207 protein-coding genes, 5 tRNA genes, 8 pseudogenes and 1 riboswitch (2 of these 221 cut by a window edge) are annotated in these 227,009 nt (G+C 62.7%); of the genes and pseudogenes, 137 read left to right on the top strand and 83 right to left on the bottom strand.

Annotation, left to right across the window (positions count from 1 at the left end; all coding sequences use genetic code 11):
• Positions 1–411 carry the 5' end (the start) of a fumarate hydratase gene (locus tag KI242_RS24540; protein ID WP_011063055.1) on the bottom strand. It extends 1,113 nt beyond the left edge of the window, so 411 of the gene's 1,524 nt are visible here — the first part of the coding sequence; the start codon lies at positions 409–411; the stop codon falls past the left edge of the window.
• A gap of 337 nt (positions 412–748) precedes the next feature.
• On the opposite strand from KI242_RS24540, the gene KI242_RS24535 reads away from it, so the two are divergent.
• From KI242_RS24535 to KI242_RS24525, 3 genes and pseudogenes are all read left to right on the top strand, one after another.
• The gene (locus KI242_RS24535) at positions 749–1,855 is read left to right on the top strand and encodes a diguanylate cyclase (protein ID WP_041752521.1); all 1,107 of its coding nucleotides are present in this window, start codon (positions 749–751) and stop codon (positions 1,853–1,855) included.
• Entirely contained in the window at positions 1,848–2,786 is a 939-nt protein-coding gene (locus tag KI242_RS24530; protein WP_011063053.1) for an iron-sulfur-binding ferredoxin reductase, read from the top strand. The genes KI242_RS24535 and KI242_RS24530 overlap by 8 nt, the downstream gene beginning before the upstream one ends.
• A 28-nt stretch (positions 2,787–2,814) precedes the next feature.
• Positions 2,815–3,563: pseudogene (locus KI242_RS24525) on the top strand (enoyl-CoA hydratase-related protein).
• Positions 3,564–3,646: 83 nt separating this feature from the next.
• Here KI242_RS24525 and pyk read toward each other — a convergent pair.
• On the bottom strand, positions 3,647–5,098 hold the full coding sequence (pyk, locus tag KI242_RS24520) for a pyruvate kinase (RefSeq protein ID WP_011063051.1): 1,452 nt from the start codon (positions 5,096–5,098) through the stop codon (positions 3,647–3,649).
• Between the two features lie 157 nt (positions 5,099–5,255).
• On the opposite strand from pyk, the gene KI242_RS24515 reads away from it, so the two are divergent.
• Both KI242_RS24515 and KI242_RS24510 read left to right on the top strand, forming a co-directional pair.
• Positions 5,256–5,630, top strand: coding sequence for a hypothetical protein (locus KI242_RS24515; protein ID WP_011063050.1), 375 nt, complete (start codon positions 5,256–5,258; stop codon positions 5,628–5,630).
• 219 nt (positions 5,631–5,849) lie between these two features.
• The gene (locus KI242_RS24510; protein ID WP_011063049.1) at positions 5,850–6,209 is read left to right on the top strand and encodes a PilZ domain-containing protein; all 360 of its coding nucleotides are present in this window, start codon (positions 5,850–5,852) and stop codon (positions 6,207–6,209) included.
• A gap of 15 nt (positions 6,210–6,224) precedes the next feature.
• On the opposite strand, the gene KI242_RS24505 is transcribed toward KI242_RS24510, so the two are convergent.
• The 6 genes from KI242_RS24505 to KI242_RS24480 are packed head-to-tail and all read right to left on the bottom strand — an operon-like array spanning position 6,225 to position 12,985.
• A complete protein-coding gene (locus KI242_RS24505) occupies positions 6,225–7,556 on the bottom strand; it encodes a DUF58 domain-containing protein (protein WP_011063048.1) in 1,332 nt (443 codons plus the stop codon).
• A gap of 13 nt (positions 7,557–7,569) precedes the next feature.
• On the bottom strand, positions 7,570–8,595 hold the full coding sequence (locus tag KI242_RS24500) for a MoxR family ATPase (RefSeq protein WP_015636785.1): 1,026 nt from the start codon (positions 8,593–8,595) through the stop codon (positions 7,570–7,572).
• Positions 8,592–9,755: a DUF4350 domain-containing protein gene (locus KI242_RS24495; protein WP_212805622.1), complete on the bottom strand. Its 1,164-nt coding sequence runs from the start codon at positions 9,753–9,755 to the stop codon at positions 8,592–8,594. The genes KI242_RS24500 and KI242_RS24495 overlap by 4 nt, the downstream gene beginning before the upstream one ends.
• Complete coding sequence (locus tag KI242_RS24490) at positions 9,752–11,302, bottom strand: DUF4129 domain-containing protein (protein WP_212805621.1); 1,551 nt, start codon at positions 11,300–11,302, stop codon at positions 9,752–9,754. The genes KI242_RS24495 and KI242_RS24490 overlap by 4 nt, the downstream gene beginning before the upstream one ends.
• Positions 11,289–12,269 carry a stage II sporulation protein M gene (locus tag KI242_RS24485; protein WP_015636782.1) on the bottom strand — a complete coding sequence of 327 codons (981 nt, stop codon included), beginning with the start codon at positions 12,267–12,269 and terminating at the stop codon, positions 11,289–11,291. The genes KI242_RS24490 and KI242_RS24485 overlap by 14 nt, the downstream gene beginning before the upstream one ends.
• Entirely contained in the window at positions 12,266–12,985 is a 720-nt protein-coding gene (locus tag KI242_RS24480; RefSeq protein WP_212805620.1) for an RDD family protein, read from the bottom strand. The genes KI242_RS24485 and KI242_RS24480 overlap by 4 nt, the downstream gene beginning before the upstream one ends.
• 182 nt (positions 12,986–13,167) lie before the next feature.
• On the opposite strand from KI242_RS24480, the gene sbcB reads away from it, so the two are divergent.
• Complete coding sequence (gene sbcB, locus KI242_RS24475) at positions 13,168–14,595, top strand: exodeoxyribonuclease I (RefSeq protein WP_212805619.1); 1,428 nt, start codon at positions 13,168–13,170, stop codon at positions 14,593–14,595.
• 104 nt (positions 14,596–14,699) lie between these two features.
• On the opposite strand, the gene mvaT is transcribed toward sbcB, so the two are convergent.
• The gene (gene mvaT, locus KI242_RS24470; protein ID WP_011063041.1) at positions 14,700–15,074 is read right to left on the bottom strand and encodes a histone-like nucleoid-structuring protein MvaT; all 375 of its coding nucleotides are present in this window, start codon (positions 15,072–15,074) and stop codon (positions 14,700–14,702) included.
• Between the two features lie 345 nt (positions 15,075–15,419).
• On the opposite strand from mvaT, the gene purU reads away from it, so the two are divergent.
• Together purU and KI242_RS24460 are read left to right on the top strand one after the other, a co-directional pair.
• Entirely contained in the window at positions 15,420–16,268 is an 849-nt protein-coding gene (gene purU / locus KI242_RS24465; protein ID WP_011063040.1) for a formyltetrahydrofolate deformylase, read from the top strand.
• Between the two features lie 68 nt (positions 16,269–16,336).
• On the top strand, positions 16,337–16,519 hold the full coding sequence (locus tag KI242_RS24460) for a hypothetical protein (RefSeq protein WP_011063039.1): 183 nt from the start codon (positions 16,337–16,339) through the stop codon (positions 16,517–16,519).
• A 40-nt stretch (positions 16,520–16,559) separates the two neighbouring features.
• On the opposite strand, the gene KI242_RS24455 is transcribed toward KI242_RS24460, so the two are convergent.
• Complete coding sequence (locus tag KI242_RS24455; RefSeq protein WP_015636779.1) at positions 16,560–18,449, bottom strand: methyl-accepting chemotaxis protein; 1,890 nt, start codon at positions 18,447–18,449, stop codon at positions 16,560–16,562.
• A gap of 193 nt (positions 18,450–18,642) precedes the next feature.
• On the opposite strand from KI242_RS24455, the gene KI242_RS24450 reads away from it, so the two are divergent.
• Positions 18,643–20,130 (top strand): helicase HerA-like domain-containing protein, encoded by a 1,488-nt coding sequence (locus KI242_RS24450; RefSeq protein ID WP_212805618.1) that lies wholly within the window; start codon positions 18,643–18,645, stop codon positions 20,128–20,130.
• A gap of 14 nt (positions 20,131–20,144) precedes the next feature.
• Here the strand turns inward: KI242_RS24450 and KI242_RS24445 are convergent, their stop codons facing one another.
• Positions 20,145–20,600: a DciA family protein gene (locus KI242_RS24445; protein WP_011063036.1), complete on the bottom strand. Its 456-nt coding sequence runs from the start codon at positions 20,598–20,600 to the stop codon at positions 20,145–20,147.
• 322 nt (positions 20,601–20,922) lie between these two features.
• Here KI242_RS24445 and secA point away from each other — a divergent pair, with 322 nt between their 5' ends.
• The 3 genes from secA to KI242_RS24430 all read left to right on the top strand — a co-directional run bounded on the left by secA (position 20,923) and on the right by KI242_RS24430 (position 26,062).
• A complete protein-coding gene (secA, locus tag KI242_RS24440; protein ID WP_011063035.1) occupies positions 20,923–23,664 on the top strand; it encodes a preprotein translocase subunit SecA in 2,742 nt (913 codons plus the stop codon).
• A 120-nt stretch (positions 23,665–23,784) separates the two neighbouring features.
• Positions 23,785–25,002, top strand: coding sequence for a bifunctional glutamate N-acetyltransferase/amino-acid acetyltransferase ArgJ (gene argJ, locus KI242_RS24435; protein ID WP_015636776.1), 1,218 nt, complete (start codon positions 23,785–23,787; stop codon positions 25,000–25,002).
• A 115-nt stretch (positions 25,003–25,117) separates the two neighbouring features.
• Entirely contained in the window at positions 25,118–26,062 is a 945-nt protein-coding gene (locus tag KI242_RS24430; protein WP_125062107.1) for a Nudix family hydrolase, read from the top strand.
• A 101-nt stretch (positions 26,063–26,163) separates the two neighbouring features.
• Here KI242_RS24430 and KI242_RS24425 read toward each other — a convergent pair whose 3' ends face one another.
• From KI242_RS24425 to KI242_RS24415, 3 genes are read right to left on the bottom strand one after another with little or no spacing between them, the layout of a single operon-like run.
• Positions 26,164–26,739 (bottom strand): cob(I)yrinic acid a,c-diamide adenosyltransferase, encoded by a 576-nt coding sequence (locus KI242_RS24425; RefSeq protein ID WP_183000015.1) that lies wholly within the window; start codon positions 26,737–26,739, stop codon positions 26,164–26,166.
• Positions 26,740–26,741: 2 nt separating this feature from the next.
• Positions 26,742–28,778 (bottom strand): HAMP domain-containing sensor histidine kinase, encoded by a 2,037-nt coding sequence (locus KI242_RS24420; RefSeq protein ID WP_015636773.1) that lies wholly within the window; start codon positions 28,776–28,778, stop codon positions 26,742–26,744.
• A 45-nt stretch (positions 28,779–28,823) separates the two neighbouring features.
• Complete coding sequence (locus tag KI242_RS24415; protein ID WP_015636772.1) at positions 28,824–29,741, bottom strand: putative 2-dehydropantoate 2-reductase; 918 nt, start codon at positions 29,739–29,741, stop codon at positions 28,824–28,826.
• A 143-nt stretch (positions 29,742–29,884) separates the two neighbouring features.
• Here KI242_RS24415 and KI242_RS24410 point away from each other — a divergent pair, with 143 nt between their 5' ends.
• Both KI242_RS24410 and KI242_RS24405 read left to right on the top strand, forming a co-directional pair.
• Positions 29,885–30,370, top strand: a complete 486-nt coding sequence (locus KI242_RS24410; RefSeq protein WP_011063029.1) for a YajQ family cyclic di-GMP-binding protein — start codon at positions 29,885–29,887, stop codon at positions 30,368–30,370.
• A gap of 136 nt (positions 30,371–30,506) precedes the next feature.
• Positions 30,507–31,349 carry a mechanosensitive ion channel family protein gene (locus KI242_RS24405; RefSeq protein ID WP_011063028.1) on the top strand — a complete coding sequence of 281 codons (843 nt, stop codon included), beginning with the start codon at positions 30,507–30,509 and terminating at the stop codon, positions 31,347–31,349.
• Between the two features lie 275 nt (positions 31,350–31,624).
• Here KI242_RS24405 and KI242_RS24400 read toward each other — a convergent pair whose 3' ends face one another.
• Positions 31,625–32,965, bottom strand: coding sequence for an OprD family porin (locus KI242_RS24400; protein ID WP_015636771.1), 1,341 nt, complete (start codon positions 32,963–32,965; stop codon positions 31,625–31,627).
• 930 nt (positions 32,966–33,895) lie between these two features.
• On the opposite strand from KI242_RS24400, the gene KI242_RS24395 reads away from it, so the two are divergent.
• Entirely contained in the window at positions 33,896–34,321 is a 426-nt protein-coding gene (locus KI242_RS24395) for an HIT domain-containing protein (protein WP_011063026.1), read from the top strand.
• A 3-nt stretch (positions 34,322–34,324) separates the two neighbouring features.
• On the top strand, positions 34,325–34,531 hold the full coding sequence (locus tag KI242_RS24390) for a SlyX family protein (protein WP_011063025.1): 207 nt from the start codon (positions 34,325–34,327) through the stop codon (positions 34,529–34,531).
• Between the two features lie 59 nt (positions 34,532–34,590).
• On the opposite strand, the gene KI242_RS32030 is transcribed toward KI242_RS24390, so the two are convergent.
• Complete coding sequence (locus KI242_RS32030; RefSeq protein ID WP_011063024.1) at positions 34,591–35,196, bottom strand: cold-shock protein; 606 nt, start codon at positions 35,194–35,196, stop codon at positions 34,591–34,593.
• A 464-nt stretch (positions 35,197–35,660) separates the two neighbouring features.
• Between KI242_RS32030 and KI242_RS24380 the strand changes: the two are divergent.
• From KI242_RS24380 to nadA, 31 genes and pseudogenes are all read left to right on the top strand, one after another.
• Positions 35,661–36,133 (top strand): annotated as a pseudogene (locus KI242_RS24380) (Dps family protein).
• Between the two features lie 251 nt (positions 36,134–36,384).
• A complete protein-coding gene (locus KI242_RS24375) occupies positions 36,385–36,606 on the top strand; it encodes a zinc ribbon domain-containing protein (protein WP_010457489.1) in 222 nt (73 codons plus the stop codon).
• Positions 36,607–36,701: 95 nt separating this feature from the next.
• The gene (aspS, locus tag KI242_RS24370) at positions 36,702–38,477 is read left to right on the top strand and encodes an aspartate--tRNA ligase (RefSeq protein WP_011063022.1); all 1,776 of its coding nucleotides are present in this window, start codon (positions 36,702–36,704) and stop codon (positions 38,475–38,477) included.
• A 112-nt stretch (positions 38,478–38,589) separates the two neighbouring features.
• The gene (locus KI242_RS24365; protein ID WP_011063021.1) at positions 38,590–39,336 is read left to right on the top strand and encodes a YebC/PmpR family DNA-binding transcriptional regulator; all 747 of its coding nucleotides are present in this window, start codon (positions 38,590–38,592) and stop codon (positions 39,334–39,336) included.
• A 129-nt stretch (positions 39,337–39,465) separates the two neighbouring features.
• Positions 39,466–39,989, top strand: a pseudogene (gene ruvC / locus KI242_RS24360) (crossover junction endodeoxyribonuclease RuvC).
• A 114-nt stretch (positions 39,990–40,103) separates the two neighbouring features.
• Complete coding sequence (gene ruvA / locus KI242_RS24355; RefSeq protein ID WP_011063019.1) at positions 40,104–40,712, top strand: Holliday junction branch migration protein RuvA; 609 nt, start codon at positions 40,104–40,106, stop codon at positions 40,710–40,712.
• Positions 40,713–41,771 (top strand): Holliday junction branch migration DNA helicase RuvB, encoded by a 1,059-nt coding sequence (gene ruvB / locus KI242_RS24350; protein ID WP_011063018.1) that lies wholly within the window; start codon positions 40,713–40,715, stop codon positions 41,769–41,771.
• A gap of 138 nt (positions 41,772–41,909) precedes the next feature.
• The gene (gene ybgC / locus KI242_RS24345) at positions 41,910–42,377 is read left to right on the top strand and encodes a tol-pal system-associated acyl-CoA thioesterase (protein WP_011063017.1); all 468 of its coding nucleotides are present in this window, start codon (positions 41,910–41,912) and stop codon (positions 42,375–42,377) included.
• Positions 42,367–43,062: a protein TolQ gene (gene tolQ / locus KI242_RS24340; protein ID WP_011063016.1), complete on the top strand. Its 696-nt coding sequence runs from the start codon at positions 42,367–42,369 to the stop codon at positions 43,060–43,062. Before ybgC ends, tolQ begins: the two co-directional genes overlap by 11 nt.
• Before the next feature lie 13 nt (positions 43,063–43,075).
• Positions 43,076–43,528, top strand: coding sequence for a protein TolR (tolR, locus tag KI242_RS24335; RefSeq protein WP_011063015.1), 453 nt, complete (start codon positions 43,076–43,078; stop codon positions 43,526–43,528).
• Entirely contained in the window at positions 43,528–44,589 is a 1,062-nt protein-coding gene (gene tolA / locus KI242_RS24330) for a cell envelope integrity protein TolA (RefSeq protein ID WP_011063014.1), read from the top strand. The genes tolR and tolA overlap by 1 nt, the downstream gene beginning before the upstream one ends.
• 17 nt (positions 44,590–44,606) lie before the next feature.
• Positions 44,607–45,887 carry a Tol-Pal system beta propeller repeat protein TolB gene (gene tolB / locus KI242_RS24325; RefSeq protein ID WP_015636767.1) on the top strand — a complete coding sequence of 427 codons (1,281 nt, stop codon included), beginning with the start codon at positions 44,607–44,609 and terminating at the stop codon, positions 45,885–45,887.
• Positions 45,888–45,940: 53 nt separating this feature from the next.
• On the top strand, positions 45,941–46,438 hold the full coding sequence (pal, locus tag KI242_RS24320; RefSeq protein WP_003227510.1) for a peptidoglycan-associated lipoprotein Pal: 498 nt from the start codon (positions 45,941–45,943) through the stop codon (positions 46,436–46,438).
• A gap of 6 nt (positions 46,439–46,444) precedes the next feature.
• Positions 46,445–47,257, top strand: a complete 813-nt coding sequence (gene ybgF / locus KI242_RS24315; RefSeq protein WP_011063012.1) for a tol-pal system protein YbgF — start codon at positions 46,445–46,447, stop codon at positions 47,255–47,257.
• 166 nt (positions 47,258–47,423) lie between these two features.
• Positions 47,424–48,071: a 7-carboxy-7-deazaguanine synthase QueE gene (gene queE / locus KI242_RS24310; protein WP_011063011.1), complete on the top strand. Its 648-nt coding sequence runs from the start codon at positions 47,424–47,426 to the stop codon at positions 48,069–48,071.
• A 1-nt stretch (position 48,072) separates the two neighbouring features.
• On the top strand, positions 48,073–48,774 hold the full coding sequence (gene queC, locus KI242_RS24305) for a 7-cyano-7-deazaguanine synthase QueC (RefSeq protein ID WP_011063010.1): 702 nt from the start codon (positions 48,073–48,075) through the stop codon (positions 48,772–48,774).
• Positions 48,775–48,837: 63 nt separating this feature from the next.
• Positions 48,838–48,913: transfer RNA gene (locus KI242_RS24300), tRNA-Lys, on the top strand.
• Positions 48,914–49,362: 449 nt separating this feature from the next.
• Positions 49,363–50,594: pseudogene (locus tag KI242_RS24295) on the top strand (aspartate aminotransferase family protein).
• 21 nt (positions 50,595–50,615) lie between these two features.
• Complete coding sequence (locus KI242_RS24285) at positions 50,616–53,489, top strand: AMP-binding protein (protein WP_212805615.1); 2,874 nt, start codon at positions 50,616–50,618, stop codon at positions 53,487–53,489.
• Positions 53,490–53,499: 10 nt separating this feature from the next.
• Positions 53,500–54,435, top strand: a complete 936-nt coding sequence (locus KI242_RS24280) for a DMT family transporter (protein ID WP_053159884.1) — start codon at positions 53,500–53,502, stop codon at positions 54,433–54,435.
• Positions 54,436–54,903, top strand: a complete 468-nt coding sequence (locus KI242_RS24275; RefSeq protein ID WP_019094547.1) for a GNAT family N-acetyltransferase — start codon at positions 54,436–54,438, stop codon at positions 54,901–54,903.
• Between the two features lie 113 nt (positions 54,904–55,016).
• Positions 55,017–56,225 carry a Coenzyme F420 hydrogenase/dehydrogenase, beta subunit C-terminal domain gene (locus KI242_RS24270; protein ID WP_011062905.1) on the top strand — a complete coding sequence of 403 codons (1,209 nt, stop codon included), beginning with the start codon at positions 55,017–55,019 and terminating at the stop codon, positions 56,223–56,225.
• Positions 56,222–57,565, top strand: coding sequence for a 3-phosphoshikimate 1-carboxyvinyltransferase AroA (locus KI242_RS24265; RefSeq protein WP_015636761.1), 1,344 nt, complete (start codon positions 56,222–56,224; stop codon positions 57,563–57,565). Before KI242_RS24270 ends, KI242_RS24265 begins: the two co-directional genes overlap by 4 nt.
• Positions 57,565–58,575: a zinc-binding alcohol dehydrogenase gene (locus KI242_RS24260; RefSeq protein ID WP_152686392.1), complete on the top strand. Its 1,011-nt coding sequence runs from the start codon at positions 57,565–57,567 to the stop codon at positions 58,573–58,575. The genes KI242_RS24265 and KI242_RS24260 overlap by 1 nt, the downstream gene beginning before the upstream one ends.
• A gap of 4 nt (positions 58,576–58,579) precedes the next feature.
• Complete coding sequence (locus tag KI242_RS24255) at positions 58,580–61,645, top strand: non-ribosomal peptide synthetase (protein ID WP_174395641.1); 3,066 nt, start codon at positions 58,580–58,582, stop codon at positions 61,643–61,645.
• On the top strand, positions 61,642–62,277 hold the full coding sequence (locus tag KI242_RS24250; protein WP_015636758.1) for a thioesterase domain-containing protein: 636 nt from the start codon (positions 61,642–61,644) through the stop codon (positions 62,275–62,277). The genes KI242_RS24255 and KI242_RS24250 overlap by 4 nt, the downstream gene beginning before the upstream one ends.
• Before the next feature lie 99 nt (positions 62,278–62,376).
• On the top strand, positions 62,377–63,144 hold the full coding sequence (locus tag KI242_RS24245) for a hypothetical protein (RefSeq protein WP_103289389.1): 768 nt from the start codon (positions 62,377–62,379) through the stop codon (positions 63,142–63,144).
• Positions 63,145–63,172: 28 nt separating this feature from the next.
• Positions 63,173–63,607, top strand: coding sequence for a hypothetical protein (locus tag KI242_RS24240; RefSeq protein ID WP_041119609.1), 435 nt, complete (start codon positions 63,173–63,175; stop codon positions 63,605–63,607).
• 110 nt (positions 63,608–63,717) lie between these two features.
• On the top strand, positions 63,718–64,383 hold the full coding sequence (locus KI242_RS24235; RefSeq protein WP_077934671.1) for a response regulator: 666 nt from the start codon (positions 63,718–63,720) through the stop codon (positions 64,381–64,383).
• Positions 64,359–65,729, top strand: coding sequence for an ATP-binding protein (locus KI242_RS24230; protein ID WP_077934670.1), 1,371 nt, complete (start codon positions 64,359–64,361; stop codon positions 65,727–65,729). Before KI242_RS24235 ends, KI242_RS24230 begins: the two co-directional genes overlap by 25 nt.
• A gap of 173 nt (positions 65,730–65,902) precedes the next feature.
• Entirely contained in the window at positions 65,903–66,961 is a 1,059-nt protein-coding gene (gene nadA / locus KI242_RS24225) for a quinolinate synthase NadA (RefSeq protein WP_077934669.1), read from the top strand.
• Positions 66,962–67,026: 65 nt separating this feature from the next.
• On the opposite strand, the gene KI242_RS24220 is transcribed toward nadA, so the two are convergent.
• The 12 genes from KI242_RS24220 to arcD (KI242_RS24165) form a co-directional block, all read right to left on the bottom strand.
• Positions 67,027–67,515 (bottom strand): RDD family protein, encoded by a 489-nt coding sequence (locus tag KI242_RS24220; protein WP_077934668.1) that lies wholly within the window; start codon positions 67,513–67,515, stop codon positions 67,027–67,029.
• Between the two features lie 96 nt (positions 67,516–67,611).
• Positions 67,612–67,824, bottom strand: coding sequence for a cold-shock protein (locus tag KI242_RS24215; RefSeq protein ID WP_007977299.1), 213 nt, complete (start codon positions 67,822–67,824; stop codon positions 67,612–67,614).
• A 392-nt stretch (positions 67,825–68,216) separates the two neighbouring features.
• On the bottom strand, positions 68,217–69,341 hold the full coding sequence (gene gcvT, locus KI242_RS24210; RefSeq protein ID WP_019094558.1) for a glycine cleavage system aminomethyltransferase GcvT: 1,125 nt from the start codon (positions 69,339–69,341) through the stop codon (positions 68,217–68,219).
• Positions 69,342–69,382: 41 nt separating this feature from the next.
• Positions 69,383–70,759 (bottom strand): L-serine ammonia-lyase, encoded by a 1,377-nt coding sequence (locus KI242_RS24205; protein ID WP_065365373.1) that lies wholly within the window; start codon positions 70,757–70,759, stop codon positions 69,383–69,385.
• 178 nt (positions 70,760–70,937) lie between these two features.
• On the bottom strand, positions 70,938–73,793 hold the full coding sequence (gene gcvP / locus KI242_RS24200) for an aminomethyl-transferring glycine dehydrogenase (protein WP_015636751.1): 2,856 nt from the start codon (positions 73,791–73,793) through the stop codon (positions 70,938–70,940).
• Positions 73,794–73,802: 9 nt separating this feature from the next.
• Complete coding sequence (gcvH, locus tag KI242_RS24195; RefSeq protein ID WP_011062894.1) at positions 73,803–74,186, bottom strand: glycine cleavage system protein GcvH; 384 nt, start codon at positions 74,184–74,186, stop codon at positions 73,803–73,805.
• A gap of 313 nt (positions 74,187–74,499) precedes the next feature.
• Positions 74,500–76,008: a sigma-54-dependent transcriptional regulator gene (locus KI242_RS24190; protein WP_011062893.1), complete on the bottom strand. Its 1,509-nt coding sequence runs from the start codon at positions 76,006–76,008 to the stop codon at positions 74,500–74,502.
• A 174-nt stretch (positions 76,009–76,182) separates the two neighbouring features.
• Positions 76,183–76,542, bottom strand: coding sequence for a DUF5064 family protein (locus KI242_RS24185; protein WP_041119603.1), 360 nt, complete (start codon positions 76,540–76,542; stop codon positions 76,183–76,185).
• 72 nt (positions 76,543–76,614) lie between these two features.
• Positions 76,615–77,544: a carbamate kinase gene (gene arcC / locus KI242_RS24180; protein WP_011062891.1), complete on the bottom strand. Its 930-nt coding sequence runs from the start codon at positions 77,542–77,544 to the stop codon at positions 76,615–76,617.
• Positions 77,545–77,606: 62 nt separating this feature from the next.
• Positions 77,607–78,617 (bottom strand): ornithine carbamoyltransferase, encoded by a 1,011-nt coding sequence (locus KI242_RS24175; protein WP_025126828.1) that lies wholly within the window; start codon positions 78,615–78,617, stop codon positions 77,607–77,609.
• An 84-nt stretch (positions 78,618–78,701) separates the two neighbouring features.
• A complete protein-coding gene (gene arcA, locus KI242_RS24170) occupies positions 78,702–79,958 on the bottom strand; it encodes an arginine deiminase (RefSeq protein ID WP_011062889.1) in 1,257 nt (418 codons plus the stop codon).
• A 45-nt stretch (positions 79,959–80,003) separates the two neighbouring features.
• Positions 80,004–81,431: an arginine-ornithine antiporter gene (gene arcD, locus KI242_RS24165; protein WP_011062888.1), complete on the bottom strand. Its 1,428-nt coding sequence runs from the start codon at positions 81,429–81,431 to the stop codon at positions 80,004–80,006.
• A gap of 453 nt (positions 81,432–81,884) precedes the next feature.
• On the opposite strand from arcD (KI242_RS24165), the gene arcD (KI242_RS24160) reads away from it, so the two are divergent.
• Positions 81,885–83,312 (top strand): arginine-ornithine antiporter, encoded by a 1,428-nt coding sequence (gene arcD / locus KI242_RS24160; RefSeq protein ID WP_011062887.1) that lies wholly within the window; start codon positions 81,885–81,887, stop codon positions 83,310–83,312.
• Positions 83,309–84,178 carry a DNA-3-methyladenine glycosylase gene (locus KI242_RS24155; protein ID WP_015636748.1) on the top strand — a complete coding sequence of 290 codons (870 nt, stop codon included), beginning with the start codon at positions 83,309–83,311 and terminating at the stop codon, positions 84,176–84,178. Before arcD (KI242_RS24160) ends, KI242_RS24155 begins: the two co-directional genes overlap by 4 nt.
• A gap of 44 nt (positions 84,179–84,222) precedes the next feature.
• Here the strand turns inward: KI242_RS24155 and KI242_RS24150 are convergent, their stop codons facing one another.
• The 9 genes from KI242_RS24150 to gap all read right to left on the bottom strand — a co-directional run bounded on the left by KI242_RS24150 (position 84,223) and on the right by gap (position 95,147).
• Positions 84,223–85,578, bottom strand: a complete 1,356-nt coding sequence (locus KI242_RS24150; RefSeq protein WP_077934666.1) for a CoA transferase — start codon at positions 85,576–85,578, stop codon at positions 84,223–84,225.
• Positions 85,579–85,676: 98 nt separating this feature from the next.
• Positions 85,677–87,821, bottom strand: a complete 2,145-nt coding sequence (locus KI242_RS24145; protein WP_212805614.1) for a methyl-accepting chemotaxis protein — start codon at positions 87,819–87,821, stop codon at positions 85,677–85,679.
• A 187-nt stretch (positions 87,822–88,008) separates the two neighbouring features.
• Positions 88,009–88,410: a YbaN family protein gene (locus tag KI242_RS24140; RefSeq protein WP_053153419.1), complete on the bottom strand. Its 402-nt coding sequence runs from the start codon at positions 88,408–88,410 to the stop codon at positions 88,009–88,011.
• Positions 88,411–88,527: 117 nt separating this feature from the next.
• Positions 88,528–89,136, bottom strand: coding sequence for a biliverdin-producing heme oxygenase (locus KI242_RS24135; protein ID WP_011062882.1), 609 nt, complete (start codon positions 89,134–89,136; stop codon positions 88,528–88,530).
• A 112-nt stretch (positions 89,137–89,248) separates the two neighbouring features.
• Entirely contained in the window at positions 89,249–91,867 is a 2,619-nt protein-coding gene (locus KI242_RS24130) for a TonB-dependent receptor (protein ID WP_053153416.1), read from the bottom strand.
• Between the two features lie 121 nt (positions 91,868–91,988).
• Complete coding sequence (locus KI242_RS24125; RefSeq protein ID WP_011062880.1) at positions 91,989–92,957, bottom strand: FecR domain-containing protein; 969 nt, start codon at positions 92,955–92,957, stop codon at positions 91,989–91,991.
• A gap of 113 nt (positions 92,958–93,070) precedes the next feature.
• Entirely contained in the window at positions 93,071–93,589 is a 519-nt protein-coding gene (locus KI242_RS24120; RefSeq protein WP_011062879.1) for an RNA polymerase sigma factor, read from the bottom strand.
• 73 nt (positions 93,590–93,662) lie between these two features.
• Positions 93,663–94,127: a methylglyoxal synthase gene (locus KI242_RS24115; RefSeq protein ID WP_011062878.1), complete on the bottom strand. Its 465-nt coding sequence runs from the start codon at positions 94,125–94,127 to the stop codon at positions 93,663–93,665.
• Between the two features lie 15 nt (positions 94,128–94,142).
• Complete coding sequence (gene gap, locus KI242_RS24110; protein ID WP_011062877.1) at positions 94,143–95,147, bottom strand: type I glyceraldehyde-3-phosphate dehydrogenase; 1,005 nt, start codon at positions 95,145–95,147, stop codon at positions 94,143–94,145.
• Positions 95,148–95,370: 223 nt separating this feature from the next.
• On the opposite strand from gap, the gene edd reads away from it, so the two are divergent.
• The 11 genes from edd to KI242_RS24055 all read left to right on the top strand — a co-directional run bounded on the left by edd (position 95,371) and on the right by KI242_RS24055 (position 108,753).
• Positions 95,371–97,197, top strand: coding sequence for a phosphogluconate dehydratase (gene edd, locus KI242_RS24105; protein WP_011062876.1), 1,827 nt, complete (start codon positions 95,371–95,373; stop codon positions 97,195–97,197).
• A complete protein-coding gene (locus KI242_RS24100) occupies positions 97,194–98,150 on the top strand; it encodes a glucokinase (RefSeq protein ID WP_011062875.1) in 957 nt (318 codons plus the stop codon). The genes edd and KI242_RS24100 overlap by 4 nt, the downstream gene beginning before the upstream one ends.
• Before the next feature lie 69 nt (positions 98,151–98,219).
• Positions 98,220–98,951: a response regulator transcription factor gene (locus KI242_RS24095; RefSeq protein ID WP_015636744.1), complete on the top strand. Its 732-nt coding sequence runs from the start codon at positions 98,220–98,222 to the stop codon at positions 98,949–98,951.
• The gene (locus KI242_RS24090; RefSeq protein ID WP_019094564.1) at positions 98,941–100,410 is read left to right on the top strand and encodes an ATP-binding protein; all 1,470 of its coding nucleotides are present in this window, start codon (positions 98,941–98,943) and stop codon (positions 100,408–100,410) included. The genes KI242_RS24095 and KI242_RS24090 overlap by 11 nt, the downstream gene beginning before the upstream one ends.
• Before the next feature lie 222 nt (positions 100,411–100,632).
• Positions 100,633–101,892 (top strand): AGE family epimerase/isomerase, encoded by a 1,260-nt coding sequence (locus KI242_RS24085; RefSeq protein ID WP_053159864.1) that lies wholly within the window; start codon positions 100,633–100,635, stop codon positions 101,890–101,892.
• Positions 101,893–102,008: 116 nt separating this feature from the next.
• A complete protein-coding gene (locus KI242_RS24080) occupies positions 102,009–103,301 on the top strand; it encodes an ABC transporter substrate-binding protein (protein WP_011062871.1) in 1,293 nt (430 codons plus the stop codon).
• A gap of 120 nt (positions 103,302–103,421) precedes the next feature.
• Positions 103,422–104,330 carry a sugar ABC transporter permease gene (locus tag KI242_RS24075; protein ID WP_011062870.1) on the top strand — a complete coding sequence of 303 codons (909 nt, stop codon included), beginning with the start codon at positions 103,422–103,424 and terminating at the stop codon, positions 104,328–104,330.
• Positions 104,323–105,168, top strand: coding sequence for a carbohydrate ABC transporter permease (locus KI242_RS24070; RefSeq protein WP_011062869.1), 846 nt, complete (start codon positions 104,323–104,325; stop codon positions 105,166–105,168). Before KI242_RS24075 ends, KI242_RS24070 begins: the two co-directional genes overlap by 8 nt.
• A gap of 3 nt (positions 105,169–105,171) precedes the next feature.
• Positions 105,172–106,332: an ABC transporter ATP-binding protein gene (locus tag KI242_RS24065; protein ID WP_015636741.1), complete on the top strand. Its 1,161-nt coding sequence runs from the start codon at positions 105,172–105,174 to the stop codon at positions 106,330–106,332.
• 88 nt (positions 106,333–106,420) lie between these two features.
• Positions 106,421–107,770, top strand: coding sequence for a carbohydrate porin (locus tag KI242_RS24060; protein ID WP_011062867.1), 1,350 nt, complete (start codon positions 106,421–106,423; stop codon positions 107,768–107,770).
• 128 nt (positions 107,771–107,898) lie between these two features.
• On the top strand, positions 107,899–108,753 hold the full coding sequence (locus KI242_RS24055; protein ID WP_212805613.1) for a D-hexose-6-phosphate mutarotase: 855 nt from the start codon (positions 107,899–107,901) through the stop codon (positions 108,751–108,753).
• Between the two features lie 15 nt (positions 108,754–108,768).
• Here KI242_RS24055 and KI242_RS24050 read toward each other — a convergent pair whose 3' ends face one another.
• Entirely contained in the window at positions 108,769–109,629 is an 861-nt protein-coding gene (locus tag KI242_RS24050) for a MurR/RpiR family transcriptional regulator (RefSeq protein ID WP_169892262.1), read from the bottom strand.
• 312 nt (positions 109,630–109,941) lie between these two features.
• Between KI242_RS24050 and zwf the strand changes: the two genes are divergently transcribed.
• From zwf to KI242_RS24035, 3 genes are read left to right on the top strand one after another with little or no spacing between them, the layout of a single operon-like run.
• Positions 109,942–111,411: a glucose-6-phosphate dehydrogenase gene (gene zwf, locus KI242_RS24045; RefSeq protein ID WP_015636738.1), complete on the top strand. Its 1,470-nt coding sequence runs from the start codon at positions 109,942–109,944 to the stop codon at positions 111,409–111,411.
• Positions 111,398–112,111 carry a 6-phosphogluconolactonase gene (gene pgl, locus KI242_RS24040; protein WP_019094569.1) on the top strand — a complete coding sequence of 238 codons (714 nt, stop codon included), beginning with the start codon at positions 111,398–111,400 and terminating at the stop codon, positions 112,109–112,111. The genes zwf and pgl overlap by 14 nt, the downstream gene beginning before the upstream one ends.
• 17 nt (positions 112,112–112,128) lie before the next feature.
• A complete protein-coding gene (locus KI242_RS24035) occupies positions 112,129–112,794 on the top strand; it encodes a bifunctional 4-hydroxy-2-oxoglutarate aldolase/2-dehydro-3-deoxy-phosphogluconate aldolase (RefSeq protein ID WP_015636736.1) in 666 nt (221 codons plus the stop codon).
• Between the two features lie 113 nt (positions 112,795–112,907).
• Here the strand turns inward: KI242_RS24035 and KI242_RS24030 are convergent, their stop codons facing one another.
• Together KI242_RS24030 and KI242_RS24025 are read right to left on the bottom strand one after the other, a co-directional pair.
• Positions 112,908–114,098, bottom strand: coding sequence for an aminotransferase class V-fold PLP-dependent enzyme (locus tag KI242_RS24030; protein WP_015636735.1), 1,191 nt, complete (start codon positions 114,096–114,098; stop codon positions 112,908–112,910).
• A 13-nt stretch (positions 114,099–114,111) separates the two neighbouring features.
• Complete coding sequence (locus KI242_RS24025; RefSeq protein WP_015636734.1) at positions 114,112–114,348, bottom strand: DUF3820 family protein; 237 nt, start codon at positions 114,346–114,348, stop codon at positions 114,112–114,114.
• Between the two features lie 232 nt (positions 114,349–114,580).
• Between KI242_RS24025 and KI242_RS24020 the strand changes: the two genes are divergently transcribed.
• The 4 genes from KI242_RS24020 to KI242_RS24005 all read left to right on the top strand — a co-directional run bounded on the left by KI242_RS24020 (position 114,581) and on the right by KI242_RS24005 (position 118,264).
• Positions 114,581–115,048, top strand: a complete 468-nt coding sequence (locus KI242_RS24020; RefSeq protein ID WP_011062859.1) for a PA2169 family four-helix-bundle protein — start codon at positions 114,581–114,583, stop codon at positions 115,046–115,048.
• Positions 115,049–115,205: 157 nt separating this feature from the next.
• Positions 115,206–117,194, top strand: a complete 1,989-nt coding sequence (locus tag KI242_RS24015; protein ID WP_212805612.1) for an FUSC family protein — start codon at positions 115,206–115,208, stop codon at positions 117,192–117,194.
• Positions 117,181–117,387 carry a DUF1656 domain-containing protein gene (locus KI242_RS24010; protein WP_011062857.1) on the top strand — a complete coding sequence of 69 codons (207 nt, stop codon included), beginning with the start codon at positions 117,181–117,183 and terminating at the stop codon, positions 117,385–117,387. The genes KI242_RS24015 and KI242_RS24010 overlap by 14 nt, the downstream gene beginning before the upstream one ends.
• A 10-nt stretch (positions 117,388–117,397) precedes the next feature.
• A complete protein-coding gene (locus KI242_RS24005; protein ID WP_011062856.1) occupies positions 117,398–118,264 on the top strand; it encodes an HlyD family secretion protein in 867 nt (288 codons plus the stop codon).
• Between the two features lie 67 nt (positions 118,265–118,331).
• Here KI242_RS24005 and KI242_RS24000 read toward each other — a convergent pair whose 3' ends face one another.
• Positions 118,332–118,802: a MaoC family dehydratase gene (locus KI242_RS24000; protein WP_019094572.1), complete on the bottom strand. Its 471-nt coding sequence runs from the start codon at positions 118,800–118,802 to the stop codon at positions 118,332–118,334.
• Between the two features lie 49 nt (positions 118,803–118,851).
• On the bottom strand, positions 118,852–119,796 hold the full coding sequence (locus KI242_RS23995) for an alpha/beta hydrolase (RefSeq protein ID WP_123431341.1): 945 nt from the start codon (positions 119,794–119,796) through the stop codon (positions 118,852–118,854).
• Positions 119,797–120,010: 214 nt separating this feature from the next.
• On the opposite strand from KI242_RS23995, the gene fadD2 reads away from it, so the two are divergent.
• Together fadD2 and fadD1 are read left to right on the top strand one after the other, a co-directional pair.
• Positions 120,011–121,699, top strand: a complete 1,689-nt coding sequence (gene fadD2 / locus KI242_RS23990) for a long-chain-fatty-acid--CoA ligase FadD2 (protein ID WP_011062853.1) — start codon at positions 120,011–120,013, stop codon at positions 121,697–121,699.
• Between the two features lie 340 nt (positions 121,700–122,039).
• A complete protein-coding gene (gene fadD1, locus KI242_RS23985) occupies positions 122,040–123,731 on the top strand; it encodes a long-chain-fatty-acid--CoA ligase FadD1 (protein WP_011062852.1) in 1,692 nt (563 codons plus the stop codon).
• Between the two features lie 61 nt (positions 123,732–123,792).
• On the opposite strand, the gene KI242_RS23980 is transcribed toward fadD1, so the two are convergent.
• Positions 123,793–124,170, bottom strand: a complete 378-nt coding sequence (locus KI242_RS23980) for a hypothetical protein (RefSeq protein ID WP_015636730.1) — start codon at positions 124,168–124,170, stop codon at positions 123,793–123,795.
• Positions 124,171–124,380: 210 nt separating this feature from the next.
• On the opposite strand from KI242_RS23980, the gene KI242_RS23975 reads away from it, so the two are divergent.
• The 3 genes from KI242_RS23975 (at position 124,381) to def (ending at position 126,245) form a co-directional block, all read left to right on the top strand.
• The gene (locus KI242_RS23975; RefSeq protein WP_011062850.1) at positions 124,381–124,572 is read left to right on the top strand and encodes a CsbD family protein; all 192 of its coding nucleotides are present in this window, start codon (positions 124,381–124,383) and stop codon (positions 124,570–124,572) included.
• Positions 124,573–124,758: 186 nt separating this feature from the next.
• Positions 124,759–125,709 (top strand): YihY/virulence factor BrkB family protein, encoded by a 951-nt coding sequence (locus tag KI242_RS23970; protein ID WP_011062849.1) that lies wholly within the window; start codon positions 124,759–124,761, stop codon positions 125,707–125,709.
• Positions 125,706–126,245 carry a peptide deformylase gene (gene def, locus KI242_RS23965; RefSeq protein ID WP_011062848.1) on the top strand — a complete coding sequence of 180 codons (540 nt, stop codon included), beginning with the start codon at positions 125,706–125,708 and terminating at the stop codon, positions 126,243–126,245. Before KI242_RS23970 ends, def begins: the two co-directional genes overlap by 4 nt.
• An 18-nt stretch (positions 126,246–126,263) precedes the next feature.
• On the opposite strand, the gene KI242_RS23960 is transcribed toward def, so the two are convergent.
• Positions 126,264–126,689, bottom strand: a complete 426-nt coding sequence (locus tag KI242_RS23960; protein ID WP_053159856.1) for a GNAT family N-acetyltransferase — start codon at positions 126,687–126,689, stop codon at positions 126,264–126,266.
• A 265-nt stretch (positions 126,690–126,954) separates the two neighbouring features.
• A complete protein-coding gene (gene gstA / locus KI242_RS23955; RefSeq protein ID WP_011062846.1) occupies positions 126,955–127,557 on the bottom strand; it encodes a glutathione transferase GstA in 603 nt (200 codons plus the stop codon).
• 98 nt (positions 127,558–127,655) lie between these two features.
• On the opposite strand from gstA, the gene KI242_RS23950 reads away from it, so the two are divergent.
• Complete coding sequence (locus KI242_RS23950) at positions 127,656–128,516, top strand: LysR family transcriptional regulator (RefSeq protein WP_041774414.1); 861 nt, start codon at positions 127,656–127,658, stop codon at positions 128,514–128,516.
• A 537-nt stretch (positions 128,517–129,053) separates the two neighbouring features.
• Entirely contained in the window at positions 129,054–130,373 is a 1,320-nt protein-coding gene (locus tag KI242_RS32025) for a PAS domain-containing methyl-accepting chemotaxis protein (RefSeq protein WP_015636723.1), read from the top strand.
• A gap of 60 nt (positions 130,374–130,433) precedes the next feature.
• Here the strand turns inward: KI242_RS32025 and KI242_RS23940 are convergent, their stop codons facing one another.
• The 5 genes from KI242_RS23940 to KI242_RS23920 form a co-directional block, all read right to left on the bottom strand.
• Positions 130,434–130,943 carry a hypothetical protein gene (locus KI242_RS23940; protein WP_011062843.1) on the bottom strand — a complete coding sequence of 170 codons (510 nt, stop codon included), beginning with the start codon at positions 130,941–130,943 and terminating at the stop codon, positions 130,434–130,436.
• A gap of 160 nt (positions 130,944–131,103) precedes the next feature.
• Complete coding sequence (locus KI242_RS23935) at positions 131,104–132,519, bottom strand: MFS transporter (RefSeq protein ID WP_019093580.1); 1,416 nt, start codon at positions 132,517–132,519, stop codon at positions 131,104–131,106.
• 169 nt (positions 132,520–132,688) lie between these two features.
• Positions 132,689–133,432, bottom strand: coding sequence for an NAD(P)-dependent oxidoreductase (locus tag KI242_RS23930; RefSeq protein WP_015636722.1), 744 nt, complete (start codon positions 133,430–133,432; stop codon positions 132,689–132,691).
• Positions 133,433–133,469: 37 nt separating this feature from the next.
• Positions 133,470–134,102, bottom strand: a complete 633-nt coding sequence (locus KI242_RS23925; RefSeq protein WP_077934653.1) for a glutathione S-transferase — start codon at positions 134,100–134,102, stop codon at positions 133,470–133,472.
• Positions 134,103–134,192: 90 nt separating this feature from the next.
• Entirely contained in the window at positions 134,193–134,624 is a 432-nt protein-coding gene (locus KI242_RS23920; RefSeq protein ID WP_015636721.1) for a PACE efflux transporter, read from the bottom strand.
• A 123-nt stretch (positions 134,625–134,747) separates the two neighbouring features.
• On the opposite strand from KI242_RS23920, the gene KI242_RS23915 reads away from it, so the two are divergent.
• The gene (locus KI242_RS23915; protein WP_212805611.1) at positions 134,748–135,662 is read left to right on the top strand and encodes a LysR family transcriptional regulator; all 915 of its coding nucleotides are present in this window, start codon (positions 134,748–134,750) and stop codon (positions 135,660–135,662) included.
• Positions 135,663–135,666: 4 nt separating this feature from the next.
• Here the strand turns inward: KI242_RS23915 and KI242_RS23910 are convergent, their stop codons facing one another.
• Complete coding sequence (locus KI242_RS23910; RefSeq protein ID WP_041119577.1) at positions 135,667–136,596, bottom strand: LysR family transcriptional regulator; 930 nt, start codon at positions 136,594–136,596, stop codon at positions 135,667–135,669.
• Between the two features lie 66 nt (positions 136,597–136,662).
• Between KI242_RS23910 and KI242_RS23905 the strand changes: the two genes are divergently transcribed.
• A complete protein-coding gene (locus tag KI242_RS23905; protein ID WP_011062836.1) occupies positions 136,663–137,283 on the top strand; it encodes a LysE family transporter in 621 nt (206 codons plus the stop codon).
• Between the two features lie 6 nt (positions 137,284–137,289).
• Here KI242_RS23905 and KI242_RS23900 read toward each other — a convergent pair whose 3' ends face one another.
• The gene (locus KI242_RS23900; RefSeq protein ID WP_011062835.1) at positions 137,290–138,321 is read right to left on the bottom strand and encodes a LacI family DNA-binding transcriptional regulator; all 1,032 of its coding nucleotides are present in this window, start codon (positions 138,319–138,321) and stop codon (positions 137,290–137,292) included.
• Positions 138,322–138,536: 215 nt separating this feature from the next.
• On the opposite strand from KI242_RS23900, the gene KI242_RS23895 reads away from it, so the two are divergent.
• Positions 138,537–139,070, top strand: a complete 534-nt coding sequence (locus KI242_RS23895) for a gluconokinase (protein ID WP_011062834.1) — start codon at positions 138,537–138,539, stop codon at positions 139,068–139,070.
• An 84-nt stretch (positions 139,071–139,154) separates the two neighbouring features.
• Positions 139,155–140,507, top strand: coding sequence for a GntP family permease (locus KI242_RS23890; RefSeq protein WP_011062833.1), 1,353 nt, complete (start codon positions 139,155–139,157; stop codon positions 140,505–140,507).
• Between the two features lie 96 nt (positions 140,508–140,603).
• On the opposite strand, the gene alaC is transcribed toward KI242_RS23890, so the two are convergent.
• Entirely contained in the window at positions 140,604–141,815 is a 1,212-nt protein-coding gene (gene alaC / locus KI242_RS23885) for an alanine transaminase (RefSeq protein ID WP_011062832.1), read from the bottom strand.
• Positions 141,816–142,094: 279 nt separating this feature from the next.
• Here alaC and KI242_RS23880 point away from each other — a divergent pair, with 279 nt between their 5' ends.
• From KI242_RS23880 to KI242_RS23840, 9 genes are all read left to right on the top strand, one after another.
• Complete coding sequence (locus KI242_RS23880; protein WP_011062831.1) at positions 142,095–142,757, top strand: LysE family translocator; 663 nt, start codon at positions 142,095–142,097, stop codon at positions 142,755–142,757.
• Positions 142,758–142,826: 69 nt separating this feature from the next.
• Entirely contained in the window at positions 142,827–143,315 is a 489-nt protein-coding gene (locus KI242_RS23875; RefSeq protein WP_011062830.1) for a GyrI-like domain-containing protein, read from the top strand.
• 257 nt (positions 143,316–143,572) lie between these two features.
• Positions 143,573–143,671 (top strand): K(+)-transporting ATPase subunit F, encoded by a 99-nt coding sequence (gene kdpF / locus KI242_RS23870; protein ID WP_019093583.1) that lies wholly within the window; start codon positions 143,573–143,575, stop codon positions 143,669–143,671.
• Positions 143,655–143,825 (top strand): hypothetical protein, encoded by a 171-nt coding sequence (locus KI242_RS23865; RefSeq protein WP_011062828.1) that lies wholly within the window; start codon positions 143,655–143,657, stop codon positions 143,823–143,825. The genes kdpF and KI242_RS23865 overlap by 17 nt, the downstream gene beginning before the upstream one ends.
• Before the next feature lie 13 nt (positions 143,826–143,838).
• Positions 143,839–145,545, top strand: a complete 1,707-nt coding sequence (kdpA, locus tag KI242_RS23860; RefSeq protein ID WP_212805610.1) for a potassium-transporting ATPase subunit KdpA — start codon at positions 143,839–143,841, stop codon at positions 145,543–145,545.
• A 9-nt stretch (positions 145,546–145,554) separates the two neighbouring features.
• The gene (gene kdpC / locus KI242_RS23855) at positions 145,555–146,238 is read left to right on the top strand and encodes a potassium-transporting ATPase subunit KdpC (protein ID WP_015636717.1); all 684 of its coding nucleotides are present in this window, start codon (positions 145,555–145,557) and stop codon (positions 146,236–146,238) included.
• A 12-nt stretch (positions 146,239–146,250) separates the two neighbouring features.
• Positions 146,251–148,323, top strand: coding sequence for a potassium-transporting ATPase subunit KdpB (kdpB, locus tag KI242_RS23850; protein WP_011062825.1), 2,073 nt, complete (start codon positions 146,251–146,253; stop codon positions 148,321–148,323).
• Positions 148,324–148,401: 78 nt separating this feature from the next.
• Positions 148,402–151,074, top strand: coding sequence for a sensor histidine kinase KdpD (locus KI242_RS23845; protein ID WP_019093585.1), 2,673 nt, complete (start codon positions 148,402–148,404; stop codon positions 151,072–151,074).
• Positions 151,071–151,763, top strand: a complete 693-nt coding sequence (locus KI242_RS23840) for a response regulator (protein WP_011062823.1) — start codon at positions 151,071–151,073, stop codon at positions 151,761–151,763. The genes KI242_RS23845 and KI242_RS23840 overlap by 4 nt, the downstream gene beginning before the upstream one ends.
• Here the strand turns inward: KI242_RS23840 and KI242_RS23835 are convergent.
• Positions 151,742–151,882, bottom strand: a complete 141-nt coding sequence (locus KI242_RS23835; protein ID WP_015636715.1) for a hypothetical protein — start codon at positions 151,880–151,882, stop codon at positions 151,742–151,744. The two genes, KI242_RS23840 and KI242_RS23835, sit on opposite strands and share 22 nt — an antisense overlap.
• Positions 151,883–152,093: 211 nt before the next feature.
• Between KI242_RS23835 and KI242_RS23830 the strand changes: the two genes are divergently transcribed.
• A complete protein-coding gene (locus KI242_RS23830) occupies positions 152,094–152,591 on the top strand; it encodes an N-acetyltransferase (protein ID WP_072450738.1) in 498 nt (165 codons plus the stop codon).
• Positions 152,592–152,625: 34 nt separating this feature from the next.
• Here KI242_RS23830 and KI242_RS23825 read toward each other — a convergent pair whose 3' ends face one another.
• On the bottom strand, positions 152,626–153,111 hold the full coding sequence (locus KI242_RS23825; protein WP_011062821.1) for a GNAT family N-acetyltransferase: 486 nt from the start codon (positions 153,109–153,111) through the stop codon (positions 152,626–152,628).
• 182 nt (positions 153,112–153,293) lie between these two features.
• Here KI242_RS23825 and KI242_RS23820 point away from each other — a divergent pair, with 182 nt between their 5' ends.
• The 4 genes from KI242_RS23820 (at position 153,294) to KI242_RS23805 (ending at position 155,905) form a co-directional block, all read left to right on the top strand.
• Positions 153,294–153,728, top strand: coding sequence for an SgcJ/EcaC family oxidoreductase (locus KI242_RS23820; RefSeq protein WP_015636712.1), 435 nt, complete (start codon positions 153,294–153,296; stop codon positions 153,726–153,728).
• Between the two features lie 67 nt (positions 153,729–153,795).
• Positions 153,796–154,140, top strand: coding sequence for a YciI family protein (locus KI242_RS23815; protein ID WP_011062819.1), 345 nt, complete (start codon positions 153,796–153,798; stop codon positions 154,138–154,140).
• 26 nt (positions 154,141–154,166) lie between these two features.
• The gene (locus KI242_RS23810) at positions 154,167–154,658 is read left to right on the top strand and encodes an SRPBCC family protein (RefSeq protein WP_011062818.1); all 492 of its coding nucleotides are present in this window, start codon (positions 154,167–154,169) and stop codon (positions 154,656–154,658) included.
• Entirely contained in the window at positions 154,658–155,905 is a 1,248-nt protein-coding gene (locus KI242_RS23805) for an RNA polymerase sigma factor (protein ID WP_011062817.1), read from the top strand. Before KI242_RS23810 ends, KI242_RS23805 begins: the two co-directional genes overlap by 1 nt.
• 52 nt (positions 155,906–155,957) lie before the next feature.
• Here the strand turns inward: KI242_RS23805 and KI242_RS23800 are convergent, their stop codons facing one another.
• Complete coding sequence (locus KI242_RS23800) at positions 155,958–156,683, bottom strand: SDR family oxidoreductase (protein ID WP_015636711.1); 726 nt, start codon at positions 156,681–156,683, stop codon at positions 155,958–155,960.
• 111 nt (positions 156,684–156,794) lie between these two features.
• Between KI242_RS23800 and KI242_RS23795 the strand changes: the two genes are divergently transcribed.
• The gene (locus KI242_RS23795; RefSeq protein WP_212805609.1) at positions 156,795–157,619 is read left to right on the top strand and encodes a LysR family transcriptional regulator; all 825 of its coding nucleotides are present in this window, start codon (positions 156,795–156,797) and stop codon (positions 157,617–157,619) included.
• Positions 157,620–157,641: 22 nt separating this feature from the next.
• On the opposite strand, the gene KI242_RS23790 is transcribed toward KI242_RS23795, so the two are convergent.
• Positions 157,642–158,496 carry a LysR family transcriptional regulator gene (locus KI242_RS23790; RefSeq protein WP_015636709.1) on the bottom strand — a complete coding sequence of 285 codons (855 nt, stop codon included), beginning with the start codon at positions 158,494–158,496 and terminating at the stop codon, positions 157,642–157,644.
• Between the two features lie 88 nt (positions 158,497–158,584).
• On the opposite strand from KI242_RS23790, the gene KI242_RS23785 reads away from it, so the two are divergent.
• The gene (locus KI242_RS23785; protein ID WP_011062813.1) at positions 158,585–159,019 is read left to right on the top strand and encodes a multidrug/biocide efflux PACE transporter; all 435 of its coding nucleotides are present in this window, start codon (positions 158,585–158,587) and stop codon (positions 159,017–159,019) included.
• 7 nt (positions 159,020–159,026) lie between these two features.
• Here the strand turns inward: KI242_RS23785 and KI242_RS23780 are convergent, their stop codons facing one another.
• Positions 159,027–159,674, bottom strand: a complete 648-nt coding sequence (locus KI242_RS23780) for a TetR/AcrR family transcriptional regulator (RefSeq protein ID WP_072450736.1) — start codon at positions 159,672–159,674, stop codon at positions 159,027–159,029.
• A 151-nt stretch (positions 159,675–159,825) separates the two neighbouring features.
• Between KI242_RS23780 and KI242_RS23775 the strand changes: the two genes are divergently transcribed.
• The 4 genes from KI242_RS23775 to KI242_RS23760 are packed head-to-tail and all read left to right on the top strand — an operon-like array spanning position 159,826 to position 163,313.
• Entirely contained in the window at positions 159,826–160,434 is a 609-nt protein-coding gene (locus tag KI242_RS23775; RefSeq protein ID WP_015636707.1) for a paraquat-inducible protein A, read from the top strand.
• A complete protein-coding gene (locus tag KI242_RS23770; protein ID WP_011062811.1) occupies positions 160,434–161,048 on the top strand; it encodes a paraquat-inducible protein A in 615 nt (204 codons plus the stop codon). The genes KI242_RS23775 and KI242_RS23770 overlap by 1 nt, the downstream gene beginning before the upstream one ends.
• Positions 161,041–162,732, top strand: a complete 1,692-nt coding sequence (locus tag KI242_RS23765) for an MlaD family protein (RefSeq protein WP_212805608.1) — start codon at positions 161,041–161,043, stop codon at positions 162,730–162,732. The genes KI242_RS23770 and KI242_RS23765 overlap by 8 nt, the downstream gene beginning before the upstream one ends.
• On the top strand, positions 162,729–163,313 hold the full coding sequence (locus tag KI242_RS23760; protein WP_019093594.1) for a PqiC family protein: 585 nt from the start codon (positions 162,729–162,731) through the stop codon (positions 163,311–163,313). Before KI242_RS23765 ends, KI242_RS23760 begins: the two co-directional genes overlap by 4 nt.
• A 60-nt stretch (positions 163,314–163,373) precedes the next feature.
• Here the strand turns inward: KI242_RS23760 and KI242_RS23755 are convergent, their stop codons facing one another.
• Positions 163,374–164,291 carry a LysR family transcriptional regulator gene (locus KI242_RS23755; protein WP_011062808.1) on the bottom strand — a complete coding sequence of 306 codons (918 nt, stop codon included), beginning with the start codon at positions 164,289–164,291 and terminating at the stop codon, positions 163,374–163,376.
• A gap of 199 nt (positions 164,292–164,490) precedes the next feature.
• Between KI242_RS23755 and KI242_RS23750 the strand changes: the two genes are divergently transcribed.
• The 5 genes from KI242_RS23750 (at position 164,491) to KI242_RS23730 (ending at position 168,811) form a co-directional block, all read left to right on the top strand.
• On the top strand, positions 164,491–165,249 hold the full coding sequence (locus KI242_RS23750) for a 5-oxoprolinase subunit PxpA (RefSeq protein ID WP_015636704.1): 759 nt from the start codon (positions 164,491–164,493) through the stop codon (positions 165,247–165,249).
• A gap of 95 nt (positions 165,250–165,344) precedes the next feature.
• Positions 165,345–165,587: an acetyl-CoA carboxylase gene (locus KI242_RS23745; RefSeq protein WP_212805607.1), complete on the top strand. Its 243-nt coding sequence runs from the start codon at positions 165,345–165,347 to the stop codon at positions 165,585–165,587.
• Positions 165,588–165,597: 10 nt separating this feature from the next.
• Positions 165,598–166,971, top strand: a complete 1,374-nt coding sequence (locus KI242_RS23740) for an acetyl-CoA carboxylase biotin carboxylase subunit (protein WP_212805606.1) — start codon at positions 165,598–165,600, stop codon at positions 166,969–166,971.
• Complete coding sequence (locus tag KI242_RS23735; RefSeq protein WP_053159833.1) at positions 166,968–167,840, top strand: allophanate hydrolase subunit 1; 873 nt, start codon at positions 166,968–166,970, stop codon at positions 167,838–167,840. Before KI242_RS23740 ends, KI242_RS23735 begins: the two co-directional genes overlap by 4 nt.
• A complete protein-coding gene (locus tag KI242_RS23730) occupies positions 167,837–168,811 on the top strand; it encodes a biotin-dependent carboxyltransferase family protein (protein ID WP_015636701.1) in 975 nt (324 codons plus the stop codon). Before KI242_RS23735 ends, KI242_RS23730 begins: the two co-directional genes overlap by 4 nt.
• Positions 168,812–168,945: 134 nt before the next feature.
• Here KI242_RS23730 and KI242_RS23725 read toward each other — a convergent pair whose 3' ends face one another.
• A complete protein-coding gene (locus KI242_RS23725; protein WP_015636700.1) occupies positions 168,946–170,556 on the bottom strand; it encodes an inorganic phosphate transporter in 1,611 nt (536 codons plus the stop codon).
• A gap of 241 nt (positions 170,557–170,797) precedes the next feature.
• A complete protein-coding gene (locus tag KI242_RS23720) occupies positions 170,798–171,820 on the bottom strand; it encodes a transporter (protein WP_011062801.1) in 1,023 nt (340 codons plus the stop codon).
• A gap of 273 nt (positions 171,821–172,093) precedes the next feature.
• Here KI242_RS23720 and KI242_RS23715 point away from each other — a divergent pair, with 273 nt between their 5' ends.
• A complete protein-coding gene (locus KI242_RS23715) occupies positions 172,094–173,719 on the top strand; it encodes a methyl-accepting chemotaxis protein (RefSeq protein ID WP_011062800.1) in 1,626 nt (541 codons plus the stop codon).
• Positions 173,720–173,829: 110 nt separating this feature from the next.
• Positions 173,830–174,273, top strand: a complete 444-nt coding sequence (locus tag KI242_RS23710) for a hypothetical protein (RefSeq protein WP_053159831.1) — start codon at positions 173,830–173,832, stop codon at positions 174,271–174,273.
• A gap of 70 nt (positions 174,274–174,343) precedes the next feature.
• On the opposite strand, the gene KI242_RS23705 is transcribed toward KI242_RS23710, so the two are convergent.
• Complete coding sequence (locus KI242_RS23705) at positions 174,344–174,661, bottom strand: PepSY domain-containing protein (RefSeq protein ID WP_011062798.1); 318 nt, start codon at positions 174,659–174,661, stop codon at positions 174,344–174,346.
• A gap of 155 nt (positions 174,662–174,816) precedes the next feature.
• Here KI242_RS23705 and KI242_RS23700 point away from each other — a divergent pair, with 155 nt between their 5' ends.
• Complete coding sequence (locus KI242_RS23700; RefSeq protein WP_019096096.1) at positions 174,817–175,728, top strand: sterol desaturase family protein; 912 nt, start codon at positions 174,817–174,819, stop codon at positions 175,726–175,728.
• Here the strand turns inward: KI242_RS23700 and KI242_RS23695 are convergent.
• Positions 175,706–176,386 (bottom strand): helix-turn-helix domain-containing protein, encoded by a 681-nt coding sequence (locus KI242_RS23695; protein ID WP_212805605.1) that lies wholly within the window; start codon positions 176,384–176,386, stop codon positions 175,706–175,708. The two genes, KI242_RS23700 and KI242_RS23695, sit on opposite strands and share 23 nt — an antisense overlap.
• Positions 176,387–177,514, bottom strand: coding sequence for a glycerophosphodiester phosphodiesterase (locus tag KI242_RS23690; RefSeq protein ID WP_019093601.1), 1,128 nt, complete (start codon positions 177,512–177,514; stop codon positions 176,387–176,389).
• Positions 177,515–177,761: 247 nt separating this feature from the next.
• On the opposite strand from KI242_RS23690, the gene KI242_RS23685 reads away from it, so the two are divergent.
• Entirely contained in the window at positions 177,762–178,097 is a 336-nt protein-coding gene (locus KI242_RS23685; protein ID WP_011062794.1) for a DUF2025 family protein, read from the top strand.
• A gap of 55 nt (positions 178,098–178,152) precedes the next feature.
• On the opposite strand, the gene KI242_RS23680 is transcribed toward KI242_RS23685, so the two are convergent.
• Both KI242_RS23680 and KI242_RS23675 read right to left on the bottom strand, forming a co-directional pair.
• Entirely contained in the window at positions 178,153–178,476 is a 324-nt protein-coding gene (locus KI242_RS23680; RefSeq protein WP_011062793.1) for an antibiotic biosynthesis monooxygenase, read from the bottom strand.
• Entirely contained in the window at positions 178,473–179,192 is a 720-nt protein-coding gene (locus KI242_RS23675) for a CTP synthase (RefSeq protein WP_210671387.1), read from the bottom strand. The genes KI242_RS23680 and KI242_RS23675 overlap by 4 nt, the downstream gene beginning before the upstream one ends.
• A gap of 88 nt (positions 179,193–179,280) precedes the next feature.
• Here KI242_RS23675 and KI242_RS23670 point away from each other — a divergent pair, with 88 nt between their 5' ends.
• Entirely contained in the window at positions 179,281–180,159 is an 879-nt protein-coding gene (locus KI242_RS23670; RefSeq protein WP_244868153.1) for a LysR family transcriptional regulator, read from the top strand.
• A gap of 5 nt (positions 180,160–180,164) precedes the next feature.
• Here KI242_RS23670 and KI242_RS23665 read toward each other — a convergent pair whose 3' ends face one another.
• The 4 genes and pseudogenes from KI242_RS23665 to KI242_RS23650 form a co-directional block, all read right to left on the bottom strand.
• The gene (locus KI242_RS23665; RefSeq protein ID WP_019093603.1) at positions 180,165–180,704 is read right to left on the bottom strand and encodes a DUF1003 domain-containing protein; all 540 of its coding nucleotides are present in this window, start codon (positions 180,702–180,704) and stop codon (positions 180,165–180,167) included.
• Between the two features lie 89 nt (positions 180,705–180,793).
• On the bottom strand, positions 180,794–182,113 hold the full coding sequence (locus KI242_RS23660; RefSeq protein WP_212805603.1) for a PAS domain-containing methyl-accepting chemotaxis protein: 1,320 nt from the start codon (positions 182,111–182,113) through the stop codon (positions 180,794–180,796).
• Between the two features lie 357 nt (positions 182,114–182,470).
• Positions 182,471–183,540, bottom strand: a pseudogene (locus KI242_RS23655) (diguanylate cyclase).
• 183 nt (positions 183,541–183,723) lie between these two features.
• Positions 183,724–184,332, bottom strand: coding sequence for a TetR/AcrR family transcriptional regulator (locus tag KI242_RS23650; protein WP_011062787.1), 609 nt, complete (start codon positions 184,330–184,332; stop codon positions 183,724–183,726).
• 203 nt (positions 184,333–184,535) lie between these two features.
• On the opposite strand from KI242_RS23650, the gene KI242_RS23645 reads away from it, so the two are divergent.
• On the top strand, positions 184,536–185,594 hold the full coding sequence (locus KI242_RS23645) for an MBL fold metallo-hydrolase (RefSeq protein ID WP_194237087.1): 1,059 nt from the start codon (positions 184,536–184,538) through the stop codon (positions 185,592–185,594).
• A 169-nt stretch (positions 185,595–185,763) separates the two neighbouring features.
• Here KI242_RS23645 and KI242_RS23640 read toward each other — a convergent pair whose 3' ends face one another.
• Together KI242_RS23640 and KI242_RS23635 are read right to left on the bottom strand one after the other, a co-directional pair.
• Positions 185,764–186,081, bottom strand: a complete 318-nt coding sequence (locus KI242_RS23640) for an XRE family transcriptional regulator (RefSeq protein WP_026020019.1) — start codon at positions 186,079–186,081, stop codon at positions 185,764–185,766.
• A gap of 141 nt (positions 186,082–186,222) precedes the next feature.
• Positions 186,223–186,978, bottom strand: coding sequence for a helix-turn-helix transcriptional regulator (locus tag KI242_RS23635; RefSeq protein ID WP_212805602.1), 756 nt, complete (start codon positions 186,976–186,978; stop codon positions 186,223–186,225).
• Positions 186,979–187,092: 114 nt separating this feature from the next.
• Between KI242_RS23635 and KI242_RS23630 the strand changes: the two genes are divergently transcribed.
• Entirely contained in the window at positions 187,093–187,908 is an 816-nt protein-coding gene (locus tag KI242_RS23630; protein ID WP_011062783.1) for a sulfite exporter TauE/SafE family protein, read from the top strand.
• Positions 187,909–188,029: 121 nt separating this feature from the next.
• Positions 188,030–189,229 carry a hypothetical protein gene (locus KI242_RS23625; protein WP_053159815.1) on the top strand — a complete coding sequence of 400 codons (1,200 nt, stop codon included), beginning with the start codon at positions 188,030–188,032 and terminating at the stop codon, positions 189,227–189,229.
• 12 nt (positions 189,230–189,241) lie between these two features.
• Here KI242_RS23625 and KI242_RS23620 read toward each other — a convergent pair whose 3' ends face one another.
• The 3 genes from KI242_RS23620 to KI242_RS23610 all read right to left on the bottom strand — a co-directional run bounded on the left by KI242_RS23620 (position 189,242) and on the right by KI242_RS23610 (position 192,639).
• Positions 189,242–190,222, bottom strand: coding sequence for a hypothetical protein (locus KI242_RS23620; RefSeq protein WP_212805601.1), 981 nt, complete (start codon positions 190,220–190,222; stop codon positions 189,242–189,244).
• A gap of 156 nt (positions 190,223–190,378) precedes the next feature.
• A complete protein-coding gene (locus KI242_RS23615; RefSeq protein ID WP_015636683.1) occupies positions 190,379–191,626 on the bottom strand; it encodes a ribonucleotide-diphosphate reductase subunit beta in 1,248 nt (415 codons plus the stop codon).
• A 749-nt stretch (positions 191,627–192,375) separates the two neighbouring features.
• Positions 192,376–192,639 (bottom strand): DUF2790 domain-containing protein, encoded by a 264-nt coding sequence (locus KI242_RS23610; protein WP_011062779.1) that lies wholly within the window; start codon positions 192,637–192,639, stop codon positions 192,376–192,378.
• A gap of 411 nt (positions 192,640–193,050) precedes the next feature.
• On the opposite strand from KI242_RS23610, the pseudogene acs reads away from it, so the two are divergent.
• From acs to astE, 14 genes and pseudogenes are all read left to right on the top strand, one after another.
• Positions 193,051–195,004, top strand: a pseudogene (gene acs / locus KI242_RS23605) (acetate--CoA ligase).
• 603 nt (positions 195,005–195,607) lie between these two features.
• Positions 195,608–196,384 (top strand): ABC transporter substrate-binding protein, encoded by a 777-nt coding sequence (locus KI242_RS23600; protein ID WP_011062777.1) that lies wholly within the window; start codon positions 195,608–195,610, stop codon positions 196,382–196,384.
• Between the two features lie 92 nt (positions 196,385–196,476).
• Positions 196,477–197,166: an ABC transporter permease gene (locus tag KI242_RS23595; RefSeq protein WP_011062776.1), complete on the top strand. Its 690-nt coding sequence runs from the start codon at positions 196,477–196,479 to the stop codon at positions 197,164–197,166.
• Positions 197,163–197,861: an ABC transporter permease gene (locus KI242_RS23590; protein ID WP_015636682.1), complete on the top strand. Its 699-nt coding sequence runs from the start codon at positions 197,163–197,165 to the stop codon at positions 197,859–197,861. Before KI242_RS23595 ends, KI242_RS23590 begins: the two co-directional genes overlap by 4 nt.
• A 1-nt stretch (position 197,862) precedes the next feature.
• Positions 197,863–198,974: pseudogene (locus KI242_RS23585) on the top strand (succinylglutamate desuccinylase/aspartoacylase family protein).
• Positions 198,975–198,997: 23 nt separating this feature from the next.
• A complete protein-coding gene (locus tag KI242_RS23580) occupies positions 198,998–199,762 on the top strand; it encodes an ATP-binding cassette domain-containing protein (RefSeq protein ID WP_011062773.1) in 765 nt (254 codons plus the stop codon).
• A gap of 112 nt (positions 199,763–199,874) precedes the next feature.
• A complete protein-coding gene (argR, locus tag KI242_RS23575) occupies positions 199,875–200,855 on the top strand; it encodes a transcriptional regulator ArgR (protein ID WP_011062772.1) in 981 nt (326 codons plus the stop codon).
• Between the two features lie 362 nt (positions 200,856–201,217).
• Positions 201,218–202,438: an aspartate aminotransferase family protein gene (locus tag KI242_RS23570; protein WP_011062771.1), complete on the top strand. Its 1,221-nt coding sequence runs from the start codon at positions 201,218–201,220 to the stop codon at positions 202,436–202,438.
• A gap of 133 nt (positions 202,439–202,571) precedes the next feature.
• Positions 202,572–203,591 carry an arginine/ornithine succinyltransferase subunit alpha gene (gene aruF / locus KI242_RS23565; RefSeq protein WP_011062770.1) on the top strand — a complete coding sequence of 340 codons (1,020 nt, stop codon included), beginning with the start codon at positions 202,572–202,574 and terminating at the stop codon, positions 203,589–203,591.
• Positions 203,592–203,675: 84 nt separating this feature from the next.
• Positions 203,676–204,701: an arginine N-succinyltransferase gene (gene astA, locus KI242_RS23560; protein WP_015636679.1), complete on the top strand. Its 1,026-nt coding sequence runs from the start codon at positions 203,676–203,678 to the stop codon at positions 204,699–204,701.
• Positions 204,698–206,167, top strand: coding sequence for a succinylglutamate-semialdehyde dehydrogenase (gene astD / locus KI242_RS23555; RefSeq protein ID WP_172621772.1), 1,470 nt, complete (start codon positions 204,698–204,700; stop codon positions 206,165–206,167). Before astA ends, astD begins: the two co-directional genes overlap by 4 nt.
• Positions 206,168–206,303: 136 nt before the next feature.
• Positions 206,304–207,650: an N-succinylarginine dihydrolase gene (astB, locus tag KI242_RS23550; RefSeq protein ID WP_011062767.1), complete on the top strand. Its 1,347-nt coding sequence runs from the start codon at positions 206,304–206,306 to the stop codon at positions 207,648–207,650.
• Between the two features lie 56 nt (positions 207,651–207,706).
• Positions 207,707–207,994, top strand: a complete 288-nt coding sequence (locus tag KI242_RS23545) for a hypothetical protein (protein WP_011062766.1) — start codon at positions 207,707–207,709, stop codon at positions 207,992–207,994.
• A 13-nt stretch (positions 207,995–208,007) separates the two neighbouring features.
• Positions 208,008–209,018, top strand: a complete 1,011-nt coding sequence (gene astE / locus KI242_RS23540) for a succinylglutamate desuccinylase (protein ID WP_212805600.1) — start codon at positions 208,008–208,010, stop codon at positions 209,016–209,018.
• Positions 209,019–209,076: 58 nt separating this feature from the next.
• On the opposite strand, the gene KI242_RS23535 is transcribed toward astE, so the two are convergent.
• The gene (locus KI242_RS23535; RefSeq protein ID WP_011062764.1) at positions 209,077–209,586 is read right to left on the bottom strand and encodes a 6,7-dimethyl-8-ribityllumazine synthase; all 510 of its coding nucleotides are present in this window, start codon (positions 209,584–209,586) and stop codon (positions 209,077–209,079) included.
• A 121-nt stretch (positions 209,587–209,707) separates the two neighbouring features.
• A riboswitch (FMN riboswitch) is annotated at positions 209,708–209,878 on the bottom strand.
• 218 nt (positions 209,879–210,096) lie between these two features.
• On the opposite strand from KI242_RS23535, the gene ltaE reads away from it, so the two are divergent.
• From ltaE to mgtE, 8 genes are all read left to right on the top strand, one after another.
• Entirely contained in the window at positions 210,097–211,101 is a 1,005-nt protein-coding gene (gene ltaE, locus KI242_RS23530; RefSeq protein WP_011062763.1) for a low-specificity L-threonine aldolase, read from the top strand.
• Between the two features lie 146 nt (positions 211,102–211,247).
• Positions 211,248–213,872 carry an alanine--tRNA ligase gene (gene alaS, locus KI242_RS23525; protein WP_019093136.1) on the top strand — a complete coding sequence of 875 codons (2,625 nt, stop codon included), beginning with the start codon at positions 211,248–211,250 and terminating at the stop codon, positions 213,870–213,872.
• A gap of 97 nt (positions 213,873–213,969) precedes the next feature.
• Complete coding sequence (locus KI242_RS23520; RefSeq protein ID WP_011062761.1) at positions 213,970–215,211, top strand: aspartate kinase; 1,242 nt, start codon at positions 213,970–213,972, stop codon at positions 215,209–215,211.
• Positions 215,212–215,398: 187 nt separating this feature from the next.
• Positions 215,399–215,587 carry a carbon storage regulator CsrA gene (gene csrA / locus KI242_RS23515; protein ID WP_002554426.1) on the top strand — a complete coding sequence of 63 codons (189 nt, stop codon included), beginning with the start codon at positions 215,399–215,401 and terminating at the stop codon, positions 215,585–215,587.
• A gap of 62 nt (positions 215,588–215,649) precedes the next feature.
• A tRNA-Ser gene (locus tag KI242_RS23510) sits at positions 215,650–215,740 on the top strand.
• Positions 215,741–215,847: 107 nt separating this feature from the next.
• Positions 215,848–215,924 (top strand) — tRNA-Arg (locus KI242_RS23505).
• 72 nt (positions 215,925–215,996) lie between these two features.
• Positions 215,997–216,073 (top strand) — tRNA-Arg (locus tag KI242_RS23500).
• 421 nt (positions 216,074–216,494) lie between these two features.
• Positions 216,495–217,937: a magnesium transporter gene (mgtE, locus tag KI242_RS23495; protein ID WP_011062760.1), complete on the top strand. Its 1,443-nt coding sequence runs from the start codon at positions 216,495–216,497 to the stop codon at positions 217,935–217,937.
• 109 nt (positions 217,938–218,046) lie between these two features.
• On the opposite strand, the gene KI242_RS23490 is transcribed toward mgtE, so the two are convergent.
• On the bottom strand, positions 218,047–218,373 hold the full coding sequence (locus KI242_RS23490; RefSeq protein WP_003204761.1) for an Arc family DNA-binding protein: 327 nt from the start codon (positions 218,371–218,373) through the stop codon (positions 218,047–218,049).
• Positions 218,374–218,752: 379 nt separating this feature from the next.
• Between KI242_RS23490 and phnN the strand changes: the two genes are divergently transcribed.
• A complete protein-coding gene (gene phnN, locus KI242_RS23485) occupies positions 218,753–219,334 on the top strand; it encodes a phosphonate metabolism protein/1,5-bisphosphokinase (PRPP-forming) PhnN (RefSeq protein WP_077934639.1) in 582 nt (193 codons plus the stop codon).
• Here phnN and KI242_RS23480 read toward each other — a convergent pair.
• Both KI242_RS23480 and KI242_RS23475 read right to left on the bottom strand, forming a co-directional pair.
• Positions 219,309–219,488, bottom strand: a complete 180-nt coding sequence (locus KI242_RS23480; RefSeq protein ID WP_041119533.1) for a PA3371 family protein — start codon at positions 219,486–219,488, stop codon at positions 219,309–219,311. The two genes, phnN and KI242_RS23480, sit on opposite strands and share 26 nt — an antisense overlap.
• Before the next feature lie 23 nt (positions 219,489–219,511).
• Positions 219,512–219,751: a hypothetical protein gene (locus KI242_RS23475; RefSeq protein ID WP_212805599.1), complete on the bottom strand. Its 240-nt coding sequence runs from the start codon at positions 219,749–219,751 to the stop codon at positions 219,512–219,514.
• Positions 219,752–220,044: 293 nt separating this feature from the next.
• Here KI242_RS23475 and KI242_RS23470 point away from each other — a divergent pair.
• Both KI242_RS23470 and KI242_RS23465 read left to right on the top strand, forming a co-directional pair.
• Positions 220,045–220,121, top strand: a tRNA-Arg gene (locus tag KI242_RS23470).
• 317 nt (positions 220,122–220,438) lie between these two features.
• Entirely contained in the window at positions 220,439–220,999 is a 561-nt protein-coding gene (locus KI242_RS23465) for a hypothetical protein (RefSeq protein WP_172682023.1), read from the top strand.
• 98 nt (positions 221,000–221,097) lie between these two features.
• Here the strand turns inward: KI242_RS23465 and KI242_RS23460 are convergent.
• From KI242_RS23460 to KI242_RS23445, 4 genes and pseudogenes are all read right to left on the bottom strand, one after another.
• A pseudogene (locus KI242_RS23460) lies at positions 221,098–221,625 on the bottom strand (Arm DNA-binding domain-containing protein); the annotation flags it as partial.
• 456 nt (positions 221,626–222,081) lie between these two features.
• Positions 222,082–222,741 (bottom strand): DUF1266 domain-containing protein, encoded by a 660-nt coding sequence (locus KI242_RS23455; protein WP_015636673.1) that lies wholly within the window; start codon positions 222,739–222,741, stop codon positions 222,082–222,084.
• A 7-nt stretch (positions 222,742–222,748) separates the two neighbouring features.
• Complete coding sequence (locus KI242_RS23450) at positions 222,749–223,990, bottom strand: hypothetical protein (RefSeq protein ID WP_053159805.1); 1,242 nt, start codon at positions 223,988–223,990, stop codon at positions 222,749–222,751.
• Positions 223,981–226,308: a hypothetical protein gene (locus KI242_RS23445; protein WP_212805598.1), complete on the bottom strand. Its 2,328-nt coding sequence runs from the start codon at positions 226,306–226,308 to the stop codon at positions 223,981–223,983. Before KI242_RS23445 ends, KI242_RS23450 begins: the two co-directional genes overlap by 10 nt.
• A 538-nt stretch (positions 226,309–226,846) precedes the next feature.
• On the opposite strand from KI242_RS23445, the gene KI242_RS23440 reads away from it, so the two are divergent.
• Positions 226,847–227,009 carry the beginning of a tetratricopeptide repeat-containing response regulator gene (locus tag KI242_RS23440; protein WP_015636670.1) on the top strand. It continues 1,442 nt past the right edge of the window, so 163 of the gene's 1,605 nt are visible here — the first part of the coding sequence; the start codon lies at positions 226,847–226,849; the stop codon falls past the right edge of the window.

Here is a 227,009-nt window from a genome sequence, read left to right as displayed (position 1 = left end):
GATGGAGTAGTGGATCACCGCGGGGGTGTTGTCCTTGGTGTTTTTCCTGCTACCTGCCGGGTCGGCCAGGATGGAGGCGCGCAGGACGTTTTCCGGCAGGTTGTAGGCGCGACGCACGCCCTCGTTGATCATGTCGTCCAGGCTCATGGTGGCGCCGTCCCAGCGCACGTCCATGCCCACGCGCACGAATACCGTGACGATGCCGGTGTCCTGGCAGATCGGCCGGTGGCCGGTGGCACACATGCGCGAGTTGATCAGGATCTGCGCTATGGAATCACGGGCAGCCGGCGATTCTTCCCGCAGGTAGGCCTCGTGCATCGCCTGGATGAAGTCCACGGGGTGGTAGTAGGAAATGAACTGCAGGGCGTCGGCAACGCTCTGAATCAGGTCGTCTTGCTTGATCACGGTCATGAGTCGCGCTCCTCTAAAAGACGGGAACATTTAATAAGGTGCCTGCACTTGGGTGCATCGGTCGGATGCAGGCACCTTCTAAGGCACGCCGGACAGACAACTGGCGCGACGCTAAAAAGGCGCGGCAGTATACCTCGCCTGGGGGTTGGGTACACCCGCCGGCCGGGCCAACCAAAGTCGCCCATCGGATGGGCACTGTTCTTGCCTGAGTCGGCGCTGAAACCTGGCGACGGGGTTTTAAATTTGAATAGTCATTTGCCGGGCTCAGCACTAAAGTGGCAAGTGGCCTGCAGGGTAGGAAACTCTTTAAGCCTCCTTTCTCACGGTGAGTCAACGATTGACCCATAAAGCCATCCAGAGCCTGTTATTCAAGCGCTTCGCCATTGCCGCGGGCACTTACGCACTGATCCTGCTGCTGTTCTGGCTGGCCGTCGTCACGGGGCATTCCCGTGCTTCGAGCGGCAGCGCGCTGCTGGGCACTGGCCTGGTGCTGGCCAGCCAGGCGCTGCTGTGCTGGGTGTTCGTCAGCGGACGCAACCTGCAGTTCGCCGACCCCAGCCTGACCGAAGTCCAGGTGGTGCTGGGCATCGCCTGGCAGACCTGGCTGATGGCCCATCTGGATCAGGCCCGCGGGGTGTTCCTGGTGTTCTACCTGCTGCCGTTGCTGTTCGGCCTGTTTCACCTCTCCCGCCGGGCCTATCTGCGCAGCGCGGCGCTGATCTTCTTTTGCTTTGCCGCGGTCAACCTGTGGGACGGCTATCGCCTGCTCCTCGGTGATCCGCAACTGGCCGCACTGCAGGTCTGCGTGCTGCTGGTGATGCTGGTGTGGATGTGCCTGTATGCCGCCTATGTCCAGGCTTCGCGCTCACGCATGCGCCAGCGGCGCTTTGCCTTGCAGGCCCATCAGGACACGCTGCGAGGCATGATGCGACAGCTGGAGGACCTGGTAGCCACCGATGAACTGACCGGCCTGTTCAACCGCCGGCATTTCCTGCGCATTGCCAGCCGCGAGCTGCAAGCCATGGATCAGGAGCAAGTGCATGGGCTGGCGCTGATCGACCTGGATCATTTCAAGCGCATCAACGATCTCCACGGCCATGCTGCCGGCGACCAGGTACTGCAGGCCTTCGCCGCGGTGGCCACGGCTTGCCTGCGCGATGGTGACGTATTGGCCCGTTACGGTGGCGAGGAATTCGTGGTACTGCTGCCCGAGTGTGACGCCGAGCGCCTGACCTCCTGCTGCGAGCGTTTGCGCCTGGCGTTCACCGAAGTGCAACTGGTGGGCCTTAACGTACGAGACCTGAGCCTGTCGGCGGGGATGACCCTGCTGCGGGCCGGCGACGATCTGGACCATGCCCTGCAACGCGCCGATCAGGCGCTGTATCGGGCCAAACGCGACGGTCGCAATCGTTGCTCTGCAGCCTGGGAAAACCTCGATGCCTGAATTGACCGTTGGCAGCCGGTGCTGGCCGGTGGCGCCTGGAAGCAACCTGCTGGATGCCCTGAATCAGGCTGGCGTGACGGTGCCCTACAGTTGCCGCGCCGGTAGTTGCCATGCCTGCCTGGTGCATTGTGTCCAGGGCTTGCCCAGCGATAGCCGGCCGGATGCCTTGAGCGACGAACAGCGCCGGCTCGGCTGGCGCCTGGCTTGCCAGTGCCAGGTGGTGGAGGACCTGCACGTCGAGACCTTCGACCCTGTGCGTGATGGCCTGCCTGCGACGGTGAGCGGCCTGGACTGGTTGTCGAGCTCGGTCCTGCGCCTGCGCCTGCAGCCGCAGCGGCCCTTGCGTTACCGCGCCGGCCAGCATCTGGTGCTGTGGGCCGCCGGCCAGATCGCCCGGCCTTATTCCCTGGCCAGCCTGCCGGAAGACGACCGCTTTCTGGAGTTCCACCTGGATTGCCGGCATCCGGGCCAGTTCAGCGATGCGGCGCGCCAGTTGCAATTGGGCGACCCGATGCGCCTGGGGGAGTTGCGGGGCGGCGCCTTGCACTACGATCCGGACTGGCAGCAGCGCCCACTCTGGCTACTGGCCGCGGGAACCGGCCTGGCGCCGCTGTTCGGCATACTGCGCGAGGCCTTGCGCCAGGATCACCAGGGCCCTATCCGTATCATTCACCTGGCCCATGACAGCAGTGAGCATTACCTGGCCAAACCCCTGGCGGCCCTGGCGGCGAACCGGGCCCAGCTGTCCGTCGAGCTGTGGACCGGGGCCGAGCTGACAGCCGCTTTGGCGCAACTGCGGCTTGTTTCCCGGCAAACCCAGGCCTTACTCTGCGGTCACCCTGACAGTGTCGAAGCCTTCGCCCGGCGCCTGTACCTGGCGGGGCTGCCGCGCAATCAACTGCTGGCCGATGTGTTCCTGCCCCGCGGTTGAGCGCTGATTCTTCCAGAGCGAGATCCCCATGACCGATGCCATCGAGTTGCAACGTGAGGGCGGGCTGCTGACCCTGCGCCTGAACCGTCCCGACAAGAAAAACGCCTTGACCCGCGCCATGTACGCTCGCCTGGCCGACGCCCTGAGCGAGGCCGATGGCGATCCCGAGATCAACGCCGTGATGATCTGCGGCAGCAGCGAATGCTTTACCGCCGGCAATGACATCGCCGACTTCCTCCAGCAACCGCCCCGGACCTCGACAGCCCGGTGTTTCGCTTCATGCGCAGCCTTGTGCAATGTCGCAAGCCGGTGGTGGCCGCAGTGGCCGGCGCGGCAGTAGGCATCGGCACCACGATGCTGCTGCATTGCGATCTGGTCTATGTCAGTCGCGATGCACGGCTGCGCATGCCGTTCGTCAACCTGGGGCTGTGCCCGGAATTTGGTTCGAGCCTGATCCTGCCGCGCTTGCTGGGGCAGGCCAAGGCGGCGGAGTTGCTGTTGCTGGGCGAAGGCTTCAGTGGCGAACAGGCCGCCGCCTGGGGGATTGCCAGCGCCGCCCTGGGGGATGGTGTGGCCACCTTGGCCAAGGCCCGGGAGGCGGCCTTGCGTTTCAGCCAGTTGGCGCCCGAAGCGGTGCAGGTGAGCAAGCGCCTGATGAAGGCGCCGGGCCGCGAGCAACTGCGCCAGGTCATTGAGCAAGAGGGCGTGGAATTCACCCGGCGCCTGCAGTCCCCGGAAGCCATCGCCGCGTTGTCCGGGTTTCTCAGCAAGGGCTGAAGCCCTGGAAAGCGGTTTCACGCGGGCATGAAAAAGCCCCGGTGTTTTCGGCACCGGGGCTTTTTGTTCAGCAAGGCGAAGACTCAGACCATCGGGTCGCCCACGTGCAGGATCTTCATGCCGTTGGTGCCGCCGGTGGTGTGGTAGCTGTCGCCCTTGGTGAGAATCACCCAGTCGCCTTTCTCTACGACACCGCGCTTGAGCAGCTCATCGATCGCTGCCTGGCTGACCTGCTCGGGCGGCAGGGAAGCCGGGTCGAACGGGATGGTGTAGACGCCACGGAACATGGCTGCGCGAGCCTGGGTTTCGCGGTGCGGGGAGTAGGCGTAGATCGGCACCGAGGAGCGGATGCGCGACATGATCAGCGGGGTGTAGCCACTTTCGGTCAGGGCGATGATCGCCTTCACGCCCGGGAAGTGGTTGGCGGTGTACATGGCAGCCAGGGCGATGCTCTGGTCGCAGCTTTCGAACACCTTGCCCATGCGGTGGCTGGAGGTCTTGCTGGTGGGGTGCTTTTCCGCACCGACGCAGATCCGCGCCATGGCCTGCACCGCTTCCAGCGGGTAGGCACCGGCGGCGCTTTCCGCCGAGAGCATCACCGCATCGGTGTAGTCGAGCACGGCGTTGGCCACGTCGGACACTTCGGCGCGGGTCGGCATCGGGTTCTGGATCATCGACTCCATCATCTGGGTCGCAACGATCACCGCCTTGTTGTGGCGACGGGCGTGCAGAATGATTTTCTTCTGGATGCCCACCAGCTCGGCGTCGCCGATTTCCACGCCCAGGTCGCCACGGGCAACCATGACCGCGTCGCTGGCCTTGATCAGGCCGTCGAGGGTTTCGTCGTCGGCCACCGCTTCGGCGCGTTCGATCTTCGCTACCAGCCAGGCAGTACCACCGGCTTCGTCACGCAGCTTGCGCGCGTATTCCATGTCGGCGGCGTCCCGTGGGAAGGACACGGCCAGGTAATCGACTTCCATCTCGGCCGCGAGCTTGATATCGGCCTTGTCTTTCTCGGTCAGGGCCGGAGCGGTCAGGCCACCACCACGACGGTTGATGCCCTTGTGGTCGGACAGCGGGCCGCCGATGGTCACCACGCAATGCAATTCGGTGGCGGTGGCGGTTTCCACACGCATCACCACGCGGCCGTCGTCCAGCAGCAGCTCGTCGCCCACACCGCAGTCCTTGACCAGATCCGGGTAGTCGATGCCGACGATATCCTGGGTGCCTTCGGTCAGCGGATGGCTGGTGGAGAAGGTGAACTTGTCACCGATCTTCAGCTCGATGCGCTTGTTGGCGAATTTGGCGATGCGGATCTTCGGGCCCTGCAGGTCGCCGAGGATGGCCACGAAGCGGCCGTGCTTGGCTGCCAGGTCGCGGACCAGTTTGGCGCGAGCCTTGTGCTCGTCCGGAGTGCCGTGGGAGAAGTTCAGACGGGCAACATCCAGGCCCGCGAGAATCAGCTGTTCGAGAACTTCCGGCGAGTTACTGGCCGGGCCAAGGGTGGCAACGATTTTGGTACGACGAACGGACATGCACGGACTCCTGAGTTCAAGCGCAACGAGAGGCTACTATGCTCCGAAGTTGTAGTCATTGTTCGTTTGCACTACTTATTGCTTTGTTTGTTTACCGCAACAACCTTGAAGATTTTTGCCGATGAGTCGATACACTGCACAAGACAGGAGATACCCCATGCGATTCGTACTCATTGCTGCCCTGGCCGTCAGTGTTGTCGGCTGTACCCGCTGGTCCATGGACCATCATTTGAATAACGCCTACCGCGCTTATGACCGCGGCAACTGCGAGAGCGTGATGCTCGAGTTGAGCCAGGTCGACCGTGACAGCCGTGCCCGTCGCTACATCCAGCCGGAAGTGTCGATGCTGCGCGGGCAATGCCTGGAGCGCCAGAAGTTGTTCGTCGATGCCGCGCAGACCTACCAGTTCATCATTACCCAGTACCCCACCAGCGAGTACGCGTTTCGCGCCCGGGCTCGCCTGGATACCCTGCAACAGTTGGGGCACTACCCGGCAAATGGCGCCGCTCAAGTTCGTCGCACGGCGTTGTAAAAGAGATTCACTAGGGGGCGGTGTAATTGCCCCTCGTGCTTGAGCTAACATCTGCACAGGCTGTTCGAAAACTGCCCCGGCCCGGCTGGTGGCAGTGGCGTTGGAATCCTTCTGGCAGTCTTCCTCGCGCATCGAATCCGGGAGGGCGGGCCGATATCAGGGCCTGTTCCGAAGCACTAGTGCGGTCATGCTTAATGACCTTTCATAGCGATACCCAGCATGTTCATGGAACCTCGGATCGAGCGGCACCAACTGCCGTCCTTTTTAAAAGTATTCAATCGTTTCACCGACAAGCCGGTGGGTTTCCTTGGCAACCTGTCGGCCGACGGGCTGATGCTGATCAGCCAGTTGCCGATGCTGATCGGTGCCGAATTCGACTTGCGGGTGAAAGTCCCCGGCGGTGACGGCCAGGTGCAGTTCATCGACTTCAGCGCCTGCTGCCTCTGGTGCCATGAGGACCTGACGCCGCACCACTACGACAGCGGTTTCAGCCTGTTGCGGGCCGGTGCGGAGTTTGTCGAGCTGGAGCAGGCGTTGCGTCATTACTTCAGCTTTCACCCGTTGCAGACCTCGGCCTGAGGCGCTCGGCAGCAGTTACAGGCTGCCGGCTTTCTTCCAGCTCAGATAGCGGCTGACCAGTTCGGCCCCCAGTTCTCCCGGGCGAGCGTCGAGCAGGGCGACGCCGTGGGCGCTCAGGCGTTCGTGCAGCTCGGCGCGGCTGTTCAAGTAGTTCACCGTCGCGCTGTAGGCCAGGGCTTCGGGCAGGGTTTGCACCGGGCTCTGGCGCAACTGGTCGAGCACCTCTTCGCGCAGGCTGGCCACCAGCACCCGATGCTGGCGGCCGATGCGCTTGACCGCCGTCAGCAGTTCCTGGTCATCCTCGTCCCGCAGGTTGGTAATCAGCACCACCAGTGCCCGGCGTTTCTGCCGGGCCAGCAGCTCGCTGGCGGCGGCCTGGTAATCGGCGGGGCGCTGGCTGGTGTCCAGGTCGTAGACGCCATTGAGCAGCACGCTCAACTGGGCCGAGCCCTTGACCGGTGCAAGGTAGCGCGAGCGTTCCCCGGCAAAGCTGTACAGGCCCACCGCATCGCCCTGGCGCAGGGCGACATAGCTCAGCAGCAGGCAGGCATTGAGGGCGTGGTCGAAGTGCGCCAGCTCGCCATCCTGGCTGCGCATGCGGCGCCCACAGTCGAGCATGAAGATGATCTGCTGGTCGCGTTCGTCCTGGTACTCCCGGACGATGGGCGCGCGTTGGCGGGCCGTGGCCTTCCAGTCGATCTGCCGCAGGCTGTCGCCTTCGCGAAACTCCCGCAGTTGGTTGAACTCCAGGCCCAGGCCGCGGCGTTGCCGCTGGCGCACACCGAGTTGGCTGAGCCAGTTGTCCACCGCCAGCAATTGTGCGCCGTAGAGCCGGGCGAAGTCCGGGTAGACCCGGGTGCTGTCGTGCACCTTGAGCAGGCGCCTGGCGCTCCATAATCCGAGAGGGCTGGGCAGGCTGACTTCGCACTGGTCGAAATTGAAGTGGCCGCGCTGCAGTGGGCGCACGTTATAGCCGATCCGGCTGACCTGCCCCGGCTCCAGGCGCGTGGACTGCGGCAGGTGCTCGAAGCCCAGGCCCTGGGGCGGGTGGTCGAACAGTTGCACATCCAGTGGTTGCCGGTAGTCGTGCAGGATCTCCAGTTGCACCTCGCTCCAGCGGCCCAGGGGCAGGCTGCCGGGTAGCTGGCGCTGGATCTGCGGCGAGGCCACGCGCAGCAGGCGCAGGGCGTCCAGCAATGCCAGCAGCAACAACGCCAGCAGCAGGCCCCAGGCAATCGAGTCCAGGCGCGGCAGGGCCTCGCTGCCCAGGGCGCGGGCGGCGCCGAGCAGGGTGTACAGGCCGGTCAAAGTACCCAGCCAGATCAACAGCAGACGGGTCGGCTTCATTGGCGTGGGCGGCTCACAGGCGCGGTGCCGGAATCTGTTCGAGCATCTGCTTGAGCACCTGTTCCACCGACAGGCCTTCGATGTCCAGCTCCGGGGCGACCCGTACTCGATGCCGCAGCACGGCCATGGCGCAGCCCTTGATGTCATCGGGAATCACGAATTCGCCGCCACGCAGCAGGGCCCGGGCACGAGCGCCGCGTACCAGGGCAATGGAGGCGCGGGGGCCGGCGCCCAGGGTCAGGCCTGGCCAACTGCGGGTGGCCCGGGCCAGGCGCACGGCATAATCGAGCACCTGCTCGTCCAGGGGCAGTTCGCTGGCGATGCGCTGCAGGGCCAGTACGTCCTTGGCCTGGAGTACGGTGCGCAGAGGCTGTACGTCGAGCATGTCGGCGCGGGTCGAGCGCGTCACCTGGCGGACCATGGTCAGTTCTTGTTCGGCATCCGGGTAGTCCATGCGCAGCTTGAGCATGAAGCGATCCAGCTCGGCCTCCGGCAGCGGGTAGGTGCCTTCCTGTTCGATGGGGTTCTGGGTAGCCAGGACCATGAACGGCTGGGCGATGGGCAGCGCTCGGCCTTCGAGGGTGACCTGACGTTCCTGCATGGCTTCCAGCAGGGCGGCCTGGGTCTTGGCCGGCGCGCGGTTGATCTCGTCCGCCAGCAGCAGGTTGGTGAACAGCGGGCCCTTGCGCAGCTTGAACTGCTCGGTCTGCAGGTCGTATACCGCATGCCCGGTGACGTCGCTGGGCATCAGGTCGGGGGTGAACTGGATGCGCGCGAACTCGCCGCCAAAGCAGCGGGCCAGGGCTCGTACCAGCAGGGTCTTGCCGAGCCCGGGTACGCCTTCGAGCAGCACATGGCCGCCAGCGATCAGGGCGGTCAGCACATCATCGATGACCGCTTCCTGGCCGATCACCGCCTTCTGCAGTTCCAGGCGCACCGCCTGAGCCAGCTGGCTGGCCCGCTGGCGCTGCTGGGCAGCATGGACCTGAGGCTGTGGAGCCTCGGAAGGCTCGGGGAATTCGATCGGTTGTTCGCTCATAGGGCATTCCTGAGAGTTTGCAGGCGGGCGACCTGGTGGCTGAAATCAACGCTGGAAAGGCGCTGTCCGGACAAGGGTTGCAGGGCCTGTCGAATGGCCTCGACAGGTTGTTGGCTGAGCAGGGCCAGCACGTCCCACTGGGCCTCGGCCGGCAATTGCTCGAAGCCCGGGTGACGGCGCCGTGCACGGCGCCGGATATCCAGTTGCAGGGCCTGCAGCAACGCACCCTGGCCAGCATGGCGCAGCAGGAAGTCGGCACTGGCCCGCAGGTGTTCACGCAGTTGGCGCCGCGCCTTGGGGGCTGGAGCCAGCAACGGCCCGTGGCGCATGCCGGCCTGCCAGAGCCACAGGCCGAGCAGCAGGGCCAGGGCTACCAGCGCCTGGGGGAAATAGCGCCAGAGCAACTGCCAGAGGTCCGGGTGATCGGTATTGAACAGCAGCGTCACAGCGCTATCGGTATTGAGGTACCACAGCAGCCAGGCGTTGTCGTACAGGCCGATGGCGGGGGCTTTCCAGATATCGGCATCGGTGAGCACGATGACCGCGCCCTTGCCGTATTCAAGCTGGATCATGTGGGTCGCCACGCCGCTGTTGGCCCAGGACTGCGCCAGGCTTTGCGGGTCGTCCAGGTGGAAGTCGGTGTCGAAACTGATGTAGGCCGGAGCCTGTTCGTCTTCCAGGTAGACCTTGGTCAGCTTCGGATAGGCATCGTCGGCTTCCGGCTCCGGTGGCTCGTCAAGGTCCTGGCTGAGCTGCTGGTGGATCTGCACCTGGTCCAGCAGCAGGTCGCCGCTCTTCTGGCTGTCCTCGTCCCACAGGGCCTCGGCGACGAAGAGCAGGCGGCCGCCGGCGCGGGCCCACTCCAGGAGCTGGTCGACCTGGGGCGGGCTCATGTTCGAGCGCTCCCCCAGCAGCAACAGGCTGTTGCCGGCCGGGGGCAAGCTGGCCAGGACATCCAGGCTATTGGCGTGTTGTACCTTGAGGCCACGTTCACGCAGGAACATCTCGGCCGCCAGGTAGGGGTTGGCCCGGGCCTCGGGGGAGGGGCCGTGATCGACCAATTCCTGATAGGGCGTGGCATGGCGATACAGGTAATAGCCGCCGGCCCCGAGCACCAGAGCCAGGAGCAGGACCAGGCCGCCCCACAGGTAGCGCTTCATGGCTGTGCTCCGGGGCCGAACAGGCTGCGCCAGGCGCCGCACAGTTGTGGTTGCAGGTCGGCGCCGGGTACCTGATGACCGTACGCCATGTTCTGCCAGTGGCGGGTCAGGCTGATGCTGAAGGCCTCCAATTGTGGCTGCTGCAGCGCCTTGATGCGCTCCAGCACCTGGCCTTCGGTATCGGCCACGCTGAGGGGCAGGTGGAAGTCTTCCAGCAAGCGGCTGAGCAGCGCCCGGTACAGCAGGCCCAGGGCCTCCCGGGGCTGGCTGGCCCAGAGTTCAGCGGCGCGGGCAGCGACATCGGCGGGCAGGGTTTCGCTGCTGACTTCCAGCCCGAACAACTGCTGGGGCATGGCCGCGGGGCGTTTCTTGCGCGGCAGCGGACGACGGCTGACGAAGGCCTGCAGCCAATCGCGGTAGCGCCAGATCAGCCAGCCCAGAGCCGCCAGCAGCAACCCCCAGAGCAGAATCTCCAGGCCCTTGGCGACCCCGCCGAAACTGTCCTTGCCGAGGCTTTCCAGCAGGTTCTTGAGCCAGCCTGGAGGCTTGCCCTTGGCGTCCTTCTTCTGGGTTTGCTCGTCACCGAAACGGTAGCGAGTGACCGACTCCTGGTTCTTGAAGGGGGGCTTGTCCAGGATGGCCTGGATGCTGTCCCTGGAGGCCTTGCTGGTCAGCGGTTGCTGCAGCAGCCGCGGGGTCTCGGGGCCGGCCGCGGAACTGCTGGGGGCTGCGGCCCAGAGCGCTTGGGTCGGTGCCAGGAGCAGCAGGCCGGCGAGCAAGAGCAGCGTGCTGGCACCGGTCAGGCGCTGGCGCAGGCGACGGAATACCAGCTCGATGTCCCAGGCCTCCAGCTCGGTGCGTCGGTTCAGGTACAGGCTGAAACCGCAGGCCACGTAGATCGGCTCCCAGATCACCAGGACCAGGGCGTAGAAGACGTTGGTCAGGTGTTCCAGCCACAGCCAGTCCTGTTGGGCGGCGATCATCAGGCTCTGCCAGCTCCAGTCCACTTCGACCTGTTGTGGCAGCAGCAGGTAGAACAGCACCATCAGGCCAATCCACAGGGCGCCTTCCAGGTGCATGCCAATCAGGGTCAGCCAGCGCGCGGCACCGGCATTTTTCTGTAGCAGCACCGCCAGGCGTTGTTGCCGGGCGTCGGCGCTCAGGCCTTCAAGTTGTACCACCGGCAAGGTGAAGCTGCGGCTCATGCTGAAGCGGCGCCAGGTCAGGCTGGCCAGCAGTTGCGGCTTGAGCAGGCGAGGCCATTGTTTCAGCGCTTGCCCCAGGCTGGGTGTTTCGCCGAACAGGGCTTTAGACAGAATAAACAGCGGCAGGCGTTCGAAGGCCGGCTTCAGCCACCAGAACAGCAGGATCGCCAGCGACGGCGATTCCCAGAGCAGCAGGCTCAGCAGGGCGAACACTGGCAGGCTGACGATGGCCCAACTGGTCATCAGCAAGCGCCGATGACGCTGGCTCAGTAGTACGCCCAGGTCCATGGCCTCCCAGGCGCTGCGGGGGCGGATCACCACGCTGGCATCACTCAGGCGCATGGGATTCACGTCCGGCCAGGGTCAGGTAGGCCGCCACCAGGCCCCAAAGGGCACTGCCGACGCTGTATTTGACCCAGGCGGCCGGCCAGGTCATGGAGGACCAGTAGGCTTCGACAAAGGCGGCGATCAGCAAGAAGCCGATGACGCCGTAGATCAGTTGCACGCTGACGCGCGCGGCTTGCAGCAGGGCTTCGCCGCGGGTCAGGCGGCCCGGCGCGATCAACGCCCAGCCAAGCTTCAGCCCGGCGGCGCCAGACAGGGCAATGGCGCTGAGTTCAAAGGCGCCGTGGCCGATCACGAACGGCCAGAAGGTCTGGCCGAAGCCGATCTGGGTCAGGTGGCCGGCAATGGCGCCGATCATCAGGCCGTTGAAAAACAGGAAGAACACACTGCCCACGCCGAACAGCAGGCCGCTGGCAAAGGTCTGAAAGGCGATCCCGATGTTGTGCATGATGTAGTAGCCGAACATCACCCAGTCTTCGCTCGAGGCCCGTTCGGCGGCCCGCCCCAGGCGCCCGGCGGTAGGGTCGTACATGCTCTGCATCTCGCTGACTTGCTGCGGGCTCACCAGGCTGTAGATCAGATCGGGAAACAGGTACACCAGCACCCCGATGGCCAGCAGGCTGCCGAAGAACAGCAGGCTGGCCAGCAGCACCAGGCGCCACTCCTGACGCACCAGGCGGGGGAAACCGGCCAGCACGAAACTCAATAGATTGGCCCCGAAGGCGCTGCGCTGTCGGTACAGCTGCTGGTGGCCACGCAGGGCCAGTTGTTGCAGCGGATCGATCAGGTAGCTGCTGTAGCCGCGTTCTTCGGCCAGGGCCAGGTGCTGGCACAGGCGCCGGTAGTCCTGGACGAAGCTCTGGCATTCCTCGGCTTTGGCCCGGCCATGTTCCAGACGCTCGAGCAATTGCTCGAACTGCTGCCATTGCGCCTGGTGGCGGTGTTCGAAAAGGCTTTGTTTCATGGGGTTCCCAGGAAGCCGCGGGCAATGCCATTGAGTTCGGTCGTGGCCTGGGCACTGGGTACATGCAGCGGTTGCGCGAGGATGCCGGCCAGTTCCCGGGTACGTTCGGCCGACAGCTGGCCCTGGCGCTCGGCAAAGCCGAGGATCGCCCGTTGCTCATTCAGGCTCAGGGCGAAGGGCGCAGTGCGGGGGGCGGTTGGCGGCAGTTCGGGGCGTTTGACCGGCTGCTCGCGGTAGATCACCAGGGTGCCGGCGGCCAGATCGCCGAGGCGTTTGAAGGTCGGGTGCTGCAGGCAACTGATGGCGCCGAGGAAATAGCCGAAAGGCAGCATGTCGGCAAAGCGCAGCAGGTTGCGGGTCAGGGAGGCACTCCAGCCAATCGGGGTGCCGTCGTCCTGCACCACTCGCAGCCCCATCAGTTGCTTGCCGGGGGAGCGACCCTGGTTCAGCACCTCGAACAGCACCATGTACCACCAACTGATGAGGAACAGCAGGATGGAGCCGAGGCCGACTTCGTCGAAAAAGCCCAGGATGATGAACAGCAGGCCCAGCACCAGCCCGCGGATGCCCAGGTCGAGACTGAAGGCCAGGGTGCGCACCAGCAACCCCGCAGGCCGCAGCGGCAGGTCGATGCCCTCGGGGGTTTCGACCTGGTAGCGCGTATCCAGTGGCGGGTGCAGCGATGCGTTCCTTGGCGTTGCTGTCGTCTCAAGCATGGGTAACTTATCGGCTTGGTCTGGTAAAAAATCCAGCGCCGATGCTAGCAGTGTCTGAGGGGCAAACGACATCATTAACTACGAATTCGCCAAGTCCAATGCCTTCGCCCCGGTTCGTGCGGCTGGCCCTGACGACGCCTGAGCGCCTAGACTGCGGCGGTCTTTCAGTTCAGGAACAGGCCGTGACTTCCCTCTTTTGGTACGACTACGAAACCACCGGCATCAATCCGCGTTGTGATCGCCCGTTGCAAGTGGCCGGTATCCGCACCGACCTGGCACTCAACGAGATCGACGAGCCGGTCAACCTCTACTGCCAGCCCAGCGACGATATCCTGCCCCATCCGATGGCTTGCATGATCACTGGCATCACCCCTGGCCGTCTGGCCGAACAAGGCCTGGGGGAGGCGGATTTCATGACCCGGGTGCACGAGCAACTGGCGCGCCCCGGGACCTGCGGCGTGGGCTACAACACCCTGCGTTTCGACGATGAGATGACCCGCTACAGCCTGTATCGCAATTTCTTCGACCCCTACGCCCGGGAGTGGCAGGGCGGCAACAGCCGTTGGGACCTGATCGACGTGGTGCGCACGGCTTATGCGTTGCGCCCCCAGGGGATCGTCTGGCCCGAGGAGCAGGGGCAGGTAAGCCTCAAGCTGGAGCGCCTGACCGCAGCCAACGGCATCGATCACGGCCAGGCCCATGACGCGCTGTCCGATGTCCGGGCGACCATCGCCCTGGCGCGATTGGTTCGCGACAAACAGCCCAGACTCTATGACTGGCTGTTCCAGTTGCGCAGCAAGCAGCGGGTGATGGATCAGGTCCGCCTGTTGCAACCCATGGTGCACATCTCCGGGCGCTTTTCTGCGGCGCGCCACTACATCGGCGTGGTCCTGCCCCTGGCCTGGCATCCACGCAATCGCAATGCCTTGATTGTCTGCGACCTGCACCTGGACCCTCAGGGGCTGTTGGAGTTGGACGCCGAAACCCTGCGCCAGCGTTTGTACACGCGCCGGGAAGATCTGCTCGAAGGCGAGTTGCCGGTGCCGTTGAAACTCATCCATATCAATCGCTGCCCGGTCGTGGCGCCATTGAGTGTTCTGCGCAGTGAAGATCAACAGCGGCTGCACTTGGACATGGAGCTATATCAGCGTCGGGCTGTGGCCTTGAGCGAAGCTCAAGAAGTTTGGCAGGATAAACTTTCGGTGATTTATGGGCCGGATGAATTTGCCGCAAGCGATGACCCGGAGCAACAGTTGTACGACGGTTTTATTGGTGACCGTGACCGGCGTTTGTGTGAGCAAGTACGTGAGGCTGACCCGTTGCACTTGGCCCAGCAACAATGGCCATTCGATGATGAGCGCTTGCCGGAATTACTCTTTCGCTACCGTGCCCGCAACTTTCCAGAAACATTGAACAAAGCCGAGCAAGAACGTTGGCTGGTTTTTTGTCAGCAGCGTTTGCTAGATCCGCAACTCGGTGCTCCCAATACCCTGGAAAGTTTCCGGCAAGGGATTGAGCAATCGTTGTTAAGTGCGGACCCGGTGCAGCGTCAGGTTCTGGATCAATGGCAGGACTATGTGCAGGCCCTGACGAGGCGCCTGGCTCTTTGAGCAGCGGCCCCGCTCCTTGAGCGGGTTGCCAGGGCATAAAAAAACGCCAGCATGCTGGCGTTTTCTCTGTAGGGCTGCAAAGCCCGGGCGCTCAACGGAGAGGCTTAGCCCAGCAGGGTGGCCCAGCCTTCTACCACGTCGCCGCCCCACTTGGCTTTCCACTCTTTCAGAGTTTTGTGGTTGCCACCTTTGGTTTCGATGACTTCGCCGTTGTGCGGGTTCTTGTACTGTTTAACTTTACGGGCGCGCTTGGTGCCGGTGGTTTTAACCGCGGCGCGAGGTGCTTTAACTTTCGAGTCCGGATCCAGCAGGGCGATGATGTCGCGCAGGGATTTGGAGTACTCGCCCATCAGGCTGCGCAGTTTGCCTTCGAACTCCAGTTCGGCTTTCAGTTTGTCGTCTTGGGACAGGTTCTTCAAACGCGCTTGCAGTTCTTTGATGGCTTCTTCAGTGGCACGGTATTCGTTGATCAGGGACATGAGGACTACCTTATTGAGCGCTGAGTGGCTGGGTGACAGTGTCGCAATAATAGTCAGGGAGTTTGAGCAAGTAAACATAATACCGCTGTTTTATTCGTCTCTCTTAGTGTGTTTAGGCGTAAAAGACATTTCGCTATTTAATAGGTTGATGCATTCGGGCCGGTTATTCACAAACTAGTTAAGCACTATTTACAAGTGCCATTACGGCGCCTGGAGTAGCGGCCGCTAAGCCGGGCCGGAGCGGCCCTTGGTGATCTGCCCGGGGCGCTGGATGCAATGAATACTGCAGTTTTGTCGCGCAATCGCTAGAATGGCGACCTTTGCGAAGTTCTGGAGTTTCCCCCCATGCGCACCTTTCGGTTGGTGATTTCTTGCCCTGACCGCGTTGGCATCGTTGCCAAAGTCAGTAACTTTCTAGCCTCCCACAACGGTTGGATCACCGAAGCGAGCCACCACTCGGACAATCTCAGTGGCTGGTTTTTCATGCGCCACGAGATTCGTGCCGATTCACTGCCCTTTGGCCTGGAGGCTTTTCGCGAGGCCTTTGCGCCGATCGCCGAAGAGTTCTCGATGGACTGGCGCATTACCGATACCGCCGAGAAAAAGCGCGTGGTACTGATGGCCAGCCGCGAATCCCACTGCCTGGCCGACTTGCTGCACCGCTGGCACAGCGATGAGCTGGATTGCCAGATCGCCTGCGTGATTTCCAACCACGATGATCTGCGCAGCATGGTCGAGTGGCACGGCATTCCTTATTACCACGTGCCGGTCAACCCGCAGGACAAGGAGCCGGCCTTCGCCGAGGTGTCGCGCCTGGTCAAGCAGCACGACGCCGAAGTGGTGGTGCTGGCGCGCTACATGCAGATCCTGCCGCCGGAGCTGTGCAGCGAGTACGCGCACAAGGTGATCAACATCCACCACAGCTTCCTGCCATCCTTTGTCGGTGCCAAGCCTTACCATCAGGCCTCGCTGCGCGGTGTGAAGCTGATCGGCGCAACCTGCCACTACGTCACCGAGGAACTGGACGCCGGTCCTATCATCGAGCAGGACGTGGTGCGGGTCAGCCACAGCGACAGCATCGAGGACATGGTGCGTTTCGGTCGTGACGTGGAGAAAATGGTCCTGGCCCGCGGCCTGCGCTATCACCTGGAAGACCGTGTGCTGGTGCACGGCAACAAGACTGTGGTGTTCTGATTGAAAAAAAACCAGGCGCGGGGGTTCAATACCCCGCTCCTGGTTTTGCACCTCACGAGGTCAGCCCGATGACCGATCCACTGGATAAAGCCACGTCCAAGGCACCCGCCACCCTCGGCGAAGGTTGCCTGAGCCGTTATGACCCCGATGAGTTGAGCCCTGACGACGGCACCGATTTTCCCGATGCCGCGCAGTTGTGGGAGCAATTGCAGCAGGAACCCCAGGCGCCATCCCGGCCCAAGCCTGCTTGAGCCTGCCGCCGGCTAGCCGGCGACAGGGCGTTGGGCGCTTTCAGATCCTGAAACTGCCCACCAGTTGCTTCAAGCGTGCTGCCTGCTGCTCCAGATCGGAGCAGGCCCGCAAGGTGGCCTGGAGGTTTTCCACGCCTTCCTGATTCAGCGTATTGATCTCGGTAATGTCCATATTGATGGACTCCACCACCGAGGTCTGCTCTTCGGTCGCCGTGGCCACCGACTGGTTCATGCCGTCAATCTCGCCTATGCGCTGGGTCACGCTGTTGAGTCGTTCCCCGGCCTGGTTGGCGATTTCCACGCTGTCCTGGCTGTGGCGCTGGCTGTTGCTCATGGTGCTCACCGATTCGCGAGCGCCCACTTGCAGCTCCTCGATCATGCCCTGCACTTGCTGCGCCGACTCCTGGGTGCGGTGCGCCAGGTTGCGCACTTCATCGGCAACCACGGCAAAGCCGCGTCCTGCCTCGCCGGCCCGGGCCGCTTCGATGGCTGCGTTGAGGGCCAGCAGGTTGGTCTGCTGGGAAATGCTGGTGATCACTTCGAGGATCTGCCCGATGTTCACGGTCTTGCTGTTGAGGGTTTCGATGTTGCTGCTGGAGGCGCTGATCATGTCCGACAGTTGGTTCATCGCCTGGATGCTGCGATCCACCACTTGCTGGCCGTCTTCGGCGAGGTTGCGCGCATCGCTGGCCTGTTGCGAAGCCTGGGCGGCATTGCGGGCGATTTCCTGGGCGGCGGCCCCGAGCTGATTGATGGCGGCGGCCACGCTGTTGGTGCGGCTGGCCTGCTCGTCGGAGTTGAGCATCGACGAGTTGGAGGCGCTGACCACGCGCAGGGCGACTTCGTTGACGTGCTCGGTGGCCGAGGACACTTCGCGGATCGAGCCGTGGATGCGTTCGACGAAACGGTTGAAGGCGGTGCCGAGGATGCCGAACTCGTCCTGGTTATGGATGTTCAGGCGTCGAGTCAGGTCGCCTTCGCCATCGGCGATGTCCTGCATGGCCCGGGTCATCACGTGCAGCGGCTGCATCAGCAGGCGGATCAGCAGGCCCAGCAGGGCAATGGTCAGGGCCACGGCCGTCAGGGTGGCGATGATCGCCGAGGTGCGGAACTCGCTGAGCATGGCGAAAGCCTTGTCCTTGTCCACGGACAGGCCGATGTACCAGTTCACCGAGGACAGGCCCTTGATCTGGGTGAAGGTGACAATGCGCGGCTTGCCATCGACAGTGATCTCGCTGAGTTCACTGCTGATCTTGGGGGTGTCCTGGGGGTAGACGTCCTTGAGGGTCTTCATCACCAGGTTCTTGTCCGGGTGCACCAGGATCTTGCCGTCGGCGCTGATCAGGAAGGCGTAGCCCATGCCGTCAAAGTCCAGGGCATTGATGCTGTCGGTGATTACTTGCAGGCTCAGATCGCCGCCGACCACACCGATCCTCTGGCCGGCCTTGATCACGCTGTCGACGATGGAGATCACCAACTGGCCGGACGCCAGGTCGATATAGGGTTCGGTCAGGGCCGAGCCGCTGCTGCTCTCGGCACTCTTGTACCAGGGGCGGGCGCGAGGATCGTAGCCATCCGGCATCTTGCTGTTGGGACGGATGATGAAGGTGCCGTCATTGTTGCCCAGGTAGGCCCCCATGAAGGTCGAGCTGACGGATTTCTGTTCCAGCAGGTTGCTGACATTCGCAGGGTCCGTGTTGAGGGCCACCGACTGGGAGATGTTCTCGATCAGCAGGGCGCGACCGGCGAGCCAGGTCTGAATATTTTTTGCCGTGACGTCGCCCATTTCCTGAAGATAGTTGTCCAGATCATCACGAATGGCGTTGCGTTGCAGGTAATCGTTGTAGAGCGTGAATAGTGCAAATGCAGCTATGACGATCAGCGAGGCGGCAAGCAGGATCTTGTGGCTGAAGCGCAGATTTTTGTTCATGGCTTGGGGTGTCCGCTAAGGTCTTTGAGTCCAGGGCATCGGGTTGGAAAAACGCACAGAAGGGCGGTGTTATAAGTAAGCTGATATCTCCATCTATCCCAAGGGAATTACCTGACCTTTATTTCAGATACTTCTGATCCATCATTTATTCATATCGACCGTGTAAGGCCAAAGATTAACCAGGGGTGACAAAATGCCTGACTCATCGCAACTCGTAATCGGTGCCGGCCTCGATGGCCTGCCGATCGCCCAGGCCATGCGCCTGGCCAACCGCCACGGTCTGGTGGCGGGCGCCACGGGCACCGGCAAGACCGTCACCCTGCAGCGCCTGGCAGAAGCCTTCAGTGATGCCGGGGTAGCGGTATTTGCCGCAGACATCAAAGGCGACCTCTGTGGGCTGGGGGCTGCGGGCAACCCCCAGGGCAAGGTTGCCGAGCGGATCGCCGGCATGCCCTGGCTCAAGCATCAACCACAGGCCTATCCGGTGACCCTGTGGGATATCCATGGGCAAAGCGGTCATCCTCTGCGCACCACCCTGAGCGAAATGGGCCCGCTGCTGCTGGGCAGTTTGCTGGAACTCACCGACAGCCAGCAGTCGGCGCTGTATGCGGCGTTCAAGGTGGCTGATCGCGAAGGCCTGTTGCTGCTCGACCTGAAGGACCTCAAGGCGCTGCTCAACCACCTCAAGGACAACCCGCAGCTGCTCGGGGACGATGCTGCGTTGATGACTACCGGCTCAAGCCAGGCGCTGTTGCGGCGCCTGGCGACCCTGGAGCAGCAGGGCGCCGAAGCACTGTTCGGTGAGCCGGCGTTGCAGCTGGAGGACATTCTGCAGCCGGCCGCCGATGGTCGTGGGCGGATTCATCTGCTCGATGCCAGCCGCCTGGTGCATGAGGCGCCGAAAGTCTATGCGACCTTCCTTTTATGGCTGCTGGCCGAGCTGTTCGAGCAACTGCCGGAGCGGGGCGATGCGGAAAAACCGCTGCTGGCGCTGTTCTTCGACGAAGCGCACCTGCTGTTCGCCGGTACTCCCAAGGCCTTGCAGGACCGGCTGGAGCAGGTGGTGCGGCTGATTCGTTCCAAAGGTGTGGGGGTGTATTTCGTTACCCAGTCGCCCGGGGACCTGCCGGACAATGTCCTGGCTCAATTGGGATTGCGTATCCAGCATGGCTTGCGGGCCTTTACTGCCAAGGAACAGAAGTCCCTGCGCGCCGTGGCGGATGGTTTCCGTCCCAACCCCGCCTTCGATGCGCTGGCGGTACTGACCGAGCTGGGCATCGGCGAAGCGCTGGTGGGCACCTTGCAGGACAAGGGCACGCCAGAAATGGTCCAGCGGGTACTGGTGGCGCCGCCGCAGTCGCGGATCGGGCCGCTGACCGAGGCCGAGCGCCAGGCCCTGATCGCCAGTTCGCCGCTGCTGGGGCGCTATGACAAACCGATCGACCGCGAATCAGCCTATGAAGTGTTGCTGGGGCGCAAGGAGTTGGCACCGCAGGATCAGCAGCCTTCTGGCAAAGCAGCGGCTGAAGAGCCCAGCCTGGCCGACCGGGCGGGTGAGTTCCTTGGCACGGCTGCCGGGCAGGCATTGAAGTCGGCCATGCGCCAGGCGGCTAATCAATTGGGACGGCAACTGGTGCGGGGCTTGATGGGTTCCCTGCTCGGCGGCAGCAAGCGGCGCTGAAGTACAGGCTTGAGTCAGCCCCGCGGTTTGGCGTGGCTGGCCAGGCGCTCCAGGGCCGCGCGCAGGTTGGGATCGGTGATGCCCTCTGCGGTGGCCTGGATGGTTTCAGCGGCGTTGTTCGACAGGTCCATGGTGTGTCCCGCGGCCCCTTGCTGGACCGTCGGCGGCTGGACCTTGAACAGGATGCGCGTCAGGTTGCTGAACTCGTTGAACTCCAGCAATTGACGTTGCAGGCGCTTTTGCTGATAGCGCAGGCGCGTTGCCCAGTGCCCGTCGGTGACGATCAGCAGCAGGCTGCCTTCACGCCAGGAAGCAACGTGGCAATGTTCGCGAGCGGCCGGCTGCAGCTGGCTTTCCAGCAGGCGCTGCAGATGTGCCAGGCGCTGGGCGTGGCCGAGTATGGCTTTCAGAGGCTTGGCTTCGCGAAGAAGAACGGCGGGAGCGCGTGCCGTAAGGGGGCGAAATGCCATGATCAGAAACCTGAAGTTACAGAGGCGCCATGGTAGCAGAAAGCGCCCGCCACGCCGGTGCCATCGCTTGTTCGTACTTTGATCAATTTCTAGTTCTTTGCTGATCGTAATCATTAACTTCTGTGGTCAATGGGCTTGAAGTTCAGCGAAAAGCCCTTATTTTAGGTGAGCCCCGTCACAGCGCTGTGCCAGCATCGTGGAATAACGCCACTTTCCTCACCATCGTTTCCGGGTAGAATGCTCGTTCGCATGCGGCCATGAGGGCTGCTCGGGCGACTCACGGGGCCGCCCTCCAACCCTATGTGTGGAAGATCCTGCCGATATGTTTGCGCCTTTGTTAAAGAAACTTTTTGGAAGCAAGAACGAGCGTGAAGTCAAACGCATGCTCAAGACGGTACAGATCGTCAATGCCTTCGAAGAGCAAATGGTGGCCCTTTCGGACGATCAATTGCGTGCCAAGACTGCCGAGTTCAAGGCCCGTATCGCCAAGGGTGAAACCCTCGACAAACTGCTTCCCGAAGCCTTCGCGGTCGCCCGTGAAGCCGGTAAGCGGATCATGGGAATGCGCCACTTCGATGTGCAGCTGATCGGCGGCATGACCTTGCATGAAGGCAAGATCGCCGAGATGCGCACCGGTGAGGGCAAGACTCTGGTAGCGACCCTGGGTGTGTACCTCAATGCGCTGTCCGGCAAGGGCGTGCACGTGGTGACCGTGAACGACTACCTGGCTCGCCGCGACGCCAACTGGATGCGCCCGCTGTACGAATTCCTCGGCCTGAGCGTCGGCGTGGTCACGCCGTTCCAGCCGCCTGAAGAGAAACGTGCTGCTTACGCCGCCGACATCACCTACGGCACCAACAACGAATTCGGTTTCGACTACCTGCGCGACAACATGGCTTTCAGCATGGAAGACAAGTTCCAGCGCGAGCTCAATTTTGCCGTGATCGACGAAGTCGACTCGATCCTCATCGACGAAGCCCGTACTCCGTTGATCATTTCCGGCCAGGCTGAGGACAGCTCCCGCCTGTATACCGAGATCAACAAGCTGATCCCGCGCCTCGAGCAGCACATCGAGGAAGTGGAAGGCCAGGTCACCAAGGCCGGGCACTTCACCGTCGACGAGAAGACCCGCCAGGTCGAGCTCAACGAAGCCGGTCACCAGTTCATCGAAGAAATGCTGACCCAGGTCGGCCTGCTGGCTGAAGGCGAAAGCCTCTACTCGGCGCACAACCTGGGCCTGTTGACCCACGTTTACGCCGGCCTGCGTGCGCACAAGCTGTTCAACCGCAACGTTGAATACATCGTCCAGGATGGGCAGGTGGTCCTGGTGGACGAACACACCGGTCGTACCATGCCCGGTCGCCGCTTGTCCGAAGGCCTGCACCAGGCCATCGAAGCCAAGGAAAACCTCAATATCCAGGCCGAGAGCCAGACCCTGGCCTCGACCACCTTCCAGAACTACTTCCGTCTGTACACCAAGCTGTCCGGCATGACCGGCACCGCCGACACCGAAGCCTTCGAGTTCCATCAGATCTACGGTCTGCAGGTGATGGTGATTCCGCCTAACAAGCCGCTGGCCCGTAAGGACTACAACGACCTGGTGTTCCTGACCGCGGACGAGAAATACGCCGCGATCATCAACGACATCAAGGAGTGCATGACCCAGGGCCGTCCGGTGCTGGTAGGCACCGCGACCATCGAAACGTCCGAGCACATGTCCAACCTGCTCAACAAGGAAGGCATCGAGCACAAGGTCCTGAACGCCAAGTTCCACGAAAAGGAAGCGGAAATCATTGCCCAGGCCGGTCGCCCGGGCGCCCTGACCATCGCCACCAACATGGCCGGTCGTGGTACCGACATCCTGTTGGGCGGCAACTGGGAAGTGGAAGTGGCTTCCCTGGAGAACCCGACTCCGGAGCAGATCGCCCAGATCAAGGCCGACTGGCAGAAGCGTCACCAGCAAGTGCTGGAGTCCGGTGGCCTGCAGGTGATCGCTTCCGAGCGCCATGAGTCCCGTCGTATCGACAACCAGCTGCGTGGCCGTGCCGGCCGCCAGGGCGACGCCGGTTCCAGCCGCTTCTACCTGTCCCTGGAAGACAGCCTGATGCGTATCTTCGCCTCTGACCGGGTGAAGAACTTCATGAAGGCCCTGGGCATGCAGTCCGGCGAGGCGATCGAGCACCGCATGGTGACCAACGCCATCGAGAAGGCCCAGCGCAAGGTCGAAGGCCGCAACTTCGACATCCGCAAGCAATTGCTGGAGTTCGACGACGTCAACAACGAGCAGCGTAAAGTGATCTATCACATGCGCAACACCTTGTTGGCCGCGGACAACATTGGCGAAACCATCGCCGACTTCCGCCAGGACGTGCTCAACGCTACCGTCAGCGCCCACATCCCGCCGCAATCGCTGCCTGAGCAGTGGGACGTGGCAGGCCTGGAAGAAGCCATCCAGAGTGGCTTCGGTGTCAGCCTGCCGATCCAGCAATGGCTCGACGAAGACGATCACCTGTACGAGGAAACCCTGCGCGAGAAGCTGCTCAACGAGCTGATCGCCGCGTACAACGAGAAAGAAGACCAGGCCGGTGCCGAAGCCCTGCGCACTTTCGAGAAGCAGATTGTTCTGCGGGTACTGGACGACCTGTGGAAAGACCACCTGTCGACCATGGACCACCTGCGTCACGGTATTCACCTGCGTGGTTACGCGCAGAAGAACCCGAAGCAGGAGTACAAGCGCGAATCCTTCACCCTGTTCTCCGAGTTGCTCGACTCCATCAAGCGCGACTCGATCCGCGTGCTGTCCCACGTCCAGGTGCGTCGCGAAGACCCGGCCGAGGAAGAGGCTCGCCTGCGTCAGGAAGCCGAGGCTCTGGCCCAGCGCATGCAGTTTGAACACGCCGAGGCACCGGGGCTGGATCAGCCGGAAGCCCTGGAAGAGGGCGTCGAGGTCGATGTGGCCCTGGCCACCGCGCCAGTGCGCAACGAGCAGAAGCTTGGCCGCAATGAACTGTGCTACTGCGGTTCGGGCAAGAAGTACAAACACTGTCACGGCCAGATCAACTAAGATCCCCGCCAGACACTGAAACACCCGCGCCGTGACGGCATCAGCCGTCGCGGCGTTTTTCCATTTGCGGCACCGTCTTTTGAGACGACGGTGCAGACACCTGATAAGAGGAGCGCATTCATGGCTGTTGGTCTTGGTCCTTTGCCTACGTTGCACCCGGTTGCCGGCTTCGAGCTCGGTATCGCTTCGGCCGGCATCAAGCGCCCGGGGCGCAAGGATGTGGTGGTCATGCGTTGTGCCGAAGGCTCCACGGTGGCGGGGGTGTTCACCCTCAACGCGTTCTGCGCCGCACCGGTGATTCTGGCCAAGCAGCGGGTACAAGGCCCGGTGCGGTATCTGCTGACCAACACCGGTAACGCCAACGCCGGCACTGGTGAGCCGGGCCTGGCCGCGGCGTCCCGCACCTGCGCCAAGCTGGCGGAGCTGACCGGCGTCGATGCCAGCGCCGTGCTGCCTTACTCCACCGGGGTGATCGGCGAGCCATTGCCGGTTGAGAAAATCGAAGGCGCTTTGCAAGCTGCGCTGGACGACCTGTCCGTGGACAACTGGGCTGCCGCCGCCACTGGCATCATGACCACCGACACCCTGCCCAAGGGCGCCAGCCGCCAGTTCCAGCATGATGGCGTGACCATCACCGTGACCGGCATCAGCAAAGGCGCGGGGATGATCCGCCCGAACATGGCAACCATGCTCGGCTACATCGCCACTGACGCCAAAGTCTCCCGCGAAGTGCTGCAGAACCTGTTGCTGGACGGTGCCAACAAGTCCTTCAACCGCATCACCATCGACGGCGACACGTCGACCAACGACTGCTGCATGCTGATCGCCACGGGGCAGGCCAAGCTGCCGGAAATCACCAAGGCCGAGGGCCCGCTGTTCGCTGCCCTGAAGCAGGCGGTGTTCGAGGTGTGCATGGAAGTGGCCCAGGCCATCGTCCGTGACGGTGAGGGCGCGACCAAGTTCGTCACTGTGGAAGTCAACGGCGGGGCTACTTGCCAGGAGTGCCTGGACGTGGGCTACACCGTGGCTCACTCGCCACTGATCAAGACCGCGCTGTTCGCTTCGGACCCGAACTGGGGCCGCATCCTGGCGGCAGTAGGTCGTGCCGGGGTGCCGGACCTGGATGTCAGCAAGATCGACGTGTTCCTCGGCGAAGTCTGCATTGCCAGCCGTGGCGCCCGTGCCGCCAGCTACACCGAAGCCCAGGGCGCGGCGGTGATGCAGCAGGAAGAAATCACCATCCGCATCGAACTGGGCCGTGGCGCGTGCAGCGAAACCATCTGGACCACCGACCTGTCTCACGAATACGTGAAGATCAACGCGGAATACCGCACCTAAGAACCTCGCCGGCGTTGCCGCTCCTGCTGTAGGAGCCGGCTTGCCGGCGAAGCGCAGATCCAACGCCCGGCCCGCAAGGGCCTGGCCAACATGCCTGAGCAGAGGAAGTAGTGCGGTGAAACGAGTACATGTGGCTGCGGCCGTTATCCGGGATGCCAGCGGCAAGATCCTGATTGCCCGGCGTGCCGATACTCAACATCAAGGTGGCCTGTGGGAGTTCCCCGGCGGCAAGGTCGAGCCCGGGGAGGCGGTCGAAGCCGCGCTGGCCCGCGAGCTACAGGAAGAGCTGGGCATCGTCGTCACCGCAGCGCGCCCGCTGATCAAGGTGCAGCACGATTATCCGGACAAGCAGGTACTGCTGGATGTCTGGGAAGTCTCGGCGTTCAGCGGTGAGCCTCACGGCGCCGAAGGGCAACCTCTGGCCTGGGTCACTGCTCGTGAGCTGGCCGACTATGAGTTCCCCGCGGCCAATCAGCCGATTGTCGCTGCCGCGCGTCTGCCAGCCCAATACCTGATTACCCCGGAAGGGCTGGAAACCCCGACCCTGCTGCGAGGCATGCAAAAAGCCGTGGCCCAGGGCTGCAAGCTGATTCAACTGCGGGCTCCCGGCGGCTACGACCCGCAGTACCGCGACCTGGCGGTGGATGCGGTGGGCCTGTGCGCCGGCAAGGCGCAACTGATGCTCAAGGGGCCCTTCGAATGGCTGGGGGATTTCCCCTCGGCGGGCTGGCACATCACTGCGGCGCAACTGCGCAAGTACGCCAGCGCCGGGCGGCCGTTCGGCAAGGATCGCTGGTTGGCGGCTTCCTGCCATAACGCCGAGGAGCTGTCCCTGGCCCAGCAGATGGACGTGGACTTCGTGACCTTGTCTCCGGTACAGCCCACCCAGACCCATCCGGATGCACAGCCATTGGGCTGGCAACAGGCCGAGCAACTGATCGGCGGTTTCAACAAGCCGGTGTATCTGCTGGGTGGCGTGGGGCCCGCCGAATGCCAGCAGGCCTGGGCAGCGGGTGCTCAAGGTGTAGCGGGTATCCGCGCCTTCTGGCCGCAGGATTGAAGACATCCTCAATGGCAGCCTGGGCCCAGGTCTGCGGGAGCAGGCTTGCCTGAGAGGCATCGTCGGGCGCTTGCAGGCCCTTTCGCCCGCAAGCCGCGTGGTCAGGGCTTGGCGGCGGCCTGCCAGAGGATTTCGGCAATGCCCTGGCGCTTGGCGATCAGTCGCGCGGCGACAAACAGCAGGTCCGACAGGCGATTGATGTAGGCCAGCCCAACCCCTTGCAAAGGCTCAACGGCATTCAGGTGCTGACAGCGACGCTCGGCGCTGCGGGCCAGGCTGCGACAGACATGGGCCTGGGCGATCAGCGCCGAGCCGCCGGGCAGGATGAAGTTCTCCAGCGGGCCCAACTCCTCGTTCCACAGATCGATGGCCGCCTCCAGGCGCTGTACTTCGGCCTCGTTGAGGGCCTGATAGACCGGCATCGCCAGCTCGCCACCCAGGTCGAACAACCGATGCTGACAGGGAGCCAGCACTGTGATCACTTCCTCGAGCCCGGGGCAGACACCGCTCTGCTCACCGAGGCCTGCCAGTAGCAGGCCCAATTGGCTGTTCAGGGTATCAACCTCGCCAATGGCTTCGACCCGAGGGTGATCCTTGGGCACCCGACGGCCATCCCCCAGTCCGGTTTCGCCTTTGTCGCCAGTGCGGGTGTAGATCTTCGACAAGCGAAAGCCCATGTTCAGTTCTCCAGTGGTAACGGTTCTTGGACCAGCGGCTGGCTGCTGGCCAGGGGCAGGCGCAAGGTGAAGCAAGTGCCCTGGCCGCGGGTGGACTGCACCTCCATCTGCCCCTTGTGGTTATTGGTGATGATGAAGTACGACACCGACAGGCCGAGCCCGGTGCCCTGGCCGATTTCCTTGGTGGTGAAGAAGGGCTCGAAGGTACGCTTGCGCACGTTTTCGCTCATGCCGATTCCGTTGTCCTCCACCTGGATCTCTGCCCAGGGCGGATTCAAACGGGTACGCAGGATGATACGTCCGGGTTCGCTGTCATCTTCGCGCTGATGGATGGCCTGGGCGGCGTTTTTCAGCAGGTTGAGCAGCACCTGTTCCAGTTCGTTGGCAGTGCCGGCAACCGGGCCCAGGTTCGGGTCGAACTGGCGAATGATCGCCTGGCCCTTGAAGTCGAAGCCAATGGCCAGGTCGAAGTCGTTGCTGGCGATCTCCACCGCCTGGTCGATCAGCGCCGGCAGGTCGCAGGGGGCCATCTGGCGGTTGCTGCGCCGGCTGAAGCTGAGCATGTGGGTGACGATCTTCGCCGCCCGGGCTCCGGCCTGCTGAATGCCATCGAGCAGTTGCGGCACTTCGCGGCTTTCCAGGTAGCGATTGACGGTCTGCAGTTCAACACCGATCTGCTGCGCGTGCTCAAGGTTCTTTGGCAGGTCGGCAGACAGTCGTCGGCGAATGTTCTGTACGTTGTGCAGGATCGCTCCCAGCGGGTTGTTGATCTCATGGGCCATGCCGGCCGCGAGGCCGCCCACCGAAAGCATTTTCTCCGATTGCACCATCATCTCTTCCAGGGACAGGCGCTGGGTGATGTCGTCGATACGGATCACCACCCCGCGTCCGGCGCCCCCCATCAGGGGGTAGAAGGTCAGGGCGTAGTGCTTGGATTCTTCGTCCTTGAACCAGGTGACCCGCTCGACCTTGGTCACCGTGTGCTGTTCGACGGTTTCCTTGAGCTGCGGCAGGAACGGCTTGAGCGGTTCGAAGGCGAGGAAGATCGGCTGGTTCAGGGCTTCGTCGAGCCGGGTGCCGGACAGGGCGCTGGCTTCCTGGTTCCACTGGGTGACGTAGAGCTGTTCATCCAGAGCGATCAGCGCCGAGGGCATGGAGTCGATGATGCTGTTGAGGTAGTTCTGAAAGCCGGTGAGCTTCTTCTCGATCTTGCTGCGCACCTGGACTTCCAGTTCCAGCTTGCGGTTGGTATGGCGGGTTTCCTCCGCCAGCCCCTGGGCCTGGTCGTAGGCGGCCTGGGAGTCGTCCCGGGCGCGCTTGAGCTGCTGCTCGCGAGCTTCGATGCGCGACAGCATGGTGTTGAAGGCTTCTGCCAGGCTGCCGATTTCATCGTGGTTGCCCCGGGCTGCGCGCAGGGCGTAGTTCTCCTCGCGGGTGACCTGGCGCGACAGTTCCTCGAGCTGGTGGATCGGCTGGGTGATCAGGCGCTTGATCTGCCGGGCGATGACCAGCCACAGCAGCACACTGAAGATCAGGATTCCCAGGCTGGCGGTCAGGGTGCCGGTGTAGAAGGCCATCGGCAGTTCGCTGGTGGCCACCAGCAGCAGGTGGCCGGGGGCCTGGCCCGGGCGGGGCAGGGTGATGACCTGGTTGCTGCGAAACTCGGTCATTTGCCAGGCTTCGATGTGCCGATAGCGTTCGGGCAGCTTGAGGCGTTCGCCGTGCTGCAACTGGGCCAGGCGCTGGCCCTTGCCGTCATAGAGTGCGGCAGCCCGCAGCGGGGTATAGCTGTCGAGTTCGTTGAGCAGCTTCTCGGCATCTTCGGGGGAGTTCAGCGCCTGGATCGCCAGGGTCGGATTGGACACCAGGCGGCCAATGGTCTGCAGCGCCTGGGGCGCCATGCTTTCCTGGGAGATCCAGTAGGCCGCGCTGATAAAGGTCAGGTTGGCGACCAGCAGAACGGTGGTCAGCAGGACAAGCAGGGCGGCCAGGAGCTTTTGGCCCACTGGCAGGTTTTCGAGGCGCTGGCGCAATGGCATCGGCTATATCGCTGGAAATGAGCAAGTGGGGAGCGTAGCCGCTGCTCAGGCGCTGGGCAATCCGCGTTGCTGCAGCTGGTTCACCAGGCGCTGTTGCAACTGCTGCAGATGAGGCAGTTGCAGGCGATGCCGGGCAGCGGCTTCACAGGCGTAACCCAGCAGGTAGCTGATTTCGGTACGCCGCCCGTTGCTGACATCCTGGTGCATTGAGGAATAGTTGGCGGCGGTGGCCAGGATCACCCGTTCCACTTCCTGTTGCAGGTTTTCCGCTGCGGCGGGTTGCCCGCAGCATTGCAGCAGCTCGCTCAGCTCGGCGCACAGGGTGGCCACTTCGCAATGATGCTGCTGCAAGCCACCGTTACGGCAGTCGTGCAGTACCGTCAGTGGGTTGATCGCGCAGTTGAGTGCCAGCTTGCGCCAGAGCCGGGTGAGGATCTGGGTGCTCCATTCATGGGGAATGCCGCTGGCCGCCAATTCGTCGAGCCAGATCGGCGGCGTGGGGTGCCCCGAGTCCCCCAGCCAGGTGTAGCCGTGGCCGGCAAAGACCACGCGCCAGTCGCCATCGCGGAAGGCGCCCTCGGTGCTGGAGGCGGCAATGCAGCGTGCCTGGGGCACTCGGGCGGCCACGGCATCCTGGCTGCCCAGGCCGTTCTGCAGCAGGATCAGTTCGGCTCCCGGCTCCAGGCGCGGGGCGATGCTGGCCACTGCCGCCTCGGCGTCGTAGGCCTTGCAGGCCAGCAACAGGCGCTGGATGGGGGCGCTGCTGGTGCTGGTTTCTCCGGGAATTGCCAGCAGGCTGCTCTGGCCCTGTTCTACCAGGGTCAGGCCGCCGGCCGCCTGATAGGCCCGCAAGCGGGCGGGGTCACGCAGAATCAGGCGTACCGGCAAGCCGGCGCGGGCCAGGCGGGTGGCCCACAGGGTGCCGAGGCTGCCGGCGCCGAGAACATGCCAGGTGGTGGACATCAGGTTTTCGCTCTGTTTGGCCGCCCGGGGGAGGGCGCGGGGTGAAGGAGGGGAAAGACCCGTTATAATGAGCGCGGATTTTAACCGCAAGCCGGGCGTGTTCGATGTTTTGAACAGCGCCCCTTTTTATTTGGAGAGATTACATGCCGTCGTTTGACGTGGTATCCGAACTGGACAAGCACGAAGTCACCAACGCGGTGGAAAACGCCGTCAAGGAACTGGATCGCCGTTACGACCTCAAGGGCAAGGGCAGCTTCGAGTTCAAGGACAAGGAACTGACCGTCAACCTGACCGCCGAGGCCGAGTTCCAGCTTGAAGCGATGATCGAGATTCTCAAGCTGGCCCTGGTCAAGCGCAAGATCGACGTGCAGTGCCTGGAGGTCAAGGACGCCTATGCCTCGGGCAAGGTGATGAAGCAGGAAGCGGTCCTCAAGGAAGGTATCGATAAAGAACTGGCGAAGAAAATCGTCGCCCATATCAAGGACGCCAAGTTGAAAGTGCAAGCCGCCATTCAGGGCGAGCAGGTACGAGTGACCGGCAAAAAGCGTGACGACCTGCAAGAGGCCATCGCCGCCCTGCGTGCCAAAGAGTTCGGCATGCCGCTGCAATTCAACAACTTCCGCGATTGATCGGCTTCTCCGGGAACCTCTAGAGCTTATTGGCGTCCGAGGCCGGAGGAATGGCAGAAACGATTGAGCTCCCGCGGGGCTGGTCGTTCTGCCTGTCAGTCATGTGCGCCGCAACCCCGGGAATCTGGAGAAATAGATGGATTTGAACGCTGAAGTAGACAATCTGGTCCGGGCCTCCCAGGCCTGGATTCCAATGATCATGGAATACGGCAGCCGGGTGCTGCTGGCTGTCATCACCCTGGCCATCGGCTGGTGGTTGATCAACAAACTGACTCACAAAGTGGGCAAGTTGCTGGCCCTGCGCAATGCCGACCTGGCGCTGCAAGGTTTTATCAGCAGCCTGGCCAACATCATTCTCAAGGTCCTGCTGATCGTCAGTGTGGCTTCGATGATCGGTGTCGAAACCACCTCCTTCGTGGCCGCGATCGGTGCTGCCGGCCTGGCCATCGGCCTGGCCCTGCAAGGCAGCCTGGCGAACTTCGCCGGTGGGGTATTGATCCTGCTGTTCCGCCCGTTTCGTATCGGTGACTGGATCGAAGCCCAGGGCATCAGCGGTACCGTCGACAGCATCCAGATCTTCCACACCGTGCTGCGTACCGGTGACAACAAGACAGTGATCGTGCCCAACGGCAACCTGTCCAACGGCATCATCACCAACTACAACCGTCAGCCGACCCGCAAGGTGGTGTTCGACGTGGGTGTGGACTATGACGCGGACCTGCAGAAGGCCCGCGAGGTGTTGCTGGAACTGGCCAAGGATGAGCGGGTACTGGCCGATCCGGCCCCGGTAGCTGTGGTTTCTACCCTGGGCGATAGCGCCATTACCCTGTCGCTGCGGGTATGGGTCAAGACTTCGGACTATTGGGACGTGCTGTTCCAGTTCAATGAGTTGTCCCGTGATCGCTTGAAGGCAGCGGGCATTGATATTCCTTTTCCACAACGGGTGATTCGAGTGGTTCAGGAAGCAGCAGCGCAATAAGTCAGTTTCATGACCTGGCCGTTCGGTCAGCTAATGTTGTTCAAGACAAGGGGCTATCAGCCCCTTGTTTGTTTTCAAGTCCGGACTTGGCAACTATGTAAGTTCGCATCGGCAAGGTCTGAAGTAGCTATTGAAGCCTACTTTATTAGTTAGCTTGCTATCTTGATCGGCGGGTTCAATAGGGTACTTTTGCAAGGCAAAAAAAACCGCCAACCTAGCTCAGGTTGGCGGTTCTTATTAGTACTGCGTGTTAAAGCAATCCGCTGAGCCGTGAATTACAAGATGCTCAGTGGGTACTCTACGATCAGACGCAGGTCGTTCAGGTTGTCGTAGTTGGTCGCGCGGTAATCGCTATTGGTACCACGATAGATCGCGTTACGCAGACGGAAGGACAGGTCTTTGGCCGGGCCTTCCTGAAGCACGTACTTGGCTTCTACGTCCCATTCATGCTCTTTGCCGTCACTGGAGTCAGCAACGGTAACGTTGCTGCCGCGAATGTAGCGAGTCATGAAGCTCAGGCCTGGCACGCCGAAGGAGGCCATGTTCAGGTCGTAGCGAGCCTGCCAGGATCTTTCGTCTTCGCCCACGAAGTCGGAGATCTGCACAGAGTTGGCTACGTAAACGGTGCCACCACCATCAACGCCGTAGTTGTAGCCGGTCTTGCCGCTGGACTGCTGGTAAGCCACGGTGAATTTGTGGGCTTCGATGCTATAGGCAGCTGCCAGGCTCCAGACGCGGTTGTCCAGGTCGCCAGCCAGCTTCTTACCATCATCCTTGCTGCGATAGCCGTTGAAGTCGAAGTTCAGAGATTGTTTTTCGCTCAGCGGCAGGGTGTAGTTGACGTTGAAGTACTGCTTCTTCCAGTAGTCTTCAACATCGGAAGCGTGCACGGCGAAAATGAAGTTCTCAAGACCCGAGTAGGTAGCACCTACGATGTTTGCAGAGCTCAGGCCCGGGTTCTGTTTGCCAGTAACGCGGCTGCGACCGTTGATGCTGTCACGGCCCATGCCGGTCTGGGCGCTCAATGCGGTGAAGCGACCACCGATCAGTTCCAGGCCCTTGATTTCGTTGCTGGTGATCAGGGTACCGGTGGCAACTTCAGGCAACAGACGGCCGTCGTCTGTAGTAAATACTGGGCTGGATACGAACTGGTTGCCGTATTTCAGTACAGTATCGGAGATGCGGAACTTCGCAGCGCCGCCCAGTTTCGACTGGGTGTTTTCAGGCTCGCCGGAACCATTGGTGGCGAACAGGCCGTTACCCGCACGACCCGAACCGCCGTCGAGTTTCACGCTGCCCATGGCCATGGCATCGACGCCGAAGCCGACGGTGCCTTGAGTGAAGCCGGACTGATAGGTGAGCAGTTCGCTGATACCGGTGTCTTGACGGTAGCCGCTGGTTTTGTCGTCAGTACCTGTGGTGTAAGTACCGTTACCACGACGCACGTTACCAACGCCGTCCTTATAGTCACGGTTCATGTACATTGCGCGAGTTTTCGCGGTCAGGGTGCTGTCTTCGATAAAGCCTTTTGCATCGTCCTGGGAGGATGCAATTGCAAACTGCGAGGTGCCTGCTGATACAGCCAGGGCGATCATGCTCCACTTCATCACGCGCATCGTGATTTGCTCCTTTGGTTTTTAGAAGAGTACTGCCGTCCCACCTGTTTTTTTATCTGGGCGGCTCTTTCTTTTTGTGTCGGCGCAAACTTATATCACGCTGACAATGTTGGCGATACTTGCCTATCTATCCTTTCAGCTTCTTTACGGCCCTGTCGCAATTTGCTCGATAGGCGTCGTAATTCTGCAGTCAGTCTGTATCCAGGCCGACAACTTTCAGCAGTGTTTTTCGAAGCCGAGAATGAAGGAAACAAGTCCCCATGCACACACTCTAAAAAGCACCGCGGGGCAGCCCTGCCACTATTATTATGAGTCTGTAAGGCCTGACTTCCGTTAGACCGTTGCAGACGATGCGGGGTTGAATGCAACAAGCGTGCACAAACTGAATCTAGCCACCCATTTTTCTTCAAAGAGCCTTTCGGGCCTGTAAAAACCGCATAAAACCGCTGTTTCAAGGGGCGTTTTGTTTGGCTTGACTCTGTGGTTTTCCTGGTGCAGGGCTGTGCATTAAGTTGCACAGTGCGGCGAAACGTTACCGCTGCACACTGCAAAGTGAGTAAACGGCGGATGCTTGAGGAATTTAGCGTAGACCGCCTGTGCGATTCTGGTGCAAAACTTTTGCAACGCTGTGCACGATTCATACAGTCAGGCCCAGGCAAAATAAGGGGCGCAAGGGTTAGCTCGGGTCATTTTCCGAATGGTCTGCGGGTTGTGGGCGCAAATGGTGCGAGGCGCGAGGAAATGTCCTGCTGTGGGGCGTGGCCTTTGCATCGCGATCGGCTCCTTGCCGTGCCTGAGTGTGTGCTGTCCGGTCTCTGGCTCATTGGTCATGAAGCGCAGGGCATTCGCAGGTATGCTGCGCGTCTGTCGCCTGGCAGGAGTCCGTCTACTGGACGCCGGGCTGAAACAAGCTGAGCGGGAGTAAACGCGGTGTTCACTTTAGATTCACGGCTGCAACAAGACACATTGACCCTCGGGGATTTCCCCCTCTGCCGGTTGCTGCTGTCCAATGACGCCAACTATCCCTGGTTCATCCTGGTGCCGCGTCGCGAGGATATCAGCGAGTTGTTTCAACTGGATGTCACCGACCAGCAACAGCTATGGCAGGAAACCACCGCGCTGGCCGAGTTGCTCAAGGACTCGTTCGATGCCGACAAGTTGAATGTGGCGACGTTGGGCAATGTGGTGAGCCAACTGCATATGCACGTGATCGTGCGCAGGCGTGATGATGCGGCATGGCCGGCACCGGTATGGGGCAAGCATCCGGCCAAGCCTTACAGCACCGAGCAAGTGGCGGCGATCCGTGAACGCCTGCGGTTGGTGCTGACCGATGATTTTCAGTTTCTGGAGGGGTGAGGCATGAGTCTGCAAGAGCGTGTAACCGACCTGGAGAGCCGCCTGGCGTTTCAGGATGACACCATTCAGGCCTTGAACGATGTGCTGGTGGCGCAGCAGAGGGCAGTGGAGCGCCTGCAGTTGCAGATGGCGGCATTGCTCAAGCGCCAGGAAGAAATGGTCGGGCAGTTCGAGTCGTTCGAAGAGGAAGCGCCACCGCCTCATTATTGAGGAGGATCGCCCCCCATAAAAAAACCGCGCCTGGGCGCGGTTTTTTTATGGGCGGCCGATCAGCGGCGCGGCAGCGCGGCAATCACGTCTTCGGCTTGCAGGCCCTTGTCACGGTTCATTACCGAGAACTCCACGCGCTGGCCTTCCACCAGGACGCGATGGCCTTCTCCGCGAATGGCGCGAAAGTGCACGAAAATATCATCGCCGGAATCCCGGGAGATAAAACCGAAGCCCTTGGAGGTGTTGAACCACTTCACGGTACCGGTATCACGATTGCTCATATCGTAGCTTGGCGTGGCGGAAGCGGAAGGTGATGACTTGTAGAAGCTGATGGCCAGGTGCAGGACTACGGCGATCAGTGCAGTCAGCAAGCTGACCAGAACCGCCGGTTGGCCACCAATGACTGGCATGGGGGCCAGCAGGGTGAGGGTTTGCAGTACAACGACCAGCACCAGCAGGGCGCTGACCAGATTTTGCAGGTGATGACGAGAGCCTTTGTTCCAGTAGGGAATAACTGGAGCCAGGATCAGGTTGAGCAGGCCGAAAAGGGCCAGGTAAAGAGCATCGGGTTGTTGCAGGTAGGGAACCGCGTCAGATCTCAGACTCGGAATCAAGGACAGCAGCAAAGCTGCAATGCCTGTCAGCAGGTGGACGATTTTCAACATTTTGATTAACTCACGTTAAGAAGGAAGCACAAGGAGGAGCTGATCACGCACGGTTCGCTTCTGAACAAATAGGTGAGGCGGTGGTTACGTACGCGGTGTCAGCCTATGCGCGCTGGCCGAAGAAATAGGCAACAGCGACACGGGCTCTATTTAACAGCAAAGCCCAGGCCTTCTCAAATCAGCAGCGGGGCTTGGCCCGGGCGTACAAATGAGCGCTTCTGCAGGCCGAGCTCGGAGAATCGGGCAAAAGCCTGTTCTAGACAGATGGCGGTGATTTTTCCAAGGAACGTCGGATTTCTGCTGCTGTCTGACCTGACTCGAACTCAGTGAGGTTTATCCCGGGCCGGGCCACGGGACAATCCACCGCAGGCCGATTGATGATCCTGGGCGGCGCAGGGGCGGTACTCTTGCTAGAGTGGTCCGGCAGATGAATGGGTGAATCCATCCCGATAACGGAGAGAAACATGGCAATTGATATCGGTATCAGCGAAGAAGATCGTAAATCCATCGTCGACGGTCTTTCCCGTCTGCTTTCGGATACCTACGTGTTGTACCTGAAAACCCATAATTTCCATTGGAACGTCACCGGCCCGCAATTCCGTACCCTGCACTTGATGTTCGAAGAGCAGTACAACGAACTGGCCCTTGCAGTGGACCTGATCGCCGAACGCATTCGCGCCCTGGGCTTCCCGGCTCCGGGGCCTATTCCATCTATGCCCGGCTGTCTTCGATCAAGGAAGAGGAAGGGGTGCCTGCCGCCGAGGAAATGATCAAGCAACTGGTCGCCGGCCAGGAAGCAGTGACCCGTACCGCCCGCGGCATCTTTCCGTTGCTGGACAAGGTCAGCGACGAGCCCACGGCGGATCTGCTGACCCAGCGCATGCAGGTGCATGAAAAAACCGCGTGGATGCTGCGCTCTCTGCTGGAAAACCGTTAAGCCCGCTCTTGCGAATGGCGTCCCGTACGCCGTTCGCACCCTCGCCCAGCAGGCAGCACCTGCGTTCTCCAGACCTTCCGGGGTTGCAGCCCGGATAGATGCCTGACGGTCGGTGACGCCCGCGATGGGGTCATACGGCTGCACAGGGCCGATTTAATGGATATAATCCCGCTCTTTGCTACGTAGCCCGGGCTTTGGCGTGGGCTCTGGCTGTAGTTCAAGCAGTAATCTGGATTGCCGAGACGCCCCCCATGCCCATGTACGACTATCAATGCGCTTCCTGTGGTCATCAGCTGGAAGCCATTCAAAAGATCAGCGCCGCGCCGCTGGTCGACTGCCCAGCCTGCCAGGCGCCCGAGCTGAAAAAAATGCTGTCCATGCCTGGTTTCCGCCTGAGCGGCACCGGCTGGTACGAAACCGACTTCAAGACCGGCTCCAAGAAGAACCTGGCCGGTGGCGACAAAGCTGACTAAGTTGAACGACACGCGCGAGTTCTTGCACTATCCGGCACCTTGAGGTGCGCAAGGCCTCCATCGAATTTCGAATTACGAGAAGTGAAACCACTACCATGATGCGCAGCCATTATTGCGGCCAACTGAACGAAAGCCTGGAAGGTCAGGAAGTAACCCTTTGCGGATGGGTCCACCGTCGCCGTGACCACGGCGGGGTGATCTTCCTCGATATCCGTGATCGTGAAGGTCTGGCCCAGGTGGTGTTCGACCCGGACCGCGCTGAAACCTTCGCCGCCGCCGACCGCGTGCGCAGCGAATACGTGGTCAAGATCACCGGCAAGGTACGCCTGCGTCCGGCCGGTGCCGGCAACGCCAACATGGCTTCGGGCATGATCGAAGTCCTGGGCTACGAGCTGGAAGTGCTGAACGAAGCGGAAACCCCGCCGTTCCCGCTCAACGAATACTCGGACGTGGGTGAAGAAACCCGTCTGCGCTATCGCTTCATCGACCTGCGCCGTCCGGAAATGGCCGAGAAGCTGCGCCTGCGTTCGCGCATGACCACCAGCATCCGTCGCTACCTGGACGAGAACGGTTTCCTCGACGTGGAAACCCCGATCCTGACCCGCGCCACCCCAGAGGGCGCCCGTGACTACCTGGTGCCGAGCCGCACCCACGCCGGCAGCTTCTTCGCCCTGCCGCAATCGCCACAGCTGTTCAAGCAACTGCTGATGGTGGCCGGCTTCGACCGCTACTACCAGATCGCCAAGTGCTTCCGCGACGAAGACCTGCGTGCCGACCGTCAGCCTGAGTTCACTCAGATCGACATCGAGACCAGCTTCCTCGACGAAAAAGACATCATGGGCCTGACCGAAGGCATGATCCGCAACCTGTTCAAGGAAGTGCTGGGTCTGGAATTCGGCGAATTCCCGCACATGACCTTTGAAGAAGCCATGCGTCGCTACGGTTCCGACAAGCCGGACCTGCGCAACCCGCTGGAACTGGTGGACGTTGCCGACCAGCTCAAGGAAGTGGAGTTCAAGGTGTTCAGCGGCCCGGCCAACGATCCGAAATGCCGCATCGCCGCCTTGCGCGTTCCAGGCGGGGCGAGCATGCCGCGCAAGCAGATCGACGACTACACCAAGTTTGTCGGCATCTACGGCGCCAAGGGCCTGGCCTACATCAAGGTCAACGAGCGCGCCAAAGGCGTTGAAGGCCTGCAATCGCCGATCGTCAAGAACATCCCGGAAGCCAACCTGAACGTGATCCTCGATCGCGTGGGCGCGGTCGACGGCGACATCGTGTTCTTCGGGGCCGACAAGGCCAAGATCGTCAGCGAAGCCCTGGGCGCGCTGCGTATCAAGCTCGGTCACGACCTGAACCTGCTGACGTGCGAATGGGCGCCGATGTGGGTTGTCGACTTCCCGATGTTCGAAGAGAACGACGACGGCAGCTTCACCGCCCTGCATCACCCGTTCACCGCGCCGAAGTGCTCGCCGGAAGAACTGGAAGCCAACCCGGCTACCGCTCTGTCGCGCGCCTACGACATGGTTTTGAACGGCACCGAATTGGGTGGCGGTTCGATCCGTATCCACCGCAAGGAAATGCAGCAAGCGGTATTCCGCCTGCTGGGCATCAGCGAAGCGGAACAGGAAGAGAAGTTCGGCTTCCTGCTGGACGCCCTCAAGTACGGCGCGCCGCCGCACGGTGGCCTGGCCTTCGGCCTGGACCGCCTGGTGATGCTGATGACCGGCGCCCAGTCGATCCGCGAAGTGATCGCCTTCCCGAAAACCCAGAGCGCGGCCTGCGTCATGACTCAGGCACCGGGTCTGGTGGATGCCAAGGCTCTGCGCGAGCTGCACATCCGCCTGCGCGAACAGCCCAAGGCTGAATAAGCCGGCCCGATAAGGCGCACCTTCGGGTGCGCTTTTTCTATGGGTCGAGTTTTTGTTGCCCGCACCCGCCAGGCGGCGTGGGCAATGTTTCAAAGAGAATTTGGAGCAAGTTATGGCAGGTCATTCCAAGTGGGCGAACATCAAGCACCGCAAAGAGCGTCAGGATGCCAAGAGAGGCAAGATTTTCACCAAGTGGATTCGTGAGCTGACTGTCGCGGCCCGTCAGGGCGGCGGCGATCCCAACTCCAACCCACGCCTGCGCCTGGCCCTGGACAAGGCCCTGGGTGCCAACATGAGCCGCGACATCATCGATCGGGCCATCGCCCGTGGCACCGGCGCTGCCGGCAGCGACGATGTGGTCGAGCTGACCTATGAAGGCTACGGCCCCAACGGCGTGGCGGTGATGGTCGAGTGCATGACCGACAACCGCAACCGCACCGCGGCAGCTGTTCGTCATGCCTTCAGCAAGTGCGGCGGCAACCTGGGTACCGACGGTTCGGTGGCCTACCTGTTCGAGCGCAAGGGGCAGATCACCTTCGCCGAAGGTGTCGATGAAGACGCCTTGATGGAAGCGGCGATGGAAGCCGATGCCGACGACGTGGTCAGCAACGAAGACGGTTCGATCGATGTGTTCACCTCGTTCGCCGGTTTCTATGGCGTGCGCAATGCCTTGGAAGCGGCGGGTTTTACTGCTGCGGACGCGGAAATCGTTATGCTGCCGACCACCAGTGCCGAGCTGGACCTGGAAGGCGCCGAGAAGGTCCTCAAGCTGATCGACATGCTGGAAGACCTGGATGATGTGCAGAACGTCTATTCCAACGCGGATATTCCCGAGTCGGTCGCCGAGCAACTCGGCTGATTCAACTGCACTAACCTTGAGGCCGGAGGTGCGAAGCCGTGATCATTGCGCGGCAGGGCGCTTCCGGCTTCTGCCTTTTCGCTGTTCCGGTCCTGGCCGGCAAGCCTCTTTATTCAAGCAGCAGGCGTTATGACTCTTATTCTTGGCATCGACCCCGGTTCGCGCATTACCGGTTATGGCGTGGTTCGAGACACGGGGCGCGGCTGTGTGTACGTGGCCTCTGGCTGTATCCGTACCGGGGCTGGCGAGCTGCCCGACCGGCTGCAGATCGTCTATCGCGGGGTGCGTGAAGTGATCCAGACCTACGGTCCGGTGACCATGGGGATCGAGAAGGTGTTCATGGCGCGCAACGCCGACTCGGCGCTCAAGCTCGGCCAGGCGCGGGGGCAGCGATCGTTGCCGGTGCCGAAGAGGGGCTGGAGATTGCCGAGTACACCGCCACCCAGGTCAAGCAGGCCGTGGCCGGCACTGGCGGGGCCAACAAGGAACAGGTGCAGATGATGGTCATGCACCTGCTCAAGCTGACCGCCAAGCCGCAGATCGATGCCTCGGACGCCCTGGCCATTGCCATCTGTCACGCTCATACCCGTTCCAGCCTGCTGCCCCATGGTCTGGGGACAGCACGCAGTCGTGGCGGCCGCCTGCGTCTCTGATAGCATCAGCGCAGTCATTTTAGGGGTTGAGCGTTTTGCGCCTGGGTAGCCGGCGCAGACGCTCGCCCAACGAGTCGCCAGCTGCGGGCTGGCCATCGCCTAAGGATCTGAAACGTGATTGGACGCTTGCGCGGCACCCTGGCTGAGAAACAGCCGCCGCACCTGATTCTTGATGTAAACGGGCTGGGATATGAAGTCGAAGTGCCGATGACCACCCTGTATCGCCTGCCGTCGGTCGGCGAGCCCCTGACCCTGCACACCCATTTGGTCGTCCGCGAGGATGCGCAGTTACTCTACGGTTTTGCCAGCAAGCGCGAGCGAGACTTTTTCCGCGAGTTGATCCGTCTCAATGGTGTGGGCCCGAAACTGGCCCTGGCGTTGATGTCCAGCCTTGAGGTGGATGAGCTGGTGCGTTGCGTGCAGGCCCAGGACACCTCGGCCCTGACCAAGGTGCCCGGAGTCGGCAAGAAGACCGCCGAGCGCCTGCTGGTAGAACTCAAGGACCGTTTCAAGGCCTGGGAAGCCGTGCCGAGCATGTTCGCCCTGGTGCCGAACCAGCCGGATGCGCCGGCGCCAGTGGCCAGCGCCGAGTCGGACGCGGTCAGCGCGCTGATCTCCCTGGGCTATAAGCCGCAGGAAGCCAGCAAGGCCGTATCCGCGATCAAAGACAAAGGCTTGAGCAGTGAAGACATGATCCGCCGAGCCCTGAAGGGAATGATTTAAGTGATTGAAGCCGACCGTCTGATCGCCGCCACGGGCCCCCGTGAGCGCGAGGAAATCCAGGACCGGGCGATTCGTCCGGTCAGCCTGGCCGACTACATCGGCCAGCCTAGCGTGCGCGAGCAGATGGAGCTGTTCATCCAGGCCGCCCGTGGGCGCAACGAGTCCCTGGACCACACCCTGATCTTCGGTCCCCCGGGCCTGGGCAAGACCACCCTGGCCAACATCATCGCCGAGGAAATGGGGGTGTCGATCAAGAGTACGTCCGGCCCGGTGCTGGAGCGCCCTGGTGATCTGGCGGCCTTGCTGACCAATCTTGAGCCTCACGACGTACTGTTCATCGACGAGATTCACCGGCTTTCGCCGATTGTCGAAGAAGTGCTGTACCCGGCCATGGAAGATTTCCAGCTCGACATCATGATCGGCGAAGGCCCTGCGGCGCGCTCGATCAAGCTCGATCTGCCGCCGTTCACCCTGGTAGGGGCAACCACGCGTGCGGGGATGCTGACCAACCCGCTGCGGGACCGCTTCGGCATCGTCCAGCGCCTGGAGTTCTACAGCACTGCGGACCTGGCAACCATTGTCAGCCGTTCCGCGGGCATTCTTGGTTTGCCCCTGGATCCGGAAGGCGCCTTCGAGGTCGCGCGCCGTGCCCGGGGCACTCCGCGGATCGCCAACCGCCTGCTGCGTCGGGTGCGGGATTTCGCCGAGGTGCGGGCCAAGGGGCATATCACCAAACCGATCGCCGACCTGGCGCTGAACCTGCTGGACGTCGATGAACGTGGCTTCGACCACCAGGACCGACGTCTATTGCTGACCATGATCGAGAAGTTCGACGGCGGACCGGTGGGGGTCGACAGCCTGGCCGCGGCCATCAGTGAAGAGCGCCATACCATCGAGGATGTGCTGGAGCCGTACCTGATCCAGCAGGGCTATATCATGCGCACCCCCCGTGGTCGTGTGGTGACCCGGCACGCCTACCTGCACTTCGGTCTTAACATTCCGTCACGAATGGGGGACATGCCCGTGGTAGACGAATTCCTCGATGCCGTGGACGATTAATAACCCGCTCTTTGTCGATTTATTCGGGGTTTGTGCTGTCCTAGGGACTGGCATGGTTAAAACATCACGAAAAGTCGTACAAGAATGAAAAAACAGTTGCCTGGCCGGATTGGCAACCTGAGGAGTAAGCACTAGAGTATGCGCGCGCAAAACGGGCTTGAGCCGTTCGCACATCGTTGTCGCGTTTATTACGAGGACACCGATGCCGGCGGCATCGTGTATTACGTTAATTACCTTAAGTTTATGGAGCGGGCTCGAACCGAGCGGCTACGACACCTGGGTTTTGCCCAGTCGCAGCTGGTGGGGGAGAACCTGTTATTTGTCGTGCACTCCAGCGAAGCGCGTTATCACGCGCCGGCGCGACTGGACGACGAACTTCTGGTCAGTGCCCAAGTTACCGAATTGAACCGGGTCAGCCTGCGCTTCACTCAGCAGGTCAGGCGAGCCAAAGACAATGCACTGCTCTGTGAAGGGCAGTTCCTGGTGGCCTGTGTGCGCGCCGACAATTTCAAACCCCGCGCCATTCCAGACGCTCTGCGTACGGCCTTTGCCGACGAGAGCAGCGCGGGTACACACTCAGAGCAGGAGATAAAGCGTGGAAGCTAACGTCGTCGACCATTCCTCCATGTGGAGCCTGGTCAGCAATGCCAGCGTTGTAGTGCAGTTGGTAATGCTGACCCTGGTTGCCGCATCGGTGACTTCATGGATCATGATCTTTCAGCGCAGCAACCTGCTGCGTGCCGGTCGACGTGCCCTGGAGAGCTTCGAAGAGCGCTTCTGGTCCGGTATCGACCTGTCCAAGCTGTACCGCCAGGCGGGCAGCAACCCTGATCCGGATTCCGGCGTGGAGCAGATCTTCCGTGCCGGTTTCAAGGAGTTCTCCCGCCTGCGCCAGCAACCGGGTGTCGATCCTGAAGCGGTCATGGAAGGCGTGGCCCGTGCCATGCGCGTAGCGATTTCCCGCGAAGAAGAAAAGCTCGAGCAGAGCCTGCCGTTCCTCGCCACTGTCGGTTCCGTCAGCCCGTACATCGGCCTGTTCGGTACCGTCTGGGGGATCATGAACTCCTTCCGCGGCCTGGCTCAGGCCCAGCAAGCGACCCTGGCTACCGTAGCCCCGGGTATCGCCGAAGCACTGATCGCCACGGCCATCGGCCTGTTCGCGGCCATCCCGGCGGTGATCGCCTACAACCGCTTCGCCGCTCGTGGCGAGACGCTGATCAGCCGTTACTACACCTTCGCCGACGAGTTCCAGGCGATCCTGCACCGTAAAGTGCACACCAGCGAAGAGTGAGCAGGTAAAACCCATGGCCCGAGTTCGCCACAAACGCAAGCCGGTTGCCGAGATGAACGTGGTGCCTTACATCGACGTGATGTTGGTACTGCTGGTTATCTTCATGGTGACCGCGCCGATGCTCAACCAGGGCGTGAAAGTTGACCTGCCCAAGGTTTCCAGCGAAGCCTTGCCCCAGGACAACAACACCCAGGTGCTGACCATCTCGATCAAGGCTGACAAGACCTACTACTGGAACCTTGGCAGCGAAGTCGACACCGAAAAGCAACAGGACAAGGCGATGACCTTGCCGCAGATGACCGACGCGGTGACCAAGATCATCCGTGCCGGCAATGAAGGCGGCAAGCACACCCAGGTGTTCATTCGCGGTGATAAATCCGTCGACTACGGCGCCGTGATGGGTGCCATGGGCGGCCTGCAGAAAGCCGGAGTCGGTAACGTTGGCCTGATTACCGAGGCGCCCTGATGCACCAACAGCGAGAGCCGTCCGCCTCGGAAAGCTACTTCTGGCCTAGTGTCTGGGCAATTGCCCTGCACGTGCTGGTGTTTGGCATGCTGTTCGTCAGCTTTGCCATGACCCCGGAACTGCCCCCGGCCAAGCCGATCGTTCAAGCGACCCTGTACCAGCTCAAATCCAAGAGTCCGGCAACCACCCAGACCAATCACAAGATTGCGGGTGAGGCGAAGAAATCCGCCGCGCGCCAGACCGAAGCCGAACAGTTGGAGCAGAAGAAGGTCGAGCAGGAAGAGATCAAGGCCGCGGAACAAAAGAAAGAAGAGGCTGCTCAAAAAGCCGAGGAAGCGAAAAAGGCCGATGAGGCCAAGAAAGCCGATGAGGCGAAGAAGGCGGATGACGCCAAGAAAGCCGCAGAAGCGAAAAAGGCTGAAGAGAAACAATTGGCTGATATAGCCAAGAAGAAATCCGAAGAAGAAGCCAAGAAAGCTGCTGAAGAAGAGGCCAAGAAAAAGGCCGCTGAAGAAGCGAAGAAGAAAATCGTCGAAGACGCGAAGAAGAAAGCCGCGGAAGACGCGAAGAAAAAAGCTGAAGCAGACGAAGCGAAGAAAAAGATCGCCGAGGATGCCAAGAAGAAAGCTGCTGCCGACGCTGCGAAGAAGAAGGCCCAGGAAGCAGCGCGCAAATCTGCCGAAGAGAAAAAGGCCCAGGCCCTGGCGGACTTGCTGTCCGATAAGCCGGAGCGTGAAGCCACCAAGTCGGATGAGGTGGGTGACAGTGTCGCAGGCAGTTTCGATGACCTGATTCGCATTCGTGCGGCGGAAGGCTGGGCTCGTCCTCCTTCGGCGCGCAAGGGCATGACGGTGGAACTGCGGATCGGCATGTTGCCTGATGGCACGGTGACCACGGTCAGCGTGATCAAGTCCAGTGGTGATGGTCCGTTCGACGCTTCGGCGGTGGCGGCAGTCAAGAACATTGGGCGTTTGACAGAAATGCAGGGTTTGAGTCCGAAGGATTTCGCGCCCTATCGTTCATTCAAGATGACATTCACACCTGAGGATCTAGCCTTGTGAGAAACCTTCTTCGAGGAATGCTTGTCGTTATTTGCTGTATGGCAGGGATAGCGGCAGCGGACGAAAAAAACATTCTGGTCACCAGTGGCAGTGATCGGGCGACGCCGATTGCGGTAGTGCCGTTTGGCTGGCAGGGCGGCAGCGTGCTGCCGGACGACATGGCACAGATCATCGGTGATGACCTGCGCAACTCGGGTTACTACGCACCGATTCCAAAGCAGAACATGATCAGCTTGCCGACCCAGGCCAGCGAAGTCATTTTCCGCGACTGGAAAGCCCTGGGCGCCCAGTACGTGATGGTCGGCAGCATTGTTCCAGCCGGCGGTCGCCTGCAGGTGCAGTACGCGCTGTTCAACGTCGCGACCGAGCAGCAAGTGCTGACCGGCAGCGTGTCGGGTAGCGTTGATCAGTTGCGGGACATGTCGCACTACATTTCCGACCAGTCCTTTGAAAAACTCACCGGCATCAAGGGGGCGTTCTCTACGCGCCTGCTGTATGTGACGGCTGAGCGTTTCTCGGTGAACAACACCCGTTACACCCTGCAGCGTTCGGACTACGACGGTGCTCGGGCGGTAACCCTGTTGCAGTCTCGCGAGCCGATCCTGTCGCCGCGCTTTGCTCCGGATGGCAAGCGCATTGCGTACGTGTCGTTCGAGCAGAAGCGCCCGCGCATCTTCGTCCAGCACATCGATACCGGGCGTCGTGAGCAGATCACCAACTTCGAAGGCCTGAACGGCGCTCCAGCCTGGTCGCCAGATGGCACCCGCCTGGCTTTCGTGCTGTCCAAGGACGGCAACCCGGATATCTATGTGATGAACATGGCGTCCCGGCAGATCAGCCGCGTCACCAGTGGCCCGGGCATCAACACCGAACCGTTCTGGGGCAAGGATGGTTCCACCATCTATTTCACCTCCGACCGTGGCGGCAAGCCGCAAGTCTATAAAAGCAATATCAATGGCGGTGGCGCCGAGCGTGTGACCTTTATTGGTAACTACAACGCCAACCCGAAACTTTCTGCTGACGAAAAGACCCTGGTAATGATTCACCGCCAGGATGGTTTCACCAACTTCCGGGTAGCGGCTCAGGATTTGCAGCGCGGTAGCGTAAAAATCCTTACAGACACTAACCTTGATGAGTCAGCTACTGTTGCGCCCAACGGCACCATGGTAATCTACGCCACCCGCCAGCAGGGCCGGGGAGTCTTGATGCTCGTGTCCATTAATGGACGTGTGAGGCTCCCGCTTCCTACCGCTCAAGGCGAAGTCAGAGAACCGTCCTGGTCCCCTTACCTGAACTGACGCGGCGCTACAATGTTTCACTTAACACACTGGGGTTCATTAGGAGTTTCACGATGGAAATGTTGAAGTTTGGTAAGTTTGCTGCGCTGGCTCTGGCCATGGCTGTGGCTGTAGGTTGCTCCTCCAAAGGCGGCGACAATGCCGGTGAAGGCGCTGTTGATCCAAACGCTGGTTACGGCGCTAACACCGGTGCTGTTGATGGCTCCCTGAGCGAAGAAGCTGCTCTGCGCGCAATCACCACCTTCTACTTCGAATACGACAGCTCGGACCTGAAGCCAGAAGCCATGCGCGCTCTGGACGTTCACGCCAAAGACCTGAAAGCAAACGGCGCTCGCGTTGTTCTGGAAGGCAACACCGACGAACGTGGTACTCGTGAGTACAACATGGCTCTGGGCGAGCGTCGTGCTAAAGCCGTTCAGCGCTACCTGGTTCTGCAGGGCGTTTCCCCTGCACAGCTGGAGCTGGTTTCCTACGGTAAAGAGCGTCCAGTTGCTACTGGCCACGACGAGCAGTCCTGGGCTCAAAACCGTCGCGTCGAACTGCGTAAGTAATTCGTCATGCGAACGTGCCGTCGTGCTGTAACTATTTTGGCTCTCAGTCTCACGCCGCTCGCGGCGTGGTCTGCGGTTCCTGTGGTCGATAACAACTCCGGCTATAACAATAGCGGGAGCAGTTATCCGCCAGCGGGTTATGGCACGAACGGCGCCTATGCCGGGGGAGGGGTTTCGACCCCTGTCTCGGCACAGGGCGAGCTGTTCCAGCAACTGCAGCAAATGCAGGAACAGATTGCACGCCAACAGGGTGTGATCGAAGTTCTGCAAAATGATGTAGCGCGGATGAAGCAAGAAAGCCTGGAGCGTTACCAGGACCTTGATCGACGCATAGGAAGCGGTGTCGCACCTGCCGCAACTCCTGAGAATTCTTCTGCCGGTGGCGATAACAGCGCTGCCGGTGCCGCTGCTCAGGCGCCAGCCGCCAGTAGCGAACCCGGTGATCCGGCCAAGGAAAAGCTCTACTACGATGCTGCCTTCGACCTGATCAAGGCCAAGGATTTCGACAAGGCCAGCCAGGCCTTCTCGGCATTCCTGCGCAAGTACCCCAACAGCCAGTACGCCGGCAATGCCCAGTACTGGTTGGGTGAAGTGAACCTGGCCAAAGGCGACCTGCAAGGTGCGGGCCAGGCATTTGCCAAGGTTTCCCAGCTGTATCCCAAGCACGCCAAGGTGCCGGATTCGCTGTACAAGCTGGCTGACGTAGAGCGTCGTCTCGGTCACACCGACCGGGTCAAGGGCATCCTGCAGCAGGTGGTGGCCCAGTATCCGGGCACTTCCGCCGCTCAGTTGGCCCAACGGGACCTGCAGCGCATGTAAGTGCGTTGGCCTCCGTTACAAGAAACCCGCGCTTGTCGCGGGTTTTTTCGTTAGAATCCATGCCCTTTTTCTGAAACACGCTTCCTGGGATCTGCGCGATGGCGGGGTTCCTTGAAGTGCCTGACGGAGGCGGACAGCCTGTTTAGCTGTTACGCCCGTGGCGACTATGCAAGACACATTGAGAATCACCGAAGTTTTCTACTCGTTGCAGGGGGAAACTCGGACTGCCGGGCTGCCCACGGTTTTTGTGCGCCTGACCGGTTGCCCGTTGCGTTGCCAATACTGCGACAGTGCCTACGCGTTCAGCGGCGGTAGCCAGCGGACCCTCGATAGCCTGCTGGAGCAGGTTGCCGGTTTCCGCCCTCGCTACGTCTGCGTCACTGGTGGCGAGCCTCTGGCCCAGCCCAATGCCATTCCCTTGCTCCAGCACTTGTGCGATGCCGGCTACGAGGTCTCGCTGGAAACCAGCGGTGCCCTGGATATCTCTGCGGTGGACCCGCGCGTCAGCCGGATCCTTGATCTCAAGACTCCCGGCTCCAAGGAAGCGCACCGCAACCGCTATGAGAATATCGAGCTGCTGACCGCCAACGACCAGGTCAAGTTTGTCATCTGCTCCCGCGAGGACTATGACTGGGCGGTGTCCAAGCTGATCCAGTACGGTCTTGAGCGACGCGCCGGCGAAGTGCTGTTTTCGCCCAGCCACCATGACTTGAATGCACGAGACCTGGCGGACTGGATCGTCGCTGACAACCTGCCAGTACGTCTGCAACTGCAGCTGCATAAATACCTTTGGAATGACGAGCCGGGGCGCTGACATGACTGAACAAGCACAGAACCCATCTTCGAGTGAAAAGCGTGCCGTGATCCTGCTGTCCGGTGGCCTGGACTCTGCCACGGTGGTGGCCATGGCTCGCGCCGAAGGCTACCGCTGCTACACCATGAGCTTCGATTACGGCCAGCGCCATCGGGCCGAGTTGCACGCCGCCGAGCGCGTGGCCCGGGACCTCGGTGTGGTGGAGCACAAGGTGATCGGCCTGAACCTCAACGGTATTGGCGGCTCGGCACTGACTGATAGCACCATCGAGGTGCCAGAGGCGCCGGGGGAGGGCATTCCTGTCACCTACGTGCCGGCACGCAACACCGTCTTCCTGTCCCTGGCCCTGGGCTGGGCGGAAGTCCTGCACGCGCGGGATATCTTCATCGGTGTCAATGCGGTGGATTATTCCGGTTATCCGGATTGCCGTCCCGAGTTCGTCGAAGCCTTCGAGCGCATGGCCAACCTGGCGACCAAGGCCGGTGTCGAAGGGCAGGGCTTTCGTATCCAGGCGCCGCTGCAGAACCTCAGCAAGGCCGAGATCATCCAGGCTGGGGTGCGCCTGGGGGTTGATTACGGGCTGACGGTTTCCTGCTATCAGGCAGACGATAGCGGCCACGCGTGCGGCAAATGTGACAGCTGCCGTTTGCGTGCTGAAGGCTTCAAGGCGGCCGGAATCAGTGATCCAACACCTTATTTTTGATTTTTTTCATATGGGGTGTTGAATTCCCGTTAGAAATCAGTATTATACGCGCCACCACACAGCGGGTCGTTAGCTCAGTTGGTAGAGCAGTTGGCTTTTAACCAATTGGTCGTAGGTTCGAATCCCACACGACCCACCATATTTGGCGGTTTAGAAAATCCGGAAGGCCCACGAAAGTGAGGATTTCCGGGTTTTTTTTTGCCTTGCAAAAAACCGTGATCCCGCCACTCAGCTGCTCAGCTTGTCTTCTTCTCACTGCTTGAATATCAACTCTTCTGCAGAGGCTGGCCTTTTGCCGGTAGCCGGACTCATCTCTAAAAACCTTGATAAATTCAGGGGCTTTATCTGAATTCCCCCTTTTTTTCAGGGGTTATCGCTTTAAATTCAGAATAAGTGCGGGGCTCGTTGACAGCGCAAATGCCTCCCGCGTAAATCTTGCCGCCATTGCCGACAGGGGTTGCGTCCCTGGCAAGGAGAACACATACCAGGGTCGGTAACTTCGCAGTCAGCAGGGCTTTGCCCTGCCTGTACGAATCTGTCCCTGAGTCTGTGCGTGAGTCATAAGCCCGGCTTACTCAAGGTGACAGGATGTTCACAGAAGCAGTTGCAATATCCGTTAGGCGCAGTGCCCCCTCCAGCCCTTCCGTCATTCGTGGCAAGGGGTGCTTTCTCTACGATGAGCAGGGCAAATCCTTCCTCGACATGTCCGGTGGCAGCGGTGCCGCCAACCTGGGTTATCAGCGCGATGACCTGGTCGAAGTCCTCAAGCGTCAATCCGAACTGCTGATCCATACCGGTTGGAACATCGACAACCCGCAGCGCCATGAAGTGGTCGCCAAGCTGGAGGGGCTGGTGCCCTATGCGCAGGCTTCGGTGTTTGGCGCGGTCACCGGTGCCGAGGCAATCGAGGTGGCGCTGAAAATCGCCCGCGCCGCTACCGGACGCCAGGGCGTGGTGTATTTCCACAATTCCTTCCATGGCAAGACCCAGGGCGCCCTGTCGGTGACCTCCAACCGCGGTTTTCGCAAGCACCTGGCCGGTGGCGACAGCCTGCAACTGACCGCCCTGGCCCTGGACTATGACGCCGACCAGGACCCGGCCCTGGCCGCCTTGTGGCGTGAGCAACTGGCCGAGGATCTGCGCCAGGCGCAGCAGGCCAATTGCTTGCCCGCGGCGCTGATCATCGAGCCGATCCAGGCAGCGGAGGGCATGTATCCGGTGCCTCTGGCGTTGCTCGAAGCGATTGTCGAACTGGGCAGGATCTTCGGCGTGATCACCATATTCGATGAGATCTACACCGGTTTTGGCCGCACCGGAACGCCGTTTTTCAGCAACCCGCAACTGCTGCCGGACCTGTTGGTGCTGGGCAAGGCCCTGGGCAATGGCTTGCCGATTTCGGCGGTGGTAGGCCGCCCGGAACTGGTGGACTGCCTGGGCTATGCCGAGCATTCCTCCACCTTCACCCTGATGCCGCTGGCCTGTGCCGTGGCTTCCAAGGTGCTGGATATCTACCACCAGGAACAGCCCTGGCAGTGGGCGGCGAGTAACGGCGCGTACCTACGCCAGGCCCTGGAAGGCCTGGGGGCCAGGACGCGCGAGTGGTCAATGTGCGCGGCCGCGGCATGATGCTCGCCTTCGATTTCGAGGGCCAGGGCGCTGATGTACTGGCGTTGCGCAACCGTCTGCTGGAGCACGGGGTGATCGTGCGCACCGGCGGGCGCAATCCGGCGACGGTCAAGCTGACCCCGCCACTGAGCATCTCCCAGCAGGAAATCCAGGCATTCATGCAGACGCTGCAGGGCGTTTGTCGCTCCCTCTAATAACAACAAGGCAGGGATATCATGTTGCAGGCTTTTACCCGCATGGCGGGTACCGATGTTGCGGGTGTCATCGATGTCCAGGGCAGCCTTGGCTTTGCCGCGCTCGACCAGTTGCGCGAGGGGGTCAGCGCCCAGCTGCAAGGGCTGCCGGAGCCGGTGCTGGCGCTGTATGCCAGCCATGGCCGGGCCATGTATGCGGCGTTGATCGCGGCCTTGTCCGCCGCCCGGCGAGTGGTGTTCATCGACCCGGCGAGCAACCTCGACGAGTTGATGCCGGTGCTCCAGCACCTGGGCGTGAACCTGGTCCTCAATGGCACGACACGGCCTGGTTCACAACTGACCCGTTCCTTGCCGGTGCTCGACCTGCAGCACCTGCAAGCCCGGCCCGTGCCCCCTGGCCGGGAATACCCGTTGCGTTGCCAGGACTACGTGATCTTCACCAGCGGCTCCACTGGCGAGCCCAAGGCCATAGTGCAGCGCATCGAGGCCCTGGGCCGGCACATTGACAACTACATCGGCTATGTCGGAATCGGCCTCGGGCAGCGTGTGCTGCAACTGGCTTCCGCGGGGTGGGACGCCGGCCTGATGGACATCTTCGCCAGCCTGAAGACTGGCGCCACCCTGTGCAGCCTCAACCCCCGGGAGCATGACTTCGCCGCAGTCGAGGCGCTGATCGCCGAACATGACATCGATGTGTTGCATATGACGGTGCCCTATCTGCGTGCCTTCTACAGCGATGCGAGCGCCATCTATGCCCGGCCCAAGCAACTGGTGATCGGCGGCGAGATCATCCACCCCTCGGACATTCGGCGCTTCAACCACGCCTTTGCCCCAGGCTCGCAACTGTTCAACGCCTACGGGCCGACCGAATGCACCACCGCGCTCTACGCCCGCATCGACCAGGGGCAGACGCTGCAGGACCCGACCTGGGCCCTGGACCGGCCGGTGGAAGGCGTCACCCTGGACATTGCCAAGGAACCGGGGCAGCCCTACGGCGAAGGTGTGGGGGAACTGCTGCTCTATTCTTCCCTGGTGGCCCGGCGCCTGGACCCGGCCAGCGGGCTGATCGTCGAGCTGACCCAACCCAGCCCCCTGGACTCGCAGCGCCAGTGCTACGCCACCGGTGATCTGGCGTGCCACCAGCCCGATGGCGCCATACGCCTGCTGGGGCGCAAGGATTCCATCGTCAAGATCAACGGGCAGAAGGTCAGCCTGGTCCAGGTGGAGTCGGAGCTCAAGGCTCTGGCCCAGGTACGGGAAGCCTGTGTGATCGCCCATCAGGCCGGGGACAACCTGGCCCTGGTGGCCTTTGTCATTGCCCGTGACGCCAGCCTTGGCGAAGACCTCCTGCGTCAGGCCGCCAGGGCCGCACTGCCGGCGCACCGGGTGCCGGCGCGCTTCCTGCTGGTGGAGCGTTTTGCCTTGAACCGCAACAACAAGATCGACCGGCAGGCGTTGGCGCAACTGGCTGCCCGCGCCATGGCGGCGCCGGAGCCGGCACAGGCCGCACCGGAGCCTTTCTGGCAAGCCATCGGCCAGGTACTTGGCGGGCAGAGCCCGGACCGGGCCAAGAGCTTTATCGACAATGGCGGCGATTCGCTGCGGGCCTTGCAGGTGGTTGCCACGCTGAAGAGAAAGGGCCTGGTGCTGGACCTGGAAGAGTTGCTGTCGGATCAGGCCCTGGGGCAATTGCCGGTGCATGCGGCGGCGGCCAAGGCCCGGCCCGGGGTTTCCCGGCCGCAGGTCGAGGGCCTGCCCAATCGCCGCTTCCTGCTGAGCCGCGGCATCAGCGACCTGGATCACTGGAACCAGGCCCTGGTGCTGGACATAGCCGCCGGCCAGGAGCCACAGCGAGTCAGCCAGGCGCTGCGGGCAATTTTCCGCCATCACTTTATCGAGGCGGGCGTTCAGGATCAGGGGCTGCAGCCTGCCGGAACGGATCTGCAGCAAGCGGTGCAGCGGACCTGCGCAGCCATCTCCCTGAGCCAGGGGCAACTCTTCTGCTTCAGCCAGCAACAGGACGCCGCTGGCCATCACCTGATCATTGCCGGGCACCAGTTCCAGGTCGATCGCTACTCCTGGATGCTGCTGGTTTCCGAGCTGGACGAATGCCTGGGGCAGGGCCTGGAGTGCATGCAAAGCTGGCCGCGGCCGACGGCCTTCGAGGAGTGGCAGCAGAGCTACCAGCGCGAGCATGCCGCGGCGACCCATGAAGCGTTCTGGGAAGCACTGCCCTGGGGCCGCTGCGCGCAGTTGACCGGGCAGCGCCCCGAGTTTCCCCGGCGCGAGGCCTTTCGGCGAGCCGAACTGTGCCTGGGGCCGGTCCGCGACCTGCCGCAGTGGGCCCAGGGTGTGGCCGAGACCAGCCAGTTGCTGCTGGCGGCCATCCTGCGCGCCATGAGCCAGAGCGATGACAACCCGTTCCAGAAAGTCCATTTGCTCGACCATGGGCGGGCCCTGGACAAGAGCGGCGCCGAGCTCAACAGCGTGTTCGGCTGGCTGACGGTGATCTACCCCCTGGTGCTGCAAGTTGCCAGCCTGGACCTGGAGCAGATCGCCAGGGAAATCAAGGCCGGCCAGCAAGCCAGCCAGGGCATTGCCCACAGCTTCGGCAACCGTTATTTCGCCACGCCCGAGGCCGAGCGCCTCAAGGGCCTGTTCGATTGCGGCTACAGCTACAACTTCCTGGGCGCCGTGGAGAACCCGCCCGGGGCCCGGGTCGGCGTGCATCCCTTGAGCCTGCAACTGATGCAGGGCAGCCCCAGCCATCACCTGGAGTTCACCGGCTACCTGGCCGCGGGCGAGTTGCTGCTGAAAATCGACTATGACCCGCAGGTCTTCGGCGAAGAACGCCTGGAGTCGCTGCTGACCGGGATCACCGCTGCCTTGAGCTAGAGAAACCTCCATGAACGCCTTACCCGATAACAACAAGAAATCCCGTTCACCGGTCGCCGTGCTGATTTTCCTCGGCTGCCTGCTGATCTGGTCCACCAACTGGATCGCCATTTCGCTGCAGGTGGAACACAGCGATGTCGGCTCTTCGCTGATGCTGCGCTTCCTCATTGCCTACGGGGTGCTGTGGCTGTGGCAACGGCTGTGCGCCGGCCCGCAGCAGCCGGTAACCCGCAAGGCCTACTTGCTGATGGCCGGGGTGGGGGCGGTGTACTTCTATGCCGGCATCGGCCTGGCCTACCTGGCCACCGCTTACCTGGGCAGTGCGCAGATGGCCTGCCTCAGCGCCTTTGTGATTTTCTACATCATCGGCATCAAGCGCCTGTTCCTGCATGTGCCGGTCGCCCTGCACAACCTGCTCGGCGCACTGGTGAGCATCGCCGGGCTGGGGCTGTTCATGCTTGGCGATCCGGGGCGGCCGCTGTCGCTGGCGGGAGTGGCCCTGGGGCTGACTTCCTTCCTGGCGGTGGCCATCGGATCGGTGCTTTCGGAGCACATCCAGAAGACCTGCCAGCTCGGCACCTTGCACATCAACAAGGTGGCGGCCGGCTGGGCCTGCGCTCTATACGCCGTCAGCCTGTTGCTGGGCGGCCATGGCTTGCAACTGCCGGGCACCCTGGCCGATCTGGGCATCCTGCTGTACCTGGGGGTGGTGTGCTCGGCGCTGGTGTTCGTGCTGTTCATCGACCTGATCAAGCGCATGGGCGCCGAGAACGCCGGCTATGTCGGCGTGCTGTACCCCATCGGCGCCAGCTACCTGTCGGTGTGGCTGGGGGAAACGCCCCTGAGCCTGCACCTGATGCTCGGCAGTGCCCTGGTGATGCTGGGCAGCCTGATCAATTTCAAGTTTCGCTACCACCCCGCCCCCAAGAAAGTGGAGTTCAGCTGAATGAGCAATGTACGGATACGCCAGGCCACCACGGACGATCTGATCGGTATTTTCGAGGCCCACCGCAACTCGGTAGAGCGCCTGTGCACCTCTGAATACAGCGATCAGCAGATCCGCATGTGGCTCGATGGGCGCTCCCCGGAAACCTACCGCGAAGCCGTGGAAAAGGGATCGCTGTGGCTGGCCGAGGGCGAGCAGATCGAAGGGTTCGTCGAACTCGACGGCAATGAGGTCAGCAAGCTGTTCATCCGTGGCGATGTGGCCAGGCGTGGCCTGGGCAGCCGTCTGCTGGAGGTGGCGCTGGCTCGGCTGCGGGCCAGCGGTGCCAGCTCGGCCTACCTGGAGGCGACCCTGACGGCCGAAGGCTTCTATGCCTACCACGGCTTCCAGAAGATCGGCGAGGGCACCTTCAGCCGCGGCAACAGCCCGGTGTCCATCGAGATCATCAAGATGGAACGCCCGCTTTGATCTGACCGTCAGCGGCCACTTCAGCACAGCAGGTCTTGCCCGTCCCCGGTTCGCGGGGGCGCGGCCGGCTGCACCCGGAAAACGGCACACGAGGCTTATCCAAGATGACAGGGATGTTATTGAAATTGACGGTGCTCGATCAGAATCTGTGCGCCGGGTGCGGCGCCTGCGCCCTGGTGTGCCCACAGCAGGTAATCGTTTTCGACCCGGACCGGGTGGTGCCGCTGCTGGAGGGCATCGGCGACAGTTGTGAAAGCTGCACCGAGTGCCTGGCGGTGTGCCCGGGGCTGCAGCCGGATACCGATCGCTCCGAACTGGAACTGTTCGGCCGTACCCGCCGCGCCGAAGAGCGCTGGCTGGGGATCAGCCGCCAGGCCATCGGTGCGCGTTCCACCGACCCGCAGATAGTCCGGCGCTCGGCCAGTGGCGGTACCGCCACCACCTTGCTGCTGACCGCCCGGGAGCACTTTGACGTGGACCTGACCCTGACCATGGGCCGTCATCCGGGGCAGGGCTGGCGCAGCGCGCCGCAACTGGGCAGCGCTGCAGCGGCGATCATCAACAATGCCCAGTCCACCTACCAGCTGGCGCCTTACCTCAATGCCCTGCGCGAATGCTACGAACAGCAGCCGGACGCGCGCATCGCCGTGGTGGGGCTGGCCTGCCACGTCCAGGCGATCCGCAAGCTGCAGCGCCGGGACACGGCCATCGGCCACTGGGCCCGCAGCCGGATCATTTGCGTGATCGAGACCGCCTGCTCCTCCAACACCCTGCCGGCCGGCACCCACAGCATCATCAGCGAGGTGCTGGGGCAAGACCCGCAGCAGGTGCGCGATATCAAGTACCGCGAAGGCGATTACCCCGGCCGGCTGCAAGTCACCTTGCTGGACAGCCAGACCTTTGGCATCGATTTCTGGGAGATCCTCGGCAAGCTCAAGGACAACAAGACCTTTCGCTGCCTCAGTTGCGGTGACTGGATGAGCGGGCTGGCCGACGTCAGCGTGTGTGACGGCGACCCCAACATCTTCGAAGCCAGCCTCAACGGTTCCGAAGAACAGAAACACGGCCGCGCGCTGATCCGCACCGAGATGGGCCAGGCCCTGGTGGACAGCGCCATCACCCATGGCCGGCTGGAAAGCTGGGGAGTCGACCTTGGGGGCTTCAACCTCGGCCTTGAACGCAAGAAGAACCGTCGGCGCTTCTATGAAACCCAGCCGCTGGTGTTGCCCGCGGGCCCCGGGGTGGGCGACCACTTCGAGGACGAAGCGCTGGTGGACGACGCCGAACTGATCAACCCCGCCAAATACAGGAGTAGCCCATGATCGATTACCCGGACCGGCCCATCGATTTCACCCTCGGCCGCCAACAGCAAGTCTGGGCCAACATCGACGGCTACCTGCCATCGGACAAGTCCATCAGCCATCGGATGATCCTGTTTGCCGCCCTGGCCCGGCATCCGGTGCGCCTGCGGGACCTGAACCGCGGCAAGGCGGTGACCCTGTTGCTCGATGCCCTGCAGCAACTGGGCCTTGAGGTGACGCCAGGGCAGACGCCCCAGACCCTGGAGATCAGCGGTGAGTTCGCCCAGGCGACCCACGAGCGGCGGGTCGACCTGGGGCCCTCCAGCGCGGCCGCACGGTTACTGATCGGGATGCTGGTGGGGCTCAATGTGCCGTGCATCGTCGATGGCGACGAAACCCTGCGCAACCGCCCCTTCGACTGGATCGTCGAGCCCCTGAACCAGATGGGCGCCCACCTGGAGTACCTGGGGCGTCCGGGCGCGCTGCCGATCCGTATCCACCAGGCTGCATTCCGCGGCGGCGCGGCGCAGATCCACATCGGCAGCGCCCAGGCCATCAGCACCTTGCTGTTTGCCGGGGTGGCGGCACGCAAGCCGATGTCGATCCGGTACCCGGTGGTGGCCCGGGATCACACCCAGCGCATCATCAACAGTTTTGGCGACCGGCTGCAGGACGAGCAGTTGCAGATTCACTACCAGCCACGGGACTGCGCGATTCCCGAGGAGATCAGCATCCCTCGCGACCCCTCGGCCATTGCCTATCCGGCGGCGTTGTTCCTGCTGTGCAACCGCCACCAGGAGCAGCAGCGCCTGAGCTTCGACAATGTGTGCCTGAACCCTACGCGCCTGGGCTTTTTCAACTGGCTGCTGGCCTGTGGTTTCAACCTGACCCTGGAGGTGGACAGCATTCGTCATGGCGAGCCGGTGGGCCGCCTGCTGCTGCGCGGGGGTGGCCAGCCCAGGGCTCACGACTTGCGCGACAAGCACCAGTTCCACGCAATGATCGACGAAGTGCCGCTGGCCCTGGCCATCAGCTGCGTGCTGCCCGGCAGTGCGACCTTCAGTGACCTCTACGAGCTGACCTTCAAGGAATCGGACCGGATCGCCGCCACCCGCAGCATGCTCAATGCCCTGGGCCTGGACTACCAGGTCGACGGCTACGACGTGCGGGTGGAAGGCGGGCAGGTGCCCAGTGTGCAGGGAGCGATCCCGACTTTCGGCGACCATCGCCTGTCGATGACCGCCCACGTCCTGCTGCTGGCTCACGGGCTGCAGGCCACCATCCTCGAAGGGCATTGCTACCAGACTTCATTTCCAGGGTTTGCCCAGTGCCTGGATCGCCTGACCGGACGGGAGGCCTGATGAGCAGCAGCCGATACACACTCACCGCCTGTGGCGCCGATGGCGTGATCACCGTGCATGAACCTCTGGCCGCTCTGGCGGCCACTGAAGTGCAGGTGGCGGTGGACTACTCCATGGTCAGCCCGGGCACCGAGCGTCATTACCTGCAGCAGGTACGCGAGACTGGCGAGCAACTGCCGCTGGGCTATTGCGCGGCCGGGGTGGTTAGCGCCGTAGGGCCCCAGGTGGAAGGCGTGCAGCCGGGGGACCGGGTGGTGGCCATGGGCTGGAAGATTGCCACCCATTCCAACTGGATCCAGGTGCCCCAGCGGCTGGTGTGCAAGGTACCGCCGCCACTGACCCAGGACCAGGCGATTCTTGCCACCCTGGGTGCCACTGCGGTGCATGCGGTGGACCGTGCGCAATTGCAGGCGGGGGAGCAGATCCTGGTGGTGGGCATGGGCCTGGTGGGCAAGATGCTGAGCCTGGTGGCGGCCTGTCATGGTGCGCGGATCTGGGTCGCGGACCTCAACCCCGCCGCCATCGACCCGGGCCTGCCGGTGCAGGTGCTCGACCTGCTGGCCGAGCCGGGGGCGATGGCCGGGCAGTTCACCCGGATCTTCCTGTGCATCGATGCTGATATCAGCGCCTTGTTCCCGCGGTTGCTGGCCTTGCTCAATCCGCAGGGCAACGGGGCTGGCCGCTCGCGGCTGGTGAATGTTGGGCGGGTCAGCCTGACCCTGGAGCTCTCGCCGCAAATGGGCAACATCGACATCATCAACGTGTCCCGCTGCGGTAACGGTTACCGCGACGATGCCTACCATCACGGGCGCAAGAGCGTGCAGTGCCCGGCAGGGGAGGCCACGGTGGAGCGCAACATCGCTCGCTGCCTCGACTACCTGGTGGCCGGCAAGGATTGGCTGGAGCACCTGCAGCGAGTCGAGATGGACCTGGGGCAGGCGTTGGCGCACTACAACGGCGCGGCGTTCTTCGCCCCTGGAATCAACCTGATCAAGCACAGGGAAGTGTGACGGCATGGCTCATCTATCTATTGCTTCGTGCCTGGACGACGTCTTCGCCCGGCATGCCACGGATACCGCGCTGAGCTGCAACGGCGCACGGCTCAGCTACCGGGAGCTGGAACAGCGTTCGGCACAGGTGGCGGCCCGCTTGCTGGGCTTGGGCCTGACGCCTGGCAGCACCCTGGGCCTGGAGGTGGAGCGCTCGATTGAACAACTGGTGCTGCTGGTGGGCATGGTGCGGGCCGGCCTGTCGTACTGCTATCTGGACCGCAACAACCCGCCCCAGTGGAACCAGTCGGTGTGTGAACGCAGTGGCGTGCGCTGGCGGGTCACGCCGGAGGTCGCCGGTGGCCCGGGGTATCTGGCGCTGGATGAATTGCTCGTGCCCACGGACGAGGCTGCGTGCTGGCCGCCGCTATGCGGCGCCGAGCCGGTGTACGTGAACTTTTCCAGCGGTACCACCGGCGCGCCGAAGATCATTCCCTGTACCCATCGCGGGGTGTTGGGGTTCTGCGACCGGCCGCGACATTTTCCGCTGCAGCCGGGCTTTCGCATGCTGTACGCCTCGAACCTGACCTTCGACGCCTCGCAGTTCGAGATCTGGACCGCGCTGCTCAATGGCGGCGAATTGCATATCCATGTTCCCGGCGCCCTGACCATGGAACACCTGCATCGTTACATCCACGAGGCCGGGGTCGACAGCCTGTGGCTGACCTCGACCCTGTTCAACACCTTCGTCGATATCGACCGCGGCTGGCTGCGGGGCGTCAAGCGGCTGATGGTCGGCGGTGAGGTCCTGTCCGCAGGGCATGTCCGCCAGGCCTATGCTGCCGCCGATGAGCTGGTTCTCTACAACGGTTATGGCCCCACGGAAAACACCATGGGTACCTGTGTCTATGCCATTCCCCGCAGCTTCGACAGCACCCGGGACATTCCCATCGGCCAGGCCGTGGACGATGCCACCCTGTTGCTGCTGCGCCCTGACGGGCAGCCGTGCGAGGTGGATGAACCCGGCGAGCTGCTGATCGCCGGGGGCGGCTTGTCCCCGGGGTATCTGGGGGATGCCGGGCTGACCCGGGAGCGCTTCATCGACCTGCCATGGCAGGGCCGGACGCTGCGTTGCTACCGCAGTGGCGACCTGGTTTCCCGGGATGGCCAGGGGCTCTATCACTTCCATGGCCGCAGCGATGACCAGATCAAGCTGCGTGGCCAGCGCCTGTCGCTGACCGAGGTCGCCGCCGCCTTCAAGCGTTACCCGGGAATGCTCGATTGTGTGGTGTTGCTGGATGACCAGGGAACCGAAGCGCAGTTGCTGCTGGTGTACCTCAAGGCGCCTGGGGTCGAGCCCCGGGTGCTGGCCGAATATGGCCGGCAAAGCCTGCCGCCGTTCATGGTGCCGTCGCGATTTGTCGAGGTTGAGCGCTTTGCCCTGCGCTCTTCCGGCAAGCTGGATATTGCTGAGCTCAAGCAGCGCCTGTGTCTCGGGCAGCCGGCCACTGAAACGGACGACTCGCCGGCAGGGCGTTTTCTCGCGCGTTTCGGCGTGTCGGCTCATGACCTGCAGCGCAGCTTCTTCGACAGCGGCGGCAACTCGCTGGCGGCGATCAAGCTGGTGGGCACGGTGAACCGTCACCTGGGCTGGGAAGGCCTGGGCCTGGAGCAGTTCTACCGCATGGCCACCCTGGGCCAGTTGCTGGACTGGCTACAGGCCCAACCCGGCCTGGCGTCCCTGCTGGAAAACGGTGCGCAGGAGTACTACGTGATCGAGTCGGAGCAGGAGTCCTTGCCCGCCGCCCATGCAGGGTTTTCGATCAATACTCACCTGGGGCGTTTTGCCGTGGTCCGCGCCACCTCCGCTAGCCACGCCCGGGAGGCGCTGCGCAGCGGTTCCGGGCGGTTGCCGGCTGCCGGCGACAGCCGCTGGGTCGGCTTGAACAAGAGCCAGTTGTCGATGGTGTATGCCGAACTGTTCAACAAGGATCTACGGGCCAACAACGTGCTCTACCTGTTCCGGCCCGAGCAGTTGCCGGCCGCCGGGCTGGACCTGCAGGCGTTGGCCCAGGGCTTGAAGCAGCGCTATCCACTGGCGGGCTGTCGGGTGGCGCGGGTCGAGGGCGAGTACTGTTTTGATCTGGCCCCCGAGCCGCCGGCGCGCCTGTGGCTGGAGCCTGTGGCGGAGTTTCCCAGCCAGCAGGCCTGCGTGGAGCATTTCCTTGAGCGGCCGCTGTCACTGTTCGAGCAGGACCTGTGCAGCCTGTTCAAGGTGCGCATCGACGGCACCTTGCACCTGGGGCTGTGGCTGCACCACATCCTTGGCAACCATGTCGGCCAGTTGAGCCTGCTGCGCAGCGTTGAACAGTTGGCGCTGGGCGTGCAGTCGCCGCCGGTGGCGGATTTTTCCTTTGTCGGCAATAACCTGATGCAGGCCGAGGAATATGAGCGTCTGGCAGATGCCGGCACCGAGGCCTGGGAGCAAGAGGCCGAGGAGTACGCGCCGCTGGCCGATGTCCCGGCGCCGGCGGCCACTGCCCTGGCGCTGCAGTTGCGGGCGGCACTGGCCATGGATCCGATGAAGCTGGCCTCGCCGCAGCGTCTGTTCCACCTGTTGCAGGCGTTTCGCCAGGGCTGTGCCGAGGGCTTGGGGATAGAGGCGCCGATCGTCAATCTATTGTTCGCCTGGGCTGAGCGTTCGGTGATCAGCGGATTCTCCAGTTACACGGTGCCCGTGCCCCTGGCTCCCGGGCGCTTCGCCGAAGGCTGCGAGCCACAGGCCTGCATGGATTACCTGAATGCCAAGCTGGCCCGGGCGGCCTTGGGTTGCGAGGAAATACTCGCGGCCCTGGGCCTGTACGGCTTTGCTCCGGCGTTCCTGTGCAATTTCGTCGAGCTGCCGGCCAGTGACGCCCGGTGGTTGCAAACGCGGATTGCCAACCCGGTTAGCGAGTGGCCCAAGACCCTGCTCGACCTGACGGTGGTCAAGTCGGCGCTGGGCTGCGAAGTGCTGCTCAACAGCTATCTGCCCGAGCCGCAGGCCAGGGCATTTCTCGAATCCTTTGTCGCGGCGGGGCAACGTCAATGAAACTGATCTGCTTTCCCGACTTCGTCGGCCATCCGATCTGTTTTTCCGCCCTGGGCCGGGCACTCAAGGGGCGGGTGTCGCTGGTGCAGGTCAACTACAGCGACTACTGGCCCTATTCCAGTGTCGAAGACCTGGCCCGGCAGATTGCCCAAGAGCATGAGCTGACGACCCTGGACGCGGTGCTCGGTTACTCCTTCGGCGCTTATGTGGCGGCCTGTTGCGTGGCCCGCAGCACGGCGCCCGCCAGGCCGCTGCTGTTGGTGGACCCGCCGCTGCTGGCCGAGCTTCGAGGGTTGGCCCCGGACGCCATTGCCCGGCGTTTGGCGGCCGATCCGCAGTATGCCTACGTCGATGACCTGGTGGACGCGCAGTTGGTCAATCGCGAGTGCGTGCACGGCAATATCCTGCTGCTGTCCCAATGGCAGGCGGTGCCGCTGAAGGGGCGCGCGGTGGATGTGCTGTTGTCCGCCGGGCGCAGTGCCGAGGGGCTGGCCCCGGGCCTGGGGCTCGATCCGGCCCAGGACAATCGCTACTGGCGGGACGAGCAGCGCCACCATGGCTCGGTGATCAATAGCCCCGATGTGCTCACCTGGCTGCTGGACCCTGGGGCCTTGCAGCGCATTGCTTGGTGATCGAAGCCGGCCCGTTCGGGGTGCCCTCAGTTCCAGCTAAGTTTTCCCTCGTAGCCTCTGCCTCGCGCCAATACACGCGCCGTTATGGAGAGGCACCCGATGAAGCCGCTGAGCAAGACCGATTGGCTGAACAAGGTTCCGGAGGTGACGCTGTCCTTCTGGATCATCAAGATCATGTCCACCACCGTGGGCGAAACCTGCGCCGACTACCTGGCCGTCGACGCCGGCCTGGGGCAGGGCGTGACCAGCATCGGCATGGCCCTGTTGCTGGGGCTGGCGCTGTTCGCGCAGTTCCGCAGCCGGGCCTACACACCGTGGATCTACTGGCTGAGCGTGGTCCTGGTGAGCATCGTCGGGACCCAGATCACCGATGTGCTCACCGATCAGTTGGGCATCAGCCTGTACCTCAGCACCGCAGTGTTTGCAGGCTTGCTGGCGGTCAATTTCGCTGTCTGGTACGCCGTTGAGCGCAATCTGTCGATCCGCCAGATCGTTACCCCGCGACGCGAGCTGTTCTACTGGGCCACCGTGCTCTGCACCTTCGCCCTGGGAACCGCCGCCGGGGACCTGGCCACCGAGGCGCTGGGGCTCGGCTTTACCCTGGGAGCGCTGATCTTTGCCGCACTGATTACCGTGACCCTGGTGGCCTGGCGCCTGGGGGGCAATGCGGTGCTGACCTTCTGGATCGCCTACATCCTCACTCGACCTTTTGGCGCCGCCCTCGGCGACCTGCTGACACAAGCCAAGACCTACGGTGGCCTGGGCCTGGGCGCCACCTGGACCAGCGCGATCTTCCTCTGCGTGATTCTTTTGCTGGTGACCGTCGCGCAGCTCAACGTCAACAACCGTCAGCGCCTTTCCCACTGATTATCCGACCCTCACTCAAGGACTCATCATGGCCTTTATCCGCTCTGCCATTCGCTACACCACGACTCTTTCCATGATTGCCCTGCTGGGGCTGGCCGCGGGGTGTTCCAAGCCTGCCGATGCGCCCAAGCCCGGCACTGCCGCTTCAGCCCAGGCTACCGCGGCCACGGCCTCCAGGCTGGGAGACCTGGCCGAGTTCCAGGCCATTGCCCGTGATGTGGCCGGCTTGGTGGACAAGCAGGACCTGGCGGGGGCGAAGCGCCGGATCAAGGATCTGGAAGTTGCCTGGGACTCCGCCGAAGCCGGCTTGAAGCCCCGTGCCGCCGGTGACTGGCATGTGTTGGACAAGGGCATCGACCGCGCACTGGACGCCCTGCGCGCCGGCACCCCGCAACAGGCCGAGTGCAAGTCGGCGATGGACGATCTGCTGGCAACGTTCAGTCGCTTGCAAGGCAAGGCCTGACCCTCATCTTTTCCAGCAGACCGGCAGGCGAGTGATTACCCTTGGGGGGACTCGACCCGGGCCCGGCCTTCCTCAAGCGCAGGCCGGGCCTGTTTCACTACGGAGGCACTATGCGGATCTTGCTGGTGGAGGACGACGCGATGATCGCCGAGGCGATACAGGGCGCCCTCAAGGATGCAGGCTACGCCGCCGACTGGGTCAGCGATGGGGTGACCGCCCTGGCTGCCCTGGACAGCCAGCATTACGACCAGGTGCTGCTCGACCTCGGCCTGCCCGGCAAGGACGGGTTGCAGGTGCTCGACAGTATTCGCCGCCGTAACAACCCGGTGCCGCTGTTGATCATTACCGCTCGTGACAGCCTCGATGACCGGCTGCGAGGCCTGGACGGCGGCGCAGACGACTACCTGCTCAAGCCCTTCGCCATGGCCGAGCTGCTGGCGCGAATGCGTGCGGTCATGCGTCGTAAAGGCGGTAGCGCGGCACCGCTGCTGGGCAATGGTGTGGTCTCGCTGGACCCGGTATCGAAACAGGCAAGCTCGTTCGAGCAGCCTGCGGTGCAGCTGTCGAACCGCGAATTCGCCTTGTTGCAGGCGCTGTTGATCCGCCCGGGGGCGATTCTTTCCCGTAGCGAGCTGGAAGACCGCATCTACGGCTGGGGCGAGGAGGTGGAAAGCAATGCGGTGGAGTTCCTGATCCATGCCTTGCGCCGCAAGTTGGGAAGCCAGGTGATCAAGAACGTCAGGGGGCTGGGATGGATGGTTTCAAAAGACGTCTGAGCGAGTCGGTCCAGCTCAGGCTGTCCATTGCCCTGTCAGTGGCGGTGCTGATCGTTGCGCTGCTGGCCGGAGTCTTTGCTTATGTCTCGGCCTTCGACGAGGCCCTGGAGATGCAGGACAACACCCTGCGCCAGGTGGCCGCGCTGTTCGAGCGCCAGCACATGACCCTGGCCTACCCGCCGCCGGGGCAGGTCGTCGCCGACGATAACGAGGAATCCAGGGTGGTCGTTCAATACCTGGCCGATGGCGCCAGGGCGGCGGCGGACAGTGATGCCGAAATCCCCCTGCCGCTGCCCACCACCCTGGCGGACGGTCTGTCGACCCTGACGGTGGGTGGCGAGCCGTTTCGGGTGCTGGTCAAGACCACCAGCGCCGGCCTGCGGATTGCCGTGGCCCAGGAAACCGGCGCTCGTGACAGGGATGCGCGGGAAAGCGCCTGGCGTGGACTGTTGCCCTTCCTGATCCTGTTTCCCGTGCTGTTGCTGGTGATTGCCGATCTGGTGCGCAAACTGTTTCGTCCCATCGAGCAGTTGGCGGCCGAGATCGATTTGCGTGACGAGCAGGAATTGCACCCGATCGACGAGCGCCATCTGCCGACCGAAGTGCGGCCTTTCGTGCGGGCCATCAATCGCCTGTTGCTGCGGGTGACTCAGTCCATGACGACGCAGCGGCGTTTCGTGGCGGATGCCGCCCATGAATTGCGCTCGCCGCTGACGGCCTTGTCCCTGCAGGCCGAGCGCCTGGCATCGGTGGAGATGCCCAGCCTGGCTCGGGAGCGCCTGCAACTGTTGCGCCGGGGGATCGAGCGCGGCAGGAAGCTGATCGATCAATTGCTCGGGCTGGCGTCTGCACAATCGGCCATCAATGGCCGGGTTGAGACGGTCTCGGTGCACGGGGTGTACCGCCGGGTGCTGGAGGACCTGCTGCCCCTGGCGGAGGACAAGGCGATCGACATCGGCCTGGAAGGTGGGCCGGACAGGCAGGTGCTGATCAGCCAGGAGGACCTGCTGACCCTGGTGAAGAACCTGGTGGACAACGCCATCCGCTATACCCCGCAAGGTGGGCGGGTAGACCTGTCAGTGGCCCAGGTGCAGGACGAGATCCTGCTGCAGTTCAGCGACTCGGGGCCGGGTATTGCCGTGGCTGAGCGCGAGCGCGTGTTCGACCCTTTCCATCGCGGGCTGGGCAGCGATGAAGTGGGCTCCGGGTTGGGGCTCGCCATCGTCAAGGCCATTGCCGATCGGCATGCCGGCCGGGTCTGGCTGGATTACTCCGACCAACGGGCCAAACGCGGGTTGTGTGTGACGGTGGCTTTTGCCCAGGTGCAGGTGCCGCCGGCAGGGTAGGGCGCGGCTGTTGGGCAGAATAGGCTTTTGAATACCCTGGATATTCTGTAGCCTTGCGCGGCTCCAATGTTGTCCGTACCTGATGAACTCACTCTCCCGGCGGGGCCTTAAGCGGTCCGGAGCCGGTGGTATACTCGACTTTCGCGCCTCAAGCGCCTGCAGGTCTTGCGAACATGACGCAAATTTCTGAACGCCTTCTGGTTCAAGCCCACCTCGACGCCAAGCAGCCCAAACCCTTGAGCGCTGCGCAAGAGGCCCATCTGCGTGCCGCCATCGCTGCCGAGCTCAAGGCTCAGGATGCGGTGCTGGTTGCACACTTCTACTGTGATCCGGTGATTCAGGCCCTGGCCGAAGAAACCGGTGGCTGCGTGTCCGACTCCCTGGAAATGGCCCGCTTCGGCAATGCCCATCCGGCCAAGACCGTGCTGGTTGCCGGGGTCCGCTTCATGGGTGAGACGGCGAAGATTCTCAACCCTGAAAAACGGGTGTTGATGCCGACCCTAGAAGCCACCTGCTCCCTTGACCTTGGCTGCCCGGTGGAGGAGTTCTCGGCCTTCTGCGATCAGCATCCCGAGCGCACCGTGGTGGTCTATGCCAACACGTCGGCGGCGGTCAAAGCCCGTGCCGACTGGGTGGTGACGTCCAGTTGCGCCCTGGAAATCGTCGAAAGCCTGATGGATAACGGCGAGAAGATCATCTGGGGCCCCGACAAGCACCTGGGCACCTACATCCAGCGCCAGACCGGTGCCGACATGCTGCTCTGGGACGGTGCCTGCATCGTTCACGAGGAGTTCAAGTCCAAGCAGCTGGAAGACATGAAGGTGCTGTATCCGGATGCGGCCATTCTGGTGCACCCGGAGTCCCCCAGCTCGGTGATCGAACTGGCCGATGCGGTGGGCTCCACCAGTCAGCTGATTGCTGCCGCGCAGCGCCTGCCGAACAAGACCTTCATCGTCGCCACCGACCGCGGCATCTTCTACAAGATGCAGCAGCTGTGCCCGGACAAGGTGTTCATCGAGGCGCCGACGGCCGGCAATGGTGCGGCGTGCCGCAGTTGTGCCCATTGCCCGTGGATGGCCATGAATACCCTGGAGCGTACCCTGCAGTGCCTGAAGGATGGCAGCAACGAGATCAGCGTCGACCCGGCGCTGATCCCCAATGCGCTCCGCCCTCTGAAGCGCATGCTGGATTTCACCCAGGCCGCGCGGATGAAACTGGCGGGCAACGCCTGATCGGTTCTTCTGCTCGCTTAAAAAAAACGCCCCGATCTGTCGGGGCGTTTTTGTAGGCGGCGGGCTTACTTCTTCTGCTTGGGAATGCGCACCAGTTGGCTGTTGGAGTAGATGTCGTGCCAACTGCGTTTCTGCTTGTCCACCAGCACCCAGAAGAAGCCCAGGCCGGCACACAGCCAGGACGCGATCGACACCATGAAGCGCAACAGCGCCTGCCACAGGCTGATACGGCTGCCGTCGGCGTTCTGCACCCGGATACCCCAGACCTGCATGCCCAGGGTCTGGCCGGAATGGGTCCAGAACTTGGCGAAGAAACCGAACAGTACGAACAGCAGCACCGTGGAGTACAACGGGTCACCGTCCAGGGCGCCGGATTCGGTCAGGGTACGCATCCGCGCCTCGCCGATGATCTGCATCTGGATCAGCTTGTAGATGCCACCCGTGACAATCAGCAGGGCGACGCAGAGTAGAAAATCATAGAACATCGCTGCCAGGCGACGACCCAGGCCGGCGGCGGGGAACTCGCCTTGGGGGCTTAGCAGATGTTTCGACATGACAGGCTCTCGACTGAAAAAAGAAGCCATTTTACGGAATTGCGCGCACAAAAAAGCCCCTGATGTCAGCATCAGGGGCTTTTTCGTTACAGACGATTAAGCTTCTGCTTGTACTTCGTCAGCCTGCATGCCTTTCTGGCCTTGCACAGCGATGAAGGTCACTTTTTGGCCTTCTTTCAGGCTCTTGAAGCCGTTGCCCTGAATGGCGCGGAAGTGTACGAACAGATCCGGACCGCTTTCTGGAGTGATAAAACCAAAACCTTTCTCGTCGTTAAACCACTTGACGGTACCGCTCTGACGTTGGGACATTTCTTATTTCCTTTGACGCTAAAAAATTAATGACAGTCTCTTTCTCATGAAAGAGTACTGGGCTGGGTTGCAGGAAAGTAAGAGACGTCGAACGGGTTGTAGCAAACTTGTTAGCTACTGCCCAGGTCACGATTCCAAGCGACCCATGCAAACACAGTGGGGAAACTCTACGCCAACTATGGGAGAAAAAACAAGCCCCGCGAAGCCCCGGTTTTACTCAGCTTGCCGAGGTTTGGCGGAACTAGCGTACGGGGCTTATTCGATAGAGTTGTTCAATTGTTTTCGGGCGTTATAAGTGAAGTTCAGTATCGAAAATATGCACTGTTTTATGGCGGTTGCGTTACAGATTAGTGCACTTTTAACGCAACCGCGTTACTTATAGAAACAGTCCCTCAGCCGCGGTAGTAGCGTTGTGGCACGAATGGCATTTTGCTTACAAGCATTGGCACCTTTTTCCCACGAACTATTGCTGCAACTGGCGTATCGAGTGCGCAGTGCTCTATGTCGAGGTAGCCCATGGCCAAGGGGCCGCCCAGGGTCGGGCCAAAACCGCCGCTGCACACGCTGCCGATAACCTTGCCTTCGGCGTCGACGATCTCTGCACCTTCACGTACCGGTGTGCGTTCCTGGGGCAGCAGGCCGACGCGTTTGCGGCTGACACCGCCTTGCTGTTGGGCAAAGATCACCTCGGCACCGGGGAAGCCGCCGGCGCGGGCGCCATCGGCACGACGTGCCTTGGAGATGGCCCACAGCAGGCTGGCCTGGATCGGCGTGGTGTCGCTGTTCATGTCATGGCCATAGAGGCACAGGCCGGCTTCCAGGCGCAGGGAGTCGCGGGCGCCAAGGCCGATGGCCGCTACTTCCGGCTCGGCCAGCAGGGCACGGGCGAGTTTTTCCGCCTGGGCCGCCGGCACCGAGATTTCGAAACCGTCTTCGCCGGTGTAGCCCGAACGGCTGACAAAGCAGTCCACGCCCAGCAGGGTCACCGGCTTGAACTGCATGAAGGTCATCTGCGCCACCTCCGGCGCCAGGCGCGCCAGCACCGTGACCGCAGCCGGGCCTTGCAGGGCCAGCAGGGCCCGTTCCTCGAACAGCGGTTGAATGTCGCATTGCTCGCCCAGGTGGCGGCGCAGGTGGGCCAGGTCCTGGTCCTTGCAGGCGGCGTTGACCACCAGGAACAGCTGTTCGTCCCCCAGGTTGGCCACCATCAGGTCATCAAGGATGCCGCCCTGTTCGTTGGTGAACATGGCGTAGCGCTGCATGCCCACCGGCAAGTCGATGATATCCACCGGCACCAGGGTCTCCAGGGCCTGGGCGGCATTGGCGCCGCGCAGCAGGATCTGCCCCATGTGGGACACATCGAACAGCCCGGCCTGTTCACGGGTGTGCTGGTGCTCCTTCATCACTCCCAGCGGGTACTGCACCGGCATGTCGTAGCCGGCGAACGGCACCATGCGGGCGCCGAGTTCCAGGTGCAGGCTGTGCAGCGGGGTTTTCAACAGTGTTTCGGTGGACATGGGCAACTCCTGAAAAAAAACGTGCGGATACAGGCTGCGTATCAGCACTCGATAATGTTCACGGCCAGACCGCCACGGGCGGTTTCCTTGTATTTGCTTTTCATGTCGGCGCCGGTCTGGCGCATGGTGCGGATGACCTTGTCGAGGGAGACGAAGTGCTGCCCGTCGCCGCGCAGGGCCATGCGCACCGCATTGATGGCCTTGACCGAGCCCATGGCGTTGCGCTCGATGCAGGGCACCTGCACCAACCCGCCAATGGGGTCACAGGTCAGCCCGAGGTTGTGTTCCATGCCGATTTCCGCGGCGTTCTCCACTTGCTGCACGCTGCCGCCGAGGACCTCGCACAAGGCCCCGGCCGCCATCGAGCAGGCCACGCCCACTTCACCCTGGCAGCCGACTTCGGCGCCGGAGATCGAGGCGTTTTCCTTGTAGAGGATGCCGATGGCTGCGGCGGTGAGGAGAAAACGCACCACCCCGTCTTCGTTGGCCCCGGGAATGAAGCGCATGTAGTAGTGCAGCACCGCCGGAATGATTCCGGCCGCACCATTGGTGGGGGCGGTGACCACCCGTCCGCCGTTGGCGTTTTCTTCATTCACCGCCAGGGCATAGAGGTTGACCCAGTCCAGCACCGACAAGGCATCGCGCAGCGCCGCTTCCGGGTGCTTGCACAACTGGCGGTGCAGGGCCGCGGCACGGCGCTTGACCTTGAGCCCGCCGGGCAGGATGCCTTCGTTGCGGCAGCCGGCATCCACGCAGTCCTGCATCACCTGCCAGATCTTCAGCAGGCCGGCGCGGGTTTCAGCTTCCGGGCGCCAGGCACTTTCATTGGTCAGCATCACCTGGCTGATGGACAGGCCATAGGTAGCGCAATGTTGCAGCAGTTCCTTGGCATTGCGGAAAGGGAAGGTCAGGCGGGTGGTGTCTTCAACGATGCGATCGGCCCCGGCGGCATCTTCATCCACGACGAAACCACCGCCCACGGAGTAGTACTCGCGGCTGCGGATCTGCAAACCGGCGCTGTCGAAGGCACGAAAGATCATGCCATTGGGGTGATAGGCCAGGGGCTTGCGGATCATGGCCAGGTGTTCTTTCTCGTTGAACGCAATGCTGTGTTCGCCGAGCAGGTTGAGGCGCGCGCTGCTGCGTATTTCCTGCAGGCGCGCGGCGATGTTTTCGGTATTCACGGTGTCCGGGTGCTCGCCTTCCAGGCCCAGCAGCACCGCCTTGTCGCTGCCGTGGCCTTTACCGGTAGCGCCCAGCGAGCCGTACAGCTCGACCTTGACGCAGGTGGTGGCCTTCAGCAGGTCTTCACGGCGCAGGCCTTCGACAAAGCGCGCGGCGGCGCGCATCGGGCCGACGGTGTGGGAGCTGGAGGGGCCGATGCCAATCTTGAACAGGTCGAACACGCTCAGGGACATGTTGGTTCTCCGGTTTCTTATTGTGATGCTCGGCACGCAGGCACTTGTAGGCGCGGGCTTGCCCGCGATCCAGGCGCGCTGTTCGACCCGATTGATGGGGCTCGCTCATCGCCGGCGAGCCGGCTCCTACAGGTATACGCGGTATCTGCAGGGGCACGGCTCTCCAGTGATGGACGGCTTACGCGTCCTGGTAGCTCTCGATCGAAGGGCAGGCGCACACCAGATTGCGGTCGCCGAACACGTTGTCGACCCGGCCAACCGGCGGCCAGTACTTGCCTTCCACCAGGGATGCCACTGGGTACACCGCCTGTTCACGGCTGTATGGATGGGACCACTCGCCCACCAGTTCGGCCGCGGTGTGCGGAGCGTTCTTCAGCGGGTTGTCGTCCTTGTCCAGGGCGCCGTTTTCCACTGCGCGGATTTCTTCGCGGATGCGGATCATGGCGTCGCAGAAGCGGTCCAGTTCTTCCTTGGATTCGCTTTCGGTGGGCTCGATCATCAGGGTGCCGGCCACCGGGAACGACATGGTCGGCGCGTGGAAGCCAAAATCGATCAGGCGCTTGGCCACGTCATCGACGCTGATGCCGCTGCTGTCTTTCAGCGGACGCAGGTCGAGGATGCATTCGTGGGCCACCAGGCCGTTGCTGCCGGTGTAGAGCACCGGGTAGTGCTCTTCCAGGCGGCGCGAGATGTAGTTGGCATTGAGGATCGCCAACTGCGAGGCGCGCTTGAGGCCGGCGCCGCCCATCATGCTGATATACATCCAGGTGATCGGCAGGATGCTGGCGCTGCCGAACGGAGCGGCACAGACCGCGCCTTTCTTGTTTTCCAGCGCGGCATGGCCGGGCAGGAAGGGCGCCAGGTGCGACTTGACGCCGATCGGGCCAACACCCGGGCCGCCACCGCCATGGGGAATGCAGAAGGTCTTGTGCAGGTTCAGGTGGGACACGTCGCCACCGAACTTGCCCGGGGCGCAGAGGCCGACCATGGCGTTCATGTTGGCGCCGTCGATGTACACCTGGCCGCCGTTGTCGTGAATGATGCCGCAGATTTCGCGGATGCCTTCTTCGAACACGCCGTGGGTGGACGGGTAGGTGATCATCAGCGCGGCGAGGTGCTCGCGGTGCTCGATGGCCTTGGCCCGCAGGTCCTCGATGTCGACGTTGCCGCGGGCGTCGCAGGCGGTGACCACCACGCGCATGCCGGCCATGTTGGCGGTGGCCGGGTTGGTGCCGTGGGCCGAGGAGGGAATCAGGCAGATATCGCGGCGCTCGTCGCCACGGCTCTGGTGATAGGCACGAATGGCCAGCAGGCCGGCGTACTCGCCCTGGGAGCCGGCGTTGGGCTGCAGCGACACCGCGTCGTAGCCGGTGGCAGCGCAGAGCATCGCTTCAAGTTCGGTGGTCAGTTGCTGGTAGCCGGCGCTTTGCTCGGCGGGAGCGAAGGGGTGCAGTGCGCCGAACTCGGCCCAGGTGATGGGGATCATCTCGCTGGCGGCGTTGAGCTTCATGGTGCAGGAGCCCAGCGGGATCATGGTGCGATCCAGGGCCAGGTCCTTGTCCGCCAGCTTGCGCAGGTAGCGCATCAGCTCGGTTTCCGAGTGATAGCGGTTGAATACCGGGTGGCTGAGGATCGCCGACTGGCGTGCCAGGGCAGCGGGGATGGCGCTGGTGACCGCCGCCGCGAGTGCCGCGAAGTCCGGCGCGGGCTTGCCGTCGGCCAGCAGGCTCCACAGGGTTTCAACGTCGGCTTGAGTGGTGGTTTCGTCCAGGGACAGACCGAGGCGCTCGGCGTCTATCACCCGCAGGTTGATGCCCTGGGCGCGTGCCTTGTCGTGCAGCGCGGCGGTGTTGGCACCAGTGCGCAGGCTCAGGGTGTCGAAGAAGCTTTCCTGCTCCACGGTCAAGCCCAGCTGGACCAGGCCCTTGGCCAGGATCGCGGTCAGCTGGTGGATGCGCTGGGCGATCTGGGTCAGGCCCTTGGGACCGTGGTACACGGCATACATGCTGGCGATGTTGGCCAACAGGACCTGGGCGGTGCAGATGTTGCTGGTGGCCTTCTCGCGGCGGATATGCTGCTCGCGGGTCTGCATGGCCAGGCGCAGGGCCGGCTTGCCGAAACGGTCCACCGAGACGCCCACCAGGCGGCCGGGCATGTCGCGCTTGAAGGCATCGCGGGTGGCGAAGTAGGCCGCATGCGGGCCACCAAAGCCCAGGGGCACACCGAAGCGCTGGGCACTGCCGATGGCCACGTCGGCGCCGAATTCCCCGGGCGGGGTCAGCAGGGTCAGGGCCAGCAGGTCGGCGGCCACGGCCACCAGGGCGTTGGCAGCGTGGAAACGCTCGGTCAGCTCGCGGTAGTCGAACAGGTCACCGTTGCTTGCCGGGTATTGCAGCAGGGTGCCGAAGAACGGGCTGACGTCGGTCAGCTTGCGCTCATCGCCCACCACCACGTTGATCCCCAGGGGCTCGGCACGGGTGCGCAGCACATCGAGGGTCTGTGGGTGGCAATGCTGCGAGGCGAAGAAGGCGTGGCTGCCCTTGTTCTTGCTCAGGCGCTTGCAGAAGGTCATGGCTTCGGCGGCGGCGGTGCCTTCGTCCAGCAGCGAGGCGTTGGCGATCGGCAGGCCGCTCAGGTCGCTGATCAGGGTCTGGAAATTCAACAGGGCTTCCAGGCGACCCTGGGAGATTTCCGGCTGGTACGGGGTGTAGGCGGTGTACCAGGCGGGGTTTTCCAGGAGGTTGCGCAGGATCGGCGACGGCGTATGGCAGTTGTAGTAGCCCTGGCCGATATAGGTCTTGAACAGCTGGTTCCTGGCGGCGATGGCCTTGATCGAGGCCAGGGCCTGGGCTTCGCTCAGGCCCTGGCCCAGCTCCAGTACGCTGGTGCCCTTGATGCTCTCGGGAATCACGCTGGCGCTCAGGGCTTCCAGGGAGTCGAAGCCGAGGCTATTGAGCATGGTTTGCTCATCGCCCTGGCGCGGGCCGATGTGGCGCGCGATGAATTCGTTGGCGGTGCTCAGGTTGACGGTCATGGCGGCTCCTCAGGCTTCGGCGCTGGCTTTGATCAGGCGGTCGTAGGCGTCCTGGTCCAGCAATTGGCCAACGGCAGCGGCATCGGCAGGGATGAAGCGGAAGAACCAGCCTTCGCCCAGCGGGTCTTCGTTGACCAGTTCCGGGCTGTCTTCCAGGGCCGGGTTGGTGGCGACCACTTCACCGTCCAGGGGCATGTACACGCCGCTGGCGGCTTTCACCGATTCCACGGTGGCGGCTTCGGCGCCCTTGTCGTAGCCCTGCAGCTCCGGCAGTTGCACAAACACCACATCACCCAGGGCGTTCTGGGCGAAAGCCGTAATGCCGACGGTGACACTGCCATCCGCTTCGGTACGCAGCCATTCGTGATCTTCAGTAAAACGCAACTCGCTCATGGAAACTCCTCAGGGGCCAGACTCGTCTGGTGGACGCGATTGAATGCTCGGACAGCGCCGAGCCGAATGGCAATGTCCATAGCAAGAACACGGCCAATATTTATTTGGCCGTTGTAAATCAAGGGGTTGAGTGTTTTTTGTAGAGAATGGAATTTCACGGCCGTAGCGAAAACGCTACAGCACGGGGTGCGGAAAAAAGGCTTTGAGGATCAAAGCCTTGCACGGCTGCGATTGCAAGGCTTTGTAGCGAAATCGTTCCACTGTAGCGCTTTCAGTACAGATGGAGGTCGCTTTCAGAGCGGCAGGCGCAAGCTCAGGCCTTGCTGGGAATGCCGTATTTGCGCAGGCGGTGGGCAATCGCGGTATGGGAGGTCTGCAAGCGGTTGGCCAGTTGCCGGGTCGAGGGGTAACTGACGTAGAGGTTTTCCAGCAGCTCCTTCTCGAAGGCTTCCACGGCCTGTTCCAGGCTGGCCACTTCGGCATCGTTCTGGCGGGCTACCGAGGTGCCGGCAATGTCCAGGTCACCGATGTCCACCAGGTTGCTCTCGCAGATCGCCGCCGCACGGAAGATCACGTTCTGCAATTGCCGCACGTTGCCCGGCCAGCGGTTGCCCAGCAGCGCCGGGTAGGTCCCCGGTGTCAGCCGGCATACCGGCCGCTGGATCTGCGCGCAGGCCTGCTGCATGAAGTAGCGGGCCAGCAGCAGGATGTCCTGGCCGCGTTCGCGCAGCGGTGGCACTTCCACGTTCAGCACGTTGAGGCGATAGAACAGGTCTTCGCGGAAGGTGCCTTCGTTGACCATTTTTTCCAGGTCACGATGGGTGGCGCTGAGGATGCGCACGTTGACCTTGATCTCGCGATCGCCACCGACCCGGCGAAAGCTGCCGTCATTGAGAAAGCGCAGGAGCTTGGCCTGCAGGTAGGGCGACATCTCGCCGATTTCATCGAGGAACACCGTGCCCTGGTTGGCCAGCTCCATCAGCCCCGGCTTGCCGCCGCGCTGGGCGCCGGTAAAGGCGCCGGGGGCATAGCCGAACAATTCACTCTCGGCCAGGTTTTCCGGCAGTGCCGCGCAGTTCAGGGCCAGGAACGGCGCGCCGTGGCGGGCGCTGATGGCGTGGCAGGCGCGGGCCACCAGTTCCTTGCCGGTGCCGGTTTCACCCTGGATCAATAGTGGTGCGTCCAGCGCTGCAACCCGCTGCGCCCGGGCCTTGAGGGTGCGGATCGCCGGTGATTCGCCGAGCAGGGCATCGAAGCCTTCGGCGTGGTCGTGATGCAGGGCCGAGAGCCGTTCACCGATGCGGTTGGGCGGGTACAGGGTCAGCAGGGCACCGGCGTCGGTAATGGGAGTGGCGTCCAGCAGCAGGGTCTGGCCATTGACGGTGATTTCCCGCAGCGGCAGGCGAAAGCCGTTTTCCAGCAGGGCCTCCAGCAGTGCGGGGTCGGCAAACAGCTCGGCGACGCTTTCCCCGGCCGGTTCGCGACCATACAGGGCGATCAGCGCCGGGTTGGCCAGCAGCACTTTGCCGGCACTGTCCAGGGCCAGCACCGGATCGGTCATGGCCGCCAGCAGGGCGTCCAGTTGCAGGTGCCGGCGTTGCCCGGGAAGGATGTCCACCACCGTCACCGCCTGCACGCCACGTACGTTGAACAGCGCATCGCGCAGTTCTTCCAGCACCTGGGGGCTCAAGGTCGGGGCATCGATATAGACGTTGGGCGGCACCATTTCCACCGCATCCAGGTTGAGGTTGCGCCCGCCCAACAGGGCTAGGACTTCCTGGGTGATGCCGACGCGGTCGATGAAGCTGACGTGGATACGCATGGGGTGACTGACGGTTCTGCAAAGCGGAGGGTGGCCAGTATGCCTTGGGGCAGGGGCTTAGTCGAAATCGTCACGCATGCCGCAGGAGCCGGCTAGCCGGCGAAGGCGGGCCGGGCAGCGATGCAGGGCCGTGGTCAGTTCGCCGGCACGTCGGCCCCAGCAGGGGATCGGGGGTTATGCAAGGTGCTCGGGTTTCACCGGGTCGCCGGGCTTGACGTCCAGTTGCTTGCGTACGTCCTCGAACATTTCGTCGTAGTACTTGTGCATCGAGGCAATGCTGGCGCTCTTGGGCAGGCCGTGCTGCTGGGCGAGGCGGGTGGCGTGGCGGGCGAAGTCGAAAGCCAGGTCCTTGGCCAGGAAGAACTGCTCCTTCAGGGACTTGTCTTCGATGGTGCCGTGCAGGGTGAACATCATGCCCTTGCCCTCCTTGGGGTCGTGGGCCACTTCGTAGTCAATGCACAGGTTGTAGCTGAAGTCGTCCTTGTTCAGCGCATGGCGCTCGATATGCAGGTGACCGGGCTCAAACATGGCCATAGGCTTCTCTCCTCCAGGGCTTTGAAATGAGGGCAGGCGCCGGGCCTGCCCCGAGTTTTCACTGCAAGCGTCTTACAGGTAACTGATGCCAGGTTGCGCGGTGCTGATGCGGGTGCCGGCCTTGCCCTGGACGATCGCTTCGATGTCCGAGAGTGAACCGATCACTGCGGTTTTGCCAGTGTGCCGGGCAAATTCGCAGGCGGCCTGGACCTTCGGCCCCATGGAGCCGGCGGCAAAGCCCAGCTTCTCGATTTCGTCCGGGTGGGCCTGGCCGATGGCCTTCTGGGTCGGTTTGCCGAAGTCGATGAACGCCGCGTTGACGTCGGTGGCGATCACCAGCAGGTCGGCTTCCAGTTGCTCGGCCAGCAGCGCCGAGCACAGGTCCTTGTCGATCACGGCCTCGATGCCCTTGAGCTTGCCATCCTCGCCGTACATGGTGGGGATGCCGCCACCGCCGGCGCAGATCACGATGCTGCTTTTTTCCAGCAGCCACTTGATCGGACGGATCTCGAAGATGCGCTTGGGTTTCGGGCTGGCCACTACCCGGCGGTACTTGTCGCCATCCGGGGCGATGGCCCAGCCTTTTTCCTTGGCCAGCTTCTCGGCTTCTTCCTTGCTGTAGACTGGGCCGATGGGCTTGGTCGGGTTCTTGAATGCCGGGTCCTTGGCGTCCACTTCCACCTGGGTCAGCAAGGTGGCGAACGGCACCTCGAAGTCCAGCAGGTTGCCCAGTTCCTGTTCGATGATGTAGCCGATCATGCCTTCGGTCTCGGCGCCTAGCACGTCCAGCGGGTAGGGCGAAACCTGGGTGTAGGCCGCCGCTTGCAACGACAGCAGGCCGACCTGAGGGCCATTGCCGTGGGCAATCACCAGTTGGTTGCCGGGGTGGATCTTGGCGATCTGTTCGGTGGCGATGCGGATGTTGGCGCGTTGGTTGTCCGCGGTCATGGGTTCACCACGGCGGAGCAGGGCGTTACCGCCCAGTGCAACGACGATACGCATAATGCAGTCCTTCTAGAGTCCGGTGCCGGCGCCGCCTGGGCGGCGCCGGTGCTGGAGGGGGATTACAGGTCGGCCAGGGTCGAAACCAGGATCGCCTTGATGGTGTGCATGCGGTTTTCCGCTTGCTCGAAGGCGATGCAGGCGGGCGACTCGAACACGTCGTCGGTCACTTCAATGCCGTTGGCCAGGTGCGGATACTGCTCGGCGATCTGCTTGCCGACCTTGGTATCGCTGTTGTGGAAAGCCGGCAGGCAGTGCATGAACTTGGTCCGTGGGTTGCCGGTGGCTTTCATCAACTGGGCGTTGACCTGGTAGGGCAGCAGTTGCTCGATACGCTCGGCCCAGGCTTCCACCGGTTCGCCCATGGAGACCCAGACGTCGGTGTGAATGAAGTCCACGCCCTTGACCGCGGCTTTCGGATCCTCGGTGAGGGTGATGCGGGCACCGCTTTCCTCTGCGTATTTCTTGCAGCGCTGCACCAGGTCGTCATGGGGCCACAGGGCCTTGGGCGCGCAGATGCGCACGTCCATGCCGAGTTTGGCGCCCACCAGCAGCAGAGAGTTGCCCATGTTGTTGCGCGCATCGCCCAGGTAGGCGTAGCTGATCTCGTGGATCGGCTTGTCGGCGTGTTCACGCATGGTCAGCACGTCGGCGATCATCTGGGTCGGGTGGTATTCATCGGTCAGGCCGTTGAACACCGGAACCCCGGCGAATTTCGCCAGTTCTTCGACGATTTCCTGCTTGAAGCCGCGGTACTCGATGGCGTCGTACATGCGCCCCAGCACTCGGGCGGTGTCCTTCATGCTTTCCTTGTGGCCGATCTGCGAGGAGTTGGGGTCGATGTAGGTGACGTTGGCGCCCTGGTCATAGGCCGCCACTTCGAAGGCGCAACGGGTACGGGTCGAGGTCTTTTCGAAGATCAGGGCGATGTTGTTGCCCTTGAGGTGCTGCTGCTCGGTGCCGGTGTACTTGGCGCGCTTGAGGTCGCGGGACAGGTCCAGCAGGTAGCGCAGCTCACGTGGGGTGTGGTGTTCCAGGCTCAGCAGGTTACGGTTGTGGATGTTGAAAGCCATGATGGATCTCCTTTGATTTCGGTCGTCCACTTGCCGAGGCCCTTTGTAGGGGCAACGGCAAGCTGCTATGTCGGATAGGGTCGCTTAGTAGTCGATCGGGTCGCGGATGATCGGGCAGGTCATGCAGTGGCCGCCGCCACGGCCCCGGCCCAGTTCGCCGGCGCTGATGGTGATGACCTCGACCCCGGCCTTGCGCAGCAGGGTGTTGGTGTAGGTGTTGCGGTCGTAGCCGATGACCACGCCGGGTTCCACGGCCACCACGTTGTTGCCGTCGTCCCATTGCTCGCGCTCGGCGGCGAAGGCGTTGCCACCGGTTTCCACCACGCGCAGGGCCTTGAGGTTGAGGGCCTTGGCCACGGTGTCGAGGAAGCTGGTCTCTTCGCGACGCACATCGATGCCGCCGGGCTTGCTTTCGTCAGGGCGCAGGCTGAAGGCGACGATCTGGCTCACCACTTCCGGGAAGACCGTGACCAGGTCGCGGTCGCAGAAGCTGAACACGGTGTCCAGGTGCATCGCCGCGCGGGATTTCGGCAGGCCGGCGACGATCACGCGCTCCACGGCCTTGTGCTTGAACAGGTTCAGCGCCAGTTGGCCGATGGCCTGACGCGAGGAGCGCTCGCCCATGCCGATCAGGACCACGCCGTTGCCGATCGGCATCACGTCGCCGCCTTCCAGGGTGGCGTTGCCGTGTTCCTGGTCCGGGTCGCCGTACCAGATCTGGAAGTCGGCGTTGGTGAACTCGGGGTGGAACTTGTAGATGGCGGTGGTCAGCAGGGTTTCCTGACGTCGCGCCGGCCAGTACATCGGGTTCAGGGTCACGCCGCCGTAGATCCAGCAGGTGGTGTCGCGGGTGAACTGGGTGTTGGGCAGCGGCGGCAGGATGAAGCTGGAGTGGCCGAGGAAGTCGCGGAACATCTCGATGGTCTTGCCACCGAAGCTGGTGGGCAGGTCATCGGCCGATACACCGCCGATCAGGTACTCGGCGACCTTGCGCGGCTCCAGGCTGCGCAGCCACGAACCGACTTCGTTGACCAGGCCCAGGCCGACCTGGTTGGCGGTGATCTTGCGCTCCAGAATCCAGTCCAGGGCTTCGGGCATGGCGACAATGTCGGTCAGCAGGTTGTGCATTTCCAGCACATCGATATCCCGCTCACGCATCTTGGTGACGAAGTCGAAGTGGTCGCGTTTGGCCTGGGCCACCCACAGCACATCATCGAACAGCAGTTCATCGCAGTTGTTCGGGGTCAGCCGCTGATGGGCCAGGCCTGGGGAACAAACCATGACTTTGCGCAGTTTGCCGGCTTCGGAATGTACGCCGTACTTAACTTTTTCCGTGGTCATTACTGTGATCCTCCAGAGACAAAACAATCGGGGGTGTTGCTAGAGCTATAGGGTCAGGAAGCCGTCGTAGAGTCCGTAGGCCGCAACCAGGGCGCCTATGACCACTGCGGCAAAAATCAGCTTCTCGACGTTGGTGAAAATCGGTTTGTGCAGTTCCATCTTGGCCTTGGCGAACAGCACCACGCCGGGGGCGTAGAGCAGGGCCGAGAGCAGCAGGTACTTGACCCCGCCGGCATACAGCAGCCAGATCGCGTAGAGCAGGGCGATGCTGCCGATGATCAGGTCCTTCTTGCGTTCGGCCAGGGCCTGTTCATAGCTTTCGCCGCGCACCGCCAGCAGTACTGCGTAGGCCGCCGACCACAGGTAGGGCACCAGGATCATCGAGGTGGCGAGGTAGATCAGCGACAGGTAGGTACTGGCCGAGAACAGGGTGATGACCAGGAATATCTGCACCATGGCATTGGTCAGCCACAGGGCGTTGGCCGGTACGTGGTTGGCGTTCTCGCGGCGCAGGAACTCCGGCATGGTGTGGTCCTTGGCGGCGGCGAACATGATTTCCGCGCACAGCAGCACCCAGGACAGCAGCGCCCCCAGCAGCGAGATGATCAGGCCGACGCTGATCAGTACCGCGCCCCAGTGGCCCACCACATGCTCCAGCACTGCCGCCATGGACGGGTTCTGCAGCTTGGCCAGTTCCGGCTGGGTCATGATCCCCAGGGACAGCACGTTCACCAGCACCAGGAACAGCAGCACGGTGATGAAGCCGATGACGGTGGCCTTGCCCACATCCGAGCGTTTCTCCGCCCGGGACGAGAAGATGCTCGCGCCCTCGATGCCGATGAACACCCACACGGTGACCAGCATCATGTTGCGCACCTGGTTCATCACGCTGCCCAGGTCCGGATTCTTCACGCCCCAGATGTCGGCGGTGAAGATATCCAGCTTGAAGGCGAACAGGGCGATCAGCACGAACAGCAGCAGCGGCACCACCTTGGCAACCGTGGTCACCAGGTTGATGAAGGCCGCTTCCTTGATGCCGCGCAGCACCAGGAAGTGCACGGCCCAGAGCAAAACAGAGGCGCCGATCACGGCCGCGGGGGTGTTGCCCTCGCCGAAGATCGGGAAGAAATAGCCCAGGGTGCTGAACAGCAGGACGAAGTAGCCGACGTTGCCCAGCCAGGCGCTGATCCAGTAACCCCAGGCCGATGAAAAGCCCATGTAGTCACCGAACCCGGCCTTGGCGTAGGCGTAGACGCCGCCATCCAGATCAGGTTTGCGATTGGCTAGAGTTTGGAAGACGAAGGCCAGGGTCAACATGCCGACAGCGGTAATTGCCCAACCAATAAGAACAGCACCAACATCGGCGCTGGCGGCCATGTTTTGCGGTAAGGAGAAGATCCCGCCGCCAATCATGGAACCCACTACCAGGGCGACTAAGGCGCCCAGTCTTAGTTTACCGGGGGATTCAGACATTGCATGACTCCAATGCAGGAGAAGAGAGACGTCAGAGTAAATCTGCTTGCAATCCGAACAGCTGACTCAGATCAGTTCATTACTGCATTCCGTTGTGAATGAATGACTTAAGATTTGTTGCGAGGGGTAGAATGCTGCCCGGAGAGGGCCATTCCAGACAGGTTTCGATCTCCTTATCAGTAGCGGTTCTCATTGCCGACGACGTTTGAAACTAGACCCTTTTGGGGAATGTGCAAATCTTTCAGCGGCATTGATTAATCACTTGGTAGTGATGGCACTTAGTGCATATACATAACAAAACAGTCGGTTATTCAGGGCTTTCTACGGGGTGTACAGACGCCCGTTGCTTAAAGGATAAATAATTGACTGTTACTGTTAGACGCAAATTTGTAGAAGTTATTTAATAGCGTGTAGCTTTAATCGCCAGATCGACTCACTGAAGCAGAGGTAGGGATGTCACAACCGGCGCAGAAGCTGCAACTCGGTGCATTGATCGCCCTGGTGGTGGGTTCCATGATTGGTGGCGGGATCTTCTCGCTGCCGCAGAATATGGCGGCCCGGGCCGATGCCGGAGCGGTGCTGATCGGCTGGGCCATCACCGCGGTGGGGATGCTGACCCTGGCCTTCGTCTTCCAGACTCTGGCCAACCGCAAGCCGGAGCTCGATTCCGGGGTCTACGCCTATGCCAAGGCCGGGTTCGGCGACTACATGGGCTTTTCATCGGCCTGGGGTTACTGGATCAGTGCCTGGCTGGGCAACGTCGGCTACTTCGTCCTGCTGTTCAGCACCCTGGGCTATTTCTTTCCGGTGTTCGGCCAGGGCAATACCCCGGTGGCCATCGGCTGTGCCTCGGTCCTGCTGTGGGCCGTGCATTTCCTGGTGTTGCGGGGGATCAAGGAGGCGGCGTTCATCAACCAGCTGACCACGGTGGCGAAGATCGTGCCGCTGGTGATGTTCATCGTCATCGCTGCCGTGGCATTCAAGGCGGATATCTTCACCCGGGATATCTGGGGCCGCAGCAACCCGAACTTCGGCGGGGTGATGGACCAGGTGCGCAACATGATGCTGGTCACGGTGTTCGTGTTCATCGGTATCGAGGGCGCCAGCGTGTATTCGGCCCGGGCGCAGAAGCGCGCCGATGTCGGGCGGGCCACGGTGATCGGTTTTCTCGGGGTGCTGGCGCTGCTGGTACTGGTCAACGTGCTGTCGTTGGGGATCATGAGCCAGCCGGAGCTGGCGCAATTGCAGAATCCTTCCCTGGCGGCAGTGCTGGAGCATATCGTCGGCCCCTGGGGCGCCTTGCTGATCAGCATCGGCCTGGCGGTTTCCCTGCTGGGGGCCTTGCTGTCCTGGGCCTTGCTGTGCGCCGAGATCCTCTACGCCACCGCCCGGGACCGGACCATGCCGGCTTTCCTGAAGAAGGAAAACGCCAACCATGTGCCGGTCAATGCCTTGTGGCTGACCAACGTGATGATCCAGATCTTTCTGCTGATCACCCTGTTCTCTGCCGGCACCTACACCAGCCTGATCTACCTGGCGTCGTCGATGATCCTGGTGCCCTACCTGTGGTCGGCGGCCTATGCGGTGCTGCTCAGCGGTCGCGGGGAAACCTACGAGCAGGCCTCCCGGGAACGCAAGAAGGACCTGTTCATCGCCACCGTGGCCCTGAGCTACGCCATCTGGCTGCTGTACGCCGGCGGCTTGAAGTACCTGCTGCTGTCGGCCTTGTTGTATGCGCCGGGGGTAATCCTGTTCGCCAAGGCCAAGCATGAGCAGGGCGAGCCGTTGTTCACCCCGCTGGAAAAACTGATCTTCGCGGCCGTGGTCATCGGCGCCTCATTGGCGGCCTATGGCTTGTACAGCGGCCTGCTGGCGCTGTGATTCATCACCTGCCCTACCAGGGCGCCTACGACTGGCCGGCGATGCTGGGCTTTCTCAGGGCCCGCGCCATCGAAGGCCTGGAGGTGGTGCAGGGCGATACTTATGCCCGCACCTTCGCGCTGGCGGGCGGGCAAGGCATCTTGAGTGTCTGCCCGGGGCCTGCAGGCCATTTGCAGGTGCAGTTGCAGGGGGCCGAGCAGGCCCTGCTGCCCCAGGTGCTGGCGCGCTTGCGCCGGCAATTCGATCTGGACGCGGACCTGTCCCTGATCAACCGCCATCTGGCCCGTGATCCGCTGCTCGCACCGTTGCTGGCGGCACGCCCGGGCCTGCGAGTACCCGGGGCCTGGGACGGTTTCGAGCTGGCCATTCGCGCCGTGCTGGGCCAGCAGATCACCGTGCAGGGCGCGATCCGCCTGGCGGGCAAGCTGGTGGCGGTGCATGGCCGGTTGCTGGCCAGTCCCGACCCGCAGTGGCCTGGTTTGACCCACCTGTTTCCCACTCCCCAGGTGCTGTCCACTGCCAACCTGGCCGACCTGGGAATGCCCCGCAGCCGGGCACGCACGCTGTCTGCCGTGGCCCAGGCCTTGCTCGACGATCCACTCCTGTTCGAACCCAGGGCCAGCTTGCAACAGGGGGTGGAGCGCCTGTTGCAATTGCCGGGAATCGGCGATTGGACCGCGCAATACATCGCCCTGCGCCAGTTGCGCGAGAGCGATGCCTTTCCGGCGGCGGACGTAGGCCTGTTCAACGCTGTGGCACGTCTGCAGGGGCTGCGGCCCAATGCCCGCCAACTGCTGGCCCGGGCCGAGGCCTGGCGGCCGTGGCGCGGTTATGCGGCGCAGCATTTGTGGGCGGCCATGGGCTGAAACGGTCCGCCGGTTCCTACGGGATCAACTGGCAGCCAGGGCCTTCACCACCATCTGGGGCGATGGGCGCCCAGGGCGGTGGCCGGGCAACTCCACTGCACCGGCGTTCCATTGATGTGCAACGGCACCCGCAGGCGCCGCGCCGGCCCCCAAGGGGTCTGTTCCAGCACCAGCCCCTGATCCTCGTGGTCTTCGGCGCGCGGTGGAATTTCGGCGGTCGCTGACGGGGAATGATCAACCAGCAACTGGGCGGTACGGGCCAGGGACAGGCGCGCCGATGCGCCCTGCTCGCCGCTCAGGGACCGGGTCAGTGCCCGCAGGGCGCTGGCTGCCATCAGGTAACCGGTGGCGTGATCCAGGGCCTGGACCGGCAGTGGCACAGGCCTGTCCGCGGCTTTCCAGGCCATGCCGGCTTCGGCGATGCCGCAGCTCATCTGCACCAGGCTGTCGAAGCCCCGGCGGTTGCGCCAGGGGCCGCTCCAGCCGTAGGCATTGAGGCTGACTTCGATCAGCCCCGGAGCGATTTTCTGGCGTGCCTGGGCGTCATAACCCAGGTGTTCCAGGGCATCGGCGCGGTAGCCATGCAGAAGCAGGTCGGCCTGCGCCAGCAAGCCTTCGAACAGGGCACGCTGCTCAAGGTCGTGCAGATCGAGGCGCGCGCAGCGTTTGCCCAGGGTCACCTCCGGCTCCAGGGCCGGCTCGTTCCAATGTGGCGGATCGATGCGCAACACCTCGGCCCCGAGCCCCGCCAGCAGGCGGCTGGCCACCGGGCCCGCCAGGACCCGGGTCAGGTCCAGTACCTTGAGCCCGGCCAGGGGCCGGTCGACGCGACCGCTCCAGGCCTTGTGCCGCTGATCGGCCTGGGGCAGCCAGTGCACCAGGGGTTCGCTGTTTACCGCCCGGCCCTGGGGGTGGGCCTGCCACTGCGCCCAGCTGCGCATCTGCGCGGCACAACCGCCCTGGTCGACTATCGCCTGCTCCAGTTCCAGGGCGTTCCAGGTGGCCACCTGGGCGGCCATGGCCGAGCGTTCGGTCACCGCTCCCAGCACCCGTTCGGCGGCGGCCCGGTGCTGAGGTGCGTTGGTGTGCAGGCGAATCCAGCCGTCGCGGCTGGCGTAGTCGCCGGCAATCGGGTCCCAGGGTGATGGCAGGCTCCAGCCCTGCGGGCGGATCGAGCTGGCGAACCAGAACGAGGCCAGGCGCCGGTCGACGCTGACCTCTGGCAGGCGTCCGGTCTGGCTGTACAGGAGTTCAGCGACTGCCTGCCCGGCAGCGGCAATGCTGGCGCTGGCCAGGTCGGTCACGGCGAAGGCCGAGGGCAGGGCGCCCTGGCCGGTTTGCCGGATGCTTGATGACGCCAGGCCCAGCGCGGCCTGGATGGATGCGAGTAACTCGGTCATGGCCCACTCCGCGGATCAGGGGAGGGCATTGCACCCTGAAACTGCCGCGGCTGTCGATCACCCCTGGTCATCGGCCGCGGCTGGCGCCGGAGCAGCGCTTACACCCGGAACTGATCCATGAGTTTCATTTGCTGGGTGGCCAGGGCATTGAGCTGGCTGCTGACCTGGGCCGACTCACTGGCCTGTTCGGTGAGGGTTTCGGTCACGGTGCGAATCGCCGAGACGTTGCGGTTGACCTCTTCGGCCACCGCGCTCTGCTGCTCGGCAGCGCTGGCGATCTGCAGGTTCATGTCGCTGATCACAGTGACCGCGTCGCTGATCTTGCCCAGGGCCTGGACTGCCTGCTGGATCTGCCCGGCACTGTTCTGCGCCTGGCTCTGGCTGGCGTGCATGGTGGTCACCACATCCCGGGTGCCGCTCTGGATGCGTTCGATCACCACGCGAATTTCCTCCACCGAGTCTTGGGTGCGCTTGGCCAGGTTGCGCACTTCATCGGCCACCACGGCGAAACCGCGACCGCTTTCCCCGGCGCGAGCCGCTTCGATGGCGGCGTTGAGGGCCAGCAGGTTGGTCTGCTCGGCAATACTGCGGATCACTTCCAGCACCGACCCTATCTGTTCGCTGCTCACCGCCAGGGCTTCGACTTCCCCCACCGCCTTGCTCACCTCGTCGGCCAGCAGGCTGATGTCCCGGGTGCTGCGCTCGATGATGGTCATGCCTTCCTTGGCCGACTGGTCTGCGCCACGGGCGGCCTGGGCGGCATTGGAGGCACTGTTGGCAACATCGTGGGCAGTGGCGCTCATTTCGTTGGAGGCGGTGGCCACTTGATCGATTTCGCGGAACTGCACCTGCATGCCTTCACTGGTCTGGCGGGCGATTTCCGAAGACTGGTCGGCGGTGCCCCGGGCTTCGGTGATGCTCTGCTTGATCTGGGCGATGGTCGGTTGCAGCTTGTCGAGGAAGCGGTTGAACCAGCCCACCAGTTCGCCGAGTTCGTCTTTCTTGCTGTAGTCCAGGCGCTGGGTCAGGTCGCCGTCGCCGCTGGCGATGGCCTTGAGCATCTGCGCCACGCTGTTGATCGGGCGGGTCACGCCCGAGGCGCTGAGCCAGATCAGCAGCAGGCCCAGCAGGCCGGCGCCGACGGCCACCAGTACGGTTTTCACCGTGCCGCTGGTCTGGGCCTCATCCAGCAGGCCTTGCAGTTTTACCGAGTCTGCCAGCAGCACTTGTTGCGGCAGGTCGATGGTGACGCCCCAGGGCTTGGCATCGGCAATCGGGCTGAAGGGGTAGACCGCGCGGATCAGTTCACCCTGTTGCAGGACCTTGTTCTGGCTGCCGGCGAGCAGCGCGAGGATGTCCTTGCCCTGGGCGCCGAGGGTTTCGTTGATGTTCTTGCCGACCTGGCTGGCATCGGCGCCCACGGCCGCCAGCAAGCCGCTGCCGGCGACGATCATCATGTGCCCGGCACCGTTGAACAGAAAACGCTGGGATTCGCCGGCCGCGGCCTGCAGGGAGTCCAGGGCGATGTCGACGCCAATCACCCCGATGACCTTGCCGTCCACCAGCAAGGGCTGGGAGATGGTGGTCATCAGCACCTGTTTCTTGTCCTCGCCGATGGTGTCGGCGTAGGGGTCCAGCAGGCAGGTACGGCGGCTGTCGCGGGGGCAGGTGTACCAGACGTTGTAGGGGGTGCCGCTGAGGTTGAGGGTAGTCTTGGTCAGGTCGTCTTCCACCATCACGGTGTTCAACTGCTGGCCCCCGGATCGGCTCCAGTAGGTGGCGAAGCGCCCGCGTTCGTTGGAAGCACGGGCTGCGTCATTGAGAAATTCGCTGTCCTTGCCATCCAGGGCGTTGGGTTCGTAGGCCAGCCAGATGCCGAGCACTTTGGGATTGCGCTCGAAGGCGGTCTTCAGGCTGTGGTTGAGCTCTTCGCGCAGTGCCGCAGCTTCCAGGCCGCGCTTGCTCGCCATGTCACGCAGGTCGCGTACCTGGTCCGCCAGGGCGGTGATCACCAGGTTGCTTTCACCGAAGGTCTTCTGCACCCGTACTGCCTGGTCGGCGGCCTTTGCCTGCAGCAACTCTTCGACCCCGGCGGTGAGCATCCGCGTGCTGGAGGTGTTGACCAGTTGGTTGTTCTGCTGGCTCTGGTACAGGTTCATGCCGACGATCAGCGCCACTACGCCCAACAGGCACAGTCCGGACAACAGCACTATTTTCAGGCGAATGGAGAGAGAGTCGAACATGGGGGGCGATCTCGCGAAAGGACGGATGGAAAGCACGGAATCGGATGACTCCGGTCGCCAAGTCCATTCAGCGCTATGCCCGGAACATCGGCTCGGGCGGCCTTTGCGTGAGGGGCTGCCGACGAACGGTCATGTCCTTGACATATATGGCCTTAGGGGCAAGGGCATAGCTGCCAGCGGGCGCAGGTCAGGAGGCCTGCGGCAGGGCTTCGGGGCGTGACCAGATCCACAGGTTGCCCAGGGTCATGCCGGCAATGGCGGCATACATCGTCCAGTGATGGTTGAGCAGGGTCAGCATCAGCCCGGCACACAGCAGCATGCTGACCGTGGCGCTGATCTTGGCCTTGCGGCTGACGATCCGGCCGTTGCGCCAGTTGCAGAGGATAGGCCCGAACAGGCGATGGTTCTCCATCCAGGCGCTTAGCCGTGGCGAGCTCTTGGTGGCGGCCCAGGCAGCCAGCAGGATGAACTCGGTGGTCGGCAGGCCGGGTACGACGATGGCGATCAGGCCGATGGCCAGGCTGACATAGGCCAGCGCGCCAAACAGCAGGCGGGAAATCTTCGACGAGGAGGGGCGAGTGGGGGTCATGGTTTCGATGATGAGGTAACGCGTCGTACGGCTCAATCCGCGAATGCCGCCGGCCGACAAAATACCGCTGCGGGCAGGGGCACGCCTTGGCGCGCCACCTGCCCGCAACTACGCGGGTCAGGCCGGTTGTGCGGCGCCGGAGTAAGCCTGTTCCAGCAGCACGGTGAAGCGGTTGAAGGCATCCAGGGCACCTTTTTCCGCCGCGGCTTCTTCTTCGGCGGTGAACTCCAGGCCGTCGAGGATGCGGGTGAAGGTTTTCCAGCCTTCGGCGCGGCCACCGGCTGGTTCGCCCAGGTGACGGGCACCGAAGGTTTCGCTCAGGCCCAGGCCCACGGCGCGCTTGATCAGGAACGCGGCACCCAGCTTGGAACCCTCGGAGACGAAGATCCAGCCCAGGGCTTCGGCCTGGCTCGGGTTGCTGACGGCACCGGCCACTGGTGCAGGAACCTCGGTTTCCAGGTCGGCCAGGTCAGCCTTGGCAGCTTCGGCGCGGCAGCGCTCGGCCAGGTCCGGGACGATCTTGTTCAGTTCGGCATCGTTGTACAGGTCCACCAGTTCCGACTGGAACAGGTACTGGGCCACCACGAAACGGGCGAATGCACCTTGGGTTTCGAAGGGCGCATGGGCCTTGACCAGGGCGTCGAGCTTGGAATGCGGCTCGTGGGTGATCTGGTTCAGGCGTTGGGAGCGCAGGTGGTGACGCTGGGAGGAATCCTGGGAGGTCATGCAGATGTCCTTGAGAATGAGAGGCACTTAGTGACTAGACGAACAAGAAGACGCGACACAGTAAAAAATCCTCACTGCCCTGGATGAAAAAGGGCAGTGAGGTGTCCAGGCGTCAGATATCCCACACCAGGTTGACCGAGAAGTTGCGGCCTGGCTGGGTCAGGCGGTCGAGGTTGGCGGGTGCGGTCTGGCCGGCTTCGCCGACGCTGTCGTAGCCGCGCACGTCGTCCCAGTTCCAGTATTTCTTGTCGGTCAGGTTGTACAGGCCGGCGTTCACGGTCAGGTCGTCAGTGACCTTGTAGAAGCCGCTGAGGTCGAGGATGCCGTAGCCCGGTGTCTTGAACTGGCCGCTGGTGGTGCGGCCATCCGGGGCCTTGAAGGTACTGTTGTCGACCCGGTCCTTGCGTTTGACCAGGGTCCAGCTCAGCAGCGCGCCATAGTTGTCCTGGTCGTAGCCGAGACCAAACACGCCCTTGAGCGGGTTGACGCTGTTGATCGGTTCGCCGTTGTCATTGTTGCGACCGTAGGCGTAGGCCAGCGAGCCGATGCTGTACAGGCCCTGTGGTGCACCGAAGGCATCGAGGTTGAGACGGCCCCTGGCTTCGGCGCCCTTGATGGTGGCGTGTTTGATGTTGTTGCTCTGGATCACCGATTGCAGCGCGCCGGCGGTGATGGCGTCTTCGTTGATGAAGTCGCGGTACTGGTTGTAGAACACCGAGACATCGAAGGAGCCGGCGTCGAAATTACCTCGCAGTCCGGTTTCGTAACCTTTGCTGGTTTCCGGCTTGAGGTTGGAGTTGGGCTCGACGATGTACCCGGTGGTGATGTTTTCAAAGCGGCCGTAGAGCGCCTTGGCCGACGGCGTGCGGAAGCCCTCGGAGTACTGGCCATAGGCCGTGTAGTGCTCGTCGAAGCTGTAGGTCAGGCCGAACTTGGGCGAAACCCGATGCCAGGTCTTCTTGTCGTCGCTGACCGGAAAGTTGCCGGTGGGGTTGGCGACATTGAGGAACTCCTGGGTCAGCTTGGGCTTGAGTTGGGTGTAGTCATAGCGCAGGCCCGGAGTGAAGGTCCAGGCGTTCCAGCTGATCTGGTCCTGGACGAACAGGCTGTAGGTGTTGATGGTCGGGTCCGGGAAGTCGCTGGACTTCTTCACGCTGTCACCGGCAGAAGGGCTCGGCGCGCCAATCGCGGTACAGCCGGCACCGACGGCCAGGCAACTGGCGGTGCCATAGCGCGAGCCCGTGACCTTCTGCTGCTTGAGAGTGGTGCCGTAGGTCAACTGGTGATCGGTTTCACCCAGGGCGAAGGCCTTGTCCAGCTGAGCGTCGAACACCCATTGTTTTTCCTGGTACAGGGTTTTCCGCTCACGCTGCACGTCACGCGCCACCGGGCTGAAGATCGACACCGGGTTGTAGCGCTCGGAGGTGGTCTGGTCGGTCTTGGCGATCTGGTAGTTCAGGCTCCACTTGATCTGGTCGGCGATCGGCGAGTTCAGGGCAAAGCTGTTTTCCAGGCCGAAGCGTTCGCGGGTGATGGTGTCGTTGCCGACGCGCGAGCGATACCAGTTCTGGCCAACGCCATTGAGGAACAGGCCGCCCACCGCACTTTTCTGATTGGTGTCGCGGTCGTCCTTGTACTTTTCGTAGGTCAGGCCCAGGCGTGCGTCGTCCGCATAGTTCCAGCCGAGCTTGGCCAGTACGTTGGTGGTCCGGGCGTCTTCCGGGTTGGCGGCAGTGCGGTTCAGGCCGGTGCCGTTGTTGCTGCCATAGGACTCGGTCTCGTGGCCGTCACGCTGGCTCAGGTGCAACAAACCGTCGAATTCGCCGACCCGCCCGGCGAAGGTGCCGGATTTCAGCCAGCTTTCGTCCGCCGAGCTGTAGCCGGTCTTCAGGCGCGCGCCAAAATCCTCGCCGGGCTTGATGATGTCGTCGGCGTCCAGAGTGTAATAACTGACGGCGCCACCGATGGCGCTGCTGCCGTAGAGCACCGAGGCCGGGCCACGCAGGATTTCCACGCGCTTGACGATTTCCGGGTCGACGTAGTTACGGTTGGTCTTGGCATAAGGGCCGCTAAAGAAGTGATCCGGCACTTCCACGCCGTCCACCTGGGTGAGGATCCGGTCGCTGTCGATACCACGGATGTTGTAGCCGCTGATACCGGCACGCTGGCCTGCACCGCCGACTGAAACACCAGGCTCATAACGCACCAGTTCCTTGATCGTGTTGACGTTCTGGCGGTCGAGTTCTTCCCGGGTGTGCACGCTCACGGTGCTGGGTACCGAGTTGATGTCCTGCTCCTGACGGGTGGCGCTGATGGTCACCTGCTGCAGGTTCACCACATTGGCTGCGCTGCGCTTTTCCAGAACGATGTTGTTGTTGCCCAGCTTGCGGTAGCTCAGGTTGGTGCCGCTGAGCAGCCGATCCAGGGCCTTTTCCGGTGGCAGCGAACCGCGCACGCCCGGGGAGGACACCCCGCTGCCCAGCTCCGCCGGCAGGCCCACTTGCCAGCCGGTGACCGCAGTAAAGGCGTTGAGCGCCGATACCAGCGGCTGCTGGGCGATAGCGAAGTTGTAGTTGCCCATGCGCTGGCTGGAGGATGCCGGGGCATCGGCGGCCATCACGGGGGCAGCGTGGGCGCCGGCCAGCAGGATGGCTGCGGTCAGCAGCGACAGGGTGCAGTTTTGCAGGCGGGCACAGGGAACAGGGGATCGGCTGTTGAGGCGAGGGGACATCGAGAGCGCTCCGGGTCGCACGAAACTTTTATAGGTGCAGATACGCATTCAAAATGCGAATCAGTTGCATTGGCTATAACGAGACGTACGACCCGTAGAGATCGCGTAAAAATAATTGTTCTCAGTTGAGAATCACTAGTGCCGGGAACTCGGAAAGCCGTGCCGAAGTGATGTGGGCCAGGGAACGCACCACGTCCAGAGGCTGATCCAGGCGGTAGTTGCCGGTTACCGCGACCTTTGCCAGGTGTTCGTTGTTGTTGACGATCCAGCCCGGGTAATAGCGCCGCAGTTCGGCCAGGACCTGGCTCAGGGGGCAGTTCTCGAACACCAGGCGGCCCTGGACCCAGGCCAGTTCCTTGTCGGCGTCGAGCCTGGCCGGCTGGTCGAAGCCCTGGGGCCCGACCCGCACGCTTTCCCCGGCGCGCAGGCGCAGGCGCTGGTCGGCGTGGGTGGCGCGCAGGTCGATGTCACCGCGCTGCACCTGGACTTGGGCCACGCCGTCCAGGTAGCGCACGGCAAAGGTGGTGTCGCGCACGCTGGCCTTGACCGGGCCGGCGTCCAGTTCCAGGGGCAGGCCGCGATTGCCGGGGATCTCGAAGAAGGCTTCGCCCTGGTACAGCCGGGCCACGCGCTGGTGATCGTTGATGTCGCTGGAAAAGGCCGAGTTGGTGTTGAGCAGCACCTTGGAACCGTCTTCGAGCTGCAGGCGCTGGCGCTCGCCGACCTGGGTCAGGTGGTCGGCCTGCAGGCGCAGCGGCAGGTTGCTGAAGCTGAATAATCCGAGCAGCAGCACCGCGGCGGTGGCCAGGGGTTTCCAGTGGGGGCGCAGGCGCGCCAGGCGCGAGACTTTCGGTGGCGCTGCCAGGGTCAGGGCGCATTGCGCCACTTGCGGGCCATTCCAGATCGCCTGGGCCTTTTCGAAGGCCTGGGCGTTGAGCGGTGAAGCCGCCAGCCACTGATGAAACTGGCGCACTTGTTCCTCGTTCGGATGTTCCAGCTCGATCAGCCAATCCAGTGCCTGATCCATGGCCAGGGTGCTTGAGTGCGGGCCGGCAGGGGTGGGCGGCTCGGCGCTGTGAAAATCCGTCACGGGTGTTCCTCGGCTGCGTCTGTGCGCGGCTGTTTTTTCAAGAGAGAGCGAAAGCCGGCCAAGGTTAACAAAGGCTCGGGGCTGCCGCAGTCATTCTGCTCAGCGGTTGAGACTCACTGGCCGTCGAGACGTTCGGCGACGCCGATGCAGATGGCCATGATCAGTTTCAATTCCTTTTGCACCGTGCTCAGTGAAACCCCGAGCTCGTCGGCGATCTCCTGGTAACTGTGGCCGTGCAGGCGGCTGAGGATGAAGATCTGCTGCTGGCGCGGGCTGAGCTGGCCGAGGCTGAGGTTCAGGCGTTCCAGCATCTGCTCGGCGTGGGCCGCGTCTTCGGCACTGCTGACGGGCGCGGCGACATTCTCCACCACCTCCGGCGGTACGTCTTCGAGCAGGGTGCGGCCCTGGATGCGCCGGGCCCGCAGGTGATCCAGGGCGAGGTTGCGCGCGGTCTGGAAGACAAAGGGTTCAAGGTGCGTGATCGGCCGCTCGCTCAGGGCCCGGGTCACGCGCAGGTAGGTTTCCTGCAGCAGGTCTTCGGCGGTGCTGTGGTTGTTGACCATCCGCTCCAGCGTTCGCAGCAGAGAAATGCGTTGGGTGAGGAAGACGTGGTTGAAGTGCGATTGACTCACAGCAAGGCCTGATCCATTTTTTCAGCAGATGATAATGATTGTCATCTACGTCAATGGTCAAGCCTTGCGTGAATTATCCTCGGCCGGCCAGGTAGGCCTGATAGTCGGGAATCCGGTGCTCATGGGCCTGGTTCATCAGCGGGCTGCTGAGCAGGTAGTCGGCGCTGCACTCGTTGCAGGCCACCGGAATGTTCCATACCGCCGCTACCCTCAACAGGGCCTTGATGTCCGGATCATGGGGCTGGGGTTCAAAGGGGTCCCAGAAGAACACCAGCAGGTCGACCCGTTGCTCGGCAATCTGCGCCCCCAGTTGCTGATCGCCGCCCAGGGGGCCGCTGATCATGCTTTCCACCGGCAGCCCCAGGTGCTTGCTCAGCAACAGGCCGGTGGTACCGGTGGCAACCAGCTCGTGCTCGGCCAGGCGCGCCTTCTGCCGCCCGGCCCACTCCAGCAGGAACGCCTTGCAGTGGTCATGAGCGACCAGGGCGATGCGCTTGCGCGCGGCCATGGTCTTGTGGGTGAAACTGATACCGATCATCGACGAATATCCGTTTTATTCCGCGTTGCACAGGGCCAGGCAGTTATCCAGCATGCGGTTGGAGAAACCCCACTCGTTGTCGTACCAGGCCAGCACCTTGAGCAACCGGCCACCGCTGACCTTGGTGTGGTTGGCGTCGAAGATCGACGACAGCGGATTGTGGTTGAAGTCGCTGGAGACCAGCGGCAGGGTGTTGTAGCCGAGGATCGTCGAGTGCTGGCTGGCGCTCTTGAGCAACGCATTGACCTCTTCGGCGGTGGTGTCGCGCTTGAGGGTCACCGTCAGGTCCACCAGGGACACGTTGATCACCGGTACTCGCACGGCCATGCCGGTCAGCTTGCCAGCCAGCTCCGGCAGCACCAGGCCCACCGCTTCGGCAGCGCCGGTCTTGCTCGGGATCATGTTCTGGGTGGCCGAACGGGCGCGATAGGGGTCGCTGTGGTAGACGTCGGTGAGGTTCTGGTCGTTGGTGTAGGCGTGGATGGTGGTCATCAGGCCGTTGTCGATGCCCAGCTCGCGGTGCAGTACCTGGGCCACTGGCGCCAGGCAGTTGGTGGTGCACGAGGCGTTGGAGATGATCTGGTGCGACTGGCGCAGGATGTCGTGGTTGACCCCGTAGACCACGGTGGCGTCGGCGCCCTTGGCCGGGGCCGAGATGATGACCTTGCGGGCACCGGCGGTCAGATGGGCGGCAGCCTTGGCGCGGTCGGTGAACAGGCCGGTGCATTCGAACACCACGTCGATCTTCTCCGCGGCCCAGGGCAGTTCGGCCGGGTTGCGGATGGCGCTGACGGCAATCCGATCGCCATTCACGGTGAGGCTTTCCTGATCGTGTTCGACTTGGGCGTCGAAAGTACCGTGCACGGTGTCGTATTTCAGCAGGTGGGCATTGATAGCGCTGTCTCCGAGATCGTTGATAGCGACGATCTGCAGATCCTGGCGATAGCCTTGGGTATAAAGTGCGCGCAGGACGTTACGGCCGATACGGCCAAAACCATTGATTGCGATTCGAAGAGTCATGTGCAAACGCCTGTCGTTGAATTTGTTGTTGGAATTACAAGATTATTCGCATAGAAATAGAAAACAAGCCTTTTTAGTGGCAATATTTTGTCTTATCTACAACGAGTGACCTGAATCAACTGGTCCAAATGGTCAGAAACATCCTCCGCTGTCCCTGCGCGGTGGCGCGTCTGATCAGCATAGACAAACAGGTCGCCACATCCGTTAGCCTGGAGTTCTACACATGCATCCCCGCGTTCTTGAGGTCACCGAACGGCTTATCGCCCGTAGTCGCGCCACTCGCCAGGCCTATCTCGCGCTGATCCGCGATGCCGCCAGCGATGGCCCGCAGCGGGGCAAGCTGCAATGTGCGAACTTCGCCCACGGCGTGGCCGGTTGTGGCACCGACGACAAGCACAACCTGCGGATGATGAATGCGGCCAACGTGGCAATTGTTTCGTCATATAACGACATGTTGTCGGCGCACCAGCCTTACGAGGTGTTCCCCGAGCAGATCAAGCGCGCCCTGCGCGAGATCGGCTCGGTGGGCCAGTTCGCCGGCGGCACCCCGGCCATGTGCGATGGCGTGACCCAGGGCGAGGCCGGCATGGAACTGAGCCTGCCGAGCCGTGAAGTGATCGCCCTGTCTACGGCGGTGGCCCTCTCTCACAACATGTTCGATGCCGCGCTGATGCTGGGGATCTGCGACAAGATTGTCCCGGGGTTGATGATGGGCGCCCTGCGCTTCGGTCACCTGCCGACCATCTTCGTTCCGGGCGGGCCCATGGTCTCGGGCATTTCCAACAAGCAGAAAGCCGACGTGCGCCAGCGTTACGCCGAAGGCAAGGCCAGCCGCGAGGAACTGCTGGAGTCGGAAATGAAGTCCTACCACAGCCCCGGCACCTGCACCTTCTACGGCACCGCCAACACCAACCAGTTGCTGATGGAAGTGATGGGCCTGCATCTGCCGGGCGCCTCTTTCGTCAACCCCAATACGCCGCTGCGCGATGCCCTGACCCATGAGGCGGCGCAGCAGGTCACGCGCCTGACCAAGCAGAGCGGGGCCTTCATGCCGATTGGCGAGATCGTCGACGAGCGCGTGCTGGTCAACTCCATCGTTGCCCTGCACGCCACGGGCGGCTCCACCAACCACACCCTGCACATGCCGGCCATCGCCCAGGCGGCGGGCATCCAGCTGACCTGGCAGGACATGGCCGACCTCTCCGAGGTGGTGCCGACCCTGTCCCACGTCTATCCAAACGGCAAGGCCGATATCAACCACTTCCAGGCGGCGGGCGGCATGTCTTTCCTGATCCGCGAGCTGCTGGAAGCCGGCCTGCTCCACGAAGACGTCAATACCGTGGCCGGCCGCGGCCTGAGCCGCTATACCCAGGAACCCTTCCTGGACAACGGCAAGCTGGTGTGGCGCGACGGCCCGATCGAAAGCCTGGACGAAAACATCCTGCGCCCGGTGGCCCGGGCGTTCTCTGCGGAGGGCGGCTTGCGGGTCATGGAAGGCAACCTCGGTCGCGGCGTGATGAAGGTTTCCGCGGTGGCCCCGGAGCACCAGATCGTCGAGGCCCCGGCCGTGGTGTTCCAGGACCAGCAGGACCTGGCCGATGCCTTCAAGGCCGGCCTGCTGGAGAAGGACTTCGTCGCGGTGATGCGCTTCCAGGGCCCGCGCTCCAACGGCATGCCCGAGCTGCACAAGATGACCCCCTTCCTCGGGGTGCTGCAGGACCGCGGCTTCAAGGTGGCGCTGGTCACCGACGGGCGCATGTCCGGCGCTTCGGGCAAGATTCCGGCAGCGATCCATGTCAGCCCCGAAGCCCAGGTGGGTGGCGCGCTGGCCCGGGTGCTGGACGGCGATATCATCCGCGTGGATGGCGTCAAGGGCACCCTGGAGCTTAAGGTAGACGCCGCAGAATTCGCCGCCCGGGAGCCGGCCAAGGGCCTGCTGGGCAACAACGTTGGCACCGGCCGCGAACTCTTCGCCTTCATGCGCATGGCCTTCAGCTCGGCAGAGCAGGGCGCCAGCGCCTTTACCTCTGCCCTGGAGACGCTCAAGTGAAACTGGCCCTGGTCGGTGATATTGGTGGCACCAACGCGCGCTTCGCGTTGTGGAAAGACCAACAACTGGAGGCAATCGAAGTCCACGCCACTGCGGACTACAGCTGCCCGGAAGACGCCATCAAGGCCTACCTGCGGGACCAGGGGCTGGCCCTGGGTGCCATAGGTTCGGTGTGCCTGTCGGTGGCCGGCCCGGTCAGCGGCGATGAGTTTCGCTTCACCAACAACCACTGGCGCCTGAGCCGCCAGGCTTTCTGCCAGGCGTTGCAGGTGGACCAACTGCTGTTGGTCAACGACTTCTCGGCCATGGCCCTGGGCATGACCCGCCTGCAGCCGGATGAATTTCGCGTGGTCTGCGAAGGCGTTGCCGAACCCTTGCGCCCGGCCGTGGTAATCGGCCCGGGCACGGGCCTCGGGGTGGGCACCCTGCTGAACTTCGGCGACGGTCGTTACATGGCCTTGCCGGGAGAGGGCGGGCATGTCGACCTGCCCTTGAGCAGTGCGCGGGAAACCCAGCTCTGGCAGCACATTCACGACGAGATCGGCCATGTCAGCGCCGAGACTGCCTTGAGCGGTGGCGGCCTGCCCCGGGTGTACCGGGCGATCTGCGCGGTGGACGGCCATGAGCCGCGGCTCGAGACTCCGGAGGCCATCACCGCGGCCGGCCTGGCCGGCGACCCGATCGCCCGGGAAGTGCTGGAGCAGTTCAGCTGCTGGCTGGGCCGGGTGGCGGGCAACAACGTGCTGACCACCGGGGGGCGTGGCGGGGTGTACATCGTCGGTGGGGTGATTCCGCGCTTTGCCGATTTCTTCATCCACAGCGGCTTTGCCAAGAGCTTTGCCGACAAGGGTTGCATGAGCGATTACTTCAAGGGCATCCCGGTGTGGCTGGTGACCGCGCCCTATTCCGGGCTCACCGGTGCAGGCGTGGCCCTGGAGCAGGCCCAGGGCTGACGCCGCCCTGGCAGGCGACCCGGCATCAGGCATAATCGCGCACCCTGCCTAACAATAAGGACGGCCCCGGTGAGTTCAGTCAGTAAGTCGATTTTGTTGGTTGACGACGATCAGGAAATTCGCGAGCTGCTGGAAACCTATCTCAGCCGCTGCGGCTTCCAGGTGCGCAGCACCGCCGACGGGGCCGGCTTTCGCCTGGCCCTCAACGAGGCGCCCAGCGACCTGGTGATCCTCGATGTGATGCTGCCGGACGAAGACGGCTTCAGCCTGTGCCGCTGGATCCGCCAGCATCCCAAGCGCAGCCAGGTGCCGATCATCATGCTGACCGCCAGCTCCGACGAGGCCGACCGGGTCATCGGCCTGGAGCTGGGCGCCGACGACTACCTGGGCAAGCCTTTCAGCCCCCGGGAGCTGCAGGCGCGGATCAAGGCCCTGCTGCGGCGCGTGCAGTTCACCCAGGAGCGGGTTGTCGGCGAGGTGCTGTGCTTCGACGAATGGCGCCTGGATGTGATCAGCCACCGGCTGTTCCACAACGATGGCGAGGAGGTGATTCTCTCCGGCGCCGACTTCGCTCTGCTCAAGCTGTTTCTCGACCATCCCCAGGAAATCCTCGATCGCGACACCATCGGCAATGCCACCCGCGGGCGTGACCTGATGCCCCTGGATCGCATCGTCGACATGGCGGTGAGCCGCCTGCGCCAGCGTCTGCGTGACACCGAAAAGCCGCCGCGGCTGATTCGCACCGTGCGCGGCAGTGGCTATCAATTGGCAGCCAATGTGGTTGCCGGCAATGGCCACTGAGGCATTGCGCAAAGTGCTGCGGCGCCTGCCGGTGCCCCGTTCCCTGCTGGGGCGGATGCTGCTTTTGACCCTGCTGGCGGTGCTGTTCGCCCAGGCGCTGTCCAGCGTGATCTGGGTTTCCCAGCTGCGCGCCACCCAGCTCGAAGGGCTGGTGACCAGCGCCCGCAGCCTGGCCCACTCGATGACCGCCAGCGTCAGTTACCTGCGTTCGTTGCCGGTGGCGTACCGGCCCCTGGTGCTGGACCAGTTGCGCAGTATGGGCGGTACGCGGTTTGTCGTGACCCTGAACGACAAGCCCCTGGGCATGCAGGTGCTGCCCGCCACCCCGCGCAAAGAAGCGGTGTTGCAAGCCGTGGAGCAGGTGTTGCGCCAGTCCCTGGGCAATGACGCGGATATCTCCGTGACCTTCGTCAGCCCCGATGACCTGCGGATCTTCAATGGCGGCCTCAAGCTCGACGAATTGCCGCGCTCCTGGGCCCATTACGCCCTGACCCTGGAACCGGTAAACCCGCCGGTGCTGGTGACCCAGATCCAGATGGCGCCGGGAGAGTGGCTGTACATCGCCTCGCTGTTGCCCGAGCCCTATACCAGCCTGGAAGAACAAGGCCTGCCGGCACAGCAGGTGTGGTTCATCCTGCTCACCAGCGGTTTTCTGCTGTTGTTCATCGGCCTGTTGGTGCATTGGCAGAGCCGGCCCCTCAAGCGCCTGGCCCGGGCGGCGCGGGACATGTCCCTGGGGGCCGACGTCGAGCCGGTAGCGGAGGGCGGCGGCAGTGAAGTGGTGGAGGTGGGCCGGGCCTTCAACAGCATGCGCGAGCGCATCAGCCGCTACCTGACCGAGCGCAGCCAGCTGTTCAGCGCCATCTCCCATGACCTGCGCACCCCCATCACCCGCTTGCGCCTGCGGGTGGAATTGCTGGAGGACGAGCAACTGCAGGCCAAGTTCGGGCGCGACCTGGATGAACTGGAGTTGCTGGTCAAGGGCGCGCTGCAGTGCGTCAAGGACACCGACATCCACGAGAACATCGAGCCGGTGGACCTCAATCAGGTACTCGACTGCCTGGTAGAGCCTTATCTGGCACCCAACGGCAATGGCCGCGTGACCCAACAGGGCCGGGCCCTGGCCAGCTACCCGGGCAAGCCCCTGGCGCTCAAGCGCTGCATGGGCAACCTGATCGACAATGCCCTGAAGTACGGACAGAACGCTCACCTGCACATCGAAGACGACGACAGCGGCTTTGTCCTGCATGTCGACGACGAAGGCCCCGGCGTACCGGAGCAGCGCCTGGAGCAAGTCTTCGAGCCGCACTTCCGTCTTGCTGGCCAGCAGCAGGGCTACGGCCTGGGCCTGGGGATTGCCCGCAACATCGCCCACAGCCATGGCGGCGAAGTCAGCCTGCAGAACCTGCGCGAAGGCGGCCTGCGCGTAACCCTTTACCTGCCCCGGACCTTCGACTGACCTGCCGGCCGTTGTAAGCGCTGGCTTGTGGAGGAACTGGCTTGCCAGCGAAGGCGTCCTCAAGGGCACCACAGGGCTCAAGGGCCTCTTCGCCGGCAAGCCGGCTCCTATGGGGGAGTGCAATGTCACGGCTTGGTGACATTGCGCTGGTCCTTTGTTACCTGCGGTCGCAGGCGGCTTGATTAGACTCAAGCCTTCGATAAAAACAACAACAGGTCACCCATGGACGCTCTCTCCCTGCCATTCAGCAGTTGGCTGAATGCCCCTGCACATCAGGCCTGGCTCGCCGCCGAAGGCCTGCGCCTGCTGGATTTTGCCAAGGCCTCACGGCTTCCTGCGGGCTTTGGCAACCTCGATGAACAGGGCCGCCTGCCCAGCGGCGCCCAGGCCGAAACCATGAACACCGCGCGCATGACCCACAGCTTCGCCATGGCCCATATCCAGGGCCTGCCGGGTTATGCCGCTCTGGTGGACCACGGCATCGCCGCCCTCGGCGGGCCCTTGCGTGATGCCGAGCACGGCGGCTGGTTCGCCGTGGCCGGGCAGGCCGACGGCAACAGCACCAAGGCCGCCTACCTGCATGCCTTTGTCGCTCTGGCGGCCAGCTCCGCGGTGGTGGCCCAACGTCCCGGCGCCGAGCGTTTGCTGGAGGAGGCCATCGCCATCATCGACCGGCATTTCTGGAGCGAGGAGGAGGGCGCGCTGCGCGAGTCTTTCAACTGCGACTGGAGTCAGCCGGAAGCCTATCGCGGTGCCAACAGCAACATGCACGCCACCGAGGCGTTCCTGGCCCTGGCCGATGTCACCCAGGACTCACGCTGGCTGACCCGCGCCCTGCGGATCGTCGAGCGGGTGATCCACACTCAGGCGGCGGCCAACGACTTCATGGTGATCGAGCATTTCGACCTCGCCTGGCAACCACTTCGTGACTACAACCAGGCCTTTCCCGCCGACGGTTTCCGGCCCTTTGGCACCACCCCGGGACACGGCTTCGAATGGGCGCGGCTGTTGCTGCACCTGGAGGCTTCGCGGGTGAAGGCCGGCATGCTGACCCCCGGCTGGCTGGTGCAGGACGCGCAGAAGCTGTTCGAAAGCAACTGCCGCCATGGCTGGAGCGTCGATGGCGCCCCGGGCATGGTCTACACCCTGGACTGGGACCACCAGCCAGTGGTGCGCGAGCGCCTGCACTGGACCCACGCCGAGGCCAGCGCCGCCGCCAGCGCCTTGCTCAAACGCACCGGCCAGGCCCAGTACGAGGCCTGGTACCGCTGTTTCTGGGAATTCTGCGAGGCCCATTTCATCGACCGCAGGCACGGTAGCTGGCACCACGAACTGGGCCCGGACAACCAGCCGTCAGCCCGGATCTGGGGCGGCAAGCCGGACCTCTATCACGCCTGGCAGGCGGTGCTGATCCCGCGCCTGCCGTTGGCCCCGAGCATGGCTTCTGCATTGGCCCAGGTGTCTGTTCCGGGCCTTGTGTAACCATGTGGTGACATTTCCCCATCGCTTCGTTACTCGAATGATCGACTAGGCTGTTTAGACTCGTTTGCAGCGCAAGCACCAGACTTGCATGCATAACAACAAGAAAGGTACTTCAAATGAATGCGATTTCTCGCCTCGCCACTGTCATTTCCCTTGCCTCTCTGTTTCCCCTGAGTGCCCTCGCCGCCGACTCCAAAGGTTCCGTGGAAGTCGTCCACTGGTGGACTTCGGGTGGTGAAAAAGCTGCCGTCGATGTGCTCAAGGCCCAAGTGGAAAAAGACGGTTTCACCTGGAAGGACGGCGCCGTGGCCGGCGGTGGCGGTTCCACTGCCATGACCGTGCTCAAAAGCCGCGCCGTGGCCGGCAACCCGCCGGGTGTGGCGCAGATCAAGGGCCCGGACATCCAGGAATGGGGCAGCACCGGCCTGCTCAGCACCGATACCCTCAAGGACGTGGCCAAGGCCGAGAACTGGGACGGCCTGCTGTCGCCCAAGGTGGCCAATACCGTCAAGTACGAAGGTGACTACGTGGCGGTGCCGGTGAACATCCACCGGGTCAACTGGCTGTGGATCAACCCTGCCGTGTTCAAGAAAGCCGGGATCGACAAGGCCCCGACCACCCTCGAAGAATTCTATGCCGCCGGCGACAAGCTCAAGGCCGCCGGCTTCATCGCCCTGGCCCACGGCGGCCAGCCGTGGCAGGACAGCACCGTGTTCGAAGACGTGGTGCTCTCGGTCATGGGCCCGGAGGGCTACAAGAAAGCCCTGGTGGACCTGGACCAGAAAACCCTCTCCGGCCCGGAAATGGCCAAGGCCTTCACCGAGCTGAAGAAAATCACCGGCTACATGGACCCCAACCGTGCCGGGCGTGACTGGAACATTGCCGCAGCCGACGTGATCGGCGGCAAGGCCGGCATGCAGATGATGGGCGACTGGGCCAAGAGCGAGTGGACCGCGGCCAAGAAGGTCGCCGGCAAGGACTACCAGTGCGTACCGTTCCCGGGTACCGACAAGGCCTTCACCTACAACATCGACTCCCTGGCGGTGTTCAAGCTCAAGGCCGACCGCAAGGGCGATATCGCTGCCCAGCAGGACCTGGCCAAGGTCGCCCTGGGCAAGGACTTCCAGAAAGTCTTCAGCATCAACAAGGGTTCGATCCCGGTGCGTACCGACATGCTCAACGACATGAGCGCCGAGGGCTTCGACTCCTGCGCCCAGGCGTCGGCCAAGGACTTCCTGGCAGACGAGAAGACCGGCGGCCTGCAGCCGAGCATGGCGCACAACATGGCCACTTCCCTGGCGGTGCAGGGCGCGATCTTCGACGTGGTGACCAACTTCATGAACGACAAGGATGCGGACCCGGCCAAGGCCAGTGCGCAGCTGGCTTCGGCGGTCAAGGCCGCGCAGTAATCCTTGAACCCCGCCGCCGGTACGCCGGCGGCTCACCCGTGACTGTCGCCGCCCTGCCTGTGCCCCGGCCCATGCAGCGACGGTGTGCAGCCCGGATTCACTCCTGACTGGGTTATTCCGATGAGCTCTGTGGCGGTTTTCAGCAAAGCCTCACCGTTAGATGCATTGCAGCGCTGGCTACCCAAGCTGGTGCTGGCACCGAGCATGGTGATCGTGCTGGTGGGTTTCTACGGCTACATCATCTGGACGTTCATTCTGTCCTTTACCAATTCCAGCTTCATGCCGAGCTACAAGTGGGTCGGCCTGCAGCAATACCTGCGCTTGATGGACAACGACCGCTGGTGGGTGGCGAGCAAGAACCTCGCGGTCTTCGGCGGCATGTTCATCGCCATCAGCCTGGTGCTGGGAGTGTTCCTCGCGGTGCTGCTGGACCAGCGCATCCGCAAGGAAGGCTTTATCCGCACCGTGTACCTGTACCCCATGGCGCTGTCGATGATCGTCACCGGTACCGCCTGGAAGTGGTTGCTCAACCCCGGCCTGGGCCTGGACAAGATGCTTCGCGACTGGGGCTGGGAAGGCTTTCGCCTGGACTGGCTGGTGGATCAGGACCGGGTGGTGTACTGCCTGGTGATCGCCGCGGTGTGGCAGGCCTCGGGCTTTGTCATGGCGATGTTCCTCGCCGGCCTGCGGGGTGTCGACCAGTCGATCATCCGCGCCGCCCAGGTGGACGGTGCGAGCCTGCCGACCATCTACCTGAAGATTGTCCTGCCGAGCCTGCGGCCGGTGTTCTTCAGTGCCTTCATGATCCTCGCCCACATCGCCATCAAGAGCTTCGACCTGGTGGCGGCGATGACCGCGGGCGGCCCGGGCTATTCCTCCGACCTGCCGGCGATGTTCATGTATTCCTTCACCTTCAGCCGCGGCCAGATGGGCATAGGTTCGGCCAGCGCCATGCTGATGCTGGGCGCCGTGCTGACCATCCTTGTGCCGTACCTGTATTCCGAACTGCGGGGCAAGCGCCATGACTGACTCCCTTGGCAAACCGACCCTGAACTTCAGCCGGATCGCCATCTACGCCACCCTGCTGCTGGCGGCGGCGGTGTACCTGATACCGCTGGTGGTGATGCTGCTCACCAGCTTCAAGACCCCGGAGGATATCCGCACCGGCAACCTTTTGAGCTGGCCACAGGTGGTGGACGGCATCGGCTGGATCAAGGCCTGGGACACTGTCGGTGGCTACTTCTGGAACTCGGTGAAGATCACCGTGCCGGCGGTGCTGATCTCTACCTTCATCGGTGCAATGAACGGCTACGTGCTGTCGATGTGGCGCTTTCGCGGCTCCCAGCTGTTCTTCGGCCTGCTGCTGTTCGGCTGCTTCCTGCCGTTCCAGACGGTGCTGCTGCCGGCTTCGTTCACCCTGGGCAAGTTCGGCCTGGCCAACACCACCACCGGCCTGGTGCTGGTGCACGTGGTCTACGGGCTGGCCTTCACCACTTTGTTCTTTCGCAACTACTACGTGAGCGTGCCGGATGCGCTGGTCAAGGCTGCGCGCCTGGACGGTGCCGGGTTCTTCACCATCTTCGGCAAGATCCTGCTGCCGATGTCGGTGCCGATCATCATGGTCTGCCTGATCTGGCAGTTCACCCAGATCTGGAACGATTTCCTCTTCGGCGTGGTGTTCGCCAGTGGCGACGCGCAACCGATCACCGTGGCCCTGAACAACCTGGTCAACACCAGCACCGGGGCCAAGGAATACAACGTTGATATGGCAGCGGCGATGATCGCCGGGCTGCCGACACTGCTGGTCTACATCTTCGCCGGCAAGTATTTCCTGCGCGGGCTGACGTCCGGCGCGGTCAAGGGGTAAGGCATGGCAACTCTCGAATTACGCAACGTCAACAAGACCTACGGTGCCGGCCTGCCGGACACCCTGAAGAACATCGAGCTGAAGATCGATGACGGTGAATTCCTGATCCTCGTCGGCCCATCCGGCTGCGGCAAATCCACCCTGATGAACTGCATCGCGGGCCTTGAGAACATCAGTGGCGGGGCGATCCTGGTGGACGACGCCGACATCAGCGGCATGAGCCCCAAGGATCGTGACATCGCCATGGTGTTCCAGTCCTACGCGCTGTACCCGACCATGAGCGTGCGCGACAACATCGCCTTCGGCCTGAAGATCCGCAAGATGCCTGCCGCCGAGATCGACGCGGAAGTGGCGCGGGTGGCCAAGCTGCTGCAGATCGAGCACCTGCTCACCCGCAAGCCGGGCCAGCTCTCCGGTGGCCAGCAGCAACGGGTGGCCATGGGCCGGGCCCTGGCCCGGCGGCCGAAGATCTACCTGTTCGACGAGCCGCTGTCCAACCTCGACGCCAAGCTGCGGGTGGAGATGCGCACAGAAATGAAGCTGATGCACCAGCGTCTGAAAACCACCACGGTCTATGTCACCCACGACCAGATCGAAGCCATGACCCTGGGTGACAAGGTGGCGGTGATGAAGGACGGGATCATCCAGCAGTTCGGCACCCCGAAGCAGATCTACAACGACCCGGCCAACCTGTTCGTGGCCAGCTTCATCGGTTCGCCACCGATGAACTTCATCCCCCTGCGCCTGCAGCGCAAGGACGGCCGCCTGCTGGCCCTGCTGGACAGTGGCCAGGCTCGCTGCGAGCTGCCCCTGGGGCCCCAGGATGCCGGGCTGGAAGACCGTGAGGTGATCCTCGGCATTCGCCCGGAACAGATCGCCCTGGCCGCGGGCGAGGCCAACGGCCTGCCGACCATTCGTGCCGAGGTCCAGGTGATCGAGCCCACTGGCCCCGACACCCTGGTGTTCGTCACGCTCAATGGCACCAAGGTCTGCTGCCGCCTGGCACCGGACCAGGCCCCCGAGGCCGGGGAAACCCTGACACTGCAGTTCGATCCGGCCCGGGTGCTGTTGTTCGACGCCCAGAGCGGTGAACGCCTGGGCGCCGCCGGGGCACCGGTGACAGAGGCCCGGGGCGGCAATGTGGCGCAGTTCAAGGGTCGCTGAATCCGTGACGGATGGCCTGTCATCCGTCGCCACTGCTGTAAACCGCGTTGGATAAATCGTTAATAACAATAAAGACGAGGATGTAGGGATGAAAAAGCAACACAGCAACACCCGATTGCTCTGCCAGTTGTCGGCGGTGGCGGCCCTGGTCCTGTCCGGCAATGCCATGGCCGATGAGGCGTTCAGCGCCGATTCGAAATGGATGACCGGCGACTGGGGCGGCGAGCGCACCAAGCTGATCGAGCAGGGGATCGACATCAAGGCCGACTACGTCGGTGAAATGGGCGCCAACCTGCATGGTGGTTACAACGACGACAAGACCGGGCGCTACAGCGACCAGTTCGGCCTGGGCGTGGCGTTCGACCTGCAGAAGCTTTTGGGCTGGGACAACACCCAGGCCAAGATCCAGCTGACCAACCGTAACGGCCAGAACATCTCCAACGACCGCATCGGCGACCCGCGTGCCGGCACCTTGAGCTCCTCCCAGGAGGTCTATGGCCGGGGGCACATGGTCCGCCTGACCCAGTTGTGGGTTCAGCACCAGTTCCTCGACGGCAAGCTGGACGTCAAGGCCGGCTACTTCGGCGAAGGCGAAGACTTCAACACCTTCCCCTGCGACTTCCAGAACCTGGCGTTCTGCGGCTCCCAGGTGGGCAACTGGGCCACCGGCATCTGGTACAACTGGCCGGTCAGCCAGGCGGCGCTGCGCATCAAGTACAACATCACCCCCGAGCTGTATGCGCAAATCGGCGCCTACAACCAGAACCCGTCGCAACTGGAGCACGGCAACGGCTTCAAGCTCAGCGGCAGCGGCACCAAGGGCACCGTATTGCCGGTGGAACTGGTCTGGTCGCCCAAGCTCAACAGCCTGCCGGGCGAGTACCGCGTCGGTTACTACAAGAGCACGGCCGATGCCAATGATGTGCGCAAGGACGTCAATGGTCAGGATGCCGCGAACACGGGCGATGCCTATCGCGTGCACAACAGCAAGCACGGCTACTGGTTCGTCGGGCAGCAGCAACTCACCACCCACAACGGTGATGCTTCCCGGGGCCTGAACATCGCCGCCAATGCCACCTTTCACGACAAGGACACCAACGTCGTCGACAACTACCAGTCGCTGATGTTCGTGTACAAGGGGCCGTTCGATGCGCGTCCCAAAGATGACGTCGGCATCGGTTTTGCTCGGATCCACGTCAACGACGATGTGCGCAAGAACGCCCAGCTGATCAACGAGGACAACGGCATCAGCAACTACGACAACCCGCTGTACATGCCGCTGCGCGACACCGAATACAACTACGAGATCAACTATGGCTTCCACGTCACCAACTGGCTGACCGTGCGCCCCAACCTGCAATACATCACCCACCCGGGTGGTGTGGATGAAGTCGACAACGCGCTGGTGGCCGGCCTGAAAATTCAGTCGGTGTTCTAAGGCCGTTGCGATAAGCTCCTTCTCTCTGTGCGCATTTTGCGGATGGCCTGGGCCGTCCGCTTTTTTTTGTCGGGCCGGCGCCCCCCTCATGAGTAGCGAGACAGCATTGATTTTCAGGACTGCGGCCCATGCATGAGCATCCGCTACAACGCTTTTTCAGATCCTTGCGCGAGCGCCCGGTGTTTGCCTGGGAGCGTTATCAACTGCGTGACATGCTGGTGATCGATCACCCGCTGTGCCAGGCCGTGTTCAGTCGTCAGGGTGCCCAGTTGCTGCACTTCCAGCCGGCCGGACAAAAGCCCTGGCTGTGGTGTGCGGCGAAGTGGCCGCAGGTGGGGGCGATCCGTGGCGGAGTGCCGGTGTGCTGGCCCTGGTATGGGCGCCATCCCAGCGAAAATGCCTGGCCTTCCCATGGCTGGGCGCGGCTGCTGGACTGGAAGCTGCTGGACAGCAGCAGTGATGAAGAGGGCGTGCGCCTGCACTGGCAATTGCAGTTGTGCGACTGGAAGGTCGACCTGCATGCGCACCTGGGCCAGAGCATGGACCTGCGCCTGAGCACCGAGCACCAGGACACCGAACCCTGCCAGTTGAGCCAGGCTCTGCACGCCTACTGGCGTATTGGTGATGTCGGCGAGATAGCGCTGTCTGGGCTCGATGGCGCCCAGGGTTATGACCAGTTGAACCGTCAGGTCTGCCAGCAGCAGGGCGAGTTGCGGGTCGAGGGCGGTTGCCAGCGGGTGTTCCAGCACGAGGGTGAGTTGCAGCTCAAGGATCACGCCTGGCAGCGCGAGTTGTGCATCGATACCGGTGACCATGCCGACACCGTGGTCTGGCACCCCGGCACCCGGCCGCTGCTGGGGGTGAGCTGGAATGAGGTGTCGCGGTTCGTCTGTGTCGAAGCGGCTGTGGGTGGCACCGACAGCCTGCGCCTGGCGCCCGGGGAGCAAGCGCACCTGAGCTTGCAGGCGCGCGCTGCGGGGTAGGGAGCCGGCCCGGCTTCAGTTGAACTCGTCGCCCACCGGGTAGCGGCTGGCGTTGAGGCTTTCCTTGATCTTGCGCAGGTGTGGCTGGAAATCCACGCCGCGGCGCAGGGTCATGCCTGTGGCCAGCACGTCGAGTACGGTGAGCTGGATGATCCGCGAGGTCATCGGCATGTAGATGTCGGTGTCTTCCGGTAGCGGGATGTTCAGGCTCAAGGTGCTGGCCTTGGCCAGTGGCGAGTTTTCTGCGGTCAGCCCCAGCACCGAGGCGCCGTTTTCCCGTGCGATACGCGCCACTTCCACCAGTTCGCGGGTGCGGCCGGTGTAGGAAATGATCACGAACAATTCGCCGGTATGAGCCACCGACGCGATCATCCGTTGCATCAGCACATCGGCGTGGGCGGTGACGGCGAGGTTGAAGCGGAAGAACTTGTGCTGGGCGTCCAGGGCCACCGGGGCCGAGGCGCCGAGACCGAAGAAGTGGATCTGCCGGGCCTGGATCAACAAGTCCACGGCCTTGCTGATCAGGTTCGGGTCCAGGGCCTGGCAGGCGCTGTCCAGGGAGGCGATGGCGCTGCCGAAAATCTTTTGCGTGTAGGCTTCTGGGTTGTCGTCGGCCTCCACGGCACGGCTGACATAGGCCGCACCGCTGGCCAGGCTCTGGGCCAGTTGCAGCTTGAGTTCCGGGTAGCCGCTGACGCCAAAGGAGCGGCAGAAGCGATTGACCGTCGGTTCGCTGACCGAGGCAGCCTGGGCCAGGGCGGCGATGCTGAAGCGAGTCGCCTGCTGCGGGTTGAGCAGGATGACTTCGGCGACTTTACGTTCCGCCTTGTTCAGTTCTTCAAGACGGTTCTGGATCTGCTCCAGAAGGTTTCGCACTCGGTCCATTAAGGTTTCCTAGATCGGCTAGACAGGCGCTGCGGGCAGGGCCGGGAAGCGGTCAATCGAGCAAGGCGCACCGACGGATTGTCGGTGCAGGCCTTTTGAGCTTGCTGCGATTGCGCTGCGCACCGGGTCGCTGGCGCGCCTGCAATGCGAAGTTGAGAGGTGGCCTATCCTACTGATGGCCCGGATCGACCACCACCTGGAATCTGTATTTTGTAAAAATGTTGTGTTTATTACTACATTTTTCCTTGAGTGATGCCTTGAAAAAAGGTATTTGTAGCTTAACTTGATAAAAGAACAAACATCATGCCTTCGATAACGGTTGAACCCTGCACCTTTGCCTTGTTTGGCGCGCTGGGCGATCTGGCGCTGCGTAAGCTGTTTCCTGCCCTGTACCAACTCGATGCCGCCGGTTTGCTGCATGACGACACGCGCATCCTGGCCCTGGCCCGCGAGCCTGGCAGCGAGCAGGAACACCTGGCGAATATCGAAACCGAGCTGCACAAGTATGTCGGCGACAAGGATATCGATAGCCAGGTCCTGCAGCGTTTTCTCGCCCGCCTGAGCTACCTGCATGTGGACTTCCTCAAGGCCGAGGACTACGTCGCCCTGGCCGAACGTGTCGGCAGCGAGCAGCGCCTGATTGCCTACTTCGCCACGCCGGCGGCGGTGTATGGCGCGATCTGCGAAAACCTCTCCCGGGTCGGGCTCAACCAGCACACCCGTGTGGTCCTGGAAAAACCCATCGGCTCGGACCTGGATTCATCACGCAAGGTCAACGACGCGGTGGCGCAGTTCTTCCCGGAAACCCGCATCTACCGGATCGACCACTACCTGGGCAAGGAAACGGTGCAGAACCTGATTGCCCTGCGTTTCGCCAACAGCCTGTTCGAAACCCAGTGGAACCAGAACTACATCTCCCATGTGGAAATCACCGTGGCCGAGAAGGTCGGCATCGAAGGTCGCTGGGGCTATTTCGACAAGGCCGGCCAGCTGCGGGACATGATCCAGAACCACTTGCTGCAACTGCTCTGCCTGATCGCCATGGACCCGCCGGCCGACCTTTCGGCCGACAGCATCCGCGACGAGAAGGTCAAGGTGCTCAAGGCCCTGGCGCCCATCAGCCCGGAAGGCCTGACCACCCAGGTGGTGCGCGGCCAGTACATCGCCGGCCACAGCGAAGGCCAGTCGGTGCCGGGCTACCTGGAGGAAGAAAACTCCAACACCCAGAGCGACACCGAGACCTTCGTCGCCCTGCGCGCCGATATCCGCAACTGGCGCTGGGCCGGTGTGCCGTTCTACCTGCGCACCGGCAAGCGCATGCCACAGAAGCTGTCGCAGATCGTCATCCACTTCAAGGAACCCTCGCACTACATCTTCGCCCCCGAGCAGCGCCTGCAGATCAGCAACAAGCTGATCATCCGCCTGCAGCCGGACGAAGGTATCTCGTTGCGGGTGATGACCAAGGAGCAGGGCCTGGACAAGGGCATGCAACTGCGCAGCGGTCCGTTGCAGCTGAATTTTTCCGATACCTATCGCAGTGCACGAATCCCTGATGCCTACGAGCGGTTGTTGCTGGAAGTGATGCGCGGCAATCAGAACCTGTTTGTGCGCAAAGATGAAATCGAAGCCGCGTGGAAGTGGTGTGACCAGTTGATTGCCGGGTGGAAGAAATCCGGCGATGCGCCCAAGCCGTACGCGGCCGGGTCCTGGGGGCCGATGAGCTCCATTGCACTGATCACGCGGGATGGGAGGTCTTGGTATGGCGATATCTGATTTGCAACTGCCGGCGGGCGTGCGCGCCCACGAATTCCGCAGCCCCACGCTGCTGGCTGAAGGCCAGGCGCTGAAGGTCGCCGAGCTGCTGCGCGAGGCCATTGCCGCGCGCGGCAACGCCACCCTGGTGGTGTCCGGTGGCCGTAGCCCGGTGGCGTTTTTCCAGGCCCTGGTGAAGCAGGAGCTGGATTGGTCCAAGGTGCTGATCACCCTGGCGGACGAGCGCTGGGTGCCTGTGGAGCATGCCGACAGCAATGCGGGCCTGCTCAAGCGCTACCTGCTCCAGGGGCCAGTGGCCAAGGCTCGCTTCCTCGGCCTCTACAGTGCGGCGGCCAATCTTGAAGAGGCTGCCCTGCAAGCGGACAGTCTGCTGGCCGAACTGCCAGGCATCGATGTGCTGGTGCTGGGCATGGGGGATGACGGCCACACCGCGTCGCTGTTCCCCAACAGCCCGAACCTGGCTGAAGCGCTCAAGGCCGATGGCACTCGTCGCTGCTGGCCGATGCTGGCGCCCAGCGTGCCCCATCAGCGCCTGAGCATGAGCCGGGCATTGCTGGCTTCGGCCCGCAACAGCCTGTTGTCGATTTCCGGTCAGTCCAAGCTGACCACCCTGAGCGCCGCACTGGCTGGTGACGCTGTCGCCGAAATGCCGATTCGCGCCTTCCTGCAAACCCCGTTAGAGATTTACTGGTGCCCATGAGCCAAGGATCAGCCGCTATGACAAACCTCGCCCCGACCGTTTCCATGGCGGACAAAGTTGCCCTGATCGACAGCCTCTGCGCCAAGGCGCGGATCCTGCCGGTGATCACCATTGCCCGCGAGCAGGATGTCCTGCCGCTGGCCGATGCCCTGGCGGCCGGCGGCTTGACCGCCCTGGAAGTGACCCTGCGTTCGCAGTTCGGCCTCAAGGCGATCCAGATCCTGCGCGAACAGCGCCCGGAGCTGGTGACCGGCGCCGGCACTGTGCTCGACCCGCAGATGTTGGTGGCGGCGGAGGCGGCAGGTTCGCAGTTCATTGTCACCCCGGGCATCACCCGCGACCTGCTGCAAGCCAGCGTGGCCAGCCCGATTCCCCTGCTGCCGGGGATCAGCAATGCCTCCGGGATCATGGAGGGTTATGCCCTGGGCTACCGCCGCTTCAAGCTGTTCCCGGCGGAAGTCAGTGGTGGCGTGGCGGCGATCAAGGCCCTGGGTGGGCCGTTCGGCGAGGTCAAGTTCTGCCCTACCGGCGGCGTCGGCCCGGCCAATATCAAGAGCTACATGGCGCTCAAGAATGTGATGTGTGTCGGCGGTAGCTGGATGCTCGATCCCGAGTGGATCAAGAACGGCGACTGGGCACGGATCCAGGAGTGCACGGCCGAGGCCCTGGCCCTGCTGGACTGAAGGTTCTACCCGATTCGTTGGTGTGTTCTACGGCTTTACGGTGCGCTTGGTCGGCGCACCGTTTTTTTTGCCTGGAGAATAGCGCTGCCCGGCGCGCGACAGGCGGGCAGGGCTTACCGGCCGGCCAGGTCGGTGAGGGCTTCGATCAACTGCTGCATATGCGCAAGGGGAGTGGTCAGCCCCGGAGTGATGCGGATGCAGGTGCCGAACCCTGCGCCATTGCGGGCCACGGTGAACAGGTTGTAGTCCCGTAGCAGGCGATCCGCCAGGGCTTGCTGGTCCTGGTGGCGGGTGAAGCGCACAGCGCTGATGGCGCAGCACAGGCGCGGGTCCTGCGGGGTCATGACTTCCAGCCCGTCCATTTCGCGCACCGCTTCGCTCCAGCTATGGCGCAGGTAGTTCAGGCGCGCGCCCTTGGCCGCCGCACCACCCATCGCCCGGTGTTCCTCGAACACCCGGGGCAGGGTCATCAGCGCCGGAATGTTTGGCGTGCTGTAGGGCGTACGGGCGCGCACGTCGTCACGGGGAAAATGGAACTCGTCCATGTCCGGGTCGATGTCTTCCAGGCGTTCGGGGTGGATATACACAAAGCCCAGGCTCAGCGGTGCGCCGATCCACTTGTGCAGGTTGAAACCGGCGAAGGCGATGCCCAGGTCGCAAAGGTCGAAGTCGATCTGGCCCAGGGCGTGGGCGCCGTCGAGGATGATGTCGACCCCGTGTTCCCGAGCGGCGGCGGCAATCGCCCGGACCGGCATCACCAGCCCGCTGCGATGGGTGACATAGGTCAGGGGCATCAGCTTGAGCCGTGGGTAGCGCTCGAAAGCGTCTTTGTAGGTGCTTACAAGGCTGTCAAAACTGGCAGGATGCCGGTGGACGATCTCTATCACTTCGACGCCGCGCTGGCGGGCCAGCCAGCGCATGGCGCTCTTGACCGTGTCGTACTCCAGGTCGCTGAGCAGCACCTGGTCGCCCGGTTGCAGGCGGTTGTAGTTGCGGATCAGCGATTGCAGGGCGTCGGAGGCACAGCGGGTCAGGGCCACGGCGTTTTCCGGCGCCTGCAGCAGCGCCGCCAGTTGGCGGCGGATGTCCAGCGCGTCGATCTGCTCGAAGCGCTGGCGCACCAGCAGCGAGTTGCTGCGGTTCACCCACTGGATGTTGTGCTGGTACTCCTGGGCCACGCTGCGGGTCATGCGCCCGAAGTAGCCGTTTTCCAGGTTGATCGGCCCCGGCTCGATGTCGAACTGGCGAGCGATGCCCTGCCAATGATCTTCGTCGTGGGCAAGTGTGGCTGCAGTCCTTGGCATGGAGGGCTCTTTTTCAGTGACGGGGTTTGGGTTTGCCGTGTTTGGCCCGCAGGGGATCGAGCAGGTCGCTAAGGCCGTTGTGGTCGATTTCCTGCATCAGGGCCAGCAGGCCGCCGAGTTCGCCCTTGGGAAAACCTTCCCGGGCGAACCAGTTCAGGTAGGGGCCGGGCAGGTCGGCCAGGATTCGGCCCTTGTATTTGCCGAAGGGCATTTCCCGGGTGACCAGCAGTTCAAGAGTTTCAGGGGTCATGGCGGGGGCTGTCGTGTCATTCAAGAGCCTTGGAAAATACAGGCATTCTGCATGGAGGCCAAATGACAGATCATGCAAATAACTCGGATACAGATTTTTGTATATTTTCTAAGTCATTGAATAATAAGGAATAAAAATATAATCCAAGTCTGGCATGGCGGGTGCAACAGTTAACTCAACTAACTCAACTCTCGAGTTAACCCAATTCTCGCAACCCATAAGGAACCAGAAAATGACTGACTTGAATAAAGAAGCTATTTCGGTACTCAACAGCCTGATCGAGACCAGCAAGGACGGTCAGGAAGGGTTCAAGACCTGTGCCGAAGACATCAAGCACCCCGAGCTCAAGGCGCTGTTCATCAAGCGCTCCACCGATTGCGCCACGGCCGCGGCAGAACTGCAGTCGGTAGTGCGCTCCATGGGCGGGGATCCGGAAACCTCCACCAGTGTCAGCGGTGACCTGCACCGTCGCTGGGTCGACCTCAAGTCCCTGGTGACCGGCAAGGACGAGGAGGCGGTGCTCAACGAAGCCGAGCGTGGGGAAGACCATGCACTGAAGGCCTACAAGGAGGCCCTGGAGAAGATCAACAAGCACAACCTGGTGGGCATTCGTGATGTGGTAGAGCGCCAGTACCACGGCGTGCAACGCAATCACGACCAGGTCAAGGCCCTGCGCAATCAGGCACGCGCCCGTTCGTAAGGGTCAAAACCTGTCAAAAACGCCAGCCAGTCTGGCGTTTTTTTATGCCGGTGATTTAATGCTGGACGGTATTTAGTTAGCTAGCTAATAATTAGCCCAGCTTCGCTGATGCCTATCGCGACTATCGTTGTGTTTGTCCTGCCAAGAGTTGCCAGCCGTGCCCATTACCCTGCAAGCCCTGCTTGCTCCCAACCTTCCTGCATTGCAGTTCGCGATCAAGACCCTGCTCGGTGGTGGGGTAGCGCTGTGGCTGGCATTGCGCTGGGGGCTGGAGCAACCGGCCTGGGCCCTGATGACCGCATTCATCGTGGCTCAGCCGCTGTCCGGCATGGTCCTGCAAAAAGGTCTGGCGCGGCTGTTGGGGACCCTGGTGGGCACCCTTATGTCGGTGCTGTTCATGGGGCTGTTCGCCCAGACCCCCTGGCTGTTCCTCCTGGCCCTGGCGCTGTGGCTGGGGTTGTGCACGGCCAGTTCGACCCTGTTGCGCAGTGCCTGGTCCTACTCCTTCGTGCTGGCCGGCTACACCGTGGCCATCATTGCCTTGCCGGCCATCAGCCATCCCCTGGGGATCTTCGACCAGGCGGTGGCCCGCTGTACGGAGATTTCCCTGGGCATCATCTGCGCCACCGCCAGCAGCGCGCTGCTCTGGCCGCTGCGCGTCGAGCGACAGTTGGCCGATCAGGCCCGCAGCGCCTGGCACAGCGGGATGCAGGCGGCCCGTGCCACCCTGGCCGGGGATGCCCAGGCCCGCAAGGGCCTGCTGGAGATCCTCGGACGCATCGTCGCCGTCGATGCCCAGCGCGAACATGCCTGGTTCGAAGGCCCGCTGGGCCGCCAGCGGGCCCGGGCGATCGGTGGCCTGAGCCAGAAACTGTTGATGCTGCTGCGCATCTCCCGTTCGGTGCGGCGCCAGTGGAAGCAGTTGGATAGCGTCGAAGCCGCGCGGTTGCAGCCGTGGATGGATCAGGTCCTGGCTGCCCTGGACAGCGCTGATGGGGCCAGCCTGCAAGCCTTGTCGCCACGGGTGCTGGAGGCCTCCCGCGATGGCGCGATCAGCCCGGCCCAGAGTTACTGCCTGGCGCGTTTCAGCTTGTTGCTGGACACCGCCCTGGCTGCCACCCAGGCCCTTGAAGCGGTGCAGGAGGGGCGCGGGGCAATGGTGCAGCCGGCGACGCTGACACCTCACCGCGACTTGTCGCTGGCCCTGGTATTCGGCGCCCGCAGCGCCCTGGCTTTTCTGACGGTGGCCAGCTTCTGGCTGGCCACCGCGTGGCCCGCGGCCTCCGGGGCGATGCTCCTGACCTGTGTGGTCTGCAGCCTGTTCGCCAGCCGCGAGAACGGGGCGCAGATCGGCATGAGCTTCATGCGCGGGATCTTTCTGGCGGTTCCGGCAGCCTTCGTGGTGGGACAGATCCTGCTGCCCCAGTGGAGCGGTTTCCCGATGCTGGCGATGGCGATGGGCGTGCCGCTGTTCTTCGGTGCCCTGGGCATGGCCAAGCCGCAGATCGGCGCCACGGCCACTTCGTTCTGCCTGCACTTCATCGTGCTGATCTCGCCGATGAACCGCATGAGTTTCGATGTTGCCAGTTTCTTCAATAACGCCCAGGCCATGGTGCTGGGGGTGGGCGCCGCGGTGCTGGCCTTCCATCTGCTGATCCTGCGCAACCCGGCGTGGCACGGCCGGCGCCTGCTGGCTGCGACCCTGCACGACCTGGTGCGCCTGACCCGGCGCAACCTGCGGGGTGCGGAAAGCTGGTTTGGCGGGCGCATGGCCGACCGCCTGTTGCAACTGGCGCGGCATTATCCGGAACTGCCGGAGCCGGCCCGCAGCCGCTGGGATGATGGCCTGCTGGGCCTGGATATCGGCGACGAACTGATGCACCTGCGCCTGAGCCTGGCGGTGGCCCAGGTACCGGTCAGCGCCGCGCAGCGAGCTTATTTCGAGCACCTGCAGCGCACCCTGGAACAAGGCCCGGCGGGCAGTCGTCAGGATGCCCTGGAGCAGCCCAGCGTGGCCCTGCTGGAGGCGCTGGGGCAGCAGCCGCCCAGTGATGCGTTGAAACTGGCGCAGGGCGCCGTCGTGCAATTGCAAAGCAGCTGGCGCAGTTGGTGCCGGCAGCAGGAGGAAAGTCATGGGGCTGCGTGAGTGGTCGCTGGGCGGGGTGCTGCTCAGCCCGTTCCTGATTTATGTGGTGCTGGCGCTGGTGCTGACCGGTGCCCTGCGGATGCTGGTGCGGGTAACCGGGCTGGGCCGCTGGATCTGGCACGAAGCACTGTTCGATTGTGCCCTGTACGTCTGTGTCTTGACGGTCATTACGCTGGTCCTGGGGCCCTTATAAGGAGTTGATCATGCGTACACCCGTACGTGTCGTGTTTACCCTCTGCCTGGTGGCGGTGGCGATCTTTGCCGGTTATCACCTGTGGCAGTACTACATGCTTACGCCCTGGACCCGCGATGCGCGGATCCGCGCCGACGTGGTGATAGTCGCCCCGGATGTGTCCGGCTGGGTGCGCGAGCTCAAGGTGGCGGACAACCAGCCAGTCAAGGCCGGCGAGCTGTTGCTGAGTATCGACCGCGACCGTTTCGAGGCCGCCCTGGAAAAAGCCCAGGCGGTGGTGCAGACCCGCCAGCAGCAGTTGAGCCTGCGCGAACATGAAGCCAGCCGCCGCGCTGCTCTTGGCCCCCAGGCCATCAGCGCCGAGCTGCGCGAGAACGCCCAGATCAACGCCGGCATCGCCCGTGGCGAGCTGCGCCAGGCCCAGGCCGAGGCCAAGGTCGCCGAATTGAACCTGGCCCGTAGCCAGGTGCATGCGCCCCGTGACGGGCATATCACCAACTTGCGCCTGGCCGAGGGCAACTACGTCAATGCCGGGCAGCCGGTGATGGCGCTGATCGATGACTCGACCTTCTATGTCCAGGCCTATTTCGAGGAAACCAAGCTGCCGCGGATCCAGGTCGGCGACCCGGTGAAGGTCTGGCTGATGAGCGCCGGTGATGCCCTGCAAGGCCATGTGGAAAGCATCAGCCGGGGGATCACCGACCGTAATGCCACGCCTGACGGGCAACTGCTGGCGGAAGTGGAGCCGACCTTCAACTGGGTACGCCTGGCCCAACGGATTCCGGTGCGGATCAAGCTCGACAAGGTGCCCGAAGGCATCAACCTGAGCGCCGGCATGACAGCCAGTGTGCAGGTGGAGGAGGGCGGCAAACAGTAGGAGCCGGCTTGCCGGCGAAAGCGCCGGCATAGCCTTCGCCGGCAAGCCGGCTCCTGGGGAGCGAGACTCAGCCGATGGTGATGGCTGGCAGGGTGGTCAGGGTCACGGTCTGCTTTCTGCGCGGAGCGGCGATTTCGGCTTCGCCGTCCACAACCAGTTCATCGTGCTGGTTGAATACGCGAGTGGCGATGCGCACGCGGAACTTGGGCAGTTTTTCGAGGATCTCCAGGCGTACGGTCAGGGTGTCGCCAATCTTCACCGGCTTCTGGAAGGTCATCTGCTGGCCGATGTAGATGGTGCCCGGGCCAGGCAGCTCGCAGGCCACGGCGGCACTGATCAGCGCGCCGCTGAACATGCCGTGGGCGATGCGCTCCTTGAACGTGGTGGCGGCGGCGAACTCGGGGTCCAGGTGCACCGGGTTGTGGTCGCCGGACATGGCGGCGAACAGCTGGATGTCACGCTCCTCGACGGTCTTGCTGTACTGGGCGGTCTGGCCGACTTCCAGGGCTTCGTAAGGCGTGTTGGTTACCTGGGTCATGTTGCTGAAATCCTCTGACAGATAAATAAGCGCACTGGCTGCGCACCGGCTATTCCGACCGTGGTGGCCGGCGGTGCTGCAGGGCCTGGTCGAGCCAGGCCAGCACGTCGTGGGTCACTTGGTCACGGTTGCTTTCGTTGAACAGCTCATGACGTGCCTGGGGGTAGATATTGAGTTGCAGGCACTGGCTGCCGGCCTCGCGCAACGCGTTGGCCAGATCCTTGAGACGCTTGCCAGCGCTCACCGGATCACATTCACCACCCATTACCAGCAGCGGCAGGCCCGGATCGATCTGCTTGAGGTTGGCAATCTTGCTGATTTGCTGCAGCCCACCCAGCAGATCGATCCACAACTGGTTGGTGCAGCGAAAGCCGCACAATGGATCGGCCACGTACTTGTCGACTTCCGCCGGGTCGCGGCTGAGCCAGTCGAAGGCGGTGCGATTGGGTTTGAACGCCTTGTTGAACGAACCGAAGGACAGCCATTCGATCAGTGCGCTGCGCCCCTGGCCGCCCTGGCGCCAGCGTTCGATGCGGGCGATCAGGCTGGCGGCGCGGTACAGCGCCACCGGCTGGAAATTCGAGCCGCTGAGAATCGCCCCGTGCAGGCTGGCGCTGTGATGTTGCAGATAGGCCTGGGCGATGTAGCTGCCCATGCTGTGGCCCAGCAGGACGATGGGCGTGCCGGGGTGCTGCTGGCCGATGTGCTGGTTGAGGCTGGCCAGGTCGCCGACCACCTTGCTCCAGCCGTTCTGGTCTGCGTAGTGGCCCAGTACCCCCTGTTCCGCCGTCTTGCCGTGGCCTCGCTGGTCGGGGGCGTAGACGGCATAGCCTTCGGCGCACAAGACCTGGGCCAGGCGCGCGTAGCGCCCGCTGTGCTCGGCCATGCCGTGGGACAGCAGGACCACCGCCTTGAGTGGCGGTTCGGGCAGCCACTGGTTGACGAAGAGGCGGTGGTGGTCGCTCGTGGTCAACCAGAACGTGTCATGGGTCATGGCGATTCCTTTGCTCGAAGACGCTGCACTTTATAGCGCATCGGTGCCTGGGCGTCTGATTCGCGCGCCCGTTGGAAGCAAGATTCACAAAATTAATGACACACTTGCGCATATTTGCCTGAATCGCCATAGCTGCTAACGTCCGAGGAGCCCCGCCCCTGAGAGCGTTGCAGTGGCGGCCCGGACAGCTCAGGTACAAGAGAGGACAAGAATAATGCAACCTGATTTCTGGAATGATAAGCGCCCCGCTGGCGTCCCCAACGAGATCGACCTGGGGGCCTTCAAGTCGGTGATCGAGGTGTTTGAGCGTTCCTGCAAGAAATTCGCTGATCGCCCGGCCTTCAGCAACATGGGCGTGACCCTCACCTACGCCGAGCTGGAACGCTACAGCGCGGCCTTCGCCGGTTATCTGCAAAGCCATACCGATCTGGTTCCGGGAGACCGTATTGCGGTGCAGATGCCCAACGTTTTGCAGTACCCGATCGCGGTATTCGGAGCCTTGCGCGCAGGGCTGGTGGTGGTCAATACCAACCCGCTGTACACCGCGCGGGAGATGCGCCACCAGTTCAAGGATTGCGGGGCCCGGGCCCTGGTCTACCTGAACATCTTCGGCCAGAAGGTCCAGGAGGTGCTGGGGGATACCGATATCCAGTTCCTGATCGAGGCCCGGATGGGTGACATGATGCCCAGCGCCAAGGGCTGGCTGATCAATACCGTGGTGGACAAGGTCAAGAAGATGGTGCCGGCCTACCACCTGCCCCAGGCCATTTCCTTCAAGAGTGCCCTGCGCCTGGGGCGTGGCCAGAGCATCAAGCCGCTGCAGGTGGGCCACGACGATGTTGCGGTGCTGCAGTACACCGGGGGCACCACCGGCCTGGCCAAGGGCGCGATGCTGACCCACGGCAACCTGGTGGCCAACATGCAGCAGGCGCGGGCCTGCCTCGGCCAGCATGGGCCCGACGGCCACACCCAGTGGCGCGAAGGCCAGGAGGTGATGATCGCGCCGCTGCCGCTGTACCACATCTATGCCTTCACCGCGAACTGCATGTGCATGATGGTGACCGGCAACCACAACGTGCTGATTACCAACCCGCGGGACATCGGCGGCTTCATCAAGGAACTGAAGAAGTGGCGTTTTTCTGCGCTACTGGGGCTCAACACGCTGTTTGTGGCACTGATGGATCACCCGGATTTCAAGAACCTGGATTTTTCCAATCTGAAGCTCACCAACTCTGGCGGCACGGCCCTGGTCAAGGCTACCGCCGAGCGCTGGCAGAAGCTGACCGGCTGCCGGATCACCGAAGGCTACGGGCTGACCGAAACCTCGCCGGTGGCCTGTACCAACCCCTATGGCGAGCGTTCGCGGCTGGGCACCGTCGGCCTGCCGGTACCGGGCACCACCTTGAAGATCATCGATGACCAGGGCGTCGAGCTGCCGTTGGGCGAGCGGGGCGAGCTGTGCATCAAGGGCCCGCAGATCATGAAGGGCTACTGGAACAAACCCGAGGCCACCGCCGAAGTGCTGGATGCCGAGGGCTGGTTCAAGTCCGGTGATATCGCGGTGATCGATCCGGACGGTTTCGTGCGCATCGTCGATCGCAAGAAGGACATGATCATCGTCTCGGGTTTCAACGTGTACCCGAACGAGATCGAGGATGTGGTCATGGCTCACCCGAAAGTCGCCAACTGTGCAGTCATCGGCATACCGGACGAGCGTTCCGGCGAGGCGGTGAAGCTGTTTGTGGTGCCGCGTGAGGCGGGGGTCAGCCTTGAAGAGCTCAAGGCCTACTGCAAAGAGAATTTCACCGGCTACAAGGTGCCCAAGCACATTGTGCTGCGTGACTCTTTGCCGATGACCCCGGTGGGCAAGATCCTGCGCCGCGAGTTGCGCGATATCGCTTGAGCCCAGGGCTTTTACCTGGCGGGCAAGCCGGTTGGCGCAACCAGCTTGCCCGCTCTGCATTCCGAGGGGCGCAAAGCCCCGGGCCAGAGCGGAATTCAGGCGGGTAGAATTTTTACTCTAAAAGTGACCATTTAAGTGTCTTGAGTCATTTTTGTGACTATTCAGGCCTTCTTTGGCTCTAGTCGGCCTTTTCCAAAGCTGCTACTCTCGGCGCGCTTTGTGACTTCTCGGCCTAAGTAAAAGCCAGACTCACCAACAATAGACACCAATAAAAAACACAGACAAATAATAATCGCATCAAATGCGGTGATGAATTCGCGTTGCTGAGGAGTGGGCTTCCATGATCGAAGACTTTTGGAAGGATAAGTACCCAGCTGGGATTGCTGCCGATATCAATCCAGACGAGTATCCGAATATTCAGGCGGTGTTGAAGCAGTCCTGCCAACGTTTCGCTAACAAACCGGCCTTTAGCAACCTCGGCAAGACAATCACCTACGGTGAACTGTACGAACTGTCCGGGGCCTTTGCCGCGTACCTGCAGCAGCATACCGATTTGCAGCCCGGCGATCGAATCGCCTTGCAACTGCCCAACCTGCTGCAATACCCGATCGCGGTATTCGGTGCGATCCGCGCCGGCCTGATCGTGGTCAATACCAACCCGTTGTACACCGCGCGGGAAATGGAACACCAATTCAACGACTCCGGCGCCAAGGCCCTGGTCTGCCTGGCCAACATGGCCCACCTGGCAGAGGCCGTGGTACCCAAGACCGGGGTCAGGCACGTGATCGTCACCGAAGTGGCGGACCTGCTGCCGCCGCTCAAGCGCCTGCTGATCAACAGCGTGGTCAAGTACGTGAAGAAGATGGTGCCGGCCTATCACCTGCCCCAGGCCGTCAAGTTCAATGACGTTCTGCGCAAGGGCCATGGCCAGCCAGTGCAGGAAGCCAACCCTGCCAGCAGCGACGTGGCAGTGCTGCAATACACCGGTGGCACCACCGGGGTCGCCAAGGGCGCCATGCTGACCCACCGCAACCTGGTGGCCAACATGCTGCAGTGCAAGGCGCTGATGGGCTCCAACCTCAATGAAGGCTGCGAGATCCTCATCACCCCGCTGCCGCTGTACCACATCTATGCGTTCACCTTCCATTGCATGGCCATCATGCTCATGGGCAACCACAACATCCTGATCAGCAACCCGCGGGACTTGCCGGCGATGGTCAAGGAGCTGTCGAAGTGGAAGTTCAGCGGCTTTGTCGGCCTCAACACCCTGTTTGTCGCCCTGTGCAACAGTGAAGCGTTCCGCAAGCTGGATTTCTCGGCGCTGAAAGTCACCTTGTCCGGTGGCATGGCCCTGCAACTGGCGGCGGCCGAGCGTTGGAAGGAAGTGACCAACTGCCCGATCTGCGAAGGCTACGGCATGACCGAGACCAGCCCGGTGGCCACGGTCAACCCGATCCAGAACATCCAGATCGGCACCATCGGCATTCCGGTGCCTTCGACCCTGTGCCGGGTGGTGGACGACGCCGGGGAAGAGCTGCCCCTGGGCGAAGTCGGCGAACTGTGCGTGAAGGGCCCGCAGGTGATGAAGGGCTACTGGCAGCGCCAGGATGCCACCGATGAAGTCCTCAACAGCGAAGGCTGGCTGAAGACCGGTGATATCGCGCTGATCCAGCCCAATGGCTACATCCGCATCGTCGACCGCAAGAAGGACATGATTCTGGTCTCCGGTTTCAACGTCTATCCCAATGAGCTGGAAGACGTACTGGCCTCGCTGCCGGGCGTGCTGCAGTGCGCGGCGATCGGCGTGCCGGACGAGAAATCCGGTGAGACCATCAAGATCTTCATCGTGGTCAAGCCGGGCGTGACCCTGACCAAGGAGCAGGTGATGGCGCACATGCGTGCCAATGTCACCGGCTACAAGGTGCCCAAGGCTGTTGAGTTCCGCGATGCGTTGCCAACCACCAACGTCGGCAAGATCCTGCGCCGCGAGCTGCGTGACGAAGAGCTGAAGAAGCTCGGCGTGAAGAAGTAAGCCGCAGCGCCCACAAAAAAGCCCCGCCAGTGCGGGGCTTTTTTATTGGGCGGCGCCCGCCTTACTGCTGGAACTGGGCGAAGCTCACGCCGGTGCCGGCCGGGCGCACGTCCTTGAGGAAGGAGTCCTTGTCGGCGCTCAACTCCAGGCTCAGGGCGGCCTTGCGCTTGCCTTCGTTGCGGATCACCAGGCCTTCGAGTTTTTCCCGCAGGAACACCGTAGGCACTTTCAGGTGCAGCAGTTGATCGGTGTCCGGGGTGTGCAGCAGCAGGTGCACCCATTCGTACTGACCGATGGCCAGGCGGGTGACCAGGATATCGAACCACCAGATATTGCGGTTGCGGTTCAGCTCCGCGAAGTGGCAGTTGTTGACGCCCAGCACCGCACCGCCCAGTTCCTGGTTCCTGCGGGCGATAGCCTGCTTTTTATCGAGTTTCATAACGTTCCTACGGGGATTGGATCTTCAGTGCTTGGCCTGAACAGGGGGAGCATTCTCCCGGGTTGCCCGGCAAACATAAAGCGCTACCTGGGCGGCGCGATGAAATGCCCGGCAAAAATAATTGAAACTCTGCGCGAAAGCCGCGGGTCAACCTTGGGTAACGACGCAATCCCCTTTGTTCGATCAATGAATGTTCTACGGAGAAATACCATGGGCAGCACAGCGGATAAGGCAAAAGGTCTGGCTAACGAAGCCATCGGTAACGTCAAGCAAGGTGTCGGCAAAGCCACCGACAACACCAAGCTGCAGGCTGAAGGCAAGCTGCAGGAGAAGAAAGGCGAAGCCCAGCAAGCGGTGGGCAAAGCCAAGGATGCAGTGAAAAAGACCATCGACAAGGCCTGAAAACGGCCTGTTCGATGACCCACTGCAGCGGCCATCCACGGATGGCCGTTTTCATGTGAGGTGTGGGTGAGAGAGTGGAATCGGCCACTGGAAATGGTTGCGGTTCGCCAACTAGGCTAATTTGTTGTAGAAAACGCCCCCTGAGTCGCTATCGACTTCAACCTTTTTGCGGCGAAAGGAGACGCTATGATTTTTCCGGACCTCAAAGGTTTGCCCCTGCACCGGGTACTGATCCGCACGGTGAATGAGTTCATCGCGGACGAGATGTCCACCTACGCCTCGGCACTGGCCTACCAGATGCTGTTCTCGCTGTTCCCCTTCATTCTGTTCCTGATCGCCCTGATCGGTTTCCTCCATCTGCCGGACTTCTTCACCTGGCTGCGCCTGCAGTCGGAGCTGGTGCTGCCCCACGAGGCCCTGGAGCAGGTCAACCCGGTCATCGATCAATTGCAACAGTCCAAGGGTGGCCTGCTGTCCATCGGTATCGTCATCGCCCTGTGGACCGCTTCGGCGGGTGTACGCCTGATGATGAGCGCGATGAACGCCGCCTACGACGTGGTCGAGGGGCGGCCGATCTGGAAGCGCTTCCCGCTGTCGGTGTTCTACACCGTGGGCATTGCCGGCATGCTTCTGGCCGCCGCGGCGCTGATGGTGCTGGGGCCGCAGGTGATGGCCTGGCTGGCGGGGCAGGTGGGCCTGGAGGACTTCATCGTCACCCTGTGGACCATCCTGCGCTGGCCGGTGATCGTGCTGCTGATGATGGTGGCCGTGGCCCTGATGTACTACGTGATGCCCGATGTGCAGCAGAAATTCCGTTTCATCACCCCGGGCTCGGTGCTGGCGGTGGTGGTATGGATCGTCGCTTCCCTGGGTTTTGCCTACTACGTGAAGACGTTCGCTAACTACAACGCCATGTATGGCAGTATCGGTGCGATCATCGTGCTGTTGCTGTACTTCTATATCTCCGCCGCGGTGCTGTTGCTGGGAGCGGAGATGAACGCGGTGATCGAACACATGTCGGCCGAAGGCAAGGACCCTGGCGAAAAGGACTTTGACCAGCACGACGAAAAACAACACGTTTCGGGACTGGGCCGGGACCACTCGCTCAAGCCGACCACTGACGAAGCCAGATCATGATCCGTGAAATCCTCAAGATGGGCGATGAGCGCCTGCTGCGCATCGCCCCGCCGGTACCGCCGGAAATGTTCGACAGCCCCGAGCTCTGGGAACTGATCGACGATATGTTCCAGACCATGGAAAGCGTGGGTGGCGTCGGCCTGGCGGCGCCGCAGATCGGTGTCGACCTGCAACTGGTGATCTTCGGCTTCGAGCACAGCGAACGTTATCCGGAAGCCGAAGCGGTGCCGCAAACCATCCTCATCAATCCGCTGATCACGCCCTTGAGCCCGGTGCTGGAAGAGGGCTGGGAAGGTTGTCTCTCGGTTCCCGGCCTGCGCGGCGCGGTGCAGCGCTACCAGCACATCCGCTACGAAGGCTTCGACCCCAGGGGCGAGCCCATTGTGCGCGTGGCCTCGGGTTTCCACGCCCGGGTGGTGCAGCATGAGTGCGATCACCTGATCGGCCGGCTGTACCCCTCGCGGATCAGCGATTTCAGCAAGTTCGGCTTCACCGAAGTGCTGTTTCCCGACCTCGACCCCAACGCCGACGAATAAGCCCCGGCCCGCCCGGTGTCAGGGCCTCGACCCAGGCCGGTCGATGGCCATGGCCAGCAACGGTTTGCTGCGCTGGTAGCGGGCCAGCCGTTCGTTCAAGGCGTGTGGCAGGCAGGTCGTGCTGCAGAAGCCCATCGACCGGTACAGGGGCTGCAGGTCCGGATGGCAGAACAGCCAGACCGGGCCTTCGACGCTTTGCACGGCCTGCCCCACCAGCTGGCTGGCCAGCCCCTGGCCGCGACTGGTCGGGGCGACGAACAGGCCCGTCAGCCAATAGCCTTCAGCTGCCGGGCTCAGGCTCATGCCAGCAATGATTTCACTGCTTCTGGCAACCCAGAGCTGGCCCTCGGAAGCGGCGCGCATGGATGACCGGTGCTGGCGATAGAACTTGTTCAGCAAGGGCCGTTCAACCTCGGCAAGCAGGTTGATCTGGAGGTCGGGCATGAGGTTTCCGGATTTGGCAACAGGGGCCGGCGGATTATAAAAGAACCCTGGCCGACTATAGGTGCTATACCTGAAGCCTTTCCCGCATCAGTGGAGTGAACGTCATGTCCAAAGGTATGAACGCCAAGAAAAATGCCAAGAAAAAGCCGGCAAAGAGCGCAGACGAGAAACGCGCCGAGAAAAAGGCCAAGAAGACCGAAGTGAATATCTTCGGCCACTGATCACTTTGACGAAGCCCGCCCCGCGGGCTTCGTGCTCTCTCCCCTCAGGCCAGTTCCAGCGCCAGGGCATCGCGTACCGCCGGTCGCTGTTCGACCCGAGCCTGGAACCGCGACAGCGCCGGCCAGTTCGCCAGGTCGATGGCGAACAATGCCGTCCAGCGCAGGACGGTGAACAGGTAGGCATCGGCGATCCCGAACTGCGCGCCTTGCAGGTAGTCCTGGTGTTCCAGCGTCTGCTCGAGCAAGGCCAGGCGCTTGAACAACTTCTGCTTGAACACCTCTTTCACCCCATCATCGAACCCCGGATTGAACAGCCAGCCCATGATCCCGTGCACTTCGCTGGTGATGAAGTTCAGGGTTTCCTGCAGGCGCACCCGCTCCCAGCTGCCATTGGCCGCGGCCAGGCCGGACTCGGGCTTGAGGTCGGCGAGGTATTGCAGGATGGCCGGGCCTTCAGTGAGGACCTGGCCATCGTCCAGTTGCAGCGCGGCTACGTAGCCCTTGGGGTTGATGGCGAGGAAGTCCCGGCCGTCGGCGGTGCGCTTGCTGCGGTTGTCGACGCGGATGGCCTCGAACGGCAATTGCAGCTCGCGCAGCACGATATGGGAGGCCAGGGAGCAGGCTTGTGGGGCGTAGTAGAGTTTCATCGGCAGGTCTCTGGTGAACGTGCGAGCCAGTGTCGTGCAAGGCGGCAACATGGGTAAAATTAATCTTTCAGAACACTGCCATAAGGACAGCTACTGCCATGATGAACCTGATGCACTGGCGCCTGCTGGTGGCGATTGCCGAGTGCGCCACCATCACCCGGGCCGCCGAGCAGGTGGGCATGACCCAGTCCGGGGCCAGCCAGGCCCTGGCCCAGATGGAGGACATGCTCGGGGTGCAGCTGTTTGTCCGCGAGAGCCGCCAGGCGCTGCCCACGGCGATCGGTTTGCAGGTGCTGGCCCAGGCGCGGGTGATGCTCGAGGCCCTGGCCGAGGTCCGCCGGCAGGTGGACGCGGCGCGGGGCATTCCTCAAGGCAGTGTGCGACTGGCGGGCTTTCCCATGGTCCTGGCGACTTTCCTGCCGCCGTTGCTGCGGCGTTTCAAGCAGCTGTATCCGGGCATCGAGGTGGTGCAGCTGGAGGTCAGTGATGATGAGGTCGAAACGCTGCTAGAGGCGCAACTGGTGGACCTTGGGGTCGTGCTCAACCCGGCCCCCGAGCGCCGCTCTTGGTTGCTGGGGCGTGATTCGTGGGTCGCGGTGCTACCTGAAGATCACCCCTGGCAGGCCTCGACCATCGACCTTGAAACCTTGCTGGCGCAGCCCTTTGTCCTGGCCACCGGGGGCTGTTCGGTGAATGCCCGCAGCCTGGCCGCCGAGGCCGGGATCCCCCTGGCCGACGTCCGGGTGGAGGTGCGGGAATGGAACAGTGCCTTCAGCCTGGTGCGCGAGCGGCTGGGAGTGACTCTGGTGCCGCAGAGTACGTTACCGGTGCAACGCGAAGGGTTGCGGGTGCTGGAACTGAGCACAGGAGTGGAGCGGGAGTTCGCCCTGGTAGCGGCGCCGGGGCGGGAGTCGAGTGTTCTGGTCCAGGCGTTTCTGTCGACCCTCGAAGAGTTTTAGTGCGGGAGCTTCCCGGGCTTTGCCACAGGCTCTGTTTATGTCTTGTTTGTTACTTGTCGCGAATGCACTTCAATACCTCGAAAGTTGTGAAAACAGACTGACTAGTGGCCTTGCATAGAGACTGCGGCTGTCTATGCTCAATTGTGAAAATTCGTATCTGTTGGCCTATGAGTATCCGTCCCGAGCGGCCTGCGCCGATGTAACCGGTATGCGTGCGACCTTCATCCAGGGCGCAGTATTGAATCCATGAATAAAGGCGAGAGTGCGCAGTTAGAGGCACCGCAGTATCAGGAGTGTCGATTTAGATGGAGTTTCTTAACTTTGTTAGGTCAGGCCCGGAAATGGGGCATCAAGTAAAGGATGGCTTGATAAGAGCGTTGCAACATGGACTCTCCGATTAAACATCATTTATCACCTGACACTTCCTCTCTCATATGGAGGGAGGCGCTTGCCCTGTTTTATAGATCGTTGTGGTGGATCAGTTGAAAGACTAGAAACTTCCGTCAATCAAAAGACAGCGTTGAAGGTGATACAACCATGTTTAACCTACATCACAAGGCTGACCTGCTGGAAATCGAACGATTCAACTGTGCGCTGAGCGAGGCCAACGCCAAGTTGGCGGCGATCAGTCGTTCCATGGCGATGATCGAGTTCTCGCCCGATGGCATCGTGCTGGATGCCAATGAAAACTTCTGTCAGGTCATGGGCTACTCCGCAGAAGACATACGTGGCAAGCATCACCGGATTTTCTGTGAGGAAGAGTTCTATCGCAGCGAGGAGTACAGCAAGCTGTGGCGCGACCTGGGGCGTGGCGAACCGGTCAGCGGGACTTTTCTGCGCCTGGACAAGCGTGGCCGGGAGATCTGGCTCGAAGCCAGCTACATGCCGGTGTTCGATGCCGATCGTCAGGTGCGCAGTGTGATCAAGGTGGCGTCGGACATCTCCGAACGCATCCATGTCGAACATGAGAACCAGAGCCTGCTGAACGCTATCGGCCGTTCCATGGCCATCATCGAGTTCAGCCCGGACGGCAGGATCATCACCGCCAACGACAACTTCCTGAAGACCATGCAGTACACCCTGAATGAAATCGTTGGCCAGCATCACAGCATGTTCTGCCACCGTTCCGAGGCTGAATCCCCGGAGTACAAGCAATTCTGGGCTTCGTTGAACCGTGGCGAGTTTCACTCCCATCGTTTCGAGCGGGAAAACAAGTATGGGCAGACGGTGTTTCTCGAAGCCTCCTACAACCCGCTGTTCGATACCAAGGGCCGCCTGTACAAGGTGGTGAAGATCGCCAGCGACATCACCGATCAGATGACCACCTTGCGCTCCGCCGCCGAGTCCGCCCACAGCACCTCGGTGCAGAACGACGCCTGTGCGCAGAAGGGCTCGGAGGTGGTGCAGCAGACCGTGGAAATCATTCAGCAGATTTCCCATGACCTCAATGAAGCGGCCCACAGCATCGATGCGGTGAGCAAGCAGTCGGACATCATCGGCAGCATCGTCCAGACCATCCGCGGGATCGCCGACCAGACCAACCTGCTGGCCCTCAACGCGGCCATCGAGGCCGCCCGTGCCGGTGAGCATGGGCGCGGTTTCGCCGTGGTCGCGGACGAGGTGCGCAGCCTGGCGGCGCGCACCAGCCAGGCGACGGTGGAAATCGTCGAGGTGGTGCGCAAGAACCACGACCTGTCGACGAGCGCGGTGACCAGCATGCAGTCGAGCCTGAGCCGCACCGGGCTCGGGGTCGAACTGGCGAATGAGGCGGGGGAGGTGATCCTGGAGATCCAGCAAGGCTCGCGGCACGTGGTGGATGCCATCAGCCAGTTCAACTCGACCCTGCAGTTGCAGTAGCCGGTTTTCGCCGGGCACAAAAAAGGGTTCCCATCGGGAACCCTTTTGCGTTCAGCGGGGTTACAGCGCGGCGAGGAACTTCTCGTCCACCGGTTTGGCGCTGTCCTTGGCGTCTTTCTCTTCCTTGGCCAGTTGCATCTTGTCCTGCAGGCGCTGGGCAATTTCCTGGTTGATCGCCAGTTGGCGCTCTGGCGGCAGGTTCTTCAGGTCTTCCTCGGTCAGCCCCATGTCCTTGAGGATGCTGTCGCGCAGGCGCTGTTCCGGGGTCTTGCTCATGTAGTCCTTGAACTCGCTCAGCGCGCCGGTTTCCGTCGCGCTGGTAGCCTGCGCGGCACTGGCGGTCGGTGGCGTGGCCTGGAGCAGCACACGGGTCTTGGCGAAGGCGGCGTTGACGTTGTCGTCCACGCTGTTGGCCTGCTGGCTGGAGGACTGGGACGCCGGATAGGTCACGGAGTTCTGGGCCTGTTGCAGCATGCCGCTGTACAGCGCGCTGGCGGCTGCGGTAGTCGGGTCCATATCGGTGCGCGAGGTGGGCTGCACCGAAACGGATTTCTGGGCGTTGACCAACATGATCGGGAACCTGTGTAAGAGAACTAGGCTGAGGTTTTAGCAAGTTCCATGCCGATTGATGAGCCCTTGTATATCAAAGGCTTGGCTCAAGACGCCGGTCGTGGCTGCCAGCAAGCGGACAAGTCTTGCCGCTTTCAGGCAACCGCTGCCGGCGCCGTCTTCATGCGTGGGCAATGTCTTCCAGGGCCAGGTTGCGGGTGCGCGGCCCGAAGCGGCCGATGGTCAGGATCACGATCAGCATGCTGCTGACGATAAAGGCCAGGACCCCGGGCGTGCCGAAATGCTCGAGGAAAAAGCCCACCAGCAAACTGCTGAACACCGTCGACAAACGGCTGAACGAGTAACAGAAGCCCACCGCCCGGGCGCGAATGTTGGTGGGGAACAATTCGCTCTGGTAGGAGTGGTAGCTGAAGCTCAGCCAGGCATTGCAGAAGGTGATCATCACCCCGCAGACAATCAGCCCCAGGGCGCTGCTCTGCAGGGCGAACAAGGTGCCGAAGGTCATGGCGCCCAGGGCCGAGCCGACGATCTGCCACTTGTTCTCGAAGCGGTTGGCGAAACGCACGAACAGCAGCGGCCCCAGGGGATAGGCCAGGGTGATGATGAAGGCGTACAGCAGGCTGTGGGTGACGCTCACGCCCTGGCCCGACAGCAGCGCCGGCAGCCAGTTGCCGAAACCGAAGAAGCCGATGGCCTGGAACACGTGAAACACGATCAGCATCAGGGCCCGGCGGCGGTAGGGCGGTTGCCAGATATCGGCGAAGCGCCCACGGCCCTGGATATCCACGGCCTGGGGTTCGGGCTCATCCAGCGGCTTGGCGTAGTCCCGGGCGCAACGGGTCTCGAGGCCTTGCAGGATCCGGTCGGCTTCGTCGAAGCGCCCATGCTGGGCGAGCCAGCGTGGCGACTCCGGCAAGCGTGAGCGCAACCACCAGATGAACAGGGCGAACACCGCACTGGCCAGCACCACCCAGCGCCAGCCGGAGATCCCCCAGGGCGCCTGGGGCACCAGCCACCAGGACATCAGCGCCACTGCCGGCACCGACAGGAACTGCACGAAAAAGGCAAAGGCGAAGGCCGAGCTGCGCATGCGCTTGGGCACCAGTTCGCTGAGGTAGGCGTCGATGGTCACCAGTTCGATGCCCAGGCCGATGCCCACCAGGAATCGCATGCAGATGATCCCCAACGCCGTGCTCTGCAGCCCCATCAGCACCGTGGCCAGGGTGTACCAGATCAGGGCGAAGGTGAAGATCGCCCTGCGTCCGAAGCGGTCGGCTATCGGGCTCAGCAGGCTGGCGCCGAGGAACAGGCCGAGAAAGGTCGCCGAGGCGAAGGCCGCCTGGTCGGAAAAACCGAACACCCCCTGGTTGCCGCTGGCGAAGATCCCGTCGCGGATCAGCCCCGGGCTGATGTAGGCGGTCTGGAACAGGTCGTACAGCTCGAAAAAACCGCCAATGGACAGCAGCGCCACCAGGCGCCAGATCGTGGCCACGGCAGGCAGGCGGTCGATGCGCGCGCTGATGCCGGCGGCGCGTTGAGGGTCGAGGTCGCTGGTGAGCGGGGCAGAGGCGGGCATGCAGGGAATTCCACAGGACACAGAGCGGAAATCTTAGCCTGCTAACGGAAACCAAGGATTGTGAATCCACGTGCGTAAACCGGAGGATGCGCTGATTTATTGTCGTATTTCGTTACATCTGCCGGATTTATAGCGCAACGCCGGGGACCCGCGCGTGCCCGGTGGTGGCTCAGTAGGTGATGGGAATGCCGAAATCTTCCTGGAAGGCATCGTCCACCGGTTCGTAGCCCAGCACCCGGGTGGTTTCGCTGAGGTCCAGGCGCTTGAAGCGATTGTTGGAAATGCCGTGGCCGATCAGCAGTTGCACCCCCGGGGTTTCCACTGCCCGTTGCAACAGCTGCACTGCATCCCGTGGGCTGAGCCAGGCGCTCAGGTCGCGGGTGGTGGTCAGTTCGTGGTGTTTCGGGTCTTCGAACGCACCAATGCGCAGGGCAATGCAGGACAGTCCGCGCTTGGCGGCATAGAAGGCGCATAGCGCCTCGCCGTAGCACTTGCTCACGCCATACAGGTTGGCTGGCATCACCGGCATGCCCGGGGTGATCTGCCGGTCCACCGGGTAGCCCTCGATGGTCTGGGCGCTGCTGGCAAATACCAGGCGCCGGCAACCGGCCTGTACCGCGGCCTCGAACAGGTAGGTGGTGGCGAGGATGTTGTTCGGCAGCAACTCGTCGAAGCTGGCGCTGGCATGGGGAATGCCGGCCAGGTGCACGATGACGTCGATCCCCGGGAGCAGGCGGCCGATGGCTTGCGGGTCGTCGAGGTCCAGGCGCACGAAGCGGTGTGGCGCGGGGATTTCGAAGTCCGGCTCCACCCGGTCGGTGAGGGTGAAGCGGTGGCGCTCTTGGGAGCCCTGAAAAAACACCTTGCCGATCCTGCCGCAAGCGCCGGTCAGTAGTACGTTAAGTCCGTTCATTTCGAATCTCCGATGGGCCAGAGGAGGGATGGCCAGCTCAGGCGATGCCATTGCGCCCGTGCAGCATGAAGCCCGGGTGCAGGCTGAGGCGTTCGTAGTAGGCGGCCACGGCGGGGTAGGCCGGGTGCTCCATGGGGGTCATCTCCCAGCGATTCACCGAGAGGCCAAGAACGATATCCGCAAGGCTGAAATCCTCGCCCAGAACATAGGCGCCCGAGCGCTCGAGCTGGCGTTCGAGGATTTGCATCTTGGCATTCCAGGCCAGCAGGCTGGCGCCGATGCGCTGGCTGTCCTGGTAATCCGCATGCTGGCGCACCAGGCCCATGAAGGCATAGCTCCAGGACGGGTTCAGCTCGGTGGCCTGCCAGTCCATCCACTGTTCAACCAGGGCCCGGGCGCGCGGGGCCGTGGGCAGCAGGCCGCTGCCGGGGTGCAGGTTGGCCAGGTAGCGGCAGATGCTGTTGGATTCCCACAGGACCCCGGCGTCGTCGATCAGCACCGGTACCTGGGCATTGGGGTTGAGGGCGAGAAACTCGGGGGTATGGGTGGACTGAAAGCCACTACCCCAGTCTTCCTGCTGGTAGGAAAGCCCAAGCTCCTCACAGGTCCACAAGACTTTCCTGACATTGATGGACGAGGCTTTACCGAGAATTCTGCAGCGGGTTCCCATGACGCTTCCTTGTTCGTGGTACTGGATGGCCATGGGAATCTAACAGCGTGGCGTCGTCTCGGCGACGATCAATTTGCCGATACGGGTATCTCAGGCCGGATCGGGGAGGGCCGAGGCCGGCAAGCCGAAAACCCGGTCGAACAGCCAGTTGAAGGCAAAGGTGTAGCAGGGGATGAACAGGATCAGCGCCAGGTCCAGGAGAAAGGCCTGCACCAGGCTGATCGCCATCCACCAGGCGATCAGCGGGATCAGGAACACGATCAGGGTCAACTGGAAACCCACGGCATGGGCAATGCGCCGCTTGACTGTACGGGTGCGCGATGGCTGGCGGCTTTCCCAGCGCTCGAACAGGGTGGTGTAGATGAAGTTCCAGGTCACCGCGATGCTGGTGATGACCACCGCCAGCGGCCCGGTGCTGCTGGGCGAGGTGCCGGACAGCAGGGCCAGGCCCAGGGCCGAGAAGGTCATGCCGAACACTTCGAATAAAGAGACATAGACCAGTTTGCGTTTCACGCCTTGCATGCGGGTTCCTCGATTTTGAATGGGAATGGCCAGCCTGAGGGTGGCGCAGGGCGCGGAAGATAGCTTCAATCAAGGTGACAGAAAAAGTCGGAAGCTTTCAGTTTTCCTGATAGGTTGTTTCTCATGAACTTCTCCAGCGACAGCATCCAGTTGTTTCTCGCCGTGCTCGATCGCGGCTCCTTTTCTGCGGCGGCGCGTTCTTTGGGCAAGGTGCCTTCGGCCGTGAGCATGGGCATCGCCAACCTCGAGGCGGAGTTGGGGTATGCGCTGTTCGATCGCAGCCACCGCGAGCCGCTGCCCACGCAGCTGGCCTTGTCCCTGGCGCCCCATGCGCGGCTGATTGCCGACCAGCTCAAGCAATTGCAGGTGCATGCCGTCGAGCTGTCCCTGGGCCTGGAGAGCAAGCTGTCGATCGCGGTGGTGGATGACATCGACAAGCAACGGGTACTGGCCGCCATCAAGCTGATTGCCGAGCGTTATCCGCTGCTGGAAGTCGAGCTGCTCAGTGCTCCCCAGGATGACGTGCTGCACCTTTTGCACAGTGGCCGGGTCAGCGTCGGCGTGGCCTTTGCCGGGTTGAGCGTGAATGCCCTGGAGTATTTCCAGTACCTGGGCTGCGAGCGGATGATTGCCTGCATTTGTGCCGGGCACCCTGTGTTCCAGGCCAATGACGGTTCGCTGTACCTGGAAGAGCTGATCAAGGTCCGTCAGGTGGTGGTGGCCAGCCGCGACCTGCCCCTGAGTGATACCCGGCCCCTGGTGGGCGAGTCGCTGTGGCGCACCGACAGCCTGGCCATGGCCCTGCACATGGTGGAGGCGGGGATCGGCTGGGGCAATTTCCCGCTGTCGGTGATCCAGCCGTTGCTGGCGGCGGGGCGCTTGCAACGGTTGCATTTCAAGAACATCGACAACGGCCTGGTGTTGCCGGTGCACGCGGTGTGGTTGAAGAACCAGCCTTTGCAGAAGGGGGCCCTGGCCCTGGTGCAATTGCTCAGCGGCGAGGACCCGGCGCTGGGGGCCGTGGCCCCGCCTGCCTGAGTGCCTACGCCAGGGCTTGCCGGCGCAGCCAGTGCAGCAGTTTTCCGCTGGCCGAATCCGGGTCTATGGCCTGGGGGGAAAGCAGGTAATAAGCGCTGCCATCGGCGACAAAACCGAAGGGCGCACACAGCAGCCCGCCCTCCAGGTCGTCACGCACCAGTTGCCAGGGGGCAATGGCCAGACCCAGCCCGGCCACGGCCGCTTGCAGGCTGAAGTAGAAGTGCTCGAAGACCTGCTCCGGTGGCGTCGGGGCAACCGGTTGTTGCTGCAATTGCAGCCACTGTTGCCAGGCGTGCGGCCGGGTGGCGCTGTGCAGGCGCGGTGCCTGCGCCGCCAGTTGCGCCAGCCCGGCCGTTGCCGGGGTCCAGTCGGCCTGGCGCTCGGGGCGGCATACCGGGCCTATGGCTTCGTCGAATAGCCAGTGGGCCTGGGTGTCGCGGCTCCAGGCAAAGTCGTTGCGGCGGATCGCCAGGTCGATACCGGCACCGAACGAGAAGGGCCCGCCGCCGGCCAGCAGCTGGATCGGCACTTGCGGGTGCTCGGCATAGAACCCCGGCATGCGCGGAATCAGCCAGCGCATCAGCAGGGTCGGCTCGCAGGACAGCACCAGCGGTGCTGCGGGAGCCGGGGCTCGCAGGCGGCTGGCGGTGCTCTCGATCAGGTCCAGGGCCTGGGTCACGCTGTGCAGCAGTTCGGCTCCGGCGGCGGTGAGAAAGACCCGCTGGCTGCGGCGCTCAAAGAGAGGGGTGCCGAGGTCCTCTTCCAGGGCGCGCACCGCACGGCTGATGGCGCCGTGGGTCAGGTGCAGGGTGGCGCCGGCCTGGGTGAAGCTTTCCAGGCGTGCAGCGGCTTCGAAGCAGCGCAAGGCGCTTAGCGGGGGCAGGCGCCGTCGCGAGAGTTGTGAGTTTTTATCACCAGGAATGTCAGTTTTCATCGTTATCGGTCTGGGTCATGGTCCCAATACAGTAGCGCCTGATTCTATAGTCTAGGCGTATTCAACGTGACCGAACTGTTACTCGTAATCACCATTACCATTCTTGCTGTACTCAGCCCCGGGGCCGACTTTGCCCTGGTAACCCGCAACAGCCTGCTGCTTTCGCGCCGCCACGGCGTGTTCACGGCCCTGGGCATCGGGCTCGGGGTCATGGTGCATATCGGCTACAGCTTGTTGGGGGTGGGGGTGCTGTTGCAGCAGTCGCTGCTGTGGTTTACCGGCTTGAAGATCGCGGGTGCGCTGTACCTGATCTACCTGGGCATTAAGCTGTTGCGCAGCCCTGAGCAACGTCCGGGGGAAGAACCTGCAGAGGGGGCTCGGATGTCGACCTGGGGCGCCTTGCGCAGTGGCTTTCTGACCAATGCCCTGAACCCCAAGACGATGATTTTCGTTCTCAGTCTGTTCATGCAGGTGATTCAGCCGGGCACGGCCTTGCCGGTGCAGATCGGCTACGGCGCGATCATCGTCCTGGCCCACGTGCTGTGGTTCGTGCTGGTGGCGCTGTTTTTCTCGGCACCGGCGATTGCCGGCCGGCTACTGGCCTACAAACGCCGGATCGATCAGTTGTTCGGCGCGGTGCTGGTGGGCTTCGGCCTGTTGCTCAGTGTCCTGAGCGTCAGGCCCTGAGGCGTTTCAGGTGCTTTCCCGAACCCGCAGTTCAAACCCCATGTCCACCACCGGCTCGGCCACGCTGTTGCCGGCCAGCAGGGTCAGCATCTGTTCGGCGGCGCGGCGGCCAATGGCTTCGCGCGGCGTGCTGATGCTGCTCAGGCGCGGCACCATGTGTTCGGAGGAGGGCAGGTCGTTGAAGCCCAGCACCGCCACCTGCTCGGGCACCTTGATCCCGCAGCGCATGGCTTCCAGCAGCGCGCCTTGGGCCAGGTCGTCGTTGCCGAAGAAGATCGCGTCCACCTGGGGCTGGCTCTGCATCAGTTGCAGGAACAGCTCGGCTCCCAGGCCGACGGACGAGGGCCGTGGGGTCAACAGTTCCAGGTCGGGGTTGTACAGCCCGGCCTGCTGCAGGGCGCGGCGGAAACCTTCGCCGCGCAGCAGGGTGCGCTGGTCCAGTTGCGCACCGACGTAGGCCAGGTGCTTGCGCCCGCGGGAAATCAGGTGCTGGGCCGCCGTTTCGCCGGCGTTCAATTGCGAGAAGCCCACGCAGTTGAGCCCGGCGCCGGAGTCCAGGTCCATCATGTAGACGCAGGGAATGTTGTTCGCCTCGATCATCCGTCGGGCGCTTTCGGTGCGGTCGAAACCGGTCAGCAGCAGCCCCCGGGGCTGGTAGGTCATGTAGTTGCGCAGCAGGTTTTCTTCTTCGTCCCGAGAATAGTGGCAGTTGCCGATCAGCACTTCGAAGCCTTTGGGGCGCAGTACCTGGTGGATGGCTTCCAGGGTTTCGATGAACAGCAGGTTGGACAGCGACGGCACCAGCACCACCACCGACTGGCTCTGCGCCGAAGCCAGGGCGCGGGCGGCGGAGTTGACCACGTAGTTCAGTTCCTGCGCGGCCTTCTGCACCTTTTCCACCAGTTCGGTGGCCACGCTGCTGACGCCGCGCAGGGCCCGGGAGGCGGTAATCGGGCTGACTCCGGCCAGGCGGGCGACTTCATTGAGGGTGGGACGGCCCGTGGTACGGGTGTTTTTATCGTTTTTATGAGTGGTCATCAGACGGCTTGCCAAACAAAATTCAAGTCTCTAAGGTAGCGCTGTCCTGAAACAGCTGCAATGCGTGAGCGAGGTGTGCCTGACCCTCGCTCTTTGGTTTGGCGGACTATATACGCGGCAACCCACAAAAATGACAAGAAGGCGTCGGCAGACACTGTTTTTGTACTAGATTTTTTATTTGCGAAGGTAGCGCTGTCTGCGCGCTGAGGTGTTTCATGAGTCAACCCATCACCGCCCTGGTCATCATGGGTGTTGCCGGCTGCGGCAAGTCCAGTGTCAGTCAGGCCCTGTGCCAGCGCAGCGGCGCCATGGCCATTGAAGGCGATACCTTCCACCCGGCGGCGAACATCGCCAAGATGAGTGCCGGCATTCCCCTCGACGACGAAGACCGTGCCGGCTGGCTCGACAGCCTGTGCGATGAACTGCGTCGTGCCCTGGCCGCCGGCCAGCACCCGGTACTGACCTGCTCGGCGCTCAAGCGCAAGTACCGCGAGCGCCTGCGCGCCGCCACGCCCGGCCTGGGCTTTGTCTTTCTCGAACTGACTCCGGCAGTCGCCGCCGACCGTGTGGCGCACCGGCCAGGGCATTTCATGCCTTCGACCCTGATCGACAGTCAGTTCGCCACTCTCGAATCCCCGGTGGGGGAGCCGCTCACCCTGGCCCTGGATGCCAGCACCCTGAGCGTCCAGCGCCTGGCCGAACTGGCCAACCAATGGTGGCTGGAGCATGGCCTGGAACCTTCACATTAAGTGCTGGCTCGAAAAAGGTAGCGCTATCCCACTCGGCCCTTGTTTTTAACGCTTTAATAAAAACAACAAACCGGAGGCAATCCCATGTTTGGCATGTCCCAAGAGACCTATCTGCTGGTTGATGCAGTGGTCACTATCATCGGGCTGATCGTGTTGATCACCCGATTCAAGCTGCACCCCTTCATCGCTCTGATCATCGCCGCGGGTTTCCTCGGCCTGACGTCGGGCATGCCGGTGGACAAGATCATCAAGGCGTTCCAGGACGGCTTTGGTGGCGTGCTCGGTTTTGTCGGCATCATCCTGGCCCTGGGTACCATGCTCGGCAAGATGATGGCCGAGTCCGGTGGCGCCGATCAGATCGCCCAGACCCTGATCCGCTCGTTCGGCAAGGAGCGGGTGCAGTGGGCGATGATGTTCGCCGCCTTCCTGGTGGGCATCCCGCTGTTCTTCGAGATCGGCTTCGTGCTGCTGATTCCGCTGGTGTTCATCGTTGCCCGGCGTACCGGGGTATCGCTGATCAAGATCGGCATTCCGCTGCTGGCCGGCCTGTCGGCGGTGCACGGCCTGGTGCCGCCGCACCCGGGGCCGCTGCTGGCCATCGGCGTGTTCGGCGCCGACATCGGCAAGACCATCCTGTATGGGCTGATCGTGGCGCTGCCTACGGCGATCATCGCCGGGCCGATCTACGGCACTTTCATTGCCAAGTACATTCCCGGCAATCCGTCCCAGGAACTGGTGGACCAACTGGCCCGCGAGCCCCAGGCCGCCCAGTTGCCCAGCTTCAGCGTGACCCTGGTGACCGTGCTGCTGCCGGTGTTCCTGATGCTGCTCAAGACCTTCGCCGACGTGGCGCTGCCGGACGGACACTTCTTCCGCATCTGGATGGACATGATCGGCCACCCGATCACCGCCTTGCTGCTGGCGCTGCTGCTGTCGCTGTACACCTTCGGCTACAAGCAGGGCATCGGTTCCAAGCAGATTCTCAAACTGTTGGATGCCAGCCTGGCGCCGACCGCGGCGATCATCCTGATCATCGGTGCCGGTGGCGGCTTCAAGCAGATGCTGGTGACCAGCGGCGTGGGTGACGTGATCGGCCATATGGCGGTCAATGCGCAGATCTCGCCGATCCTCCTGGCGTGGCTGGTGGCGGCGGTGATCCGTATCGCCACCGGTTCGGCCACCGTGGCCACCATCACCGGTGCCGGCATCGTGGTGCCGGTGGTGGGGATGATCCCAGGGGTCAACCGCGAGCTGCTGGTGCTGGCCACCGGCGCCGGCTCGCTGATCCTGTCCCACGTCAACGACGCCGGGTTCTGGCTGGTCAAGCAGTACTTCAACATGACCGTGGCCGAGACGTTCAAGACCTGGACGGCGATGGAAACCATCCTTTCGGTGGTGGGCCTGATCTTTATCCTGCTGCTGTCGTTGGTGGTTTAAGAGCACCGCCTGTAGGAGCGGGCTTGCCCGCGAAACACCGATAGCACGGCCACAAAAAAACCGCATCGCTGCGGTTTTTTTGTGGCTCAAGCCATCTCAGCTTTTCGGTGCCAGCCCGTCAGCGCGGAACATGCCGCGGATGCCGCGCACTGCCTGGCGAATCCGGTCCTGGTTTTCGATCAGGGCGAAGCGCACGTGATCGTCGCCGTACTCACCAAAACCCACCCCCGGCGAGACACAGACCTTGGCCTCGGCCAGCAGCTTCTTGGCGAACTCCAGGGAGCCCAGGTGCGCGTAGGCCTCGGGAATCTTGGCCCAGACGTACATCGAGGCCTTGGGGTTCTCCACCATCCAGCCCAGTTCGTGCAGGCCCTTGACCAGCACGTTGCGCCGCTGCCGGTACTGTTCGGCAATGTCGCGCACGCATTGCTGGTCGCCTTCCAGGGCGGCAATCGCCGCCACCTGCAACGGGGTGAAGGTGCCGTAGTCGTGGTAGCTCTTGATCCGCGCCAGGGCGCTGACCAGTTCCGGGTTGCCCACCATGAAGCCGATGCGCCAGCCGGCCATGTTGTAGCTCTTGGACAGGGTGAAGAACTCCACCGCGATGTCCTTGGCGCCCGGCACCTGCATGATCGACGGGGCTTTCCAGCCGTCGTAGACGATATCGGCGTAGGCCAGGTCATGGATCACCAGCACGTCGTACTGCTTGGCCAGGGCGATCACCCGTTCGAAGAAATCCAGCTCCACGCACTGGGCGGTGGGGTTGGACGGGAAGCCGAGGATCATCATCTTCGGCTTGGGGATCGAACCGCGGATGGCCCGCTCCAGCTCGGCGAAGAAATCCACCCCGGGCACCAGCGGCACCGAGCGCACCTGGGCGCCGGCGATGACCGCGCCGTAGATGTGGATCGGGTAGCTGGGGTTGGGCACCAGCACCGTGTCGCCCTGGTCCAGGGTGGCCAGCATCAGGTGCGCCAGGCCTTCCTTGGAACCGATGGTGACGATGGCTTCGCTTTCCGGGTCGATATCGACCTCGTAGCGGTCCTTGTACCAGCGGGAAATCGCCCGGCGCAGCCGCGGAATGCCCTTGGAGGTGGAGTAGCCGTGGGTGTCTTCGCGCTGGGCGACGGTGACCAGTTTCTCGACGATATGCGGCGGGGTAGGGCCGTCGGGGTTACCCATGCTCAAGTCGATGATGTCTTCGCCGCGCCGACGCGCAGCCATCTTCAGCTCGGCAGTGATATTGAAAACATAGGGGGGAAGACGATCGATGCGCGCAAAGCGGCGCGGCGAACCTTGTTCGGCCATTGTTGCCTCGAAAAGACGTAAGCGCCCGGAACCGTCCGAGCGACGTTGGCCACTGCGGTGGCCTGCGGGGCAGACGATACGGGCGCCGCCGCCGGCTTGTCCAGAGGCGCGGAAAATTATTTTTGGTGCGCCGGGCGGATTTGCGAGGGGGCAGGATTTGCCGCTATAACGTGCACGCTTCTTGCCTGCAAGGGCTGTGAGCTGCCTCAGCCGGCCCGGCTTTTCCGGGCTCCTCGCACCTCGCCCCTCTTCGAACAACAGCAGCAAACGGGATGAATGATGGAGTTTACCAGCGGCTTCTTGTTGAGCCTTTCGCTGTGCCTGGACATCGGCGTGGCCAATATCGCGATGATTACCCTGGCCATGCAACGGGGTTATTTCCAGGGCTTCTGCCTGGGCCTGGGGACCTGTGTCGGCGACCTGATCTATGCGCTGCTGGCCCTGGCCGGGATGACCGTGCTGCTGCAATACCAAAGCGTGCGCTGGGTGCTGTGGATCGGCGGTTCGGCCCTGCTGGTGTACTTCGCGGCGAAGATGATCTACGCCGCCCTCCATCACAGCGCGGTGCTGGCCACCGCCGGGGAGGCGGACCAGGGCTCGCCGCGCCGGGAGTTTTTTCGCGGGATCTTCCTGGCCATGTCGTCCCCCAGTGCGATCCTCTGGTTCGCTGCCGTGGGCGGCACCCTGATTGCCCGATCCGGGGGCGGTGGGATTGCCGATTCGGGATTGTTCCTGGCCGGCTTTTTCTGTGCTGGGCTGGTCTGGACCCTGGGTCTGTGCCTGGCCGCGACCCAGGGCGGCAAGCTGCTGGGGGACAAGCTGTTGCGCTATTCCTACCTGGCATCTGCGGCGATCTTCTGCTATTTCGCGGTGTACGTGATTCTATCCGGCTACCAGGAGTTCATCCTTGGTACGGGCGCGGCAGACCTTCCGGCGCTCTGATCCTGGCCTTGGCTATTGGCTTCTATACTTCGTGCCGAACCCATCTTTTCTGCGGCAGGAGTGGCATTCATGGATGAGCAAGAACAGGGCAGAGGCCCAGAACCGCGCTTCGAAAGGGAGCGTTTTTTGCTGATCGCCGGCCTCGGCGAACGATTCACTCCTGCCACTCGCCAGGACATCGGCCTGCTGTGGCAGCGCTTTGTGCCGCACATCGGCAAGGTGCCGGGGCAGGTCGACCGCAAGACCTATGGCATCTGCTGCAACCCCGACGGCCAGGGCGGCTTCGAGTACATCGCCGGGGTCGAGATCAGCAAGCTCGACGATCTGCCCGAGCGCTATCGCTGGATCGAGGTGCAGCCGCAGCACTATGCGGTGTTCGAGCATGGCGGCGCCTTGCAGGACTTGCCCCGGACCTTCGACTACATCTGGAACACCTGGCTGCCCCAGTCGGGTCGAGAGGCCGCCGATGCCCCGGAATTCGAGCGCTACAGCGCCGACTTCAACCCCCAGGCCGGCACCGGGGTACTGGAAATCTGGCTGCCCCTGAAAAGTGAATGACCCCCTCGGGGGCGCTGTCCCGTCCCCGATTCTCCCGCCCCGCACCGCCGCAATCTTTACGCCGTCTTAATGCCGCCCCCGGCAATCAGTGCCCGACCTTGATGCGCCCTCACCTAACCTGCGTGGCGCAGAGGAGAGCGGTGGACGAGGCGTTCCCGACTCCCTGCCGGCGCCCGTCGCGGGTGCCCTGACCGGCCGTGCCCGGGTTGCGCTTTGCGCTCCCGGCACCGCCTTTGAGCATTAAGGGGAGAGCTGCCTTGCTGACACTGCCATTCATCTACGGCGCCAGTGGTTTGTGCGCCGTGCTGCTGTTTGCCTACCTGGGTTATGCGCTGATCCGTGCCGAGAAATTCTGATGACCGCACGCAGCAACTGCCACCCACTTTCATTCGCCCGTCCGGGCATCTACCAGAAAGGAAACCAGCCATGTTCGACCTGATCTTCGTGGGCCTGACCCTGGGGTTCTTTGTGTTGACGGCCCTGGTCATCGTCGCCATGGGCAAGATTTGAACGGAGCATCGACATGTTGAGTACTGTGCTGGAATACGCGGTGATCCTCGGCCTGATGACCGGGCTGGCCGCGCTGATGGGCCAATGGCTGGCCCGGGTCTTCAGCGGCCGTGGCCACGCCTTGCCGGAGCGTGCCACCTACCGCCTGCTGGGGATCGACCCGGCTGAAACCATGGGCTGGGCCCGCTATGGCTCGGCCCTGCTGCTGTCCAATGCGGCGATGATGCTGCTGGGCTACCTGCTGCTGCGCCTGCAAGGCAGCACGCCGCTCAACTCCCTGGGGCTGGCGGCGCAGACCCCGGACCTGGCGTTTAACACCGCCGCGTCCTTTATCACCAACACCAACTGGCAGGCGTACTCAGGTGAAAGCAGCCTGTCGAACTTCAGCCAGATGGCAGTGATCACCTTCCTGATGTTCGTCGGCGCTACCGCCGGTGTTGTCGCCGCAGCCGGCTTCATTCGCGGCCTGAGCCGTTCCAGCTCGGCGGATATCGGCAACTACTGGGTCGACTTCACCCGCACCCTGTACCGGGTGATGCTGCCTTTGTGCCTGGTCATGGCCCTGGTCTATGTCTGGCAGGGCATGCCCCAGACCCTCAACTCCCAGGCCCTGGCCACCACCCTGGAAGGCGCCCAGCAGCAACTGATCGTCGGCGCCGTGGCCAGTTTCGAGTCGATCAAGCACATCGGCACCAACGGTGGCGGCTTCTTCAGCATGAACGCGGCCCACCCGTTCGAGAATCCGACGCCGCTGACCAACGTCCTGCACATCCTCAGCATGTTGCTGATCCCTTCGGCCCTGACCTATGCCTTCGGCAGCATGCTGCTGCGTCGGCGTCAGGGCTGGGTGTTCTTCGGCACTTTCCTGGTGATGTTCGTCGGCTTCCTGGCGATTGTCTTCACCGCGGAGCAGGGCGGTAACCCGCTGCTGACCCAGGCCGGTGCCGACCAGCAGATGTCGGAGACCCAGAGCGGCGGCAACATGGAAGGCAAGGAGCTGCGCTTCGGCATTGCCGACACCGCGCTGTTCGTCACCACCACCACCGGCGCCACTACCGGTTCGGTGAATGCCATGCACGACTCGCTGACCCCCATGGGCGGCTTCGTGCCCCTGGCGCAGATGATGCTCAACTGTGTGTTCGGCGGCGACGGCGTGGGCTTTATCAACCTGATCCAGTACGCCCTGCTGACGGTGTTCCTGGTGGGCATGATGATCGGTCGCAGCCCTGAGTTCCTCGGCAAGAAGATCGAGGCCCGGGAGATCAAACTGGTGATGCTCTCGGTGCTCGCGCACCCGATCTGCATCCTCGGTTTCACCGCCCTGGCGGCACTGTGGCCGGGCACTCTCAACAGCCTCAACAATCTGGGCCCCCATGGCTTCAGCGAGGTGCTCTATGCCTACGCCTCGGGCACCGCCAACAACGGTTCGGCGTTTGCCGGCCTGAACGCCAATACACCGTTCTTCAACACCACCATTGGCCTGGCGATGCTCATGGGGCGCTTCTTCACCATGCTGCCGATGCTGGCCGTGGCCGGTTCCCTGGCGGCGAAAAAGAACATCCCGGCCGGTGCCGGCACCATTCCCACCGCCACGCCGCTGTTCATGTTGCTGGTGGTGTTCGTGGTGCTGGTGGTCGGTGGCCTGACTTTCCTGCCGGCCCTCGCGCTCGGCCCGCTGGTGGAGCAACTGCAGTTGCTCGCCGGCCAGACCTACAAGTAAGGGGTTGTGATGACTACGCAAATGCAAACCCAGGGCGCCACCGCGCTGTTGTTCAAGGGCCTGTTGCGCCCGGTGCTGGTGTCGGCGGTGTTCTTCATGCTGCTCACCGGGCTGGCCTATCCGCTGGTTACCACGGGGTTGGCCAACCTGCTGTTTCCGTTCCAGGCCCAGGGCAGCCTGGTGCAGCGTGATGGCCGGGTCGTGGGCTCGGCGCTGATCGGCCAGGCGTTCGACCGCCCGGAGTATTTCCAGGGCCGCCCGAGCATGACCCTGGGCAGCGATCCGCTGGACCCGAGCAAGAGTGTGCCCCAGCCCTACAACGCCGGGGCCAGCGGCGCCAGCAACCTGGGCCCCACCAGCCAGAAGCTGGTGGACAGCGTGGCCGCGCGGGTCAGCGCCTATCGCCAGCTCAATGGCCTGGCGGCAGACATGCCGGTGCCAGTGGACGCAGTGACCGCCTCGGCCTCCGGCCTGGACCCGCACATCTCCCTGGCCAACGCCCGGCTGCAACTGAACCGGGTGGCCCGCCAGCGGCAAATGGCCGCCGTGGACGTGCTGATGCTGCTGCAGGCGCACAGCGAAAGCCGCACCTTCGGCCTGCTGGGCGAGCCCCGGGTCAATGTGCTGCAACTCAACCTGGCGCTGGATGCCCAAGCGCCCCTGCATTCCTCGCCCGTTGCGGCCAGTGAGTAAGAGACGTCGATCATGAGTAGCAACCCTCGTATAGCGTTGTTCGACCGTGGGCTAGTGCTCACCGCGTGCCTGGATGCCGTGAAGAAACTGCTGCCCCAGGCGCAGTGGAAGAACCCGGTGATGTTCGTGGTCTACCTGGGCAGCCTTCTCACCACCCTGCTGTGGTTCCAGTCCCTGGGCGGCGAGGGGGAGGCCCCCAGCGGCTTTATCCTCAGCATCACCCTGTGGCTGTGGTTCACCGTGCTGTTTGCCAACTTTGCCGAAGCCCTGGCCGAGGGCCGCAGCCGGGCCCAGGCGGCGAGCCTCAAGGGCATGAAGCGCCAGACCCTGGCCAAGCTGCTGCAACAGCCCCGGCATGGCGCCGCCTGGTTGCCCATGGCCGCCAGCGAACTGCGCAAGGACATGGTGGTGCTGATCGAGGCCGGCGACCTGGTGCCCCTGGACGGCGAGGTCATCGAAGGCGTGGCCACGGTGGACGAAAGCGCCATCACCGGTGAATCGGCACCGGTGATCCGCGAGGCCGGGGGCGATTTCTCCTCGGTCACCGGCGGCACCCGGGTGCTGTCGGACTGGTTGGTGGTGCGCATCAGCGTCAACCCAGGCGAGTCGTTCCTGGACCGCATGATCTCCATGGTGGAGTCGGCCAAGCGCCAGAAGACTCCCAACGAGGTGGCCCTGACCATTCTCCTGGTGGGCCTGACCCTGCTGTTCCTGCTGGTGATCGTGACCCTGAGCCCGTACTCGATCTTTGCCGTGGCCATGAGCGGCACCGGCAGTGTGATCAGCGCCACGGTGATGGTGGCGCTGCTGGTGTGCCTGATCCCCACCACCATCGGTGGCCTGCTCTCGGCCATCGGCGTGGCGGGCATGAGCCGGATGATGTCGGCCAATGTCATTGCCACCTCCGGCCGCGCCGTGGAAGCGGCGGGGGACGTGGACGTGCTGCTGCTGGACAAGACCGGCACCATCACCCTGGGCAACCGCCAGGCCAGCGCCTTCCTGCCGGCGCCGGGGATCAAGGACAGCGAACTGGCGCAAGCCGCGCAACTGGCTTCCCTGGCGGACGAAACCCCGGAAGGCCGGAGCATTGTGGTGCTGGCCAAGCAACTGTTCGACATCCGTGGGCGTGACCTTCACGCCCTGGGCGCCAGCTTCGTGCAGTTCACCGCCCAGACCCGCATGAGCGGGGTCGACCTGCCCGAGGGCCGGAGCATCCGCAAGGGCGCGGCCGATGCCATCCGCCGGCATATCGAGGCCCAGGGCGGCAGCTTCCCGCCGGCCTTGCAGGCCAAGGTCGATGAAGTCTCGCGCCGTGGCAGTACGCCGCTGGTAGTCAGTGAAGGCGCCCAGGCCCTGGGCGTGGTGGAGCTCAAGGACGTGGTCAAGGGCGGGATCAAGGAGCGCTTCGCCGAGCTGCGGCGCATGGGCATCAAGACCGTGATGATCACCGGCGACAACCGCCTGACCGCGGCGGCCATCGCCGTGGAAGCCGGGGTCGACGATTTCCTCGCCGAAGCGCGGCCCGAGGACAAGCTGCAACTGATCCGCGACTACCAGGCCAAGGGCAAGCTGGTGGCCATGACCGGCGACGGTACCAACGACGCCCCGGCCCTGGCCCAGGCCGACGTGGCGGTGGCCATGAACAGCGGCACCCAGGCGGCCAAGGAAGCCGGCAACATGGTGGACCTGGACAGCAACCCGACCAAGCTGATCGAAGTGGTGGAAGTGGGCAAGCAGATGCTCATGACCCGCGGCGCCCTGACCACCTTCAGCGTGGCCAACGACGTGGCCAAGTATTTTGCTATCGTACCGGCCGCCTTCGTCGCCACTTACCCGCAACTGGCGGCGCTGAACGTGATGCACCTGAACAGCCCGAACTCGGCGATTCTCAGTGCGGTGATCTTCAACGCGCTGATCATCGTGTTCCTCATCCCCCTGGCGCTCAAGGGGGTGAAGTACCGGGCCATTGGCGCCGCGGCGCTGCTCAACCGCAACCTGCTGATCTACGGCCTGGGCGGGGTGCTGGTACCCTTCGCCGGGATCAAGCTGATCGACATGCTGCTGGCCGGCCTCGGCCTGGTCTGACAGGGACTTGCAAGGCGGCGCTCTTTCGAGTGCCGCCTTGTCCAATTAAGGATGCACATGGCTGTTCTCGATGCTGACATGCCGCCCCGCGACGGTCGCCCCGATCCCGATGCGCTGCTGGAAAAACTGCAGCAGGACGAGCAAGCGGCCCAACGGGGCAAACTGCGGATCTATTTCGGTTCCAACGCCGGAGTCGGCAAGACCTGCGCCATGCTCACCGCGGCGCGCAACGAAGTGGCCCAGGGCCGCGACGTGGTGGCCGGGGTGGTGGAAACCCATGGCCGGCGGGAAACCGCCGAGCTGCTGCAAGGGCTGCAAGTGCTGGAGCGCCACCGCCTGATGCACCGCGACTACGCGTTGCCGGAGTTCGACCTGGATGCCGCCCTGGCGCGCCACCCGGCGGTGCTGCTGGTGGACGAGCTGGCCCACAGCAACGTGCCCGGCTCGCGCCATCCCAAGCGCTGGCAGGACGTGGAGGAATTGCTGCGGGCCGGCATCGATGTCTGGACCACCCTCAACGTCCAGCACCTGGAAAGCCTCAACGACATCGTCAGCGGGATCATCGGCATCCGGGTGCGCGAGACGGTGCCCGACCACCTGTTCGACGAAGCCCACGAAGTGCTGGTGATCGACCTGCCGCCGGATGACCTGCTGCGCCGCCTCAAGGACGGCAAGGTCTACCTCGGGCCCCAGGCCGAACGCGCTTCACGGCATTTCTTTCGCAAGGGCAACCTGCTGGCCCTGCGTGAACTGACCCTGCGCCGCACCGCCGACCGGGTCGATGCACAGATGCGCGACTATCGCCGCGAGCGTTCGATCAATGCCTTGTGGCCGGCTCGCGAGCGCTTGCTGGTGGGGATCGCCGGCGACCCGGCGGACGAGCGCCTGGTGCGCGAAGCCGCGCGCCTGGCGCAAAAGCTCGAAGCCGACTGGATGGTGGTGCACGTGGCTTCGGCCCAGCGCCGTGGCGCCGGCGCCGCCCGTTATGCGGCGGCCATGAAGACCCTGGCCCTGGCCGCCGAGTTTGGCGCCGAGACCGCCACTTTGCCCGGCATGGATGTCGCCGAAGCCCTGGTGGCCTGCGCTCGCGAGCACAACGCCAATCGCCTGGTGCTGGGCCATTACCCGCGCAAGGTCTGGCAGTTCTGGCACCAGTCGGTGAGCGACCGCATCAGCCGCCAGCACCCGGAAATCGACCAGATCGTGATCGCCAACGGGCCCTTGAGCCGGCGCCCTGCGCCAGTGGACAAGCCCGAGGCCGGCCTGCCGCCCAGCCGCGCGCCGGCCTACCTGTGGGCGAGCCTGGCGTGCTTTGCCGCCACCGCGGTGGCGGCGCTGCTGCTCAAAGTGTTCGACCCGGCCAACGTGGTCATGCTGTTCCTGCTGACCGTGGTCCTGGTGGCGCTGCGCTACGGGCGGGGCCCCGGCGTCTGGGCGGCGATGCTGGCGGTGCTGTGCTTCGATTTCTTCTTCGTCCAGCCGGTGTGGTCGTTCACGGTCAACGACACCCAGTACTTCTTCACCTTCGCCCTGATGCTGGGGATTGCCCTGATCACCGGCCAGCTCACCGCGCGCCTGCGCCATGAAGCGCGTACCGCGGCCGCGGGCGAGCGCCGTGCCACCTCCCTGGCCGGGCTGGCCCGTGAGCTGTCGGCGGCGTTGACCGAGGAGCAGATCTGCGCCGTGGCCTTGCGTACCTTCAGTGGGGTGTTCGAGGCCCGGGTCGGGCTGGCGTTGCCGGATGCCGAGAACCGGGTGCGGGCGCTGAGCGCCAATACCCTGGCCATTGACGAGAGCATCGCCCAGTGGGCCTATGACCACGACCAACCGGCCGGGCGCGGCACCGATACCCTGGCGGCGGCCAAGGGCTGCTATCTGCCGCTCAAGGCGCCGATGCGGGTGCGTGGCGTGCTGGTGCTTGAAGCCGAGGATGCCGAGCGCCTCAAGGAGCCGGAAGAACAGCGCCTGCTGGAGGCCTGCATGAGCCAGCTGGCGATTGCCCTGGAGCGCGTGCATTACGTCGAGGTGGCCCAGAGCACTGTGCTGCAGATGGAGGGCGAGCGCATGCGCAACACCCTGCTGGCGGCCATTTCCCATGACCTGCGCACGCCCTTGACCACCATCATCGGCGCCGCCGACGCCGCCTTGCCCCACGCTGCGCAGGGCCCGCTCAAGCACCTGCTGGCAGGGATTCACGATCAGGCTTCGTCCATGCAGCGGCTGATCGAGAACCTGCTGGACATGGCGCGCATGCAGGAGCGCGGGGTACGCCTGAATCGCCAGTGGAACTCCCTGGAGGAGATTGTCGGCAGTGCCCTGCGCCAGCTGCGCGAGCCCCTGGCCGGGCATCAATTGCGAGTGGCCATGGCGCCGCAGCTGCCCTTGGTGGAAGTGGACGCGCTGTTGCTGGAGCGGGTGCTGGTGAACCTTCTGGACAACGCCGCCAAGTACACCCCGGCCGGGACCCTGGTGCAGATCAGCGCCCGCCAGGTCGACCAGCAGATCATCCTGCAGGTCAGCGACAGCGGCCCGGGCTGCCCGAAGGGCAGTTCCCCGGCCAGCCTGTTCGAAGCCTTCAGTCGCGGTCAGCAGGAATCCGCCGTGGCCGGCATCGGCCTGGGCCTGGCCCTGGCCAAACGTATCGTCGAGGCCCATGGCGGGCGCATCGAGGCCCAGCCTCATGCCGATGCCGGGCTGAGTTTTGTCATCACCTTGCCGGCGGGTCAGCCGCCTTCCATGGAAACCCTATGAGCAGCGCACGCATCCTGATCGTCGAGGACGAAGCCAATATCCGCCGTTTCGTCGGTATCGCCCTGGAGGACGAAGGTTTCCAGGTGTTCGAGGCCGACAGCGTCAAGCGCGCCCTGATCCATGCCGCCAGCCGCCAGCCGGACCTGGTGATCGTCGACCTGGGCCTGCCGGACGGCGACGGCAAGCAGTTGATCAGCGAGCTGCGCGGCTGGCTGGCGGTGCCGATCCTGGTGCTGTCGGCCCGGGATCGGGAGGACGAGAAAGTCGCCGCCCTGGATGCCGGCGCCGACGACTATCTGGTCAAGCCGTTCGGCGTGCCGGAACTGCTGGCGCGGATTCGCGCGCAACTGCGCCGTCATGGCCAGAGCGGTACGGCGGCCGCCACCAGCAAGGTGGCCTTTGGTGCCATCGAGGTCGACCTGGCCACCCATGAGGTGCGCCGCGAAGGGCTGCCTGTGCACCTCACGCCGATCGAGTACCGCCTGCTCTGCGCGCTGATCCGTGGCCAGAGCCGGGTGCTGACCCATCGCCAGTTGCTGCTGGAGGTCTGGGGCCTGGACTACGTCGACCGCGCCCATTACCTGCGGGTGCACATGGCCCATCTGCGGCAGAAGCTGGAGGCCGATCCGGCCCAGCCCCAGCATCTGATCACCGAGTTGCAGGTGGGTTACCGCCTGGTGGGGCTGTGATCCCGGCCCAGGGATTTTTCGCCGCGGCGCCGTTCGTGGACAAAGTCGATGTACAGGGTGATACAGCCAAAGGCGGCAATGCCGAACAGCAGTAGAAGGCCGATCTGGATATTGCTCATGGGAAAGCTCCTGGGGGCAGGACGGGGCGGTTCCAGCCCGCTCGGGCCGGCCACCCTGACGTCGGGGAGCTGATAGATAAGCCCTTGGCGCAGGCGTTGCCAGGGCTTATATGAAAGCTTTACGGCGGCCCCTTCGATCCCTATGCAATGCATACGCAGGCTGCACTGTTGGTAGAATCGGCGGCCCTTCTCCGACCCCAGGTTGCCGCCCATGACCGCTTCGACTCCGCTGATCCGCACCGTCCTGCCCACCGACCTGGACCGCTGCTTTGCCATCGAGACCCTGGCCTACGAAGGCGACGAGGCCGCGACCCGGGACAAGATCGCCACCCGCATCGCCACCTGGCCCGAAGGTTTCATCGTTGCCGAAGTGCAGGGTGTGGTGGCCGGTTTTATCAACTCCGGCGCTACCTTCGATGTGCAGATGGCCGACGAGGCCTTCAAGGAACTGATCGGCCACGACCCGGCGGGCCCGGAAGTGGTGATCATGTCGGTGGTGGTGCACCCGGACTTCCAGGGCCTGGGCCTGTCCCGGCAACTGCTGCAAGCCTTCATCGCGCGCATGCGCGAACTGGGCAAGGCGCGCATCCACCTGATGTGCAAGGAACGCCATGTACCGCTGTACCAGCGCTTTGGTTTTGTCTACATCAAGGCGTCGGAGTCGGACCACGGCGGCATGGCCTGGCACGAGATGGTGCAGTCGCTGTAGAACGGATATCGGGTTTGCAGCAGCGGGCCCGGGGTCAGAACGCCAGCGCCATCCGCCGTTCATAGCCGATCCGGCCCTTGCAGGCCTCGCCGTTTTCCACCCAGCCCAGCTTGCGGTACAGCCTGAGGGCCGGCTGGTTGTCGCTGTCCACCGCCAGGGTCAGGCCCTTGAGTTCGGGCCAGGCCTGGCGGGCGGCCTCGGGCACCGCTTGCAGGCAGGCCTGGCCGAAGCCCCGGCCCTGGTGCCGCCGGTCCACTTGCAGGGCGTGCAGGCTGGCGCTGTCGGCATCGGCCCAGGCCGGCAGGCAGGGCGGGCGCTTGAGCAGCAGGAAGGCCACCGGCCACTCCTCGCTGAGCAGGGCAAAGCCCCTGATCGCTCCCCGCGGCGCGTTGTCGAGGGTGTACAGCGCGCCATGAATGTCCCCGCTAAACGCCTTCTGTCCGGGCAGCACCTCAAGCTCCAGCAAGCGGGCATGCTGGTGGCTGTCGAGCTGTTCGTAAGGCACCAGGCGAGTGGTCACGGGCACGTAGATCCGGTGGGGGGAGGGTGCGGATTCTAGCGATTTTGCCCCGCCGGTAAATTTTTTTATGCGCAGTGTCGATTGCGCGAATGGCCAGACGACTAAGGGTGAACTGAACATTCAACGGCGTGGGTGCAGGGGGTGTTCAGCAGCGGTTCATTCCATTCATGAGGAGTTTCGCCATGCACAATCCATCCAACGAAGCGCAGATCCGCAGCCTGATCGACAGCTGGCAACAGGCTGTGATGGCCCGGGATATCCAGCGTATTGTCAGCTACTACGCCGACGACATCACTTCTTTCGACGCGGTCGGTGCCTTGCAATTCAAGGGCAAGGCCGCCTATCGCGAACACTGGGAAGCGTGCATGCAGGTCTGCCCCGGCCCGGGCATTTTCGAGTTCCATCAGTTGCAGGTGCTGGCCGACGAAGAGCTGGCCTTCGCCCACTGGCTGGCCCATTGCGGTGGCACCGATGCCGAGGGCGTGACCAAGGCCTGCTGGATGCGGGTGAGTGCCGCTTACCAGCGCCGTGCGGGCCAATGGCTGGTGGTGCACGAGCACTGGTCGGCGCCGTTCGACATGCTCACCGGGACCACCCAGTTCGACCTGCAACCCTGAGCAACCAGCGGTTCGCCAAAGCGGCGAACAGCGACCATAGTTGCTCAGCCCGAATCCGGAGGTGCCCATGAAATACCTATGCCTGGTCTACAGCGACGAACAGTTGCTGCACAGCCTGCCCGACAGCCCCGAGGATGCCGAGTGCCTGGCCTATGCCGAGTCGGTCCAGGGCAGCGGGCGGATGCTTGCCGCCGAGGCGCTGCAATCGGTGCACACCGCCACCACGGTGCGCATGCGCGGTGGCAAGCTGTCGATCACCGATGGCCCGTTCGCCGAAACCAAGGAACAGTTGGCCGGTTTCTACCTGATCCAGGCCAAGGACTTGAACGAAGCGATCCAGGTGGCCGGGCAGATACCGGCGGCCCGGGTCGGCAGTGTCGAAGTGCGTCCGGTACGTGAATTGAATCCCTGAAAACAACGATAAACAGGAGTTTCGCGATGACTTTCCAGACCGCGGGCCGCAAGCCCGCCGAGCATGAACTGTCCATCAGCCGCCTGATCGACGCGCCGCGCAACAAGGTCTTTCGCGCCTGGACCGAGCCGGCCTTGCTGGCGCAATGGTGGGGGCCCCACGGCATGACCACTCCGGAGTGTGAAATGGACCTGTGGGTCGGCGGCCAGTTTCGTACCCTGATGCGCGCCCCGGACGGCAGCGAGTACCCGACCATGGGGGTGTTCCTGGAGATCGCCGCGCCGTCGCGGCTGGTGTTTACCGACGCCTACCTGCCGGGCTGGATCCCCTCGGGCAAGCCGTTCATGACCGCTGAAGTGACCTTCGAGGAGCAGGGCGACCAGACCCTCTACACTGCCCGCGCCATGCACTGGACCGAGGCCGATCGCAAGGCCCATGAGGCCATGGGCTTTCACGAGGGCTGGGGGCAGAGCCTGGAGCGCCTGGTGGCCCTGGTCACCCGGGACCTGCCGGACTGATGAGCGACCAGCCTCGGGAAGTCATCGCGGCAACGGTGGCGCAGGTCTACCGCGAGCAGTCGCGGCGGATCCTCGCCACCCTGATCCGCCTGCTGGGGGATTTCGACCTGGCCGAGGAGGCGCTGCATGAAGCCTTCTTCGTGGCGGTGGAGCGCTGGCGCAGCGATGGCGTGCCGGACAACCCGCGGGCCTGGCTGGTGTCCGTCGGCCGCTTCAAGGCCATCGACGCCCTGCGTCGCCGGGCGCGCTTCGCGGCGTCACAGGCGGCGCTGCTCAGCCAGCTCGAGCAACTGGAACAGGACGACTGGAGCGCCGAGGACGTGCAAGACGATCGCCTGCGCCTGATCTTCACCTGCTGCCACCCGGCGCTGGCGGCGGATGCCCAGGTACCCCTGACCCTGCGGGAGATCTGCGACCTGAGCACCGAGGAAATCGCCCGGGCCTTTCTGGCCACGCCGGCCACCATCGCCCAGCGCATCGTGCGTGCCAAGGCGAAGATCCGCGATGCGCGGATTCCCTACCAGGTGCCGGCGTTGAGCGAGCTGCCCGAGCGCCTGGAGAGCGTGCTGCGGGTGATCTACCTGGTGTTCAACGAAGGGTATTCGGCTTCCATGGGCGCCGAGCTGACCCGGGAGGACCTGACCCGCGAAGCCATCCGCCTGGGCTACCTGCTGCTGGAACTGTTGCCGGAAGCGGAGGTGATGGGCCTGCTGGCGCTGATGCTGTTGCACGAGTCACGGCGTGGCGCGCGCCTTTCCAGCGACGGCGAGCTGGTCCTGCTGGACGAGCAGGATCGCGGGTTGTGGCAGCAGGACTTGATCGAGCAGGGCTGTGCCCTGGTAGAGCGCGGCCTGCGCAGCGGCCAGGCCGGGCCCTATTGCCTGCAGGCGGCGATTGCCGCGGTGCATGCCGAAGCGCCGAGTGCAGCACAGACCGACTGGCCGCAGATCGTCGGTTTGTATGACGTGCTGCTGCGCCTGCAGCCTTCGCCGGTGATCGAGCTCAACCGTGCCGTGGCCCTGGCCCAGCGCGACGGGCCCGGTGCCGGGCTGGCGCAAGTGGAAGCGATCCTGCTGCGCGGCGACTTGCAGGATTACCACCTGGCCCATGCCGCTCGTGCCGACTTCTGCCGGCAACTGGGGCATATCGCCGCGGCGCGCCAGTCCTACCAGCGGGCCCTGGCCCTGGTCCGGCAAGCCCCCGAGCGGCGCTTCCTCGAACAGCGCCTGGCCCAGCTCCCCCAGTAGCCGCTGCCGAAGGCTGCGACCGAACCCGCCGGGGCGCCAACCTCGCCCCGGCTCAAGCCTGCTGCCGGGTCGCCGCCAGGACGATCTCGCGGATACACACTTGCTGCGGCTGCTGGTAGGCAAAGGCAATGGCCCCGGCCACGTCGTCTGCACTCAGCACCGTACCGCCCATGTCCTGTTTCCAGGCCTGGTAACCGGCCTTGATGGCCTCGTCGGTGGTGTGGCTCAGCAGTTCGGTTTCTACCGCACCGGGGGCGATGGTGATGACCCGCACATTGTGCGGCGCCAGCTCTTCGCGCAGGTTTTCCGAGAGCCCGTGGACCGCGAACTTGGTGCCGACATAGGCCACGTGGTTGGCAAAGGTCTTGCGCCCGGCCACCGAACTGACGTTGATCAGGGTGCCCTGGCGGCGCTCGATCATCCCGGACACCACGGCGTGCACGCCATTGAGCAGCCCCTTGACGTTGACGTCGAGCATGCGCTCCCACTGCTGCGGGTCCTGCCGGCTGATTTCCCCCAGGAGCATGACCCCGGCGTTGTTGATCAGGGCGTCCGCCGGGCCGAACCGCGCTTCGGCCTCCTCCACGGCGGCCAGCAGTGCGGCGCGGTCGGTGATGTCCACCGCGCGGCTCAGGCTGTCGGGCAGTTCCAGGGCGTGCAGGCGCTCGACGCGCCGGGCCAGCAGCAGGAGGGGATGGCCGGCCGCCGACAGCAGGCGGGCGGTGGCCTCGCCGATGCCCGAACTGGCGCCGGTGATGATGACGAGAGGCTTGCTCATGGGAGGACTCCAGGAATAAGAAAAATGCATGGCTTTACGGGGCGGGCAGTATATTTAGCCCTCTTGAGGCTGAAAAATGCCTTATTCCTCTGTCTGTCATCGGTATTTCCTATGGATATCCGCCATCTCAAAGCCTTCCTTGCGGTGTTCGAGGAGCGCAACATCACCGCTGCCGCCCAGCGCTTGTGCATCAGCCAGCCGACCTTGTCGGTGACCATCAAACAGCTTGAGGACGAGTTGGGGGCGCAGTTGTTCCTGCGCCAGCCACGGGGTGTTGAAGTCAGCGAGCAGGCGCGGGTGCTGTATCCCCAGGCCCGGCGCATGGTGGCCGAGGCCGAGAGCTTGAGCCGTCTGTTTCGCCAGGACGAAAGCCGTTTGGCGCTGGAGCTGGGAGTAGAAGGTGATATTGCCGACAGCCAGGTCTCCGCTTTCGTACGAATGGCCCAGCAGGCGTTGCCCAACCTGTTGCTGACCTTGCAGGAAGGCTGTGTCGGCGACGCGCGCCTGGCGGTGGAAGAGCTGTGCTGCGAGGACGAATTGTTCCTGCCGTTATGGGAGGAGCCTTATGTGCTGGCGGTGCCGGTGGGGCACAGGCTGCTGGAGCAAGAGCAGCCCCAGCCCCGGGTGGAGGACTGGGTCACTTGCCCGGAACACGCCTCGCACCAGCGCCTGATGGCGCTCTATGGCGGTGCTGTGCAAGCCCAGGCCGGGCATGCCGGGAGCTTGAAACAGGCGCTGAACATGGTGGCGGCGGGCCTGGGGGTGGCGATGCTGCCGCTGTCGCTGGTGCAGGGCCGCGAGGGGGTAGAAAGCCGGGCCTTGCACCTGCCGGCGCTCAGCCGGCGGATCGGCTTGTGCTACGCCGTGCAGGCGCTGGAGTCGGCGACCTTGCGCACGCTGCATGACTACTTGCGCACCCTGCGGCCAATCGGCTAGCGGGCGGCGCTGACGAGCGCGGTCATTGCAGCATCTGCGCCAGCAACCAGCTGCCCGCCGGCCCTGGCGGGTGCAGGCGCGACCAGAGCGCGTCCACCGCCACGGTGCGCGGCCAGCCACGCACGTTCAGCTCCTGCAACTTGCCCGCGCCAAAACCTTCCACCAGCCAGCGCGGCAGTGGTGCCCAGCCAAAGCCGCCCTGGGCCATCTCCAGCAGCATCAGGTAGCTGGGGGCCGACCAGACCCGGCCCTGGCAGCGGCTGTCGTAGGGGTTGAGCACGGTGGCCAGACGCAATTCACGGTGCTGGCGCAGGCTTTCCTCATCGACCCGGGCCTGCTGCGCCAAGGGATGCTTGCAGGCCACGTAGAGGGAAATCTCACTGCGCTCTTGCATGGTCTTGTGCTCCAGGTCCGCCGGGTAGTCGGCCTGCATCTCGGCAAAGGCGATCTGCGCCCGGCCGCTCTGCACCAGGGCGATCAGGTCTTCGCACTCGGCAATCAGGCATTCCAGCTCGAGGTCCGGGTAACGCTGCTCGAAGGCGCTCAGGCTGCTTTCGAAGCGATCCGACTGGTAGGTGTCCGACAGCGCCACCGTGAGTTTCGCCTCAATGCCCTGGGACAGCTGGCTGGCGGCCATTTCCAGGCGGCTGGTGGCAGCCAGGATTGCTTCGGCACGCTGCAGCAGCACATGCCCGGCCGGGGTCAGGCCGGGCTTGCGGCTGGAACGGTCGAAAAGCTGCACGTCGAGGTCGATCTCCAGGCTGGCCACCGCCGCGCTGATGGTGGACTGGCTCTTGCCCAGCTTGCGCGCGGCAGCGGAAAAGGAACCTTGGGTGGCTGCCTGGACAAACGCCAGGAGCACTTCATGTGAGGCCATGAACTATCGCCCTGCTCGATGGTTATTGATTATGAAGTATCGGCCTTGTCCTGGAAGATCGGCAACACATTCATTCAAGGAGCCGGCCATGAGCCTTCAGAAATCCCTTAACGAACGCATCTTCCAGGCGGTAGGTTTTGAACTGCTGGCGGTGCTGATCTGCACCCCGCTGCTGTCCTGGATCATGGACAAGCCCATGGCCGACATGGGCCTGGTGACCATCGGCATCGGCCTGTTGGCCCTGGCCTGGAACGTGGTGTTCAACGGCCTGTTCGACCGGTTGCTCAAGCGCTTGCAGTGGGTCCACAACGGCTGGACCCGGGTCCTGCATGCGTTGATGTTCGAAGGCGGGCTGGTGGCAGTGGGCGTACCGATGATTGCCTGGTGGCTGAATATCAGCCTGCTGCAGGCGTTCATCCTGGACATCGGCGTGCTGCTGTTTTTCCTGCCGTACACCTATGTCTATCACTGGGTCTACGACGTGCTGCGGGACAAGTGGCTGCAACAGCGCCTGGCTCACTGAGCCGGTTTCAGGGCGCCGGGTGCCGCCCTTCGATGGCAGCCAGATAGGCTTCCAGCGCCCGCGGCACTTCTTCGAGCAGCAGCTGGCTCTTGAACTCGGGGTGTTCCAGGGCCAGGTGGAACAGGCCGATGGGCAGGCCGAGCATGGCCATGGCGTAGGCCTCGCGCTCGGCGGCACTGGCCTGGGGAAGGCGCAGCGCAAGGACCTGGCGATAGACGCTCTTGATCTGCAGGCGCAGGTCCGGGGCCTGCAACTGGCCCATGGCAAACCCCGGGTTGATCATCAGCAGCAGGTCGGGGTGCTGCTCCAGGTATTCGAGTATCGGCAGCACCATGCGCTCTATCACTTGCCGGCCACTGGACCCCGTCCAGACCTGCGGAGCAACCGCCAGCAGGTCGCTGGTGATGGTGCTCAGGGCTTCGATGTGGCGCTGGCCCAGGGCTTCGAGCACTTGCTGCTTGTCACTGAAAAAATGATAGAGCGAACCGATGGAGGTACCGGCCAGCCGGGCGATGCCATGCATGGTCAGGTTCGCCGCCCCCTGGCTGGGCAGTAGCCGGGCACAAGCGTCGAGGATCGCCATCACCCGTTCGTGGCCACGGGACTGTTTGGGGGCTCGGTGGGGAGCGGCGGGGGAGGGAATGGATTCGGTCATGGTCAGCGAAATGTCCGGGGGCGCCTATTATGGCGTAGAGCGTGGGGTGCAGTCCTAGAGAAAACTAGACACCATCCTCTACTTTTGCAGAAAATACCCGGCTTCGGGTTCCGTTCAGTGAACCTGCTGTCCTCCTGACTATCTGAAGGCCATGACTATTTCCCGCAACTGGATCATCTGCGAACACTGCGATTCGTTGTACGAGTCCGTGCCGCTCGGCAAAGGCCAGACGGCCCAGTGCTCGCGCTGTGGCGCGGTACTGGCCCGTGCCCGTTGGCTGAGTGTGCAGCAGCTGTTGGCCCTGTCGATCACCGCCGGGTTGTTGTTCGTCTTCGCCAACCTGTTTCCGGTGATCAAGATCAGCCTCGAAGGCCTGAGCAACGAGGCGACCCTCTGGCAATCGGTGGAGGCCCTGGCCCAGGGCCGCATCAGCCTGATTGCCGCGATCACCGGCCTGACCATCATTCTTGCGCCGTGCCTGCAGATCATCCTGCTGTGCTGGGTGCTGGGGTTTGCCAATGTGGGGCGCGCCGCGCCCGGCTTCAAGGCCAGCATGCGCGCTCTGGAGCACCTGCGGCCCTGGAGCATGCTGGAGGTGTGCCTGCTGGGGATCCTGGTGGCCATCGTCAAGCTGGCGGGGATGCTCGATGTGCATCCGGGGCTGGGGCTGTGGGCCCTGGCGATGCTCACGGTGCTGATCATCCTGATTTCCGGCAAGGACATCCGCTACCTCTGGGATGACCTGGAGGGCCGCTACTGATGAGCGCTCCGCCCTACGCCCGGGACCACCAATTGATGCTGTGCCACACCTGTGGCCAGGTCTGCCAGGCGTCCGAGCATCAATGCCCGCGCTGCGATGCGCCGGTGCATGCGCGCAAGCCCAACAGCCTGGCGCGCACCTGGGCCTTTCTCCTGGCCAGCCTGATCTTCTACATTCCGGCCAACCTGCTGCCGGTGATGCACACCAGCATCTTTGGCAGCGCCAGTGAAAACACCATCATGAGCGGCGTGGTGGAGTTCTGGAAACACGGTTCCTGGGACATCGCCCTGCTGATCTTCATCGCCAGCGTGGTGGTGCCCTGCAGCAAGTTCTTTGTCCTCGGCACCCTGCTGGTGACCTGCCAGCGCCGCAGCCTCTGGGCCCAGCGCGAGCGGGCCAAGCTCTATCGTTTCATCGAGCTGATCGGCTACTGGTCGATGCTCGACGTGCTGGTGGTGGCCCTGGTGGCGGCCCTGGTGCAGTTTCGCGCCCTGAGTTCGATCGACCCGCGCATGGGTATTCTGTTTTTTGGTTTGGTGGTGGTGCTGACGATGTTGGCGGCCATGAGTTTCGATCCCCGGCTTATCTGGGACGCAGAGGTTGAAGATGTCTGATCATCCAGGTTCCAACGCAGCAAATCCCCCGCCCGTTCCTGGCGCTCCGGCGCTGCGCACGCGGCGTTTCAATGTCTCGCTGGTGTGGCTGGTGCCGATTGTCGCGGCCCTGGTGGGGCTGTCGATGGTGGTGCACAACTCACTCTCGGCGGGGCCGGAAATCAGCATCAGCTTCCAGACCGCCGAAGGCCTGGAAGCCAACAAGACCCAGGTCAAGTACAAGAACGTGGTGATCGGCAAGGTGACCTCCATCGCCCTGAGCGACGACCGCAAGAAGGTGGTGGCCAAGGTCGAGCTGGACCAGTCCGCCGAACCCTTCACCGCCGACGATTCGCTGTTCTGGGTGGTGCGCCCGCGAATCGGCGCCAATGGCATTTCCGGGGTCGACACCCTGCTTTCCGGGGCCTTTATCGGCGCCGATGCCGGCAAGTCGGAAAAACGCAAGTACAGCTTCAAGGGCCTGGAAACCCCGCCGCCCATCACCTATGGGCAGAAAGGCAAGCGCTTTACCCTGCACACCGATGACCTGGGCTCGCTGGACATCGGCTCGCCGGTCTATTACCGGCGCATTGAGGTGGGGCAGGTGGTGTCCTACCAGTTGGCCAACAGCGGCAAGGGCGTGGACGTGAAGATCTTCGTCAACTCGCCCAACGATAAGTACGTCACCACCGACACCCGTTTCTGGAACGCCAGCGGCGTCGACGTGACCCTCGGCGCCAACGGTTTGAAGGTCAACACCGAGTCGGTGTCGTCGATCCTCGCCGGCGGCATTGCCTTCGTCGAACCCAAGTACAGCCCCAACGCCAAGCCGGCTGACGAGAACGCCGAGTACACCCTGTTCGGCGACCAGGACACCGCCCTGGCGCCGCCCGACGGCGCGCCCTATTACATTCGCATGCGCTTCGACCAGGCCTTGCGCGGCCTGTCGGTGAATGCCCCGGTGGAGTTCCTCGGGGTGAACATCGGCAAGGTGGTGTCCATGGACCTGGACTACGACGAGCAGCGCAAGTATTTTCCGACCCTGGTCGGCGCGGTGATCTACCCCGAGCGGCTGGGCAAGGCCCACGAAAAGCTGGTGAAGCAGACCGGCGGCGAAGACGACGCCCGCTCGGCGAAACTGATCGGCGCCTTCGTCAAGAACGGCCTGCGCGCCCAGCCCCGCAGCGGCAACCTGCTGACCGGCCAGCTGTACATCTCCCTGGACTTTGTCACCAACGCCAAGCCGGTGGCCTATGACGCTACCGCACGGCCCCTGGAGATTCCCACTGTGCCTGGCAGCATGGACAAGTTGCAGGAGCAGTTGCAGGCCGTGGTGGACAAGATCAGCAAGCTGCCGATCGACTCCATTGCCGCCAACCTCAATGGCAGCCTGGCGGAGATGCAGAAGACCCTCAAACAGGTCAACGGCGAAGTGCTGCCACAGATGCGCGACACCCTGGAGCAATCCAAGAAGACCCTGGCCAGCGCCAACGAGAGTTTCTCCGAAGACTCGCCGCAGCGGCAGAAACTCGGCCAGGCCATGGAGGAAGTGCAGCGCACCGCGCGTTCGGTGCGGGTGCTCAGCGATTTCCTCGGGCGTCATCCTGAAGCGCTGATCCGCGGGCGCCTCAAAGACAATCAACCGGATGCCTACCAGTCGCCATCCTCCTCTGTTCGCGAATCCGTACCGGAAGCCCAGCCATGAAAACCCGTGCCCTGTTGCTCTGCCTGACCCTGGGACTTGCCGCCTGCAGCTCCGCGCCCACCCATTACTACACCCTGCTGCCACCGGTGGCCGAAGGCAGCAGCGCGGCCCGCACCGGGGGCCCGCAGTTCGAAATGTCCACGGTGCGGATTCCGGTCCAGGTGGACCAGCCGCAACTGGTGGTGCGCCAGGACAGCGGCACCCTGGCGATCCTCGAAACCCAGCGCTGGAGCGCGCCGCTGGTGGATGAGTTCCACGACGCCCTGGCCAGCCAGATGGAGCAGAAGCTGGGTACCCGTAACCTTGAAGGCCTGCCCAAGCAGCCCGGGCGCCCGGTGCTGTCGTTGCAGACCGATGTGCGGCGCTTCGAGTCCCTGCCCGGGCGCTATGCACTGATCGATGTGGTCTGGAGCCTGCGCCAGCGGGGTGAGGGCGGCCCGGCCCGCAGCCTGACCTGCAGCAGCCAGATCCGCCAGCCGGCGGGTGTGGAACTGAACAGCCTGGTCCAGGCCCATCAACAGGCCATCGCCCAGTTGGCCGGGCAGATCGCCGCCGCCGCGCAACGCTGGACCTGCCCCTGAATCACCCTGTAGCCGCTGGCGCAGGCTGCGAACGGCTCAGCAGGTGACGGGGCCACACGCTCAGCGCCGGGCGCTGAGTTGCTGGGGCGCCAGGAAGGCGTCGTGGAAATAATCGCGCAGGGCCTGCATGGCCGGGGTGAAGGTACGCTCGCGGTGCCAGGCCAGCCCCACGCTCATGGGCGTGACCGCATCGCTCAGGCTCAGGGTCTCGATACGCTTGCCTTCCAGTGACCAGGGCCGGTGCACCAGATCCGAGAGGATCGCCACGCCGCTGCCGTTGGCCACCATGCTGCGCACCGCTTCCACCGAGCTGGTGCGCACGCGCACCCGGGGCTGCTGGCCGGCCTGTTCCCAATAACGCATGGCGCTTTGCTCGGCTTCGTCGACGGTGAGCAGGATGAACGGCTCCTCGGCCACGTCCGCCAGGCTGATGCTGCTGCGCTCGCACAGCGGATGATGGGCCGGCAGCCACAGCCGGCGCTCGGAGTTGAACAGGGTCTGCGAGACGATGTCCGGGTGCGTCAGGTTGGCGGTGAGTACCACTGCCATGTCGAAGCGGCCTTCCAGCAAGCCTTGCTCGATGGCCTGGCGTTCCTGTTCATGGAGCTCGATGGTGACGTCCGGGTGCCAGTGCTGCAGGCGCTGCAGGTGGTGCGGCAGGAAGTAGCCGATCACTGTGTAGCTGGCCGCCAGGTGCAATACGCCGCTGGCCCGATAGTCCGGCAACGGGCTGTTCAGGGCATCTTCGACGCTGCGCAGGATCACGTAGGCGCGGTTGAGAAAATGCCGCCCGGCATCGGTCAGGTTCATGCCCTGGGCCGAGCGCACGAACAGCTGCACGGCGAGCATCGCCTCCAGCTCCTTGATCGCCGTGGTCACCGCCGACTGGGAAATATTCAAGTGCAGCGCCGCCTGGGAAATCTGCCCGATCTCGGCGGTAGCAACGAAATAGCGCACCTGGCGCAAGGTCAACGACACGGCCCATTCCCCTCTAACGCTGCAGGAGCCGGCTTGCCGGCGAAAGCGATCGTGCAAGCGCCTGCGCCGTCACGCATCACGCTGCCTGTTAGCTTTATCTGTTTTTCAGAACAAGCTCTATCTGATAATAGATCTTCCCAAGGGGTCAAGGGCGCTCTAATTTTCGTCGCACGAAGTCACGAGAGTTGGAGCAACAGTGATGCAGGCAGTGGATTTCAATTCGGACATGGGCGAGAGCTTCGGCCCGTGGACCATCGGCGATGGCGTCGACAACGAGCTGATGGGCTTTATCAGCTCGGCCAATATCGCCACCGGCTTTCACGCCGGCGACCCCGGCACCATGCGCCGCACCATCGAACAGGCCAAGCGCCTGGGGGTGGCCATCGGCGCCCATCCGGGGTTTCGCGACCTGGTGGGTTTCGGCCGCCGGCACATCAATGCCCCGGCCCAGGAGCTGGTGGACGACATGCTCTATCAGCTTGGCGCCCTGCGGGAAATGGCCCGGGTACAAGGCGTGAAGCTGCAGCACATCAAGCCGCATGGTGCGCTCTACATGCACCTGGCCCGGGACGAGGAAGCGGCGCGGCTGCTGGTGCAAAACCTGCGCCGGCTGGAGCCCGAGTTGCTGCTGTATTGCATGCCCAATTCGGTGATCTGGCGTGTGGCCCAGGAGCTGGGGCAGCCGGTGATCCGCGAGTTCTACGCCGACCGCGACTACGACCTCAGCGGCTCCATCGTGTTTACCCGCAACGTCCGCGCCCTGGACCCGGCAGCCGTGGCGGCCAAGGTGCTGCGCGCCTGCCAGACCGGCCTGGTACGCACCGTCGAAGGCGAGGAGCTGTTCCTCGAGTTCGATTCCATCTGCCTGCACAGCGACACCCCCGGCGCCCTGGACCTGGTGCAGGCCACCCGAACGGCGCTGGATCAGGCCGGTATCGAGGTCCGCGCACCGCGTTGAGGCGCATCGACACGAAGCACCGTGCACAGACGCGGGGCTCATCTGGTTTTGTTTTTTTTGCCTGCCTTTCTACAACTATTCCAAAAGGAACAGACATGGCCGAATACAGTGTTATCACCCCCTTGCCGGGCACCTTTTATCGCAAGGCCACCCCGGAGTCGGCGCCTTTCGTCGAGGTCGGCGACAGCGTCAGCGCCGATACCGTGATCGGCCTGATCGAAGTCATGAAGCAGTTTTCCGAACTGACCGCCGGGAGCGCGGCTCAAGTCAGCGCCTTTCTGGTGGAAGACGGTGATCCGGTGGAACCGGGTCAGGTCGTCGCGACGCTCGAACAGTGAGGGCCGGGGCATGACTGGATCAATCAACAAATTGCTGGTGGCCAACCGTGGCGAGATTGCCGTGCGCATCATTCGCGCGGCCAAGGCCCTGGGGATTCCCACCGTTGCCGCCTGCAGTGAGGCGGATGCCGATTCCATGGCCGCACGTATGGCCGATGAAGTACAGATCATCGGCCCGGCGCGGGCCGACAAGAGCTACCTGAATGTCCAGGCCCTGCTCGGTGCCTTGCAGGCCAGCGGTGCCAACGCGGTACATCCGGGCTATGGCTTTCTTTCCGAGAATGCCGACTTCGCCGAGGCGGTGGTCGAGGCCGGGGCGATCTTCGTCGGTCCCAGTGCCGAAACCATCCGCCGCATGGGTGACAAGGCCGAAGCCCGGCGCACTGCGCAGGCGGCGGGAGTGCCGGTGGTACCGGGCTCCCCAGGAGAACTCTTCGACCTGGACAGTGCGCTGGCGGCCGCTGAAGTCGTGGGCTTTCCGCTGTTGATCAAGGCCAGTGCCGGCGGTGGCGGGCGCGGGATCCGCCTGGCCCGGGACGCGGCGCAATTGGCCGAGGAATTCCCTCGGGCGCAACGCGAAGCCCAGACCGCGTTCGGCAACGGCGCAGTGTACCTGGAGCGTTTCATTGGCCGTGCGCGGCACATCGAAGTCCAGGTGTTGGGCGATGGCAAACACGCGGTGCACCTGTTCGAACGCGAGTGTTCGCTGCAACGGCGGCGGCAGAAGATCTTCGAGGAAGCGCCGTCGCCGGTACTCAGTGCCGAGCAGCGTGAGCAGTTGTGCAGCAGCGCCGTGCGCCTCACCGAAGCCTTGGGCTACCAGGGCGCGGGCACTCTGGAATACCTCTACGACGACAGCACCGGCGAGTTCTTCTTTATCGAGATGAACACGCGGATTCAGGTGGAGCACCCCATCAGCGAGCTGATCACCGGCATCGATCTGGTCCAGGCCATGCTGCGTATTGCCGGGGGCGAGCCCCTGGGTTTGCGCCAGAGTGATATCCGGCTTAACGGCGCGGCCTTGCAGATGCGCCTGAACGCCGAAGATCCGGCGCGGGATTTCTTCCCCAGCCCGGGCAAGGTCGAGCAACTGATCTGGCCGCAAGGGGCGGGGGTACGGGTCGATAGTCACTTGTACCCGGGCTATGCTGTGCCGCCTTATTACGACTCGCTGCTGGCCAAGCTGATCGTCCACGGCCGTGACCGTGGCGAGGCCCTGGCCCGGGCGCGGCTGGCCGTGGAACACACCACTTTGACCGGCATGGCCAGTACCTTGTCGCTGCACCGTGAACTGCTGGCCGAACCCTGGTTGCAGCAGGCCGATTTTCACACGGGAACCCTGGAAACCTGGCTGGCCGAGCGCCGCGCCGGAGGTGTCGCATGAGCCAGCCGATCCGCTACAGCTTTGGTGCCGACGAGCACCTGTTCGCCGAAGTCAGCGACAGCATGTCCCTGGAAGCCTTCTTCAAGGGCATGGCGGTAACCCGCGCGGTGGAGCGCCTGGAATTGGATGGCGTGCTGGATGTGTGCCTGGCCAATGCTTCGTTCCAGATCCGCTTCGACCCGGACCGCATCGCCCCGCACACCCTGTTGGAGGCGGTGCAACAGGCCGAGGCCTGCGCGGTGGCCGAGCGCAGCCTGCATACCCGGATCATCGAGATCCCGGTGCTCTACAACGACCCCTGGACCCATGAAACCCTGATGCGCTTTCGCGACCGGCACCAGGACCCCAGCGCCACCGATCTTGAGTACGCGGCGCGGATCAACGGCCTGGCGGATGTCGAAGCCTTTATCGCCGCCCACAGCGGCGCGCCCTGGTTCGTCTCCATGGTGGGCTTTGTGGCGGGCCTGCCGTTCATGTTCCAGATGGTCGAACGTGAACGGCAACTGCAGGTGCCCAAGTACCTGCGGCCGCGCACCGATACGCCCAAACTGACCCTGGGCCATGGCGGCTGTTTCGGCTGCATCTACTCGGTGCGCGGTGCCGGCGGCTACCAGATGTTCGGCGTCACCCCGGCGCCGATCTACGACCCGCAGCAACAGTTGGCCTACCTCAAGCAGCACATGGTGTTCTTCCGTCCGGGGGACATCGTGCAGTTCAAGCCCATTGACCGCCAGGCCTATGACCTTGCCGTGGCCGAGGTCGAGGCCGGGCGTTTCGACTTGCGCATCCGCGAGGTGGAGTTTTCCCTGGATGCCTTTCTCGCCGACCCGGTCGGCTATCCCACGTCGCTGCAGGAGGTGCTGGCATGATCAAGGTCATCAAACCGGGCCTGGCCACATCGGTACAGGACCTGGGTCGCGAAGGTTTCTATCACCTGGGGATTCCGCCGTCCGGGGCCCTGGACCAGTACGCCCTGAGCGCCGCCAACCAGCTGGTGGGCAACCCGGCGGGGGCAGCGGGGCTGGAGTGCACCTTGCTCGGCCCTGAGCTTGCATTCAGCACCGATGCCCTGGTGGCGGTCTGCGGTGCCCACATGACCCCCAAGCTCGATGGCGTGGACATGCACCTGGACACCGCCTTTGCGGTCAAGGCCGGGCAAGTGCTGCGCTTCGACTTTCCCAAGGCCGGGGCCCGGGCGTATCTGGCGGTGGCCGGTGGCATCGATGTGCCGCTGGTGCTGGGCAGCCGCTCGACTTACGCCTTGGGTACCCTGGGTGGTTTCCAGGGCCGGCGCCTGGTGGCGGGTGATGAGCTGCCGGTGGGCGTCGCCAGCGGCAAAAGCCGTCCCGGTGCCAGCTTGCCCATGGCGCTGCGCCAGTCCCTGGGGGGCGAAATCACCCTGCGGGTGGTGCCGGGCCTGTACTACGAGCGCTTGAGCGAGGCGGCCAAGGCCAGCTTCTTCGCCGAACCCTGGACCGTGGGCTCGGAGGCGGACCGCATCGGCTATCGCTTCAAGGGCGGCAGCGCCTTGAGCTTCCAGCCCCGGGAGCAGCCGTTCGGTGCCGGTTCCGATCCGTCGAACATCGTCGACAGCTGCTATCCCATCGGTTCGATCCAGGTGCCGGCGGGGCTCGAACCCATCGTCCTGCACCGGGACGCGGTGTCCGGTGGTGGCTACGCGATGATCGGCACGGTGATCAGCGCCGACCTCGACCTGATCGGCCAGATGCAGCCCAACCAGAAGGCCCGTTTTGTCGCGGTGACCCTGGAAGAAGCGCTGGAGGCCCGGCGTTCCTACAAGAAAAAGCTCAGTTGCCTGAGCAAGTTGTTCCCTTCCTGACCCTCTTGCTCGTGTAGCCGCTGGGAGCCTGAGGTTGCTGCAGGTTTGGCGAGGGATCGCCAGGCAAGGCCCCGCGGGCCTTTTCGCAGCCTCGCAGGCTCGGCAGCGGCTACAGAGGGGGGAGGCAAGCCCCCTCAGAAGAGCTGAGTGAACAACCAGTACAGGCTGCCGGACAGCAGGATCGCCGCCGGCAGGGTCAGCACCCAGGCCATGGCCAGGTTGCGGATGGTGCGCATCTGCAAGCCGCCGCCATTGGCGACCATGGTCCCGGCCACCCCCGAGGACAGCACATGGGTGGTGGACACCGGCAGGCCGAACATGTCCGCCGCGCCGATGGTCAGCATCGCCACGGTTTCCGCCGAGGCACCCTGGGCGTAGGTCAGGTGGGTCTTGCCGATCTTTTCGCCAACGGTGACCACGATGCGCTTCCAGCCCACCATGGTGCCCAGGCCAAGGGCGATGGCCACGGCGATCTTCACCCACAGCGGAATGAAGCGCGTGGCGTTGTCGATCTGTTGCTTGAACAGTTGCAGTTTGTCCCGGGTGTCCTGGTCGAAGTGGCCTACCTGATTCTTGTCCATCAGGCGGATCGCCTCGCTGGTCAGGTACATGTCGTTGCGCACGTTGCCCATGGCTTCGGCGGGCACCTTGGCCAGCGAACCGTAGCCCTTCACTTCAGTGCCGATGGCGCCGGTCAGGGCGGCCAGCGCGGGGATCAGTTCCGGTGTCGCTTCCTTGCTGCGCATGTACTCGGAGAGCACCGCGCGGGAATCGGCCGGCGCCGGTTGCGGGGCACTCTTCACCAGGGCCTGCTGGGTGACTTCGGCCACCGCGGCGAATTGCAGCGACTGGTCGGCGGGCATGGTGCGGTTCAAGGCGTAGGCCATGGGCAGGGTGCCCACCAGGATCAGCATGATCAGGCCCATGCCTTTCTGGCCGTCGTTGGAACCGTGGGCGAAGGACACGCCGGTGCAGGTCAGGATCAGCAGCCCGCGAATCCACCAGGGCGGCGGTGCGTCGCCCTTGGGTGCCTTGTACAGGGCTCGGTTCTTGACGAACAGGCGCAGGGCCAACAGCAGCAGGGCGGCGAACACGAAGCCGATCAGGGGCGAGAACAGCAGGGCGTAGCCGACCTTGGTGGCCTGGCCCCAGTCCACGCCGCTGGTGCCGTCGCGGCCATGCATCAGGGCATTGGCCACGCCGACACCGATGATCGAGCCGATCAGGGTGTGGGAAGACGAAGCCGGCAGGCCCAGCCACCAGGTGCCGAGGTTCCATAGGATGGCGGCGATCAGCAGGGCGAAGATCATCGCGAAACCGGCGGAGGAACCCACCTGCAGGATCAGTTCCACCGGCAGCAGGGCGATGATGCCGAAAGCCACCGCGCCGCTGGACAGCAGTACGCCGAGGAAGTTGAACAGGCCGGACCAGACCACCGCGAACTGCGGCGGCAGCGAGTGGGTGTAGATCACCGTGGCCACGGCGTTGGCGGTGTCATGGAAACCGTTGACGAACTCGAAGCCCAGGGCGATCAGCAACGCCACGCCCAGGAGCAGGAACGGGGTCCAGGTGGTGACCGTGGTGCCCAGCTCGTGCATGTCGTGCACCAGGCTGTAGGCGGTGAACAGCAAGCCCATGGCCAGCACCGCGAAGAAGGCGACGAGGGTGAAGGGGCCGGGCTTTTTATCCAGTTGCGGTTTGCTGTCGAGGTTGGACGAAGCGGCAGTCAGGGACGGGGTGGCCATTGCTGGACAATCCTGTTGCTGGAAGGAATGGCGTCCATGATCGTTGCTGAATGTTACAGGGAGACTGCCTCAGGTCATGGTTTGCGCAATTGAGCCCTTGCGTTGATCAGATCGATCACGCACGACCATCCCTCCATCCCGCTCATCCCGTAGGAGCCGGCTTGCCGGCGAAGAGGCCCTCAAGCCAAGCACCTGCCTTGGCGGACGCCTTCGCCGGCAAGCCGGCTCCTACAAGGTGGGGTCAGTAGTCCTGGCGTTTGCGAAAGGCCCAGCGCCCGGCGATCACGGTGAAAGTGGCCACCAGCGCTACCAGGATCCAGAAGCCCTCCGGGTCGCCGGAGAACGGAATGCCACCGACGTTCATGCCAAAGAAACCGGCGATGATGTTGATCGGCAACGCCAGCACCGTGACCACCGTCAGGGTGAACAGGGTGCGGTTGGTCTGTTCGTTGAGATTGGCGGCGATCTCTTCCTGCAGCAGCTTGATCCGCTCCCCCAGGGCGGTGAGGTCGTTGATGATCAAGGCGAACTCTTCGGTGGACTTGCGCAGCTCCTTGACGTCTTCCTTTTGCAACCATTGCGGCGGGCGGTTGAGCAGGCGCAGCAGCGAGCCCGGCTCCAGGGCCAGCAGCCGTTGCAGGCGCACCAGCACCCGGCGCATGGCCCCCAGTTCGGCACGGTTGGTGGAGACCCGGGCTGCCAGCAACTGGTCCTCGATCTGATCCACGCTGAGGCTGGTCCGGCGCACGATCTGGGTCAGCACTTCGCCCTGGTCCCTTAGCAGGTGCACCAGCAGTTCCAGGGGCGAGCGAAAGCGTTCTCCGGCCTTGACCGAGGAGCGCAGCTTGTCCACCGAGTGCAGCGGCTGCAGGCGGGCGCTGACGATCAGGCGGCTGCGGGCGCAGACCCAGAGGGTGGAGATGTCCGAGGAAACCATGCTGCCGAAGTTGAACACCACGTCGTTGACCACCGCCAGCAGGGCCGAATCCACCTGTTCGATGCGGGTCGAGCGCGAGCCTTCGTGCAGGGCCTCGAAGAATTCGTCGGGCAATTGCAGGTGGGACTTCATCCAGCGCTCGCACGCGGCGTGAGCCAGGTTCAGGTGCAGCCAGAGGAACTCCTCGCTGTCCTCGGGGTGTTGCAGGGCTTGCAGGGCCTTGGCCGAGTCCAGTTCGCGGCCCCGTTCGCCGGGGCGAAAGCTGAAACCGTAGAGCAGGCCGAACAGATCGGAATCACGGTGACTCTGGTCGATGCTGTGGTTCATGGAGTCTCGCAGGAGGGACAGTGCCTGGCGCGGGTTTCTCAGGTTCACTTGAGCCCCATCATGGCAAGGCTTTTTGACATTTTTGTGACGTTTTGAAGTGCATGATGGAGCCCGTCATACCGATGGTCGGCGGCACTCAAGATTGTCTTGCGCAGGCCGATCACACTCCTACGCTGCACTCATTCGACCCCTCTCGAATGCGCCTTACAGGGATGTTCGGCACTACGCATGCCTTCATCGGGCCTGCTCTATCCCTGCCATGAGATCTCCTCGATGTTTTTGCAAAAATCCCTGAGAGCGCAAATCCTTGCCCTGCTGAGCGGTAGCCTGCTGGCGATGTTGTTGATCGCCCTGGCGAGTTTTCATTTGCTGTCCGGTGGCGTGCAGAGCTACCGCGAGCTGATTGAAGGTCCGCTGCGCAGTTCGCAGTTGATCGACGAGGCCAACCTGCAGTTCAAGAGCCAGGTGCAGGAGTGGAAGAACGTATTGTTGCGGGGCAAGCAGCCCCAGGAGTTGAACAAGTACTGGCAGCAGTTCGAAGACCGCCAGCGCGATGTGCAGAACATCCTCGGCCAGTTGGTGCAGACCCCCGGGCTGGACGCCTCCCTCAAGAGCCGGGTGCAGCGCCTGGCGGATGAGCACCGGCAGTTGGGTTCGGCCTACCAGAAGGGCCGCGATGCCTATGTGGCCGGCGGTGCCGATCCGAGTGCCGGCGATGCCGCGGTCAAGGGCGTGGACCGGGCCACCAGCGAGCAGATGAGCGAACTGGTGACCGAGCTGCGCCAGCACGGCGACCGGCAGTCCGCCGAGATCAGTGCAGCGGCCGACCGCACGGTGTGGCTGGGTATTCTGGTGATGCTGGCTTCCGGTTTGCTGATCGGCCTGCTCAGCCTGTGGCTGGTCAATCGCAGCCTGGTGCAGCCGATCCGTCAGTTGATCGACTATGTCGCCCAGCTCAGCCGCGGCCAACTGGCCCAGCGGGTGGCCAGCGAGCGTCAGGATGAACTGGGCAAGCTGGCGATGGCCGCCAACACCCTGCGGGATTTCCTGGCCCAGACCTTCGCCAGCTTGCAGCGCAGTGCCTCGGACCTGGACAGTTCCAGCGGCGAGCTCAACTCCATCGCCACCCTGATGTCCCAGGGCACCAACGAGCAGTTCAACCGCACGGACCAGGTGGCCACGGCGATGAACGAGATGTCCGCCACCGCCCAGGAAGTGGCGCGCCACGCCGCCGACGCCGCTCGTGCCGCAGACGATGCCGACCAGTCGGCGCAGCAGGGTGAACAGGTGATGCAGCAGACCATCCACAGCATCACCCAGATGCGTGGCGAGATTGCCAACACCGCCACCGTGATCCGCCGGCTGGAGGCCGACAGCGGGCGCATCGGCAAGGTCCTGGAAGTGATCCAGGGCATTGCCGAACAGACCAACCTGCTGGCCCTCAACGCGGCCATCGAAGCGGCCCGGGCCGGTGAGGCCGGGCGCGGTTTTGCCGTGGTCGCCGATGAAGTGCGCAGCCTGGCGCAGCGCACCGCGGCCTCGATCACCGAGATCAACCAGATCATCCAGAGCGTGCAGACCGGGGCCGTGGATGCGGCCCAGGCCATCGAGAGCGGCCAGTCCCGCAGCGAGCAGAGCGTGCAGCAGGTGACCGAAGCCGGGGCCATGCTCGAGCGCATCACCGAAGCGGTGGAAGCGATTCGCGACATGAACCGGCAGATCGCGACCGCCGCCGAGGAGCAGACGTCGGTGGCCGAGGACATTTCCCGCAACCTCACCGAGATCACGTCCATCGCCAGTACCAATCTGGACAACGTGCAGCGCACCGAGGCGGCGAGCCGCAATCTGCACGGCCTGTCGGGGCAGTTGAGCGAGGTCACGGCGCGCTTGAGCGCCTGAGGCCGGCCGGGGTGTATCGGCCTGCTTACCAGGCCGATACACGATCACTCTCAAGTGGCCGGGGCGGGTGTCGATGACCGGGTATCTTCACACCCGACAGGACTCACACCATGGTCAGCATCACTTCCATCGCGATCAACCAGACCCAGGTCAGCCCGAGCAAGACCCGCATCGCCGGCAGTTCGGACAGCGACACTTCAGCGACCTCCACCGCCAGTACCACTGCTGCCAGCGACGCGACCAAGGCGCCGGCCACGGGTGCTGGCGCGGCCGGCGGCAGTTCCAGCAGCGATGATTCCAGCAGCGACTCGGTCAAGCAGTTGCGCAAGCAGATCGCTGAACTGCAAAAGCAATTGCAGGAGCAACAGCAGCAGTTGCAGGCCGCGCAGAGCAAGCAGGAAAGTGCCGATGCCAAGGCCGCGCAAGTAGCGGCAGCCCAGGCTCAGGTGGCCAGCACCAGCGCTTCGTTGCAGACCGCCACCGCGGCCTTGTTCCAGGCCCTGCAGCAATCCCAGAGCAGTACTTCAGGCTCCCTGGTCAGCACCAGTGCCTGACTGATCCGCACGCCCCAACGCACAAGGCCGCGCTCCCGAAGCGGGGCGCGGCCTTGTAGGGGCGGGGGGGTTACTTGTCTTGCTTGTTGCTCAGGACCTTGCCGGTCTTGGCATCCAGGTCCACGTCCCACTCGATGCCTTTGCTGTCGCGCAGTTCCACCTGGTAGACGTAGGCGCCAGTGGCGGTCTGCTCGAGCTCGGTGTCGGTGATGCTGGCGGCGGTGGTGCCCGGGTGCTGGGCGAGGGCGGCCTGGTTGAGTTTTTCCAGGTCCATGATGGCGCCGGACTTGAGCAGACCGGGGATCAGGTCCGGGCGTACATCGGCCTGGGCCAGGCCAGCGGTCAGGGTCAGGGCGGCGGCTGCGAACAGGGCGGAGAACTTGGTCATGGGTTGATTCCTTGGGGTGATGGGTTTCGATGGGCACAGGTTAGCCAACGCAACTTAATTCACCCTTAATTCAGGTCACTCTTTGCGTCGTTTGTTCAAGCCGCGCCCCGGCATCGGGTCGCAAGCTGCGGTTTTCCCTACAGGAGCTGCAGCAAATGAAACGAATGCTTGCATGGTTGTACGCACCCTTGGTGTTTGCCGGGTTCATCGGCGCCGGGGTGTGGTGGATGAGTGCTGGGCCGGCGTCTGCCAGCGGGTTGTTGGGGGTGTTCGGGGCTGCGCTGGGGGTGTCGTTCCTGGCGGAATGGTGCTTGCCCTATGAGCCTGGCTGGAACCGTTCCCAAGGCGACCGGCTGCGCGACAGCCTGCATGCCCTGGTCAATGAAAGCCTCAATGCGCTGGGGCTGCTGGCGTTGCCCGGGCTGGTGGCGCTGCTGGCCCATGATGGGCTCTGGCCCCAGGGCTGGCCGCTCTGGGGGCAGTTGCTGCTGGCCATCGTGATCGCTGATTGCGGCATTACCCTGGCCCACTACGCCAGTCACCGCCTGGCCTGGCTCTGGCGCTTGCATGCGGTGCATCACAGTGTGCAGCGCATGTACGGTTTCAATGGCTTGCTCAAGCATCCCCTGCACCAGTTGATCGAAGCTTCGGCCGGGCTGCTGCCGCTGGTGTTGCTGGGCATCCCGCTGCCGGTGGCGCAGTTGCTGGCCCTGGCCATTGCCGTCCAGCTGCTGTTGCAGCATTCCAATGTCGACATGCGCCTGGGGCCTTTGCGCTGGATCTTCGCCTGGGCGCCGGTGCATCGCTTTCACCACATGAAGTACGGACGCGCCGGGGATGTGAACTTCGGGCTGTTCTTCAATCTCTGGGACTGGCTGCTGGGCACCGCGTTTTATCGCGATGACTATTGCATGCGCCAGGGCGACCTGGGGATTGGCAGCCGTGCCGACTACCCGGTGGATTACTGGCCGCAGTTGCTGGAGCCGTTCAAGGCCCAGCGCTATGGGGCAGAACCCGTGGTGCCCGAGCAGTTGCGCCGGCGCGTCAGACCAGCAAGCGGGGCTTGAGGTGCTTGAGGGCCTGGCTGGCGGTGACGCCGAACAGGCTCTTCAGGGTGCGGGAGAAGTGCGCGCTGTCGGCGAACCCGGCGCCGTGTGCCGCGCCAGTGTGGGTCTGGCCCTCCAGCACCAGGGCCATGGCCAGGCGCAGGCGGCGCCAGAGCACCAGGCGCCTTACCGGCAGGCCGACGTCACGGGCGAACAGACGCTCCAGCTGGCTCAGGGATACATGGGCCCGGGCCGCCAGTTGCGCGGCGGCCACCTTGCCCTCCAGGGCGGCATCCACGGCGTGCAGTGCCCGCGCTACACGTGGGTCGGCAACGAGCTGGCGCGGGCAACGGCGCAGCGCCGCTTCCAGGCCGGGCAGTGAGGGGGCGGCGCCACTGACGCATGCTTGCAGGTCTTCGACGGCGATCAGCAGCGGCTCGGCGTACACCGTGAAGGCCTGCTCGGGAGCCTGAACGATGGCGTGGCGCTGCAAGGCCGGGATCAACAGGTAATGAGCGCTCTGCAGCCCGCCCGCGAGCGCCACCGTGACCGGTTGCCCGGGGGCGATGATCAGCTGATGGGCATAGTGGGCATGGGGCTCGGTTGGCCCCATCGCCCCGTGGATCAGGCCGAAATCCCGGCCCAGCCAGAGCTCGCCGTGCCAGTGCGAAACCGCCATTCAGTAACCGCTGGCGTCCAGCAATTGCGCCACGCTGGCACTGGCCGGCCGCTTGAAGTACTTGAGCAGTTCGGCACTGCGGTTGGTGAAGATGCCATCGACCCCGGCATCCATGACCTTCTTGAAGTCCACCGGCTCGTCGATGGTGTAGACGTGCACCAGCAGGCCCTGGTCGTGGGTGTACTGGTTCATCCAGGGTTGCACCAGGTCCGAGTAGCTCTGCTCGCCACCGCCGGTCAGGGCCGCGGAAGGGCCGGTGCCGATGGCACCCTGGGCCTTGGCGAAATCCACCCAGCGCTTGAACTCGGCCTGGTCCTTGGGCTGCTGCCGGGCATAGAACGCGGCCTTGTCGGTTTCGCCGCTGCTGGCGAAGCTCTGGCCGGACGCGGGTTCGATACTGCCGGGCGCGACCCAAAGCAACAGTACTTTCGGCACGTTGGGCATTGCCTGGTGCAGCAGTTCCAGGCTGTGCTTGTCGAAGGTCTGCAGCACCACCTTGCCCTTGCCCTGGCCCACCGCCAGTTCGCTTTTCGCCAGCTTGGAACCGGCCGGGCTCAGCCAGCCACGGTCCTGGAGTTTTTCCTTGAGGTCGTGCTCGATACCGGGGAACAGCTGGGGTTCCTTGGTCTCGATATACAGCCCGGGCTTGTGCTGCGCATTGCCCTGGGCGATGTCGATGATTTCATCCAGGGTGAGGATCTTCAGCCCGGCAAAGCCCGGCCGCGCCCGCTCCGGGTGGGCCTGGTTGAACCAGCTGCCGGCGTCGAGGGTTTTCAGTTCCGCCATGGTGAAGGCGTTGGCCGGGCTGTCCTTGCGTTCGGGGAATTTCTGCGCCACGTCGGTGGTGCGTTGCAGGTTGTTGTCGTGCAGGGCGAAGAGCACGCCATCCTTGCTGCGTTGCAGGTCCATTTCCAGGTAGTCGGCGCCCAGGTCCCGGGCCAGCGTGTAGGAAGCCGCGGTGGATTCGGGGGCATCGAAAGAGGCGCCGCGGTGGGCGATCACCGCTGGCTGTGGAATCCCCTGGCGAGCGGCCAGGGCGTCCGGGCCAGGCTGTTCAGAGGCCTGGGCCAGTCCGCAAGCGAGCATCAGGCCCAGCATCAGGGCACAAGGGGTGAAGGTCGCGGGCATGCTCGAAATCCTTTCGTGGGGGCGTGTGCAAGGGGATATCTTTTAACAACTCGATGACGCTTGTGCTATCTCCAGAGCGACATAAATCCCTCTCATTTGCATTTTTCAGCGCTTTTTTCCGGCGCTTTGCAGTACTCTTGGGCGCTGCAGTTTCCCCATCAGAGGGAGGCCCTGAAAACTCCGCTGTCCCTTGCCTCGCGTGTAGACCATTGATCACCTGTCCTGCGGGACTCTAGTGAGGTTTACCATGAGCATCACCTCCGAACTCATCTGTCAGGCTGCCGACCAGCTCAAGGGCTTTGTCGGCTTCAATCGAAAGACCGGTCGCTATATCGTGCGCTTCAGCGAAGACTCCTTTGGCATGGACGTGGCCGACGACGCCATCGTGCCGGCCCACGAGTTTGTCTGGGCGCCGGTGTCGGACCAGGCCATGAGCCTCAAGCGCGAGCAGATCCAACTGCTGCTGGATCAGAACATCGACGACCGGATCAATATCAGCGAGCCGCTGCGGGTATACATGCGCCGCAGCGACTTGCCGGAAATCCAGGCGGTGCGCAGCCTGCTGTCGACCACGCAGGGCTGATGCGTGCCCCCGAGCCGTCCCCCGGGCGGCTCGGGAATCCGTGCCTGAAGCGGGCTCAGCCTGGAAAGCCGTAAGCCCGTTGGACCTTGCTCACCCGGGTGCTGAACTGGCGATACCACTGTGCCCGACCGCGCTCGCGGATCGCGCTGTGTTCGGGGTGCTGCTTCCAGGCCAGGATCGCCGCTTCGCTGCTCCAGTACGACACGGTGATGCCGAAGCCGTCCTCACCTCGTGCCGATTCGACCCCGAGAAACCCCGGCTGCTGGCGCGCCAGTTCGAGCATGCGTTCGGCTGCCTGTTCATAGGCGGGGTCGGCCTCACCGCGCTGGGAACTGAAAATCACGGCGTAGTAGGGCGGTGCGGGAGTCCGGTCAGTCATGCTTGGCACTCCCGGCAGGCCGTGAGCAAGGCCCTGACCAGAGGCGGTGTGCGGTCCTGGAGGGCCGCGCGCTCGGGTTGGAACAGGGTGGCGACGAAGAACGGATGCTCGTCCAGTTCCAGGCTGCGCAGGTCGCCGGCGCTGTCATGGCCAGTGGGGATCAAGGTGCCGCTGAGCAGGGCGCCAGCGAAGTCCGGATTGACGCCATAGCGGCAGCGATAACCTTCCTCGATGCAGGTTGTGCCGTAGGCCCTGGCGATGCGGCTGTTGGCGCGCAACTGAATCGAGTCCCGGGCTTCCACCAGGGCGCAACTCAAGGGCGTGAGCAGCACGCGCTCGGCTTCGGGCGCGGTTTCACCGTGTTCAGCATCGGCCCAGCCCAGCACATTGCGGGCGTATTCCAGGACCGCGTGCTGAAAGCCGCCACAGGTACCGAGAAATGGCCGCTGCTGTTCACGCGCCACGCGGATCGCCTGCAGGGCACCCTCGATGTTGCGGTAGGGGCTGCCGGGGACACACCAGATACCGTGGAAGCCCTCCAGGTCTTTCTCCTGGTGCAGATCGGCGGTTGCCAGCCACTGGTATTCCATTGGGCCGGCACCCTCCTGCGCTGCCCGCTCCAGGGCCAGGGGGATGGCCTGGTGCGCGGTGATCTGTGGGTCGTAATCCCCTACCAGGGCGATACGAATGGTCGGTGCTGGTACCTGTGGATGCATGGAACTCTCCGGTTGTGACCCTGACTTGTCGATGGCCTGGGCCCACTATAAATTGGCGCCTACGCAATCAATATTGGCGTTTACCCAAATGATCATTGCACCAGCGCACTATCAGTTGGACTATCCCGATCTCTCATTGATCCTGGCCCTGGTTCGCGGCGGCTCCCTGGCGCGTGCTGCGGCCCTGCTCAAGGTCGATGTCTCGACGGTGTTTCGCGCCGTGCGCCGGCTGGAGGCCGGGCTGGGCCAGCAGTTGTTCGACAAGAGCCGCGCCGGCTACTTGCCCACCAGCCTGGCCCAGGCCCTGGCGCAGCAGGCCGAACACGCGGAACAGGCCCTGGAAGCGGCGCGTATCGGCGTGGCCCGGGGCGGCGAAGTGGTCAGCGGCACGGTACGCCTGACTTGTACCGATTCGGTGTTGCAAGGCCTGTTGCTGCCGGCCCTGGCGCAGTTCATGGCGAACTACCCGGCACTGGTCATCGAGCTGTGCACGTCCAATGATTTCGTCAATCTCAACCGGCGTGATGCGGATATTGCCGTGCGCCTGACCGCCAGGCCTCCAGAGCACCTGGTGGGGCGCTGCCTGGGGGCGGTGTCCTACCGGGTATGCGCCAGCCCGGCCTATCGGCAACGGGTCGACTGCACTGATCTGTCGCGGCTGGCCTGGATCGCCCCGGACGATTTCCTGCCCGATCACCCCACCGTGGTCTGGCGTCGCCAGCAATGGCCCGGCGTACAGCCCAGTTACCGCTGCAACAGCATGCTTTCGGTTACCGAGCTGGTGCGCGCTGGTCTGGGCGTGGCCGCGCTGCCGGATTTCCTGGTGGGCAGCGCCGGGCTGGAAGCGTTGAGTGAACCCCAGGGCCAGGAAACCGCCCTGTGGCTGCTGACCCGCCCGGACTGTCGGGCCTTGCGTTCGGTGGTGACACTGTTCGACGAGTTGGCGCGGCACCTGCGCTGGCCCTGAGGCCTTCAGGCCTTGGGTTGATCCTTGCGCACGAAATGCTCATGCATCTCACTGGTGAGATTCTCGATGCGCTCGGTCAGTTGCTTGGTCATTTCGGTCAGGCGGGTGTTCTGTTCCAGCAGCTCCATCAGTTGCGTGGTGGTCTGTGCGGCCTGGGCCTGGCGCTCGCTGTTGGCAACGGCCAGGGCTTCGCGGTGCTGCGCATCGGCATCCGCCTGGGCCTTGTCCCGCGCGGCCTGGCGGGTCTGTGCGAGGAGAATCAGCGGGGCGGCATAGGCCGATTGCAGGCTGAAGGCCAGGTTCAGCAGGATGAAGGGATAGACGTCGAAATGGGTGACGCCGGTCAGGTTCAGGGCCACCCAGACCAGCACCACCAGGGTTTGTGCGCCGAGGAAGGTCGGGGTGCCGAAGAACCGGGCGAAGGCTTCGGCCTTCAAGGCGAAGTTATCGGTGCCGAAGGTCGGCGCCAGGTGGGCATGGGCGCGATGAAAGCGCAGGTGGTCGATGACCGGAGTGGTTTTCTTCGGGGTGTCGCTGGAACTCATGATGGCCTCCGCCAGGCACTGGGACGTCAGGCCACTATAGCCTCCCGGGCCAGGCCCGACGTCGCTCTCGACGCCGGGAAAGCCTGCCCTCAGGGGGCGCCGCGTTCGTTGGCGAACATGCTCACGGCCTCTACCGCCTCGCTGGCACCGTCGCGAATCTGCAGGATCACCGTGCCCGCCTGATCCGCCAGTTGCACGCCCTTGGCCGCCCGCTCCCGGGTACCGTCCATGCTCTTGATGGCTTGCTGCGTTTCGTTCTGGATCATGTCGATCATGCTGGAGATTTCCGCCGTCGAGCCGCTGGTGCGCGCCGCCAATTGCCGGACTTCATCGGCCACCACGGCAAAACCACGGCCCTGGTCCCCGGCCCTGGCCGCTTCGATGGCGGCGTTCAGAGCCAGCAGGTTGGTCTGGTCGGCAATGGCGCGGATGGTGTTGACGATGGCGGTGATCTGCTCGGAGCGTTCGCCCAGGCGCGCGATCAGCGATGAAGATCCCTCGATGTTCTCGGCGATCTGGCGCATTTCGCTGGCGGCTTGCTGGATCACTCCGGTGCCTTGTTCGGCGACTTTTCGGGTCTGCACCGAGATGTGATAAGCCTGGCTCGCGCTCTGGGCATCCTGTTCGTGTTTTTCCACCTGCTGGGTGACGTCGGCGGCGTACTTGACCACTTTGCACAGGCGCCCGCTGGCGTCGTAGACCGGGTTGTAGTTGGCTTCCAGCCACAGCGTACGTCCGTGCCTGTCGATCCGCTCGAACTGACCGTTGAAGAACTCACCCCGGTTCAGGCGGTTCCAGAAGTCCTGGTAGGCGCTGCTGTTGATCAGCTCGGGTTTGCAGAACATGCGGTGATGCTTGCCCTTGATCTCGGCCAGGCTGTAGCCCATGCGGCTGAGGAAATTGCTGTTGGCACCGATGATGCTGCCGTCGAGGTTGAACTCGATCACCGCCATGGCCCGGTCGATGGCGTCCAGCTTGTTTCGCGCCTCCACCTCTTCCTGCACTCGGGCGGTGACATCCAGGGCGTACTTGACCACTTTGTACACTGCGCCGGATGCGTCGCGGATGGGGTTGTAGCTGGCTTCCAGCCACAGGCTCTGGCCGTTGCTGGCCACCCGTTCGAAGGTTCCGGATTCGAACTGGCCGCTTCTGAGGCGGTTCCACAATTGCTGGTAGTCGCTGCTGCGAACGTACTCCGGGGTGCAGAACAGGCGGTGCGGCTGGCCTATCACCTGGTCTTCGCGATAGCCCAGGGTCTGGAGAAAGTTGGCGTTGGCTCGCAGGACGTTGCCCTGCAGGTCGAATTCGATCACCGCCATGGAGCGATCGATGGCTTCCAGCAGTCGGGATTGTTCGGCAATGGTTTGCTGCAGGGAATCGATGGTCTTGTTGTGGCGGTTGAATAGCATGGTAGCTGGTGCTCTGTGGGAGAAACGTCGCGTCGATCCCTATTGAGTTCGCCGGTATGCCGAATGCTCCCCAGCGTTCGGCATTATCTGCTCAATGCCAGCGTTCCATGACTGACAGATAAATTCGCAGCGATGACGCGGGCGACGTTGCTGGCGTGCATCGTTGGCCGCATCAAGAGGAGACGTAGTGGCTGCGAATCGATTTAGTTGGATTGATGGGCTACGGCATTTGTCCCCGAATGGAGGTCCTGTGCGGTAGCGAAGTGGCGGCATTATGATGGCAATTGCAGGGATAAATCCAAATAAAGTTGTACAAAAATGTTTTTTACTTCCTTTTTGTATAAGTTTTTTGGGTTTTTATGCCATTTGTGTTTGCCGGGAATGAGCCTCGTCGTCATTGCTGGCAATTCGATTGCGGCCACTGTTTTTCGCCAGGTACAGGGCCTTGTCGGCGGCGTTGAGCCAACTTGAAGGGTCCTGGAATTCGCGGTCGAAGGCGGCCAGGCCGATGCTCAGGCTGACTTTCAGTTCAGCCACTTGCGGATGCCGGTACTGGCTGAAGACCTGGCGCAGGCGTTCCATGACCTCCAGTGCCTGCTGGCGGTCCATGCGCGGCAGGATCACGCAGAACTCGTCACCGCCGTAGCGGCCGGCGAGGTCGTCGTGACGCAGGTTGCGCCGCAGTTCGTTGCTCAGATGGCGCAGCACCGTATCGCCGATGATGTGTCCGTAGGTGTCGTTGATCGCCTTGAAGTGGTCGATGTCGATCAGGGCGATGCTGGCATTGATCTGTTGCTGCTGGCACTTGTGGAACTTGATATGCAGCAGGTCTTTCCAGGAGCCGTGGTTGAGCAGACCGGTGAGGCTGTCGGTGCGGCTCAGGGCGCTCAGGGCGCGCTTGTGCTCGGACAGCTTGATCGCCAGCCGGTAGCAGACCATGCCCACGGCCAGCGGATAGAGCGTGAGCATCGGCAGGCAGGCATAGATCTGCAGCGGGCTGATCCGGGTATTGAAGCTGGCGCCGAACAGCGACCAGGACAACAGGACCCCGATGCCCTGGGCCAGAGCGCCACGGATGAACAGACGCACCCCCCGGCGGCCACATTGTTCATGGCCATCATCGACAGGATGGTGACGGCGGGCAGGGGATTGAACTGCATGGTGGCAGCCCAGAAACCGCCCAGCATCGAGTCGTACAGCAGGTTGCGACGTTCTGCCTGGTAGGGAAAGGCAGAGCGGGTGGAGAGTTGATAGGCCAGGTGAGGCCAGAGCAGGCCGTGGAACAGGAGCAGGGCCCAGATCCAACCGGGCAGTGCAAGGGGGTAGAGGGTGGCGAATACACTGATACCGCCGATACCCAGGCCGATGATCCTTGGCCGATAGATGCGCCGGGCAAATGACAGCCCCTTGCCGCGTTGGTTTTCCATAAATTCCTGCACCAGGTTCTGTACTGAAACACCTTGTGGTGTTTTTTCGGCTTAGCCGTTTATCGGATCAGTCTGGTGAATATTGTCATTTATTCCAGTGAGAATAATCAGTGTCCTTCCAAGCCATTTCACAGTGGTGGCGACCGCCGGCTGCGGTTCGGCGCGCACAGGTGCCCCGGGAATTCAGGCCTGGTAGTGACCCAGGAACATGTCCAGCGCCGACTCGACGACCTGATTTTGCATGCCTGTTGCCAGTGGCGCCTGGCCCATGGTGATCTGCGGCCAGAAGGCGAAGCTCTTGAGCAGGCCGTGCATCTGGGTCGCGGCGAATTCCGGGTCTACCGGCTTGAGGCGACCGTCGGCCAGGGCGCCGCGAATCCACAGGGTCAGGCCTTCTTCCCGTTCGCCAAGCCGCGCCACCATGTTCTGCGCCCGTTCCGGCGAGTGAATGGCTGCGGCGATGGCCACCCGGGCCAGATCGAGAAAGTTGTCGTCCGCCAGCAGTTGCAGCTTGGCCCGCACGACCTTTTCCAACTGCTCGCGCAGGGGCAGGTCGCTGCGGTAGATGATTTCCGATTGCGCGCTGATGCTGGCCCAGAGCTGGTGCAGGATCTCGGCGAACAGTTCCTCCTTGCTGGGGAAGTGGTTGTACACCGTGCGCTTGGACACCCCAGCCGTAGCGGCAATCTTGTCCATGCTGGTGATCTCGAAACCGCTGGTGCGAAATTCACTGATCGCCGCCTGGACGATGGCACTGCGTTTGAGGTCGGTGAGGCGCTTCGGGGCTGTCATAAGTTGGGTTCGGTCAGGGTGGTCGGTAAAAACACTCGGCAGTCTACTTCGTCTGTTTCCTGTTGCAATGTAGAAACTACACTGTGTAGTGTAGTTCATCTTTGAAACGATGATTGGCGGCTGATGCTTGCGTGCCTTGGCCAGTAGATCGTCCCGCAATACCACGTCGCAACCTTGCTGCGTTCCATGGAGTCATTTCAATCATGGCCACTGTCTCGTCAAGCATCACCCGTGCTCCCCGCGAGGAAACCTCGCGCCAGGAGCAGGGGGCTTTTCGCAACCATGCGCCGGTGCGTCGTGCCGGCTTTGGCAAGACCCTGCAGATCTTCTGGAACATGTTGTTCCACAAGCCGCGCAATACCCGCCCGGCCGGAGCCATTCCGGTGCAGCCGCTGACCCGCGAGCAGTTGCTGGCGGCGCCCGATCACAGCGTCTACCGCCTGGGGCATTCCACCGTGCTGCTGAAGATGCGCGGCAAGTTCTGGATCACCGATCCGGTGTTTGCCGAGCGCGCGTCACCCGTGCAATGGGCCGGGCCGAAGCGCTTTCACCTGCCGCCGATCAGCCTGGAGCAATTGCCCGATATCGAGGCGGTGATCCTGTCTCATGATCATTACGATCACCTTGATCACAAGACCGTGCTGGTCCTGGCGGACAAGACTCGGCATTTCCTCACCCCGCTGGGGGTGGGCGATACCTTGATCAAGTGGGGCGTGCCGGCGGCCAAGGTCCGGCAACTGGATTGGTGGCAGGGCTGTGAGGTCGCTGGCGTCCGTTTCGTTGCCACCCCATCGCAGCACTTTTCCGGGCGTGGTCTGTTCGATGGCAACCGGACCTTGTGGGCCTCCTGGGTGATGATCGATGGCCCTACGCGGATCTTCTTCAGCGGCGATACCGGTTATTTCGACGGTTTCAAGCGTATCGGCCAGCAGTACGGCCCATTCGACCTGACACTGATGGAAACCGGGGCCTACAACGTCGAATGGCCCCATGTGCACATGCAGCCCGAGCAGACTCTGCAGGCCCACATCGACCTGCAAGGTCGTTGGCTGCTACCGATCCACAACGGCACCTTCGACCTGGCGATGCACGCCTGGCACGAACCCTTCGACCGCATCCTGGCCCTGGCCTGGGAGCGCAGTACCAACATCACCACGCCGCAAATGGGCGAAGCCTTCAACCTGGCGCAGCCGCAGCGGGGAGCCGCCTGGTGGCTGGAGGTGGAAGGTGCACTGGAGCAGGCGGGCGTCGAATCCGCCTGACCCAGGCCTTCTTCGCCCGGGCGGCGGGTTATGAGGATGGTGACCATGGCATCCGCCGTTTGCGGCGCCATGAGGCCCGGATCAAAACCCCGGCCTGCCCGCCGGTTCGTCCGGGCTCGACCCCTCTGCCAGTACCGGCCTTGTGCGAGCACTTGCCCAGGCGGCTGGATCATTCGATCAGCGCGTAGTCGGGCCGCTCCATCGGGTTGGGAGTGGCTCCCTTGATGTTCATGCCGCGGCCCGGGGTGAAGCCCGGGAAGAACACCAGGCCCTGGGCCTCAAGGCAGAACGCCAGTGCCAGGCGGGTTACGTCACGGACCTCGTAGCCCGCTTCGAAGCGCTGGATGGCTTGCACCGAGACCGCGGACTCGCGGGACAGCTGATCCATGTCCCAGCCCAGCATGTCCCGGGCCTGGGCACAGTGTTGCGGGGTGAATTGATAGAGAGCGATACGTTCCAGGGTGATTTTCATCGCGAGAGAGGCCATGGTTTTCTCCGGGAGGTTAGGCAGTACGTTGGCTTTGTACTGGATATTTGTACAGTTGTTTTGCGTCCGGATCAAACTCAATTTCTGCCACTGCGCCAGCCTTTGGTCACAAGGCTTTTCCAGGGGCTGGATGCTCTTGATTCAGGTAGGTGCGGGGGATTGCCCCAGCACCCGACGGAACATGGTGGAGAACGCGCCAGGGCTGTCATAGCCCAGGTCCAGGGCGATTCGGGTTACCGGCTCCGCGGCCGCCAGCCGGGCCAGGGCCTGGATCACGCAGGCCCGTTGCCGCCACTGCACGAAGCTCATATCGGTCTCCTGGCGAAACCAGCGATTGAAGGTACGCAGGCTGACATGCAGTCGGTCTGCCCAGTGCAGGGGGGATTGATGGACATCGGGCCGGGCGAGAAAGGCCCGGCACAGCTCCAGCAGTGGGCCGCCGGCCGGCAAGGGAATGTGCAGCGGCAGGCCAGGGCAACGCTGGATTTCGTGCAGCAGCAGGTTGATCAGCAGCCCGTCGCGCCCGTCCAGGTCGTATTCCAGCGGCATGTCCACTGCTTCCAGCAGTAGCTGGCGCAGCAGTGGCGAGATGCCGATGACCCGGCAGCCGCTGCTGTCCAGTGGCGCCGCGGCCGGCTCGATATACAGGCTGCGAGTGCTGACCCCAAGCATCAGCACCTCATGTTCCACCCCCGGTGGAATCCACACCGCCCGCTGCGGTGGCACCACCCAGTTGCCCTGATCGGTACTGACCTGCATCACTCCGGTGGCGCCATAGAGCAGTTGCGCCCGCCGATGCCGATGGCGCGGCAGGCGTTGCCCGTCTGGGTAGTCGGTGCCAATGGCGAGCACGGGGCGCGGGGTCTGATCCAGTTGGTCGATGGAGATATTGCGCATGCCGACACAGTCCCGTATTTGGCGTAAACGCAAACATTATTGGCCAATTTGCTGAAGCCGGCCAAGCGCTGGGGTTCTATCTTCCAGGGCGTCTACCTGAATGGAAACGCCTTGATGTTCTATCTACTGTTGGCACTTTTTGGTTGCATGACGGGCATCAGCGCCGTGCTGTTCGGCTTTGGTGGCGGGTTTGTGGTGGTGCCGCTGCTGTACTGGATGTTGCTCGGCAGCCAGGGCGCCGATTCGGCGGTGGGACAGGCGGCGATGCATGTCGCGGTAGCCACTTCGACCTGCGTGATGATCGTCAACGCCCTGGTTGCCACCGGCAGGCACCAGCGCGCAGGCAATCTTGTCCGCCGCTATCTGTGGCCCCTGGGTGGCTATATCGGGCTGGGGGCGATAGTTGGCGCGGCGGGGGCCATGTGGGTGAGTGGCGAGGTGATCCGCTATGCCTTTATTGCCTACCTGGGCCTGACCATTGCCGACTGCCTGCTGCGCCGGGGGTTTCTTGAACAGTCGGTAGGGCAGAAAACCCGTGACCTGGGATCAGGCGAAACGCTCTTTGGCGGTGTAGGAATAGGCGTCATTGCCACCTTCCTCGGAGTGGGCGGCAGTGTCATGACAGTTCCCCTGCTACGTCGCTGCGGCCTGAGCATGACCCAGGCCACCTCCATGGCCAATCCGCTGAGTGTCCCCGTGGCGCTGGCGGGTACTGCGACCTATATGGCGCTGGCAGGCTATAGCCGCTTCGATCTGGGCCCCTGGTTTGTCGGTTATGTCGACCTGCTGGCGTTTTTTGTCCTCACCCTCGGTTCGTTGCTGGGTATTCGTCTGGCCGCGCCCTGGATCGGCAGGATTCCTGACCGGGTACATGCGAGGGTTTACATCGGTCTGTTGTTTCTGGTGCTGCTGAGCATGTGCCTGAAGTGATAGAAGCGTCACGTTTGGCCGCTCGATTGTCCTGGAGTGCCGGTCCATAATTGCTCGTCGCCTACCACAGGCCCAGGCGCTGCTGACGACGCTGGCGGCCTTTTCATGCAAGGGAGTTTCCATGTTCAACGGATTGATGCGCCAGATCCTCGGTGCCCTGTTGCTGTGTATCTACCTTCAGGGCCTGCAGGCCTCGCCCTCTCGACAGGTTCTCAACGGCACTCTGGGCAAGATGCCGATTGTGCTGGAAATCAATACCGGCGATCCCAAGGACGTCACAGGGCGATATTTCTATCAGAAGTATCACCATGATCTGGCACTCAACGGCACGCTTGTCGGGCAGGCGCTGGAGCTGCGGGAGGGAGGAGGCCGCCCTGACGATGAGCAGGCGGCCCTGCCCACCTTCAAGTTGCAGCAAACCGCCGATGGCTGGCAGGGACAGTGGCAGGATTCCAAGGGCAAGACTCTCGATGTGCAGTTGTCCACGGCCAAGGCTGAGGCGCCCAAGCCGGATGCGTTGCCCTATCTGGCGCAGCTTTATCCGAATGATCTGTACGAATACCTGCGCCTGCAGGGCCTGGCCCTCAAGCAGGGCAAGCAGCAGAGCTTCATGGGTTACACCCTGCAATGGTGGAGCGAGCCAGGGTCGAAGCTGTCGATGTTCAAGGTGGTCGGCGGTTACCCGGAAGCTCAGCAACAGCGTCTCAATCAGTTGTTGATGGAGCGTCTGTGGCGCGAGGTGAGCGCCTACCACGAGTGCCTGCTGGGAGCCGGCTCCCAGGAGGGCGAATTCATGCAGACGGTAAAACCACAGTTCTTCTCAGCGGCGGTACTGAGCGTGAATATCTCCACCAGCTATTCCTGCGGCGGTGCTCACCCGGACTTTGGCGACTCCCCCATGAATATCGACGTGAACAGTGGCCACCCGTTGTCACTGTCCGATGTGCTCTGGGTGGGGCAAGGCAAACCGCTATTGCACAGCGACCGCAATGGCAAAGGGGACACTCGTCTCACCGAAGCTGAGCGCACAGGCCTCTACGAATACACCCAGGAAAAACTGGCACCCTGGCTGGTCCAGCAGTTTCGCGCCTTGTACCCCGCCAAGATGCGCGAGCCGACCGACCCCGACGAGGGCTGCAACTACAGCGATGAGAGCGTCTGGGGCGATAACAGTTGGTACTTCACTCCCAAGGGGCTGTTCCTCAAGGCCTACTTTCCTCGGGTAGCGCGGGCCTGTGACGGGCCTGAGTGGGCGGTGCTGCCGTATGCGTTGGTCAGGAAGCACCCCGGGGCCGTCGCTCTGGAGCTGCCCAAGCATTGAAACCGAAGGAGGTTATTTTGCTTCCAGCCCCGGCGCCTCACGGATCACGAAGTGATCCAGGTTCTCGATATTGGCGCTGAAGACCTCGAAGGTCGACTCGGGGTCTTTCTTGCTCGGCACTTGCTTGAGCGCCGGCGTCACGCCATAGAAGAAACAGTACAGCTCCCGCTGGCTGTCGGCGGCGCCCTTGATCTCCTCGAGGAAGGCTTTGCGCTTGCGGTAGCTGTCGATCAGCTTCTTGCTCAGGTAGACATTGACCGAGTAGGGCTTCTTCTTGGTTTCGCCCTCTGCCTTGAACCAGACTTTCTGCTCGAAATCGATGCGAAAGCTTTGGGTGTAGTCCTTGATCTCCTTGATCTTGCCCCAGTAGATAAGCCCCTTGTTGTCCAGCAGGTACTCGATCTTCTTGAAGAATGAGGCGTAGCTGGCCGTGTGTTCGCCGACCTTCAGCGGCATGCGCTTGAGCAGTTCCTTGTCGTCGATGTTCGACACAAAGCACTCCACTGGGTGGGCGAAGACGCTGGTCTTGTCCGGGGTAGTGTCGCGCCCGGCATGGGGCTTGTGCGAACTGGCCGTAGCGGCTGGCGGAGTGTCCTGTGGGGCATCCACTGCCGCTTGGGGGCTAGCCGGCTTGCGCACGTATTCACGGCGGCTTAAGAGCAGCTCCGAAGGGAAATGCTCCTCGCGTTCCTCTTCGGTCGCGGTGCCTTCCACGCTACCGGCGCTTTTGCTGACCCCATAAGGGCATCCTTCTATATGAAGCGTGGCGGGCAGGTTCTTGAAATGCGGCGTGCGGATGTAGTTGACGTTCTTGGCGTTGAAAGTGCCTAGTTGATTAGTGCTATCGAACGCTGCGCGGCATGCATCGTTGGGGCACTGGAAACTTTCCCTGGCCGAATCGAAGACCAGGGTTTCATCGAAATTCAGATCACGCACGTCATAGATCGACAACTTGTCGTCGAGGCTGATGCAGTACGCGGTATCGAATTTCATGGGCGCTTTGATCCTTAAGCGGAAGAGGGTTCTTTATAGCGGCAGGTCATGCAGCCTGCACGTACTTTGATGAGCCAGTCCCTGTGTAGATTGGTGCGGCCAATAAAAAAGCCCTGACCAGGTCAGGGCTTCTTGTTTGTGTCATTGATCCGGGAATCAATCCCAGCTCAAGGCGCCGCCAGTCTGGTACTCGATCACGCGGGTCTCGAAGAAGTTCTTCTCTTTCTTCAAGTCCATGATCTCGCTCATCCATGGGAACGGGTTGGTGGTACCTGGGTACTCTTCCTTCAGGCCGATCTGCGACAGGCGACGGTTGGCGATGAACTTGAGGTAGTCCTCCATCATCGCGGCGTTCATGCCCAGTACACCGCGCGGCATGGTGTCGCGAGCGTATTCGATCTCCAGTTGGGTGCCCTGGAGGATCATCTGGGTCGCCTCTTCCTTCATCTCGGCATCCCACAGGTGCGGGTTTTCGATCTTGATCTGGTTGATCACGTCGATGCCGAAGTTCAGGTGCATGGATTCGTCGCGCAGGATGTACTGGAACTGCTCGGCAACACCGGTCATTTTGTTGCGACGGCCCATGGACAGGATCTGGGTGAAGCCGCAATAGAAGAAGATGCCTTCCAGAACGCAGTAGTAGGCGATCAGGTTGCGCAGCAGTTCCTTGTCGGTGTCGACGGTGCCGGTTTCGAACTTCGGATCGGAGATCGAACGGGTGTACTTCAGGCCCCAGGCGGCTTTCTTCGCGACCGATGGAATCTCGTGGTACATGTTGAAGATCTCGCCTTCATCCATGGCCAGCGATTCGATGCAGTACTGGTAGGCGTGGGTGTGGATCGCCTCTTCGAACGCCTGGCGCAGGATGTACTGGCGGCATTCCGGGTTGGTGATCAGGCGGTACACGGCCAGTACCAGGTTGTTGGCAACCAGGGAGTCGGCGGTGGAGAAGAAGCCCAGGTTGCGCATGACGATGCGACGCTCGTCGTCGGTCAGGCCTTCCGGGTTTTTCCACAGGGCGATGTCGGCGGTCATGTTGACCTCTTGCGGCATCCAGTGGTTGGCGCAGCCGTCGAGGTACTTCTGCCAGGCCCAGTCATACTTGAACGGCACGAGCTGGTTGAGGTCGGCGCGGCAGTTGATCATGCGCTTCTCGTCAACCGCGACACGGGCGGAAGAGCCTTCCAGCTCGGCCAGGCCTTCGGCGATGTCGAGCTGATCCAGAGACGCCTTGGCGCGGGCTACGGCAGCGGAGTCGCTGGCAGTCACGGTACGGGCTTCGAGAGCGGCGGCGCCACCGGCGCTGTCGAGGCGGTCCATGTTGGCTTCAGTAGCGTGGCCGGCGTTGGCGCCTTTGACCGCAACTTCACCTTCTTCTTTATCGAATTCGTCCCAGCTCAGCATGACGTGTCGTCTCCTGCTCGAGGGCCAGATGCCCGTGTGAAAACAAAAGGGGTGGTTTTTCACACGGCACGCTGGCCGCGTTAAATCATTGGAAATCGTTTGTTGCAGCAGTGAACGCAGGCAATAAACAGAAATACGTGTCCGGGTGCCTGGAGGCCGCTGTCGGGCGGAGCTTGGCGTGCCAGCTCCTGCGCAGGATTCAGCAGGTCGTTTTCATCCGGTAAGGGAATGTTGCAGGCCCGTTTTGAGGACGCATTATAAGGATATTTTCGGGGGCGTGGGGCGACCGATGGGCGCAGGCGAGCCCGAGAAGGGGGGGACTTGGAGCAGAGCGCGGGTTTACAAGGCTTTGGCGGTTGAAGATTTTTTTTCACGCTTGAAAAAAACAGCCGGAAATGGCCAAAAAATAGCCAATTTTACTAGATGTTGTGTTTTTGCAAGCCTTTTTGAGGTTTTGAACACAACTCGAATCGCTCGGTCTTGCCTTTGGGAAATCTCCTGGAGCAGGTCTTCAGGGGGGGCCGGATTTCCTCCGTCGAAGCCGTCGCTGGAGTTGCTCGCAAGGTCGTGGGCGGTGCCATGAGGAGGCCATCAACCTCAGGAGGAAAGGTGCGTGCGATTGCCGGGCTCGCACGTCGTCAGGCTGAGGCCTTTTGCTGCCCATGGGTGGGTAGTCACCAGGCATCTGTGCCGCAAGAGGGATTTCTTGCGGCCGGCAGTCATCAAGGTATGTGCAATGAACTTTGCTATTAGCCGTTAGAGCAACCGTTGCCCATTACGCGATATTGAAGAATATGCCGCTGGCCGTGGGAGTCTTCATATTCCATGCGCGCTGGTACAACTTCGCATACTTCTGGAACTTCGCTCATGGAGATAACTTTGGCGATATCCAGATCAGTCGAGTAAGTGTATTCCTCTACCGGTACTTGCTGGTTGGCGACATCAGTCGGGATCTCATCAGCCATCGCGGTTACGCACAGACTGCTGAGGGCCAGAACTAATAAAGCTTTCATTTGCGTTTTACCTTTCTAAGGTCGTGTGAGGTCACGCAGCCTTTATGGGGCTGCGTGTGGAACTTGAGTAGAAGTTTGATTAACTGCCTTCGTGGGGGCTGCAACTTGGTTAATCAGATTGCCTGTTGGGCGAGGCAGATTTTAGGCGCGGGGGCCGCAGTCATATAGGCGTACTTTTGATAAACACCTTTGACAGTTTTTGTAACAATCGCCGAAAAAGGGCTGTTTGGCAGCTGGCTGGAACTTTTTTGGGTAGGGTGGATATCGCTGTAAGGCGCATTCTTGAAGGGGTTTGGCAAATGAAGGGGTATTTCGCAGGGGGTTGTTACTACCATCGTCGAATGGTTCTATAGACGCCCCCCGGCTACAACGGGGTCATACAAAAACAACTATGTCACCGAGGTAAGAAAGATGAGTGCGGCTTCTCTGTATCCCGTTCGTCCCGAGGTTTTGGCCAATACGCTGACTGACGAGGCGACCTACAAGGCCATGTACCAGCAGTCGGTCGTGAACCCGGACGGTTTCTGGCGCGAACAGGCCAAGCGTCTCGACTGGATCAAGCCTTTTACCACGGTGAAGCAGACCTCCTTCGACGATCACCATGTCGATATCAAGTGGTTCGCCGACGGCACCCTGAACGTCTCCTACAACTGCCTGGATCGCCATCTCGCCGAGCGCGGTGATCAGATCGCGATCATCTGGGAAGGCGACGATCCTTCCGAAAGCCGCAACATCACCTACCGCGAACTGCATGAGGAAGTCTGCAAGTTCGCCAACGCCCTGCGTGGCCAGGACGTGCACCGCGGCGACGTGGTGACTATCTATATGCCGATGATTCCCGAGGCGGTGGTGGCCATGCTGGCCTGTACCCGCATTGGCGCGATCCACTCGGTGGTGTTCGGCGGCTTCTCCCCTGAAGCCTTGGCCGGGCGCATCATCGACTGCCGCTCCAAGGTGGTGATCACTGCCGACGAGGGTATTCGTGCCGGCAAGAAAGTGCCGCTCAAGGCCAATGTCGACGATGCCCTGACCAACCCGGAAACCAGCAGCATTCAGAAGGTCATCGTGTGCAAGCGCACCGGTGGCAACATCAAGTGGAACCAGCACCGCGACATCTGGTACGAAGACTTGATGAAAGTCGCCGGCAGCGTCTGCGCGCCGAAAGAGATGGGCGCCGAAGAAGCGCTGTTCATCCTCTATACCTCCGGTTCCACCGGCAAGCCCAAGGGCGTGCAGCACACCACCGGCGGCTACCTGCTGTATGCGTCGCTGACCCATGAGCGGGTGTTCGACTACCGCCCGGGCGAAGTCTACTGGTGCACCGCCGACGTCGGCTGGGTCACCGGCCACACCTATATTGTCTACGGCCCGCTGGCCAACGGCGCCACCACCGTGCTGTTCGAGGGTGTGCCGAACTACCCGGATGTCACTCGGGTGGCGAAGATCGTCGACAAGCACAAGGTCAACATCCTCTACACCGCACCGACCGCAATCCGCGCCATGATGGCTTCGGGCACCGCTGCCTGCGAAGGCGCCGATGGCAGCAGCCTGCGCCTGCTGGGTTCGGTGGGCGAGCCGATCAACCCGGAAGCCTGGGACTGGTACTACAAGAACGTCGGTCAGTCCCGCTGCCCGATCGTCGACACCTGGTGGCAGACCGAAACCGGCGCCACCCTCATGAGCCCGCTGCCGGGGGCATGCCTTGAAGCCGGGTTCCGCAGCGCGTCCGTTCTTCGGCGTGGTGCCGGCCCTGGTGGATAACCTGGGCAACATCATCGAGGGCGCGGCCGAGGGCAACCTGGTGATTCTCGACTCGTGGCCAGGCCAGGCACGGACCCTGTACCGCGACCACGATCGTTTCGTCGATACCTACTTCAAGACGTTCCGTGGCATGTACTTCACCGGTGACGGCGCCCGTCGCGACGAGGATGGCTACTACTGGATCACCGGTCGGGTGGACGATGTGCTCAACGTCTCCGGGCACCGCATGGGTACCGCCGAAATCGAAAGTGCCATGGTTGCGCACCCGAAGGTCGCCGAAGCGGCGGTGGTGGGTGTGCCTCACGACATCAAGGGACAGGGCATCTACGTCTATGTGACCCTCAATGGTGGCGAAGAGCCGAACGAAGCCCTGCGCCTGGAATTGAAGAACTGGGTGCGCAAGGAAATCGGGCCGATCGCCTCGCCGGACGTCATCCAATGGGCGCCGGGCCTGCCGAAAACTCGTTCCGGGAAGATCATGCGGCGGATTCTGCGCAAGATCGCCACGGCGGAGTACGACGGTCTGGGCGATATCTCGACCCTGGCTGACCCGAGTGTGGTGCAGCACCTGATCGATACCCACAAGACCATGAACGTCGCCTGAGGCGGTTTTCGAGTCACCCAGCCCCGCCCGGCCCTGTGCCGGGCGGGGCTTTTTTGTGCGGTGGCGATGGGCCGCAAAGCCCTCTGCGTGGCTGTTGCAGGTGCCGGCTTGCCCGCGAAGAAGGGGCGAATAAATATCGGATTTATCCGTTCGGTGTATCCGAATGTTACCGGTACGGCCGAAGATGTAACCTTGCGCCTACTTTCGGGGCAATGGGAAACGCCGGGCCCCATTTCAGGGCCTTTTATATCCTTATAAAAAATAAGTCATCACGCTGCGCTTGCCGGAATAGAAGGCTTTGCCAATAATAGGCCCGCAATTTGCAGCATAGATCGGTTCCCCGTCTTTCGCTCTTGCATAGAATTGAAGAGCTGTCAATGCGCTGGCCAGGCATTCTCGATGCTTCTGTAATTTGTTGTCGCATTGAGGAAATATCGGCTTCCAGCCTGTCGTTAGAATGCCGGTCACTCGCTCGTCGTTGCCTGTGTGTGAGCCCCCTGCGGGCTGCCCGGGCCGCAGCGCCGCTATTTGCTATTTCACCCATTCGCATATTGGGCTGTCGCTCACTCTGCCGTTTTCGCCCTTTACCGATGGAGTTCTAAGATGAAGAAACTCGTGCTTCTTGGCGCCCTGGCACTGTCCGTGCTGTCCCTGCCGACTTTCGCCGATGAAAAGCCGCTGAAAATTGGTATCGAAGCGGCTTACCCTCCGTTTGCCTCCAAGGCGCCGGACGGCAGCATCGTCGGTTTCGACTACGACATCGGCAACGCCCTGTGCGAAGAGATGAAGGTCAAGTGTGTCTGGGTCGAGCAAGAGTTCGACGGCCTGATCCCGGCACTGAAGGTTCGCAAGATCGACGCCATCCTCTCGTCCATGTCGATCACTGACGATCGCAAGAAATCCGTGGACTTCACCAACAAGTACTACAACACCCCGGCGCGTCTGGTGATGAAGGCCGGTACCCAGATCAGCGACGGCCTGGCCGAGCTCAAGGGCAAGAACATCGGCGTGCAGCGCGGTTCGATCCACGAGCGTTTCGCCCGTGAAGTGCTGGCTCCCCTGGGTGCGCAGATCAAGCCTTACGGCTCGCAGAACGAAATCTACCTGGATGTGGCCGCCGGGCGCCTCGACGGTACCGTGGCGGACGCTACCCTGTTGAATGACGGCTTCCTGAAGACCGACGCTGGCAAGGGCTTCGCCTTCGTCGGTCCGGCCTTCACCGACGTCAAATACTTCGGCGACGGCGTAGGGATCGCCGTGCGCAAGGGCGACAAGGCCGATCTGGACAAGATCAACGCCGCCATCGCTGCCATTCGTGAGAACGGCAAGTACAAGCAAATCCAGGACAAGTACTTCGACTTCGACATCTACGGCAAGTAAGACCGTCGAATCAGTCAGTCCGAGATGGCGCAAGCAGCAGAGTCTCTGAAGTTTGCGCCATTTTTTCATCCCAATTTTCGAGGACCTGAATCATGTTGAAAGGCTACGGGGCTGTCATCCTCGATGGCGCTTGGCTGACGCTTCAGCTCGCCTTGTCGTCCATGGCCCTGGCCATTGTTCTGGGTCTGATCGGGGTTGCGCTGCGCCTCTCGCCGGTGCGCTGGCTGGCCTGGCTGGGCGACCTGTACTCCACGGTAATCCGCGGTATTCCCGACCTGGTGCTGATCCTGCTGATCTTCTACGGCGGCCAGGATCTGCTCAACCGGGTGGCGCCGCTGCTGGGTTATGACGATTACATCGACCTCAATCCGCTGGCGGCCGGTATCGGCACCCTGGGCTTCATCTTCGGTGCCTACCTCTCCGAAACCTTCCGTGGCGCCTTCATGGCGATCCCCAAGGGGCAGGCGGAAGCCGGCATGGCCTACGGCATGAGCAGCTTCCAGGTGTTCTTCCGGGTGATGGTGCCGCAGATGATTCGCCTGGCGATTCCCGGCTTCACCAACAACTGGCTGGTACTGACCAAGGCGACCGCGCTGATTTCCGTGGTGGGCCTGCAAGACATGATGTTCAAGGCCAAGCAGGCGGCGGATGCCACTCGCGAGCCATTCACCTTCTTCCTTGCAGTGGCGGCGATGTACCTGGTGATCACCAGCGTCTCGTTGCTGGCACTGCGTTACCTTGAGAAGCGCTACTCGGTAGGCGTAAGGGCGGCTGATCTATGATCTTCGACTACAACGTCATCTATGAGGCCCTGCCGCTGTACTTCGGCGGCCTGCTGACCACCCTGAAACTGCTGGCGCTGTCGCTGTTCTTCGGTTTGCTGGTGGCGCTGCCCCTGGGGCTGATGCGGGTGTCCAAGCAGCCGCTGGTGAACATGTCAGCCTGGCTCTACACCTATGTGATCCGCGGCACGCCAATGCTGGTGCAGCTGTTCCTGATCTACTACGGCCTGGCTCAGTTCGAAGCGGTGCGCGAGAGTTTCCTCTGGCCCTGGCTGTCCAGCGCGACCTTCTGCGCCTGCCTCGCCTTTGCCATCAACACCAGCGCCTACACCGCGGAAATCATCGCCGGCAGCCTCAAGGCCACGCCCAATGGCGAGATCGAGGCGGCCAAGGCCATGGGCATGTCGCGCTACAAGATGTATCGCCGCATTCTCTTGCCATCGGCTCTGCGCCGCGCACTGCCGCAGTACAGCAACGAAGTGATCATGATGCTGCAGACCACCAGTCTGGCGTCCATCGTGACCCTGATCGACATCACCGGCGCGGCGCGGACGGTCAACGCGCAGTACTACCTGCCGTTCGAGGCCTACATCACCGCCGGCGTGTTCTACCTGTGCCTGACCTTTATCCTGGTGCGCCTGTTCAAGCTGGCCGAAGGCCGCTGGCTGCGCTACCTGGCGCCGCGGAAGCACTGATATGGAACGCATCGATCATCCATTGCCCTGGAATCACCTGGGTAGCGAGCGGCATATCTCGGTGTTCCGTTTCGGCAGCGGCGAGCGCAAGGCCTATATCCAGGCCAGCCTGCATGCTGACGAGTTGCCGGGCATGCGTACTGCCTGGGAGCTGAAGAAGCGCCTCGGCGAACTGGAAGCCCAGGGGGCTCTCAACGGCGTCATCGAGCTGGTGCCGGTGGCCAACCCGCTGGGCCTGGGCCAGTTGCTGCAAGGCAATCACCAGGGGCGTTTCGAGGCCGGCAGCGGCAAGAACTTCAACCGTGATTTCGTCGAGTTGAGCGAGCCGGTCGGCCAGCGCCTGCAAGGGCGCCTGGGGGATGATCCGCACGCCAATGTGCGCCTGATTCGCCAGGCCATGGCCGAGGTGCTGGCGGAGCTACCGCCGGCGTCCAGCCAGTTGCAGGGCATGCAGCGGGTGCTCCTGAGCCATGCCTGCAGCGCTGATGTGGTGCTGGACCTGCATTGCGATGCCGAGGCGGCGCTGCACATGTATGCATTGCCGCAGCATTGGCCGCAGTGGCGCTCCCTGGCCGCGCACCTGGATGTGAAGGTCGGCCTGCTGGCGGAAGATTCCGGTGGCAGTTCGTTCGACGAAGCCTGCTCGTTGCCCTGGTTGCGCCTGTCGCGGCAGTTCCCTGAAGCGCAGATCCCCTTGGCTTGCCTGGCAACCACCCTTGAGCTGGGCGGCCAGGCCGACACCGGGCGGCCTCAGGCCCAAGCGCACGCCGAAGGCATCCTGGCGTTTCTTGCCGAGCAGGGGTTGATTGCCGGTGACTGGCCGGCCCCGGGCGCGAAGCCTGCGAGGCCATGCCTTTCGAAGGCACCCAACTGCTGTATGCGCCGCACCCCGGCGTGGTGAGCTTTCTGCGTCCGGCCGGTAGCTGGGTGGAGGCGGGCGAGCCGGTTTTTGAAGTGATTGATCCCCTATCCGATCGGGTCAGCACGGTGTGTGCTGGCACCAGCGGCGTGCTGTTCGCCGTTGAGCGGCTGCGTTATGCCCAACCCGGTTTCTGGCTGGCCAAGGTGGCGGGGCGCGAAGCGCTGCGTCACGGGCGCTTGCTCAACGACTGACTGTTTTTGTGAGAACCGACCGCATGTACAAACTTGAAGTCCAAGACCTGCATAAGCGCTATGGCAGTCACGAAGTGCTCAAGGGCGTGTCCTTGAAGGCCGCAGCTGGCGATGTAATCAGCATCATCGGCTCCAGTGGCTCGGGCAAGAGTACATTCCTGCGCTGCATCAACCTGCTGGAGCAGCCCCATGCGGGCAAGATCCTGCTGAACAACGAAGAGCTGAAGCTGGTAGCCAACAAGGACGGCGCCTTGAAGGCCGCCGATCCCAAGCAGCTGCAGCGCATGCGCTCGCGCCTGTCGATGGTGTTCCAGCATTTCAACCTGTGGTCGCACATGACCGCGATTGAAAACATTATGGAAGCGCCGGTGCATGTGCTGGGTGTGTCCAAGGCCGAGGCTCGCGAGAAGGCCGAGCACTACCTGGCCAAGGTCGGTGTGGCGCATCGCAAGGATGCCTACCCGGGGCACATGTCCGGTGGCGAGCAGCAACGTGTGGCGATTGCCCGGGCCCTGGCGATGGAGCCGGAAGTCATGCTGTTCGACGAGCCGACCTCGGCCCTGGACCCGGAACTGGTGGGCGACGTCCTGAAGGTCATGCAGGCCCTGGCCCAGGAAGGCCGGACCATGGTAGTGGTGACCCACGAAATGGGCTTTGCCCGTGAGGTGTCCAACCAGCTGGTGTTCCTGCACAAGGGGGTGGTGGAAGAGAGCGGCAACCCGCGTGAAGTGCTGGTGAACCCGCAATCAGAACGTTTGCAACAATTCCTCTCGGGCAGCCTCAAGTAATAGCTGCCGTTGTGCACCAAATTAGGTCATGCTGCGCACCGCGCGCCAGATGGTCTAACTTGGTGCTGCCGCCCTTGGCTTCTCACCTTGTTTTCGTTTCGGATTGCCCGCCATGACTGCCCATCGAATTGGTTTCCTGATTTGGCCCAGCACTAAAGCCTTGACGCTGGCGCTGGCTGAGGAGGCCTTGCGTGTTGCCCAGCGGGTGCACCCGGAAGTGGTCTATGAGCTGGCTTTCCTGCAGGCCGAAGCCCCGGCCGAAGGCGCCTGGCAACTGCCGGGCGAGCCTTGGGCGGGCAAGCTGGAAGGTTGTCAGAAGCTGTTCCTGCTGGCGGACGAGCCGCCGGCGCCGATGAGTTCCGGCTTGAGCAGTGCCCTCAAGCAGCTGGTGCGTGCCGGCTGTGTGATTGGTGGGTTGTCAGCCGGGGTTTACCCCTTGGCACAACTGGGGTTGCTCGATGGTTATCGGGCAGCGGTGCACTGGCGCTGGCAGGATGATTTCGCCGAGCGTTTTCCCAAGGTCATCGCCACCAGCCATCTGTTCGACTGGGACCGTGATCGCCTGACCGCGTGCGGTGGCATGTCGGTGCTGGACCTGCTGCTGGCGGTGCTGGCCCGGGATCATGGCGCCGAGCTGGCCGGTGCGGTGTCCGAGGAACTGGTGGTGGAGCGCATTCGTGAAGGTGGCGAGCGCCAGCGTATCCCGCTGCAAAATCGCCTGGGCTCCAGCCATCCGAAGCTGACCCAGGCAGTGCTGCTGATGGAGGCCAATATCGAGGAGCCGCTGACCACCGACGAGATTGCCCAGCACGTCTGTGTTTCTCGTCGTCAGTTGGAGCGGATCTTCAAGCAGTACCTGAACCGCGTGCCCAGCCAGTATTATCTGGAGCTGCGCCTGAACAAGGCCCGGCAGATGCTGATGCAGACCAGCAAGTCGATCATCCAGATCGGCCTGTCCTGTGGTTTCTCTTCCGGCCCGCACTTCTCCAGTGCTTATCGCAACTTCTTTGGCGCCACCCCGCGCGAAGATCGCAATCAGCGGCGCAGCAGCAGCCCGTTCGAGCTCTCCTCCGTGCCTTCCGAGCGCGGCTGACCCCGTATTGTAGGAGCCGGCTTGCCGGCGAATCCCACAGGCAACCCGCTCGCCCGCAAAATCCTGTTCGACGCCCTCTTGTCGTAACGTCGATAACCTTTTCGAGATTTGGGGCCGCCCGCCACGTAACTACCTGGGTAATTACCTTGGGCAAATTGCCCGGCAAATCTGCCGCTGAGGCTGTGCGCAGTTTAAACTGCGCCTTTGCGACGCTATTTGTCGCATTGCCATAAACCCGCTTAAAACCTGGGTTGGCGCTATAAGAAGTTGTCGCTTGGCGACAAGGCCGGGCACAAAACTGTCCTTACAATCCCTCCATCGCTCGCCAGTTTCAGGCGGGTGTTCCTCTTCAGGAGACTCCGATGTCCGTTGAGCAAGCTCCGGTGCAACGCGCCGATTTCGACCAGGTGATGGTTCCCAACTACGCACCTGCGGCCTTCATTCCTGTGCGTGGCGCGGGGTCCCGAGTATGGGATCAGTCGGGTCGGGAACTGATCGACTTCGCCGGCGGCATCGCGGTCAACGTACTGGGCCACGCCCATCCGGCCCTGGTAGGCGCACTGACCGAGCAAGCGGGCAAACTGTGGCATGTGTCCAACGTCTTCACCAACGAGCCGGCCCTGCGCCTGGCCCACAAGCTGATCGACGCCACCTTCGCCGAGCGCGTGTTCTTCTGCAACTCCGGCGCAGAAGCCAACGAGGCCGCCTTCAAGCTGGCCCGTCGCGTGGCTCACGATCGTTTCGGCGCCGAGAAGTACGAAATCATCGCCGCCCTGAACAGCTTCCACGGTCGTACCCTGTTCACCGTGAACGTGGGTGGCCAGTCCAAGTACTCCGATGGCTTCGGTCCGAAGATCACCGGCATCACCCATGTGCCGTACAACGATCTGGCCGCCCTGAAAGCCGCGGTTTCCGACAAGACCTGCGCCGTGGTGCTGGAGCCGATCCAGGGCGAGGGCGGCGTGCTGCCGGCCGAGCTGGCCTACCTGCAAGGCGCCCGCGAGCTGTGCGACCAGCACAACGCGCTGCTGGTGTTCGACGAAGTGCAGACCGGCATGGGCCGCAGCGGCGAGCTGTTCGCCTATCAGCATTACGGCGTGACCCCGGACATCCTCACCAGCGCCAAGAGCCTGGGCGGCGGTTTCCCGATCGCGGCGATGCTGACCACCGAAGCGCTGGCCAAGCACCTGGTAGTCGGCACCCACGGCACCACCTACGGCGGCAATCCGCTGGCGTGTGCGGTGGCCGAGGCGGTGATCGACGTGATCAACACCCCACAGGTGCTCAATGGTGTGAAAGCCAAGCACGACCGCTTCAAGACCCGTCTGTTGCAGATCGGTGAGAAGTACGGCCTGTTCACTGAAGTCCGCGGCCTGGGCCTGTTGCTCGGCTGCGTGCTCAGCGAGGCTTGGAAGGGCAAGGCCAAGGACGTGTTCAACGCGGCCGAGAAAGAAGGCCTGATGATCCTGCAAGCCGGCCCTGACGTGGTGCGCTTCGCGCCGAGCCTGGTGGTCGAGGATGCCGATATCGACCAGGGCCTGGACCGCTTCGAGCGCGCCGTGGCGAAATTGACTCAAGCCTGATCCAGGGCGGCGGTGCTTCTCGGCGCCGGCCTTTGCGGCCGGCGTCGAGCCTAATTCCTGTGCCGGGCTATCCCGGCATTTTTTTCCCTGAGTCGGACGGTTTCCGACCTGTTTTAGAGTAAGGAGTGACACCATGCTGGTGATGCGCCCCGCGCAAATGGCTGATCTGGGCGAGGTACAGCGTCTGGCTGCAGACAGCCCGATTGGTGTCACCTCCTTGCCGGATGATGTGGATCGCCTGAGCGACAAGATCGCCGCAAGCGAGGCTTCGTTCGCCGCTGAAGTGAGCTTCAACGGTGAAGAGAGCTACTTCTTCGTCCTGGAAGACACCGACAGCGGCAAGCTGGTGGGCTGCTCGGCGATTGTCGCCTCGGCCGGCTACTCCGAGCCGTTCTACAGCTTTCGCAACGAAACCTTCGTCCACGCTTCCCGCGAGCTGAAGATCCACAACAAGATCCACGTCCTGTCCCAGTGCCACGACCTCACCGGCAACAGCCTGCTGACCAGTTTCTACGTGGTACCGGAGCTGGTGGGCTCGGCCTGGTCGGAGCTCAACTCCCGCGGCCGCCTGTTGTTTGTCGCCAGCCACCCGGAGCGCTTCGCCGATTCGGTGGTGACCGAGATCGTCGGCTACAGCGATGAGCATGGCGACTCGCCGTTCTGGGATGCCATCGGGCGCAACTTCTTCGACCTCAACTACGCCGAGGCCGAGCGCCTGTGCGGCCTGAAAAGCCGGACCTTCCTCGCCGAGCTGATGCCCCATTACCCGATCTACGTGCCGCTGCTGCCGGATGCGGCCCAGGAAGCCATGGGCCAGGTGCACCCGCGGGCACAGATCACCTTCGACATCCTGATGCGCGAAGGTTTTGAAACCGATCACTACATCGACATCTTCGACGGTGGCCCGACCTTGCATGCGCGGGTCTCGGGTATCCGCTCGATTGCCCAGAGCCGCGTGGTGCCGGTGAAGATCGGTGAAGCAGCCAAGGGCGGCGGCCGCCAGTACCTGGTCTCCAACGGCCAGTTGCAGGATTACCGCGCCGTGTTGCTGGAGCTGGATTACGCCCCGGGCAAACCGGTGACCCTGGACCTGCAAGCCGCCGAAGCCCTGGGCGTCGGCGAAGGCGCCAGCGTGCGCCTGGTGGCGGTTTAACGCCTGCTTTCACTACCTGGAAAGCAAGCCTAGAAGCAGCGAGTTTCGCGCAGGCCGCCAGCGGCCTGCGTCTGAGGAGATAGCATGATCGTTCGTCCCGTACGCAGCAGCGATTTACCCGCGCTGATCGACCTGGCCCGCAGCACCGGCACTGGCCTCACCACCTTGCCGGCCAACGAAGAGCGCCTGACCCACCGGGTCGGCTGGGCGGAAAAGACCTTTCGCGGTGAAGCCGAGCGCGGCGATGCGGACTACCTGTTCGTGCTGGAAGACGACAACGGCCGGGTGGTGGGCATTTCCGCCATCGCCGGCGCCGTCGGCCTGCGCGAGCCCTGGTACAACTTCCGGGTGGGCCTGACGGTCAGCGCCTCCCAGGAGCTGAACATCTACCGCGAGATCCCCACGCTGTTCCTGGCCAATGACCTGACCGGCAACTCCGAGCTGTGCTCGCTGTTCCTGCATGCCGATTACCGCACCGGCCTCAACGGCCGCATGCTGGCCAAGGCGCGGATGCTGTTCATCGCCGAGTTCCCGCAGCTGTTCGGCAACAAGATCATTGCCGAGATGAGGGGCATGTCCGACGAGAATGGCCGCTCGCCGTTCTGGGAAAGCCTGGGCCGGCACTTCTTCAAGATGGAGTTCAGCCAGGCCGACTACCTGACCGGCGTCGGCAACAAGGCCTTCATCGCCGAGCTGATGCCCAAGTTCCCGCTCTATACCTGTTTCCTGTCCGAAGATGCGCGCAACGTCATCGCCAAGGTCCACACCGACACCGAGCCGGCGCTGGCCATGCTCAAGAGCGAGGGCTTCAGCTACCAGGGCTATGTCGACATCTTCGACGCCGGCCCGGCGGTGGAGTGCGAGACCAGCAAGATCCGCGCAGTGCGTGACAGCCAGGCGCTGGTGCTGGCCATCGGCACCCCGGGCGACGACGCCACGCCGTTCCTGATCCACAACCGCAAGCGCGAGGACTGCCGCATCACCGCGGCGCCGGCGCGCTTTGCCGCCGGCACCCTGGTGGTCGATCCCCTGACCGCCAAGCGCCTGCAACTCAACGCCGGCGACCAGGTCCGCGCGGTTCCGCTGTCTGCTTCTCGGGAGTCGAAATAATGAGCACGCTGTACATTGCCGGCCAATGGCTGGCCGGTCAGGGCGAGGCCTTCACCTCGGTCAATCCGGTGACCCAGGCGGTCATCTGGTCGGGTAACGGTGCCACTGCCGCACAAGTGGAGAGCGCCGTGCAGGCTGCCCGCCAGGCGTTTCCGGCCTGGGCCAAGCGTTCCCTGGAAGAGCGCATCAGCGTGCTCGAAGCCTTTGCCGCCAGCCTGAAGAGCCGTGCCGACGAACTGGCCCGCTGCATTGGCGAGGAAACCGGCAAGCCGCTGTGGGAAGCTGCCACCGAAGTCACCAGCATGGTCAACAAGATCGCCATCTCGGTGCAGAGCTACCGCGAGCGTACCGGCGAGAAGAGCGGCCCGCTGGGCGACGCCACCGCCGTGCTGCGGCACAAGCCCCACGGTGTGGTAGCGGTGTTCGGCCCCTACAACTTCCCTGGCCACCTGCCTAACGGGCACATCGTTCCCGCTTTGCTGGCCGGTAACAGCGTGCTGTTCAAACCCAGCGAGCTGACGCCAAAAGTCGCCGAGCTGACGGTGCAGTGCTGGATCGAAGCCGGCCTGCCGGCCGGTGTGCTGAACCTGCTGCAAGGCGCTCGGGAAACCGGCATCGCCCTGGCGGCCAATCCGGGTATCGATGGGTTGTTCTTCACCGGTTCCAGCCGTACCGGCAATCACCTGCACCAGCAGTTCGCCGGGCGCCCGGACAAGATCCTGGCCCTGGAAATGGGCGGCAACAACCCCCTGGTGGTGGAGCAGGTCGCCGACCTGGACGCTGCGGTGTACACCATCATCCAGTCGGCCTTTATCTCGGCTGGCCAGCGTTGCACCTGCGCGCGGCGCTTGCTGGTGCCGCAAGGCGCCTGGGGTGACACGTTGCTGGCGCGCCTGGTGGCGGTCAGCGCAACCATCGAGGTCGGCGCGTTTGACCAGCAGCCTGCGCCGTTCATGGGCTCGGTGATCTCCCTGGGCGCCGCCCGCGCACTGATGGATGCGCAGCAGCAGCTGTTGGCCAACGGCGCCGTAGCCTTGCTGGAAATGACCCAGCCCCAGGCCCAGGCCGCCTTGCTGACCCCTGGCATCCTGGACGTTAGCGCCGTGGCCGAGCGCCCTGATGAGGAGCTGTTCGGGCCGTTGCTGCAAGTGATCCGCTACGCTGATTTCGATGACGCGATCGCCGAGGCCAACAACACTCAGTACGGCCTGGCGGCCGGTCTGTTGTCGGACTCCGCCGAGCGCTACCAGCAGTTCTGGCTGGAAAGTCGAGCAGGTATCGTCAACTGGAACAAGCAGTTGACCGGCGCCGCCAGCAGCGCGCCATTCGGTGGCGTGGGGGCCTCGGGCAACCATCGGGCCAGTGCCTATTACGCGGCGGACTACTGCGCGTACCCGGTGGCTTCCCTGGAAACCCCGAGCCTGGTGCTGCCGAGCGCGTTGACGCCGGGTGTGCGCCTGTCCTGATTGGCGTGGCCTTTTCGCCGGCAACCCGGCTCCTGCAGATCTGTGCAGGAGCCGACTTGCCGGCGAACGAGCGCACCGCGTTCGCCATGTGTAGATATCGATTGCCTATAACAAACAGATTCGTGGAGCCTCGCTGATGAAATCCTATGAAGTCAATTTTGACGGGCTAGTGGGGCCGACCCATAACTACGGCGGCCTGTCCTACGGCAACGTTGCCTCCCAGAGCAACAGCCAGCAGGGCTCCAATCCCAGGGAAGCGGCGCTGCAAGGCCTGGCGAAAATGAAAGCGCTGATGGAAATGGGCTTTCAGCAAGGCGTGCTCGCCCCGCAAGAGCGCCCGGACGTGGCCGCCCTGCGCAACCTGGGTTTTGCCGGAACAGACGCCCAAGTCATCCAGCAGGCCGCCAAGCAGGCGATGCCATTGCTGGTCGCCAGTTGCTCGGCATCGAGCATGTGGGTGGCCAACGCCGCCACGGTCAGCCCCAGTGCCGACACCGCCGATGGCCGTGTGCACTTCACTGCCGCCAACCTCAACTGCAAATACCACCGCAGCATCGAGCACCCCACCACCAGTCGCGTGCTGGGGGCCATGTTCGCTGACCAGAAGCACTTCGCCCATCACGCGGCCCTGCCGGCGGTAGCGCAGTTCGGCGACGAAGGCGCCGCCAACCACACGCGCTTCTGCCGTGACTATGGCCAGGCCGGCGTGGAGTTCTTCGTCTTCGGTCGCAGTGCTTTCGATACTCGCTACCCGGCACCGCAGAAGTACCCGGCGCGCCAGACCCTGGAAGCTTCCCAGGCCGTCGCCAGGTTGCATGGCCTGAGCGAGGAAGGGGTGGTCTATGCCCAGCAGAACCCTTCGGTGATCGACCAGGGCGTGTTCCACAACGACGTGATCGCGGTGGGCAATGGCGAGGTGTTGTTCTATCACGAGGACGCCTTCCTCGAGACCGATAAGATGCTCGCCGAGTTGCAGGGCAAGCTGGGCAAGCGCGGCGGCAACTTCCAGTCGATCTGCGTGCCGCGTTCGCAGGTGACGGTGGAAGATGCCGTGCGCTCCTACCTGTTCAACAGCCAGTTGCTGTCACGCGCCGACGGCTCGATGCTGCTGATCGTGCCCGAGGAATGCCGCGGCAACGAGCGGGTCTGGCAGTACCTGCAAAGCCTCACCAGCTCTGGCGGGCTGATTCGTGAAGTGAAGGTCTTCGACCTCAAGCAGAGCATGCAGAACGGCGGTGGCCCGGCGTGCCTGCGCTTGCGCGTAGCGCTCAAGGAAACCGAACTGGCGGCGGTCAATCCTGGGGTTATCATGACCGCGCCGTTGTACGACACCCTGACCCAATGGGTCGGCAAGCACTATCGCGACCGCCTGAGCGAAAGCGACCTGGCGGACCCGCAACTGCTGCTTGAGTGCCGGACGGCACTGGATGAACTGACGCAAATCCTTAAACTGGGCGCGGTTTATCCCTTCCAGATCAATTGAAAGCCAGCGCCCGGCGATCCCGGGCGCGCAGCTTTACCCCAGATGAGAACCGACCCATGAGCGATACCCTGCAGCTGATCCTTGAAGACACCGACGGCACTCAGCTGGAAACGTCCTGCACCCGTTTCGCCGTGCTGTGGCAGGGCAAGGAAGTGTGGATCCAGCAGGACGGCCGCGGCCAGCTGCTGATCGGCGTGGATGTGGAAGAAGGCGATGCGGAATACGCCAGCCTGCTGCTGCGCCCACTGGCGACCAACCTGGTCAGCCTGCAACTGGAAATGGAGCCGGCCGATGCCGGTGACGATGATCACGTGCATGGCCCTGACTGCGGCCACGCCCACTAAGGAAGTCCGCTCTATGCTCGCCCTCGGCAAACTGCTTGAACTGACCCTCGCCGGCCGTGAACCGGCGGAGAAGACTCAACTGACTGTCGACGGCGTGCGCATGCGCTGGCTGAGCGAGGGGGCGCTGGAAGTGCGGCCGCCCGAGGCTCGCGATAACGGCCTGGACCTGCTGCTGTCAGCGGGAATCCATGGCAACGAGACGGCTCCCATCGAGCTGCTCGACCGCTTGTTGCATGACATCGCCCGGGGCGATCTGAAGCCCCGCGCACGTATCCTGTTCCTGTTCGGCAACCCCGAGGCCATGCGCCGCGGCGAGCGTTTTGTCGAACAGGACGTCAACCGGCTGTTCAATGGCCGGCATGAATCGAGCAGTGGTTTCGAAGCCCTGCGCGCTTGTGAACTGGAGCGATTGGCGGCGAGCTTCTTCAGCCAGCCCGATCGCCAGCGCCTGCACTACGACCTGCACACGGCAATCCGCGGCTCGAAGATCGAGCAGTTTGCCCTGTACCCATGGAAGGACGGGCGTCAGCATTCACGCCGTGAGCTGGCCCGCCTGCGGGCTGCCGGTATGGAAGCGGTGCTGTTGCAGAACAAGCCTTCCATCGTCTTCAGTGCCTACACCTACGATCAGCTGGGGGCCGAGTCCTTCACCCTGGAGTTGGGCAAGGCACGGCCATTCGGGCAGAACCAGGGGGTCAATGTCGAACTCCTGGAAACCCGGCTCAAGCAGATCATCGACGGTAGCGAACCACCTGCGGAGCAGGACAGCCTCGACGGGTTGCAGTTGTTCAGCGTGGCTCGGGAAGTCATCAAGCACAGCGACAGCTTCCACCTGCATCTGCCGGCAGACATCGAGAACTTTTCCGAACTGGAAGTGGGTTACCTGCTGGCCGAGGATATCGCCCAGACCCGCTGGGTCATCGAGGAGACGGGGGCACGGATCATTTTTCCCAATCCCAAGGTGAAGAACGGCTTGCGCGCAGGGATTCTGATTGTGCCGGCCACGGCCGACGGCCTGGCCTGAGGTTCGCCGGCAAGCCGGGCCCCCGCAGGAGCCGGCTTGCCGGCGATACCGCTACCGCTTAAACCGCTACCGCACGCTGCTCGTTACGGCGCAGGGCGCGGACCTTCTGCAGGGTGTCGGCACAGGTTCTCGCCGCTTCCTGGCCTTTGTGCACGAAGTGCTCGAAGAAGAACTTCTGATGCTCTTCACCCGCATGGAAATGATGCGGGGTCAGCACCACCGAAAAGACAGGCACTTCGGTTTCCAGTTGCACTTGCATCAGGCCGCTGATGACCGACTGGGCGACGAACTCGTGACGGTAGATGCCACCGTCCACCACCAGGCCGGCAGCAACGATCCCGGTATAACGACCGGATTTGGCCAGCAGTTTGGCGTGCAGCGGGATTTCGAAGGCGCCGCCGACTTCGAAGAAGTCGATATCGGATTCCTGATAGCCCTGGGCGAGCATTTCAGTGACGAAGCCCTGACGGCTCTGATCGACGATTTCCTTGTGCCAGCAGGCCTGGATAAAGGCGACGCGCTCGTTGGGGTGGTGTTTGCTTTTGCTATCGATTGCAGTGGGTTGCATCTGTTCTGACTCCTGTTTGTGTGAAAAACAGGGCATATATGAATCGAATGGGATTTAAGGGTGCGCGCAGAACGGTCGTGGATTTCCCACGAACTGCCCGGCAACGGCCCTTTGGCGCCAATCCCGTTCTCTCTTCATCCGGACTATGACCGTCGGCCCCGGAATCACACCGGGTCTGCTGACCTTGTCGTCACCTGTGGCCAAGCCACCGGTCTCGCCAAGCGCTCGCGGGCTATGCGCATTGCACGCAATTACCGCCGGTGGGGAATTGCACCCCGCCCTGAGAACGTTTGCCCGCAATTTTTCGCGGGCGGTGAGTTTTTAACACAGATCCTCGCGAGACGCATCGCACCTTTTGGATAATTCTCATCGGATTTTTCAACGCCAGACTCAGGCTTTTCTACAGTTGTTGCTTGATTATTGCCGGCCATGGCCGCAGTTTCGTTTCGAAAGGGAGTTCCCCCTGTTCAAGAGCGGACCTTGCAGGTCCCACAGCCGAGGCCAGATGTGATGAGCGTGATCGATCTTCGTAGTGACACCGTGACCCAGCCGACCCCTGGCATGCTCGATGCCATGGCCAGTGCGCCCACCGGGGATGATGTGTACGGCGAAGATCCGACAGTCAATCGGTTGGAAGGTGAATTGGCGCGGCGCCTGGGTTTTGCTGCGGCGCTGTTCGTGCCCTCGGGCACCATGAGCAACCTGCTGGCCTTGATGGCTCACTGTGAGCGGGGCGACGAGTACATCGTCGGGCAACAGGCCCATACCTATAAATATGAAGGCGGGGGCGCGGCGGTACTCGGCTCTATCCAGCCCCAGCCACTGGAATTGCAGGCTGACGGTTCGCTGGACCTTGTCCAGGTGGCTGCGGCCATCAAGCCCGATGACTTTCATTTTGCCCGCACCCGCCTGCTGGCCCTGGAAAACACCATGCAGGGCAAGGTGCTGCCCTTGGCCTACCTGGCACAGGCGCGGGCCTTTACCCGGGAACACGGGCTGGCCCTGCATCTGGATGGCGCGCGGCTGTACAACGCAGCGGTCAAGCTGGGGGTGGATGCACGGGTGATTGCCGAGCATTTCGATTCGGTGTCGGTGTGCCTGTCCAAAGGTCTAGGTGCGCCGGTGGGCTCGGTGCTGTGTGGCTCGGTGGAACTGATCGCCAAGGCCCGGCGCCTGCGCAAGATGGTCGGTGGCGGCATGCGCCAGGCAGGCGGTTTGGCGGCAGCGGGGCTGTATGCCCTGGACCATCAGGTACAGCGTCTGGCCGACGACCACGCCCATGCACAATTGCTGGCCGATGGCCTGCGGCGGGTGGGCTACAGTGTCGAGCCGGTGCAGACCAACATGGTGTATGTAGAGATGGGGGATCGGGCCGAGGCGCTCAAGGCGTTCGCCGCCGAGCGCGGGATCAAGCTCAGCGCCGCATCACGGTTGCGTCTGGTCACTCATCTGGACGTCAGCGCCGGGCAAATCGAGCACGTGCTGAGCACTTTTGCCGAGTTTTCCCGTAACTGACAGTGTTCTCCGTCCAATTGACTGTTTGTATCGTACAAACACGCTGTACCTAGTGATTAACGCCGATATAATGCGGCCCTTTGCCGTCGTTTCGTCTGTTGACGTTGCGCACAGGCCTTTGGCCGCAGTCTCCGTGGAAGAACCTAATGAAAAGCGCAGAAATCCGTGAAGCCTTCCTCCGCTTCTTCGAAGAGCAAGGCCACACCCGTGTAGCCTCCAGCTCCTTGATCCCAGGCAACGACCCCACCCTGCTGTTCACCAACGCGGGGATGAACCAGTTCAAGGATTGCTTCCTGGGGCAGGAAAAGCGCGCCTATACCCGCGCTGTCAGCAGCCAGAAGTGCGTCCGCGCCGGCGGCAAGCACAACGACCTGGAAAACGTCGGTTATACCGCTCGTCACCACACCTTCTTCGAAATGCTGGGCAACTTCAGCTTCGGTGACTACTTCAAGCGTGATGCGATCACCTTCGCCTGGACCTTCCTGACCTCCGACAAGTGGCTCAACCTGCCCAAGGAAAAGCTCTGGGTCACGGTGTATGCCACCGACGACGAGGCCTACGACATCTGGACCAAGGAAGTCGGCGTACCCGCCGAGCGCATGGTGCGTATCGGCGACAACAAGGGCGCGCCTTACGCTTCCGACAACTTCTGGACCATGGGCGATACTGGCCCGTGCGGCCCTTGCACCGAGATTTTCTACGATCACGGCGCCGATATCTGGGGCGGCCCGCCCGGCTCGCCTGAAGAGGACGGCGACCGTTACATCGAAATCTGGAACAACGTGTTCATGCAGTTCAACCGCACCGCCGATGGCGTGTTGCACCCGCTGCCCGCGCCGTCGGTGGACACCGGCATGGGCCTGGAGCGGATCAGCGCGGTGCTGCAGCACGTGCACTCGAACTATGAGATCGACCTGTTCCAGAGCTTGCTGGATGCGGCAGCCAAGGCCATCGGCTGCACCAACGATGCCCAGGCTTCGCTAAAAGTGGTGGCGGACCATATTCGTTCCTGCGGCTTCCTGATTGCCGACGGCGTACTGCCCTCCAACGAAGGCCGTGGCTATGTGCTACGCCGGATCATTCGCCGCGCTTGCCGTCACGGCAACAAACTGGGCGCCAAGGGCAGCTTCTTCTATCAGATCGTTGCCGCCCTGGTTGCCGAGATGGGCGAAGCCTTCCCGGAGCTGAAGTCCCAGCAGGCGCACATCGAGCGTGTGCTCAAAGCCGAAGAAGAGCAGTTCGCCAAGACCCTGGAGCAGGGCTTGAAGATCCTCGAGCAGGACCTGGCCGAGCTCAAGGGCTCGGTGGTGCCGGGCGACGTGGTGTTCAAGCTGTACGACACCTACGGTTTCCCGATGGACCTGACTGGCGATATCGCCCGCGAGCGCAACCTGACTCTCGACGAGGAAGGCTTCGAGCGCGAAATGGAAGCCCAGCGTGTGCGTGCCCGCTCCGCCAGTTCTTTCGGCATGGACTACAACAGCCTGGTCAAGGTCGACGTGGCCACCGAGTTCACCGGTTACCACGCCACCAGCGGTTCGGCGAAAGTGGTTGCTCTTTATAAGGAAGGGCAATCGGTCGACGTGCTGAGCGAAGGCGAAGAGGGTGTGGTGGTTCTTGACCAGACTCCGTTCTATGCCGAATCCGGCGGCCAGATCGGTGACTGCGGTTATCTTCAGGCTGGCAACGCGCGTTTCGACGTGCGCGACACCACCAAGACCGGCGGTGCCTTCCTGCACCATGGCGTGCTGGCCAAGGGTAGCCTGACTGTTGGTGCGCCGGTTGAAACCCAGGTCGACGCGCAAGTGCGCCACGCGACCTCGCTGAACCACTCGGCCACCCACTTGCTGCACGCTGCGCTGCGCCAGGTATTGGGCGAACACGTACAGCAGAAGGGCTCGCTGGTGGACAGCCAGCGCCTGCGTTTCGACTTCAGCCACTTCGAGGCGATCAAGCCCGAGCAGATCAAGGCGCTGGAAGACATCGTCAACGCCGAGATTCGCAAGAACACCCCGGTGGAAACCGAAGAAACTGATATCGATACCGCCAAGAAGAAGGGCGCCATGGCGCTGTTCGGCGAGAAGTACGGCGACAGCGTGCGCGTACTGAGCATGGGCGGCGACTTCTCGGTAGAGCTGTGTGGCGGTATCCACGCCAATCGTACCGGCGATATCGGCTTGCTGAAAATCACCAGCGAAGGCGGTGTGGCTTCCGGCGTGCGTCGTATCGAGGCAGTGACTGGTGCTGCGGCCCTGGCGTACCTGAATGCGGCGGAAGAACAACTCAAGGAAGCGGCGACCCTGGTCAAGGGCAGCCGCGACAACCTGATCGACAAGCTGTCAGCAGTGCTGGAACGCAACCGCTTGCTGGAGAAGCAACTCGAGCAGTTGCAGGCCAAGGCTGCAAGCGCCGCGGGCGATGATCTGTCCGCTCAGGCGGCAGACGTCAAGGGCGTGAAAGTGCTGGCTGCGCGTCTTGACGGCCAGGACGGCAAGGCGCTGCTGGCGCTGGTGGATCAGTTGAAAAACAAACTCGGCCGCGCAGTGATCCTGCTCGGCAGTGTCCATGAGGAAAAGGTCGTACTGGTTGCCGGTGTAACCAAGGACCTGACTGGCCAACTCAAAGCCGGTGATTTGATGAAGCAAGCCGCTGCGGCAGTGGGCGGGAAGGGCGGTGGTCGTCCAGACATGGCGCAGGGCGGCGGTGTTGATGCCGCTGCACTGGATGCCGCGCTGGCCCTGACCGTGCCATTTGTCGAGCAGGGTATTTAAGGCGCCGAGCCGGGCCCGTCGTCTAGTGGCGGGTCCTTGCGCTGTGCAGTTTGATTGTTTAACGGGCGCCCCTTTACGGGCTGAGGCGGCTTAGAAAATGGCTTTGATCGTACAGAAATTTGGAGGCACCTCGGTCGGCTCTGTCGAGCGGATCGAGCAGGTCGCCGACAAGGTGAAGAAGTTCCGCGAAGCCGGCGATGACCTGGTGATCGTGCTGTCGGCGATGAGTGGCGAAACCAACCGCCTGATCGATCTGGCCAAGCAGATCAGTGGCGAAGCCAAACCGGTTCCCCGTGAGCTGGATGTGATCGTCTCCACCGGCGAGCAAGTGACTATCGCGTTGCTGGCCATGGCGTTGATCAAGCGCGGTGTTCCGGCGGTGTCCTATACCGGTAACCAGGTGCGCATCCTCACCGACAGCGCTCACAATAAAGCGCGAATCCTGCAGATTGATGATCAGAAGATTCGTGGCGATCTGAAAGCCGGTCGTGTGGTAGTGGTTGCCGGTTTCCAGGGCGTTGACGAGCACGGCAACATCACCACCCTGGGTCGTGGTGGTTCCGACACCACCGGTGTGGCGCTGGCGGCGGCTCTGAAGGCCGATGAGTGCCAGATCTATACCGATGTGGACGGCGTCTACACCACCGATCCGCGGGTTGTGCCCAAGGCTCAGCGCCTGGACAAGATCACCTTCGAAGAGATGCTGGAAATGGCCAGTCTCGGTTCCAAGGTGCTGCAGATCCGTGCGGTCGAGTTTGCTGGCAAGTACAACGTTCCGCTGCGCGTTCTGCACAGCTTTCAGGAGGGTCCGGGCACCCTCATTACTATTGATGAAGAGGAATCCATGGAACAGCCGATCATTTCCGGCATCGCTTTCAACCGCGATGAAGCCAAGCTGACTATCCGTGGCGTGCCAGACAACCCTGGCGTGGCCTTCAAGATCCTTGGCCCGATCAGCGCGGCGAACATTGAAGTCGACATGATCGTGCAGAACGTTTCGCACGATAACACCACCGACTTCACCTTCACCGTGCACCGCAATGACTACCTGGCGGCCCAGACCGTGCTGGAAAACACCGCACGTGAAATCGGTGCCCGCGAAGTGGTAGGCGACACAGACATCGCCAAGGTATCGATCGTTGGTGTCGGCATGCGCTCCCACGCGGGCGTTGCCAGCCGCATGTTCGAGGCCCTGGCTAAAGAGAGCATCAACATCCAGATGATCTCCACTTCTGAAATCAAGGTTTCGGTGGTGATCGAGGAGAAGTACCTGGAGTTGGCGGTACGTGCGCTGCATACCGCTTTCGAGCTCGACGCTCCGGCCCGACAGGGCGAGTGATGCGTGTTTGAAAGGGCGCGGTCTGACCGCGCCCTTTGTGTTTTTGATCGGCACGGGAGAAAACTGTTCTTTTGCCCGTGCTAGTCAATACTTAGGCGTGTAGGACTGCAGCCGACCCGGTTGTAGGCCAACACCCTTTTTTTTGCAGACTGTAGTCCCTGAAAATGTAATGCGTGAGGAGAAAGGTATGCTGATTCTGACTCGTCGGTGCGCAGAAAGCCTGATCATTGGTGATGGCGAGATCACTGTGACCGTGCTCGGCGTCAAAGGTAATCAAGTGCGTATTGGTGTCAACGCCCCCAAAGAAGTGGCGGTTCACCGTGAGGAAATTTACCTGCGGATTAAGAAAGAGAAGGACGAAGAACCAAGCCATTAATTTTTATCGTTTTTTTTGTTTGCAAACGGGGAGAAAGCTGGTTAATATACGCCCCGTGTTGCGGAGAGCTGGCCGAGTGGCCGAAGGCGCTCCCCTGCTAAGGGAGTACACCTCAAAAGGGTGTCGGGGGTTCGAATCCCCCGTTCTCCGCCATTATTTGCTTAGTACGTTGTAATCTGGCTTCTTCTGTAAGTTGTTGAAATTACTAGAAAAAGTGCTTTACAAAAAGATTTAACGGCCTATAATGCGCGGCAACAAATGCACTCGTAGCTCAGCTGGATAGAGTACTCGGCTACGAACCGAGCGGTCACAGGTTCGAATCCTGTCGAGTGCACCATTTAAGAGTTAGTTACAGTTATGTAGTTAACTTGGCTTCAACCAGTTGTGGTCTGGTCTAAAAACACAAAATGCACTCGTAGCTCAGCTGGATAGAGTACTCGGCTACGAACCGAGCGGTCACAGGTTCGAATCCTGTCGAGTGCACCATACATCAGGAAGCCCGCATCGAAAGATGCGGGCTTTTTGCTTTCTGCCTTTTTTATCCTCCTTTATCTCTTTTGCCCTCCTGGGCTGGAACGGCTTTGCCCGGCGGAAGTCGAATGCAATGCCTGTGAGCCTGTCTCTCCGACTTTTTTCCTGTGCTGTGTGTTTTCTTTTTCTGTCGAGGCGTCGCAGTCTCATAGATTCGGACGTTGCTCAGCTTTATGCCGCAAGCGCTTGTTCTTGCCGCGATTTTTTAACGTTTAAAACCGTCAAGCGGTGTATGATTGCGCCCGTCAGCCCCGCCGGGGCTTGTGGAATACCTCCATGGACTTACCCAGTAGTTACTCAGTATCCCGTTTTAACAATCATGAACTGACTGATTGATCCTTCCGGCGTGCTCCTCTGCTGGGAGTGGAGTTCGCCTATGACCGAAGTAGAAGTAAAGAAAACGCAGGAAAGCCTGCAAGACCGCCTGGCTCAAGTCGTCGAGCTGCTGCAGCGCCAGCGGGTAGTTGAAGACCTGACGCACCGTCAGGAAGGCCATCATCATGACCGGGTCGAGAACCTGGTCCATCGGCAGAACCTCGTCGAGTTGCAACGCAAGCTCGATGATCTGCACTCTGCTGACGTTGCCTACATCCTTGAAGCCTTGCCTCTGGAAGAGCGTCTGACCGTCTGGCAGTTGGTCAAGGCCGAGCGTGACGGCGACATCCTCCTCGAAGTATCCGATTCCGTACGTGAAACCCTGATCGCCGACATGGACGATCACGAGCTCCTGGCTGCCGCCAAGGAGATGGACGCTGACGAACTTGCTGACCTGGCCCCCGAGCTGCCGCGAGACGTCGTCCATGAGCTGATGGAGGCTCTCGACGGCCAGCAGCGTGAGCGCGTTCGCTCCGCGCTGTCCTATGACGAGGAGCAGGTCGGTGCGCTGATGGACTTCGAGATGGTGACTATCCGCGAGGATGTCAGCCTGGAAGTGGTCCTGCGTTATCTGCGTCGCCTGAAAGAATTGCCAAGCCACACCGACAAACTGTTCGTGGTGGACTACGACGGCGTGCTCAAAGGGGTGCTGCCGATCAAGCGTCTGCTGGTCAATGACCCGGACAAGCAGGTCGCCGAGGTCATGGCCAGTGATCCGGTGAGTTTTCACCCTGATGAAGACGCCTACGACGCGGCTCAGGCGTTTGAGCGTTATGACCTGATTTCGGCCCCTGTGGTCGACAAGAACGACAAGTTGATCGGCCGTTTGACCATCGACGAAATGGTCGACCTGATTCGTGAGGAAAGTGAGACTGAAGTCCTCAACATGGCCGGTCTGCGGGAAGAGGAAGACATCTTCGCCTCGGTCTGGAAATCCCTGCGCAACCGTTGGGCCTGGCTGGCGATCAATCTGATTACTGCGTTTGTCGCGTCCCGGGTGATTGGCCTGTTCGAGGGCTCGATTGAAAAGCTGGTGGCGTTGGCGGCCCTGATGCCCATCGTTGCAGGTATCGGTGGCAACTCGGGTAATCAGACTATCACCATGATTGTCCGGGCAATGGCCCTGGACCAGGTGAGCACTGGCAACACCTCGCGCTTGATGCGTAAAGAGCTGGCAGTAGCCCTGATCAATGGCCTGGTCTGGGGTGGGGTGATCGGTGTCGTGGCGTACATGCTCTACGGGAGCTGGTCGCTGGGGGTGGTCATGACGGCTGCCATGACCTTGAACCTGCTGCTGGCGGCGCTGATGGGGGTTCTGATCCCTATGACCCTGGCGCGCCTGGGGCGTGATCCGGCGATGGGCGCTAGCGTGATGATCACCGCCATGACTGACAGTGGCGGCTTTTTCATCTTTCTCGGCCTGGCGACCATTTTCCTGCTTTGAGCCGTTCTTCCCTGTTGGTTACCGACGAAGCGCCTAAATGGCGCTTCGCTGCTTTTGGCGGGGCAAAAAAAAGCCAGCGACTAGGCTGGCTTGAGCTTGCGAGATGCAATCAGGTGGCGTCTGCGGCCATTTCAGCGTCATGGGCGATCAGCGAAACCAAAGCGTTTTGCTGGCGATGTGAGAGTTGGCGGAAACGTTGAAGCAGTTCGCGCTCATGCAAGGACAGTTCGGGGCTGTCCAGGCGCATGCTCAGCTCTTCACCCAAGGCGCCTTCCTGAATAAGACTCTGTTCCAGGCGCGCGATGATTTCGGAGTTCATGCTGCGGTGATGATTGCGAGCCACCTCGGCAATGCGTTCACGCATCCCGTCGGGTAGACGTACGACGAACTTGTCAGCCGTACGGCTGGAATAAATTGCCTGTTTCAATGGGCGCATATATTTAACCGGTTAGTTCAGGGGGAGCGGTTCTCGGAATTGGCCGCGGGCTGTCTTTTAGGACAAGCCTGAATGCCAAATGTTCAACCTGAATTGTTAAGAGGCCCGCATCATGCCTCAAAATTGCCAGATCCTTGGCGTCAATTCTGTGACAAATATTGAACTGGATAAAGGCGTTATGCCAGCACCAATTATCAGAAATGCGGACTGGTTTGAAAAGTTCGTCGGGTCCGCGTTGCTGGCCGCATTCTCCCATCCTGCGGGAGTGTCAGTGCACCGACGAAGGTGCATGCTATGCGGGTGAAAGTGTAATCCCTACCTGTCAGAGGATAGTGGCAAATGGCCAATTTACTAGTTGTGCTCTGCGGAGCAGCCACCCATGCCGGGTAGGTTGATCTACTTGATGGGGCCTTCAGGGGCCGGCAAGGATAGCCTGATTGATGCGGCCCGGCAGCCTTTAAGTGCGTTGGGCTGTGAAGTGGCAAGAAGGGTGATCACGCGCTCTGCCGAGTCGGTGGGAGAGGAGGCGATTGAGGTCACCGCCGAGGAGTTCGCGAGACGAGTAGGCCGGGGGGATTTCGCTTTGTTCTGGCAGGCCAATGGCCTGGGTTATGGGATTCCTGTGGTGATCGATAGCTGGTTGGCGCAGGGGCGCAATGTCCTGGTCAACGGGTCCAGAGGCTATCTGTCCAGGGCGCGAGCTCGGTATCCCGATCTGATTCCGATAGTTCTGACGGTTGATAACGAAGTATTACGCCGTCGCTTGCTGCGTCGGGCCAGGGAAAGCCTGCCGGAGATAGAAGAGCGCCTGCAGCGTAATGAACAGTTTGCCCATGCCGGCTGGCTGGATGAGGAGGGAGTGGTTCGCCTGGATAATTCTGCCGAATTACAGGTTACCTTGAGGCGCCTCTTAGGCATATTGCAAGAGCACGGTATCAGCGCAATACAGGGTCGAACTTGATCTTGCGGCCAGCCAGCAGTGCCAGCAGGAACAGGCCGAACAGTGAGCCGCTGATGATCAGTGGCGCGCTGCCCAGAGGTTCTTCAGGCAGGAACACAGCGGCAATGGCGCTGAGTAGCGTCAGAACAAGCAGGCTTTTGGCAGCGGTGGACATAAATGGCTCCTGTAGTCTCGGTCTCAAAATACCCAGCGTTCAGTGGATGCGGCGGCTGGCTGTTGCGAGGCTTTTCCCTGGGTAACCCGGGTCACTGAGCCAGGCTCAATCTGGGTGTTCATGACTGCCAGCTGGGGTGCCTGGCGTTGCTGGTAATGGGCGAAGGATGACCCGCCAGGGGCAGCGTCATCTGCAGGTTGAAAGTGAAAGGCCGCCAGTACGGCGATGGCAATCGCATTCAAGAGCAACAGAGCGCTATTCATGGGCGGCATCTCCTCAGTGTTTATCCACTAATTAAGCAGCCTGCGTGCCAAGAGTTTACCTGGCGATAAAGTCTTTAAAAACAATATGTTGAGCTGATTTTTAAAGTCTCTTGAATTGCATTTTGCAATGATGGCTTTTTGCAGTGATGCAATTTGCACGACGCGGCATCGAAGCCGCGGGGCGAGCCTGATGCTTCCTGCAAAAAGCCCTATGGATCACATGACAAATGCAGCCTTGGCCGTTAACATGCACGCCGTCCTCCGCGCCGTGCCGCAATGGCGCTCGCTGTTTTGTCTCAGTAGCTCAATTGGATAGAGCATCCCCCTCCTAAGGGGAAGGTTGGCAGTTCGAACCTGCCCTGGGACACCATACAAATCAATACTTTCAGCGACTTTCCTCTCTACTCAAAAGTCACCATGGGTGCAGGGTGGGTGCAATGGCACTCAGTCCTTTGCGAAATTACGAGCAACGCCAGCCTCGGAAATTGCAAGGTGATCTGACTCAGGAAGCCCGTGTAGCTCTCCCACATAACGCATAAACTCCCGAAACTGCTCTTTTGCTTTGTATGCTCAAGCCTTGTTCAGCTGGGCATACTCAAAAAAGCCGTTTAGCCCCGGACATTTTCGATATAGTGGCTCATAGCTACCAATTGGCTTGGGGGCTCAGGTTTTATTGAGGTTTAGGATTTGTTAAAGCGCAATTTGTTAGTTCCAGCCGTCTCCTTGATCGTTACTGCCTTTCTCGCTGGATGCTCTTCACATCAGGGTGCGACTCCAGCAAAGCCGGTTAAAAAGCCTGTTGTTCTGATTGCGGACGAACACAATTCAAAGGTCATTTTCAAAGCGGTCAGTATTGAATCGCCTGTGACGTTTCAGATTGGGAAGCCGGGAAGTCTGAGCAGCGTAGGTGCTGTATACAACGATGCTCAAGAACGGCAGATGCCGGCGTTTGCTAGGGGGCTATATAAAGGGCTCGCTCGGGGGATGCATGGTGCTAGGCCGAGCCGAGAGATTTTGGTGCCAGCAGGTCAGGTGACGGAGGTTGAAGGTGAAGCAACTTGGCGAAACAACATTGGAACGACTTATCGGATAGAAAAATGCGGCCCTTTGTCTCGCACCTTTCTCGCGCAGCCGAATAAGACATATCTGGTTGAGTTCGATTTGCAGAATTTCTCGGTCTGCACCCAGAAGATTTTCGATATCTCCCAGAAAGGGCAGAAAGATCTGATCTCACCTGCCGCTCATTAGTCGCTGGAGTTGCTTTACCGCGTACCGGTGTTAGTGCTTGGTAGGTGTTTTCATCTTGCGTCTCTCACATTGCTGCTACATCTGATCTTCGGCGTAGATTCAACGGCTCTGCTGAAGACGCCACTGATGGAGCCCATTTTGCGATTGACCGTCGACGGCTTGTTGCCTGACTGCATCCATCCTGTACGGATCTGGTCCAGGTCACGGCCGGTGATTGCGTCGAGGCGCTGTGACATGATCGTGTCGAAGTTGCAGCTCAGGGTGTGCTGGGTCTTCTTGTGGCCTTTGTGGTGAGTCTTGAACCACGGCATATAGGTGTCTTCGATGAACTCCCGTAGAGAGGGTAGGGCGGTTCCTCTGCGCTTTTGGGTAACGGCAAGTGGTTCGCCAAGCGCTCGAGCTTCTGCGAGATACTGAGTTGCCTCGGTCCTGGCTTGGTCTAGGGTGAGAATGCCTACTCGCCCCAGTGTCTTCTTGCGGCCGCGGGCCCAGGACACAACGTACGATTTCGCGCCGGCCGCAGTCACCCGAACGAATAGGCCCGTGACGGTGGTGTCGTGAACCTCATATTCGCTGCCAGTGACCTGCAGCGAGGTAAGCAGTTTTGCCGTTAGCTTCTCTTTCAATTTGTTCCCATGGGTGCATGGTGGGTGCAAAAAGAACTATACGGCGTCGTTTTTACGGACACAACCGGACGCTAAGCCCAATAAACACTGGGTTTGGCCAAGCGGGCTGGCGTCTCTAATGACCCTCCTAAGGGGAAGGTTGGCAGTTCGAACCTGCCCTGGGACACCATATAATTCGTATCTTTCTGGGCTGATCCCTGCGCGGTTGATCTGTTCTTGGACCCCGGAGCGAAAGAATAAAGAAAAGCCCCACCGGGCGATCCTCCGGCGGGGATTTTTTGATTTCTTCTATCCGAGGGGCACGTTAAATAACGCTCCCTTTTTCTTGTATTGGTGCCAGCCTGACCAGCGTGGGGCTACGTGCTTGTGCACAGGGCCACAGTGAGTGTTTTTGATGGCCTGCAAGGATTCACGTTGTTTTGCTGATCTGGCTGCTTGTCGCCAGGGCCAGAAATATCAATCCGCTACCGGACAGAGCGCCGGCAATCCCTTCCAGTCGACGCTTGCCCACACTCCGCTGCCGGGTGCAAGCAACTGGCTCAGCTTCGCTTCATTGAATGAAGTTCCCAGCGAATCGGCCCTGAATGCGGCTATCCATTGCTGGCGGCCCAGCATGAAGGCCTTGCCGAAGTCTTCCCAATCGTTGAAGCAGTCCTGGGCCCGTTGGGCGTTGAGCAGCATGATGCGCCACCCTGTTTCAGGTTCGAGCCAGCTCATCAACATGGCGCAACGGACAAAAAATGCGCTGCGCACGCAGGCGAAGGCCATGGCTGCTCGCGGGTCGTCACTGGGATTCAGGCCATGCAGGTCAATACGAAACCACTGGCGCTCCAGGGTGCCATTGAGGTGGGCGCAGACTTCGTCGTCGGTGGCGTTGCTGCGAAAACCGATCTGGTGCAGCAACGAGGCCCGCAGGGTGCTTTTCGCCTGATCCATGAAGTGGGTGGTATCGGGGTCGTAGAAACCGGTCATTCCGGTGGCATCGACCATGGGTTGTGCCAGTGTCAGTGCCCAACGCTTACGTGGTGTGAATACCACCAGGGATGTTCCCGACGGGCGGCGAAAGTGACGCCAGCCCAGCCAGGCGCCGAATAGCACGACAATTACCGTCATCATCTGCGTATTACCTGCTTCTGTTTTGCCATGTGCTGATTTCTTCGGCCAGGGATGGGGACATATCTGACCAGGGCACGCCTTCGGTCCGATACTGCGGGTCCTCGGCCTGACGTGGTGGCAAGGGGGTTTTCTTGAAGATGTGGCGGGTGGCGTACTTGACGGTCGGCGCCTGGGGCGCGACCTCCAGCAGCAGGTCGGACTGGCGTGCCGCGACCAGCCATTCGACCATGGCCGAAGGGGCTTCCAGCCGTCGGAACAACTGTGGGTAACGGGCTACCAGACGGGTCTGGGTTTGAGGGTCGCTGACTTCTTCGATACGCAGCCAACCCGCCTCGGTACGCACTATGCCGATGGCAATGCAGTCGGCCGGGGTCTGTTGGTCGGTACCCAGGGTGTTGAGAAAGCGCAGCAGGTCGTGGAAATAACGTTCGACGGGCGGGCGGTTCTGCTTGCCTTTGACCTGCTCCACCGTCAGTGCACCGTCGTCCTGGATGATCAGGCTGACGGTGATGTGGGGTTGGCCTTGAGCATCGCGCAGGCTGAACACGCGCATGCCCTGCTGTTCCACCGCTTCGGCGTAACGCTCGCCGTAGCCGCCGGTCAGGGCCCGACGGTCGGCGAACTGCCCGAGGCAATGGCGCATCACGTAGCTTTCAAAAGCCATCTCGGCCCGCAACAGCGGGCTTTGCGGGCGCAGTTCGACCCAGGTGTGCTCGGCACAGGTAAGGGTCACGGTCAGGGCTTGGGCAGAGCTCTGGCGCCATCCCTGATCGACCCGGGCCGCCATTTGTGCATGCTCCCTTTCCCACAATGCCAGCGCTTGCGGGCAAGTGATGCGATCCAGCTTGCCCTCAAGAGCCGTGCCTTTGCGTGAGGTCAGGAACTCCACCAGTTGGGCTTCCTGGTGCAGCAGCTGCGGCTCCTGCGGGTCGATCCAGACCAGGGGCGCCAGGGCTTTGGCGGGGTCTTCGGATTGCGCCTTGGCAGCGCGCTCGAAATAGCCGTTCACCCAGGCCGGCACCGAGTCGCTACCCAGGGCCGTACAGGCGTCATCCAGGGACTGGATGCGTCGTGCCGGTTCGAAGTTGCCTACCAGATGGCGATAGAAGTGGTTCAACAGCCAACCCTGCACTGCTTGCTCGTCCCTGCGCTGCTGGCTGCGCTGGGTGATACCGCGTTTCTGTTCATCGGCATTGAGCAGGTTGCGCGGGGCGTAGCTGGGGCTGCGCTTGTCGGCGCTTACTTCCATATCTGCCACCAGTTTTTCTTGCCAGCCGGTTGAGCCGGGGCTTGCAGCTCGCTCAGGATTTGCTCGATCCGGGCACGGCACCGGATGTCGTAGTCATCGTCCGGGGCACACAGGGCCAGGGTGCGTGCGCAGTAGTCAATGGCTTCGGCGGCGCGCCCCCGGGCCTTGAGGAAGTCCACCGAGGCGGACATGACCGAGACCTCGTTCAGGGACAGTACCGCCGGCTGGTAACGCTGCCAGAGGCTGTCGGCGTTGTCCGGATGGGCATGGGCCAGGTAGCGTGCGACCTGGATCCGGGCAAACAGCGCCGAGCTGTCCAGTTGCTGATCGCTGACGCCTTGCTCTTCCTGCCACTTGAGCAGGCGTTCGAGCCAGATGAGGATCTCATTGTCGCGATCGAGCTTGTACAGGGCGTACGCCACCGAGGCTACGTATTCATCCGGGTTGTGGCGGCTGTAGCCGAACTCGGCCGAATAATGCCAAAGCTGTTCCGCGGCATCGATAATGCCGGGCAGATCCTCCAGGCTGATACGCGCACTGAGCAGCCCGTTGTAGTGTTCGGCGAACGGGCTGGCGGCGATGCCCCGTGTATGCAGTTCGATGGCGTCTTCGTAGCGAATCGGGTTGTAGTAGCGGTAGTTGATCGCCAGGTTGTTGCAGAGCATGGAATACAGGTGCGCGCAGGCATCGTACGGGTGGCCGCTGCCGCTGGCGAAATAGCGCTCCATATGGGCCTGGCCCTGCTCATAGGCATCTCTCTGGGCTTCGCGCAGCAACGAATAGGCCTGGTCCCGGGCGTCCGGGGGCAGTTTGTCGGCTTCTGCTTCGGCCAGGTCTTCAATGCCCAGTGCGTAGTTGTAGGCGTGCTTGCCGCAGGACAGGACGGGCTTGGGCGCTTTGAGTGCCTCGATAATCCCCTGGCTGTTGATCCGAGCGGCAAACAGCGAAAACGCACTGCGGTTGTCTTGCATGCGGCCTGCCTGGATGGCGTTTTGCAGCAGGCTGGCTTCAGTGGCCGCATCGATCAGGCCGTGCTCAGCGTCATGCACGGCTGCCAGGCGGGTGATCCAGGGGTGATCGGGCGCGCGACGCACCGCTTCTGCACGAGCTTCGGTATACAGCGCGTCGCTAGCTTGCAGGTCCTCCATGGCCAGGGAGAGTGCGGCCAGCAGTGGCGTGGTGGCAGACTCGCTGGTTTCGATGCTTGGCAGTGCTTGCAGGAAACTCTGCAGCACTTCCTCGGTGATACAGGCACGCATCACGCAAATCGGCCACCAGGCACTGCGCTCATCAGGGTCTTGCAGGCGATCGAGTACCAGGCGGGCGGTGGCAGGCCATAGCTCGGTTTGCCGGTCATAGACATCGATGAATGCGCGAAATCCGGCTTCGTCGATGCGGCCAGCTTCCATCAGCCAGGGCAATTCGTATTCGATAAAGTTGTTGCCGCCGTCGGAATCCAGGCTCAGGGCTGCGGCATTGCAGATCTTCAGGGCGCCGGCCAGGTCGCCCTGGGCGTGCAGGGCGCGGGCCGCCAAGCGTGCAGTGCGCACTTCCCATTCGCGGCGCTGGGGCAGGGAGCGGCCAGTGGTCAGTTGCGCGATGGGTTGCTCGAACAGTGCCAGGCGCAGCGGAATGATCTCGATCAGCGAGTTGCCCAACCACAGCCAGTCGCCTTCATCGATATCCTGGTCCGGGCCGGCGGTACGTACGGCGTTGACCGCCTCCAGGGCTGCACTACGGGCCTCTTCATTGCGGTCGTGGTAGGCCAGGACTCGGGCGCGGCGCTGATACTGATCGGCGGCATCCCAGGCACGCAGGGCCGCGCGGGCAGGGTTGCCCAAGGTCAGGGCGTAGCGCACTTCGATGGTTTTCAGTGCTATTTCACAACTAGCGCGTTCCAGATCGTCGAAGATCCGATAGCGGCGGTAATGCTCGACATTGAAATCCAGGGTTTGCGTGGCCATCTGTTCGAGCTGTCCGAGCACTTCGATCAGGGTTGGCTCGTCATCGAGGTAGTTGGCGACCCGCAGGCGCAGGATAGCCAGGTTCATCATCAGCTCGGCGCGGGCCGACTCTGGGGCGGCTTGTACAAGAGCGTCGCCATCCCGATCGATGACGGCCCGGGCTGCCGCTGAATCACCGGCCTGCATCCACAGGGTGTGCAGGCGGTCGATGGACGCCAGGGAGTCGGCCTGCAGCGGTTGTGCCTGCAACTGAGCCAGCAGGGCATCGGTTTCCTGTTCTTGCTGTTGCGCCTCCAGGCGGTCCATGAACTGTTCCAGTTCAATGCCGGTTATCGCACTGCTGTTATGCGCCATCGTTAACTCCATTTGATAATGACCTGCGCATCACGTGATGCACTGCCTGGCAGACCGGCACTTCCTCGTCGTTGGTACCTCCGTGGGGTGTCATGCCGATCCTTCGACACCCGGGTCGCAAGCCTGCGACGCTTGCGACTGATGGACCCTTTATTGCGCGGCAGACCCTCTGCAATGCAGGGGCATTTCCGGCAAGAAACGATCGAGGCTGTGAGGCGCTGCACGCTATCAGGTGATGTTTCAGAATCCAAGGTTTGAGCGTGCAAACGGGCCTCTTTTACGGCTGAGTACACGGGCTGGTCGAGACTTGTGTAATCCGCGGTGAAATGCCGCCCGTCGGCTATAAGGGAATGCGTAATCCGGCCGATAACCTCAGTGGACAATTGTGTTCCCAAGTGGCGGCCTGGATCACAGGCCGGCCGGAAAGTGCTTGATAGCCCGTGGCCAGCAGCTATTATCTGCGCGCCAAAAACAGGCTGCGAAGCCGGGTGGGTCCTGCTGTCTTTGGATTGATCTTCTTACTTGCCTGGAATCTTCGATGCTGGCGTACCACCAAAAGAGCTTTTTGATCGTCGATGATTTCTCGGACTTCCGCAGTTCGGTGCGTTCGATGCTGCGTGAGCTGGGCGTCAAGGATGTAGACACCGCCGACACTGGCGAGCAGGCCCTGCGCATGTGCGCGCAGAAGCGCTACGACTTCA

Origin of the sequence: Pseudomonas sp. Eqa60 (assembly GCF_018326405.1) — a bacterium.
Taxonomy (GTDB): domain Bacteria; phylum Pseudomonadota; class Gammaproteobacteria; order Pseudomonadales; family Pseudomonadaceae; genus Aquipseudomonas; species Aquipseudomonas protegens.
This window is presented reverse-complemented; position numbering and strand designations above follow the sequence as displayed.

Coding starts and splice junctions, on each gene's coding strand:
- KI242_RS24025 (WP_015636734.1), bottom strand. CDS start 114,348: ATGACCCCTGAAACTCTTGAACTGCTGGTCACCCGGGAAATGCCCTTC.
- KI242_RS23740 (WP_212805606.1), top strand. CDS start 165,598: ATGACTGGATCAATCAACAAATTGCTGGTGGCCAACCGTGGCGAGATT.
- KI242_RS24270 (WP_011062905.1), top strand. CDS start 55,017: ATGTTATTGAAATTGACGGTGCTCGATCAGAATCTGTGCGCCGGGTGC.
- aspS (WP_011063022.1), top strand. CDS start 36,702: ATGATGCGCAGCCATTATTGCGGCCAACTGAACGAAAGCCTGGAAGGT.
- argJ (WP_015636776.1), top strand. CDS start 23,785: ATGGCTGTTGGTCTTGGTCCTTTGCCTACGTTGCACCCGGTTGCCGGC.
- pyk (WP_011063051.1), bottom strand. CDS start 5,098: ATGTCCGTTCGTCGTACCAAAATCGTTGCCACCCTTGGCCCGGCCAGT.
- KI242_RS23880 (WP_011062831.1), top strand. CDS start 142,095: ATGGAGTTTACCAGCGGCTTCTTGTTGAGCCTTTCGCTGTGCCTGGAC.
- KI242_RS24010 (WP_011062857.1), top strand. CDS start 117,181: ATGGGGCTGCGTGAGTGGTCGCTGGGCGGGGTGCTGCTCAGCCCGTTC.
- KI242_RS23815 (WP_011062819.1), top strand. CDS start 153,796: ATGAAATACCTATGCCTGGTCTACAGCGACGAACAGTTGCTGCACAGC.
- KI242_RS23800 (WP_015636711.1), bottom strand. CDS start 156,683: ATGAGCAAGCCTCTCGTCATCATCACCGGCGCCAGTTCGGGCATCGGC.
- kdpA (WP_212805610.1), top strand. CDS start 143,839: ATGTTGAGTACTGTGCTGGAATACGCGGTGATCCTCGGCCTGATGACC.
- KI242_RS23735 (WP_053159833.1), top strand. CDS start 166,968: ATGAGCCAGCCGATCCGCTACAGCTTTGGTGCCGACGAGCACCTGTTC.
- mvaT (WP_011063041.1), bottom strand. CDS start 15,074: ATGTCCCTGATCAACGAATACCGTGCCACTGAAGAAGCCATCAAAGAA.
- KI242_RS23890 (WP_011062833.1), top strand. CDS start 139,155: ATGTTTGGCATGTCCCAAGAGACCTATCTGCTGGTTGATGCAGTGGTC.
- gstA (WP_011062846.1), bottom strand. CDS start 127,557: ATGAAACTCTACTACGCCCCACAAGCCTGCTCCCTGGCCTCCCATATC.
- KI242_RS24115 (WP_011062878.1), bottom strand. CDS start 94,127: ATGATCGGTATCAGTTTCACCCACAAGACCATGGCCGCGCGCAAGCGC.
- KI242_RS23780 (WP_072450736.1), bottom strand. CDS start 159,674: ATGACCGAATCCATTCCCTCCCCCGCCGCTCCCCACCGAGCCCCCAAA.
- arcD (WP_011062888.1), bottom strand. CDS start 81,431: ATGTCTGAATCCCCCGGTAAACTAAGACTGGGCGCCTTAGTCGCCCTG.
- KI242_RS24495 (WP_212805622.1), bottom strand. CDS start 9,755: ATGAAGCGCTACCTGTGGGGCGGCCTGGTCCTGCTCCTGGCTCTGGTG.
- KI242_RS23715 (WP_011062800.1), top strand. CDS start 172,094: ATGTTTTTGCAAAAATCCCTGAGAGCGCAAATCCTTGCCCTGCTGAGC.
- KI242_RS23775 (WP_015636707.1), top strand. CDS start 159,826: ATGACTATTTCCCGCAACTGGATCATCTGCGAACACTGCGATTCGTTG.
- nadA (WP_077934669.1), top strand. CDS start 65,903: ATGACGCAAATTTCTGAACGCCTTCTGGTTCAAGCCCACCTCGACGCC.
- phnN (WP_077934639.1), top strand. CDS start 218,753: ATGCCGGGTAGGTTGATCTACTTGATGGGGCCTTCAGGGGCCGGCAAG.
- KI242_RS23535 (WP_011062764.1), bottom strand. CDS start 209,586: ATGCAACCCACTGCAATCGATAGCAAAAGCAAACACCACCCCAACGAG.
- KI242_RS23520 (WP_011062761.1), top strand. CDS start 213,970: ATGGCTTTGATCGTACAGAAATTTGGAGGCACCTCGGTCGGCTCTGTC.
- KI242_RS23685 (WP_011062794.1), top strand. CDS start 177,762: ATGAGCATCACCTCCGAACTCATCTGTCAGGCTGCCGACCAGCTCAAG.
- KI242_RS23490 (WP_003204761.1), bottom strand. CDS start 218,373: ATGCGCCCATTGAAACAGGCAATTTATTCCAGCCGTACGGCTGACAAG.
- KI242_RS24460 (WP_011063039.1), top strand. CDS start 16,337: ATGACCGATCCACTGGATAAAGCCACGTCCAAGGCACCCGCCACCCTC.
- KI242_RS23620 (WP_212805601.1), bottom strand. CDS start 190,222: ATGAAATTCGATACCGCGTACTGCATCAGCCTCGACGACAAGTTGTCG.
- KI242_RS24130 (WP_053153416.1), bottom strand. CDS start 91,867: ATGTCCCCTCGCCTCAACAGCCGATCCCCTGTTCCCTGTGCCCGCCTG.
- KI242_RS24205 (WP_065365373.1), bottom strand. CDS start 70,759: ATGTCCCTGAGCGTGTTCGACCTGTTCAAGATTGGCATCGGCCCCTCC.
- KI242_RS23700 (WP_019096096.1), top strand. CDS start 174,817: ATGAAACGAATGCTTGCATGGTTGTACGCACCCTTGGTGTTTGCCGGG.
- ltaE (WP_011062763.1), top strand. CDS start 210,097: ATGAGCGTGATCGATCTTCGTAGTGACACCGTGACCCAGCCGACCCCT.
- KI242_RS24445 (WP_011063036.1), bottom strand. CDS start 20,600: ATGGCATTTCGCCCCCTTACGGCACGCGCTCCCGCCGTTCTTCTTCGC.
- KI242_RS23835 (WP_015636715.1), bottom strand. CDS start 151,882: ATGAGCAATATCCAGATCGGCCTTCTACTGCTGTTCGGCATTGCCGCC.
- KI242_RS23765 (WP_212805608.1), top strand. CDS start 161,041: ATGTCTGATCATCCAGGTTCCAACGCAGCAAATCCCCCGCCCGTTCCT.
- tolB (WP_015636767.1), top strand. CDS start 44,607: ATGCTTGTCGTTATTTGCTGTATGGCAGGGATAGCGGCAGCGGACGAA.
- KI242_RS23690 (WP_019093601.1), bottom strand. CDS start 177,514: ATGCCCGCGACCTTCACCCCTTGTGCCCTGATGCTGGGCCTGATGCTC.
- KI242_RS23795 (WP_212805609.1), top strand. CDS start 156,795: ATGGATATCCGCCATCTCAAAGCCTTCCTTGCGGTGTTCGAGGAGCGC.
- KI242_RS24020 (WP_011062859.1), top strand. CDS start 114,581: ATGACTGACTTGAATAAAGAAGCTATTTCGGTACTCAACAGCCTGATC.
- KI242_RS23665 (WP_019093603.1), bottom strand. CDS start 180,704: ATGAGTTCCAGCGACACCCCGAAGAAAACCACTCCGGTCATCGACCAC.
- gcvH (WP_011062894.1), bottom strand. CDS start 74,186: ATGAGCGAGTTGCGTTTTACTGAAGATCACGAATGGCTGCGTACCGAA.
- KI242_RS24485 (WP_015636782.1), bottom strand. CDS start 12,269: ATGAAACAAAGCCTTTTCGAACACCGCCACCAGGCGCAATGGCAGCAG.
- KI242_RS23675 (WP_210671387.1), bottom strand. CDS start 179,192: ATGCATCCACAGGTACCAGCACCGACCATTCGTATCGCCCTGGTAGGG.
- pgl (WP_019094569.1), top strand. CDS start 111,398: ATGGCGATATCTGATTTGCAACTGCCGGCGGGCGTGCGCGCCCACGAA.
- KI242_RS23845 (WP_019093585.1), top strand. CDS start 148,402: ATGCCGCCCCGCGACGGTCGCCCCGATCCCGATGCGCTGCTGGAAAAA.
- KI242_RS23745 (WP_212805607.1), top strand. CDS start 165,345: ATGGCCGAATACAGTGTTATCACCCCCTTGCCGGGCACCTTTTATCGC.
- aruF (WP_011062770.1), top strand. CDS start 202,572: ATGCTGGTGATGCGCCCCGCGCAAATGGCTGATCTGGGCGAGGTACAG.
- KI242_RS23590 (WP_015636682.1), top strand. CDS start 197,163: ATGATCTTCGACTACAACGTCATCTATGAGGCCCTGCCGCTGTACTTC.
- KI242_RS24145 (WP_212805614.1), bottom strand. CDS start 87,821: ATGTTCGACTCTCTCTCCATTCGCCTGAAAATAGTGCTGTTGTCCGGA.
- KI242_RS24175 (WP_025126828.1), bottom strand. CDS start 78,617: ATGGCTTTCAACATCCACAACCGTAACCTGCTGAGCCTGGAACACCAC.
- KI242_RS24250 (WP_015636758.1), top strand. CDS start 61,642: ATGAAACTGATCTGCTTTCCCGACTTCGTCGGCCATCCGATCTGTTTT.
- KI242_RS24400 (WP_015636771.1), bottom strand. CDS start 32,965: ATGCGCGTGATGAAGTGGAGCATGATCGCCCTGGCTGTATCAGCAGGC.
- KI242_RS23920 (WP_015636721.1), bottom strand. CDS start 134,624: ATGCAAGGCGTGAAACGCAAACTGGTCTATGTCTCTTTATTCGAAGTG.
- KI242_RS23630 (WP_011062783.1), top strand. CDS start 187,093: ATGTTCTATCTACTGTTGGCACTTTTTGGTTGCATGACGGGCATCAGC.
- KI242_RS24480 (WP_212805620.1), bottom strand. CDS start 12,985: ATGCTTGAGACGACAGCAACGCCAAGGAACGCATCGCTGCACCCGCCA.
- arcC (WP_011062891.1), bottom strand. CDS start 77,544: ATGCGTATCGTCGTTGCACTGGGCGGTAACGCCCTGCTCCGCCGTGGT.
- KI242_RS24405 (WP_011063028.1), top strand. CDS start 30,507: ATGGATTTGAACGCTGAAGTAGACAATCTGGTCCGGGCCTCCCAGGCC.
- KI242_RS24265 (WP_015636761.1), top strand. CDS start 56,222: ATGATCGATTACCCGGACCGGCCCATCGATTTCACCCTCGGCCGCCAA.
- KI242_RS24030 (WP_015636735.1), bottom strand. CDS start 114,098: ATGCCAAGGACTGCAGCCACACTTGCCCACGACGAAGATCATTGGCAG.
- KI242_RS24000 (WP_019094572.1), bottom strand. CDS start 118,802: ATGACCCAGGTAACCAACACGCCTTACGAAGCCCTGGAAGTCGGCCAG.
- KI242_RS23450 (WP_053159805.1), bottom strand. CDS start 223,990: ATGGAAGTAAGCGCCGACAAGCGCAGCCCCAGCTACGCCCCGCGCAAC.
- KI242_RS23875 (WP_011062830.1), top strand. CDS start 142,827: ATGGATGAGCAAGAACAGGGCAGAGGCCCAGAACCGCGCTTCGAAAGG.
- KI242_RS23950 (WP_041774414.1), top strand. CDS start 127,656: ATGATGAACCTGATGCACTGGCGCCTGCTGGTGGCGATTGCCGAGTGC.
- KI242_RS23705 (WP_011062798.1), bottom strand. CDS start 174,661: ATGACCAAGTTCTCCGCCCTGTTCGCAGCCGCCGCCCTGACCCTGACC.
- ybgF (WP_011063012.1), top strand. CDS start 46,445: ATGCGAACGTGCCGTCGTGCTGTAACTATTTTGGCTCTCAGTCTCACG.
- KI242_RS23900 (WP_011062835.1), bottom strand. CDS start 138,321: ATGACCACTCATAAAAACGATAAAAACACCCGTACCACGGGCCGTCCC.
- KI242_RS23710 (WP_053159831.1), top strand. CDS start 173,830: ATGGTCAGCATCACTTCCATCGCGATCAACCAGACCCAGGTCAGCCCG.
- KI242_RS23625 (WP_053159815.1), top strand. CDS start 188,030: ATGTTCAACGGATTGATGCGCCAGATCCTCGGTGCCCTGTTGCTGTGT.
- alaC (WP_011062832.1), bottom strand. CDS start 141,815: ATGGCCGAACAAGGTTCGCCGCGCCGCTTTGCGCGCATCGATCGTCTT.
- KI242_RS23640 (WP_026020019.1), bottom strand. CDS start 186,081: ATGGCCTCTCTCGCGATGAAAATCACCCTGGAACGTATCGCTCTCTAT.
- zwf (WP_015636738.1), top strand. CDS start 109,942: ATGCCTTCGATAACGGTTGAACCCTGCACCTTTGCCTTGTTTGGCGCG.
- KI242_RS24215 (WP_007977299.1), bottom strand. CDS start 67,824: ATGTCCCAACGTCAGAGCGGTACCGTCAAGTGGTTTAACGACGAGAAA.
- KI242_RS24500 (WP_015636785.1), bottom strand. CDS start 8,595: ATGAGCGAACAACCGATCGAATTCCCCGAGCCTTCCGAGGCTCCACAG.
- KI242_RS24185 (WP_041119603.1), bottom strand. CDS start 76,542: ATGGCCATGTTTGAGCCCGGTCACCTGCATATCGAGCGCCATGCGCTG.
- KI242_RS23545 (WP_011062766.1), top strand. CDS start 207,707: ATGAGCGATACCCTGCAGCTGATCCTTGAAGACACCGACGGCACTCAG.
- mgtE (WP_011062760.1), top strand. CDS start 216,495: ATGACCGAAGTAGAAGTAAAGAAAACGCAGGAAAGCCTGCAAGACCGC.
- KI242_RS24275 (WP_019094547.1), top strand. CDS start 54,436: ATGAGCAATGTACGGATACGCCAGGCCACCACGGACGATCTGATCGGT.
- KI242_RS24425 (WP_183000015.1), bottom strand. CDS start 26,739: ATGGGCTTTCGCTTGTCGAAGATCTACACCCGCACTGGCGACAAAGGC.
- KI242_RS24390 (WP_011063025.1), top strand. CDS start 34,325: ATGAGTCTGCAAGAGCGTGTAACCGACCTGGAGAGCCGCCTGGCGTTT.
- KI242_RS23785 (WP_011062813.1), top strand. CDS start 158,585: ATGAGCCTTCAGAAATCCCTTAACGAACGCATCTTCCAGGCGGTAGGT.
- purU (WP_011063040.1), top strand. CDS start 15,420: ATGCGCACCTTTCGGTTGGTGATTTCTTGCCCTGACCGCGTTGGCATC.
- KI242_RS24410 (WP_011063029.1), top strand. CDS start 29,885: ATGCCGTCGTTTGACGTGGTATCCGAACTGGACAAGCACGAAGTCACC.
- KI242_RS23910 (WP_041119577.1), bottom strand. CDS start 136,596: ATGAAAACTGACATTCCTGGTGATAAAAACTCACAACTCTCGCGACGG.
- arcD (WP_011062887.1), top strand. CDS start 81,885: ATGTCACAACCGGCGCAGAAGCTGCAACTCGGTGCATTGATCGCCCTG.
- KI242_RS24490 (WP_212805621.1), bottom strand. CDS start 11,302: ATGCGCCTGAGTGATGCCAGCGTGGTGATCCGCCCCCGCAGCGCCTGG.
- KI242_RS24365 (WP_011063021.1), top strand. CDS start 38,590: ATGGCAGGTCATTCCAAGTGGGCGAACATCAAGCACCGCAAAGAGCGT.
- KI242_RS23595 (WP_011062776.1), top strand. CDS start 196,477: ATGTTGAAAGGCTACGGGGCTGTCATCCTCGATGGCGCTTGGCTGACG.
- KI242_RS24190 (WP_011062893.1), bottom strand. CDS start 76,008: ATGCGTATCCACGTCAGCTTCATCGACCGCGTCGGCATCACCCAGGAA.
- KI242_RS23730 (WP_015636701.1), top strand. CDS start 167,837: ATGATCAAGGTCATCAAACCGGGCCTGGCCACATCGGTACAGGACCTG.
- KI242_RS23975 (WP_011062850.1), top strand. CDS start 124,381: ATGGGCAGCACAGCGGATAAGGCAAAAGGTCTGGCTAACGAAGCCATC.
- KI242_RS23750 (WP_015636704.1), top strand. CDS start 164,491: ATGCAGGCAGTGGATTTCAATTCGGACATGGGCGAGAGCTTCGGCCCG.
- secA (WP_011063035.1), top strand. CDS start 20,923: ATGTTTGCGCCTTTGTTAAAGAAACTTTTTGGAAGCAAGAACGAGCGT.
- KI242_RS24090 (WP_019094564.1), top strand. CDS start 98,941: ATGGCCACTGAGGCATTGCGCAAAGTGCTGCGGCGCCTGCCGGTGCCC.
- arcA (WP_011062889.1), bottom strand. CDS start 79,958: ATGACCACGGAAAAAGTTAAGTACGGCGTACATTCCGAAGCCGGCAAA.
- KI242_RS23770 (WP_011062811.1), top strand. CDS start 160,434: ATGAGCGCTCCGCCCTACGCCCGGGACCACCAATTGATGCTGTGCCAC.
- KI242_RS23570 (WP_011062771.1), top strand. CDS start 201,218: ATGTCCGTTGAGCAAGCTCCGGTGCAACGCGCCGATTTCGACCAGGTG.
- KI242_RS23455 (WP_015636673.1), bottom strand. CDS start 222,741: ATGATGACGGTAATTGTCGTGCTATTCGGCGCCTGGCTGGGCTGGCGT.
- fadD1 (WP_011062852.1), top strand. CDS start 122,040: ATGATCGAAGACTTTTGGAAGGATAAGTACCCAGCTGGGATTGCTGCC.
- KI242_RS23930 (WP_015636722.1), bottom strand. CDS start 133,432: ATGAACGGACTTAACGTACTACTGACCGGCGCTTGCGGCAGGATCGGC.
- KI242_RS24375 (WP_010457489.1), top strand. CDS start 36,385: ATGCCCATGTACGACTATCAATGCGCTTCCTGTGGTCATCAGCTGGAA.
- KI242_RS23940 (WP_011062843.1), bottom strand. CDS start 130,943: ATGTTGGTCAACGCCCAGAAATCCGTTTCGGTGCAGCCCACCTCGCGC.
- KI242_RS24280 (WP_053159884.1), top strand. CDS start 53,500: ATGAACGCCTTACCCGATAACAACAAGAAATCCCGTTCACCGGTCGCC.
- KI242_RS23840 (WP_011062823.1), top strand. CDS start 151,071: ATGAGCAGCGCACGCATCCTGATCGTCGAGGACGAAGCCAATATCCGC.
- KI242_RS23995 (WP_123431341.1), bottom strand. CDS start 119,796: ATGACCCATGACACGTTCTGGTTGACCACGAGCGACCACCACCGCCTC.
- KI242_RS24285 (WP_212805615.1), top strand. CDS start 50,616: ATGTTGCAGGCTTTTACCCGCATGGCGGGTACCGATGTTGCGGGTGTC.
- KI242_RS24260 (WP_152686392.1), top strand. CDS start 57,565: ATGAGCAGCAGCCGATACACACTCACCGCCTGTGGCGCCGATGGCGTG.
- KI242_RS23895 (WP_011062834.1), top strand. CDS start 138,537: ATGAGTCAACCCATCACCGCCCTGGTCATCATGGGTGTTGCCGGCTGC.
- KI242_RS23680 (WP_011062793.1), bottom strand. CDS start 178,476: ATGACTGACCGGACTCCCGCACCGCCCTACTACGCCGTGATTTTCAGT.
- KI242_RS24415 (WP_015636772.1), bottom strand. CDS start 29,741: ATGTCCACCACCTGGCATGTTCTCGGCGCCGGCAGCCTCGGCACCCTG.
- queE (WP_011063011.1), top strand. CDS start 47,424: ATGCAAGACACATTGAGAATCACCGAAGTTTTCTACTCGTTGCAGGGG.
- KI242_RS24220 (WP_077934668.1), bottom strand. CDS start 67,515: ATGTCGAAACATCTGCTAAGCCCCCAAGGCGAGTTCCCCGCCGCCGGC.
- KI242_RS24140 (WP_053153419.1), bottom strand. CDS start 88,410: ATGACCCCCACTCGCCCCTCCTCGTCGAAGATTTCCCGCCTGCTGTTT.
- KI242_RS23660 (WP_212805603.1), bottom strand. CDS start 182,113: ATGCTATTCAACCGCCACAACAAGACCATCGATTCCCTGCAGCAAACC.
- kdpC (WP_015636717.1), top strand. CDS start 145,555: ATGACTACGCAAATGCAAACCCAGGGCGCCACCGCGCTGTTGTTCAAG.
- KI242_RS23810 (WP_011062818.1), top strand. CDS start 154,167: ATGACTTTCCAGACCGCGGGCCGCAAGCCCGCCGAGCATGAACTGTCC.
- KI242_RS24515 (WP_011063050.1), top strand. CDS start 5,256: ATGCGATTCGTACTCATTGCTGCCCTGGCCGTCAGTGTTGTCGGCTGT.
- queC (WP_011063010.1), top strand. CDS start 48,073: ATGACTGAACAAGCACAGAACCCATCTTCGAGTGAAAAGCGTGCCGTG.
- edd (WP_011062876.1), top strand. CDS start 95,371: ATGCATCCCCGCGTTCTTGAGGTCACCGAACGGCTTATCGCCCGTAGT.
- def (WP_011062848.1), top strand. CDS start 125,706: ATGATCCGTGAAATCCTCAAGATGGGCGATGAGCGCCTGCTGCGCATC.
- KI242_RS24085 (WP_053159864.1), top strand. CDS start 100,633: ATGGACGCTCTCTCCCTGCCATTCAGCAGTTGGCTGAATGCCCCTGCA.
- KI242_RS23615 (WP_015636683.1), bottom strand. CDS start 191,626: ATGCTGAGCTGGGACGAATTCGATAAAGAAGAAGGTGAAGTTGCGGTC.
- KI242_RS23445 (WP_212805598.1), bottom strand. CDS start 226,308: ATGGCGCATAACAGCAGTGCGATAACCGGCATTGAACTGGAACAGTTC.
- astE (WP_212805600.1), top strand. CDS start 208,008: ATGCTCGCCCTCGGCAAACTGCTTGAACTGACCCTCGCCGGCCGTGAA.
- KI242_RS24240 (WP_041119609.1), top strand. CDS start 63,173: ATGGCCTTTATCCGCTCTGCCATTCGCTACACCACGACTCTTTCCATG.
- gcvP (WP_015636751.1), bottom strand. CDS start 73,793: ATGACCGTCAACCTGAGCACCGCCAACGAATTCATCGCGCGCCACATC.
- KI242_RS24005 (WP_011062856.1), top strand. CDS start 117,398: ATGCGTACACCCGTACGTGTCGTGTTTACCCTCTGCCTGGTGGCGGTG.
- KI242_RS23475 (WP_212805599.1), bottom strand. CDS start 219,751: ATGAATAGCGCTCTGTTGCTCTTGAATGCGATTGCCATCGCCGTACTG.
- KI242_RS23960 (WP_053159856.1), bottom strand. CDS start 126,689: ATGCCCGACCTCCAGATCAACCTGCTTGCCGAGGTTGAACGGCCCTTG.
- KI242_RS23610 (WP_011062779.1), bottom strand. CDS start 192,639: ATGAAAGCTTTATTAGTTCTGGCCCTCAGCAGTCTGTGCGTAACCGCG.
- KI242_RS24035 (WP_015636736.1), top strand. CDS start 112,129: ATGACAAACCTCGCCCCGACCGTTTCCATGGCGGACAAAGTTGCCCTG.
- KI242_RS24060 (WP_011062867.1), top strand. CDS start 106,421: ATGAAAAAGCAACACAGCAACACCCGATTGCTCTGCCAGTTGTCGGCG.
- KI242_RS24530 (WP_011063053.1), top strand. CDS start 1,848: ATGCCTGAATTGACCGTTGGCAGCCGGTGCTGGCCGGTGGCGCCTGGA.
- KI242_RS23820 (WP_015636712.1), top strand. CDS start 153,294: ATGCACAATCCATCCAACGAAGCGCAGATCCGCAGCCTGATCGACAGC.
- KI242_RS23970 (WP_011062849.1), top strand. CDS start 124,759: ATGATTTTTCCGGACCTCAAAGGTTTGCCCCTGCACCGGGTACTGATC.
- KI242_RS24420 (WP_015636773.1), bottom strand. CDS start 28,778: ATGCCATTGCGCCAGCGCCTCGAAAACCTGCCAGTGGGCCAAAAGCTC.
- tolA (WP_011063014.1), top strand. CDS start 43,528: ATGCACCAACAGCGAGAGCCGTCCGCCTCGGAAAGCTACTTCTGGCCT.
- gap (WP_011062877.1), bottom strand. CDS start 95,147: ATGACTCTTCGAATCGCAATCAATGGTTTTGGCCGTATCGGCCGTAAC.
- astB (WP_011062767.1), top strand. CDS start 206,304: ATGAAATCCTATGAAGTCAATTTTGACGGGCTAGTGGGGCCGACCCAT.
- kdpB (WP_011062825.1), top strand. CDS start 146,251: ATGAGTAGCAACCCTCGTATAGCGTTGTTCGACCGTGGGCTAGTGCTC.
- KI242_RS23720 (WP_011062801.1), bottom strand. CDS start 171,820: ATGAACCACAGCATCGACCAGAGTCACCGTGATTCCGATCTGTTCGGC.
- KI242_RS23635 (WP_212805602.1), bottom strand. CDS start 186,978: ATGCGCAATATCTCCATCGACCAACTGGATCAGACCCCGCGCCCCGTG.
- KI242_RS24235 (WP_077934671.1), top strand. CDS start 63,718: ATGCGGATCTTGCTGGTGGAGGACGACGCGATGATCGCCGAGGCGATA.
- KI242_RS24075 (WP_011062870.1), top strand. CDS start 103,422: ATGAGCTCTGTGGCGGTTTTCAGCAAAGCCTCACCGTTAGATGCATTG.
- KI242_RS23645 (WP_194237087.1), top strand. CDS start 184,536: ATGGCCACTGTCTCGTCAAGCATCACCCGTGCTCCCCGCGAGGAAACC.
- KI242_RS23725 (WP_015636700.1), bottom strand. CDS start 170,556: ATGGCCACCCCGTCCCTGACTGCCGCTTCGTCCAACCTCGACAGCAAA.
- KI242_RS23650 (WP_011062787.1), bottom strand. CDS start 184,332: ATGACAGCCCCGAAGCGCCTCACCGACCTCAAACGCAGTGCCATCGTC.
- KI242_RS24230 (WP_077934670.1), top strand. CDS start 64,359: ATGGATGGTTTCAAAAGACGTCTGAGCGAGTCGGTCCAGCTCAGGCTG.
- KI242_RS24150 (WP_077934666.1), bottom strand. CDS start 85,578: ATGACCGAGTTACTCGCATCCATCCAGGCCGCGCTGGGCCTGGCGTCA.
- KI242_RS23915 (WP_212805611.1), top strand. CDS start 134,748: ATGAACTTCTCCAGCGACAGCATCCAGTTGTTTCTCGCCGTGCTCGAT.
- argR (WP_011062772.1), top strand. CDS start 199,875: ATGACTGCCCATCGAATTGGTTTCCTGATTTGGCCCAGCACTAAAGCC.
- KI242_RS23925 (WP_077934653.1), bottom strand. CDS start 134,102: ATGGGAACCCGCTGCAGAATTCTCGGTAAAGCCTCGTCCATCAATGTC.
- fadD2 (WP_011062853.1), top strand. CDS start 120,011: ATGCAACCTGATTTCTGGAATGATAAGCGCCCCGCTGGCGTCCCCAAC.
- KI242_RS23790 (WP_015636709.1), bottom strand. CDS start 158,496: ATGGCCTCACATGAAGTGCTCCTGGCGTTTGTCCAGGCAGCCACCCAA.
- tolR (WP_011063015.1), top strand. CDS start 43,076: ATGGCCCGAGTTCGCCACAAACGCAAGCCGGTTGCCGAGATGAACGTG.
- KI242_RS32025 (WP_015636723.1), top strand. CDS start 129,054: ATGTTTAACCTACATCACAAGGCTGACCTGCTGGAAATCGAACGATTC.
- csrA (WP_002554426.1), top strand. CDS start 215,399: ATGCTGATTCTGACTCGTCGGTGCGCAGAAAGCCTGATCATTGGTGAT.
- KI242_RS24245 (WP_103289389.1), top strand. CDS start 62,377: ATGAAGCCGCTGAGCAAGACCGATTGGCTGAACAAGGTTCCGGAGGTG.
- KI242_RS23480 (WP_041119533.1), bottom strand. CDS start 219,488: ATGTCCACCGCTGCCAAAAGCCTGCTTGTTCTGACGCTACTCAGCGCC.
- KI242_RS24450 (WP_212805618.1), top strand. CDS start 18,643: ATGCCTGACTCATCGCAACTCGTAATCGGTGCCGGCCTCGATGGCCTG.
- KI242_RS24455 (WP_015636779.1), bottom strand. CDS start 18,449: ATGAACAAAAATCTGCGCTTCAGCCACAAGATCCTGCTTGCCGCCTCG.
- KI242_RS24065 (WP_015636741.1), top strand. CDS start 105,172: ATGGCAACTCTCGAATTACGCAACGTCAACAAGACCTACGGTGCCGGC.
- KI242_RS23580 (WP_011062773.1), top strand. CDS start 198,998: ATGTACAAACTTGAAGTCCAAGACCTGCATAAGCGCTATGGCAGTCAC.
- KI242_RS23805 (WP_011062817.1), top strand. CDS start 154,658: ATGAGCGACCAGCCTCGGGAAGTCATCGCGGCAACGGTGGCGCAGGTC.
- astA (WP_015636679.1), top strand. CDS start 203,676: ATGATCGTTCGTCCCGTACGCAGCAGCGATTTACCCGCGCTGATCGAC.
- KI242_RS23600 (WP_011062777.1), top strand. CDS start 195,608: ATGAAGAAACTCGTGCTTCTTGGCGCCCTGGCACTGTCCGTGCTGTCC.
- KI242_RS23695 (WP_212805605.1), bottom strand. CDS start 176,386: ATGGCGGTTTCGCACTGGCACGGCGAGCTCTGGCTGGGCCGGGATTTC.
- KI242_RS23980 (WP_015636730.1), bottom strand. CDS start 124,170: ATGAAACTCGATAAAAAGCAGGCTATCGCCCGCAGGAACCAGGAACTG.
- KI242_RS24505 (WP_011063048.1), bottom strand. CDS start 7,556: ATGAAGCCGACCCGTCTGCTGTTGATCTGGCTGGGTACTTTGACCGGC.
- KI242_RS24055 (WP_212805613.1), top strand. CDS start 107,899: ATGCATGAGCATCCGCTACAACGCTTTTTCAGATCCTTGCGCGAGCGC.
- KI242_RS23670 (WP_244868153.1), top strand. CDS start 179,281: ATGATCATTGCACCAGCGCACTATCAGTTGGACTATCCCGATCTCTCA.
- KI242_RS24255 (WP_174395641.1), top strand. CDS start 58,580: ATGGCTCATCTATCTATTGCTTCGTGCCTGGACGACGTCTTCGCCCGG.
- alaS (WP_019093136.1), top strand. CDS start 211,248: ATGAAAAGCGCAGAAATCCGTGAAGCCTTCCTCCGCTTCTTCGAAGAG.
- ybgC (WP_011063017.1), top strand. CDS start 41,910: ATGCGCGCGCAAAACGGGCTTGAGCCGTTCGCACATCGTTGTCGCGTT.
- KI242_RS24070 (WP_011062869.1), top strand. CDS start 104,323: ATGACTGACTCCCTTGGCAAACCGACCCTGAACTTCAGCCGGATCGCC.
- KI242_RS23830 (WP_072450738.1), top strand. CDS start 152,094: ATGACCGCTTCGACTCCGCTGATCCGCACCGTCCTGCCCACCGACCTG.
- KI242_RS23760 (WP_019093594.1), top strand. CDS start 162,729: ATGAAAACCCGTGCCCTGTTGCTCTGCCTGACCCTGGGACTTGCCGCC.
- KI242_RS24510 (WP_011063049.1), top strand. CDS start 5,850: ATGTTCATGGAACCTCGGATCGAGCGGCACCAACTGCCGTCCTTTTTA.
- KI242_RS23935 (WP_019093580.1), bottom strand. CDS start 132,519: ATGCCCGCCTCTGCCCCGCTCACCAGCGACCTCGACCCTCAACGCGCC.
- KI242_RS24135 (WP_011062882.1), bottom strand. CDS start 89,136: ATGACCTCCCAGGATTCCTCCCAGCGTCACCACCTGCGCTCCCAACGC.
- KI242_RS32030 (WP_011063024.1), bottom strand. CDS start 35,196: ATGTTGAAAATCGTCCACCTGCTGACAGGCATTGCAGCTTTGCTGCTG.
- KI242_RS24080 (WP_011062871.1), top strand. CDS start 102,009: ATGAATGCGATTTCTCGCCTCGCCACTGTCATTTCCCTTGCCTCTCTG.
- gcvT (WP_019094558.1), bottom strand. CDS start 69,341: ATGTCCACCGAAACACTGTTGAAAACCCCGCTGCACAGCCTGCACCTG.
- pal (WP_003227510.1), top strand. CDS start 45,941: ATGGAAATGTTGAAGTTTGGTAAGTTTGCTGCGCTGGCTCTGGCCATG.